Raw genomic sequence first — 225127 nt, 5'->3', positions numbered from 1 at the left:
ACGGCAGCAGCCGCAGCGCTCACCATCCTCTCCCTCGCCGCCTGCGGCTCGGGCTCGCCCAGCGGCGGGTCGCAGACCGCCGCCGGAGGCGGAGGCGGCCAGGCGCAGAAGATCACGGTCGGAGTGATCCCGATCGTGGACACCGCGCCGATCTGGCTCGGCAAGTCCAAGGGCTTCTTCACCGAGGAGGGCCTCGACCTCGACATCCAGACCGCCACCGGCGGTTCGGCGATCGTGCCCGGGGTGCAGTCCGGCAGCTACGACTTCGCGTTCTCCAACCTCATCTCCGTCATGGTCGCTCGCGACAAGGGCCTCGACATGCGGTTCGTGGCCGACGGCGCGTCCTCCACGGGCGACCCCGCCAAGGAGTTCGGCGCGGTGCTCGTCAAGGCTGACTCGCCGATCAAGACCGCGAAGGACCTCGCCGGCAAGAAGGTCTCCGTCAACAACCTGGCCAACATCGGCGACACGACCATCAAGTCGGTCGTGGAGAAGGCGGGCGGGGACCCGTCCACTGTCCAGTTTGTCGAGGTCGCCTTCCCCGACGCCCAGGCAGCGCTCGAGAAGGGCGTGGTCGACGCCGCGTGGATCCTGGACCCGTTCCGCACCGCAGGCGTCGAGGCAGGCGACCGGGTGATCAGCAACAACTTCGTCGAGTTCGACCCGAAGCTCGACATCGCCGGGTACTTCACGAGCGGGGACACTGTGAAGAACAAGCCCGAGCTCGTCGGCAAGTTCACGCGTGCGATGAACAAGTCCCTCGAGTACGCGCAGGAGCACCCCCAGGAGGTCCGGGACATCGTGGGCACGTACACCAAGATCGACGCCGCGACGCGCGCGAAGATGAACCTGCCCCTGTACCGCAGCGCGTTCGACCGGGCGGCCGTGCAGAAGCTGGGCGACGCCGCGCAGAAGTACGGCACCCTCAGCAAGCCCGTGAACCTCGACGACCTCCTGCCGCGATGAGCACCGAGGCAACTCAGGCCAGCGGGCGCCCCGCGGCGTCCGTGCCGGCCACGCGGCGCTCGAAGCCGCGGGCCGGCGGAGGGCGGCGCGGGTGGAAGACGCCGGTGCTCGGCGTCGTGGGCATCCTCGCCTTCCTCGCCCTATGGGAGCTGGCGCCGGCGAGCGGGATCATCCAGGCGAAGTACCTCCCCCCGGCCTCGGAGGTGCTGGCCGCGCTCGCGAACGACTTCGGCCTCGCGCTGTTCTGGAAGGCCGTGGCGGACACGATGTCGGCCTGGGCCGTCGGCCTCGCGATCGCCGTGGTGCTCGCCACCGTGCTGGGCCTCGTGATCGGGATGTTCCCGTTCCTGCGGCGGGCCACGAACTCGACCATCGAGTTCCTGCGCCCGATCCCGTCGGTCGCGCTCATCCCGCTCGCGGTGCTGCTGTTCGGCATCAAGATCGAGTCCACGCTCATGCTCGTCGTGTACGCGAGCTTCTGGCAGGTGCTCATCCAGGTCCTGTACGGGGTCGCGGACGTCGACACAGTGGCGATGAACACCGCGAGGAGCTACGGCTTCTCGTGGTGGCAGCGCGTGCGCGACGTCGTGTTCCCCACCGTCCTCCCGTACCTCATGACGGGCGTGCGGCTGGCCGCCTCGGTCGCGCTGATCCTGGCGATCACGGCCGAGCTCGTCATCGGTTCCCCCGGCCTCGGCCGCGAGATCGCCCTCGCACAGTCCGGCGGCGCCATCTCCGGTATGTATGCCCTCATCCTCGCCACCGGCCTGCTCGGCGTCCTCGTCAACCTCGCCGCACGGTGGGTCGAGAGGCGCGTCCTGGCCTGGCATCCGTCGATCCGCGGGGAGGTCGCGGCATGAAGATCCTCAAGGCTTTCCTCTACGGGATCGGGCTCCCGGTCCTGCTCATCGCGCTGTGGTGGGCGGCAACCTCGGGCGCTCCGAACTTCTTCGTGCCCACCCCGGGCGCGCTCGCCGAGAAGTTCCCGGCCACCTGGTTCGGGGACCGGCTCCTCACGGACATGCTCCCCAGCATCCTGAGGCTCCTGGCGGGACTCGCCGTGGCGATCGTCCTGGGCATCGTGCTCGGCCTGCTCGTGGGCCTGAGCCCCGTGCTGCGGGCGCTCACCGAACCGGTCTTCGAGTTCTTCCGCGCCATCCCGCCGCCCGTGCTCGTTCCGGTGCTCATGCTCATCGTCGGCATCAACGACTCGATGAAGGTCGCCGTGATCGTGTCGGGCTGCGTGTGGCCCGTGCTGCTGAACACCATCGAGGGCGTCCGCGCCATTGACCCGGTGCAGAACGAGACCACCCGCTCCTATGGGATCACGGGCTTCAGCAGGGTCCGGTACCAGATCCTGCCCTCGGCCGCGCCGCAGATCTTCGCCGGTGTGCGCCAGAGCCTCTCGATCGGCCTGATCCTCATGGTGATCTCGGAGATGTTCGCATCCTCGTCCGGCCTCGGGTTCACCATCGTGCAGTTCCAGCGCTCGTTCGCGATCCCCGAGATGTGGTCCGGGATCGTCGTCCTGGGCCTCATCGGCGTGGCCATGTCGCTCATCTTCCAGTGGATCCAGCGGATCGTCCTCCGCTGGTACAACGGCCTTAAAGAGGTAGAGAATGCAGCCTGACCAGACCCAGACCGTCCCCCGCGGGCGCACCCTCCCCGAGGGCGAGGCCCTCCTCTCCGTGCGCGGCGTGAAGAAGGTCTACCGCACGGACGCCGGCCCCGTCGAGGCAGTCCGGGACCTCACGTTCGACCTCGGCCACAACGAGCTCGCGTGCATCGTCGGGCCGTCGGGCTCGGGCAAGACCACCCTGCTCAAATGCATCGCCGGCCTGCTCTCCACGACCGAGGGAGAGGTGGTCCTGGACGGGAAGAAGGTCACGGGGCCGCCCAAGAAGATGGCTGTCGTGTTCCAGGAGTACGGCCGGTCCCTGTTCCCGTGGCTGCGCGTCAAGGACAACGTGGAGCTCCCGCTCAAGAACGCGGGCGTCCCGAAGGCCGAGCGGGAGAAGCTCGTCAGCCAGGCCCTCGAGGCCGTGGGCCTCGCGCACGTCCCGCGGTCGTACCCCTGGCAGCTCTCGGGCGGCATGCAGCAGCGCGTGGCCATCGCGCGTGCGGTCGCGTACCAGCCCGAGGTGCTCCTCATGGACGAGCCCTTCGCAGCAGTCGACGCCCAGACCCGTGCCGACCTCGAGGACCTCATCCGGCGGATCTGGAAGGACCTCGGCGTCACCGTCCTGTTCGTCACGCACGACATCGACGAGTCGGTGTACCTGGGCCAGCGCGTGATCATCCTCTCGTCCTCGCCGACGGTGGTGCAGGAGGACCTCGTGATCGACCTGCCCGCCGAGCGAGACCAGCTCGAGACCCGTGCCCTGCCGCGCTTCACCGAGCTCCGGCACCACGTCTACGAGCAGATCCAGCTGGCGAAGCAGGGGCACCGTCCCGACGCGAGGTGACGCCCGTGGGGCGAGGGCCGGTGCGCTGGACCCGGGACAGCAGGCTCAGGCGAGCCAGTCCACCACACGGGCCAGCATGCGCCGGCCCTCCTCCTCGAACGCGGGGTCGCCGACGTCGTGGGCCCACACGATCGTCCCCAGAGACTGCAGGATGTTGTCGAGGCGCCATGAGCCCGCCTCCCGGGCCGGGTCGCGGCCGTAGCCGGCGTAGAACGCCGCCCGCAGCCGTGCGGCGTCGGGCGTCCCCCGCCGGTCCGGCTCGAACCACTGGTGTTCGAGCCGGACGAGGTCGGTGACCCACGGCCGGTACCCGGCGCGGCCCCAGTCGATGACGGACACGCTCCCGCCGGCGGACGGATCGCCGTCGACGAGCCAGTTGCGCGGTGTGTAGTCGCCGTGGGTCGCATACAGGAGCCGCGGCTCCGGCCTGTGCGCCTGTGCCGCGCGCTCGACGGCGCGCAGGTGGGCTGCGGGGGCCAGGCCCCTGGCGCGGCCGAGGAAGTCGCCGACCTTGTTCAGCGCCGCGGGGTCATAGCTGGCCGTCTTCTCACCGGGCACGTGGACGAGCGAGAGGAGCTGGCCGGCCTGGCGGAACGCCTCCTCGGACCGCTCGTGGGCGCTCCCTTCGAGGAGGCGGCCGGGCAGCCACGTCGTGACGAGGACGCCCGCGCGGGTGTCGGCGTGGAGGAGCCGGGACGCCCGCGGCGGGTCGAGCGAGGCGAGCGGCACCGTCATCCGGCGATGGGCCCGCACCTCACGCTGGATGTGGTGGCCCGTCTCGGACGCCTTCACGACGGCGGTCCCGCGCGCCGTCCGCACCCGCAGGACGTGGATGCCCTGGACCCCCCACGAGAGGTCCTCGAGCACCTCCCAGGCCCCGAACCACGCCTCGAGTAGGGCGATCTGCCCGGCGTTCAGCGGCGTGGAATCGGTCACCCTCCCACGGTACTTTCCCCCGCCGACCTGGTCCGGATATGGGACTTCGGCACTCGGTTAAGGGGCGCTGGGCTGCCTTCAGAAGGGAAAAAGCCCGGAAAACCGCGGAAACACGCGGGTTTCTGCTGGCGTCGCGCCTCCCAACTGGTAAGTTGCGGTAACAGCAGGCCCCGGGCGAAAGCCGCGCGGGGACTGGCATGAACAATCCACACGTCCAGGAGGACACATGGCTAAGAACCGCAGCGAGCTGGTTGCAGAGGTTGCCGGCAAGACCAGCCTGAGCCAGACCGCCGTCAATGGTGTGCTCGACGCACTGTTCGAGGTCTTCGAGACCTCCGTCGCGAACGGTGAGAAGGTCAGCATCCCGGGCTGGCTCGCCGTCGAGCGCACCGAGCGTGCCGCCCGCACCGGCCGCAACCCCCAGACCGGCGCCGCCATCGAGATCCCGGCCGGCTACAGCGTCAAGCTCACCGCGGGCTCGAAGCTCAAGGCCGCAGCGTCCGGCAAGTAAGGCTTTTCCCTTCTCAGGGGGCGGCGGGAGGCACCGCTGCCCCCTGAGGGCGTTAAGGCCCCCACCCGGTGGTGGAGATCCGTCCCGGGCCGGTGGGGGAGAATGGACAGGTGCCTCGTTCTGCTCTTCCCGTCCGTCCGCCCGCCCACGACACCGCCACGGGCGGACCCGTGCGCGGCTGGGCGATCGGAGCAGGCGTCGCGGTGCTGGCGGCGCTCGCTGCAGGGCTCCTGTTCTCCGGGGCGGCCGGCCCGCGGCAGGTGCTCGACCCGGGTGCCCTCGTCCGGTGGGGCCTCCCTGTCGCGAAGGCGGTGCTCAACGTCTCCCTCGCGCTGGTGATCGGAGGGATCACCTTCGCCGTGGGCGTCCTGCCCCGGTACCCCTCGCGACGGCGTACCGACCACGGGCACGACGACGCCGATGAGCACCCCGCCTTCACGCGGTCCCTGCGCATTGCCACCGCGGGCGCCATCGCGTGGACGATCAGCGCGATCGCCGTCCTCGTCCTGACCCACTCGGACCTCGTGGGGCAGCCCCTCTCCGGCAGCGCGGACTACACCAAGCAGCTGGTCTTCTTCATGACCGACCTGGACGTCGGGCGCGCCTGGCTCAGCATGGTGATCATCGCGGCAGTCGTGGCGACCCTCCTGTTCGCGGTCCGATCGCTCACGGGCCTTGCCCTCACCGGGCTCCTCGCTCTCGGGGGCCTCGTCCCGCTCGCGCTGATCGGGCACTCCGCCAGCGCCGGCGACCACGAGGGTGCCATCAACTCCCTCGGCCTGCACCTCGTCGGAGCCTCGCTCTGGCTCGGCGGCGTCGGCGTCCTGGCCCTGCTCGGACGGACCCTCGCCGGCGGTGCGGACCGCCCGGGTTCCGCGGCCGACGGGAGTGGGGGACGCGCCGTCGTGCGTGCTGCCGACGCGACCGAGGCCGCGCTGCGGCGGTTCTCCGCGCTCGCGCTGTTCGCATTCCTGCTCGTCGTGGCGTCCGGCGTCATCAACGCCCTGATCCGGCTCCCGAACCTCGGCGACCTCGTCGGGTCCGCGTACGGGCAGCTGATCCTCGTCAAGACGGCCCTCGCCCTCGTGCTCGGCGGGATCGGCTTCATGCACCGCCAGTGGGTCATCCCGCAGCTGGGCCGCGGGGCGTCGGCGCGCCGGGTGCTGTGGCAGCTCATCGGCGTCGAGCTCGTCGTGATGGGCGCGGTGTCCGGGGTCGCGGTCGCACTGTCGCGCTCCGCGCCGCCCGAACCGACGACCTACGCCCCGGACGCCTCGCCGGCCTTCATCCTCACCGGCTACGAGCTCCCGCCCGAGCTCACCCCTGCACGCTGGCTGACCGAGTGGCGCGCCGACTGGCTCTGGGTCGCCGTGGCACTGTTCGGCGCCGTCACGTACGCGCTCGGGATCGTCAAGGTGGTGCGGCGCGGCGACTCGTGGCCTTGGGCGAGGGCGCTGACGTGGTTCGTGGGACTTGCCGCGCTCACCTACATCACGAGCGGGCCGCCGGCCGTGTACGGGCGCGTCCTGTTCTCCGCGCACATGGTGGACCACATGATGCTCACGATGGTCGCACCGATCTTCCTCGTGCTCGGGTCCCCGATCACGCTCGCCCTCAAGGCGCTCACGCCCCGCGGCGACGGCAGCCGGGGGCTGCGCGAGTGGATCCTCGTGTTCGTGCACTCCAAGTGGTCGCAGCTCGTGACGCACCCGCTCTTCGCCGCCGCGAACTTCGCCGGGTCGATCATCCTGTTCTACTACTCGGACATCTTCGGGTACGCCATGCGCGACCACGTGGGCCACGAGCTCATGAACCTGCACTTCACGCTCACGGGGTACATCTTCGTGCTGACGATGATCGGCTCTGATCCGCTCCCGCGCCGTGCCCCGTACCCGCTGCGGCTTCTGCTCCTGTTTGCGACCATGGCGTTCCACGCCTTCTTCGGCGTGGCCATCATGGGCTCCGACATCCTGCTCGAGCCCGGGTACTTCGGCAATCTGGGGCGGACGTGGGGGCCCTCCGCGATCGCCGACCAGCAGGCCGGCGGCGCCGTGGCCTGGGGCATCGGCGAGATCCCGACTCTCTTCGTGGCCATCGGGGTGGCGGTCATGTGGTCCACCTCGGACGCCCGGGAGACGCGACGCCGGGACCGCGCCGCGGACCGCGACCACGAGGCCGAGCTCGAGGCGTACAACGCGATGTTCTCTCGCCTCAACGAGCGCGACCGCTCCCGGGGGCAGTAGGCGCCCTCCCCGCCGAGGTCACCCCGTGTGGTGCCGAGGTCACCCCGTGTGGTGCCGAGGTCACCGGTGCGGTGCCGGATCGGCGTCGGTGGGGGTGACTTCGCGCGCACACGGGGTGACCTCGGCGTCGGTGGGGTGACATCGCGCGCACACGGGGTGACCTCGGCGTGTGGGTGCGGCGACGCGCGGCGTAACGTGGGGAAGAAAGCCCGGGATAATGGGGTTGCCCCTTAAAGCCCCGCTCGACCATGCATGAGGAGTGCCCGTGACCGCAGAATCCACTGAGGACCAGCGCAGCGCCGGAGCCCTGCGCGCTGACTCCGTGCGCACCGCCCGTCGCGTCCGCGCGAGCGAGCTCGGCGGCCGGGCCTGGCTCAACACGGGCGGCAAGGAGCTGGACCTCGCGGCGCTGCGGGGCAAGATCGTCCTCCTCGACTTCTGGACCTTCTGCTGCATCAACTGCCTCCACGTCCTCGACGAGCTGCGCCCGCTCGAGGAGAAGTACAGCGACGTCCTGGTCACCGTCGGCGTGCACTCGCCCAAGTTCGAGCACGAAGCGGACCCGGCGGCGCTCGCGGCCGCGGTGGAGCGCTACGAGATCCACCACCCGGTCCTCGACGACCCTGAGCTGCTCACCTGGCAGGCATACACGGCGCGCGCGTGGCCGACCCTCGTCGTCGTCGACCCCGAAGGCTACATCGTCGCGCACCTGTCCGGGGAGGGCCACGGCGGCGGCCTCGGCGTGCTGGTAGAGGAGCTCGTGGCCGAGCACGCGGCCAAGGGCACGCTCCACCGCGGCGACGGCCCGTACGTCGCGCCCGAGCCCACCGCGGGCACCCTCCGCTTCCCCGGGCAGGCAGTGCCGCTGCCCAACGGCAACTACCTCGTCGCCGACACCGGCCACCACCGCCTCGTCGAGCTGCGCCCGGACCTCACCACGGTCGAGCGGGTCATCGGCTCCGGCACGAAGGGGCACCTCGACGGCCAGGCCGAGGTCGCCCAGTTCAACGAGCCGCAGGGCATCGCCGTCCTGCCGGCATCGGTCGCGTGGCAGACCGGCTACGAGGCCATCGTCGCGGACACGGTCAACCACCGTCTCCGCGGCGTCACCCTCAGCTCCGGCTACGTGCAGACCCTCGCTGGGAACGGCGTCCAGCGGCTCCTCGACGCGGGCCCTGCCCGGGTGGACGGCGACGGCGCGGGCACGTGGGCCAAGGCCGGGAAGGACGACGCCGGCGCTGCCGCCACCGCCGCGGCCGGCTCGCCGTCGGACGGTTCCGGGGCACCCCACGACGTGTACGCCGGCGACGCCGAGGACATCGGCTACCTCGGGCACGGCACCGGTGTCTCGCTCTCCTCGCCCTGGGACGTCGTGTGGAGCGAGAAGCTCGGCAAGGCGGTCGTGGCGATGGCCGGCACGCACCAGATCTTCACGTTCGACCCCCTCACCAACGAGGTCACGATTCTCGCCGGCTCGGGCCTCGAAGGACTCCTCGACGGGTCCGGGCCGCAGTCCTGGTTCGCGCAGCCGTCCGGGCTCGCCGTCGACCCTTCCGGGGACCTCTGGGTCGCCGACTCCGAGACGTCCGCCCTGCGTCGCCTGCGCCTCGGCGATTCCGGGCGGAACGGGGACGTCGTCGTCGAGACGGCCGTGGGCAAGGGGCTCTTCGACTTCGGCTTCCGCGACGGCGACTCGGACACCGCCCGCCTCCAGCACCCGCTCGGCGTGACGGTCCTTCCCGACGGCTCGGTCGCCATCGCGGACACGTACAACGGCGCCGTGCGCCGGTACGAGCCCGCGACCGGCGCCGTCTCCACGCTCGCGAGGGGACTCGCGGAGCCCGCGGACGTGGTCGTCGTCGTGCCCGAGGAGGGCGAGCCGCTGCTGCTGGTGACCGAGACGAACCGGCACGAGCTGGTCCTCGTGCCGCTTCCGAAGGAAGCGCAGCAGGTCGACGAGGGCGAACGCCAGACGCAGCGTCCCCGCACCGCCGTCGCCGCCGGCCCACTCGACCTGAAGGTGCGTTTCGCCGCTCCGACCGGGCAGAAGCTCGACGACCGGTGGGGCGACCCGACCCAGCTGAAGGTGTCCTCGACCCCGCCCGAGCTGCTGCTCGGCGGCACGGGGACGTCGCAGGGCCTCGCGCGCACGCTTGAGCTCAACCCCGGGATCGCCGAGGGCGTCCTGCACATCACCGCCCGTGCCGCTGCCTGCGACGGCGCGCCCGGCGAGGAGATCCCTGACCACGCCGCCTGCCACCTGTACCAGCAGGACTGGGGCATCCCGGTGGTGCTCCGGGACGGGGCGGACTCGGCGCTCACGCTGGACCTCCGCGGCATGGACTGACGCGGGAGGTGACCTCCGGGAGGTGACTCTCAGGAGGTGACCTCTAGGAGGTGACTCTCAGGAGGTGACCCCCGGAGGGGCGGCTGCGTGATTGGCCTACTTGAACTGGGGCGTGACCGTGATGGCCGTGTCGGTGACGTCGAGGCGGGCCGAGAACTCGTAGCCGAGCTCCTCGTCGAGGGGCTGGCGCGCGCCCGTGAAGAGGTTGATCTGGGTGGCCTTGAGCCGCGCCGTGCCGGTCAGAGGGGCCACGACCCAGTGGCCCTCGAACGGCTCGACGGACACCTTCGGGTACGTCTCGACGCTCCACTGGATGGTTCCGTCCTGGATGCGGCTGTTCGTGGCCAGGGCGAAGGGGCAGTCCGGCTGGAGCCGCTGCTGCTGCGTGGCCGTCCGGGCGCACTCGTCCAGGTAGCCGCGCACCTTGGTCTCGATTGACTCGACGAGCTGCGGCGTCGCCTTGGTCGCGAGGCTCATGGCCGGCGTCCCGCTCGTGCCGCTCACGACGACGGCGCTCGGCTCGGCGGCGAACTGCTCGCCCTGGAGCGAGCCCACGTACGAGCCGGGGTAGAAGACGGGAAACGCGTTGGCTCCGCCGGGCATGTTCACGGCCACGCCGTTCACGGTGGCCCGCGCGGAGTTCACCACGGTCGCCTGGAGCGTGGGGAGCGTGCCGCGGACCATCTGCCAGCGGGGGAAGAACAGCCAGTCGGTGCCCGTCCGCTCGAGGCGGAAAGTGCTGTCGTGCCGGCCGCCGTCCACGGTGTAGTGGACGGTCACGGAGGCGTGGTCGTCGTCGGACTCGGTGGTCTCGAACGCGAGGTCCTGCACCCGGCTCATCGAGTCGCGCAGCGGCGTCCCGTCGAGGAGGGCCGGGCTGCCGGGCGGGACCTGGGCGCGGAGGACGCCCAGGGCGCGGGCGCCGTCGCCGGCCTGGAGGGCGGCGATGTAGCTGCGCACGGGCTGCTCGGGCCCGGAGACCGTGGACTTCACCGTCCGCACGGCGACGACCGAGCCCACAATCGCCACCACGAGGGCCAGCAGCCATGCGGCGGCGACCCTGAGGAGGGCGGGACTCTTCTGCACTCGCCCCAGCCTACCAACGCGGGCGGGGCCGACGAACGCGGGGGCGGGGCCGCGCCCAGGGCGGCCCCACACCCAGGGCGGGGACGGCTAGCTGCGCCGCCGGCGGGAGGACGTGCCGAACATCCCGCGCATGAGCTCGCGGCCCAGCTGGGTCCCGAAGGAGCGGGCCATCGACTTCAGCCCGCCGCCCAGCGCACCGCCCAGGCTGCCCACGACGTCGCCGAGGACGCCGCCGTCGTCGTGCCTCTCGCCGTCGTGCCCCTCGCCGTACCGTCGGTCCGTGTCCCGCGGGGCGGGGGGCTCGAGGTTCGGCGAGGGGAGCGGTGGCGGGGGCGGCAGGGGCGCGCCGGTCTGCGCGGCCGGCTCAGCCGCCTGCTTCTGCTCCGCGGCCTGCTGGAGCTTCTCGTAGGCGGTCACGTTGTCGACGGCGGTCCCGTACCGCGCGAGGAGCGGCGAGGCCTGGACGGTGCTCGCCACGAGCGCGGGGTCCGAGGGGCCCATCTTCGACTCGGGGGCGCGCAGGCGCGTGAGGGCCACCGGGGTCGGGGCGCCCTTCTCGTTCATCACGGTGATGACGGCCTCGCCGATCCCCGCGGAGGTGAGGACCTCCCCGAGGTCGTAGTCGCTCACCGGGAACGTGGAGACGGTGGCCTTGAGCGCCTTCGCGTCCTCGGGCGTGAAGGCGCGCAGGGCGTGCTGGACCCGGTTCGCGAGCTGCCCGAGCACGTCGGCCGGGACGTCCTTGGGGGTCTGGGTCACGAAGAAGATGCCCACGCCCTTGGAGCGGATGAGCCGGACCGTCTGGGTGATCGCCTCGAGGAACGCCTTGGACGCGTTGTTGAACAGCAGGTGCGCCTCGTCGAGGAAGAAGACGAGCTTGGGCTTGTCTGCGTCGCCCACCTCGGGCAGGTCCTCGAAGAGGTCCGCGAGCAGCCACATCAGGAAGGTCGAGAACAGGAGCGGCTTGCTGGCCACCCCCGGGAGCTCGAGGCAGGTGATGACCCCGCGCCCGTCGGGGGCGGTCCGGAGGAGCTCCGAGGTGTCGAACTCGGGCTCGCCGAAGAACTTCTCCATCCCGGCGGCCTCGAGCCCGACGAGCTCTCGGAGGATCACCCCGGCCGTGGCCTTGGAGAGCCCGCCGAGGTTCTCGAGCTCGTCCTTGCCCTCGGCCGAGGTGAGGAACTGGATGACGGCCCTCAGGTCCTTGAGGTCCGTCAGCTCGAGCTGGTTCTTGTCGGCGAAGTGGAAGATGAGCTGCAGACTGGATTCCTGCGTCTCGTTCAGTTCCATGACGCGCGAGAGCAGGATCGGCCCGAACGAGGTGATGCTCGCCCGCACGGGCACCCCGGTGCCTTCGCCGCCGAGCGCGAGGAACTCGACGGGGAACGTCGAGGACTTCCAGTCCTGCCCGAGTCCCTTGGCACGGGCCAGGAGCTTCTCGCTGCCCTCCCCGCCGGTCGCGAGGCCGGTGAGGTCGCCCTTCATGTCCGCCAGGAACACCGGGACGCCGGCCGTGGAGAGCTGCTCGGCGATCATGTGCAGGGTGACGGTCTTGCCGGTGCCGGTCGCGCCGGCCACGAGCCCGTGCCGGTTCATCATGGCCAGAGGAAGGCCCACCTGCGCTTCCGGGCGGACCTCGCCGTCCACGATCGCAGCGCCGAGGGCCACCGTCGCGCCCTCGAAGACGTAGCCCTTCTGGATGGTGGACAGCTTCTCGTCGGTCGTCTTCGCCGTGCTGGTCTTCGCCGCGCTCGATTCAGCCATGCGGCTCAGCTTAGCGGCGAGTGACCCGCGTCATGCTGCTCGGCGGGCATCATGTCCGCGAGAGCCTCCTCCAGACTGGTGAGCGGAAGGTCCGGGAACTCGGCGCGGCCGGGGGCGGGATCGAAGGACTCGTCGCCCGAGTCCTCCCACACGCCCGCCCCAGCCACCCGGGCCAGGAACGGCGAGAACGGCTTCGCGGCCACGGCCATGACGCGGAGCACCGGCGTCGGCACGCGCTGCACCGACCCCCGGGCCGCCTTCGCGATCATCGCCCCTGCAACTTCGTTGGCGGTGTGCGTCGCGGAGCCCCACTCGATCACGCGGTTCCTCAGGGCGGGGTCGGTCAGGGCGCGCATGACGACGGCCGCGGCGTCGTGCGCGGACGTGAAGGTCACCGGGGCCTCACCCGAGCCGAAGACGGGCACCTTGCCCTTGGACGCCAGACCCTCGCGCATGATGTCGAGGCGCTGTTCGAGGATGGCTCCGAGGCGCACGATGGTCCACGCCATGCCCGAGGTGCGGGTGGCCTCCTCGGCTGCCGCCTTGCAGCGCAGGTACTCGATGGGGGCATCCGCGGCAGCGCCGTGCATCGACATCATCACGAGGTGGCCGACGCCGGCCTGTGCCGCCGCGCGCACAAGCCGGATCGCGCCGTCGCGGTCGACGCTGCGCTCGTCGGCGCCCTTGGGGATGCCGAAGCCCGAGGCGGCAAAGACGACTTGGCTGCATCCGTCGACCGCACGGCGGCAGTCGGATTCGGAGGCGAGGTCCCCGCGGACGTACTCGGCGCCGTCGTCCGCCCGGCGTCCTGCCGGAGTGCCGGGGGAGGGGGCTGGGAACGGCTGGGAGGCGCCGCGCGCCATGACGCGCACGCGCTCGCCCCTGCGGAGCAGCTGGGCGACGAGTTCGCGGCCGAGGCGGCCGGTGCCGCCGACGACGAGGATCATGGCCGGCCTCCCGTCCCCACGCCGGTGGCGTCGCGGACGGCGGCGTCGACGTCGCCCGATGCGTGCTCGACAGGTTCGAGGTAGAAGCGGACGGCCGAGATGAGGTCGTTCTCGAGGGTGAAGACCGAGACGCCGACGAGATCGACGGGCACACCGTCCCGTCGGGTGCCGCGCTGCCCCCACTCGACCCACACCATGCCGTCGGACGCCGTTGTCGCGCGGACGACGAAGGGCTGGACGTCTGGGATGGCCGCGAGGATGGAGGACCAATTCTTCCGGACCTGGTCGCGACCGGTGAAGCCGCGGTCTGGGTGGATCGGGGTCTCGTTGAGGTAGTCCTCGGCGAAGCAGGAGACCATGCCGTCGAGGTCGTGGCGGCTGATGGCCTCGAAGACCCGGCGGACGGGCCCGGCGGGGAGGAGGTCGATTCCTGAGGCGTCCATGAGGTGCTCCTGTGGTGCTGGGGAAGTGGAGGCTGGTACGCTCAATTTCAATACAGTCAACTGTATTGATTGGAGTATAGGTCCGATGCCACAGGCGGTCAACGGCTCTGGCCGCCCCCGCGGCTACGATGCGTCCCGGCGACGGCAGCGCGCGGAGGCGTCGCGGCGCGAGGTGCTCGCGCAGGCGCGTGAGCTGCTGCTGTCCCAGGGGTTCGGCGCGACGACGGTGGCGCAGATCGCGCGGGCAGCGGGCGTCTCGGCGGAGTTCGTGTACAAGAACTTCGGCGGGAAGCCGGGCCTGGTCCGGGCAATCTGGGATCAGAGCCTCCTCGGTTCCGGCGATGTGCCCGCCGAACAGCGCTCCGACACGGCCCAGGCGGAGGCGACGGATCCGCACGCACTGATGGAGCAGTTCGGGCGGTTCGTCGCCGAGATCAGTCCCATCGGGTCCCCGGTCCAGCTTCTCATCCGCGACGCAGCCGCGAGCGGGGACGACGAGATGGCGGCGCTGCTGGGTGACGTCGACGACGCCCGGTACCGGCGCATGCTGCACAACGCCCGGCAGGTCCTCGCGCGTGGGTTCCTCAGGCCCGGACTCTCGGAGACGGATGTCGCAGATGTGTTCTTCGCGTCCACGACTGCGGAACTCTACGAATCCCTTGTCCTCAAGCGGGGGTGGCCGCCGGAGCGCTTCGGGCAGTTCATCGCACGAACCCTCGAGGCCAACCTGCTTGGGACATGACTCCTCAACGCAGGGACATGACCCTCGTCAGGAGAGGAGCGCCGCCATGCCGGCCATCGCCGGGACGGCGACGACGGTCGTGATCAGCACCGTGTCCTTCGCGACCACGATCCCGTGGCGGTAGCGCTGGGCGGCGATATAGACGTTCTGCGCGGTGGGCAGGGCGGCCGTGACGACCGCGGCGAAGAGCTCGTGCCCGCCGAGCCCCAGCGCGAACCGGGCGAACACGAAGGCGATGAGCGGGTGCACCACGACCTTCAGCGTCGAGGCGAGGGCCGTGTCGAGGCGCCGCCCGTCGTCCGCGCGCAGCGGCCGCGAGCCGTGCAGGGAGATGCCGAACGCCATGAGCATCGCCGGGATCGCCGCGCCGCCGATGAGGTGGATCGGCTGCATGATGAGCTCCGGCGGCGTCCACCGCGTTCCGGCGAGCACGAGGCCGATCAGCGAGCCGATGATGTTCGGGTTCGTCACGATGGGGAGCACGAACTGCGCCGCGCGGGCCAGCCCCGGCTTCGCGGTCGCCGTCGTGCCGTCGAGGAGGAGCAGGTACGACGGCGTGAAGAGGGCCAGCTGGAAGATCAGCAGCGGCGCGACGAAGCTCGCGTCCCCGAGCACGAACACCGAGATGGGGATGCCCAGGTTCCCCGAGTTCGCGACGGAGGCGCTCATGGAGGCAATGAGGGCCTCGGGGGTGCCGCGCCCGCGAAGCCAGCGGAACACCACGAACGAGACGAGGCCGATTGCGGTGGAGCTGACAGCGATCACGAGCAGGTGGGTGGAGAAGACGGCCCGCAGGTCGGAGCGCGCGAGGGTCTCCAGCAGGAGCGCCGGGCTGGCCACGAAGAAGGAGAGCCGGCTGAGCACTGCCTGCGCGCCGTCGCCCAGGATTCCTTGGCGGGCGCAGAACCATCCCACGCCGATGATGGCCCAGACGACGGCGAAGCCCTCGAGGACGCCTAGCATCGGCGGCCCCGTGCGCGCGTGGACGGGAAGCGGTTTCTCGGGGGCATGACCCCAGCCTAGCGCCTGCCCGCGGTGCCCGGCCGGGGACTAGTTCAGGTGCGCCTGGATGGCGAAGGGCGGACGGAGCATGCCGGCCCCGTTCCCCTCGGCCGGGTCGGTGCCGAGCTGGACGATCTTGTTCTCGGCGTCGACGTGGACCACTGTCGGGACGAACTCGCGCGCCTCGGCGTCGGACATCGAGGCGTACGTGATGAGGATGACCAGGTCCCCCTCGTGGATGAGGTGGGCCGCGGCGCCGTTGATGCCGATGACGCCGGAGCCGCGCTCGCCCGCGATCGTGTAGGTCTCGAGGCGGGCGCCGTTGGTGATGTCGACGATCGAGACGAGTTCGCCGGGCAGGATGTCGGCGGCCTCGAGCAGGTCAAGGTCGATCGTCACCGAGCCGACGTAGTGGAGGTCAGCGTGCGTGACCGTGGCGCGGTGGATCTTGGACTTGAACATTGTGCGGTTCATCGCGCCCAATTCTACTCCGGCCGCCGCGCCGGCTCTGTGGCGTGCGCCTCACGTGCGCCCCAGCGTGCGTCCGAGGATCGCCTCCGTGAGGGCATCCACCGCCGCCGAGTTCGCCAGGGGGTTGCGGATGAGCGTGAAGTCGACGTCCCCCACCGGGGGCAGGTCGAAGCGGTGGGTGATGATCTTCAGGTCCGTCGGCACGAGCGTCGTGGGCATGACGGCCACGCCCAGGCCTGCGCGGATCGCCGCGAGGACGCCCGCGATCTGCTTGGTGCTGCAGGTGACCTTCCACCGCCGCCCGCTCGCCTCGAGCGCCTGGATCGCCAGCGTGCGGGACAGGCTCGGCGCGGGATAGGCGACGAGCGGCACCGGGTCGCCCGGGTCCAACGCGGTCTCCTCCACCCCGACCCAGGAGAAGGTGTCCTGCCGCACCACCGTGCCCTCCTGGGCCCCGGCCACCCACTTGATGAACACGAGGTCCAGCTGGCCAGCCTTGAGCCGGCGGTGGAGGTCGTCGCTCTGGCTCACCGTCAGCTCGAGGTTCAGCTGGGGGTAAGCGCGCCGGAACTCGCGCAGGATCCGGGGCAGGCCGGTGATCGCCAGGTCGTCCGCCGTGCCGAAGCGCAGGCGCCCGCGCATGGCCTCGCCGCGGAAGTAGCGCACGGCGTCGTCGTGCGCGGCCAGGATCGTCCGGGCGAAGCCGGCCATCGCGTCGCCGTTGTCCGTCAGCCGCACCCCGTGGGTGTCCCGGACGAGGAGGAGGCGCCCGGCGGCCTTCTCGAGCTTGGCGACATGCTGGCTCACGGTGGGCTGGGCCAGGCGCAGCCGCTCGGCCGCGAGCGTGAAGCTCAGATTCTCCGCGACGGCAAGGAAGCTGCGCAGTTGGGTCGGGTCGAACATGGTGGGAATGCTCCCCGAAAGCATTGCGGACCGCAATAGCAGTTAGAGGAGGAATAATCTTCCGCAATTGAATGGGCCCTGCCTAGCGTGGAGGCAGTCGACTTTCCAGGCCTTACGCTCCCGAACGACACCAGGACTCCTCCGTGACCTCGCCCAGCTCAGCCCTGCCCTCAACTACGTCGGACAACCACTGCACCGCCTCCACGCCCCACCGCCGCCCCGCCGCGGTCCCGCCGACCGGACCGATCGCCGTCGTGCCCGAGCGGCTCCCATGGCGGCACACCTTCATCTCGCTCTCCGTGCGGAACTTCCGCCTCTTCGCCGCCGCGCACTTCGTCGCGGTGGTCGCGCTGTGGATGCAGCGCATCGCCCAGGACTGGATCGTGCTCGAGCTCTCCGGGTCGGTGACGGCCGTCGGCGTCACCGTTGCGCTCCAGTTCCTGCCCGTGCTCCTGCTCGGGCCCTGGGGCGGCCTCATGGCGGACCGCTTCTCCAAGCGCCGCCTCCTCCAGGGCTGCGCCGTGGCCTCCGCGCTGTGCGCCGCTGCCCTCGCGGCCCTGGCGCTCACCGGCGCGCTCGCCGTCTGGCACGTGTACGGCATCGCGCTCCTGCTCGGGATGGTCACCGTGCTGGACCAGCCGGCGCGGCAGGTCTTCGTCAACGAGCTCGTCGGGCCCGCCTACCTGCGCAACGCGATCAGCGTGAACTCCACGACCTTCCAGCTCGGCGCCCTCATCGGACCCGCGGTGGCCGGCTGGCTCCTCACCGCCGTCGGCGGCGGGTGGGCGTTTGCGATGAACGCCGTCGCGTGCCTCGTCACGGCGTGCGCGCTCGGTGCCCTCCGGCGCGACGAGCTCACCGTCGCCCCGCCCACGCCCAAGTCGCCCGGCATGCTGCGGGAGGCGTTCGCCTACGCGTGGCGCAAGCCGACGATCCGCTGGCCCTGGGCCCTGGCGGGCGTCGTGGCCGTGTTCGCGATGAGCCTGCCGGTGCTCCTCGCCGCCTACGCCGAGCACGTCTTCGGCGTGGGCGCGGCAGGGTACGGGCTCCTCAACACCATGGTCGCCGTCGGGGCGCTCAGCGGGGCGATCGCCTCGGCGCGGAGGGTTCGGCTGAGCCTGCGCACGGTGGTCCTCGGCGCGGGCCTGCACGGGTCGATGCTGGCGCTCGCCGCGCTGGCGCCCTCGCTCCCGGTCTTCTGCGCGCTCGTCGCCGTCACCGGCTTCTGCGCCCTCCTGTTCCTCACGAGCGCGAACCAGCTCGTCCAGACCAGCTCCAACGTGGGGATCCGTGGCCGGGTCATGAGCCTGTACACGATGGTGCTCATCGGTGGACAGGCGCTCGGGGGCCCGCTCCTGGGCTGGCTCGCCGAGCACGTCGGCCCCCATGCCGCGATGCTCGTCTCCGGAGGTGTGCCAGCCGTCGCCGCGGGGGTGCTCGGGCTGGTCCTGTGGAGCGCAGCCAGGCGCCGGGTCTAGCGCGGCGGCCTGCTGGCCCGGCGAGCCGGGCGGGCGCGCGGGGCGAGAAAACCCCCGGTCCGGGGACCGGGGGTTCGTGGAGCGGCCGACGGGAATCGAACCCGCGTATCTGGCTTGGGAAGCGAGCGCTCTGCCATTGAGCTACGGCCGCGTTGCCCTGAGGCTTCCCCCAGCTTACAACACCGCCGGGGGTGGTCTGCGCAACCGGCGCGACGACCGCGGTCCGCGTGAACCGCGCGGGGAAGCGGCGCGCTCAGATGGCCGTGCGCCGTCGTGCGCTGCGGTAGGCCGACGGCGACATGCCCACCGCCTGCGCGAAGTGGGACCGCAGGTTCGCCGCCGAGCCGATGCCGGTGCGCTCGGCGATCCGCTCCACGGGGAGCTCCGTGGACTCGAGGAGGCGGCGGGCGGCGTCGAGCCGGCGCTCGAGCAGCCACTGCGTCGGCGAGGTCCCGGCCACGGCCTCGAAGCGCCGGTACAGGGTGCGGCGGCTCATGCGGGCCCGGCGGGCCATCGCGTCGGGGCCGATGGGGGCGCGGAGGTTCTTCAGCGCCCAGTCCATCGCGTGCCGCAGCGGATCGGGCGGGAGCGGCTGCCCGACCGATTCCAGGTACTCCGACTGGGCCGCCCCGCGCCGCTCCGCCACCACCATCCGCCGCGCGACGCTCGCTGCGACCGCCTCGCCGAAGTCCTCGCGCACGAGCTCGAGGCACAGCTCCACCCCGGCAGCGGTGCCGGCGCTCGTGTAGACCCCGGGGCCGGAAGTGAACAGGACGTCCCTGCGCAACCGGACCGCCGGGAAAGAGGCCTCGAAGTCCTCCCAGTTCATCCAGTGTGTCGTGGCGTCGCGGCCGTCCAGCAGCCCTGCCTGTGCGAGCAGGTATGCACCGGAGCACAGCGACGCGATCCGCGTGCCCCTCGCCGCGGCGGCCCGCAGCTCCGCCAGGAGCGGCTCGTGCGCGGCATGGTCCAGCTGCAGGCTCCGCTCGCACGCGGGGACGATGATCGTGTCCATCTCGCGCAGCGCTGCGAGCGGCGCGGCGGACGACGGCGTGAGGCCGCCCGCCGCCGTGATCTCGCCTGCCTCGCCCCGCACCATCGTGAGCTCGTACCACGGATCGTGCAGGTCGGGACGGGAGATCCCGAAGACCTCGCACGGAATCGCGAGCTCGAAGACGGGGAGGTTGTCCGTGAGGACCAGTCCCACGCGGTGGGGGACCGGGAGGGCGGCCGGAGCGTCATTCGTCGCATCCATGGCACAAATCTAGCGCTCATCGGCACGGAACGCACTCGTCGGTTCGGGGGCAGGTTCCTAGTGTTGGGGGCATGAGTTCAGACGTGGAAGTCCGGGCAGGCGCAGGCGCCGCGGGAACCCTCGGGCGAGTCCGAGGGCTCGCCTACTACCTCGGGGCCGTCCTCGGCACGGGCGTCATCGCGCTCCCGGCCCTGGCATACCGCGCTGCGGGGCCGGCGAGCCTGGCTGCGTGGGCAGCCCTCGTCGCGGCGTCGGTCCCCATTGCCTGGACCTTCGCCTCACTGGGACGTCTGCTGCCCGACGCCGGCGGCGTCTCGACCTACGTCCGCCGGGCGTTCGGCGAGTACTGGGCGACCGCATCCGGATGGTGGTTCTACCTCACGATCCCGCTGGGCATCCCGGCTTCGGCGCTCTTCGCGGGACAGTACGCCGCGCATGCGCTCGGCGCTGCCCACTGGGTGGCTGTGGCAGTCGCGGCCGGGATTGCCGGCGTCGTCTTCGGAGGGGTGTGGGCGGGCGTCAGGAGCTCATCGACGCTGCAGCTCATCGTTGCTGGCACGATCCTCGCGGTCCTCCTCGTCGCTGTCGGGTCGGGCGTGCCGCACGCGGACGTGTCCCGGCTGGCGTCGGCGGCGTCGGTCGGCTGGGGCGGCGTGGGCCAGTCGCTCGCACTGATCGTGTGGGCGTTCGCGGGCTGGGAGGCGATGAGCTACCTCGGGGCGCAGTTCCGCGACCCGCGGCGGGACCTCGGGGTGGTGACCGCGTCGGCGCTCGTGCTCGTGGGCGGCCTCTACCTTGCCCTCGCGGTGGTCTCCGTCCTCGCGCTCGGCGACGGGGCCGGCGGCGACGCGCCCCTTGCGTCGCTCCTCGCGTTCGCGCTCGGCCCTGTCGCCCCCGCACTCACGGCCGCGCTCGCCGTCGTGCTCACGCTCGGCGTGCTCACGAGCTACGCGACTGGCGCGGCCGAGCTGGGGCGGTCCCTGGGGGAGGCGGGGTCGCTGCCGGGGTGGTTCGGCCGGGGGCGCCACTCGCTCGCGGCCGTGACCGCACTGAGCGCGCTCGGGCTGGGGGTGCTGGCTCTGGGGCCGGACACGACCGAGGTACTCGTCCGGCTCGTCACGGCGGCAATCGTCGCGGTCTACGCGGCCGGTCTCGCGGCCGCGGCGCGCATCCTCCCGGCGCGAGGGGAGCGCGTCATGGCGGGGCTCGGGTTCGTCGCCGTCGCCGGGCTCGCCGCCTCGTGCGGGTGGTACCTCGCCTGGCCGGCGGCCCTCGCGGCGGCCGCCGCGTTCCGGCACGCCCGACGGCGGCGGACCGCTGGCCGCCCGGGGTGATGTCGGGGTCGGTAGGGGTGACCTCGGGGTCGGTGGGGGTGACGTCGGCGTCAGTAGGGGTGACGTCGAGGACAGTGGGGGTGACCTCGGCGGTCGGCCTTGCCGGGGGTCTCTGGGGCGCCTAGGGTTCACGCATGGTCGCCGCCGAGCACACAGTCACGATCCGCCGGTCCCCAGCAGACGTCTACGCCTTCCTTGCGGACGGGCTCAACAACGCCCGCTGGCGCCGCAGCGTCCGCTCGGTCTCCCACACCTCCGGGGACCCGGGGACGGTGGGTGCGGTGTACGCGCAGCGCCTCGCGGGGCCCGGCGGCCGCGAGATCGACGGCGACTACGAGATCACCGAGGCCCGCCCGGGGGAGGTGCTGCGGTTCCGGGTCGTTGCCGGCCCAGCCCGCCCGCAGGGGGTCTTCCTCCTGGTCCCCGCGGACGACGGCGCCACGACCGTGAGCTTCGGCCTCACCTTCGAGCCCACCGGAGTCATGAAGCTCATGGGCGGCCTCATCCACAAGACCATGCAGTCCGAGGTCAACGAGCTCGACAGCCTCAAGGCCGTCCTCGAGGGAGCGCCGGCCGGCTGAAGCAGGCCGGCACGCGCCGGCTGTGAGCAGCGGGCGTGCCCCGACGCCCGCTACTGGGCGAGCCGGATCCCGGCCCAGCCGCCGCCGATCACGCGCGAGGCCCCGAAGGCGCCGCCGGCCACCGGCCAGTAGACGAGCGCGCCATCCGGGCGGACCGAGGCGACGCCGACCGTGTTGAGCCCGTCGAGCCCGCGCAGCACCCGGATCGGGCCCATCGAGGACCACCCAGTCCCGATCGTGGCCCGTGCCTCGTCGACGAGGCCCTGCTGCCCGAGCGAGCGGTGCAGGAGAAGCGCGCCGTCCGAACGCCGCACCACGAGGTCCTCGAACCCGTCGCCGCTGAAGTCCACGACATTCCCCTGCCCGGCGGGCATCGAGGTGGCGAGGCGGCCGCGGTCCACGAGGTCGCCGAGCCCGCGGTTCGGGTACAGCCACAGGTTCCCGGCGCCGTCGGCCGCGAGGATTTGCGGGAGCCGGTTGTCCGCGCACCACTCGCCGAGGCTGATCGTCATGGTCTCCCAGCCGGACGAACCGAGCGTCACCGGCGCCGCGAAGCCGCCGCCGGCCAGGCCGCGCAGGAGCGTGAGCCTGCCGTCCTTCCACTGCACGAGCAGGTCCAGGAGCCCGTCGCGGTCCCAGTCCGTGACGTTGACCGTGATCGCGTTCGCATAGCCGGTGCCGAGGTCCGTGGGCGCCCCGTAGCCGCCGCTGCGCGCGGGGTAGGCGCGCAGGGTGCCGTCCGAGGTGACTGCGACGAGGTCCTCGGTGCTCGTCAGCGCGGCCTTCGACATGTCCTGGGCGGTCGGCATGAAGCGCGCCGGCGGCGTGCAGAGGGCCTTGTCCGCCTGGGCCACCGCGACGCCCCCTGCCGAGAGCGTCGGACTGGGGCTCGGCGAGGGCGCGGGCGCCGGGGTACTCGAGCCGTTCGGCGCGTTCAGCGTTCCCGAGGGGAACGAGGTGTACCCGAAGAAGTCCACCACGCCCCACATCGCGTACCGGTTGGGGGTGGCGGGATAGGTCCCGTTCGTGAACGTGATGCCGATGCCGATCACGTTCAGGCGCGGGTCGGTCAGGATCGCGTTGTGCGAGGGGGACGTCTTCCACCACTCGACGAGCTGCGCCGCATCCCGGTCCCACCGCACGGCGATGACCTCGCCCGCGCCGTTGTTCGGGTTCATCGCCCGCGGGTCCGTCCAGAACGACGCCCGGTGCTCGATGACCTCCCGGCTCGCGATGCTGTCCGACCACTCCTGCGCGAGGTCCTGCACCGAGAGGTGGTACTTGACCGGATTCAGGCCCTTCTGCGCGCGGTAGGCGTTGATCGCGTCGAAGACCGCCCGGACCTGGGCGGAGTTGTCGTCCCGGACCAGGTTGCTCGTGTCACCCATGGGCGCAGACAACGGGGAGACGGCAGTGACCCCTGCGTCCATGGCAGCCGGGCCTCGCGCGGCGTCGACCGACTTCACGGGCGGGGGCGTCGGCGCCGTCTGGGGAGCGGCCTGCGGGGCCTGCTCGGCGGCGGCCAGCTGCACCGCTCTCGACCCGCCGCCCGCGTCCGCTGCCCCGGGCGGCGAGGCGGCGGCGTCGTGCGCGGCGGCAGGCTGGGCGGCGACCGCCGGCGCTGTGGCGACGGACGACGGCGGGGACGCGGCCGGCGCTGCGGCGGCGAGGGCCGCGGCGGCCAGCACGGTGACGGCTGTCAGGAATCGTGGCATTCGCAAGCGTCCTTTCCCCGGACCGACCGGGAGGCCGATCACCTGCGTCACGATTGAAACACTAGTCCCGCGTGTCGCAGGCGGCAATCCTCGCGCTCCTGTCACAGCTGTGCTAGGCGAGTGGGGAGACCCCCGGCCTGCGGTACTTTGGGAGGCGTGCTCCTTTCAGATCGCGACATCCGCGCGGAAATCGACGCCCAGCGAATCCAGCTCGCGCCGTACGAACCCGCCATGGTGCAGCCGTCCAGCGTGGACGTGCGGATCGACCGGTTCTTCCGGCTCTTCGACAACCACAAGTACGCCCACATCGACCCTTCCCAGGAGCAGCCGGAGCTCACCCGGCTCGTCGAGGTCGAGGGCGACGAGCCGTTCATCCTGCACCCCGGCGAGTTCGTGCTCGGCTCGACGTACGAGACGGTGACCCTCCCCGACGACGTCGCGGCGCGGCTCGAGGGGAAGTCCTCCCTCGGCCGGCTCGGGCTGCTGACCCACTCCACCGCCGGCTTCATCGACCCGGGCTTCTCGGGCCACGTGACCCTCGAGCTCTCCAACGTCGCGACGCTGCCCATCAAGCTGTGGCCGGGCATGAAGATCGGCCAGCTGTGCTTCTTCCGGCTCTCCTCCGCCGCCGAGCACCCCTACGGCTCCGGCGAGTACGGCAACCGGTACCAGGGCCAGCGCGGCCCGACGGCGTCCCGGAGCCACCTCAACTTCCACCGCACGAGCATCTAGGCCGCCGGGGCGGCCCCGTCCCCCGGCGGATCACCCCCGCAATTGTCGGGTTGCAGCGGGTGCGAGGGCGGCCCAACCACGTCAAGCCGACAATTGCGGGGCAGTTCCGGCCCTCGGCCGAGCCGCCCCGCTCCGCCGGGCCCTCGTCGAGGCCAGGCGGAGGCGCTCCCCGATGAACCGGGCCACTCCGTCCCACCCGCGCTGCGTCACGTCTCGGGCAGAGACGACGACGTTGTCCCAGTCCTCATCCGTGACGGCGCGGTTGCGCCAGTTGTCGCTCGCCTGCTGGTCGGCACTCCGGTGATGGCCGCCGTCGTACTGGAGGGCGACCCGTTCCTCGACGAACGCCTGGTCCGGCCACGCGACGGCGCGGCCGTCGGGTCTGCGGATCACGTGGTTCAGAGAGGGCTCGGGCAGGCCGGCGTCGATGACGGCGAGGCGAAGCTTCGTCTCGGGGACAGAGTCAGCGCCGACCCTCACCAGCGCCAGCGCTTCCCTCGCTGCCGGGAGCCCGCGGACCCGGTGCTTGCGGTCAAGGAACTCCGTGATGTCCTCGATGGAGAAGAGGGGCTCGCGGGGCCGCGGGAAGTCCAGTGGATGGGCGCAGACGAGGTGGTCGCCGATCGCCACGAGGTCATCGCGGAAGAGGACTCCGGACAGGTCGAGCCATGTTCGCAGGGGAGACGTCACGGCCAGGCCATGGAAGTCCACTACGTCCTCCGGGCCGAGCTTCATCCGATGGCACACGACCCCGGGTCGTTCGGTGCGGGACCGCCCCGGGAGCCGCGTCACGTGGACGGCGAAGTCGTCCTGGAAGGCCAGCGGCAGGGGGAAGCGCCAGATGCGCGCTGCGGTCGTGAAGCTGGCGACGCCTCCTGCAATGACATCCAGGAGCGGCCGCACGGTGGCCTCGGGCGAGGGGGCGGCGTCCCAAGGAACGCGGACTCCCCGTGTGGGGATGACGAGGTCGGAGGCGCGGAGGCGGCTGCCGGACGCGCCGAGCGCACGGGCTTCCTCGAGCGAGAAGGACCGGCCCCTCAGCGGCTCGGGCAGTGTGAGTCGCGTTGTCATGCGAGCATCCTCGCCCGGCCGGGACTTCCGCGGGTCCATGGGGCCGACTTATCCACAGTGTGGAGGACCAATGACAATGCCCATCCCGCGAATTGTCGGCTTGACGCGGGTGCGACGGCTGGTGACCCGCGCGGAGTCGACAATTTGCGGGAGGTGGGGGCGGAGGCCGGGGGCGGCGCGCCGGCGCTCGGGCGGCCCCGAGCCTGCGTCAGAGGGCCTGGCGGTAGAACCACTCGATGTGCTCGCGGACCAGGCGTGCGGAGCGCTCGCCGTCGCGGGCCTCGACGGCCTCGAAGATGCCCCGGTGGTGCTCGCGGAGCACGTGCACGGCGGCGTCCCAGCCGCCACGACGCGTGACGGCGTCGTCGATGTAGCCCCGGATGGCCTCGCGCAGCGACTCCATCATGGTGCTCACCACGACGTTGCCGGCGAGAGCGCTCAGGGCCACGTGGAACTGGGCGTCGAGGAGGGTGAAGATCTGCGACGGCAGGGCGTCGTCGTCCATCGCGTCGAGGAGGCGGCGCGCGTCGTCGAGCTGGTCAGGGGTCCAGGGCGCCGCGGCGGCGTGCTCGAGGGACCACGTCTCCATCATGATGCGGGCCTCGACCACGTCGTTGACCGGCAGATGGTGGCTCGCGACGTGCATCCGCAGCGCGACGCCGAGCGCCGAGGAGGGGTCCGAGACGACGATCGTGCCCGAGTTCGGCCCCGACCCCGTGGCCGAGCGAAGGACGCCCAGGACCTCCAGCGAGCGGATCGCGTCCCGCACCGAGGCCCGCGAGATCCCGAACTGCTCCGCGAGGGCGCGCTCGCCCGGCAGCCGGTCGCCGAGCTTGAGCTCGCCCGAGCGGAGGCTGTTCTCGATGTGGCGCAGCACCACGTCGTGGGCGCGGCCGGTGGCGGTTTCAGACATGGAGTCCATTGTTCCGTACCCGGGCCCGGGAACGGACGACGCCGGCCCCCGCCTCCGGCGCGTTGGGCACCGGGGGCGGGGGCTCGCCGTCGTGCGGGGAGGACGCCGGACGGGCTACGGCAGCATCCATCCGAGGACCGGGGTGGACTGGAGGAACACGAGCGTGCACAGGACCAGGAGCATGCCCAGGCTCCACCACACGACCTTCCGCAGGATGGTGGACTCCTGCCCGTCCATGCCCACGGACGTCGCGGCGATCGCGAGGTTCTGCGGGCTGATGAGCTTGCCGACGACGCCGCCGGAGGTGTTCGCCGCGACGAGCAGCGCGGGGTCGATGCCCGCGTGCTGGCCCGCGGTCTGCTGGAGCTTGGCGAACAGCGCGTTCGCGGACGTGTCGGAGCCGGTCACGGCGGTGCCGATCCAGCCGAGGATCGGCGAGAGGAACGCGAACGCCCCGCCCGCGCCGGCGAGCCACGTGCCGATCGCGACGGTCTGGCCCGAGAGGTTCATGACGTACGCGAGGGCGAGGACCAGGACGATCGTGAGGGCCGCGAAGCGCATCTTGACGGCCGTGCGCCACAGCTCGGCAAGGGCGTCGGAGACCTTGAGGCGGAACCGGCCGCGGCCGTCGTTGAGCGAGTACACGAGCGCGATGATGAGCCCCGAGATGAAGAGCATCGTGCCGGGGCCCGAGAGCCACTGGAACGCGTACACGGTCGAGGTGAGGGGCTTCCCGTCGGTGCCGAGGACGGCGTCGTGGAGGATGGGCCAGTTGACCTTGACGTCGGTCGTGGCGAGGGCCGCCGGGATGTCGACGCCGGATCGCCACAGCTTCGAGACGGAGAACACGACGATGACGAGGAGGTAGGGGAACAGCGCCATCCACGTGCGGGCGCGCGTGAGCGTGGCGTCTGCCGCGCCGGGTCCGGCGGGGACGGCGGCGGGGACGCCCAGGCGCGCGCGGGCCTCCGCGGCCCCGCGGGGCCGCCAGACGCGCAGGAACGCGATCGCCGCGCCGAGGCCGACGAGGGAGGCGACGACGTCCGTGAGCTCGTAGGAGAAGTAGTTCGAGCAGAGGAACTGGGCGATGCCGAAGGCGATGCCGGTCACGAGCGCGGGGGCCCAGGCGTCGCGGAGGCCCCGCACGCCGTCGACCGACGAAGGCGAGGAGCGGGGTCTGGCGTCCCACGACGGCGCCGATGTGGTCCGCGGGGATGCCCGTGAGGGCGCCGGCGGTGGTGATCGGGATCGCGATGGCGCCGAACGCGACCGGCGCGGTGTTGGCGACGAGCACGGTGGCGGCGGCGCGCAGCGGCTTGAGGCCGATGGCCATGAGCATGGTCGCGGTGATCGCCACGGGCGCGCCGAACCCGGCGAGGGCTTCGAGGAGGCCGCCGAAGCAGAAGGCGATGAGGATCGCCTGGATGCGCAGGTCCCCGTTGCCGATCCGGTCGAAGATGCGGCGCAGGTCCTCGAACCGCCCGCTGCGGACCGTCACCTGGTAGAGCCAGACGGCCATGAGGACGATCCAGAAGACCGGGAACGCGCCGAAGACCGCGCCCTGGGTGGCGGCGAGTCCGGCGAGCGGGGCAGGCATCCGGTAGGCCACTACGGCGACGACGAGCGCCGCGAGCAGGGCGAACGCCCCGGCCACATGGGCGGAGGTGCGCACGATGGCGAGCAGCACGAAGAACGTGAGGAGGGGGATGAGGCCGATCAGCGCGGAGACGGCAACACTGCCGGCTACCGGATCGGTCACGGGGGTGAAGGTCATGCGGGCTCCTGCGGAGTGGTAACCGGGGCGACGGCGACGCTGGCGCCGATGTGGTCGGACCTTCGTGGTCCGACCACGTAACCTAGCACACATTCCCGCCCTTGTGACAAGGGGCACGGGTGTGGTTGCATGGTCTGACCACATGCCCCGCCGCCCGTCCGGGAGGACCTCCATGACCATGCGCACGACGACGAGCGCCCGCCTCGCAGACTCGCGCCCCGCGGCCGCCTCCCCCGCGGCCGCACCCCGGAACCTGCTCGCCGACGACCTCGCCGCCGCGCTCGGAGCCGATGCCGTGACGACCCGGCCCCTGGACCTCCACGCCAAGGCGCACGACGCCTCGCACTACCTGCTAGTGCCCAGCGTCGTCGCGGCCCCCCGCACGGACCAGGACGTGGCGCGCCTGCTCGCGGCCGCCGCACGCCACGATACCCCCGTGACGTTCCGCTCCGGCGGCACGAGCCTCTCGGGCCAGGCGATCACCGACGGCATCCTCGCGGACACCCGCCGCAACTTCGGCCGCATCGAGGTGCTCGACGGCGGGAAGCGCGTGCGGGTGGAGCCCGGCGCGACGGTGCGCGCCGTCAATGCCCGTCTGGCCCGCCATGGCCGCGCACTCGGGCCGGACCCCGCCAGCGAGATCGCCTGCACGGTGGGCGGTGTCGTGGCGAACAACTCCTCGGGCATGCACTGCGGCACAGAGGCCAACACATACCGGACGCTGGCGTCGCTGAGGTTCGTCCTGCCCTCGGGGACGGTCATCGACTCGGGCGACCCGGCGGCGTCGTCCGTGTTCGCCGCGCGCGAGCCCGAGCTCCACGAGGGGCTCGCGCGGCTGCGGCGGCGCATCCTCGCCTCCCCGGACTCGGTGGCGCGGATCCGGCACCAGTTCTCGATGAAGAACACCATGGGGTACGGCCTCAACGCGTTTCTGGACTTCGAGGACCCGCTGGACATCTTCGTCCACCTCATCGTCGGGTCCGAGGGGACGCTCGCGTTCGTCGCGGAGGCGGTATTCGACACGGTGGAGGTCAAGCCGCACGTCGCGGCGGGCCTGCTCGTCTTCCCGGGCGTGCGGGCGGCCGCCGCCGCGGTCCCCGCGCTCGTGGCCGCGGGTGCGGACACAGCCGAGCTCATGGATGCGGTGTCCCTGCGCGTCTCCGCGCGCCTGCCCGACTGCCCCGAGCAGATCCGCGCCCTGGACCTCGCCGACCCGGCCGCGCTGCTCGTCGAGTTCACGGCCGGCAGCGCCGAGGAGCTCGCCGACCGCGCCGCCTCCGCGGACGCGCTCTTCGCGGGGCTCGGCCTCGCCCTGCCCGTGGCGATGACCAGGGACGCCGCGGAGCGGGCGGCGCTGTGGAAGGTCCGCAAGGGCCTGTACTCGACCGTGGCGAGCGCCCGCCCCTCGGGCACGAGCCAGCTGCTCGAGGACATCGCGGTCCCCGTCCCGGCCCTCGCCCAGACGTCCCATGACCTCGCCGCGCTCCTGGCCGAGCACGGCTACGCGGACCCCGTCATCTTCGGCCACGCCAAGGACGGCAACCTCCACTTCATGATCAACGAGGACTTCTCCACGGCGGACACGCGCCGGTACGAGGACTTCACCGAGGAGATGGTCAGCCTCGTGCTCGGCGTGGGCGGCACGCTCAAGGCAGAGCACGGCACCGGGCGCATCATGGCCCCCTACGTACGCCGCCAGTTCGGCGACGAGCTCTACGAGGTCATGAAGGAGGTCAAGCGCCTCGCCGACCCGCGCGGCATCCTCAACCCCGGCGCCGTCCTCTCCGACGACCCCCGCTCGTACCTGGCCGACCTCAAGGTCACCCCGACCGTCGAGGAGGAGGTGGACCGCTGCGTGGAGTGCGGGTACTGCGAGCCGGTCTGCCCGTCCCGTTCCCTGACCCTGACCCCGCGCCAGCGGATCACCCTCCGCCGCGACGCCGAGCAGGCCCGCGCCAAGGGCAACGAGGAGCTTGCGCGCGCCATCATGGACGGCTACGACTACGACGGCGTCTCGACCTGCGCCGTCGACGGCATGTGCGGCACGGCCTGCCCCGTGGGCATCAACACCGGCGACCTCGTGCGCCGGCTCCGCGCCGACGCCGCCGGCCGGGTCGAATCCGCCGCCTGGAACGGCGCGGCGCATGCCTGGGGCGCGGCCTCCCGCGTGGGCGGGGCGGCGCTGAGCGCGGCCGCCGCCCTGCCGGCCGCGCCGATCGAGGGTGCGACCCGCCTGGCGCGGAAGCTCCTGGGCGATGGGATCCCGATGTACGACGGCGCCCTGCCGGGCGGCGGCTCCCCGCGTCCCCGGCGGCGGGACGACGCCGTGGAGGCGGTCCTTTTCGCGGCGTGCATCGGCACGATGTTCGGGCCCGAGGACGGCGGCCACCCCGGCGGGGCGTCGGGGGCGTTCCTGGACGTCTGCGACGGCGCCGGCGTCCGCCTGCGCACCCCTGAGGGCCTCGGCTCGATGTGCTGCGGCACCCCGTGGAAGTCCAAGGGCATGACCTCGGGCTGGGAGCACATGCGCTCGGTCGTCGTGCCCGCCCTCGTCGAGGCGAGCGACGGCGGGCGGCTCCCCGTCGTCGTCGACGCCTCCTCCTGTGCGGAGGGGCTCGCGGTCATGCTGCGCTCTGCCGCGGAGGCCCTGCCGGCGGCCGCGGCCCTGCGCGTGGTCGACGCGATCGAGTTCGCCGCCGGCCTCCTGCCCCGGCTCGAGGTGCGCTCCCGCATCCCCTCGATGGCCCTGCACCCGACCTGCTCGGGCACGATCGCCGGGACGACGCCGTCGCTCGCCGCGATCGCCGCGCACATCGCGGACGAGGTCTTCACGCCCCTCGCGGCCGGATGCTGCGGCTTCGCGGGCGACCGCGGGCTCCTGCACCCCGAGCTGACCGCCTCGGCCACCGCGCCGGAGGCGGCCGGGATCGAGGAGGCCGAGCGGGCGCGCGGGGGCCGCTTCGCCGAGTACGCCTCGAGCAACCGCACGTGCGAGATCGGGCTCACCCGCGCCACCGAGCGCCCCTACCGCCACATCCTCGAGCTGCTGGCGGCGGCGACGCGCTTCTGACGCACCCCTCACACCACACCGTCCGGCCGGACGGTGTGGTGTGATTGCCCACACATCGCTATGTTATGGTCAGACCACATGGTCCGGGGTCATCCTGGGCTGAGAGAGGACACCATGAGAATCGCGCTCTTCGCGACCTGCATCGTGGACGCGATGTACCCCCGCGTCGCGCAGGCCACGGTGGAGATCCTGGAGCGGCTGGGGCACGAGGTCGTGTTCCCGTCTGGTCAGGCCTGCTGCGGCCAGATGCACGTCAACTCGGGCTACTTCCCCGAGGCGCTCCCCGTCGTCGCGAACCACGTCCGCACCTTCGAGTCCGGCTTCGAGGCGGGGGAGTACGACGTCGCCGTCGCCCCCTCCGGCTCGTGCGTCGCCTCGGTGAAGCACCAGCACGCCATGGTGGCCCGTTGGGCGGTGGAGCACGGGGTCAAGGGCGCCGACAGCACGCTCGCCGGGCGCGCCGACGCCGTCGGCGCACGCACCTACGAGCTCGCGCAGCTCCTCACCGACGTCCTCGGCGTCACCGACGCCGCCGCGCAGCTCGGCTCCTACCTCCCTGGCACCATCACGTACCACCCGTCGTGCCACGGCATGCGACTGCTCCGCCTCGGCGACCGGCAGCGCGCCCTGCTCTCCACGGTCGAGGCGCTGAACGTCGTCGACCTCCCCGACGCCGAGCAGTGCTGCGGCTTCGGCGGCACGTTCTCGGTGAAGAACGCGGACGTCTCCTCCGCGATGCTCGCCGACAAGGTCGCCAACATCTGCGGCACCGGCGCCGAGGCGTGCGCCGGCGGGGACGCGTCCTGCCTCATGCACATCGGCGGCGGCCTCTCCCGGGAGAAGCGCACGACGGCGCAGGGCCGGCCTGTGCGGACCGTGCACCTTGCGGAGGTGCTTGCCTCGACGAGGGAGAACCCGCTCAGGGTCGACGGCGAGCTCGCGCTCGCCGGCCAGCCGGCTGGCGCGAAGGGGGGTGCGCGATGACGACCGTTTCCCTCGGCATGCCTGCCGTCCCGCCGCGCGGCTTCGGCAACATCTCCGCCCTCGAATCCTTCCCGAAGGCCGCCCACCGCGAGCTGGGCAACGCCCAGCTGCGCGCCAACCTCGGCCACGCGACCCACACGATCCGCGACAAGCGACTCCGCGTCGTCTCCGAGCTGCCGGACTGGGAGGATCTGCGCGAGGCCGGTTCGGCGATCAAGGCCGAGGCCATGGAACGTCTGCCGGAGCTGCTGGCGCAGTTCGAGGAGCAGTTCACGGCCCGCGGCGGCACGGTGCACTGGGCCCGCGACGCAGCGGAGGCGAACCGGATCGTGGAGGGCCTCGTCCGGGAGCGAAACGCGACCGAAGTGGTCAAGGTCAAGTCCATGGCCACCCAGGAGATCGGGCTCAACGAGTACCTCGAGGAGCGCGGCATCGCCGCCTATGAGACGGACCTCGCCGAGCTGATCGTCCAGCTGGGGCACGACAAGCCGTCCCACATCCTCGTCCCCGCGATCCACAAGAACCGCACCGAGATCCGCGACATCTTCCTCGCCGAGATGCCGGACGTGGACCCCGACCTCAGCGACGAGCCGCGCCGCCTGGCGATGGCCGCCCGCGCGCACCTGCGGGCCAAGTTCCTCTCCGCCCGCGTGGCGATCTCGGGAGCGAACTTCGGCATCGCCGAGACCGGCACGCTCGGCGTCGTCGAGTCCGAGGGCAACGGGCGCATGTGCGTGACGCTGCCGGAAACGCTCATCACGGTCATGGGCATCGAGAAGGTCCTGCCGCGCGCGGAGGACCTCGGAGTGTTCATGCAGCTGCTCCCGCGTTCCTCGACCGGGGAGCGGATGAACCCCTACACGTCGCTGTGGACCGGCGCGACGCCGGGGGACGGGCCCTCCGACGTCCACGTCGTGCTGCTCGACAACGGGCGCACCCGGGCGCTCGCGGACAGGCACGGCCGCTCGGCCCTGCACTGCATCCGCTGCTCGGCGTGCATGAATGTGTGCCCCGTGTACGAGCGGACGGGCGGCCACGCCTACGGTTCCACGTATCCGGGGCCGATCGGCGCGATCCTCTCGCCGCTGCTCACCGGGGTCGAGGCGGAGGAGAACAAGTCGCTGCCGTACGCGTCCTCGCTGTGCGGGGCCTGCTTCGACGCGTGCCCGGTGAAGATCAACATCCCCGAGATCCTCGTGCACCTGCGCGGCGAGGACGTCGAGGCCCGGCGCTCGAAGCCGGGGGCGCGGCACCTGCCCTCGCAGTTCGACCTCGCCATGGCGGGGGCGTCCTGGGCCATGTCCGACGGCGCGCGCATGGGTGTGCTCGAACGCGGGCTCCCGCTGGGGCGGCTTGCGGCGGGGCGGGACCGGGTGATCGGGAAGCTCCCGGGCCTCGGCGCCGGCTGGACCCAGAGCCGGGACATCCCGGCGCCGCCCGCGGAGTCGTTCCGGCACCAGTGGGCCAAGCGGGAGAAGCTGAACACGTCCGAGGAAGGTGAGGCGAAGTGAGCGCCCGCGACGACATCCTGGCCAGGGTCCACGCGGCCCTCGGCACCACCCCCGCCCCCGCCGAGGTCACCCCGGGTGGGGCCGACGTCACCCCTGGTGGGGCCGAGGTCACCCCGGGTGGCGCCGAGGTCACCTCTGGTGGGGCCGAGGTCACCTCTGGTGGGGCCGAGGTCACCCCGGGTGGGGCCGAGGTCACCCCGGGTGGTGCCGAGGTCACCCCTCGTGGTGCCGGGGTCACCCCGTTGTACCGCACGACGTCGGGCCTCACCGAAGACGAGCTCGTCGCCCTGCTGGTGGACCGACTCGAGGACTACAAGGCCCGCGTGGAGGTTGTCGCCGCGGAAGGCCTCGCCGAGGCCATCCGCGCACGGCTCGAGGGCAAGGCCTTCGTCGCACCCGACGGCCTTCCCGCCCACTGGCTCCACCCGGGGCTCACCGAGCGGAGGGTGACCGACTCGCACGAGGCGCCGCTCGCCGTCGTGCGTCTCGACGAGCTCGACGCCGTGGTGACCAGTTCGGCGGTCAGCGTCGCCGAGACGGGGACCATTGTGCTGGACGGATCCCCTGACCAGGGGCGGCGGGCGATCTCGCTCGTGCCGGACCACCACGTGTGCGTGGTGCCGGTGGAGACCATCGTGGGCATTGTGCCCGAGGGCTTTGCGCGCCTCGACATCACGCGTCCGCTCACGTTCATCTCTGGCCCGTCGGCGACCAGCGACATCGAGCTCGAGCGCGTCGAAGGCGTCCACGGGCCGAGGACGCTGGACGTCATCATCGTCCGCTGAGGTGCTGAGGAAGGTCCCTATCCTGAGGCCGGTTGCCCGACAGACGCAGCGCGACTGAGCATGGCCAGGGGACGACTTCGGCGGCAGACGGGGTGATCTCGGCGCCATTGGGGGTGACCTCGGCGGCAGAGGGGGTGACCTCGGGGCTCACGTGGCCCGCTGGCGTTCCACGACCTCGGCGAGCTCCGCGAGGCGGCTCGCCCGCGCGGCCTCTGCAGGGGTGAACGGCATGCCGGGCCGGATCAGCACGAGCGGCGCGTCCCACGGCGTCGGGATCTTCAGGACGGTGCCCGTGGCGTGCCACTCGTCCGGTACCGCCCGGTCGGCCGGCACACGCCGCGCGGACAGCAGCTCGGCCGCCGCGTACGGCAGCTCGGCCGGGGCCGCAGCGACTCTCGCCGCGAGGGCGAGCGCGCGGGTCGGCCCGTCGGCGAGGGCCAGCGGCGTCGTCGGCCAGACTCGGGCGGCCGCCCCGCCGCCATCGCCGATCGCGTGCAGGAGGTCCTGATCGCTGAGGCCGCCGGGCGCGGAGAGCACCAGCTCGTCCACCACGCCGCTGCGCACCGGCTGCGCCTGGATCCCGAGGATGTTCACCCCGAGCCGGGCGAGCTCGTGCGTGAGGTGCTCGAGCGCGCCCGGGGTATCAGGCAGGGTGGTGCGGGCCCGCCACAGGGCGGGCGCGAGGTCCAGCTGCCGGCGTCTCCGCAAGGCCGGTGCGTGCAGCCACGAGCGGAACAGCCGGCGCGCGCCGGGCTCGGCGACCCAGATGACGAGCGCCGTCGCAGTCACAGCGAGCAGTGCGACCTTGAGCAGGAGCGGCCACCCCGTCCCCACGACCGCGGCGTGCACCGCGAGCTCGATCGGCAGCATCGCGGCGACATTGGCGAGGGTGAGCCGCAGCTTGGTCGGCTCGGGGAAGCGGCCGCAGACCTCGCAGGCCAGCTCCGATGGCGGGGGAGTGTGCGTGAAGGTGCTCATGGCACCCATCCAAGCTGAGGCCTGTTTCGCCCGGGTTGCCGGGCCGTTTAAGCTCGACGCCGCGTGCTCGCCTCAGAAGGGGACCTTCGCCTGGGCAGGCCTGCGGCCGCGCGGGCTGCGGAAAGCCCGCACCATCGGCTCGACGAACCGCGCTGCGAGCGGGCCCATGACGGCCATCAGCAGGACATAGGCAGTGGCCAGGGCGGCGAGCTCGTCGTTGACTGCTCCCGAGGCGACGGCGAGACCGGCGATGACGATTGAGAACTCCCCGCGTGCGATGAGGGCAGCGCCGGCGCGCGCGCGGCCGGGCACGGCCACTCCGGCGCGGGCGGCGGCCCACCAGCCGGTGGCCACCTTGGTCACCGCGGTCACCACCGCGAGGATGAGCGCCCAGCCGAGGACTGGCGAGATGGTCGCGGGGTCTGTGTTCAGGCCGAACGCGACGAAGAAGATCGCCGCGAAGAGGTCCCGCAGCGGTTCGAGGACGCGGGAGGCGTTGTGCGCCGTCGTGCCCGAGATGGCGATGCCGAGCATGAACGCCCCCACCGCTGCCGAGACCTGCAGCGCCGAGGCGACCCCGGCCACGAGGAGCGCAAGGCCGAGCACGTTCAGGAGGAACACCTCCGAGTTCTCGCTGTGCACGGCCTTGGAAACGTGGTGCCCGTGCCGGAGCGCGATCAGCAGCACGAGGGTCACGACCACGAGCGAGATGCCCACGGTCTGCAGCCCCCCGAGGAAGCTGACCCCCGCGAGCACGGCGGTGAGGATCGGCAGGTAGAGGGCCATCGCGAGGTCCTCGAACACGAGGATCGCGAGGATGGTCGGGGTCTCGCGGTTGCCGAGCCGCCCCAGATCCGTGATGACCTTGGCGACGATTCCCGAGGACGATATATACGTCACACCTCCCATGACGAGCGCCCCGACCCCACCCCAGCCGAGCAGGAGCGCCACCCCCACTCCCGGGAGGAAGTTCAGGACGAGGTCCATGACGCCGGCCTGCCACGACCGCCGCAGCCCGGTCACGAGCTCCTGCGCCGTGTATTCCAGTCCGAGCATAAGCAGGAGGAGGATGACACCGATCTCGCCGGAAAGGTGCGCGAAGTCCCGCACGCCTCCCAGGTCCACGACACCGCCCGCGCCGAACAGCAGCCCGCCCACGAGGTAGAGCGGGATCGGGGACATGCCGATCCTCCCGGCCAGACGGGCCAGGAGCCCGAGGGCGAACACCACCGCCCCCAGCTCGATGAGGGTCAGCGCGAGGCGGTCCATCGCGGGTCAGCCGTTGCGGAGGATCTTGGCCGTCTGGTCGAGTCCCTCCTGCGTGCCCACGGCCACGATGAGATCGCCGGTGCGGAGGACGACGTCGGGCGCCGGCGAGGCGAGCACCTCTCCTTCGCGCATGATCGCCACGATCGAGACGCTCGTCCGGGTGCGGATCGCGGCCTTGCCCATGGGCTGGTCCCGGAAGGGCGAGTCGGCGGAGATGTGGAACTGGCGGGTCGTGATGCCGGGCACCTCGCGGTGCTCCTCGGTCAGCTGCATGACGATGCGCTGGCCGCCGAGCAGGTTGCCGAGCGTCGTCGCCTCGTCGCCGGTGAGGGGGATCGAGGCCTGGCAGGTGTCAGGGTCGTCCCAGTCGGAGATGATGAGCTCGGTCTCGCCGTCGCGGTGCGTCACGACCCCGATCCGCCGACCAGACTGGGTCATGAAGTCCTTGCGGACCCCGAACCCCGGGAGGTCGGTCTCGTCAACGTTCATGGGACAACTCTAGTCTGTTGGGCTGCGGCCACGGGCTGCGCGAGCCGGGTCCGCCGCCTCCCGCCCCCACACCATTTCGGGTACGCCAGATTCAAGCCCAGGCGGTTTCGGGTACGCCAAATTCAAGCCCTGCCGGTTTCGGGTACGCACGACGCCGGGTGAGCGGCGCGCGCCGCCGACCCGCGCGGCGTCGTGCGTACCCGAGATGGAGGTGGAGGGCCTTTGGTGTACCTGAGATGGGGGTGGGGGTGTTTTGGTGTACCCGAGACGGATCAGGCGGCGGGGACGACGGCCGTCGCGACCTTTGCCGGGGGCTTGACTGGCAGCAGGACCAGGAGGCCCGCGAGCAGCACGGCCATGATCCCCACGATCCCCCAGCGCTGCGCCTGGCCGGGGGCGACGAGCGGCGCCGCGATCGCGATGCTGAGGCTGAAGAGGGAGGGGGCGAGGAAGCTGACGGCCCGGCCGGTCGTGGCATAGAGGCCGAACAGTTCCCCGGCCTCGCCGTCCGGCGCCAGCCGGGCCAGGTAGGCGCGGGCCGAGGACTGGGCCGGTCCCACGAAGAGGCACAGGAGCAGTCCGAAGACCCAGAAGGTGAGGGCCCCGTTCCACTCCATGCCTCCCAGGGAATGGGTCTCGTTCCCCAGGGACAGGATGGCCCCGGCGGCGACGAGCAGCCCCACGAGTGAGCCCACGATGACGCGCTTGGGGCCGACCACGTCGTCGAGCACCCCGCCCAGGACGGCGCCCGCCGCCGCGACCACGTTGCCGAAGATCGCGAAGAAGATCACCTGGCTCAGCGAGAACCCGAAGGTACCGGCCGCGATGACCCCGCCGAAGGTGAACACCGCCGCGAGCCCGTCCCGGAACACGGCGGAGGCGAGGAGGAAGTAGATGGTGTGCGGGCTCGTGGCCCAGATGGCCCGGATGCGCCTCCACAGGAGCGCATAGGAGGCGAAGAACCCGAGCCGCGCCTGGCGCCGGCGCGCCACCTCGGGCACGGCGAACAGCACCGGCAGCGAGAACACGATGATCCACAGCATCGAGAACACCGCGACGAGGCGGATGTTCAGGGACTCCTCGGTCGACGCGCCGAACCAGGCGAACGCGGGCTGGACGAAGAGGACGAGCACGAGCAGCAGGGCCACGATGCCGCCGAGGTACCCGGCGGCCCATCCGAAGCCGGAAACCTTGCCGATGGTCCTGGGTGTCGCGATCTGGTCGAGCATCGCGTTGTAGTTCACCCCCGCGAACTCGCTGAATACGTGCCCCGCGGCGATGAAGGACGCGCCGAGGACGAGCAGCTCCGGGCGCGGGTAGACGAAGAAGCAGGCCCCGGTGAGGACGGCCACGACTCCGGTGTTGACCCCGAGCCAGAGCCTGCGCCGGCCCCCCGAGTCCGACCTCTGCCCTGTGACGGGCGCGAGCAGCGCGATCGCGAGCCCTGCGATCCCGAGCGCCGCGCCCAGGACCGAGGAGGCGTGGTCCTCGGAGCCGAACGCCTTCGAGGTCAGGTAGACGGTGAACACGAACGTGGTCATCACCGCGTTGAAGGCTGCCGAGCCCCAGTCCCAGGCCGCCCATGCCACGACCTGGCGGCGCCGCAGGGGAGCGGTATGGCGGGAGAGTTCGGAGACCCCGGACGTCATACACCGCACTCTAGCGGTTGATAGACTGCTGGGACTGAACCCAACTGATGTGCCCCCAACTGATGTGCCGCCGCACCCAAAGCTGAGACAACTGAACTTCTAGTGAGCGGAGTCGACCCGTGCTGCCAGTCCTCGCCCTGCATTTCGCGGTGGCGATCGGCGCGCCGTGGATCTTCCGGCGGTGGGGCCGCGGCTCGTTCTTCGCACTGGCCGCGGTGCCGGCCGGGTCGCTCGTGTGGCTCGCCTTCCAGTACCCGGCGGCGTACTCCTCGGGCATCAGCGAGACGTGGCCGTTCATCCCCGAGCTCGGCGTCGAGATAGCCCTCCGGCTGGACCCGCTCGCGTGGACGATGTCCCTGCTCATCCTCGGCGTCGGCGCGCTGGTACTCCTCTACTGCTCCCGCTACTTCAAGCCGGGCGACGCCGGCCTGGGCGGCTTCGGCGGCCAGATGCTCGCGTTCGCGGGCGCGATGTTCGGGCTGGTCACCGCGGACGACCTCATCGCCCTCTTCGTCTTCTGGGAGCTGACGACCGTCCTGTCGTACCTGCTCATCGGGTACGCGAGCACCCGCCTCGCAGCGCGCCGATCGGCCCTGCAGGCACTCATAGTCACGACGGCCGGCGGCCTCGCGATGCTCGTCGGCTTCATCCTGCTGGGCGAGAGCGCCGGGACGTACCGCATCTCCACGATCCTCGAGCGCGCTCCGGAGCTCGCCGCCCAGCCTGTGACGGCGGCCCCGGTAGCGGTCGGCGCGCTGCTGGCCCTTGTCGGGGCCTTGAGCAAGTCGGCCCTCATCCCGTTCCACTTCTGGCTGCCCGCCGCGATGGCGGCCCCGACCCCCGTCTCGGCGTACCTGCATGCCGCCGCGATGGTCAAGGCCGGCGTCTACCTCGTGGCGCGCTTCGCGCCGGGGCTCGCCGGCACAGACTTCTGGCTCCCGGTGGTCCTCGGATTCGGCATCGCGACGATGGTCCTGGGCGGCTACCGCGCCCTGCGCCAGACCGACATCAAGCTCATCCTCGCGTTCGGCACCGTGAGCCAGTTGGGGTTCCTCGTGGCCGTCGTGGGCCTCGGCACCCCCGAGTCGGCGCTCGCGGGCCTCGCGATGGTCGTCGCGCACGCCCTCTTCAAGGCCGCCCTGTTCCTCGTGGTCGGCATCATCGACCACCAGACCGGGACCCGCGACCTCCGGCGCCTCTCCGGCGTCTTCCGGCGCTCGCGCGCGCTGGGCTGGACGGCCGCCCTCGCCGCCGCCTCCATGGCGGGGCTGCCCCTGTTCGGCGGCTTCGTCGCCAAGGAGGCGGTGCTCGAGGCGTTCGCGCACGCCCCCGTGGGAGGCGCCTGGGCCGGCGTCGTGCTCGCGGGCGCCGTGGCCGGCTCGGCGCTCACGGTCGCCTACAGCGCGCGGTTCGTGTGGGGGGCCTTCGCGCGCAAGCCCGGGGTCGAGGACATCCCCTTCACGCCGATCACCCCGCTCTTCGTCGCCTCGCCGGCGGTGCTCGCGGTGGCCGGGCTCGCCTACGGCGTGTGGCCCGCGCCCGTGGACGCGTGGGCGGGCCCCTACGCGGAGCAGGTCGCCCTCGGCGCGGGCGCGCACGACGGCGGCGCTTCGGCGGGTGCCGTCCCGCACCTCGCGGTTTTCCACGGACTCGGGCTTCCCCTCGCGCTCTCCGCGGTGTCCTGGCTCGTGGGCGCGGTCCTGTTCGCCGCCCGGTCGGCCGTGGCCCGGGCGCAGGAGTTGCTCGGCCCGCCCGTCGACGCGGAGCGGTCCTACCGCTCCATCATCGGGGCCCTGGACGACGCCGCGATCTGGGTGACCGGCCGCACGCAGCGCGGTTCGCTGTACTTCTACCTCGCCGTCATCCTCGCCGTCGCCGCAGCCGTGCCGTTCGCGGTGCTGCTCACCGGCACCGTGAGGATGCCCGGTCAGGGGCAGATGGTCCTGCTGGACCCGAAGTCCCCGCTCCAGCCCGTGATCGCCCTCGCCGTCGCGGTGGGCGCGCTCGCGGCCGTCCGGGCAAACAAGCGCTTCCTCGCCGTCCTCATGGTCTCCATCACCGGATACGGGATCGCACTGCTGTTCGCGCTCCAGGGCGCCCCGGACCTCGCCCTGACCCAGATGCTCGTCGAGACGATCGTGCTCGTCGCGTTCATCCTCGGCATGCGCCGGCTCCCGCCGCAGCTGCGTGACCGCACGGGCGGGCGCTACCGGGCGGTGCGGATCGTCGTTGCCCTCGCGTTCGGCAGCGCGGCGGTCCTCGCGGGGCTCGCGGCGATGGCCGCGCGGACGGCCACGCCTGTCTCGCTCGGATTCCCCGAGCTGGCGTACTCGGGCGGCGGCGGCCTGAATGTCGTCAACGTGACGCTCGTGGACATCCGCGCGTGGGACACGTTCGGCGAGATCTCCGTCCTCGCGCTCGCGGCGACCGGCATCGCGAGCCTCATCTTCGTCCGGCTGCGGCACCGCGACCTCGGGTCGGTCGATTCCGTCGAGACCGGCAGCGTGGGCCGGGTTCGGGGCGTCGAGGCCCTCTCGCGCGACGCCGCCGAGCTCTCCGTCGCGCGCACGTTCGCGACCCTGGCCCGGGATGCCTGGCTCGTGGCGGGGCGCACGCTCGCGCCCGAGCGCCGCTCCATCATCTTCGAGGTCGTCACCCGGCTCGTGTTCCACAGCATGGTCATCGTGTCCGTGTACCTGCTGCTCGCGGGCCACAACTTCCCGGGCGGCGGCTTCGCGGGCGGCCTGCTCGCGGGCCTCGCTCTCACCGTCCGCTACCTCGCGGGCGGCCGGTTCGAGCTGCGCGAGGCCGCCTCGGCGAGCCCCGGTGCGATCCTGGGCACGGGCCTCGCAACCGCCGCGCTCTCCGGCGCTGTGCCGCTGGCCTTCGGCGGCCAGGTCTTCCAGAGCGCCATCATCGAGCTGTGGCTCCCCGTGTTCGGGGACGTGAAGTTCGTGACGTCCACGATCTTCGACATCGGCGTCTACCTCGTCGTCGTGGGCCTCGTCGTGGACGTCCTGCGGTCGCTCGGCGGCAGGGTGGACGAGCAGATCGACGAGGACCAGCGCCGCGAGTCCAAGGCCGCCGCGAAGCGTGCCGAGCGCGAGGCACCGCTCATGGCGGCCCCGTTCGGGCCCCGCCGCCCCGGCGCACCTGAAGGCCCCGAGCAGAACGGAACGGACCAGTGATGACGGCCAACCTGACCCTCCTGATCCTGGCCGGGCTGCTCTTCGCCACCGGGATCTACCTCCTCCTCGAGCGCTCCCTCACGAGGGTGCTCCTCGGCCTCATGCTCCTGACCAACGGAGCGAACGTGCTCCTGCTCGCCTCAGGCGGCAGTGCCGGCCTCGCGCCGTTCTTCTCCAAGGGGACCGACCCCGCCGAATACAACGACCCGCTCCCGCAGGCACTCATCCTGACCTCGATCGTCATCTCCTTCGCGGTCACGGCCTTCATGCTCGCCCTCATCTACCGCACGTGGCAGCTGGGCCGGCTCGACGTGGTCCCCGACGACATCGAGGACCGCCGCGTGGCCGCCCAGTCCAGCTGGGACGCCGAGGACGACGCGGACGTCCCCGAGGACCTGTCCGAGTTCGTGAGCCCCGAGGAGGCCGCGGCCGCGGACCAGGTGGCGCTCGCGACGCCGGACCCCCGCCGCCACGGCGACCACTCCGAGCCCGCCCAGGTCCACTCGGCCATGCGCAAGGAGGGGGAGCGCGAGTGACCATCGCAAGCTTCGCGCCGCTCGCCGTCGCCCTCCCGATCTTCGGGGCCGCTCTGGCCTTCCTCCTGCTGCGGCAGGAGCGCGCCCAGCGGATCGTCACGATCTCGGTGCTGAGCCTGACGCTCGCGCTCGAGGCGCTGCTCCTGGTGTCGGTGTGGGAGGGCGGCACGGCGGCGGTGATGATCGGCGGATGGGCGCCGCCGTTCGGCATCACGATGGTCGTGGACCAGTTCTCCTCGCTCATGCTCGTGGTCTCGACCACGGTGAGCCTGGCCGTCCTCGTCTACGCCACGGGCCAGGGCATGGCCGACGGGGACAAGGACGGGCCGATCTCGGTGTTCCACCCGAGCTACATGATCCTCGTCGCGGGCGTCTCGAACGCCTTCCTCGCCGGGGACCTGTTCAACCTGTACGTCGGGTTCGAGATCCTCCTGACCGCGAGCTACGTGCTCATGACGATGGGCGGCACCGGGCCGCGCATCCGCGCGGGGGTGACCTACGTCGTCGTGAGCGTGGTCTCCTCGCTGCTGTTCCTCGTCGCGATCGCGATGGTCTACTCCGCCACGGGCACGGTCAACATGGCCGACCTCGCGGTGAAGCTGGGCGACCTCGACCCGGGCATGCAGACGCTCCTGCACTCCATGCTCCTGGTCGGGTTCGGGATCAAGGCCGCCGTGTTCCCGCTCTCCTTCTGGCTCCCCGACTCCTACCCGACCGCGCCCGCGCCGGTCACCGCCGTGTTCGCCGGCCTGCTGACCAAGGTGGGCGTGTACGCGATCGTGCGCACCGAGACTCTCCTGTTCCCCGGCGAGACGCTGAACGTCCCGCTCATGGTCGTCGCGCTCGCGACCATGGTCGTGGGGATCCTGGGCGCCCTCGCGCAGACGGACATCAAGCGGCTCCTGTCCTTCACCCTCGTGAGCCACATGGGGTACATGGTCTTCGGCGTGGCCCTGAGCTCGGTGCTCGGGCTCGCCGCGGCGGTGTACTACGTGGCGCACCACATCACCGTCCAGACGTCGCTGTTCCTCGTCGCGGGCCTGATCGAACGCCGCGGCGGGTCCTCCAACACTGACCGCCTTGCCGGGCTCGCGAAGCTCTCGCCGCTGCTGGCGCTGCTGTACTTCCTCCCCGCGATGAACCTCTCCGGCATCCCGCCGCTCTCGGGGTTCCTCGGCAAGCTCGGGCTCCTCCAGGCCGGAGTGCAGCTCGGGACGCCGCTCGCGCTCGTCCTTGTCGCCGCGGGCGTCGTCGTGAGCCTGCTGACGCTGCTCGCGATGGCCCGGGTGTGGAGCCGCGTGTTCTGGCGGCGGCCCGAGGACGCCGAGAACCCGGACCCGGCGCTGCTCGCCCCCGCGGCGGCCCGCACCCTGCCCCGGTCGATGGTCGGCGCGACGGCGGGGCTCGTCGTCGTGGGCCTGGCCCTGACCGTGTTCGCGGGGCCGCTGTTCCGGCTCAGCGAGCAGTCGGCCCAGGAGATGCTCGACCGCACGGGCTACATCACCGCCGTGCTGGGCCCCGATGCCGCCGCGCGCGCGGCCGCGAACCTGCAGTCCGGTGCCGAAGCAGCCGCCCCGGGCGGGACAGGGGGCGCACCGTGAGCCGGAGCCGCATCTCGCTGAAGAAGGAGCTCCCGCTCCTCGCCTGGCTCGTCGTCGTGTGGGGCGGGCTGTGGCAGGACTTCTCGGCGGGCAATCTCGTGTTCGGTGCGCTCATCGCGCTCGTCGTGACCCGGCTGTTCTACCTGCCCCCGGTCGAGCTCAGCGGCCGGTTCAACGTGCTGCACGCGCTCCGCTATGCCTTCGTGTTCGTGTGGCAGGTGATGGTGGCGAGCGCGCAGCTGATCTGGCTCGCGGTCACCAAGGGGCCGAACGTGCGCAGCGCCGTCGTCGCCGTGCCGCTGCGCAGCCACGCCGACCTGATGGTCACCGCGACCGGGCACGTCATCTCGCTCGTCCCGGGCTCCCTGGTGGTCGACGTCGACCGCGCCAACGCGACCCTCTACGTCCACTACATCAACGTGGAGGACGCCGCGGGCGCCGAGCGCGTCCGCCGCGACGTCCTGGCCGCGGAGGCCGAGCTCATCCGGATCATGGGGACCAGGGAGGAACTGGAGCTGCTGCGGGAAGAACAGCATCTGGAGCGGATGGCCTCCGCAGAGCCCGGCCAGGGAGGAGTCCGATGAGCGGGGCCGCCTCAGCGGTCATGCCCGTGGTCCTCGTGGTCTGCAGCGTCCTGCTGTCCCTCGCCGCCTTCGGGGCCATCGTCCGCATGATCAAGGGACCGGCGCTCCTGGACCGGGTGCTCGCCGCGGACGTCCTGCTGGTCGTCCTGGCCTCGGCCCTGGCCATCGACATGGCGGCGAACCGGCACACCGACCACCTCGCGCTCATCGTGGCCATCACGCTGATCGGCTTCATCGGGTCCGTGACCGTCGCGCGCTTCGTCCAGGACCGGAGGCGGCCATGACCCCCGAACTCGACGCCGCCCTCACCTGGGCCGCCGGTGTGCTCATGGTCGTGGGCTCCGCGCTCTCGCTCGGGGCCGCCTTCGGCATCCTGCGCTTCCCCGACCTCCTCACCCGCATGCACGCGGCCACGAAGCCGCAGGTGCTCGGGTCGCTCATGCTGCTCACCGCCGTCGGGCTCCAGCTGCGCACGTGGGCGCTCGTGCCGGTGCTCGTCGTCGCGTGGATCTTCCAGCTGCTCACCGTGCCCGTCTCGGCCCACATGCTCGGGCGCTCCGGCTACCGCACCAAGCACCTGGACAAGGCCCGGCTCTCCGTCGACGAGCTCGAGGACGTCGTGGCCCGCGTGGAACGCGGCGGGCCCGACGGCACCCATGGCGGCGGCGCGGCAGACGGGGCCGCGGGCACAGGGCACGACGGCGGCGCCTCACCGCGCGCCTGAAGGGCGCCTGAAGGCTAGACCACCTCGGGCGTGGACTTGTACCGGGCGATCGCGCGCTGCGTGTACCGCTGGGCGAGCGTCTGGATCACCGCGCCGACGCCCGCGGAGACGAGGGCGAACACGAGCGTGTCCCTCAGGCTCTCCTCGAGGTTCGTCGCGTCTTTCGGAGGGGCATGGCCGGTGCTCTTCTGCCAGGCGAAGTCGACGAGCTTCGTCGCCAGGATTCCGGCGCCGATGCTGATGGCCGTGCCGAGGAGCTTGATGAGGATGCTCATGACCGCCAGCCTAGCGCCCCGCGGGTAGACTGGACCGTACACACGACAGGGGAGCGTCGCCCCGACGCACGGCACAGGGCCGGGCGGCAAGGCGAAGGACGCTGAGAGTGCGGGATACCGCAGACCCTCGAACCTGCTCCGGCTAGTACCGGCGAAGGGAGTCGAGCATCTCAAGGCAGCAGCCGCTGCCTTCCCCTCCTGAGTCACAGGAGGACAAGCAATGTCTGCAATCAATGCGGCGCCGGCCAAGCACTCGTACAGCTGGCGCGTCGTCGACATCGTCGTCGCCGCAGTCGTCTCGGTGGCGTGCGGCGTCATCTTCTGGCTGTGGGACCAGGGGTACGTGGGCGTGCAGGCGGCGACGGCCGCCTTCGCCCCGCTGGGCGGCCTCTACGCCGGCGGCTGGGTCATCGCCGGCGTGCTCGGCGGGCTCATCATCCGCAAGCCCGGCGCCGCACTCTTCTGCGAGATCCTCGCGGCCGTGGTCGAGGCGCTCCTCGGGTCCCAGTTCGGCCTCGCCGTGCTGCTCTCGGGCCTCGTCCAGGGCGCGGGCGCGGAGCTGGCCTTCGCGGCCTTCCGCTACCGCCGCTGGAACCTCGGCGTCGCGCTGCTCGCCGGCGCCCTCTCGGGCCTCGCGCTCGGCGTCTCCGAGGTCATCATCTACTTCCCGGAGTGGGAGTTCGGCTGGCAGGCGCTCTACACGGTGCTCGCCGTCGTCTCCGGCGCCGTCATCGCCGGGCTGCTGAGCTGGCTCGCCGTCCGGGGCCTTGCCAGGACGGGTGCGCTGTCCGCGTTCGCGGCCGGCCGCACCGCGGACGTCTGACGTGCCGGGGGCCTCGGGCGCTGCCCGCCGCGGTCCGGCCGGCGTGACGGCCCGCGGCTGGGGCTGGCGGCATGCCGGCCGCAAGGCCTTCGCGGTGCGCGGCCTGGACCTGGACATCGCGCCGGGGGAGCGCGTCCTGCTGCTGGGCGCGTCCGGGGCCGGGAAGTCCACCCTCCTGCACGCGCTCGCCGGGGTTCTCGGCGCCGCGGAGGAGGGCGAGGAGCACGGCTCGCTCGCGGTCGACGGCGTGCCCGCGCCCCTCGCGCGCGGCCGCGCCGGCCTGGTCCTGCAGGACCCGGAGGGGCAGATCGCCATGGCCCGCGTGGGGGACGAGGTCGCGTTCGGCTGCGAGAACCTCGCCGTGCCGCGCGAGCAGATCTGGCCCCGCGTGCACCGCGCCCTCGACGACGTGGGCCTCTCCGTCCCACTCGACCACCCGACGTCGTCCCTCTCCGGCGGCCAGAAGCAGCGGCTCGCCCTCGCGGGGATCCTCGCGATGGAGCCGGGCCTCGTGCTCCTCGACGAGCCGACCGCCAACCTCGACCCCGCCGGCGTCGAGGAGGTCCGCGACGCCGTGCGCCGCAGCCTCGAGCGCACGGGGGCGACGCTTGTCGTCGTCGAGCACCGCGTCTCGGTGTGGGCGGACCTCGTGGACCGGGTCGTGGTGCTCGACGCACCCCACGGGCCCTCCACGTCCTCCGTGGGGAGCCTCCTCGCCGACGGGCCGCCGGACGCCGTGCTCGCCGACCGCGGCGCACGACGCCGGCTGGCCGCCTCGGGCGTGTGGGTGCCGGGCTGGCACCCGCTCACCGGGGAGGAGCCTGCACGGCCGCTCCGCGAGCGGAGCCGGACGGCGGTTGAGCGCAGTCGAAACCCAGGCGTCCTCCTCGCGGGCCAGGCGCTCGCCGTCGGCCGCTCCCCGAAGGCCCCGCCGGCGGTGACCGGGGTCGACCTGAGGCTCCGCGCGGGGCACGCCGTGAGCGTGACCGGACCGAACGGCGCGGGGAAGTCCACGCTCGCGCTCACCCTCGCCGGCCTGCTCCCGGCGGTCGGGGGGCGCGTCGACGCCCTCGCCGCGCTCGCCGCCGGCGCCTCGGCCAACCCCTACAAGTGGCGCTCGGCCCAGCTCGTGTCCCGGATCGGCAGCGTGTTCCAGGAGCCCGAGCACCAGTTCCTCACGCCGCGCGTGATCGACGAGCTCGAATTCGGCCCGCGCCGCGTGGCCCGCATGGGCGAGGCCGAGGTGCGCGCCGCCGTCGACCCCCTCCTCGAGCGACTCCGCCTGAGCAAGCTCGCCGGCGCGAACCCGTTCACGCTCTCGGGCGGGGAGAAGAGGCGCCTCTCCGTGGCGACCATGCTCGCCACCAGCCCGCGCATCCTCATGCTGGACGAGCCGACCTTCGGCCAGGACGCCCTCACGTGGGCCGAGCTCGTGAAGCTGCTCGCGGAGCTGCTCGATGAGGGCACCTCGCTGCTGGCCGTGACGCACGACGACGACTTCACCACGGCCCTGTCGGACTCCGTGTACCGCGTGGACAGTGGCCGGGCCGCCCTCGTGGAGGCCGCCGCATGAGCGCGGGCACGCCGGGCGCCGGCGGCAGCGCCGACATCCTCACCCCGGAGACCCCCAATTCGGTCCTGGCCCGGGCGAATCCCGTCGCGAAGCTCGCGGCCGGTCTCTGCATCACGGTGGCGCTCCTGTTCAGCGTCGACTGGGTCTCCGCCTCCGTGGCGCTCGCGTGCGAGCTCGCCCTCGTGCCGCTGCTCGGGGTGCGGCCGTGGACGCTGGCCCGGCGGACGTGGCCGCTGGCCGCCGCCGCGGCGCTCGCGGCCTATTCGACGGCGCTGCTGGCCGCGAAGACCGGCCCGGTCTGGCTCCAGCTCGGCCCGGTGGTGATGACCGAGCACTCGGTGCTCGCCGGCGTCGCGATCGGCCTGCGCGGTCTCGCGATCGCCCTCCCGGGGGTCTTCCTGCTGTTCTCCACCGATCCGACCGACCTCGCCGACGGTCTCGCCCAGAAGCTGCGCCTGCCGAGCCGGTTCGTGCTCGGCGCCCTGGCGGGCATGCGGCTCGTGGGGCTCCTCGTGGACGAATGGCGCACGCTCGGCCTCGCCAGGCGGGCCCGCGGCGTGGGCACCGGGCACAGCTATGTGGCCCGGTCCCGGGCCTTCCTCGGGCAGGCGTTCGCGCTGCTCGTGCAGGCCATCCGCCGGGCCACGCGGCTCGCCGTCGCCATGGAGGCGCGCGGCTTCGGTGGCATGGTGGACGGGCGCCCGGCCCCGCGCACCTGGGCCCGCGAGTCCAGCTTCTCCCGCCTCGACGCGTGGGTGGTTGCCGCGGGGGTGCTGATCGCGGCGTTCGCCGTGGGGGCCGCCGTCGTGCTCGGCACCTGGAACGTGGTCTGGGGCTAGCGGGCGCGGCCACTGGCGCCGCCGCCGCTGCGGTGGGATCGTGGCGGAGGGAGGAACCCCGCAGCAAGGAGCCTGAGATGTTCGAGATCGCGTCCTCCATGTCCAGCTTCAGCGTCGATGACCTCGAGAAGGCCCGCGAGTTCTACGGCGGGACCCTCGGATTCGACGTCCGGGACCAGATGGGCGGCCTGCATGTCACCGCGCCGGGGGGCCAGAGGATCTTCCTCTATCCCAAACCCGACCACCAGCCCGCCACGTTCACCGTCCTGAACCTCATCGTCCCGGACCTCGACGCGGCGCTGGCCGAGGTCGAATCGATGGGCCTCTCCCTGCAGAAGTACCCGAGCACTCCCGAGATGCCCGTCGACGACCGGGGCGTCCTGCGGGACCCGGCGACCGGCCACGGCATCGCGTGGATCGCGGACCCCGCCGGGAACGTCATCGGGATCACCAGCAGCTGACGCGGCCCGCGGGGGCACCATATCTCATGGATTTCTGTTACCCGTCGGTGCGGATGTGATTTTCGCGTGTCAGACGGCCTGAATTGGGGCTCCGTATAGCAAGCATGATATTTTCGTGGGCATGGCCCAACAGACCGCAGAGACCGTAGGCGTGCTGCTCCGCACCGTCCGCTCCGACCGGGGCTGGACCCAGGGGCAGCTCGCCGCCGAGCTGGGAACGAGCCAGAGTGCCGTCGCCCGCATGGAGCAGGGCAAGCAGAACCTGAGCCTGAAGATGATCCAGCGGATCGAGGACATCCTCGGCCGCCAGATCGTGAACGTCGGCGCGCCCAAGATGACCCACCTGAGGGTCGAGGGCGGGCGCCGCCTCTCCGGCTCCGTCGACGTCAACACCTCCAAGAACGCCGGAGTCGCCCTGCTGTGCGCCTCCCTCATCAACCGGGGCACGACGACGCTCCGCAGCCTCGCGCGCATCGAGGAGGTCAACCGGATCGTCGAGGTCCTGACCTCGATCGGCGTCGAGTGCGTCTGGCTGCCCGCGGCCGACGGCGAGCCGCGCGACCTGCAGATCCGCCGCCCCGCCGTCCTGAACCTGGACGGCATGGACGTGGAGGCGGCGCGCCGCACCCGCAGCGTCATCATGCTCCTGGGCCCGCTGCTCGACGAGCGCAGCGAGTACAGGCTCCCCTACGCCGGCGGCTGCGACCTCGGCACCCGCACGGTCGAGCCGCACATGCAGGCGCTGCGCGAGTTCGGCCTGGCCGTCGAGGCCACCGCCGGCTTCTACACCGTCCGCGCGCCCGAGGCGGACCGCGCCGACCGCTCCTTCGTGCTCACCGAGCGCGGCGACACGGTCACCGAGAACGCCATCATGGCCGCGGTGCACCGCGAGGGCGTGACGGTGATCCGCAACGCGAGCCCGAACTACATGGTCCAGGACCTGTGCTTCTACCTGCAGGCCCTCGGCGTGCAGATCGAAGGGGTCGGGACCACCACGCTGAAGATCCGCGGCAGGGCCCGGATCGAGGCGGACATCGACTACTGGCCCTCCGAGGATCCGATCGAGGCGATGAGCCTCATCACCGCCGCCATCGTCACAGGCTCCGAGGTGACCGTGCGGCGCGTGCCCATCGAGTTCATGGAGATCGAGCTCGCCACGCTTGCGACCATGGGGCAGAAGCTCGTCATCTCGGGCGAGTACACGGCCCGCAACGGCCATACGCGGCTCGTGGACGTCACGACCATTCCGTCCGAGCTCCACTCGCCCGCGGACAAGATCCACCCCATGCCCTTCCCGGGCCTGAACATCGACAACCTGCCCTTCTTCGCCGTCATCGCCGCGAACGCGACCGGGCAGACCATGATCCACGACTGGGTCTACGAGAACCGCGCGATCTACCTCACCGAGCTCAACCGGCTCGGCGCCAACGTGCAGCTCCTCGACCCGCACCGCATCTACGTCAACGGTCCCACCAAGTGGCGCGCTGCCGAGGTGGGGTGCCCGCCCGCCCTGCGTCCGGCGGCATGCATCCTGCTGGCCATGCTGGCAGCGCGCGGCACGAGCGAGCTGCGGAACATCTACGTCATCGAGCGCGGGTACCAGGACCTGGCCGAACGGCTCAACTCGATCGGCGCGCGGATCGAGTACTTCCAGGGCTGAGCCCAGCGAGCCCCCCCAGGCGGTTGAGGGGATGGGGCAGGATGGGTCCATGGCTGACACCGACAGCACGACCACCAGCAACCCCGCCCCCGGCACCGCCTACCGCGCCGTCATGTACAGCGCGACGGGCCCGTCCTCGGTCCTGACCCTGCGCGAGCGAGCCCTTCCCGAGCCCGGCGAGGGGCAGGTCCGGGTCCGCATCGCGGTCGCGGGCGTCAACCCGACGGACTGGAAGGCCCGCGCCGGCGGCACCTACCCGGGCGCCCTCGACGGCTGGCACGTGCCCGGGCAGGACGCCGCGGGGACGGTCGACGCCGTCGGGCCGGGTGTCGAGGGCCTCGAACCCGGGCGGCGGGTCTGGCTCTGGGACGTCGCGTACGGGGGGACCGAGGGCACGGCGCAGGAGTACGTCGTCGTGCCGGCGGACAAGGCGCAGCCCCTCCCGGACGGCGAGTCGTTCGAGACGGGCGCGTCCCTGGGCATCCCGGCCCTGACGGCCCACCGTGCGCTCACCGCGCGCGAGGGCGGTCCGGCCCGGCTCGCCCCGGGCGCGCTGAACGGCACTACCGTCCTCGTGACGGGCGGCGCGGGCGCGGTCGGGCATGCCGCGATCCAGCTCGCGCACTGGGCCGGCGCCACCGTCGTCGCGACGGTGAGCGGCGGCGAGAAGGCGGCGCTCGCCCGCGCGGCGGGGGCCGACGTCGTCGTCAACTACCGCGAGCAGGACGTCGCCGCGGAGGTGCGCCGCGTGGTGCGTGGGGGAGCGGAGCTGATCGTGGACGTCAACGTCGCCGCGAACATCGGCGCCGACCTTGCCGCGGTCGCCACCGGCGGCACCGTCTCCGCCTACGCCGCGACCGGCGACGAGACGCTCACCCTGCCGGTCCGCGCCGCGATGGGGAAGAACGTGCGGTTCCAGTTCATCCTCACCTACACGGTCACCGGGGCCCAGAAGCACGACGCCGTTGCCGCCGTCGGCGCGGCCCTCGCCGACGGCGCGCTCAGGGTAGGCCAGGACCACGGCCTGCCGCTGACCCGGTTCCGGCTCGAGGAGACGGCCGCCGCGCACGACGCGGTTGAGGGAGGGCTGGTGGGCAAGGCCCTCATCGACGTGTGAGCCGCGCGTAGAGCGCCATGAGCCGTGGCATCACGACATACGAGGCGACCGGGACGACCACGAGGGTCATCGCGAACACCTGCAGGACGGCGGGCCACGCGTGGACGAGCGGGCTGAGCACCGCCTGCGCCGCCAGCACGAGCGGGAAGATGGCCGCCCACGTGACGAGCGCCCGTTCGTGGACGTTGAGGGGGATGGGGGTCTTGGCGGGGGCTGCGGTGTGCATGGCGGGCTCCTCTCGGGTCTGGTGCCTGTCGCTGATGCCTTCACGGTAGGCGTGGGGAGGGGGCCCGGGCATCGGTGCATCCACCCACGTGGGTACTCATCCGCACGCCGCTGGACCCCCCTTGCCGGCGCGCGGATACTGGCAGCATGGCCACGGGATCAGCTCCCGCACCGCCGCACGGGCCCGGCCGCGTCCCCGCCTCCGCCAGCAGCTTCAGGGGGCGCGCGCACGAGGTGGCCGCGGTCGTCGAGGCTCTCGCTGCCGGCCGGCTCGTGACGCTCACGGGCCCCGGCGGCGTGGGCAAGACCCGCGTCGCGCTGGCCGCCGTCGGCGCCGCCGCCGAGCGGTTCGGGCGGCCCGTCTTCGTGGACCTGACCAGGATCGGGGAGGGTTCCCCGGTCTCGCTCGCCGTCGCGGAGTCGCTGGGGCTGCGGGACCTCACCGACGAGTCCGCGCGCTCGGCGATCCTCTGGTGGCTCGAGGCCGGCGGGGCTCCCGGGGAGGTGATGTTCGTCGTGGACAACGCGGAGCACGTCCTCCAGAATGCGGCCTCCCTCGTGGCGCTGCTGCTGGCCGGGTCGGAGGGCTGCCGGATCCTCGTCACGAGCCGCCAGCCGCTGCGCGTCGCGGGCGAGCGGGTCCTCGCGGTCGGCCCCCTGCCCGTGGACGACGCAGAAGCCCTCTTCTGGGACCGCGCCCTCGCCCTGCGCCCGTCGCTCGGGGACACACGCGAGGCGCGCGAGGCCTCCCGCGCCCTGTGCAAGCGCCTCGACGGGCTGCCGCTCGCCGTCGAGCTCGCCGCCGCCCGGGCCTCCGTGCTGACGCCGCAGGAGCTGCTCCCGCGGCTGGACCGGCGGCTGGCCGCGCTGGGGACCGGACCCACCACCGCGCCCGCGCGCCACCGGACGCTGCGCGCGTGCATCGCGGGGAGCGTCGACGCGCTCGGGGCGCAGGAGCGCGCCGTCTTCGAGGCGTGTGCCGTCTTCGCGAGCCCGTTCGACGCCGAGGCCGCCGCCGCCGTCGCCGGCGCGACCCTGGACCACCTCGAGGAGCTCGTCCTGCGGTCCCTCCTGCAGACGGGCGAGGACGCCCGGGGCAGGACCACGTTCAGGCTCCTCGAGAGCCTGCGCGAGTTCGCGCGGGAAGGGCTCGAGGCATCGGGGACGCTCGAGGGCGCGCAGCGGCGGCACCTCGCCTGGCTCGGCTCGGTCTTCGGCGCCGGGACGTTCCCGTCGGTGCTCGAGGCGTCCCGGGTGGGGGAGCGCTCAGACCTGCTGCCCGACCTGCGGGCGGCTCTGGACTTCGCGGTGCGCGCGGCGCCCGCCGAGGGCCTGCGGCTCATGGCGGCGACACGCGAGCTCTGGTTCCGCAACGGCCAGGACGAGGGGCTGGGCTGGGCCCTCCGGCTCCTCGAGCGGCACGCCGGGCGGGACGAGGCGCGTGCCGCAGGGCTCGTCGTCGCTGCGAACCTGCGCACAGTCCGGCAGGAGACCGAGCTCGCGGGGGCGCACGTCGACGAGGCACTGGCGCTGCTCGACCCGCGGTCCGCGGCGGCCGCCGAGGCGCTGTTCTACCGTGCGGTGTCCCGGGCCCTCGGGCACGACCCCGAGGGCGCAGACCGCGCCGCCGTTGCGGCGATGGAGGCGTACACCTCCCTTGGCGACGCCGCGGGAAGGAGCCGGGCGCTGTGTGCACGCGGCATGGCTGCCGTGTGGGGCCACCGCGAACAGGACGCCCTCGAGATCCTCGAGGCGGCGTACCCGCTCGCCGCCGAGGCCGGGGATGCGTTCGCCCAGGGGATCGCGCTCACCTACGGTGGCCTCGCCGAGTCGACCCTGGGGCGCAGCGCCGAGGCCCGCGACAGGCTCTTCCGAGCAGTCGAGGTGCTGGCGGGGATCCGCGACGTCACCATGCGCGCGATCGCCCTCGCGCGGCTCGCGGCGCTGACCGTGCGGCGGGACCCGACGACGGCGGCGCGTGCCGCTGCTGCCGTCTCGCGGCGGGAGGGCGCGGGCGGGCGGTTCCACGAGATCTCCTCGGCGGACCTCGACCACGTGCGCGCCACCGCCGAGCTCCTCCTCGGCCCCGGGGGCCTCGCCGCGGTCTGGGGCGCGGGGGAGAAGCTCCGGTTCGCCGACGCGGCGGAGGAGCTGCGCGCCGCCTGGGACGCGCACGACGCCGAGAGCCCCGCAGCCCTCACCGCGCGCGAGCTCGAGGTGGCAGAGCTCGTGCGCAGCGGCCTGGGCAACGCCGCGATCGCCGAGCGGCTGACGCTCTCGGCCCGGACCGTGGAGAACCATGTCGCCCACGCGCTGGCCAAGCTCGGGCTGCGCAGCCGGTCCGCGCTCGCGGTGTGGGCGGCGGAGCGTTCGGCGGAGCGGGCCTCCTCAGCGCGCCAGCGCTGACTCGATGAGCGCGACGATCGCCGGATCGTCCGGAGGGACCTGCGGGCGGAAGCGGTGCACGGCGCCGTCGGGCATCACGAGGAACTTCTCGAAGTTCCACTGGATGCGGCCCGAGCGCCCGGACGCGTCGGAAGCCCTCGTGAGCTCGCGGTACAGCGGGTGCGCCCCGCGTCCGTTCACCCAGACCTTCTCCATCACGGGGAACGTCACGCCCCAGGTCTGCGAGCAGTACTCCGCGATCCTCTCGGCGTCCCGGTACTCCTGGAGGAACTGGTTGCTGGGGAAGGCCAGGACCGTGAAGCCCCTGTCCCCGTAGAGGCTCTGGAGCTTCTCGAGCTGTTCGTACTGGGGTGCGAGGCCGCACCTGCTGGCCACGTTGACCACAAGCCGGACCCTTCCCGCCCACTCGCCGAACGTCGTCGTGCGCCCGTCGAGGGTCGTGACCGCGATGCCGTCGAGTTCCATGCCGGCCTCCTGCTCTCACTGGGTCAAACGAATCGCGCGGCTGCCCGGTTCAGTCAACGGGGACCTTCGGCACTTCTACGCAATGTAGAAGAGGCGCATCCTGAAGGTGGAGGCCCGCCCGGGCGGGCGGCTCTCCACCTGAGGAGGTGGCGACGATGCGGTCGTTGATGTGGAAGCTCCGGATCGCCACGCTGTGGGTGTTCTACGCGGTGGGCATGATCCTACTGTTCCTGCTGGTGCTCATGGAGCCCGGATTCATCGATGGGCTCCGGAACGGCCGGATCCTGGAGATGGCGGTCGACAGCCCTGTGACGCTGGAGATGGCGGCGTTCGTGCTGGTCCCGCTGGTCCTGGCGTTCCTGACGTTCGTCCTGACGGACACGGTCGTGCGCTGGGTCAACGTGGTCGCGGGCGCGTTCTTCGGGGCCATGATGGTCTGGGACGTCTTCGAGCACTGGGGTGCCGCGGTGATGGCCGCGCCGGTGGTGTCCGAACTGGTCGCGCTCTCCGGGCTCCTCGTCGTCGTGATGGCGCTGATGAAGCCGAAGGACGAGTTCGCCGAAGTCGAGCGCAAGGACGCCGACGCGCACCATAGGGGCCACACCCTCGCGGCCTGAGAAGCCGCGCACAGGACGTGACTCTCAGGAAGTGACCCCCAGAAGGTGACCCCCAGACCGGAATGGTCTGGGGGTCACCTTCTGGGGGTCACGTGCTGGAAGGGTGCTGGGGGGCGAATCCTCCGGCGGTCAGCCGACGTGGTCGGCCTTGACGAGGGCGATCTCCTCCTCGGTCTTCGGGTCGCGTCCTATCGCGAGGCCGACGATCGTGACCACGGACGCCACGGCGAGGTAGACCGCGATGAGGACCCAGCTCGCCGTGGCCTGGTACAGCGCGGTGAACACGAGCGGGGCGATGGCGCCGCCCACGACGCCGGCCAGCGTGTACGCGAGCGAGCTGCCGGCGTAGCGCAGCCGCGCCGGGAACTGCTCGGTGATGAACGCCGCCTGCGGGCCGTACATGAACGCGTGGAGCGCGAGGCCGACCACGACGCCGATGGTCAGGACGACCACGGACCGGCTCTGGACCGTGAGGAAGAAGACCGGGATCCACACGGCGGTCGCCGCGGCCGCGATGCCGTAGACGAGGCGGCGGTTGAAGCGGTCCGTGAGGGCGCCGGCGGCCGGGATGAGCACGAGCTGGAAGGCGGAGCCGATGAGGATTGCGGTCAGGACCGTGCCCGTGGTCATGCCGAGCTCCTTGGTCGCGTACACGGCAACGAAGACGGTGAACAGCGAGTAGAGGATGTCCGGGCTCAGGCGGGACAGGATCGCCGCGGCCAGGCCGCGCGGCTGCGTCCTGATCACTTCCGCGATCGGCGCCTTGGGCCGTTCCCCGTGGGCCTCGATGTTCTTGAAGACCGGGGTCTCCTCGAGCTTGAGTCGGATCACGAGGCCGAAGACGACGAGCAGGGCGGAGGCGAGGAAGGCGACGCGCCAGCCCCAGGAGAGGAAGGCGTCGTTGCTGAGGGTCGCGGCGAGCACGGCGAGGGCGCCGTTGGCGAGGAGGTTTCCGGCCGGCGGCCCGATCTGCGCCGCAGAGGACCACAGCCCGCGCCTGCTCGGGTCCCCGAACTCGCTCGAGAGCAGGACGGCCCCGCCCCACTCGCCGCCCACACCGATGCCCTGCGCGAGGCGCAGCAGCACCAGGATCAGGGGCGCGACGGCGCCCACGGTGCCGTACGTGGGCAGGACGCCGATCAGCACGGTGGCGATGCCGATGAGCAGGAGGGTCACGACCAGGACGTGCTTGCGCCCGATCCGGTCGCCGAGGCGGCCGAAGATGATGCCGCCGATGGGGCGGGCGAGGTAGCCGATCGCGAAGGTCGAGAAGGAGAGCAGGAGCCCCACGAACTCGTCCCCGGAGGGGAAGAAGATCTTCGGGAAGACCAGGGCGGAGGCCACGGAGTAGATGGCGAAGTCGTAGTACTCGAGGGAGGTTCCGGTGAGGCTCGCGATGTAGGCCCTGATGGCGCCCGGGGGGATTTTGCGGGCCGCAGGCGGAGTACCGTGCGACGGTGCGTGGGTGCTCATGCTGGTGTCCTTCGTGGGGGGCGGTTTCTGGATGGCTGTGACGCTCATCTCATCGAGCGCATAGATCAAGCATGCACTATGACTGGGGTTTGTTCAACAATCCTGTGTGAAAAATTCGACGGCTTGAGCTGGGATGCCCGTCCGAGGGGTTTCCAACACCGTCCGTCGGCCATCGCACCCCAGCGCAAGGGGGTCTTTGTTGAACAATCAACGCGCGAGGAGCAGAAGCGGAAGGGTCAGGAGGCGTGCGCCTGTCCTTCGACGGCCTCGAGCAGCTGCAGCTCGGCGCGGTCCAGATAGCTGACCATGGCCTCGGCCGCGGCGGTGTTGCGCCCGGCCTCGAGCAGCCGGGTGATCGTGGCGTTCTCCTCGACGTACGGCGCGTGGAAGCGGGGGTCGGAGCCCATCGTGGCGAACACGAGCCGCATCTCGGCGAGGATCTGCTCCATGAGCGCGTCGAGCCGCCCGCTGCCGGCCCGGGCCACGATCGCGCGGTGGAACTCCTGGTTCGCCGTCGCCATGGCTGGGACGTCGCCAGCCTCGGCGGCCGCCCGGGCCCGGCGCACGACGGCGTCGAGCGGCTCCGCTGTCTGGGCCGGCGCCCAGAGCAGGCAGCTGGGCTCGATGAACCGCCGAACCCTGTAGATCTCGCGGATGTCCTCGGCCGTGGGATGCGAGACGAAGACACCGCGGTTGGGGATGCGGGTGACGACGCGCTCGGTCGCGAGGGTCGCGAAGGCCTCGCGCAGGGTGTTGCGCGAGACGCCGAGGGCCTCGCGCAGCTCCTCCTCGGCCAGCTTCGCCCCGGGGGCGAGCTTCCCCTCGGTGATGGTCTGCCGCAGCTGGGCGGCGACCCATTGGCTCGTCTCGGCGTGCTTCGTGTTCCTCGCGGCGGCGCGCAGGGAGGAGAGGACTGCCTCGGACGTCATGGCCCCAGCCTAGTGGGGAGCGGTCAGCCGATCGTCGTGAGGACGCTGCCCGCTGCGACGGCCTCGCCGGGGGCGGCTGCGTGCTCGCCGAGGGTCCCGGAACGGTGGGCGGAGACGGTCGTCTCCATCTTCATCGCCTCGATCACCACCACGGCGGTCCCCTCCTCGACGCCCGTTCCGGGCTCCACGAGCCACTTCACCACGGTGCCGCCCATCGCGGCGGTGAGGTGGTCGGGGGAGGGGGCCGCGCCGTCGTGCGCGGGGACGGACGACGGCGTGCCGGCCGCTCCCGCCGCCGACCCCACCCCTGCCGCGGCGAGCCCCGCGAGGAGCGCGGCGGGCAGGCCCAGGGTGACCCGGCGCCCGTCGAGGTCGATGGCGAACGTCTGCCGCGGCGCGTCCATAGGTGCGGGCGCGAACTCGGGGCTCGCGGCGAGCGGGTCCGCGAACTCGGACTCGATCCACGTGGTGTACACGCGGAAGCCGTCCGCGCCGTCCTCCGCGGCGAACGCCGGGTCCGCCACGACGGCCCGGTGGAAGGGCAGGACGGTCGGGAGGCCGGAGACCTCGAATTCGGCCAGGGCACGGCGGGCGCGCCGGAGCGCCTGCCGGCGGTCCGCGCCGGTGACCACGAGCTTGGCCAGGAGCGAGTCGAACTGGCCGGGCACGGTGGAGCCGTCGCGCACGCCGGAGTCCACCCGGATCCCCGGGCCGGTCGGCACCGCGAAGCGCGCCACGGTACCCGGCGCGGGCAGGAAGCCGCGCCCCGGGTCCTCGGCGTTGATGCGGAACTCGATGGAGTGGCCGCGGGGCTCGGGGTCCGTCAGGACGGGCAGCGTCCCGCCGGCTGCGATCGCGAGCTGCGCCGCCACGAGGTCGATTCCGGAGGTCTCCTCGGTGATGGGGTGCTCGACCTGCAGGCGCGTGTTCACCTCGAGGAAGCTGATGGTCCCCTGGCTGTCGAGAAGGTACTCGACCGTGCCGGCGCCGACGTATCCGGCCTCGCGGCAGATCGCCTTCGCGGACTCGTGGATGCGGGACCGCTGCTCGGGGGTGAGGAACGGCGCGGGCGCCTCCTCGACGAGCTTCTGGTGGCGTCGCTGGAGCGAGCAGTCTCGGGTCCCGACGACGATGACGTTGCCGTGGGTGTCGGCGAGGACCTGGGCCTCGACGTGACGCGGACGGTCCAGGAACTTCTCGACGAAGCACTCCTCGCGCCCGAACGCGGCGCGGGACTCCCGGACCGCGGAGTGGAAGGACTCCTCGATCTCCTCCGCCGTCCGGGCCACCTTGAGGCCGCGGCCGCCGCCTCCGAACGCTGCCTTGATGGCCACGGGCAGCCCGTGCTCGGCGGCAAAGGCGCGCACTTCCTCCGCGCTCGCGACGGGACCGTCGCTGCCGGGGGCCAGTGGCGCGCCGGCGCGCACAGCGACCTCGCGCGCGCTCACCTTGTCCCCCAGGAGCCGGATCGTCTCCGGGGAGGGGCCGATCCAGATCAGGCCCGCGTCGAGGACAGCCTGGGCGAAGTCCGCGTTCTCGGAGAGGAACCCGTAGCCGGGGTGGACGGCATCGGCCCCGGCCCGCTCCGCGACGTCGAGGATCTTGCCCGCGTCGAGGTAGGTCTGGGCGGGGGAGGTCCCGCCGAGGGCGTAGGCCTCGGTGCAGGCGGCGACGTGGACGGCGTCGGCGTCCTGGTCGGCGTAGACGGCCACGCTGGCCAGCCCGGCGTCGTCGCACGCGCGGGCAATGCGGACGGCGATCTCGCCGCGGTTGGCGATGAGGACCTTATGCATCGGCATTTCCTTCGGGGGTCGTGGGGGCGGCGCCGGGCTGGGGCACGAAGCGCACCGCGGCGCCCGGTGGCAGCTGGGCCGCGAGGTCGAGGTCGGCATCGACGACGACGCCGATCACCGGGTAGCCGCCGGTCACCGGGGCGTCGGCGAGGAACAGGACGGGCAGGCCGCTCGCGGGGACCTGGAGGGAGCCGCGGGCCGTCCCCTCGCTAGTGAGCTCGCCCTCGCGGGACCGCTCCAGGGGTGCACCGTCCAGCCGCAGGCCGACCCGGCTGGACTGCGGGGTCACGGTCCACTCCTGGGCGAACAGCGCCGCCTTGGACGCGTCGGTGAACCAGTCGTCGCGCGGGCCGGGCAGGACGTGCAGCTCGGTGACGGCTCCCGGGAGCTGCGGCGGGACCTCGGGATGCCCCACGACATGGGCGCCGCGCACCGGCAGCACCGCGAGCGTCTGGCCGTCGGCCAGAGGGGCCGGTCCGATCCCGGAGAGCGAGTCGGCCGAGCGGCTGCCGAGCGCGGGCGGGACGTCGAGGCCGCCGCGCACCGCGACGTACGCCCGCAGCCCTGCGCCGGCGGTGCCGAGGGCCAGGGTCTCGCCGGCCAGCAGCGCGAACGGCGCGTCCCGCGGCGCCTCCCGCGGCGCCTCCTGCGCTGTTGAGGGGTCATGTCCGTGCGTTGAGGGGTCATGTCCCTGCGCGCTGTCCGCCCGTGGCGTGATGCGCAGCGGGACGTCGGCGCCGGTGACGGCGAGGACCTGGTCCGCTTCGGCGCGGAGCTCGAGGCCGCCGAGCAGGACCTCGAGGCCCGCGGCCCCGGGCTCGTTGCCCACCATCCGGTTCGCGCGCCGCAGTGCCCCGCGGTCGAGCGCTCCCGAGACGCTCACCCCCAGCGCCGCGCGCCCTGGCCGCCCGAGGTCCTGCACCGTCGTCTGGAGCCCGGCGCGCACGACGACGAGCCCTCCTGACGCGGCCCGCCTCCCCGAGGCGTCGGCAGGCTGCGCGGCCGAGCGCCCGTCCTCCCCGGAATTGTCGGCTGCGCGCGGGTGCGCGGCGCCTGCACCCGCGGCAGGCCGACAATCCGCGGGGCTGGAGGCGGCGTGGGTGAGCGTTGCGCTCGCCCGGACGGGGACGAATCGGACCCGGTCGCCGGGCTGGACGAGGGCGGGATCCTCCCGGGAGAGGTCCCACATGACCGCGTCCGTGTGCCCGATCAGCTGCCAGCCTCCGGGCGACTCCCGCGGGTAGACCGCGGTGTATGTTCCGGCCAGTGCCACCGACCCGGCCGGAACCACCGTCCTGGGCGACGTCCGCCGCGGGACGGAGGGGGCGCCGTCGTGCGTCAGATAGGTGAACCCGGGCGCGAAGCCGCCGAACGCGGCGTCCCACTCCTGGCCCGAGTGCCCGGCGACGAGGGCCTCGGGGCTTGCGCCGGTGAGCCGGGCGGCCTCGGCGAGGTCGGCGCCGTCGTACACGGTCTCGATCCGCACGAGCCGGCCGCGCTCCCGTTCGGCGTCCTCGAGGTGGAGCCCGCGGACGTAGTCGGCGGCGCGGGCGACGCCGGCGGCGGACTCCGCGACCACGAGGACTGTCGTCGCGGCGGCCACGACGTCGACGACGTCGAGCCGGCCGTCCCTCCGGGCGGCGGTGAGCTGGGACGCCAGGGCCAGGACGCTGCCGAGCGAGCGCAGCTCGACGAGCAGGGCCCGGTCCCCCGCGGGGCGCACTCCGACGACCGGGTTCACGAGGGTCTGGGCCATCACGCGAAGCTCTTGATCTCGACGCCCGCGTCCGTGAGGGCTGCGCGGATCCTGGCGGCCATGGCGACGGCGCCGGGGGTGTCGCCGTGCACGCAGATGCTGTCGGCGGCGACGGCGACGTGGCTTCCGTCGACCGCGCGGACCTTGCCGTCGAGGAGGCGGAGGACGTGTTCAACGATCTCGTCGATGTCGTGGAGCACGGAGCCCGGCTCGCGCCGCGAGACGAGCCTGCCCTCGGGGGTGTAGGCCCGGTCGGCGAAGGCCTCGGTGACCGTGCGCAGCCCGGCGGACTCGGCGGCGCGGCGGATCTCCGAGTCGGGCAGGACGAGGAGCGGGAGGGAGGGGGCGACTTCGGCGACGGCCTTCGCCACGGCCCTGGCCTGCGCCTCGTGGTGGACGATGGCGTTGTAGAGCGCGCCGTGCGGCTTGACGTACTTGACCTCGGTGCCCGCCGCGCGGGCGAGGCCCTGGAGGGCGCCGATCTGGTAGATGACCTCGTCGGTGAGCTCGCTCGCCGGGACGTCCATGAAGCGGCGGCCGAATCCGGCGAGGTCCCGGTAGCCGGGGTGGGCGCCGACCGTTACGCCGGCGGCTGCCGCGGCCTCGCAGGTGGCGCGGATCTGGAGCGGGTCGCCCGCATGGAAGCCGCAGGCGACGTTCGCGCTCGAGACGCTCGCGAAGATCGCCGCGTCGTCTCCGAACGTCCAGTTCCCGAACGATTCCCCGACGTCGCTGTTGAGGTCGATGGTGGCCATGGTGATCTCCGTCTCATCGGTGTGCTGCATCCAGCATGCACCATGAGCCGGGATTGTTCAACAATCTTTCGGTCAGGCGAGCGCGTCAGCGCTCGAGCACCACATCCTCGGGGGCCTTGTCCGGCCGCCAGCCGCGCCAGACCGGGTGGCGGAGCCGTCCGCCGGAGGTCATCTCCGAGTAGGACACCTCGCCGACGTACTTCGGGGTGACCCAGTGCGCCTCCCTCGCGTCCGCCGCCGGCATCTCCTCGAGGGGAGAGGTCTTCCGCTCCAGCGGGCGCAGCTTCGAGGAGATCTCGTCGAGCATCGCGTCCGTGAAGCCCGAGCCGACCCTTCCGGCGTAGACCAGCCGCCCGGCGTCGTCCGGGATGCCCACGAACAGGGACCCGAGCGTCGCGGCGCGGCTCCCGTTGCCCTCCCGCCAGCCGCCCACCACGACCTCCTGGGTGCGCTCGTTCTTGACCTTCAGCCAGGCCCCGGACCGCCGGCCGGGCTCGTAGCGCGAGCCGAGCCGCTTCGCGAGGATCCCCTCGAGGCTGTGCTCCGCGGAGGCGGCGAGGACGTGCTCGGCGTCGCCGTCGAACAGGGGGGAGAGCTGGACGTTCTCCGGCAGGCCGCCGTCGGCCAGGAGCTCGAGCGCGGCGCGGCGCTCGCGGAACGGAAGCCGGGTGAGGTCGCGGCCCTCGTACTCGAGGAGGTCGAACAGCACGATCCGCACCGGGACGTCGCGGCGTGCGCGTTCGACGTCGGCGGGCCGGGTCAGGTTCATGCGCTGCTGGAGGCGCCCGAAGTCCGGGCGGCCGCGTGAGTCCTGGGCGATGATCTCGCCGTCGAGCACGGCCGGCCCGAGCTCGGCGAGGCCGGACAGCTCCGGGTAGGTGGTCATCTGGTCGATCCCCTTCCGGCTCATGAGCCGCAGCGGCTCGGCGCGGGCGTCGACGATCGCGCGGATGCCGTCCCACTTCATCTCGAGCGCCCAGTCGTCGCCGCGCACCATCCCGAGGGTGCCCTGCTGGGCGAGCATGGGCGACGGCGCCGGGCCGGTCCGCGCGGCAGGGGTGACCTCGGCGTTACTAGGGGTGACTTCGGCGGCAGAGGGGGTGACTTCGGCGTCACCGGGGGTGACGTCGGCGGCCTTCGCTTCCTTCGCGCCCTTGGCGTCGTGGCGCCAGTGGCCCTTTTCCTGGTCCTTCATGAGGTGGGCGAGCCAGTTCTCCTTCCCGCCCGAGTCGCCGCCGCCGTAGCCGCCATCAGGGTGGATGAGCGCGAGCCGGACCCCCTCGCCGGGCCGCCCCAGCCCGGCGGCCACCCCGCGGAGGCCGCCGCCCTCGCGCCCGTGCAGCAGGACGATGATCTCCTTGCCGTCGATCCACTTCTCGACCTCGTACGTCCCGGTGTCCCACACGGACATCTCGCCGGCGCCGTACTCGCCCTTCGGGATGGTGCCGGTGAACGTGAGGTACTCGATCGGGTGGTCCTCGGTGTGCACGGCGAGGTGGTTCGCGCGGGTATCCGTGGGGATGCCCTTAGGGATCGCGAACGAGGCCAGCACGCCCTCGTGCTCGAGCCGTAGGTCCCAGTGGAGGCGCCGCGCATGGTGCTCGTGGATCACGAACGTGTCCCCCCGCCCCGGCGTGGGCGCCTCGAGGGGGACGGGCTCCGGGGTCTTGGCGGCATCGCGCTTGGCGCGGTACTCGGTCAGCGGGTCGGCGGACGACGCCGCGCGGCCGCCGCCGTCGTCGTCCCCGCCTGACGCGCGCGCACCCGAGCGCGAGGCGGCCCCCGCGGAGGCGCGGGCCCGTGGCAGGGACGAGCGTGCGCCGTCGTGCTCCGACAGCGTCGGGGGGTGCAGCGGGGCGAACAGGTCTCCGAACGTCTCCAGCCGGGCGGCCATCTCGTCGTAGCGCACGTGTGCCAGATCCGGGGAGCCGATCTCCTCCCACGTCCTGGGCGCGGCGACCATGGGCTGGGCGCGCCCGCGCAGGGAGTAGGGGGCGATCGTGGTCTTCTGGCCGCTGTTCTGGCTCCAGTCCACGAGGACGCGGCCGGTGCGCAGGGTCTTCTTCTGGTCGGCGACGATCAGGTCCGGGTGGTCCGCTTCGAGGGACTTCGCGAGCTCGCGCGCGACCGCTGCGACCTGCTCCCATGCTTGGCTGCCGTCCAGCTTCGCGTACAGGTGGATGCCCTTGGAGCCGCTCGTGACGGGCACGGACGTGAGCCCCATGTCGTCGAAGATGGGCTTGACGAGGTGGGCCACCTCGACGCACTCGGGAAGGCCCGCGCCGGGGCCGGGGTCGAGGTCGATCACGAGCCGGTCCGGATTGATCATCGTGTCCTCTTCGACCGCGCGCCACTGCGGCACGTGGATCTCGAGGGCGGCGATCTGGGCGAGCCAGACTAGGGTGGGCAGGTCGTTGACCAGCGGGTACGTGTTGGTCGAGCGGCGGTGGTGGAGCGTGACGCGCTGGACCCACTCCGGGGTCGAGCGGTCGTCCAGGTTCTTCTGGAAGAACACCTCTCCGGGCTCCTCCGCAGTGCCGACCCCGTGCACCCAGCGCTTGCGGGTCGCGGGCCGGTCCCGTACCGCTGGGATCATCACGGCGGCGACGCTCCGGTAGTACTCGATGACGTCGCCCTTGGTCGTCCCGGCGTCCGGGTAGAGCACCTTGTCCAGGTTGGACAGGCTGAGCCGGCGGCCTTCGATCTCGACGGTCTCGCGCTGCGGGGCCATGCGGTTACCCTCCCATGGGGTGCGTCGGGCGGGGAAGATGTCCCCCTGCACCTACCCGCCATGCGGAGGGTCGAACCGATGCCCGCGCACCAGGAGCCCTACTCGGAGGGCGGACCGCCCGGCTCGCGCCGGTAGGGCGGCTGCGGAGGCTGCGGCGGTGTGTAGGTGGGAGGCGATGGCATCTGGCCGTACGCCGCCGGGTACCTGTCGAAGCGTTGGCCTCTCGGGTTCTCCGGCTGGGCGAGCATCACGATGAGCGCGATCCAACCGAGCACAGGAATCACCGCGAGCAGCAGGAGCCACCCGCTGAGGTTGACGTCATGGAGCCGCCGCGCCGCCACCGCCAGCCCGGGGACCACCGTGGCGAGGAACCAGAGGCCGCCGAGCCCGCTCGTACCGGTCGGCTGCCCGTTGACCACGGTCGGACCGATGGAGTTCAGGACCGCGGATGCCAGCGCTGAGGCGAGGAACCACCACCAGTACTCGCTGCGGCTCGCGCGTCCGGAGAAGACGGCGTACTTCTGGAAGACGCGTTTGACCGCCTCGACGGGCGGGGCTCCGTAGTAGGGAAGCTCGAGCGGAGGCACTGCGCCACCGCTGGCTGGGTACGAAGGCTGGTGGACGGTCATCGAACCGTTCCTTTCAACTGGACGCTGCCGATGCCCCACGCTAGGCGTGGCGGCGGTCTGGCGGTAAGAGTCGCAAGACCCCACCTGCGAGGTGGCGCACGACGGCGGGTGCGCACCCGCCGTCGTCCGCCCCCCTCGGGGATCAGGGCCGGTGAGCGCGGAGCTCCTCGGCAATCCCGCGGGCCCACGCTTCGATGTCATCCCAGTCGCGGAAGTCCCCGCTGGGCATCGCGCTGAGCGGATTCCCCGGCAGGTGGCTCATGGCCTTCTCCATGAGCCCGACCGGGGGTGTCGAGGGGTCCCACGCGCCGAAGAACACGTGTTCGCCCTTGACTCGGAGGAGGTCCGCGAACTTCCCGAACTCCTTGGGCTCGCTCGTTTCGAGGACGTCGCGGCCCTCCTTGTCGACCTTGTCGTCTCCGAGGGGACCGCTGCTGAAGAGCCAGACGGGCCGCTGCGCGAGCTCGGCCTCGTGGTGCTTCGCGAACGCCGTCGCCTCGCGCATCCAGTGGAACGCGTAGGCCGCGCTGCCCAGAACGACGGCGTCGTAGGGCGTGAGGTCGTCGACCTCGCCGACGGGTCTGGCGGTCGCCGGAAGCCCTTCGGCGGTGAGAGTGGAGGCGATCCGCTCGGCGATCGCGGCGGTCGCCCCGTGCTTGCTGGCATAGGCAACGAGGACGTTCATAGGGGTTCCTTTCATGGATGACTCCACGGTGGCCCCTCCGCGTCCACTCGACTAGGGCCGAAAGCCGCGCCACTCGGGGCGTCCGCCTATCCAAGCCCTCCAATGTGCGGTTCACTTAGGCACATGCGGTCAATCTGGAAGGGCGCCATCAGCTTCGGCCTGGTCAGCGTGCCCGTGAAGGTGTACAGCGCCACCGAGGACCACGACATCAAGCTCCACCAGGTCCACGACAAGGACCGGGGCCGGATCCGCTACCAGCGCCGCTGCGAGGTGTGCGGCGAGGTGGTCGAGTACGCGGACATCGACAAGGCGTACGAGGAGGGCGGCCGCACGGTGGTCCTCACGGACGAGGACCTCGAGTCGCTCCCGGTGGAGCGCAGCCGCGAGATCGAGGTGGTCGAGTTCGTCCCCGACGAGCAGATCGACCCCATGTTCTTCGAGAAGAGCTACTACCTCGAGCCCGAGAAGGTCGGCGTCAAGCCCTACCAGCTGCTGCGGCGCACCCTCGAGCAGACCGAGCTGACCGCCGTCGTGAAGTTCGCGCTCCGGCAGAAGACGCGGCTCGGGGCCCTGAGGGTGCGCGGGGACGTGATGGTCCTCCAGTCCCTGCTGTGGCCGGACGAGGTGCGCGAGGCCGCCTTCCCCATCCTCGAGGACACGGACGTGAAGATCTCCGACAAGGAGCTCAAGATGTCCTCCTCGCTCGTGGAGAGCCTCTCCTCCGAGTTCGAGCCCGAGCAGTTCACCGACGAGTACCAGGAGCAGCTGCGCCAGCTCCTCGAGGCGAAGCTCGCCAAGGGCGACGCGGTGGACACCGAGGAGACCTTCGGCGCGCCCGCCGAGGAGGGCGAGGGCGCCGAGGTCCTCGACCTCATGGAGGCGCTGCGGCGCAGCGTCGAGAGCCGGCGCAAGGCGTCGGGTGCCCCGTCCGCCGCACCTGCGTCGGGCACTAGGGCGTCCGGCACCAAGGCGTCCGGCTCGCGGTCGGCGAAGGCGAAGGCCGCGGACGACGCCGAGGGGTCGCCCAAGGAGGAGAAGGTGCCTCCGAAGCGGCGCACCAGGAAGACCGGCTGAGGCCCTACCGCCGCGCGCGGATCTGGACGCGCCCGTCGCGGATGCGGGTGTCGTAGCTGGGCTGCGGCGTGCTCGCGGGGCCGTGCACGACTCCGCCGTCCGCCAGCCGGAAGGTGCTCCCGTGGAGCGGGCACGTCACGCACCCGTTCTCGATGGTTCCCTCGTTGAGGGAGCCGCCGGCGTGGGTGCACACGTTGTCGAGCGCGAGGAAGCGGCCGGCGTCGTGCACGACGAGCACCGGGATGTCGTCGGCCTGGACCAGAGTGGGCTTGTCCACGGACAGCTCGCTGGCCGCGCCGACGTCCTGCCAGTCGGTGGGACCCTCGTGCCACGCCGTCCGGGAGACCCTCACGCCCTTCGTGAAGGCGAGGTGCCCGCCGAGGTACCCGCTCGTGAGCAGCACCCCGAGGCCCGCGAACGCGAGCCCGCGTCCGGCGGTGCGGGCGCCCGCCTTCCGCGCCACGAGGGAGGCGCCGTAGAGGCCGAGCGCGGCGACGTTGAGCGCGGCGTGCACGATCCCGAGCCGGGTCTCCCCGCCCTGGGTGTCCGACCAGTCGCTGAAGCCGGCCGCCGCCGTCGGGACCGCCGCGACGAGCCCGGTGGCGACCAGGATGTCGGCCGCCTTCTCCGTCGGCTCGCCGAACAGGTCCAGGACCCCTGCCATGCTCCAGGCGCCGATCGGGAAGTCGGTGAGGACGGGGTGCAGGGGGTGCCCGGTCGGGATGCCGCTGAGGGCGTTCCGGACCAAGCGGGGCTTCAGGAGGGCATGGGCTGCCGTCCGCACGGGCTCCGCGACGGCGTCGAGGGCCTTCCAGCGCTCGAGCCGGCTGACGGCGTCGTCCAACAGGTTCATCGTGCTCTCCTTGGCCGCGGGGCGGGGACAGGAGTCACTTACCCGCGTTCGCGTTCCTCACGCCCGCATGACGACCGCACCCATCTGGGGGTCACGTTCTGGGGGTCGCGTGACGTGACTCCCAGAACGTGACTCCCAGAAGGTGACCTTCAGGAGGTGACCTTCAGACGCGGGGGAGAGGCGCTCAGCAGCCCTCCGCTCAGCAGCCTTCGTAGTCGCTGAGCACCTGGACCTTTGCCGCCGAGGCCGAGGCCGGGTCGAACGTGTACCCGATCCACTCCCTGGCCAGCCGCCGTGCGAGCTCAAGCCCCACCACGCGCTGGCCCATCGTGAGGACCTGGCAGTTGTTCGACAGGATCGACCGTTCCACCGAGAAGGAGTCGTGCGCCGCCGTGGCGCGGATCCCGGGGACCTTGTTGGCCGCGATGGCCACCCCGATCCCGGTGCCGCAGAACAGCAGCGCCCTGTCTGCCTTGCCCTCGCTGATCATCTCCCCGGCCGCCACGCCCACGTAGGGGTAGGGCCGAGCGAAGTCCTCGGCCTCACGGTGCACGCCGATGTCGATGACCTCGGCCACCCGCGGATCCGCCTCGAGGTCCTTCCGCAGGGTCTCCTTGTAGTCCACCCCGGCCTCGTCGCAACCGATGACAATCCTCAGCCCGCTCATGCGGACACCTCCTGATGTGTTCCAGAAACAATGGCTGGCCCGAGGGCCATGAACACCGCCGCGAGCGAGGTCGCGCCGGGGTCCGGGGTGCCGACGCTCTTCTCCGCGAGCGGCCGCGCCCGGCCCTTGCGCGGGGTGAGCCCGGCGGTCGCCGCGGCGGCCTCCTCGGCTGCCCGGCACGCCTGCTCCCACGCCTCGCCCAGGCTCAGGCCGCGCACGACGCCGCCGCGCAGCTCGGCCTCGAACGGCACCAGCGCGTCGACGAGCGTCTTGTCGCCCGGCTGCGCCCCGCCCAGGGCCGCGATCCGGGCGGCGAACGCCGTGATGCCGGCGGCGACCCCGGCGGCGTCCGGCACCTCGAGGTCCCCGATCGCCTCGCCCCAGGCCCGCAGTCCCGCGCCCCACAGGACCCCCGAGGTCCCGCCGGCGCGGTCGGCCCAGGCGTCGCCGGCGGCGGCCAGCACGGAGCCGGCCGCGCGGCCGGCGTCGAGCGCCTCGCGCGCCGCGGCGACCGCTGCCCCTGCGCCGCGGACCATGCCGCGGCCGTGGTCGCCGTCGCCCGCCACGGCGTCCATCGCGCCGAGGTGCGCCTCGAGCTCCCCGAGCCGGGCGGAGGCCGCGCCGAGCGCCTCGACGCACGCCGCGGCGTACCCGCGCGAGGCCTCGGACGACGGCGGCGCCTCGGCAGCGGCGGCCGGCCCGCCGTCGTCGTCCGGGCCCTCGGCGGACTCGGCGGGGGTCAGCGACCCGCGGCGGAACGCGGGCGTCTCGGCGGGGGCGAGCCAGAGCTGCTCGAGCTCCTCGTCGAGCCACGTGACCGTGAGCGAGACGCCGGCCATGTCCAGGCTCGTGACGAGCTCGCCGACCTCGGGCGCGACGATCTCGTAGCCCGCCGCGCGCAGCAGCGGCGCGACGGTGGCCCAGAGGACGAACAGCTCCTCGTGCTTGGTGGAGCCGAGCCCGTTGAGGATCACGGCGATCCGCGCCAGGCCGTCGGCGCTCTCGTCCCTGGCATCTGCGGGCGCCTCCGCGAGGACGCCCTCGACGAGGGCAGCTCCGAGCTCCGCGGCAGACGGCAGCGGGACGTCCCGCAGGCCCGGCTCGCCGTGGATGCCGAGGCCGAGTCCCATGTGGCCCTCGGGGAGGGCGAACAGGGGAGCGTCGGCCCCGGGGAAGGTGCAGCCGGAGAAGGCGGTGCCGAGGGTGCGCGTGCGGTCGTTGGCCTTGCGGCCGAGCCGCACGACCTCGTCGAGGTCCAGCCCGGCCTCCGCGGCGGCGCCCATGGCCTTGAAGACCACGAAGTCGCCGGCGATGCCGCGGCGCCGCTCGGCCTCGGAGGCGGGGGCGGAAGCGATGTCGTCCGTCACGAGGACGTTCTCGGCCCGGATGCCCTCGGCCGCGAGGCGCTCGGAGGCGAGGCCGAAGTTCATCACGTCGCCCGCGTAGTTGCCGTAGGTGAAGACGACGCCGGCACCGGACTCGGCCGCGCGGGCCAAGGTCACGGCCTGCTGCGTGGAGGGCGAGGTGAAGATGTTCCCCACCACGGCGCCGTCGGCGAACCCCGCGCCGATGAGACCGGCGAAGGCGGGGTAGTGCCCCGAGCCGCCGCCCACAAGGACGGCCACCTTGGGCTGGGCGGGGCGGCGCCGGCGGACGGCGCCGCCGGGCACCCGGCGGACCAGGCCCGCGTGGAGGTCGCAGAAGCCCGCGAGGGCCTCGTCGGCGAAGTCTGCGGGGTCGTTGGAGATGCGCGTCATGGGATGACTCCTTGGAACGGTGGTGAGGGGACATGGCGCTGGTTGAGCGGAGTCGAAGCCGGGGTGCCGACAGCAGGTTTCGACTCCGCTTCGCTACGCTCAACCGCCGTTGTGGCGACGGGGAGGAGCAGGTTTCGATTCCGCTTCGCTCCGCTCAACCGCCGCTGTGCCGACCGGGAGGAGCAGGTTTCGACTCCGCTTCGCTCCGCTCAACCGCCGCTGCGTCGACCGGGAGGAGCAGGTTTCGACTCCGCTTCGCTCCGCTCAACCGCCGTTGCGCCGCCCGGCTGGAGCAGGTTTCGACTCCGCTTCGCTCCGCTCAACCGCCGTTGCGCCGCCCGGCTGCCGTGGTCAGTGGATGTGGCTGCCGCCGTTGATGTCCATCGTCGTGCCGGTGAGGTACGCGGCGTCCTCGGAGGACAGGAAGGTGAACAGGGCCGCGACCTCTTCGGTGGTGGCGTTGCGGCCGATCGGGATGCCCGCGTTGATGGCGGCCTCCTGCTCGTCCGTGCTGCCGACGCGGATGTTGGTGTCCACGGCGCCGGGCGTGATGGCGTTGACGGTGACGCCGGTCGGGGCGATCTCGCGGGCGAGCGCCTTGGTGAAGCCGAGGATGGCGGCCTTCGCGGCGGAGTAGGGGACCTTGCCGAACACGCCGCCGCCGCGCTGGGCGGACACGGAGGACATGTTGACGATGCGGCCCCAGCCGGCCTCGATCATGGCCGGGAGGAAGGCCTTGGTCACGAGGTAGGTGCCGGTGGCATTCACGGCCATGACCTTGTTCCACAGGGCGAGGTCCGTCTCGAGGAACGGCACGGGGGAGGTGATGCCGGCGATGTTGGCGAGCGCGCCGACCACGGGCAGGCGGCCGGCGGCGACCTCGGCGGCGACGGTGTCGGCGGCCGCGGCGACCGAGGCCTCGTCGGCGACATCGACCTGGTGCCCGAACGCCGGGACGTTGAACTCGTTGGCGATGTCCTGAGCGGTCTTCGCGGACTTCTCGCCGTCGAGGTCCAGGATGACGACGGCCCAGCCCTCGCGGGCGTAGCGGCGCGCAGTGGTGAGGCCGATCCCCCTCTCGGACGTGGCGCCGGTGAGGACTGCAGTGCGCTGGATGGTGCTCATGGTGGTTCCTTTGCGAGTTTCTGAGGGTCAGGTTCTGGGGGTCAGATGAGGTCGGTGATGAAGCTCGCGGCCTTGGCAGCGGCCGCCGGGCGCTCCGCGTGGGTGAGGTCGTGGGCCTCGAGCTCGAGCGAGAAATGCCCGTCGAAGCCCGTCTCCCGCAGCGCCGCGAGGGCGTCCGCGAAGTCCACGGAGCCGTTGCCGATGCTGAGGTTGATGTTCCCGGGGACGGCGTCGCGCAGGTGGACGTGGGCGATGCTGCCCGCGCCCCGGGCGGCGAACGCGGAGACCGCCTCCCGCGGCTGGCTCCCGGAGGCGACCACGTGGGAGAGGTCGACGACGTGGCGCACCCGGGTGCCCTCGAGCCGGTCGGCGAGGGCCAGCGCGCGGTCGAGGGTCCCGCACAGGCGGTAGAAGTGCAGGGACTCGGTCCAGAGCTCGACGCCGTACTCCGCCGCGCGCTCGCCGGCTGCGGCGAGCTGGGCCGCGACGAGGTCGAGGTCCTCGTCCAGGGAACGTGCCGGCTCGGGGGAGAGCGCGCCGCACGGGAGCACCAGCGCCTTGGCGCCGACGGCCACGGTGAGGCCCAGGAGCCGGTCGAGGTGCTCGGTCCGCGCTGCCTCGGCGGCGGCGTCCAGCGGGACGTTGAGGTCGCCGATGTCCCCGTTGACCGACCGGACCCGCAGCCCGGCTGCCGAGACCGCCTCGGCGACCCGGCCGGCGTCGTGCGCGGTGAGCTCGAAGGGGACGTGGTCGCACACGCCCGGGAGGGCGCCCAGGTCGATCTCCTCGAAGCCAAGCTCCGCCATCGTGGCCAGGGCCTCGGCCAGCGGCAGGTGCCGGAAGCTGATCGAGGAGCAGCCGAGTCGGTCGTGGAACATCGTTGGTCCCTCCGGGGAGGTAGGCGGAAGAGGTGTGACGCCAACCACGGTACGGCGGACGACTGTCAACAGTCAACTAGTCAAGTCGACTGTTGACAGTATGGGGTGATGCAGCGCACACTGGCATATCATGTTGACTGTCAACAGAGGCAGCGGCAGATCTCTTCGACTCGGAAGGAACGCAATGAGCAACGAGGCTCTGGCCATGCGCGGCCCGGTCCACGGCACCAAGGACGCCAAGCGCGTGGCCGTGGGTTCTGGCGTGGGGGCCGTCATCGAGACCTACGACTTCATCGGGTTCGGCACCGCGGCCGCACTCTACTTCAACACCGCCTTCTTCCCCGGCGCGGACCCGGTGACGGGCACCCTCGCCTCGTTCGCGACGCTCGGGGTCGGGTTCGCGGCCCGCCCGCTCGGCGGCATCGTCGGCGGCCACCTCGGCGACAAGCTCGGCCGCAAGCCGGTCCTCGTCGCCTCGCTCATCATCATGGGCCTCGCGACCTTCGCGATCGGCCTCCTCCCGACCTACGCCATGGTGGGCGTCCTCGCCCCGACGCTCCTCGTGATCGTGCGCATCATCCAAGGCCTCGCGTTCGGTGCGGAGTGGGGCGGCGCGATCCTCATGAGCTACGAGCACGCCCCATGGCGGCGCAAGGGCGCCCTCACCGGCATCGTCCAGGCCGGCTTCCCCGTGGGCCTGCTCCTGGCCAACCTCGTCTTCCTCTTCAGCGTCCACCTCGGGGACGAGTGGGCCTGGCGCATCCCGTTCCTCGCGAGCCTCGCGCTCGTGATCGTGGGCCTCATCATCCGGTCCAAGGTGCCCGAGTCGCCCGTGTTCGAGGACGTCAAGGAGCGTGGCGAGATCGCCAAGGCGCCCATCGTGCAGGTGGTCAGGGAGGACTGGCGCAACATCCTGCGGGGCATCGGCCTGCGCATCGCCGAGACCGCTGGCTACGCCGTGTCGGTCACGTACATGATCTCGTACCTCAACTCCTCCAAGCTCGCGGACAAGAACCAGACCCTCATCGCGCTCTGCATCGCCGCCGCGATCGGCATCTTCGCCACGTGGGCGTGGGGCTCCCTCACGGACAAGGTCGGGCGCAAGCCCGTCTACGTCTGGTCCACCGCGTTCGCCGTCGTGTTCGGCGTGCCGATGTTCCTGCTGGTCAACACGGGGATGTTCCTGTTCATCGTCGCCACGATCGTGATCGCGTACGCCGTCTGCCAGAACTCCCTCGCCGGCGCCCAGGGCGCCTGGTTCCCGGAGCTCTTCCAGGCGAAGACCCGCTCCTCCGGCGCCTCGCTGGCCTACCAGATCTCCGCTATGGTCTCCGGCTTCACCCCGTTCATCACCACGCTCCTGTTCGTGGCGTTCGGCTGGGTCGGCCCGGCCCTGCTCTTCAGCCTCTACGGCGCGATCGGCCTCTGGGCCGCGGTCTCGACCCGCGAGACCTGGAGCCGCCGCGAGCGCGAGTTCGCCGAGCGGGTCGAGGCCGAGACCCCCGAGCCCGCCCACACCCACTGAAGGACCCGAAGGACCTGACACCGATGACTTCACCGACACTCGAACAGCGCGCCGCGGTCACCCCGGCCGAGCGCCGGGCCGCCGTCGAGGCCGCCGCCCACCGGATCCGCAGGCATGCCCTCTTCATGGGCGAGGTCCAGGGCCAGGGCTACGTGGGCCAGGCCCTCGGCGCCGCGGACATCCTCGCCACCGTCTACGCGGACCAGCTGCGCTTCCGCCCCGAGGACCCCGAGTGGGACGGCCGCGACCGGTTCCTCCTCTCGACGGGGCACTACGCGATCGGCCTGTACGCGGCGCTCGCCGAAGCCGGGATCATCCCGGTCGAGGAGCTCGAGACCTACGGGTCGGACGGCTCCCGGCTGCCGATGTCCGGCATGTCCACGTACACCCCGGGCATGGAGATCTCGGGCGGGTCCCTCGGGCACGGGCTCACCATCGCGGTCGGCCTGGCCCTGGGCCTGCGCCACCGCGACAACCCGGCCCGCGTCATCAACTTCCTCTCCGACGGCGAGCTCGACGAGGGCTCCACTTGGGAGGCCGCAATGGGCGCCGCGCACCACCGCCTCGGCCGGCTGACCGCCGTCGTGGACATCAATGCGCTCCAGGCGGACGGCGCCACCGAGGGCGTGCTGCGCACCGAGCCTGTCGCCGACAAGTGGGCCGCGTGCGGCTGGCGCGTGTTCCGGGTCGACGGGAACGACGTTGGCGCCCTCCTGGAGGCGTTCGACGCCGCCGGGTCGGCTTCCGCGGTGACGGCCGACGGCGCGGGGGCACCCGCCGTCGTGCTCTGCGACACCAAGGTGGGCCGGGGCGTGCCACTGCTGGAGACCCGCGAGAAGGCGCACTTCATGCGGATCGAGGAGCACGAGTGGGCGGTCTGCAACGAGCAGCTCGAGGCGGGCTGGGCGGCCCGGCAGGAGGAGAAGGCATGAACACGGCAGCAGTCGCGACGGGCGCGGCACCCAAGCTGAAGACCTCGGCGATGATCGCCTCGTTTGCGGACCCGGGGCAGAAGACCGACTCGGCCCCGTTCGGCCACGCTCTCGCGGCCGCGGCCGAGGCGGACGAGCGGATCGTGGGCCTGACCGCAGACCTGGGCAAGTACACCGACATGCACATCTTCGCCCAGGCCCATCCGGAGCGGTTCTTCCAGATGGGCATGGCCGAGCAGCTGCTCTTCGGCGCGGCCGCGGGCATGGCCGAGGCCGGGCTGGTCCCGTTCGCCTCGACCTACTCGGTGTTCGCCGCCCGCCGCGCATACGACTTCATCTGCCTCGACATCGCCGAGCCCAACCTGAACGTCAACGTCGTGGGCGGCCTCCCGGGCCTGACCACGGGGTATGGGCCCTCGCACCAGGCGACCGAGGACATGGCGATCTTCCGCGGCATGCCGAACCTGACTATCGTCGACCCGTGCGACTCGGTCGACATCGCGCAGGCCGTCCCGCAGCTTGCCGCCTCCGAGGGCCCGACCTACCTGCGCCTCCTGCGCGGGAAGGTCCCGACCGTGCTGGACGAGTACGACTACGAGTTCGAGCTCGGCAAGGCCAAGGTCCTGCGCGGCGGGCGAGACGTCGTGTTCGTCTCCTCGGGGCTCATGACCATGCGCGCGCTGCAGGCCGCCCAGGCGCTGGAGAAGCACAAGGTGGACGTCGCCGTCGTGCACACCCCCACCATCAAGCCGTTCGACGAGGCGACCGTCCTCGCCGAGCTGGCCGGGGACCGGCTCGCGGTCACGCTCGAGAACCACACGGTGGTCGGCGGGCTGTTCGAGACGGTCGCGTCCGCACTGGTCAGGAACGGGCAGACGCGGCGCGTGGTGCCCGTGGGCCTGCCGGACGAGTTCCTCGACGCCGGCGCCCTGCCCACCCTGCACACCAAGTACGGGCTGAGCGTGGACCGGATCGTCGCGAAGGTCCTGTCCGAGCTGGGCTGACGCCGAGTCGGCCCAGAGCCGAGCAGGCTGGGAGCTGCCGGGCAGGCGCGGGTGCGATCCCCGCGCCTGCCCGTATCATCAATGTCAACGACCGTCGGATGACAGTCGACACGAGAGGGGGCGTGGCCATGACCGCGTCACTGCTGGGGCTCGAGAAGAAGAGCCTGCGCGAACAGGCTGTGACCGCCCTGCGCCGCGCCATCACTTCCGGCGAGCTGGAGCCGGGCCGGCACCTGGTCGAGACCGAGCTCTCGGAGATGCTCGGCATCAGCCGCGGCACGCTCCGCGAGGCGCTGCGGCAGCTCGAGCAGGAGGGCCTGGCGTCCGCCGGCCCCCGCGGCCGGCTGAGCGTGCGCCACCTCGACGAGAAGGAGATCCGGGACATCTTCTCGGTGCGTGCCGCGCTGGAATCCCTCGCCGCCCGCACGCTCATCGACCAGCCCCGCCGCGCCAAGGCCGTCGGGGAACTGCGCGAGGCGCTCGAGCTCATGGCCGACGCCGCCGACCGCTCCCTCGAGGACCGCATCGAGGCGGACCTGGACTTCCACCGGCTCCTCTGCAGGCTCTCCGGCAACGAGACCCTCCTCCACCAGTGGCAGTCCCTCGAGGGGTCGATCCGGATGTCCATTATGTTCGCCGGCCTCGAGCGGGCGACGAGCAACATGAGCGTCGCGCGGCACCGCGAGATCGTGGACGCCATCGAGTCCGGCGACGCCGTCACCGCCCGGGAGACCATCCTGTCCCACATGGACGCCGCCTCGGAGAACCTCGTCAGCTGACGGGGCTGGGCGCCTCCGCCCGGCGCGCGCGCTGTACCGACTTCCCCAGCATTGGGTGCAGAGTTCCCCAGCTTTAGTCGTCGCGTACCGGCGTGTCGCTGATTCTGCCCGGCGTGTCGCGGGCATGACCGCCCGAAGCTGGGGAGTTCGGCCCTGGAAGCTGGGGAGTTCGGAACACACCTCGGTGCCCACCCGGCGCGGGTCGCAGTGATTGACCGCGGAAGGCCCGGGGTAGCGGTGGGCCATGACTGAGAACACCGGCGGGAACGCAAGCGACAACGACTACCAGTCGGAGACGGTCGAGCCCCAGGATTCGGGCGAAGAGGCCAACGACATCCGCTTCTCCGAGGAGCAGCGGCTCATCCGCGAGCAGGCGCACGGCGTCCAGGCCGAGAAGCAGGACATCCCCGAGGGCGTGCCCGGTCTCGACGAGGCCGCGGCGGGCATCGATGTTCCGGATGCCGACCTCCGCGGCGGGGACGCGAGCGACGATCCCGCCTTCAACGGCAAGGAGCAGTAGCCGGCCGGGGGCGGGCCTACCGTCAGCGCCCCACTCCGGCGATGAGCGCCACGCACAGGCCCGCCCCGATGACCAACCATGCGCCGATCGCGATGAGCAGGCCCGAGCCGAACCGGGTGGTCGTCCGGATCAGGGCCAGCGTCACGGCGGCCACGAGGTAGGCCGGGATGAGCCAGGGAGCCACCACGCTCACGACCGGGATCGAGGTCGCGGCCGTGTAGAAGGTCAGCCAGCCGAGGCCGCCGAGCACCAGGATCCCCACCACGAGCCCGAGGACCATGGAGCCACCTCCCGGCGGCCTCGGCGGAGGCCCCGGGGGCCGCTGGGGCCACTGCTCCGGCGGCGGCCAGGAGCCCGGCGGCGGGTACTGCGGCGGTCCTTGGCTCACGGCGTTCCCCCTTGTCAGCTCTGCCGAACGATTCGGCCAGAGTCAGCGTCCCACACCAGCCACGAGCGAGTAGATGCCCCACAGCCCCGCCGCCGTCAGCGCCGCGAGGTAGGCGAGGACGAGCCGCGTGTCCCGCAGGTAGCACTTGGAGCGGGTGAGTCCCGCGCGGCGCGCCTTCCAGTACCCGGCGAACCCGACGCCCGCGAACACCACGAGCGCCACGGGCCCCGCGAGCCAGCCCAGCAGCGCGATGGTCGCGAAGATGCACAGCCGCAGCGGGTCGTACGGCGCCGTCGCCTGCGATCCGGAGACGGACGACGGCGGCTGCTCGCCCAGGTGCGGCCCGTCGTCGTGCGCCGTGCCCACCAGCTCGGAGGGAGGCGGGCCGGCAGCGATGCGCCGGGCGTCCTCTTCGCTGCTCACAGCGACCCCCGCGACCCCAGCGTCACCGCGACCGGCTCGCGGCGGTGGCCTTCCGGCAGGGCGGCGCCGGTCGCGGTGCTCATTCGCTGGCGGGCGAGCTGCGGCCAGGCCTGAACGGCGCAGAAGGGGGCGCACTGGTGGGCGTCGTCCTCGGACTTGGTGCCCACATGGACGCAGCACTGCATGAGCCGCTCCTCGATCATGGTCGAGATGTCCATGAACGGCTTGACGGTGATGCGTGTGACGCGCTCGGCGAGCAGCTTCCGCAGCCGCTGGTACTGGCCCGGCAGGGATCCCATGGCGAGGGTCGAGAGGGTGCCGATGCCGAGGTCGCACTGGGTGCAGATGTTCTTCCAGAGCTCGGCGGTGCTGGGGTGGGAGAGGGAGGACTGTTCGCTCAGGAGGTCCAGCAGGGAGGACTTCATGATGGAGCGCATGCCCAGCGGCAGGGCGCTGTCAGCGATCCGGTTCGCGAGGGAGTCCGGGTCGAGCTGGAGCCAGGTGAGCAGCCGGTCGTGGCCGATGAGCTGGGCGAGGGAGCGCCAGACGCCGGAGTCGTCCTTGAGCATGTAGCCCACCGACGCGCAGTGCGGGTGGGAGCAGGGGAGTGCGGTGAGGTCGTGCCACGAGACGACGCCGCCGGTCTGTTCCTCGAGCCGGGCCAGGACGCCGCCGTGGGTGAGCCGGTCCATGGCGTCGATGCCATGGCCGCGGCCGGAGCCGAAGACCGGCTGGAGCGCGACGCCGCCCATGTACGGGGTGTCGAGGGCCCGCATCACGACGTCGCCGATCTCGCCGTCGTTCACTCCGAGGGTCGCGGTCATGGTGAGGGTCGTGAAGACGCCGGCCTCGGAGAGGCGCGAGATGGCGAGGTCCTTGAACCGTGTGAGGTCCCCGCCGCGGTGGTACACGGAGGACTCCTTGGACGGCCCGTCGTACTGGAGGTAGACCTCGACCCGCTCGCGGTGCTTCGTGAGAGTCTCGAGGAGGCCGTCGTCGGTGGCGATGAGCAGGCCGTTGCTGTTGACCATGATCCGCACAATCGGCCGGGCCGCCAGCTCCTCGAGCAGCTCTCCCAGATACGGGTAGAGCGTGGGCTCGCCCCCAGAGAGCATGAGGACGTCGATCCGGCCGTTCTCGCGCGACAGCCGCGTGTCGACGTTGGCGAGCACCTCCGCCAGCGGCGCAACGCCCTGCAGCTTCGGCCCTGACGCGGTGAAGCACGTGGGGCAGCGCAGGTTGCAGTGCTCGATCACGTCCTGGAGCAGGATGCACGTGTGCTGCGTCTGCATGGCCGGGAGCCCGTAGGCGTAGGCCTCGGGGATGGGCCGGTAGTTGCCGACGGCGTCGGGCACGTGCTGCTTGGTGGGCGCCTGCCACTTCTCGAGGTAGGCAAGGATCTCGGGGGACTCGTCGTACATGGTCCGGACGAGCCCATGGTCGGGGCACCCTCGCTCGAGCCACACCCGTCCGTCCCGCACGAGCAGCGCCCCCGAGAGCCGCCTCACCTGCGCGAGCGGCGGGTTCTCCTTGTGGCACTCGGGACAGAATGCGGTGACGTACCGGTGGATCCGGTCGCCGCGCAGCGGCTGGCCCGGCCCGAGGGGCGCCCGGCGGGTGGTTGAGGTCTTCATGCGATTCCTCCTGTGGGTGAGGCGAAGGCTGCGGCATTCGAGGGGGCCCGGGACAGTCCGGCGATGCAGATCCCGCCGCCGAACAGCAGCCAGAGACCGACGCTGATCAGCAGCCCGACTCCGAAGCTGCGGCTTCCCTCGTTCCATGTGAGGGCCGACGCGGCGAGAAGGTAGAGGACGAGGGGCAGGAGCGAGGGGCCCAGCCCAGCGCCTCCCTGGCTTACGGGGTCATGGCCGACGAGGAGGACGATGTAGACGGCCGTTAGGACGAGGGCACCGCCGAAGAGGCCGGCCGTGAGGGCGGCGCCGCTGAAGCCCCGGGGCTCCTGATCGCGGTTCATGCGAGGACTCCTCCGCCGGCCAGACCGCCAATGCAGGGGCCGCCGCCGAGGAACGCTCCCAGAGCGAAGAGTGCGCCGACGAACTCCCTGGGGGGCCTGTCCTCCTCGTGGGACGTTCCCCGGTCCTCCCCGGGGTCTCGAGTCTCGTCCGGTTCCATGGCTATCCCAGGCCTCCGAAGCAGGTATTGGCCACGAAGACGAGCAGCCAGACACCGACGCCGATGAGGAGCACGGTGGCGAAGACGGCGAGGAAGACGTCCCGCCACCTTTCGCGTCGGTCACGCGCGGGCTCTTCATCGCTCATACCGGCTGCCCTCCACTTTCACGCAACCATCGCCGAGATGCACAGCTCGCCTCCGAGCAGGAGCCAGACGCCGAGGGCGATGAGCAGTCCCGCCCCTGTCATCGACGTCCGCCGCACCAGCGTCAGCACGACCGCGACGACCGCGTACAGCACGAGGGGCGCCCAGAGGAGCACGTTCTCCGTTAGCGGCGCAATGGAGTTCTGCCGGGGAATCGCCCGGGGTGCGATATAGACGATGCCCACGAGGTAGAGGAATGCGAGGCCGACCGCCAGGCCGATGGGGAGGAAGCCGCCCCGGTCCCGCTTCTCGGGCCCGGGCCCTGCGGGCTCCGCGGGCTCCGCAGGCCCCGCAGGCCCGGACGTCCCGCTCACGCCGCCTGCCCTGCGGGCGCGCGGCGCAGGGCCGCGAAGACCTTCCACACCCGCCACATGAGCAGTGGGAGCATCACCAGGAGGAACCACTGGGGGCCGCTCAGGCCCAGCCAGAGGATCGAGTTGCCGCGGACGAACTCCACGGCGAACCGGAAGAGGGCGTAAGCGCTCACGTAGAGGATGAAGAGGTCCCCGGCACGGGCTAGGCGGTCGCGGAATCGCCACATCAAGAGGAACGCCGCCGCGTGGAACGCGATCTCGTACACGAACGAGGGGTGCAGGCCGACCCCGGCCTGCGCCCCGAACATCGCGGCCTGCTCCGGCGTGAGCACGATCCCCCAGTCGCCGCCGGTCGGGGTCCCGGGGAGTTCCGTGAGCAGGCAGCCGACGCGGCCGATCGCCATCGAGAGCGCGACGGCGGGCGCGAACAGGTCGCCCGTGGAACCCCGGTACCCGAGCAGCCGCTTCCCCAGATGCACGCCGAGCCATGCCCCGACGAGGCCGGCGAGGATGCTCCGGTCGCCGTCGATCCACCACTCCTCGAGGGAGGGCTGGCGGACGAAGTTCCACGTGAGGAGGCGCGCCCCGATGGCTCCGAACGAGATGGCGAACCCGGCCAGGGCCCACACCCGGGGGTCGGTCATGCCGCGGCGCCGCTTCTCGAGGGCGTAGAACAGGAGCGCCGCCGCCACGCCGAGGCCCACGAGCAGCCCATGGACCTGCCCGTTTCCGGCAAACGGCACCCCCGTCGTCATGCGGACAGGCTAGGGGCCCGGAGCGCCGTCCGGTAGGGCCGAAGGCCTGATCGGCTCAGCGCACGCTCTGCTGCGCCCGGCCCACGAAGTGGTCCATCGTGTGGTTGATGCCGAAGAAGTCCGCCACGCGGTCGAAGGCGCGCGTCGGAAGGAACCGCATGAGCGGCACGAGCCGGGCGAACGGCGGCAGGATGATCTGCTCGCGCCCGGACTCGATGCCGTCGATGACCGCGAGCGCCACATCGTGCTCCTCGAGGATCGGCAGGAGCCGCGGGAACTTCGTCTCGACCCCCTCGAACATCCCCGTGTTGATGTAGTACGGGCAGACGAGGAGCGTTCCGACGTCGTGCCCGTCGGCGCGCAGCTCGGCGCGCAGGGACTCCGTGAAGCCGACGGCGGCGAACTTGCTCGCCGAATAGTCGGTCTGGCGTGCGACGCCGATCAGCCCGGCCGCGCTCGCCACCGTCACCACGGTGCCTCCTCCCCGGGCGATCATCCCGGGCAGGAAAGCCCGCGTCACCCAGTACGGGGCGAGCGTGTTGACCTCGAACGTGCGCCGGATGGACTCCTCGGTCGCCTCGAGCAGCGGCTTCCCGGCCACCACGCCTGCGCAGTTCACGAGCACGTCGACGTCCCCGGTATCCCTGGCAGCCTCGGCCACGCGGGAACTGTCGGTGATGTCCACCCGGTGGGCGGAGGCGAGTCCCCCGGCGGCGACGATCTCAGCGGCCACCGAGGCGCCGCCGTCGTCCGCGAGGTCCCAGACGGCCACCTCCGCACCACGCCGCGCGGCCTCGAGGGCCATGAGGCGTCCGATGCCGGACGCGCCGCCGGTGATCAGGACGCGGGCGCCGCGCAGGCGGGTTCCTCGGTACATGTGCTCCTCCTCGAGCGTGGGTCCTGTGGGATTGCCGCCGTTGGGATTGCCGCTCAGAGGAAGCGGTTCATGACCCGCACCCCGGCGGTCACAAGATCGGCGAACCGCTCGGCGGACATGCGCCCGGAGGGGGCGATCGGCAGCCGCTGCACGGCGACGGTCTGGGACTCGGTGTACTTCAGGAGCCCCTCGGGCCCGTGCCGCCGGCCCATCCCGGATTCCTTCCAGCCGCCCATCCCCGCCGAGTGGGAGCCCCAGGCCGCGGCGTACCCCTCGTTGACGTTCACTGACCCGGCCTCGATCCGGGCGCCGAGCTCCCGCCCCCGCGCGGGCGCGGTCCACAGGCTCGCGTTGAGGCCGTACCCGCTGTCGTTCGCGCGGGCGAACGCCTCCTCCTCGCTCGCCGCCGGGTAGAGCGCCACGACCGGGCCGAAGGTCTCCTCGCGGCAGAGCACCGCGGTCTCGGGGACGTCGGCGAGCACGGTGGGCGCGAAGAAGTTCGGCCCGAGCTCGGGCCGGGCGGCGCCGCCGGCGAGGATCCGCGCGCCCTTCGCGACGGCGTCGTCCACGTGGGAGCGCACCTTGGCGAGCTGGGCGGGCGAGGCGAGGGAGCCGACCTGCATCTCCCACGACGATCCGGGGCCCACCTGCAGCCGGGACACCTCGTCCAGGAACAGGCCGGTGAAGCGCTCCCGCACGGCCTCGTGGATGTAGATGCGCTCGGGCCCGATGCACAGCTGCCCGGCGTTCGCGAAGCACGTGCGCGCGGCGCCTGCCGCGGCGGCAGGGACGTCCGCGTCCTCGAGCACGATGAGCGGGTTCTTGCCGCCCAGCTCGGCGGAAAAGCCGACGAGCCGCTCCCCGCAGCGCGCCGCGACCTTCCGGCCGGTGGCGGTGGAGCCGGTGAACATGACGAAGTCGACCGCGTCGACGACGGCGGGCCCGGTCACCTCGCGCGGCCCGACCACCACCTGAGCGACCCCCTCCGGCAGCCCGGCCTCCCGCAGGAGCGCGAGGGTGAGGAGCGCGCTGAACGGGGTCTTCTCATCGGGCTTGATGAAGACGGCGTTGCCCGCCAGCAGCGCGGGGACCGTGTCCGAGGCCGGCAGGGTGAAGGGGTAGTTCCAGGGAGTGATGACACCGACGACGCCCTTGGGGTGCCGCAGCTCGGTCGTCTTGGTGACGAACGGCAGTGCGCCCAGACGCGCGCGTGGCCGCAGCAGTCCGGGCGCGGAATGGCCGTAGTAGGCCGCAGTGCGGGAGGCGTCGAGGACCTCCTCGAGGGCGGCGATGCGGGCCTTGCCGGTCTCGGCCTGCAGGAGGTCCAGGATCTGGTCCCGCCGATCCAGCACGAGCCGCGCGAACCGGTGCGCGACGGCCGCGCGCTCGCGAGGAGGCCGGGCGGCCCAGGCCTTCTGGGCCTCTCGCGCCGCGCGGACGGCCGCCGCCACTTCGCGCTCGTCGGCCTGGCGCACGACGCCGAGGGGTCGCCCATCGCTCGGGGACGTCACCTCGAGCGCGGGTCCGGTGCCGGTGGCGAGCGCCGCCAGGGCCGCGAGGTCGGGCAGGGGGCGGGAGGGCGCCGTCGTGCGCGTGGTCATGCAACAGAAGCGTAGAGCGTGGGGCGGTCGGAAGCTACTACTGAGTAACAACAGGCTGCTGAGGTGTCCTGAGGGGGAATCCCGGTAGCCTGACACCGAACCCGCCGGACCACTGGAAGGACCCGCATGCCAGCCACCGATCCCACAGCCGCCGAGCCCGCAGCCTTCCGCCCCCAGCCGTCCGAGATCCTGACGCGGACCCGCGTCGTCGCCGTACTGCGCGCGAAGCACGCCACGGAGTACGCGCCCGTGGTCGAGGCCCTCGCCGAGGGCGGGGTGCTCAGCATGGAGCTCACCCTCAGCACGCCCGGAGTGTGGGATGAGCTGCCGCGGCTCAAGGAGCGCTTCGGGACGGACCTCGAGATCGGGGTCGGCACGGTCACCCGCCCCGAGGAGGCCGTCACGGCGCTGGACCTCGGCGCCGACTACCTCGTCACCCCGGTCATGGACCTGGGCATCGTCGAGGCCGCGGTGGGGCGCGCGGTGCCGGTCTTCCCCGGCGGCCTGACCCCCACGGAGCTGCTCGCAGGCTGGCGCGCGGGTGCCACCGCGGTCAAGGTCTTCCCGGCGGCGACGGTGGGCCCGGGCTACGTCGGCCAGCTCCGCGGGCCGTTCCCGGACATCCAGGTGATCCCTTCGGGCGGGGTCGGGATCGAGGACGCACCCCTGTGGATCCGCGCCGGAGCGCTCGCGGTCAGCCTCGGCGGACCGCTCCTCGGGGACGCGTTCAAGGGCGGGGACCTGTCGGAGCTCACCGCCCGGGCGCGCCGGCTCCGCGGCCTCGTGGCAGAGGCAGGCGGTGCGGCGTGAGCCAGCCGCACGCCGTCGTGCGTCCCGTGCCGGACGTCCGGTACGTGGTGACGCTGGGGGAGACCATGGCGCTCATGTCACCGGACGAGGTGGGGCCGCTCGCGCACGCGTCGGCGCTGCGGCTGGGGGTGGGCGGGTCGGAGTCGAACGTGGCGATCGGGCTGCAGCGCCTCGGCGTGCAGGCGGTGTGGTGCAGCAGGCTCGGCGATGACGCGTTCGGCGAGCTGGTCGCGCGGGAGGTGCGCGCCGAGCAGGTGGATGTGCGCGCCGTCGTTGACCCCGCCGCCCCGACCGGCCTCATGGTCAAGGAGCGCCGCACCGCGGTCTCGCAGCGGGTCACCTACTACCGGGCGGGCAGCGCAGCGTCGCGCATGACCCCCGACGACGTCGACCCCCGCCTCATCGCCGGCGCCGCGGTCCTGCACGTCTCCGGGATCACGGCCGCGATCTCTCCCACCGCGGCGGCCGCCCTCCGGCACGCCGTGGCGGTGGCGCACGACGCCGGCGTGACCGTCTCGTTCGACCTGAACCACCGCTCGTCCCTCTGGAGCGACGCCGACGCCCGCGCCCTCTACCGCGAGGTCATCCCGCTCGCCGACGTGGTGTTCGCCGGGCTCGAGGAGGCCGCGCTCGCTGTCGGCGAGCCGGGGGAGACGGGCGAGGCGTTCGACGCCGAGACCGCCGCCCGCCGCCTCGTCGCCCTGGGCGCGGGCCAGGCCGTGGTGAAGCTGGGTGCCGAGGGCGCGCTCGCACTGGTCGACGGCGTGGTGCACCGGCGCGCGGCCATCCCGGTCCCGGTGGTGGACACCGTCGGGGCTGGCGACGCGTTCGTCGCCGGGTACTTGGCCGAGCTCGTCGAGGGACGCGGCGTGGACGAGCGGCTCGCGACCGCCGTTGCTACCGGGGCCTTCGTCTGCATGGTGCCCAGCGACTGGGAGGGCCTGCCCCGGCGGCGGGACCTCGCCCTGCTCGGCTCGACGGAGCCGGTGCAGCGGTAGGCGGGGGCCGCTACCGCCTCAGGAGGCCCTCCACCTGGTCCCCGATCCGCAGTCCGTCGCGGTCCATCCAGTAGCGCCGCAGAATGCTGAGGCCCACGCAGGTGTCCATGGATTGGATGCCGGGCAAAGCGCCCACGTCCTTCATGAGGAACTGGCTGAACTCCTGCGGGCCTCTGAAGACGCCGTGGAACACTATGGGTGCCTTGCCGGTGACCATCGACACCATGCGGGCTGAGGGATGTTCTCCGAGGGTCTCGAGGACGGTCTCGATGTGCTTCGGCTTGAGCTGGAGAGAGACGACGGCGGCGAGCGGGAATCCGACCGCGCCGGGCTCGACCTCCACGCGAGGAGAGACCGCGCCGGAGGTCAGCAGCATCTGGATGGCCCGGTAGGCCGTGGAGTTCCCCACGTTGAGGGTACGGGCGATTTCTGCGGCGGAGGCCCGCGCGTTCCGGCCCAGTTCACACATGGTACGGAACTCGACGTCGGACAGGTCCCGTGTCGACCGGAGGCCCGGCTGGTTCACGGGCACGACATGCGCGGAGAGTGCGTCCTTCTGCTCAGGGCTCAGGCGCTGAAGCCGCCAAGAGACACCGACGCGCCGTGAATCAAGGACCAGCCGCGTCTCGACGGCCGCAATCCCCTCCAGTGAGGGAATTCTGTGCCCGATGAGCTCGTCGAGGTCTGATCCGATGAGCGGGAACAGGTCGGCGTAGATGTCGCTGCTGCCGGAGGTCACCATGATGTACTGGATCTCCGGAAAGGCCTTGAGCTGCTCGGCCACCCGAAACGTCTGGCCCGGGTGGCAGTGGATCCACAGCTGCTGAGGGTTGCCAGAGAGGATCAGGGGCCAGGCGAACCTTCCGACCACCTTCAGCAGCCGCTCGTCCTGAAGTCGCTTGAGCCTTCGGGTGACCGTGCTGGTGGGCACGCCGAGGATCTCACCCAGGGTGTTGGCCGGGACCCTCGGCGCTATCTGGAGCGCGGCCACCAGGTCGTGGTCGGTCTCATCGAGGCGCGAGCTCCCGTTCCTGATGGGCGTCGGCGTTGCCTCGCCCTCTGTCTGAACTGCAGTCATGTCCTCCACCCGTCTCAGTGTCGTGCTTCAGCGTACCTTGATTCGCAGGCTTGGTCAGGTCGAAAACACCGATCGGGTAGCCGAGCGTGCATGAATTTCCCAACTGCTCTTGTCTGTGGGAACGATAGGACCTACCGTGGATGAGGTGAGAGCTGCGTCACTGGCTCCTGGAGCGACATCCCGCTCTCAGGCGACGCACCCAAGGTCTGGAAGGAGAACCACCCAATGACACGGTCAGAGCCGTGGGGATGGCCCGAATCGCAGTGGCGCGGCGATGTCAACAAGATCCGCGCCGGTCAGCCTCTCCTGCACCCCGATCCGGACCTGCGCTGGAAAGACGGCGCGAAGGTCGCAGTCCTGCTGTCCTTCGACTCCGATCACGAGACCCCCTCACTTCGCGACGGCGAGACCTCGCCGGGGCGGATGGCGCAGGGCGAGTACGGCGCGCGGGTGGCCGTTCCGAGGATCCTTGACCTGCTACGCCGCTACGAGGCCCCGGCATCGTTCTACGTCCCTGCGGTGTGCGCACTGCTGCGGCCGGAGGAGGTTCCGATGTACGTGGACAACGGCCACGAGGTCGGGGTCCATGGGTGGATCCACGAGAGGAACACCCTGCTCAGCAAGGACCAGGAGCTGGATCTCCTCGGCCGCGCGACAGACGTACTGCACGAGCAGTCGGGCAAGAGGCCCACAGGAATCAGGACGCCCTCCTGGGACTTCTCGGACTCCACTCTGGACGTCATCCGCGAGCTCGGATTCCTCTACGACTCCTCGCTCATGGCGGACGACGAACCGTACGAGCTCCTGGCGGACGGCGCGCAGACCGGGGTCATCGAGATACCCGTCGAGTGGATCCGAGACGACGCGCCGTACTTGATGATGGACCGCTACACCGGTCTCCGCCCGTATATGCCGCCGCGGCAGCTGGTTCAGATCTGGAAAGACGAGTTCGACGCCGCCTATGCCGAGAACGGCGTCTTCCAGCTCACCCTCCACCCCCACATCATCGGCCACCGCTCCCGCCTGCTCGTGCTGGAAGAGCTGATGGCATACATCCGCACGCACGACGGCGTGTGGCTGGCAACCCATGAAGACCTGGCAACGCACGTTGCCGCCCAACTGACCTCGAGGATCGGTATCTCATGAGCACACAGCGGCTGACGATGGTGTCAGCAGACGAAACCAAGCTCACTGCCCACGGACGCAAGGCGATCATCGCCGGAGGCATCGGAAATGCGGTCGAGTGGGTGGACTGGGCGGTCTACACCACCTTCTCTTCGGTGTTCGCCCACCACTTCTTCCCCAGCGGCGACCCGGTCGCAGCCCTGCTGGCCACGCTGGCGATCTTCGCCGTCGGCTTCGTCATGAGGCCGGTCGGGGCCGCGATCATGGGCGCCTACGCCGACCGAAAGGGACGCAAGAAGGGCCTGGTGCTCACCATCGGCATGATGGCCGGCGCCACCGCAGTCATCGGCATCGCCCCGACGTACGAGGCTGTCGGCATCCTGTCCCCGCTCATCCTGGTCGCGGCCCGGATCGTCCAGGGCTTCGCCGCTGGCGGCGAGTTCGGCTCCTCCTCGGCGTTTCTCGTTGAGTATGCCGCGCCCCGTCGTCGGGCGTTCGCAGGCTCGTGGCAGCAGGTCTCGGTGGGCGCCGGAGTTCTGCTGGCCTCTGGCATGGGCGCCATCGTCACGAGCAGCCTTCCGAAGGAAGCGCTGGATGGCTGGGGCTGGCGCGCGGCGTTCATCGCCGCAGCGCTGCTGGGCCTCGTGGGCCTGTGGCTCCGCTCCTCCGTGGCGGAAACCAACTCCTTCATCAAGGCCGAGGCCCGCGTCGAGGAGTCCGGCCAGCGTCGTCGCAACCCTGTCTTCGCGATGTTCGTCCAGCACCCCAAGGCGACGCTGCGCGTGTTCGGGATCACCATTGCCGGCACGCTGCTCTACTACATGTGGGTCTCCTACATGCCCACTTACGCCGCGGTGGCAACCGGCATCCCCCTGAGCCAGGCGCTGCTCGCGAATTTCATCGCGGTCGCACTGTTCCTCGTCCTGCTCCCGTTTGCCGGTCTCCTGTCGGACAAGATCGGCCGAAAGCCCACGCTCACAGCCTTCGCAGGTGGCTTCCTGATCTTCTCCTGGCCCGCCTTCACGTTGCTCAACGGCAACTTCTGGATGCTGCTGTTCATCGAGGTGGTCGGCATCATCCTTCTGCTGGGCTACTCGGGCAACTGCGCGGTGATCATGGCGGAGCAGTTCCCGGCAGAAGTGCGGGCGACTGGCATCGGCCTCCCGTACGCCCTGGCGGTGGCCATCTTCGGTGGCACTGCCCCCTACATCACCACGTGGATGACCACGAGCGGCCTGGGTGGATTCGTCTGGCTGTACTGCACTATCGCGGCCGCGATCGGCGTCGCGGTCTACCTGACCATGCCGGAGACCAAGGGCAAGGAACTCGATTGAGCCGGCATGTTGTGGTCACAGGAGCCGGCAGCGGCATCGGCCGTCAGACGGCGGTCCGCTTCGCAGGTCTCGGCTGCCGTCTGACGTTGGTCGACATCGATGCCGCCCAGCTTCAGGCTGCGTCCGATGAGTGCGTCCGATCTGGAGCGAAGGAGGTCCGAGCGGTGGTCTCGGACCTCCGGACTCCAGACGGCCCGGAAGACATGGTGGCTGAAGCGTGGTCGGTTGCGCCCGTGGATGTTCTGGTGAACTCCGCGGGGGTCTATCCGGCAACGCCGTTCCTCTCGCTGGATGCCGGCAGCTGGGACAGCGTGCTCCACCTGAACACGAGGGCGCCGCTGCTGGCGACCGTGGCTCTGGCCCGCAGGGCCGTGGAATCCGGGCGGAGGGCGAGCGTCGTGAACATCTCCTCGGGGGCGGCGCTGCGTGCCCGGCCCGGAGCTGCGCCGTACTCGACGTCCAAGGCAGCTCTGGAGATGGTGACCAAGGCGTCGGCCCTCGAACTGGGTCCCTACGGGATCCGGGTGAATGCGGTGGCCCCCGGCTTCGTCACCGTGAACAGCACAGCGAACCCCGTCACTGAGGAATACGCGGCAGCAGTCTCGGGAAACCCTCTGGGCCGGAGAGGCGAGCCCGACGACATTGCCCGAGCTGTCGTGTGGATCGCAGGGGAGGAGGCTGCGTGGATCACTGGCGAGACACTGCGGGTCGACGGCGGCTCCTCTGCTGGCGCCATGAATCTGCCCCTCCACTGGACGCCGCGTTCCATGAGCGAATCCGGCAATCGAGACAACTGAGGAAATGATGACCAAGAATCCCTACACGGTAGTTGGCGCCGGCGCCATCGGCGGCACTCTGGCAGCCCATCTGGATGCCCAGGGAGTCCCGGTCCAGGTGGTGGACGCGGATCCCCAGCACGTCGAGGCGATCCGCCGAAACGGCCTGCAGATCAAGAGCCCGTCGGGCACTCTCGTGGCCCGTGTGCCCGCCTACACCCTTGAGGATGCTCCGGCTCGCCTCGACCGAGTGCTCCTCGCAGTCAAGGCGCAGGCCACTGACAGAGCGGCAGCGTGGATCGCACCGAGGCTGAGCCGCGACGGATATGTCGCCTCCCTGCAGAACGGGCTCAACGAGGCGACCATCGCCGAGCACGTCGGCGCGGACAGGACCGTGGCAGCTTTCGTCGATCTCTTCGCCGACGTGCTCGAACCCGGCGTCATCAATGACGGCGGCATCGGAGCCATGGCACTGGGCGAATACGCGGGCGGCACCAGCCAGCGCGTTCGCGAGCTGGCAGAGGATCTCCGGCATTGGGGTGAGCCGAGGGTCACGGACAACGTGGCGGGATTCCTCTGGTCGAAGCTGGGTTTCGGGGCGATGCTGGCGGCGACAGCCCTTGCGGACGCTGACATGCATGAGCTCATCGACCGGCACCGGCCCGCGATGAACGAGCTGGCGGCAGAGGTGTTCGACCTCGCGGCGGCGGAGGGCATTGTCCTCGAGGCATTCGATGCCTTCGACCCGGTCGCCTATGTTCGGGGAGCAGACCCGAAGAAGAACTCCGCCGCCACTGATGATCTGGTCACGTGGCTGTCCACCCAGAGCAAGACGCGGTCGGGCATCTGGCGGGACATTGCCGTCCGGCATCGCGGGACGGAAATCCCCTCACACTACGGTCCCGTGATCGAGATGGGCGCCAAGCGTGGCGTGCCGCTTCCGCTGGTCGAGCAACTGGTGACGGCGATCCGGGAACTCGAGAACGGGCGAAGCCGCATGGATGAGGCGCACCTGACTGACCTCGATCGCATGGCCCTTGCCGTCAGCGAGAGCGTCTCCCTCGCCGGGAAGAACGCTGCGCGATGAGTGCCATTCGAGATCTGAAAGCTTGGCTCGAGCCCAGGCGTACGGAGATGGTGGCCGATTTGGCCGCCTACGTCTCCCAGGAGACCCCATCGGATGACAAGGCACTGCTCGCCTCAGGGCTGGCCTGGATCGAGGCGTGGCTGGAGCACCGTCTCGGCATCCCTGCCGCGCGCGCGGTGTTCGAAGGCGGCGAATGGGGCGACACCGTGGTGCTCGACTACCCGTCTGAAGCAGAATCGGATCTCTGGATCACGGCTCTCTGCCACTACGACACCGTGTGGCCCGCGGGAACGCTGAGGGAGTGGCCCGCCACAGTCGAGGGCGACCGCTTCACCGGACCTGGGGCGTTCGATATGAAGGCTGGCCTCGTACAGCTCGTCTGGGCCATGACGGCGTCGAGCGCGCTGGGGCTTCCGCGCCCGAATGTGCGCCTTGTCCTCAATGGTGACGAGGAGCTGGGGAGCCCGGCGTCCAGACCGGTCATAGAACAGGAGGCCGCCCGCGGAAACGTCGTGCTGGTCTTCGAAGCAAGCGCCCAAGGTGCCCTGAAGACTGCTCGCAAGGGAGTCGGCATCTTCGAAGTAGCTGTTGAGGGGCTGGAGGCCCACGCGGGGCTCGACCCCCATGCTGGCGTCAGCGCCATCGATGAAATCGCACGGCTTATCCTCCACCTTCATGCCCAGACGGACCTCGCCAAGGGGACCACGGTCAACGTCGGGATCGTCGAGGGAGGTACCAGGACCAACGTGACCGCTGGCAGGGCGAGGGCGAGATTGGATGTCCGGGTTTCCTCCGACGACGAGATGCACCGCATCACCGAGATACTGGACACGCTCTCGACTCGCCATCCAGCCGCGACCTTGTCAGTGGCAGGGGAGTGGAATCGGCCAGTGATGATGCGCTCCCCGCAGACTGGGAGGCTCTTTGCCGCAGCCGAAGCTGCGGCGAAGGAACTGGGCACTGAATTGTCCGAGGCCTTCGTGGGCGGAGCCAGCGACGGGAACTTTGCCGCAGCCCTCGGGCTGCCGGTTCTCGACGGCCTCGGTGCGGTGGGCGACGGCGCGCACGCCAGGAACGAGTGGGTGAGCGTGGACGGCATGCTCGAGCGGACGGGTCTGGCCAGCGGGCTGCTGGCCGTTCTGGAAAGCTCGCCTGAGCTGTTCCTGCGCGAGCCGGAGGTCGCGGCAGACGCCGGTGCCCGGTGAATGCGGTGCGCGGAGGGCAGCCCACTGCCCAAGGTCAGCGGCTGAATCCGACCTTAGTGGACCGCGTTGTTCGCGTTGACTCTCCCGTAGATCCAGTCGCTTCCGGTGCCAGCGATCTTCGTGGCCGTGGACTCCACGTACTGCCGGACCTGCGCGTTGGAGGCACCCCTGTGGGAACTCAGCGCGAGGGCGGCCGTGGCGGCGACGATGGGCGACGCCATGGACGTGCCGCTGCCGATGTCATAGCCCCATGAGCGGTTGTAGGTGTCCTGCAGGGCGAAGTGGTGGTTCGGGAAGGTCGAGTAGACGCTGACGCCCGGTGCCGCGACGTCCACCCACCTGCCGCTGTAGGTCGAGAAGGACGCCATGGTGTCGGTGTTGTCCGTGGCGGCGACTGAGATGACGTTGGTGTAGGCGGCCGGGTACATCTTCGACTGCGCGCCCGTGTTCCCGGCCGCGGCGACGATGACCACGCCCTTGTTCCACGCGTTGTTCACGGCGGTCTGGAGCGTGCTGGAGGAGAACCGCATGGCCAGGCTCATGTTGATGACCTGTGCGCCGTTGCTGACGGCCCAGTCGATGCCCCGCGCGATGACGGAGGACGTGCCGTAGCCGCTGTCGTCGAGGACCTTGCCGTCCAGGATCAGGCAGCCGGGGCAGACGCCGGTGACGCCGTAGCCGTTATCGGACGCGGCGACGATCCCGGCCACGTGGGTGCCGTGGCCGTACATGTCGTCCGGGTTCGAGGAGGTGCTGAGATTGGCGGTGGCCACCACCTTGGGCCAGATGTCGTCGTTGTCGGCGGCGACACCGGAATCGAGGACGGCGACCCTGACGCCGTCGCCCCTCGTGACGGTCCAGGCGTCCACCGCGTCGACGTCGGCGCCGGGCTTCCCGCTGGCCACGGTGATGGTCCCGGCGGTGTTGGTGAAGGACTGGCCCGTGTTGTGCAGCGCGTACTGCCGGGGGACGTAGTCGGGGTCTCCCGTGGCGGTCGCACTCGCGATCGCGTCCGGCTCGGCGTACTCGACCGCGGGGTTGCTGGCGAGGGCTTGGACGAGCCGGAGCTCCGCGCCGGCCGGGACCGTGATCAGGTGGGCGCCGGTGCTGCCGACGGCGGGCCCGTCGCTGAGCCCGTGCCGGCGCAGCACGCCGTCGGCCGCGCCCGCGTCTCGGAACTTGACCAGGATCTGCCCCGACGCGATCGGCCCGTCGACGCTCGGCGCACTGGCTCCCGGCGGGGGAGAGGCCGCCCCGGCTGCCGGCGCGAGCGCGAGCGGTCCGAACGCGAAGACCGCTGCCGCAACACTGGCGATGAACGCCTTCTTCATAGCCGTACTCCCCTCAATGGACGTCTATGCCGCGAGCAGCGCTCCCGGGCTCTGCACCTTCACACGTCGACTTCGACGCACTCGTCGATCTGGATCGTGGCCCCCCGGGCAAGGTACGGGTGGTCGGAGAGCAGGTCCCGTGCCTCGGCGAGGGAGCGGGCCTGGATGATGGTGAAGCCGGAGATCTCCACCGAGTCCGCTGGCTGGCCGGAGCACAGCTGGCCGCCGAGCAGCAGGGGGGATCCGAAGTCGACCAGGGCGTCCCCGAGCTTCTCGTCGGCCCAGGCCCTCAGGGCCTTCCTGCTCGCCGTGACGTAGTCGGGGTTGGGGTAGAGCATGTTGTGGTAGGTGATCAGGAACCGCGGCATCGTGGGCCTCCTCCCGCAGTCAGTGGCGCCACCATACCCCCGCTGGGCGCCGCTGCGAAGGCTTCGATTCCGCCACTTCTGCGGCGCCTCCGCGCGCCTATCATGGGGTATCGGCGCGGCGCATGCCGGCGCCGGATCCCAGAGGCGGTGGGCGTCATGAAGAATCCATTCGCGCACAAGTCCGAGGCCACCGCGGAGGCGCCGCCACGGGAGCGGCGCACCCACAAGGGCTGGCTGGGACGGGAGAACGACGGCATCGCCAACGGCCCGAGCAGCCTCTTCTTCACCCCGGGCCACGAGCACACCGCGCCGTCGAGGACCTGCATCCAAGGGCACGACATCCTCCCCGGACAGGAGACCTGCAGCCACGGCCATCCTGCCGGCTGAAACGCAGTCGGCTGAGGCTACTCGCCCCGCAGCACGTCCCGGAGGCTGCGCGCACGGTGGCCGGTGAGGTCTTCGACGTCCTCCGTCACGGTGGCCATCTCCCCGGCGGCAATGGCGGTGTAGGTGGAGACCCAGGCGTCGTACTGCCAGTCCGGCGCGGGCCACTTCTTCCGCGACTCGTACGCCTCGGGCACCGTCTCGTCGTGGAACGTGACGTGCGTGCCGCGGACCTCGGAGATGATGTGCGCGACCTGCGCCATCGTCAGTGCCTCGGGGCCGGTGAGGGTGTAGGTGACGCCCGCGTGGGCCGCGGGGTCCCGGAGCACCGCGGCGGCGCACTCCGCGACGTCCTGCTGGGCGACCACGGCGGCGGCGCCGGTCCCCGCGGGACCGCGGATGACGCCGTCGTCCCCCACCATCGCTTCGAGGAAGTCGGCGTAGAGGCAGTCCCGCAGGAAGGTGTAGGCGAGGCCGGTGTCCTTGATGTACTCCTCGGTGGCGAAGTGGTCGCGGGCCAGGGTGAAGGTGGCGTCCGGCGCGGCCCCCATGAACGAGGTGTACACGATGTGCCGCACCTCCGCGGCCACCGCGGCGTCGACGAAGCTGCGGTGCTCGTCCATGCGGTTCTCGCTCTCGCGGCCGGAGACCATGAACACCGCCTCGACGCCCTCGAGCGAGCGCTCGCAGAGCATCCGGTCACCGTAGTCGGCGGGACGCACGACGGCGCGCGGCAGCTCGGGTGCCTTCGCGGGGGTCCGCGCGAGGAGGACGAGCGGTATGCCGTCGTTGGACAAGAGGCGGGCGACCTCGCCGCCTATCGCGCCCGTGACGCCGGTGATGCCGAGGCTGGGGAAGTCGCTCATGGGGCGAGACTACCGCTCAAAACCACACCAAATCGCAACCACGGCCCCTATACCCGCCTTGGAAGAGCGGGTTTACAGTGTGCCCATGACTGAGCAGCGCAGCGCCGCCCCCGAGCCGACCGACGACGACGTCGAGTACCCCGCCAAGCAGGAGGTGGACGGTGCACGGGATTCAGTCGACGACGCCAACGCGCTCCGCTTCACCGAGGAAGAACGGCTCATCCACGAGCAGATCCGCCGCCACCGCGAGGAGGTCGAGCGGCGGAAGAAGGCGGAGGGGAAGTAGGGGCCGAGAACCCCGAAACGCCGCTATTTCGTCGCAATCCTGCGCAGGTCCGGTCCTTTTGCGCGGACGCCGCGCTCTCCAAGGCAATCACGTTTCCATGCGCTAGGCCACGGCGGTCGCACGGCACTATTCGGCAGTGGTCTCACCCACTGAGCACCTGTGCTCCGATGTCGGAGCGTCGGTGTATGTTGAACCACTGTGGGGGTAGAAGCGCTGAACGGGCCTTGGACTGAAGAGGAAACGCAATCCTTGTTGAGCGCGTACTGGTCCATGTTGGACAGCGAGCTCCGCGGAGAGCGCTATTCGAAGATCGAGCACAACCGCAGGGTTCAAGCCGAAACAGGCCGAAGCAAGGGTTCGATAGAGTTCAAGTTCTGCAACATCAGCCACGTGCTGTGGGAAATGGGCCGGCCATATGTCGTCGGCTACAAGCCTCGAAGTCACGTTCAAGAGTCCCTGCGGGTTGCGATTCAGAATTCGCTCGGCGTCCGTCAGGCATCTCAGGTCCCCGCTGACTTTCCACCGGTCGCACTCGAGGCTGCCAATGCACTATCAAATTCAGGAGGCACGATCTTGTCTGACCCGATTGCGGAAGAGGAGAGCCCGTACACCCTGTTCTCAGGGTTCTGGGATCGTGCAACTGGCGGAACGGACGTTGCAGCTCGACCCGACGATGCCGTTGATGCTGTTTGGCCAGTAGCTGCCAGTGCGGCCGGCGTCGACGCAGCACTGGACTGGTTTCGCGGCGAAAGTCGACCAGCGGACCTTCCCAGACTCCTGTTTCTCGTAGGTGGCCCAGGTGCGGGCAAGTCGCATGCGAGTGCGAGAGCTGTGGCCGGTCTGCATCTGGTCAGCCGGCATGACGACGGACTGGCCCACCGTACATACAGATACTCGGGCGATTCAGCTGATGTTCTAGTTGTGAATGATGCGACGATCGGAAGCTACGCAGAGTCATCTGCCCCGCTCGCCACAGACATAGACCAGATGGTCGCTGTTCCCGGGGTGCGGCCCATGCATCTGATGGCTTGCGTCAATCGAGGAATTCTCATAGAGGAGTTGTCAGCGCTCACTGGTCATCCGGTGACCGAGAATTTCGTCGACTCGGCTGGAGCGTGCGTCATTCGGTGGCTGGCCGACACCCCATGGGACGAGTCTGCTTGGACTATAACGTCTGAGACGACTCCAAGGTTTATCCGGTCCGGACTTCTCGAGCATGTAGGCCGTGAGAAGGCGGAGGTGCTGGCAGTCTATGTGGATGAGTGTTCGCTGTTCGAGCCCGCCCCGGAAGTTGAGGTCGGCCGTCGGGCAAGAGTTGTAGCTGTCCCCCACAGCATCACGCCACTCGGCGCGCGTAGTTCGTTGCCTCGGGCAGCATCGCCGTCTCACGATCTTATTGAGCAGGTCGCCGAGATGCTGGAGTCCACATCACGGGGGAGTCGCATGGTGGCCGATCCGGTGCAAGCCAATGTCGCGATGCTTCAGCAGCCGGCCGTTCGCTCCTCGATACTAACCTTGGGCCGGTCCGCCGAAATGGCCTCCGGTTTGCGCTTCACATACCGCGAGCTATGGGGATTGATCAGCAGGGTCGTGGTCGGTGAAGCTCCAAGCCGAATGGGTCGGACTGAGTTGGAGGAGTTCATCGCTCTGCATCAGCCAACAGAAGGTCCCGTCGAGAACTTCACTCGGCTGCGTAAGCTGGCATGCCTTCGGGGAACGCAGGCAATGTTCGGAGCGGGCAGTGGAACGGCTGAGGTCGAAGCAGCGCGGCGGGATCCTGTCCTACGGCTGACGCGTCTGATCGATCCGGTCAAGGACGCAATCCCCGGAAACGCGCCTACAGATCCGACGAGCGGGTGGGCGACGCCGATAAACGAGGCGTTTGCAAGCCATTACAGCGAGAGCTCGCCTTTGGCGATCCTCCGCGCAGCGGACAGAGCGGAGACGTTCGAAGCCATCGTGCAGCCTTTCGACGAGTCCCTCGACGACGCCTACGTCGAGCTGATGGGGCTGAACTCGCTGAAGCAGAACGACCGGCTGGACGCCATTAGCTGGTATGGCTCATATCTCATGCGCTTGTACGCCGTGGCTCACGGCATATCTGCATTTCGACGCGAGGTGAGTGTCCTCTTGGATGCCGCCTACTTCGCCCCCAACATCCCGAAGGCCCTGTCCAAGTCCCTGCGGACTCTAATCCGTCCCCAGCGGCAGCCGGGCGGAGGTACCGACGAATCTCTGCTGCCCCTGTTCGACAGCCGAGCCGAGCCTATTCTGGGGTGGGCAAAATCGCGGAAGCTGGCCATCCTCATGCCGAGTCTTGAGATGAAGACCATGCCGGTCGCTGCGGATCAGACGGTGGTCCTGCTCGAAAGGCAGGGCAAGGAATTGGGGCGGATCGCACTCGATTTCGCCCTTGTTCGCGAGGCGCTTGCCTGTGTAGATGACCACGCGGGTGTCACGAATCTCGTAGATGCGACTTCACCGCGGCTCGAGCGAATTCGCGCTGTCCATCTTCGCAGCGATGTCCTTTCCGACACCCAACTGCGTATTGCTGAGGGCCGAGAGAGCAAGATTGTGACCCTGATAACACAGAAGGGCAAATAGTTGTCTATTCCGTCCGCCGTGCACCTCAAGCTTCCTTTCAACCGGCCTGAGTATTTTTCCATACCAGAACTTTTGATTTCTTCGTTGGCCCATCGCGCTTTTCAACGAAGGTCGGACGCGGACCCCATTGGTGAAGGTGGGACTATTGCGGCCGCTGGAAAGGCGACGGGATACATGTACAAGGCCGATTCCAAGCAGAGCAAATTTGTGGATGTCAGGTCTACATTCCCGAAGGGCGAGGGGCTCGATCGGCTTGGCGACCTCTTCAGCCAGGGTTCACCAGACTTGAAGGTTGCGATCGAGGGTCCTGCGCGTGATCTGGGTGATGCGGTCGCCCGCAGTGTTCTGGGCATTCGCGTAGAGAAGACCGGTAACCAGCCCGCAAGTCCTCTTTCGCCGGCGCTCGCACTCCTTCAGGACGCGAGAGGTGTTCTCGTCAAGAAGAACCCGCCAGACTTCGCTGAGATCCTCGAAGCGATGTTCGCCGTGGGACATCATGAGGTAGACGACCCGATGTGTTCGGCGAGCGGCCTGTGGCGAAAAGCAGTAGGGGTGCGTCTTGCGAGCGATCCTGTGTTGCGAGAAATTGACAGGGTTGTCATGACAGGTATTCTTCGAGACGGCTATATCCCACGGGAAGGCGACCTCGGCAATAGCGATGCTCGTGAATGGGCGGGCTTGTTCCCCGATACGCCCTTCGAATGGTTCGCTCGTGTCTGGAAGACCCTGACCTCGGATGGATGGGTCGATGCCCTGCCTGCGAGGGTTTGGGTCGATTGGGCCACCACTATCCTTCGACTGACGATGGGGCTCGGATTCCTGTGGGAGGCAGCGTGGTACGAACGTCTCGCAACTGCCATCATCGACACTTCCGTTCCGCCCACGTTCGCTGAGCTGGTGGCCACCGTCAGTCCGCCTCTGCCATGGCAGTCGAGCCGCGCCACGGTGACGACACGGGATGTTGCATCCCTTATAAAACATCGACTCCGGCGTGGTGAAAAAGTACGCACGTATTTGCTCGATCGGATGAAGGAGCATTCCCAGAAGCGGTCGCTCAGCGAGATCCCTGCGACGGAATTCCTGAGGGAACTGGCCAGCGAAAAAGGGCATGTCGAACGTCTCGTGAAATCGTTGGCCGACAGTACGGACAGGAGCAAGACTGTTCACGAAACAGTTAAGTATGGCTTGCAGGTCCGTGAGGCGAGCGGTCCATATACCGACTATTACGGGATACTGAAGTCACATGGTCGGCGGTTTGTTCTCGTCGACCCGGGCACCGAATGGGTGACGGTCGTCGCGAGCCTTGCTTGCGACGGTCCATCGCGTCAGTGCACGGTCGGCGATGTCTTGGCCGATTTGGGTCGTTTGGGCATGCGCCCAGAACTGGGGGACCTAGTGTCTCTCCTTGAGCGGGCGGGCATGGCGCGTGGAAGCGCTGATGCAGACAATGCGGTGATTGTGGAAAGGGCATTCTGACGTGACCGACAGGACGGCGAGCCTCGCTGGAGCCCTGGGGCAGGCACTTGCAGGTATTGACGGGCTGAGCTTCTTCCATCTTCCCGATGGTATTGACTTTGCCAGTGCTGTGGATATCGTCCGGGCTGCCAACATTGCGCGCCCCACCGCCCCTAGCCCCTTTGCGATCCTCATCAATGCAGCTGCGAGCCAGCAGTCTGCCGGCAGTGAAGTCGTGGTCGTGTCGGCCAAAGAGTCGGTGCGCTATCGCCAAGGAGATCGCCTCGCCGTGGTGTACGGGCGGCAGCCGGATCTGGCATCCTTCCTTCAGACGTTCACTGAGGTAGCGGGCCCGAGCTACCCTGACGCCGCTAACGACCGATTGGGCTTGCGCGAGGTCGCGCGGATCCTCCTTGAACGCCTCGGCGCTCAAGCTGGCCTGGATACAAAGCCGGACAATGATGCGATCGAAGTTCTTGAGCGGTGTCTGGGGATGTTGCGGGTGCTCCACGTGGCAGATCAGCAAGGCGTCGGCAGCTGGAATGTGCGGTGGTTCCGTCATGTGGAATCGGCGCTGCGGAATTTGGCCGAAGTTTTCAAAACACAGGTGAGCGAAGGTTCCGAGCTAGGATTTTCAGAGTTCATGGAGAGGTGGTGCTTTGCGTCCTTCGGCCTCCCTCGGCCCGCGACCGTGACGAAGAGCGCGCCGAGTGTTGTTCGCGAAGTCGCGGATGCCTTCCATGAGTATTGGGCGGACGAAGACTCGCTCAAGCAGTCGTTGGCCCAGATCGCCATGCGTACGGACGACCCGTCCTTCAGCGCGGTCACCGCGGACGGGTATAACCAGGCTGTCCTCCAGACCGGCGACCCCAAGTCAGGGCTCGTTGCATGGGTCGCAGGTAGCCCGGAACGACTCGATGTCCTGTCCCGGATCAGCGTTGCCGATTTCGTGGATCCCTCGGGGACGGCCTCCGACGCGTACTTGACCATGGATCTGGTCGGGAGGGGGAACCTCCGTCTCACCCCCGATTCTCTAACCACGCCGTTCATCGTTCCGCTGGCGACGGATCCACTCGTGGGCCGACGGCCCACGTCGGCGGAAATCGACATCCTCGTTTCCTGGACTGGTCCGGCGGACACCGTGGTGCCGCTCGACTTGTGCGGCATCGACGTTGTTCCCAAGGGCGCCGGGGCATGGGAAACGGAAGGGATCTCAGTAGAGCCCGGCCAGCTGCGAATCCGAGGGCGATTCCACCGTCCCGCTGGAACGGGCCGAAACGCGGCACCCTTCCGTGCTGCTTCGGTTGTCCTGCACGTGGACAGATCGCACGTACTCGCCCGCGGGATTCCTGGCAAGCCGGGCGTCAAGGTGTACTTCCTGTCTGCGGAGGAGGTACTCCTGATAGTCGCTCCCGTCCGGAAAGATGGCGCCCTCGGCAGACCCACCGTTCTCGAGCCGTCGGAAGAGGATCTGGAACCAACTGTCGAGGTCGTCCCGAACGAGTATGGCTATCAGGCGTTGCTGTGGCATGCAGATGCGGAGGCCGCTGTCACTCTCAATGGCAACCCCGTACCTGCTCATCCTGTCCTGTCCGAGGTCCGGACGGCCCAGTTCAGTGCCGGGGCCGACAACGATTTTTCAGCTGGTGACTACACCTTCCGTGTTCGCCCCGTTGCTGCAGGAAAGGGCCAACAGTCGGCGATTATCGCCGCAGCGCTGAAGGAACCCATCAGCGCTGAGCGCCCGAGCGCCGACGTTGAATCGTCTATCCGCGGACAATACGAAGCGCGTCTGGCCGAGGCCGTTTGTCTTGGAGACCGTGACTTCCTGCAGTCGCTGGGCCATGTAGTAATGCCCTCGGACCTGAGTTGTTCTCTGGACGGCGCAACCCCTCAGTGGGCGGGGGCCGTCCTGATGTCGAATCAAACTCGGGCGCTTCTACAGCCTCATCTGATGAACCTGACGTTCGACGACCCGTTCATCAATGGTCCGGAGGCCAGTCGGTTCCGGGAGGCGTTCGAAGCGCTGGAACTGCCCAGACTACTCGGCAGGCAAGCAGGAGCCTCAAGTTTGGGGTACGAGTGGCCTTCGAGGACTTCCGTTAGGGAACTGTGGCAGGATTCGCGGCTCGACGATTACCTGATGGCATACGCAGACCTCGTGCGCGCGGCCTCGGCCCTGCCTAACCACGCCATGCGGTTCTGGGCGGCATATCCGTTCTCTCTCAGCGTTTGGGACGTTAAGCAGGGCTATCACTGTAGTGCCGTTCTGCTAAGCCCTGTGCATCCCGTGAGATTGGCCTGGCTCGCTGGCAGCGAGTCGGTCCTTGACGCTTCGGCTCGATCCAGAGAACTCCTGGGCACCATCGAGGGCTGGAACTTCCCGGTGACCGGTCCAGGTCCGAAGAAGAACCGTCACATGATCGCCATACCGTCGGACGCCGGAGAAGACCAGATCTTCTTGGGCTGGTCCGTCCTGGTCCCTGCTGGGTCAGACGAGGGCATCGCCCTCAAGTCACCGGCCCGAATCGGCGACTATATGGCGCCTGGAACTGCGGCGACAGGGCTGAATGGGGCGAGCGTCGATGCCGCGCTGCGATCCTTCAGGAGGATGCACCCGCATGCGACGACTTTGACGGTCGATCTTGCGGCCTCAGAGCCAGCAAACCGCATCACAGAGATTGACAGTGCTGTTCTGAGAATGGCGCGGGACTGGTCGGCGAAGGAGTCCTTCCAAGGTGGTATCCGCGTTTACGACTCCGTCTTACGAGATGGAGCACCACCACGTGATGATGTAACTCGGATGGTTCGTGAGAATCGAGAACTGCTTGTGACGTGGTCAAGGTACCGGCATGACCCGTCGCGCCCTATCGCCTGCAACCTGCGCTTCCTTGAGGGAGCCGGAATCACCGCAAGGATCTCGGTCGAGGGCTTGGCGAAGGGGACAGTGGCGGAGGTTCCCCTCAGGCGATTTGAGGCCCACGGTCAGTCCTTCGGCGCGTACGAGAGCCCGTCTTTTCCGGCGATTTCCGGCGGAATCGAGACGCCGTTCGTTGCGGCGCTCAAGCAGTTGGAAGGCGGTTCGCCAGCGATACATTCAGGGATGGTCTCCGCGTTTCTTGCCGATGAGTCGGCCGACTGGACGGTGCTCGGAGAAACCCACATCACCCCCGCAGTCATGGCTGGCATGATGGATCAGTTCGGTGCCGGGCAGAAGATGCTCTGGGAGTGGCGTCCACCGATCTTCGAGCGAGTGAAGGATAGGGCCGCCCTGATAGAGAGGCGCCCGCATATTTCAATCGCTCGCGTACCCGAAGCGTTCGGACACGAGCTCGAACATCTTTTGGTCAAAGCTGCCGGGGTGATTAGTGATTCACCTGCGCAGAAGAACTCTCTGAAAGAGCGAGTCCAGCGAACCTTGGGAAGGCGCGGAGTCGGACTGGCTTCATTGCTTTCGCTCGGAGGCACCCACGTGGCTGGCGCCTTGGGGTTCTACCTTGCCTTTGAACTGTTCGACCGTGCCCCTGGGCGCGGAGCCAGCAGGCTGGTCATCCCCGTCGACGCGGCCGACTACTTCCTCAGGGTTCTGGCAGGCGGTGCCGAGCACGGTCAGGACTACCGGCGTGCAGACCTGCTGTTGTTGGAACTCGGAGATGAAGAAGTCGTCATTTCGCCCGTGGAGATCAAGAGCTACGGATTGAAGTCCGCCGCGGGCCCCGCCCACAAGCTGCCATCGGCTGAGAGTTCGGCGTTCGATGATTCGCTCGAGCAACTCGCATCCAGTCTGAAGGTTGTTAAGGAGATTGAGAACACCGCCGGATCCCTCGAAGACGGTGCCGATCGGGCGCTCTGGTTCAATGCCCTTGCGACTCTCGTAGAAACGGCAATCAAGCTTAAGCCCGCCGCCGACGAGCAGTCCGCAACTCTGTCTGACAGGCTGGACAAGGTCGCGCGAGGCCAGATGGCCGTCCGAGCCGGCCGCCCGATCCTGACCTACTTCGACTATCTGGGTGACGGCTCAGGAGCCAGCAGCTACTATTCCGGACGGCTGGGCAGTCGCGAACTTGGGGCCGTCGGTATGGTGGCCGATACGAGGGCCGTCTTTGCTGCCCTCGAAGACCCTGAGTCTGCTCTGATCGAGTCCTGGAATGACCTTCTCGATCGATCCGAAAGCCCGATCCACGGCGACGAGCCGACTCTTTGGCAGGGTCAGGATGATCCGTCGGATGAGGACCACCGAGAGAACTTGACTGCCAATATGGATCCCGGGGAAGCGCTCACGGGGCAGGCAACGGGTTCCCCTGTGACAGAGCGGGAGCCGGGCCAATCTGCTGGGGGGATCGTCGGGGATGGTGTGAGGGTGAATATCGGCCACGCTCTGGATTCCATTGGACATGCGGCCGTAGATTTCTGGCCGAGCAATACGGGCCTGACTCAGATGAACGTCGGCATTGTCGGCGACCTCGGCACAGGCAAGACCGAGTTCGTCAAGGCGCTTCTGAGTCAGATTCGCTCGCAGGCAGCCGAACGGCAACCAGATGAATCGACGTCGGTGCTGATCTTTGATTACAAGGGCGACTTCCAGCATCAGGAGTTTCTGGACCGCGTTGGTGGAGTTGTTCTCCGGCCCTACAGGATGCCTCTCAATGTCTTCATGCCAGTGACGGACGAATACTCGAGGAAACCTCATCAGCAGGCCGGAGCGTTCGTCGATACGCTCTCCAAGATCTATAGCGGCATCGGGCCGGTTCAGGCCAGTGTCCTCAAGAAGGTGATCCGGGACATCTTCCAGGGGGGCAGGGAGCCGCTCCTCTCCGATGTCCTCGATCTGTATCTCGAAGAGCAGGGAAAGCCCGACGCTGTTTCCTCCATCCTTGAGACGTTCGTCTACGGGGAGATCTTCGATTACCATCGAGAGAATCTACGTAGTTTCCAGGAATTGCTGACAGGCCGTGTTCTCGTCGTTGCGCTGGACAAGCTGGGGCAGGACCAAGACGCAAAGAATGCGATTGTGGCACTCTTTCTAAACCTTTACTACGACCACATGATCCGTTCCACCAAGCCGCCGTTTCAGGGCTCTCGACCACAGCTTCGTTACTTGAAGTCATTCCTTGTTGTGGACGAGGCAGTCAACATCATGCGCTACAACTTCTCGGTGCTGATGGACCTCATGCTGCAGGGGCGCCAATTCGGCTTCGGAGTCATGCTGTCCAGCCAATACCTCTCACATTTCGATACAGGCAAGCTCAACTACGGAGAGCCCCTTAGGACGTGGGTCATCCACAGGGTGCCGAGCGTGTCGACGAAGCAGCTAGGAAATCTCGGGCTCAAGGGCGTGAGTGACAAGACCACCGACCGCATCCCCGCCTTCGACAAGCATGAGGTGCTGTACATGTCGTTCGGCTGCGCGGAGCCGAAGATCGTTCGGGTCACGCCATACTACGAGTTGGACCGCCTGTAGGCTTGCTAGTTGCGTGTCGCCTGGACATGCGGTGGGCTCGGGTGTGAGAATCAGAAGATGGCGTTCGTAGATATGTTCGAATCATGAAGTTCGTTGACCTGTTCTCTGGATGCGGAGGGCTGTCGCTGGGGATGGAGCGTGCGGGGGGAGCTCTGGTCGCCGCGGTCGAGAAGTCTGACATGGCTGCTCGGACGTTCTTCCACAACTATGTGGGAGACGCATCTGATCCTCGTAAGTGGGATCGCTACGTGGCTGCGAGCCTTGCGGAGCAGGTGCAGAGCAAGGTCATCGTGCGGCCTCTGGCCGATGTGCTTGGCGCCCCCGAGATCATGGCCTCTCTCCGCTCGACGGCTCTGGACGTGGTCGTCGGTGGGCCGCCATGTCAGGGCTTTTCCATGGCTGGCCGACGGAACAAGGCCGATATTCGCAATCGTCTTGCGTGGGAATACCTTGACTTCGTTGATGCGACCGAGCCCAAGGCCGTCGTGATCGAGAACGTGGTCGGTATGGGCAACAGCTTCGAGCCTGGTGAGGAGTCTTCGTTCTCGCAGTTGCGAACAGCTCTTGCCGAGCAAGGCTCGGCTGGTTACGCGGTCCAGCCCGTTCAGGTCAACGCGATGCACTATGGGGCTCCTCAGCATCGTCCCCGGCTTATGCTGATTGCCCTGCGCCGGGATGTCGCTGATCAACTCCAGATTGGCGTCACTGATGAGGTGTGGCGCTCGTCGTTCGTGGATGAGCTCACGGAATGTCCCGCTCTCGCGCCGCGGCCAACAGTTCGCCGTGATGAGGTCTGGACCGTTCGCGATGCCATTTCGGACCTCAGCGACTGGAGGCTGATCCCGGGACAAGACCGGAACGCGGAGTACCTCAGGCGTCTCGGGGGACTGAGCGAAGCCGTTCGGCGAGCAGCGGGCGGCGAGGTCCCCAACCAGAATCGACGTCGCCACGGAGAACGAGTCGTCAACCGGTTCTCTCTCTATCGCTGGATGCAGCGGGCTGGGGTAGACCGGCTCCTGTTGTCGCGTATCGCCGCGACTCAGGAAGACTTTGTGGAGGTCGCAAGTCCATTCCTCGCAGAGGTGGAGTATCCGGTCGTTCTTCAGGCTGATGCCAACGACGCTGGACATAAGATCCATGACGAGGCTGCGCTCATCCAGTTCATGTTGCTTCTTGGCACTCGGAAGCACAGCCAGAAAGCGCTTGACCCTGAAAAGCCTGCGCGCACAGTGGTATCGCTGCCCGACGACTATGTGCATCCCGCCGAATCTCGCACCTTTACGGTTCGTGAACTCGCGCGCTTTCAGGGATTTCCTGACAACTTCGAGTTTATGGGGAAGGAAACAACGGGTGCACACCGTCGACGGGTCGAAGTCCCGCAGTACACGCAAGTTGGAAACGCGGTTTCGCCCTGGCAGTCGTATGCGGTTGGCAGGATGCTGAAGGCTCATTTAGAGGCCTTTGCCCGGGCCAATGAGGAGTCTCCGGCGGTCAGTTCTGGACAATTTGAGCAGCACTCCCTCGTGGCTGTCTAGGCGCTCAATCGCCTCAGGTGTGGCGGCCCGAAACGCGCGGGCGGCCGCTCCCCGTCGAACGCATCTCTGAGCTCGCCCCGATCCTCCGGGCGATTCTGGTTAAGAACACGGCCGAAAGCCTCGAGCCTCATGGCGGCGCATGTGCGCGACTGCAGCCGGCACATCGCTAGCAGCCTCGGGCGTGTCCACCGCAGCGGCCGACTGACCCTCTCGCAGCGAAACGCCGGGCCCGCACCGAGAAGGTGCGGGCCCGGCGTCGTGCGTGGTGTGCGCCGTGCTCAGCCCGTCGAGCTCTCCCGGTGCTCCGTGAAGATCTCGGCGAGGGTCGCGAGGTCCGCCCGCACCTGACGCGCATACGTCTTGTTCACCAGCGCGTCGGCGAGGCTCCCGAACACGCCGCCGAGGCCCTGGGAGGTCTCGAGCCGGTAGGTGACGCGGGTCCCCGAGCCCTCGGGTTCCAGCGTGTAGGTCCCGGTGAAATCGACCTTGCTCTCGACGGAGCGGATGGACTGTCTCCGGGGACGCTCGTGCTCGGTGACTTCGGCCACCCAGTCGATGGCGCGTCCGAGGACCTTCGTGGTCCCCCTGAACCGTGAGCCCACCTGTGCGGGGCCGGGACCTTCAAGCTCGGCATTGATGATGCTGCCGCTGAACTCGGGGAGGTGCGTCGGGTCGAGGAGGTAGTCGTAGATCTCCTCCTGCGGGGCGTCGATGACGACGGATTCTTCGATGGTGGGCATGATGAGGACTCCTGCTCTGGAGGCCCGGCGCGGGGTTGCCCCAGCGTGATCCCGCGTCGATTGTTGTTGTGCGGTCCCCGATGCCACTCACGGTACGCCGGGCGCCTGAGGGGGACAACGGCGTCGTGAGTGGTCTTCCCGAGGCCGGGCGGTCAGGCGCCCCAGGGCAGCGGCTCGGGGGCCGGTGTCCGGGCCGCGATGGCAGGGCCGAGCACCTTCGGATCAAGCGTGCGGTGCTCGCGGACGGCGTCCGCATACCGCTGCGGCTGATGCAGGTGCGCGAGGGCGAACGCGGTGAACTGATCCGGCTCCGTGGTGCGGGCGGCGAGGGGTGTGGCCGGATCGTCGCACTCGGGCGCGAGGGCGAAGGCCATGAGGTAGGCGCCGGCGCGCTCGCGCAGTGCGCTGTCCACGCTGAAGTAGTCGGTCCGGGGCAGCGCGGCGGGGGAGGAGGCGGCGGCGTCGTCGCCGACCTCGTCGAGCCGCGGCCGCTTCCCTGTCTCGAACGCCGTCAGTGCTGCGGGAAGGACCGCCTCACGCAGTCCCTCGTCGTCGTCGCCCTCCCCGCACACGGCGTCCAGGATCTCGCGGTAGGCGACGGCGTTGGAGACCTCGGCTGCCAAGGGCTGGCACACCGACCGGAGGTTCGCATCCTCCGCGTCCGGCTCCGTGCACCGGCGCTCGAGCCACTCTCCGGCGGTGTCCGCCAGGATCTCAGCGGCATCCGCGATGTGATGCCGGGCGGGTCGGGACGCTCGGGGGAAATCGGCGGTGATGGAGCCGAGCGCCCGCGGCGGCAGCAGGCTCAGCGCAGTGAGCGCCACGGGCACCTCGACCGGCCAGAAGCGGCCATCGAACCCCACGAGGGTCCCGGTCTCGGGGTCGGACAGGGGGCACAGGCGCGACAGGGCCGCTCGGTAGTCTGGTGCGTTCGTCACGCAAGAGCCCTTCCCGCCCGCGTCCCAAGTCAATCCGGCCTTGACCTTGGTGCTTCCTGAGTGGACGCTTGGTGCTACACGGCGTGCTGGGGAGCCTTTCGTCAGGGGTGGTTTGCATGCGTGCTCATCTGGCAGTCGGGCCGCGGACGCGCCGCGCCCCGATAACTGTCTTCGTCCCGCGCGGGCATCCGATGCATCGGGCATCCAGTGCGCACCGGCAGGCCTCGGACGCCTCGGCCACTGCCCGGGGGAGCCGTCAGGCTGCGGCGGCTGCTCTGGTCTGCGCCCTCGGTCTCCTCTCGGCGGTCCTCCTCGGGGGGATCGAGCGGGAGACGTCCTCGCCCGGCGCTCTTGGATGGCAGCCGGCGGTCCCGACTAGCCTGGCGGCGGCAGCCGGGAGGCCTCCGATGCTGCCGGTGGCGCCCACCCCGCCCACTCTGATGGCTCCTGCAGTGGCCCTGCCTGTCCCGCACTTCATCCACCTGCCCTATCGGATTCGCTAGGCCACCGCGGCCCAAGCCGCCCCGCGCACGACGGCGGGTGCTCGCCCCAGAGGTGCGCGCTCGCCGTCGTGCGCGGCGGCGGCCGTGGTCTTGGCCGAGGCGAGGTCCTTCAGCACGAAGGGCGGAGTGGTGAGGGAGGCGGGGCCGCCGAAGCCCTGGCCGAACACGGTGGAGAAGCTGAGCGTCGCCGCAATGCGGCTGCCGGGCAGGTGGCCCGGGAAGGTGATCCGGCCCTGCCGCTCGGCTCCGGGCGGGATGCTGTCCGTCCACGAACTCCTGAACGGATCTGCCTCGAGGCTTTCCCCGCCGTCGGGGGTGAGCACGGCGTTCTTGTACACGGGCATCGTGACGGTGAATTCCAGGGAGTTCCGGACGGACGCGCGCACCTGGGTGAAGTGGTCCGTCTCCAGGACGCTCAGCACTGTCAGGGTCACCCCGCTCCGCTCGATCCCCTGCTGCGCCTCGAGGCGCTCGATCCCGGGCTCGTTCCCGGTCACGAGGCCGGACACGTACCGGACGCCGAACGCCAGCGCGAGGCCCACCACGGCGAGGACCGCGAGGACCAGGACGAGGCTGCCCGCCCCGCTCGGCCTCCCGGATGCGCTCTCCCCGGCGCGCGCCCGGGACGGCTGCCCGCGTCCCGGGTGCCGCTCCGGCTTCTCCTCCGGCTCGGACTTCTTGAGGACGTCGTTGACCATCGCCACGAGGACGCCGACGACCGGAGCCGCCAGCCAGCCCGCGGTCCCGGTCCAGCCAGCGAGGGCGTTCGCGGCCACATTCCCCAGCAGGACCACGACCTCGGCGGCCCCCGCGAGCAGCGCGCCCCTCCACAGCTTGCGGCTGCGCGGCGGTGGCGGCCGGACGGCGGAGGGTGGAGTGTGGAACGACAGGCGCACCTCGCCCAGGCCCACCTCGTCCCCATCCAGGAGCTCCTGGGAGGCCGCCACGCGTTCGTCGTTCAGCCATGTGCCGTTGCGGGAGCCGAGGTCGTCGAGGCGGACCCTGCCGTTGGGGGAGACCGTCACCGCGGCGTGGCGGCGGCTGATGCTCTCGTCGTCCAGCACGATGTCCGCGTCGGCGCTCCGGCCGAGGATGGTCTCGCCGTCGGGCAGGTAGAACTTCTGTCCGGCGTGCGGACCGTCGAGCACGGTCAGCAGGCGGCGCCCTGAACCTGCCTCGGACATGTCGCCCCCTCGGGAATCCCGGCCCTGTGGCCCCCTGGGCAGCTTCTTGCAGCTATTTACGTCCCGCCGGTGTGGGCGAGTCAACAGCCCGATCAGGCGGGGTGAGCCCGGCCGGGAAGCCGGCCGCGGGGTACCGGCCGGTAGGCTCGTCCCTATGGCAGAAGTGATCGGCGCGGCCGAGGTGACACCGCGCCCATGAGCGGAAACACGCGTCTCGAAGGGCCTTCCCCCCAAGGGACGGGCAGGGTCCCCGGGCTCCGTCCGCCGGCCGGGCAGAGCCGGGGCAAGCTCGTGTTCCTCGGCCTGTGCCTCGTGCTGATCGGGCTGAACCTGCGCACCGCCTTCTCGAGCTTCTCCGCCGTCCTCACCGAGATCCGCGCGAGCGGCACGGTGCCCGAATGGGCTGTCGCGCTGCTGACGACGGCGCCCGTGACGCTCCTGGGGCTCTTCGCACCGCTTGCGCCGGTGCTCTCGCGGCGGTTCGGCTCCAAGCGCGTGCTGCTCGGGGCCATGGTGGTGCTCACCGGAGGCCTCCTCGTCCGGCCCACGGAGTGGGGGAGCGCGGGGCACCTGCCGGGCCTGATCGTCGGCACCGCGCTGTGCGGGGCGGCGATCGCGCTGTGCAACGTCATCCTCCCCAGCGAGGTCAAGCAGGACTTCGCCCACCGGCTCGGCCTCATGGGCGGCCTGTACACGACGGCGATCTGCGCCTCCGCCGCCCTCGGCGCCGGGTTCACCTATCCCGTCTTCCAGGCCACCGGCGAGTGGAGCGCCGCGCTCCTGTTCTGGGCTGCGCCGGCCGCCGCCGTCGTGCTCCTGTTCGCCCCCGTCGCGGTGCGTGCCCCGCGCGCCCGGGCCGGCGCGGACCACGGGGGCACGAACGTCTGGCGCTCGCGGGTGGCCTGGCACGTGACCCTCTTCATGCTCTTCCAGGCGATGACCTCGTTCAGCGTGTTCGCGTGGCTCGCCCCGATCCTGCGCGAGCGGGGGATCGACGGCGCCAGCGCCGGGGCGATGGTCTCCGTCTCGATCCTGCTCCAGATGCTCGGCTCCCTGTTCGCGCCCACACTCGCCGCGCGGATGTGGGACCAGCGCGGCATCAACGTCACGGTCGCGCTCATGACGTCCCTCGGATTCGCGCTCAGCGTCCTCGGCCCGCTCGAGTTCGTGTGGGTGTGGATCGGGCTACTCGGGCTCGGCCAGGGCGCCCTCACCGCCGTCGCGCTGACCATGATCATGCTCCGCACCCGCAACCCGCACACCGCCGTCCACCTCTCCGGGATGATGCAGGGGGTCGGCTACGGCGTGGGCTCTTTGGGGACGCTCATCGTGGCCCAGATCCACAACGCGACCGGCCAGTTCGCGCTCGCCGGCTGGGCGTTCCTCGCGATCGGGGTCGGCGCCGTGACCTTCGGGTACCTGGCGGGGCGGCGGCGGAACGTCGACGCCGCGGTGTAGCGCCGCGCCTCCGCGCACCTTCCGCGCACAGCACCGCGCACAGCACAGAGGGGGCCGCGCTCCTGCGCGGCCCCCTCTGTCACCTCACCAGCCGGACGGCTGGCCTCAGCCGACCTGCGCCAGCTGCGCCGTCGGGGCCATGAAGCGGGCGAAGAAGTCCGTGAGCTCGGCGTGCGCGTCGAGCGGGAGGACGTGGGCCACGTACTGGTCCGGCCGCACCACCACGACGGCGCCCCGGTTCCGGTCGATGCCCCGCGCGTCGAAGATGTCCGTGCCGCCCTTGTGGTCCGCGGCGAACATCTTCTCGTAGTCCACGAGCCCGAACGGGCCCTTGCGCGGCAGGAGGAACGCCGGCAGCTTCTCGAGCGCGAGCTCCCGGTGCGCCTGCTGGAACACGGCCCGGACGTCGAACACGGCGTCGGGGTCGGCGCCCTCGGGGGTGAACCGCCGCACGGGGGAGTCCTCGGACTCGCCGAGGAACTGGCAGAACTGCGCGATGCCGGACTCGGGCGAGTGGGGGTCCTCGGCGCCGGCGAAGGCGTAGATCCTCCACCGCCCGTCCGCCTCTGCCACGTGGCCGAGGCCCTCGGGCTTCGCGTCGGCGAGGCGGACCACCGGTGCCGAGTAGAAGCGCTGGCCGATCGGGAAGCCGGTGGCGAGGGCCTGGTGCTCGGCGCCGCCGGTGAGCAGGGCGGGCGTGTACTCGGTGGCGAACCCGGCGGTGAACCGCCCGGCCTCGGTGAAGATCTTCTGCTTCTCCTCGAGGTCCACGCCGCCGGCCTCGGGGTGGGCGGGGTCCTTCGGCTTGGCGGCCATCATGGTGGAGAAGCGCAGGTCGAAGTCGATGAGGTCCTGGGCGATCTGGCGGCGCTCGCCGGAGTAGGTGTCCAGGAGGGACTCGGGGCTGCGGCCCTCGAGCACGGCGGCGAGCTTCCAGCCGAGGTTGAAGCCGTCCTGCATGGAGACGTTCATGCCCTGGCCGGCCTTGGCGCTGTGGGTGTGGCAGGCGTCGCCGGCGATGAAGACCCGGGGGGTGCGGGTGCCGCGCTCCTCGGGGAGCACGTCGTCGAACCGGTCCGCGATGCGCTGGCCCACCTCGTAGACGCTCCACCACGCCGTGTCCTTGACCTCGAGGGTGTAGGGGTGCAGGACCTTCTGCGCCGCCTCGACGATCGACTCCCGGGTGAACCGCTTGCGGGCGTCCCGGTCGCCCGGCTCGAGGTCGCCGAGGTCCACGTAGAAGCGCACGAGGTAGCCGCCCTCGCGGGGGATGATGAGGATGTTGCCGCCCGAGGGCGACTGGATGACGGACTTCTTCCGGATGTCGGGGAAATCGGTCACGGCGAGCACGTCCATGACGCCCCACGCGTGGTTCCGCGCGTCGCCGCGCAGATCGATCCCGAGCGACTTCCGCACCGCCGACCGTGCGCCGTCGCACCCCACCACGTACTTGGCGCGCACGACGGCGGTGTCCCCGCCTTCGCGCTGGAGCGTGACCTTGACGGGGTGGTCGCCGCCGTCGGGGAGGACCTGGACATCGGTGACCTCGAGGCCGTACTCCGGCTCGAGGCGGCTGGAGGAGGTGCGCATGCGCTCGAGCAGGTACTCCTGCATGCGCGCCTGGTTGACGATCACGTGCGGGTACTCGGACAGGCCCTCTGCGACGTCCTGGACCTGGCCGGTGCGGGCGATCCCCTCGCCCTCGCCGGGGCCCCAGAACGTGGTCTCGTTGACCCAGTACCCCTCGCGCATGAGCTTCTCCGCGAGGCCGAACGCGTTGAACATCTCCACGGTGCGGCAGGCGACGCCGTCGGCCTGGCCGATCTCGAGGGGGCCGGTGCGGCGCTCGACGACGCGGGTCGTGATGCCCGGGAACTGCGCGAGCTGGGCCGCGAGGACGACACCCGCGGGGCCCGTGCCGACGACGAGCACGTCCACCTCGGCGGGAAGCTCGCCGCTGCCCGAACGGGGCTCGATGCCCGGCGCTGCCGGGAAGTCCTCCGGGTCGCCGGGGCGGTATCCGTCTAGGTAGAACTGCATGGGTGCTCCTCGTCGTTGAAGGGCCGTCGGGATGGCCTCTCTACGAGGGTAGTGACTGCTGTCACGCGTGAGCCAACGTGTTCTGTTCTGCAGAATATAAAGTGGATGTGGAGCGCGGTATTCGCAGATGCAGCAGCACCACGAAGAGTACGTTTTCTGCCTAGCAGAACTTTGTCCTCATTCCCGGAGCTCGAACCTCCTCCTCTCCCCGGGCGCAAGCGGGACCTCGCCGCCGCCGTCGGCACCGACCACGCGCACGCGCACGGGCGCGGCGTCGCCGGGGGCGGAGGCGACCTCGAGCGCGCGGTGGTCGAGGCTCACGTCGAGCAGCTGGTCCCGGTACCGCACCCGGAACGCCACCGACCTCACCTCCCGCGGCAGGCGGGGGGCGAACACGAGGGCGTCGCCGGTGAGGCGCAGCCCCGCGAAGCTGCGCTGCACGACATCGATCGAGCCCGCCATCGCCCCCAGATGGACGCCGGTGCGGGTGGTGCCGCCCTGGGTGTCGTCGAGGTCGGCGTCGAGGACCTCGCGGAAGGTCTCCCAGGCGCGCTCCGGGTCCACCCCAGCGAGCACCGAGGCGTGCGCCACCCGGCTCAGTGTCGAGCCGTGCGCCGTCCGGGCGAGGTAGTAGTCCACCGTCTCGTCCAGCTGCCGGGGCGTGAACCCGTACCCGAGCCGGTCGAGGAGGGCCAGCAGCTCCTCCTGGCCCAGGAGGTACACGAGCATGAGCGTGTCCGCCTGCTTCGCGAGCCGGTACCGGTTGGTGGTGTCTCCCTCGGCCTCGAGGATCAGGTCGAGGCGGCCGATGTTGTGGTACTTCTCCCGGTAGGCGTCCCAGTCCAGCTCCTCGAGGTCCGCGTAGCCGGCGAACTGGCTGATCAGGCCGTCGTGGAACGGCACGGCCATGCGCCGGCTGAGGTGCTCCCAGCGATGGACCTCCTCCTCGCGGATGCCGAGGCGCGCCATGAGGTCCTCCCTGTCGTGGCCCCGCACGAGGCCCAGGACCCGGCACGCGCGCAGGCATGTCCACGCCGCCATCACGTTGGTGTAGGCGTTGTCGTCCAGCCCGGGCTCCTGCCGGTGGGGGTATCCCGTGTGGTACTCGTCAGGCCCCATGACGCCGCGGAGGTAGAAGCGGTCCTCGGCGGAGTCGTACTCGGCCATGGACGCGAACAGCCGTGCCACCTCGACCATGAGCTCAGCGCCGTGGCGCAGGAGCCAGAACCTGTCCTGCGTCGCCTCGAAGTACTGCCACGCGCTGAAGGCGACCGCGAGTCCCACGTGCCGCTGCAGCCGCGACACGTCAGGGATCCAGTGCCCGGACCTGCGGTTGAAGATCCAGCGCGGAGTCTCCTCCCGCCCGTCGCTGCCGCTCTGCCAGGGGAACAGCGCGCCCGCGAGCCCCCGCGCCGCCGCGGCCTCGCGCGCCGCGGGCAGCCGCCGCCACCGGTAGGCGAGGAGGGACCGTGCGACGGCGGGGATCCGCGAGGTGATGAGCGGCAGCACGAACAGCTCGTCCCAGAAGACGTGCCCCCGGTACCCCTCGCCGTGCAGGCCACGGGCGGGGACGCCGACGTCGAGCTCGGTCACGGACGGCGCGAGGGCCTGCAGGACGTGGAAGACGTGGAGGTTGACCACGAGCTGGACGTGGGGCGAGGCGTCGATCCGGACGGTGAAGAGCGCCCGGATCCGCTCCCACACGGCCGCGTGCTCGGCCAGGAGCGCATCGAAGCCGCCGCTGGCCCGACGCAGGACGGCGGCCGCCTCCGTCCGCGCGGACGACGCCGCCCGGTCGCGTGACGTCGTCACGGCCGCGGTCTTCGTCACGGCCACCGGGACGCCGTCCGCCAGGGCGAGGGCGAACTGGGCATAGTGCAGCCCGCCCACCTGCCCGCGCACCGGGGCGTCGGGCTCCCGCCCGTCGACCTCGTGCCGCAGCGCGATGGCGATCCGGATCCCGCTCTGGAGCGTCTCCGCCTCGGCGAGGATCCCCGCACCGGGCGGCCCCTCGCCGTCGTCCGCGGGGGTGACGTCGCGCAGGTGCCGCCGCGCGAGGAGGGCGTCCTCGAGCACGTTCTCGTTGGCGACATCGGTCTCGACGCCGCTGCGCACCACCGCGCGGCCGCTCCACCCCAGCGCGGTCACGGTGGTCTCGAGGGCCATGAGCTGCGGCTGCGCCACCGAGACGAAGCGGCGCTGCCGGACGCGGAGGAGGCGCCCGGCGTCGTCCGCCAGGTCCGCTTCGCGGACCAGCACCGCGGCAGCGAGGTCGAGCGTGCGGCGCTCGCGGCGCAGGGCCAGCCCGCCCTCGGACCACCACGGCCCGTTCCCGATCCGCAGGTCCAGGTGCAGCCAGTTGGGCGCGTTGACCATGTGCTCGTCCTCGGTGTCCTGGCCCTGGACCTGGTTGACCACGCGGTTGTAGACACCGCTCAGGTAGGTGCCCGGGTACCCAGCGCCGCCGCGGCTGCTCTCGGGTGCGGCCCCGCGCACGCCGACATACCCGTTGCCGAGCACGGTGAGGGCCTCGCGGTGGCCCTCGTGGCCGGCGTCGTACCCCTCATAGACGAGGGTCAGCGGGTCGGCGAGCACCAGGCCCAGGTCCAGCTCGCCGACGTCGCGGAGCACGACGTCGGCCCCCGCCTCCTCGAGCGCGGCGCGCCGCTCCGCGCGGTCGACGCCGACCACGAGGCCGAACCCGCCCCGGTGCCCTGCCGCCACACCGGCCTCGGAGTCCTCGATGACCACCGCCTCGGACGGGTCCACCCCGACCCGTCGCGCGGCCTCGAGGAACAGGTCCGGCTCCGGCTTCCCGGGCAGCCCCAGCTCCGCGGCCTCGACGCCGTCGAGCACTGCGGCGAACGCGTCCTCGAGGTGCGCCGCGGCGAGGACCCGGCGCGCGTTGCGGCTCGCGCTGGCCAGGACCGCGGGGACATGGCCGGCGCGGAGCCGGGTGAGGAGGTCCATGGTCTCGGGGAAGACCGCGACGCCAGACTCGGCCAGATGCCGTGCGAAGAGCTCGTTCTTGCGCGCCCCCAGACCGGCGACTGTCCAGGCATCAGGCCCGTCCGCAGCGGTCCCGCGCGGCAGCTCGATCCCGCGCGAGGCGAGGAACGCCGCCACGCCCTCCTCGCGGGGCCGTCCGTCCACGTGCTCGAGGTAGTCGCTGCGCCGGAACGGGGACGTGTCCGCGCCCGGGGGAACGCGCGCGTCCTGCAGCGCCGCGTCGAACAGGTCCCGCCACGCCTTCTCGTGCACCGCCGCCGTGTCCGTGACGACGCCGTCCAGGTCGAAGATGACCGCCTTGAACGGCGGCTGCATCGCATCCAGCGTGGGGGAGCGCGTCATGGCCCATGCCTACCAGCGGCGGCGCCGGCGGGCCAGAGGCGGAGGTGTGCTCTTGGCTGCGTGCGAGTGGTTACCCCCGGCTGGCGAGCCAGCCGGCGACGTCGGGCCCGAGGATCTCGGTGTCTGGCGCGGCGAGGAGGGCGCCGTCCGCGAACTCCCTGAGCGGGGGCGCGACGGCGTCGACGCGCCGCGGGTCGTGGCGCCGGCCCAGGATGCGCCGCACGAGCTCCGGCAGGCGGATGGCCTCGGGCCCGGCGATGGTGGCATCGCGTGCGGTGCGGCGCAGCGCCTCGCGGACGAGCACCTCGGCGACGTTGCCGACGGCGACCGGCTGGATGAGCCAGTCCTGCGCCGTCACGCGGTCCTCGGCGTACACCACGGCGCTCGAGTTCTCGGCGAACTCGAACCACTGCGCTGAGCGGACGATGCTCACCTCGAGCCCGCTGTCCCGCGCGGCGTCCTCCTGGTCGCGCTTGGCCACGTAGTACTCGAACGCGTCGAACTCCGGCTTCTCGATGTTCGCGATGGACAGCACCACGAGCCGGCGCGCGCCCGCCTCGACGGCGGCGTGCGCGAGGTGGCGGGCCGCGCGCACGACGGCGTCGAACCGGCTCACCCTGGGATCCTGGGACGTGGGGCTCGAGGCGTCGATGACGATGTCGACGCCGTCGAGGGCGTCGGGGAGTCCCCCGCCCGTGACGAGGTCGACGCCGCTCGAGCGCGAGATTCCGACAGGCTCGAGGCCCTTCTGGCGCAGGCGTGCTACGACGTGGGCGCCGGCAACGCCCGTGGCCCCGACGACGGCGATCCTCATGGCCACAGCCTACGGGCGGGCGGCGGCCAGTGGGGCCGTTGCTGCTGTGCACCCACCGGGCGAAGGAGATCCTATTGATGTCATCCTGGACGCATGAAGGAGGCCTTCGCCGCTGTGGCGGCGAAGGCCTCCTGTATGTTGGGCTCGGTTACCCGGCCGCCCGACGGCCTTAGCTCTGAGTCGAAGTGACCGTGCAGTCCCGACGTCAGTGGGAGACGTCTGCTGAGATCTCGGCGAGGGTGCGACCCTTCGTTTCAGGCGCGAGCCACTGTGAGAGGACTGCGCCGAGCAATGCGACGGCGGCAGCTATGACCATGCTTGGGCCCATGCCGATGTTGCTGATCGCCCATGGCAGGGCGAAGGTGCCCAGTGCGGCTCCGATGCGGCTGAAGGCTGCGGCGAAGCCCATGCCGATGCCGCGCAGGTGGCCGGGGAATACCTCGGCCGGATAGACCTGGGTCAGCGTGGTGTAGCCGGCGTTGAAGTAGGAGAAGGCGAGAAACAGGACGAGCACGAGGATCGCCGGTGCGTCCGTCCAGACTCCGATGATCAGCAGGATTCCTGCGCAGAGCCACTGCCCGGGCACCGTGAGGATTCGGCGGCCGAGCTTGTCAATCAGAAGCACGGTGGTGACAACGCCCGCGGTCGCAAGTGCAGACAGGCCCACTCCGCCGGCCCAGCCGCCGCCGAAGCCGAAATGGTTGAGCACGTCGTCGGCGAAGGTCGCGATCGCGAAGTACGGAGTGACTGCGCAGAACCAGAAACCTGAGGTGAAGAGGGTCGTGCGCCAGTACTGCCTCGAGAACAGCATTCCGACGGAGGCGCTCTTGATCTTGGTCCTGCTCTGCGCGGCTTGGGCCTCCTGGATCTTTCGCAGATCGATCTCTTCGGTGATGCTGTGGTGCATCTGGGGCGATTCGACGTATCGGCGTGCGATCGCGAGTGCTTCCTCACGCCGTCCCTTCGTGATGAGCCAGCTCGGCGATTCGGGGAGGCCGAGGCGGGCGAGGAACAGGGCGAATGCGAGTATCGTGCTCGTGCCGATCACGAGGCGCCATGGGGTGCCGGCGTCGTGCAGGAGCGTGCCGATGATGAATGCCATCATGAAACCGACGTACCAGGCGATCAGAGTCAGCCCGAGCAGTCGCCCGCGGAGCTTTGGAGGCGAGAACTCTGACAGCAGTGGGCCGCCGATTGAGTACTCGCCGCCGATCGCGACGCCCATGAAGAACCGGATCGCGGCGAGCTGGATCACGGCCCCGTCTCCGGAGGTTACGAAGAACTGAGCCGCCGAGGCGACCAGGAACAGGCCCATGTCCACGAGGAACATGGGCTTGCGCCCGAACTTGTCAGTAGCCCAGCCGGCCAGCGGGGAGCCGACGAAGATACCAGCCAGCGGGCCTGCAGCGATCATGCCCAGAGACAGTGCGTCGAGCTGGAGATCTGACCGCATGGGTCCGGTGACGGGGCCGATGATTCCGAGGATGTAACCGTCGAGGAACATCCCGCCGATGAAGACAGCGACAAGCCGTACCATGAAGCGGCGTTTGAACTTGGAGCTGGTCTCTTTTGATATGGAGGTGTCGGCGGAGGCCGTCGCCTTGATCGAATTAATCACTGAGATTCGTTCCCTTCTGGCTTCAGCGCGAACCGCTGCCGGCACCTGAGCGCCGTTTCCTGGGCGCATGGACAGCCGCAGCAGCCCTGAGCGACCGGTGGACGGGCCGGGCTGACTCAATGCCAGCCGATGTGGCCGGGCAGAACTCGGGAGATGACTTCGGCGTCGTCCCCAGGTTCCGGCGCACCGCACTGCTTTGATCGACGGTGCTGCCACCTTTGATAGTCATAAACAGTTTCCTTTAGTGATCAGCGCTGCCGTATGGAGGGTGACAACGTTGCGCGGCCGATGCGCGAGACAGGACTCTCTCTGATCGGCCATCATGAATTCGTTTGTCTGTTTCCAAGCGCATCACGGGTGGGTCCCCGGGGGTAACACCCGGGCCAGCTTCGTTCCGTGATGATCAACAACGTTCGCCCTGTGCAACAAATCGTGCGCTAGCTCACACTCAATGTCAAGGGCGGGCCCTGTGAAAGGCAGAGTATGTAGGCGTTCTTGCTTCTGGCTCCGGGGCATGCCGAAGTGGGCCGGCTGCGGGGCCCCGTTTTCCGAAAGCGGTGCTTCGATGGGAAATGCCTCCCCAGGTCTTAGGCCCATCGAAGCACCTTTCACGGAAAACGGGACGCCCGCTGCGAACGCTGACCCCTAGCTTGCTGTTCCCAGCACTCAGCCGCGCAGCCGGGACATGGTGGGGTCGTACAGCGGATCCTGGGTCACGGTGGCTACGATGCGGCGGCCGAAGTACTCGATCTCCACCGAATCGCCAACTGAGACTTCGGCGGGCAGGTAGGAGTAGGCAATGGGCTTGCGGACGGAGTAGCCGTAGGCGGCGCTGGTGACATAACCCACCGCCTGGTCCTTGTAGAACACCGGTTCCTTGCCCAGCACGAGGCTGCGGCCGTCGTCGACCGTGAGGCAGCGCAGGCAGCGTGACGAGTTCTCCTCGGTGCGGCCCTCCAGAGCTGCCTTGCCCACGAAGTTGTCCTTGGCCATCTTCACCGCGAAGCCGAGGCCGGCCTCGAAGGGGTCGTGCTCAGTGGTCATGTCGGAGCCCCAGGAACGGTAGCCCTTCTCCAGGCGGAGCGAGCTGAAGGCTGCGCGGCCCGCAGCGATGATGCCGAAGGGCTGGCCGGCCTTCCACAGCGCATCCCAGAGACGCTGGCCGTTGTCGGCGCTGGTGTACAGCTCCCAGCCCAGTTCACCGACGTAGGACAGGCGCATGGCTGTGACCGGGACGCCGCCGATGACAACCTTCTTGGACCGGAAGTACTTCAGGCCGTCGTTGGAGAAGTCGTCGCTGCTGACCGCGCCGACCACCTCGCGTGCAAGTGGACCCCAGAGGCCGATGCAGCAGGTGCCGCCGGTGGTATCGCGCACCTGGACCCAGTCGCCGGCGCTGCCGCTTTCGGTCTGGTGGCGGGCTGCCCGCTCGAAGTAGGCGGTGTCGATGTTGCCGTTGGCGCCGAGCTGGAAGGTGTCCTCGCTGAGCCGAGCCACGGTGATGTCGCTGCGGATGCCGCCGGCGTGGTCCAGCAGGAGCGTGTAGGTGACGGCTCCGGGCTTCTTGTTCAAGTCCGCGGTGGTCAGCTCCTGCAGCAGCTTCAGTGCGCCCGGTCCGGAGATCTCCAGGCGCTTGAGCGGGGTCATGTCGTACATGGCGACGGCGGTACGCGTCTTCCATGCCTCGGCCGCGGCAATCGGGGAGCTGAACATGCCGGACCACGAATCGCGTGCCGGCGGCTGCCATTCGGCGGGCATCTCCTTGAGCAGGCCAGCGTTCGCCTCGAACCAGTAGGGGCGTTCCCAGCCTGCGCCTTCGAGGAAGTACCCGCCCAGTTCCCTGTGCCGGGCGTGGAAGGGGGACACACGAAGGTTGCGCGGGGAGAGCTTGGGCTGCAGCGGGTGCAGGACGTCGTAGATTTCCACGAAGTTCTGCTGGGAGGTTTCGCTGACGTAGTCCGGGGTCAGCTGGACATCCTCGAAGCGGTGGATGTCGCAGTCGCCCAGATCGATGGAGGACTTGCCGTCCACGAGGAGTTCGGCCACGGCGCGGGCGATGCCGGCCGAGTGGGTGACCCAGACGGCTTCGGCGACGAAGAAGCCATCCAGTTCCTTGGATTCGCCAACGAGGGAGCCGCCGTCGGGGGTGAAGGAGAAGATGCCGTTGAAGCCGTCCTCGATCTCGCTCTCGCGCAGGGCGGGCAAGATCTGCTTGGTGGCTTCCCAGGCCGGGAGGAAGTCCTCGAGGGTGAAATCCAAGCGCGAGGGCATGTTGTGTTCGCTGATCTCGGTCGGCTTGAAGCTGCCGAGCTCGTCCAGGTCCACGGGCATGGGCTTGTGGGCGTAGGAGCCGATGCCGTAGCGGTCGCCGTGTTCGCGGTAGTAGAGGTCCTGGTCCTGGTGGCGGAGGATGGGCAGTCGCGCACCATTGGGCAGCTCGTTCTTGCCCTCCTGTGCAGGGACCGGGGTGGTCTTGACGTACTGGTGGGCCAGGGGCAGCAGCGGCACGGACATGCCGATCAGCTCGCCGACCTTTGCGCCCCAGAAGCCGGCGCAGGAGACGACGATGTCAGCCGGGATCACGCCGTCGGGCGTCTGGACACCGGTGACGCGGCGGCCGGACTGCTCGATGCCGGTCACTTCGGTGTTGCCGATGTACTTTACGCCGGCCGCCTCGGTGCGCTTGATCAGCAGTTGGACAGCGCGGGCGGCGCTGGCCAGGCCGTCGCTGGGAACGTGGAGGCCGCCCAGGATCTCGTCCTCATTGATAAGGGGGTAGAGCTCCTTGCATTCAGCGGGGGAGAGGATGGAGCCCTCAATGCCCCACGAGGAGGCGTAGCCAAGCTTGCGCTTCAGGTCCGCGAGGCGGGCTTCGGTGGTGGCGACTTCCAGCCCTCCCACCTGGTTGAAGCAGCTGACGCCGTCCTCGGTGAGGGACAGGAGCTTCTCCACGGTGTACTTGGCGAACAGTGCCATGGACTTGGAGGGGTTCGTCTGGAAGACCAGGCCGGGGGCGTGGGACGTGGAACCCCCCGGCATGTTGAGGGGGCCTTGGTCCAGGACCGTGATGTTGTCCCACCCCTTCGTGACGAGTTCGTCAGCGAGGTTGGTGCCGACGATGCCGGCTCCGATGATGACAATGCGGGGCGTCGAGCCCATAAGGTTCTCCTGCTGCTCTTACGAATTAAGGTCTGTGCCGGCGGTGCCGGCTATCGGAACACCACGGTGCTGGTCTCGTCCAGCAGGACGCGGTGCTGGCAGTGCCAGCGGACGGCGCGGGACAGGGCGAGTGCCTCGGCGTCCTGCCCGACGGTGGCCAGGGCGGAGGGGCCGTAGCTGTGGTCTACCCGGATGACTTCCTGCTCGATGATCGGGCCCTCGTCCAGATCGGCGGTGACGTAGTGAGCGGTGGCACCGATGAGCTTCACGCCGCGTGCGTGGGCCTGGTGGTAGGGCTTGGCACCCTTGAAGCCGGGGAGGAAGGAGTGGTGGATGTTGATCGCACGGCCTTCCAGGGAACGGCAGAGATCGTTTGAGAGCACCTGCATGTATCGCGCAAGGACAACCAGATCGACGTCGTATTCATCCACGAGCTCCAAGAGGCGGCGTTCGGCGTCAGCCTTGGTGTCCGGGGTGACCGGGACGTGGATGAATGGCAGGCCCGCAGCCTCGGCCATGGCGCGGTGGGTCTCGTGGTTGGAAACGACCAGGACCAGCTCACCGCCCAGGCTGCCACCGCGCCAGCGGAAGATGAGATCGTTGAGGCAGTGGCCGAACTTGGAGACCATGACGAGGACACGCTGCTGGGTCTGGTCGTGGAAGCTGAACTTCATGTCGAACCGCTGCGCGATGCCGCCGAACTCTTCTTCGAGCATGGCGGGGGTGTAGCTGGGCGGTCCGGAGAACGCGGTGCGCAGGTGCAGCGTCTCGCGCAGGCTGTCGTCGAACTGCTGGTGCTCGTCGATGTTGAAGCCGCGCTCGAAAAGGAACGTGGTCACTGCCTGCACGATTCCGGCCTGCTCCCGGCAGGACAGGGTGAGCACGAACTTCTGGGCGTGCTCGTCCTTGACCTCCGGCCGGACAGCCGTGGCACGCGCTGATTCGATGAGGGTCATGCCCCTCCTCCTTGTAGATATATTCAAAATTGACGACTGATATATGAGATCGATGGCCAGCTGTACTGGCCAGCGGGCAAGGTCTGTGTCAGGCCGTCTGTGTGTGGGGGACGCAGGCGCCGCTTCTGCGGGCGTTCAGGCGTCGAGGACCATGTCGGTGCGCGCTGTGGAACAGCAGGGAAGGAATTTGCCTGCGTCGATCTCCCGTTTGCGGATCCCGCCTTGGTGGTTCATCTCGACCTCCCCGGAAAGCTTGACGATCTTGCAGGAGCCGCACATGCCCTCCTTGCAGTTGGCGCCGATCCTGACACCCGCCCGCTGCGCCACCTCGAGGATGTGTTGGTCGGGATCGATCCGCACATTGATGCCGGTGCGCATGAAGGACAGGGTGAGACTTCCCGTTCCGACCGTGTCGAAGCTCGAGGCATCGGGGGTCTCTGTCCCGGGCCCTGCGTCCGAACTTCCTCCGGGGATTGGCGCGTCCGGGTTGGCAGTTTCGAGCGGCAGCCCCGTGGCCTGCAGTGTTCCATCCTCGTTGTAACCGGGCTCATAGAGTCCGAACGGGGTGGGCTGGCCTTCGTAGTAGTCCTCAGCGGAGTTGGCGATTTCCTCTGCGATCTCCTCCGCGATGTCCGCCGCGAGGGCGAGCTCAGCCTGGTACTCGAGGATGGTCTGGCGGTCACCCGAGAAGAACTCCATGTAGATGGAGGTGTCGTCGACGCCTACCTTCTTGAGGAGTTCGGTGGCGCTGTTCAGGTAACCCTCCGGGCCGCAGGCATACACTTGGCGGCCGTTTGCATCCGGAGCAACCTGGTCGATCATGGCGGCCGTCAGCCTTCCGCTGAGCCCTTCCCACCCGTCGGGCTTGCTGCGGTCGCCCAGGGAGTAGAAGACCTTGACGCGCGAGTCCACGGATGCGATGTAGGCCAGCTCCCGGTGGAAGGCGAAGCCGCCTGCTTCCGCGCCGTGGTAGAGCACCACCACGTCGGCGCTTCCGGGCAGGGAGTGGATGGTGCGCAGCATCGACATGATGGGGGTGATGCCGGCGCCGGCGGCCAGGAAGAGGTACCGCGCGCGCCGGTCGGCGTCAGGCAGGTGGAATGCACCTACAGGTCCAAGCATGTCCAGGACGGTGCCGGGCCTGACGTTCTGGTGCACCCAAGGGGAAACCAGTCCGCCCGGGTCGCGCTTGACGGTAACGCTGAAGGTCCACGGTTCCGTGGGCGAACTGGACAGCGAGTAGCTGCGGTCCACCGGTTCCTGGTCCTCGCCGTTCACCGGAAAGGCGATGTTCACGTACTGGCCCGCGCGGAACGCCAGGGGCGCGCCGTCTGTGCGGCGGAACACGAAGGTCATCATGCCGCCCGCTTCGGGAACAGTCTCGACGCATTCGGCCATGAACTCCTGCGGATGCCACGGACCCAGGGCCTTGGCTGCGCTGGCCGGTCCTTCGATGCTGCCCATCACCCGGTTCCACGGCATTTCAAGGCCGCGGATGCGCTGTGGCTCCTGGGTGGGAATCTCAGTGAGGACGTCGGTCATGCCAAGTGCTCCTGGACGCGCTGGACGTACCAGTTGATGAACGCCTCTACCTGGTATTCGCTCTTCATGTAGGGGCCGGGCTCGTACGCGGGGCTGGCAGCTCCCTGCTGGCACAGCTCCACGAACGCCTTGTCCTGCAGGTTGGTCTGCTTCCAGGTGTAGGTGAGCTTGTCGAGGTCGTAGTCCACGCCCTCCTCGGCGTCGTCGGCCACCAACCAGGTGGTGCGGACCAACGACTGGTGCTCGTTGATGGGGAAGACGCCGAACGTGATCACGTGGTCGCCAAGGAAATGGAACCAGCTGTTGGGCTGCAGGTGCATCGAGCAGCGGCCCAGGCGGAAGTCGGGCAGGTCGCCAAGCAGCTTCTTGGAGAGCCTACGGCCGTCGGCCGAGAACGATTCGCCCTCGCCGTCCAGGGATTCGCGTGAGATGCGGATGCCGGCGATGCGGGTGTCGAGTTCCTCAACCACCTCGTAGGGCAGGCCGTACCGGCGGCACCGCTCCTCGAGCGAGGACTGGGCTTCCTTGTTGCGGTCCCAGACCTCTTCAAGGTGAGCCGGGATCAGTCCCTCGGTCAGGCCCCAGGTGGGGAAGAGCGAGCAGGCGAGTTCCGGGTGCCCATCGCAGTGGTAGCACTCACGGTTGTTCTCCATGACGAGCTTCCAGTTGCCCTCTTCGATGATGTTCTGCTGGTAGGCAATCTTCGTCTTGGACAGGTCGTGGGGTGCGAGGTAGGGCTCGAAGATCTTCGAGGTCTCGTCGAAGTCCGCGGGCGGTTCGTCAGCAATGCAGACGAAGATGAGTCCGGCGACCTCGCGGCTGTGGGCACGTTTGAGGGCGAAGCAGTTCTTGTCGAACTTCGCTTCACCGGGCGCGGAGGCGTGGATCAGGTTGCCCTCGGGCGAGTAAGTCCAGGAGTGGTAGCCGCAGACCAGGTTTCCGGTGGAACCGGCAGCCTCGGTCAGGACACGTGCACCACGGTGGCGGCAGACATTGTGCAGGACGTTGACGTCACCCTCGTCGGTGCGCAGCACAATCAGGGAGTAGGGGCCGTAGTCGACCGTGATGTAGTCGCCCGGCTCCGGCAGTTCGGCAACGCTGCCGGCAAAGATCCAGTGCTGGCCGAAGATGGCCTCCATGTCGATCTTGAAGAGCGTCGGGTCGGTGTAGAAGGGGGCGTCGAGTGAGTATCCCTGACGCCGGAACTCGAACAGCGCGGCGATCTCCGCCAGCTTCTCTGCAGGCAGGGTCGAAGCGAGTCTTCCGCGCGAATTGAGGGGCGCGTTCACTGGAGCAGTCATTGATTCCTCCCGGGAGGGCTGGGTAAGTGTGGCTTCTGGGCGACTATGGCGTGGAGGCAAGCGGCATCGTCTGGGGTTGGAGTTGCGCGTTCAGGAGGAGCTGCGCGAGAAGGGCTCTCGCGGGCGATGCTTGGAGCGAATCCATATCAGGCCCTTCCTGGAACGTGCGTCCTACGCAACAACAATCAGCATGTGCAACAGCGTGACGCAGGCCACCCGCGCTGTCAAGGTATGACGGGTGCGTTATGAAACTCCGCAGGCAGGAGGCGAATGCACCTGGCCACGGAGTCCTCCGTTTGATGCCTGGGCCAGGTTCGGAAGGATGTTCACGGCGCCCCCGTCCAGCAGGCAGGACGGATGGACCAGCACGATGCCGATGCCGTGCAGGATCAGTGAAGATGGCCGCCACCGCACGTTGATCAGCCCCGGGAAAATTGCCGGGATGCCGCCCGCGATGGCAGAGACGTTCGGGCTCCGCCGGGCCGGGTCGACCTTGGCTGCCGGCTGAACGCCAGGCTGTTGCCCCGGGTCATGGCGAACATCAACGGATCGCCGCGGCGCGGGCCGTGAGGGTGGAGACCATCACCGCCACCGCGAAGTAGTTCCGATCTGTCTTGTCCGTGCGCATCGCGATCCGCCGCGGGATCCCTTCCTTCGCACCATGCTGGTGCACCCGCACGAAGGTGGAATCGATCGAGACGATCCAGTCCGGGTCCCCGGAGGCATCGGCCTGGCTTGGACTTGGACCTGCTCGACGACCTTCGCCCAGGTACCGTCCTTGGCCCAGTGGTCGAAGTCCGGCCCAGCACGGCTTGGCAGCACGCCCTAGCGCCGCGTGTAGCCCATGTTGGCGCTGACCTTGAGTCCGGCTTCCGTGAGCGTTTCCAGCAGGCCCGGGATCTTCTCGGGGTCGAACCGGAACGCGGGCCCCGAAATGCTGATGGCACCCGTCACTTCGCCCCGATGGTTGTAGACGGGCACCGCCACTGCATTCAGGCCGATCTCGAACTCCTCCCGCACTACCGCGTACCCCTTGGCGCCCACCTCGAGCAGCTGGGCATCCAGTTCTTTCCGGCTGGTGATGGTCCTGGCCGTGCGGGCTTTCAGTCCGGTCTCCTTCAGGATTCGGTCCCGTTCATCCGCACCCAAGCCAGCCAGGAGCACCTTCCCGCTGGAGGTGGCGTGCAGCGGCGTCAGGCTTCCCACCCAGTCATACGTTGCCAGTGTGGAGGGGCCCATGGCTTGGTCGACGTTGACGGCATAGTTGGAACGCAGGACGGCGAGGTTGACCGTTTCCTTGAACTCTTCGGCGAGGCTCTCCAGCACAGGCCGTGCCTCGTGGACCAGACTCAGCCGCCCAGGAATGGAGCTGGCCAGGCGGAGGATCCCAAACCCGAGCTGGTACTTGCCGCGATCGCTGTTCTGGTGGACCATCCCACGACTCACCAGAGACCCCATCAGCCGAGAGACGGTGGACTTGTGGATTCCCATCTCCTCGGCAATCTCACTGACGCCCGCGTGCCCTTCCCGGGCCAGGATCTCCAGGACAGTCAGCGCACGCTCCACGGACTGCACTCCACCGGACTGGCCGCCCTCGACGTCAGTCTCCGGTTCCGGTTCATTTTTAGGAGCCATGCCTACTGATCCTATGCTGGAATCGTGGTGGCCGTGACAGCGCGCATATCTGCCGCTCGGACACGCTGGATCACGCCGCTCACCCCTCCGCCGGCGCGGGCACGTAGGTGAAGGTCGACGTCGTCAGCAGCCGCCCGTCGCCGTCGGTCACGTCCACCCGGGCGACGACGACGCTCCCGCCCGCGCGCTGCAGCCGAGCCGTCCGACGGCCGGGCCGAGGCCCGAGCTGTCGAGGAAGCTCATGCTCGACTGCGTCACGAGCGGCGAGCGCCCCGGGCCCATGGCCTGGCCTGCGAGGTAGGACCCGGTCAGGTCCGCGGCTCCGAACAGGGCAGTCGAGGAGAAGTGCCCGCCCGGCCCGCACAGCCGGCCGGCGAGCGGCATGCGCGTGGCGACCATCGCGCCGTCGCACGCGTGGGGCTCGAGGCCGAGGGTGGCGGTGATCTCCCCGGCCTCCGCCGCGAGCGCGGCGCGGAACGTGTCCCACCCGAGGACGAACTCTTCAAGGCTGACGGGCAGGGGCATGGGGATCCTTTCTGCGGCTGGGGCGTCGCATGCCGCCCACGGTGACAACCGCGTCCCGGCCGCGAAAAGTCACGCGGGGGTCTGGCCCGGGAGGCGGGGGATTCGTAGGCTGTCGGCAGGCGCTCGGCGCGGTGCCGGTCGCCGGGACCCGAGGCGAAGGGGCAGGTAACCGACGATGACGAAGACGCACGTCCACGAGGGCCACACGATCGCGGACCACGAGCATGGGCCCGGCTGCGGCCACGAGACGGTCCAGCACGGCGACCACGTCGACTACGTGCACAACGACCACCACCACGCCGTGCACGGCGACCACTACGACGACCACGAGCACGTCGCCGAGCACTCGGTCACGGAGCACGAGCACGGGCCCGGCTGCGGCCACGAGGCGGTCCAGCACGGCGACCACGTCGACTACGAGCACGACGGCCACAAGCACGCCATCCACGAGCACCACTACGACGAGCACTGACGCCGGGCGCAGGCGATCAGCCAGCGGGCCTGGCGTCAGCCGGCGTCGAGGATCTGGGCGAAGGCGTCGGTCATCGTCGACTCGACGCCGGCGCCGCCTCCCACGAAGTGCCCCAGGCAGCTGTACACCGTCATGCTGCCCCCCGCGATCCCGGGGAAGTCCGTGTCCCACCCGCCCTCGTAGCTGCCCTGCGCCATGGAGGGCGCGAAGAACTCGGCGGTGGGGATGTAGCAGACCGACGCCCCGGCGTACCCGCAGACCCATACCGACTGGGAGCCGCCGAAGTGCGCGCGCAGGTAGACCGCGTACCCGCTCACCAGCTCCCCGCTCGCCCATACGATCTTCAGGGGCTCCTCTCCGTCGATCGTCCACCGCTGGACCGCCGAGGGGACGCCTGTGGCGACCTGCCCCTGGTCGATCCTCTCGATCATGGTCTCCGCGTGGCGCCGGTACCAGGGCGGGAAGCCCGCGGGGTTCGGCAGCCTGTTCGTGTAGTCGGCGCGGACCGCCGCGAGGTTCCCGGGGGAGGCGTCGATGTCCAGCGGGATCGTGAGCCCCTGCACCGCCGTGGAGATGCCGCCCGCCAGCGTGCGCCCCGGAGTGTCGAGCCCCCGCACCACGGCAGAGCCGAGCGAGTCGCCCCACTGGTCCCGCAGCGACCAGCTGGCGGCACCGCGCGGATTCTGGTCGCCGCCAGCCCCCTGGACGAACATCGCGAACGCCCCCGTGCTGTCCTCGACGAAGGCGCACGCGCCAGCGGGGTAGTCGCCGTCGTACAGAGTCTGCAGGCCGGCCGCGACGGGGTGGCAGCCGTACCCGAAGATGGCGGCCACGGGCTCGCCGCCGGGACCCCTCGCGGTGAGCAGCGAGACGTCGGTCTCGTTGTACGGCAGGCCCACCCGGTTGACGGCGAAGGTCTGGGTGAGGACCTGGTAGTCGAGCGTGACGGGGGTCTGCGGCGCCGCGAGCGCCTGCTGCGCGGCCTCGACCACCCGGTCCACGAGCCACGCGCCGTAGGCCGTGACCTCCGCCAGGTCGGTCAGCCCGTAGGAGATGTAGGGATCGAGGGTCTCGACGAGCACGGGGCCGTTGTGCGTGTGGGTCGCCTGCAGCACCACGTCAGAGGCGCCCCAGCCGGCGAGCCCGAGGATGCGCGGGAGGGCGGCGTCGTGCAGCGCCACCGGGAAGGCGAGGATGTCCGCGGTCAGGAGCAGGTTCGGAGCCCCGCCATCCCAGAGCACGACGGCGCGCACGTAGATCGGCGCGAACGGCGTGGCGGCGGAGGCCTCGCGCCCGCCGTCGTCGGTGCCGTAGCCCCCCAGGTACGGGTTCGGTGCGGCGGACGAGGGGGTGATGTCGACCTTCGCGGTCGAGACGGAAAGGCCCATGCTCGCTCCTGAACCCTGACGGAAACAAGCTCATGGGACCACGTCCCGACCCCGGCGTCCAGAGGCGGAACGGCGGGCTTCGCGCTCAGTCGCCGGGCGGCGTCGTGCGCCCCTCGCGGTGGGCCACGACGGCGGCGAACGGCACGCGCCAGCGGAAGCGCAGCGACAGCACGCGCAGGGCGAACACGACCACGGCGACCGCCCCGCCGCTCGCGGGCGTGTAGGCGCCGAGCTGCCAGAGGAACGCGACCAGACCGGCTCCGAGGAGGGCAGGGACGGCGTAGATGTCGTGCCGGTCGAACAGCTGGGGCCGCACGTTGGCGACCGTGTCGCGCAGGAGCCCCCCGCCGATCGCCGTCGTGGTGCCGAGCAGGGCACTCGAGATGGGGTTGGCGCCGAGGGTGAGCGCCGTGATCGTGCCGGTGGTGCAGAACAGCGCGAGCCCCGCGGCGTCGAACAGCAGCAGCGTGCGGCGCAGCTTCACAACCGCGGGCAGGAGGAAGAAGACCACCACCGCAGCGGCCACGGGCGGCGCGAGGTACACCGGCTCGGCGAACGCGTTCGGGAAGCGGCCCAGCACGAGGTCGCGGATCACGCCGCCGCCGAGTCCCGTGAGCGAGCCGAGGAAGAGCGATCCCACGATGTCGAAGTTCTTCTGCGCCGCCATGAGGGAGCCGGAGACGGCGAAGAAGAACACCCCTGCGAGGTCGAGGACGAGGGGCCACACGTCGTGTTCCATGGCACAAGACTAGGGACCGGAGGGGCTCATGCGCCGCCTACTGCGGCGTGGAGGATGTCGAAGGCGGTGGACTTCATGGCCGCAAAGGCCTCCTCCGCGCCCAGACCGCCCACGCCCGTGAGCCACACGTACGGCTCGATCCCGGCCGCGGCGCGGAGCCGGACGGCGAGGCGGTGCACGTCGATCCCGGGATGGGTCCCGGCGAGGGGCGCGAGCGCCTCCTCGTACCACCGCACGGCCCGGCCGCCGCGGAGCGCCGGCTGGCCCGCGCCGGGGGCGAGGGAGGCCCGAAGCGCGGCGCGCATCTGGGGCTCCCAGTCCCGGATGAAGGCGAAGTGCTCGTCCAGGGTGCGGTCCAACCGCTCGGCGACGTCCGACGGCGGGTCCTCGCCGAGGAGCGAACGCTCGCCCGTCTGGGGCATCGCCGCGTTCAGGAGCGACTCCTTGTCGGGGAAGTACCGGTAGGCCGTGGTGCGCGAGATTCCGGCGCTGGCCGCGACGTCGGACACCGAGGGGTCCTGCCCGTCCGCCATGAGCCTGCGGAGGGCGTCCACCAGCGCCCGCTGGGTGCGGCTCTTCTGCCCCGTCCGGCCGGTGGCCGTGTAGGACCCGGCCTGGGGACTCGCCGGAAGGCCATTGTGCGCGTGGACCATGCGGCTTACGATACTAGTGTCCCTTCATGGGACGGAAGTACCATGAATCTGCGGAACCCAGGAGGCCCGCCATGTCCGATCCGCTCGAGGTCAGCCCGGACCTCTACCGCCTCGTGTTCGAGAACGACCGCGTCCGCGTCCTGGAGTACCTGGACCGGCCCGGCGATTCCACGGGGACGCACTCCCACCCGGACAGCGTCATGGTCACCCTGACGGGCTTCAGCCGCCGCCTCACCTCCGGCGGCCGCGAGGTCGAGGTCGAGATGCCCCCATTCCAGGCACGCTGGCTCGACGCCCAGGAGCACTCGGGCACCAACATCGGCACGAGCGAGACCCACACCCTCTTCATCGAGCTCAAGGAGCCCCGGGCCGACGGCCCCGCGCGCGGGCGGCTCGGCCCTTCGGAGTCGTAGACCGGCCGCCGCGCGCTGCCCAGCCGCGCGCCCGGGGCCTGACAGAATGGCGGCATGCGGACGTTCGGGGTTGAAGAGGAACTGCTCATCGTCGACCCCGAGACGGGCCAGCCAGTGGCGGACGTCGAGCGGATCCTCGCGGTCATGGGCAGGCCTCGGGACACCGAGCGCGAGTTCAAGCTCGAGCAGATCGAGATCCAGACCGCGCCGGCCCGTACCCATGACGAGATCCTCGGCCAGCTCTACCGGGCGCGGCGCAGCGTCGACCAGGCGGCGCGGCAGGTCGGGGCGCGCATCGCCGCGCTCGGAACGTCGCCCCTGAGCGCAGCCACCCACCTGAGCCCGGGCGCGCGCTTCGAGCAGATGGCCGACGAGTACCGGCTCACCTCCCAGGAGCAGCTCACGTGCGGGCTCCACGTCCACACCTCTGTCGAGTCCCCCGAGGAGGGCATCGCGGTCCTGGACAGGATCCGGGAATGGCTCCCGCTGCTGGTGGCGATCAGCGCCAACTCGCCGTTCTGGCGCGGGACCAACACCGGCTACGCGAGCTATCGGACCCAGGCGTGGAACCGCTGGCCGACCTCGGGCCCCCAGGAGCTCTTCGGCACGGTGGAGCGGTACCGCGGGCTCGTGGAGTCGATGGTCCGCACCGGCGCCATCCTCGACGAGGGCATGGTCTACTTCGACGCCCGGCTCTCCCGCGAGCACCCCACGGTCGAGGTCCGGGTCGCGGACGTGTGCCTCGACGCCGCGGACTCCGCGCTCGTCGCCGTCCTCGTGCGCGGCCTCGTGGAGACCGCGGCGCGCGAGGCCGCCGAGGGGAAGGAGCCGCTGGGCACCCCGGCCGCGCTCCTGCGCCTGGCCGCCTGGCGGGCGAGCCGTTCCGGGCTCAACGGCGACCTCGTGCACCCGCTCGAGCAGCGCCCCGTGCGCGCGGCCGACGCGGTGGACGCCCTGGTCGCGCACATCGCGCCGGTGCTGCGGGAGTCCGGCGAGCTGCACTGGGCCGAGCGCGACCTCAAGGCCCTCTTCCAGCGGGGGTCGGGGGAGCGGGCCCAGCGGGACGCCGTCATCGACGGGCTCGAGCTGCGCGCCGTGGTCGCCGCCGCCGTCGAGGCCACCCAGAAGCACGACGGCGGGTGGGACGCCGGCGCGTAGGCCGCGCCCGCCGTCGGGCTTCCTGCCACACCTCCCTGCTGGGGAGTCACTTCCTGCTCCGCTCTGCGCTGCCCAGAAATTTTGCGCCGGCGGTTGACGTCAGACATATTTCCTATAGGATCTTTTCGTGAGCCGCACCACAGGACGGCTCGGGAAAGAAACCGATGCAACGGAGCACCATGCCGACGGAACCCGCCTTCACGGCCGACTCATGGCCGATCGCCACCTGCCTCCACGGATTCAGGACCGTGGACCGCAACGGCATCGCACTGCACGACGCCCCCGCCGAGACCTGGGACGACATGTTCTCCCAGATCGCCGAGGTGGGCTTCAACCTCGCCGAGCTGGCCGACAGCCACGTCCGACCTGCGGACCTCGAGCCTTCCCGCCGCGACGAGTTCCTCTCGATCGCCGCGTCCCACGGCGTGGGCATCCCGTCCGTGCATCTCCAGCGCCAGAGCGTCATCATGCCCGGGCACGAGGAGCGCAACCTCGAGTACGCGCACCGCACCATCGAGGCCGCCGCCGAGTGGGGCATGCAGGTCTTCTCCACCGGACTCCACCAGCCGTTCAGCGAGGCCCAGCGCAAGGCCCTGTGGTTCTGGACCGCCGAGGGCCCGAAGGACCCGGACGACCGCGAGGTGTGGGACACCGCCGTCGGGCGCATCCGCGAGCTCGGCAAGCACGCCGCCGACCTTGGCCTGCGGATGTCCCTCGAGATGTACGAGGACACGTACATCGGCACGGCCGACAGCGCGGTGCGGTTCATCGAGGAGGTCGGGCTCGACAACGTGGGGCTCAACCCCGACGTCGCGAACCTCATCCGCCTCCACCGCCCGGTCGAGAGCTGGCAGGAGCTCTTCGACAAGACCCTCCCGTACGCGAACTACTGGCACGTGAAGAATTACACGCGCGACGAGGCCGCCGACGGCAGCTGGGCCACCTCCGTCCCCTCGACCATGGAGGCCGGCCTCATCAACTACCGGCAGGTCTTCCGCGACGCGATCGCGCTCGGCTTCGACGGGATCATCCTCACCGAGCAGTACGGCGGCGACAGCCTCGGCGTGTGCGCCACGAACCAGAAGTACATCCGCACTCTCCTCCCGAAGGGCCGCTGACCATGACTTCCCAGCACGTCACCGTCGCCGTCGTCGGCTCGGGCTACATGGGCGGCGGAATCGCCCAGGTCCTCGCCCTCTCCGGCGCGACAGTCCGCATCGCCGACGTCTCCGAGGAGATCGCCCGCAAGAACTACGGCCGTCTCCTGGACGAGGCGCGCGAGTTCGTCGCGGACGGGCTCTTCCCGCAGGACGCCGTTGAGCGCCTCGAGGCGAACCTCTCGCCTGCCGCGTCGATCGAGGAGGCGGTGGCAGAGGCCGACTTCATCGAGGAGGCCGTGCCCGAGAAGCTCGAGATCAAGCACGAGACGCTGCGCCGGATCAGCGCCGCGGCGCGGCTCGACGCGATCATCGGCTCCAACACGTCGACGATCCTCATCGCCTCCCTCGCCGAGGCCGTGGAGCGTCCCGAGCGCTTCCTCGGGGTCCACTTCTCGAACCCAGCGCCGTTCATCCCCGGCGTCGAACTCATCCCGCACCCCGGCACGGACGAGTCCCTCATCCCCTTCGTCGAGCGGCTCGTCGCGGCCACCGGCAAGGAGAGCGCGCGGGTCAAGGACGCCACGGGCTTCGTGCTCAACCGGCTCCAGTACGCCCTGTTCCACGAGGCCAGCCAGATCGTCGAGGAGGGCATCGCCACCCCCGAGGACATCGACACGATCGTCCGGACCACCTTCGGCTTCCGGCTGCCCGTGTTCGGCCCGTTCGCGATCGCGGACATGGCCGGGCTGGATGTCTACTCCTTCTGCTACGCCTCGCTCCAGACCCGCTGGCCCGAGCGCTTCGCCACGCCGGAGTCCCTCAAGGAGCTCGTCGAGGCCGGCAAGTTCGGCACGAAGTCCGGCGAGGGCTACCTGGACGTCCCGGCAGAGCGCATCCCGGAGCTCGTCGCCTACCGCAACCGGGCCTACGTCGCCATGAAGAAGCTCATGGACGAGCTCGGCCCCGCACCGATCCACACCGACAACTGAGCCAGACCTGGAGAGCAGCATGACCGCCTTCCCCGCATCCCGCACCGTCATCCTGACCGGCGCCGCCTCGCCCCGCGGCATCGGCCGCGCGTCCGCGCACTACCTCGCCGAGCGCGGCTGGAGCATCGGCATCATCGACCTCGACGCCGAGGCAGCCAAGCGCGTCGCCGAGGAGATCGCCCTCGAACACGGCGTGGCCGCAGCCGGAGCCGGCGCGAACGTCGCCGACGAGGACCAGGTCCGCGCTGCCTTCGACGAGCTCGAGGGTTCCCTCCCGCAGATCGTCGCGCTCGTGAACCTGGCCGGCGTCTCCTCGCCCGTGCCCTACCTCGAGGTCACAGCCGAGGAGTGGAAGCGCGTCCTCGACATCAACCTCAACGGCGTCCACTACGCGACCCGCCGCGCCGTCGAGTCCATGGTCAAGCACGGAGTCGGCCGCGTTGTGAGCCTCTCGTCCGTCTCCGCCCAGCGCGGCGGCGGCACCTACAGCAAGACCCCGTACTCGGCCGCCAAGGCCGGCATCATCGGGTTCTCCCGCAGCGTCGCCCGCGAGCTGGGCCAGCAGGGGATCACCGTCAACGTCATCTCCCCCGGCCCTATCGACACCGACATCATGGGCGGCACCCTCACTGAGGAGCGCAAGGAGAGGATGGCGGCCGACGGCGTGCTGCCGCGCATCGGCAGCCCGCGGGACATCGCCGCAGCCATCAACTACCTCATCAGCGAGGACGCAGGCTTCGTGACGGGCCAGACCCTGAACGTCGACGGCGGCCTCTACATGCACTGAGAAGGGAGCATCGACATGCGCCTGAAGACCGGCCCCTGGACGAAGTCGAGGATTCTGTTCCTCGCCATCGGCCTGATCCTCGTCGGATTCGGGCTTGCCAGCATCCTGCCCGCGCTCGGCGGCTGACCGAGCACTCCACCACCACGCACCCAACCCCGGCATCCCCTCGAAGGAGAGTGGACATGTCTTCGTCAAGCGCCCGTTTGACTGACACCGTAGGCACCAACCCGGCCCTGAGATCGGCCATCGCCAAGGCCTCGAAGCATCTCATGCCGATGCTCGTCATCCTGTACTTCGTCGCCTTCCTCGACCGCACCAACGTGGGCTTCGCGGAGGCGGCGCTGCGCGCCGACCGCGGCGTGTCCGACGGCGCGTTCGCCCTCGGCGCGGGCATCTTCTTCATCGGCTACGCGCTGTTCGAGATCCCGAGCAACCTCGCCCTGAAGAAGTTCGGCGCTAGGTTCTGGCTGGCCCGCATCGCGATCACGTGGGGCGTCGTCGCCGCGGCGTTCGCCTTCACGACCAACGACACGATGTTCACCGTGCTGAGGTTCCTCCTCGGCGTGACCGAGGCCGGGCTCTTCCCCGGCGTGATCATGTTCCTCGCGGAGTGGTTCCCGAACAAGGTCCGCGTCCAGATGTTCGCGATCTTCTACCTCGCGCAGCCGTTCTCCCAGATGATCGGAGCCCCGCTCTCGGGCGGCCTCATCAGCTTCGGCGACACCCTCACGCCGTGGCACGGCTGGCAGGTCATGTTCTTCGTCGAGGGCATGCTGGCGGTCGTCGCCGGCATCGCAGCGCTGTTCCTCCTCACGAACAGCCCCGCCCAGGCCAAGTTCCTGAACGACGAGGAGAAGGCCGCGCTCTCGAACGTCATGGCGCTCGAGGACAAGGTCCGCACCGAGGACGGCCCGAACGGCATCTGGCGTGCGATGGCCAACTGGAAGGTGTGGTACTTCACAATCATCTACTTCGCCCTCCAGATCGCCGTCTACGGCACCACCTTCTACCTCCCGCAGCAGGTCGCTGGCCTGCTCGGCAAGAAGGTCGGCTGGGAGGTCGGCCTCGTCTCGGCCATCCCGTGGCTCGTGGGGCTCTTTGCCTGCTACTTCCTCGGCAGGGCGGCCCACACGATCGTCCGCCGCCGCAACTGGGGCACCATGCTGTACATCGGCACGGGCGTGTTCATCCTCGCCTCGGGCTGGGCGGGAGCGAACAACCAGCCGCTCCTCGGCATCCTGTTCATCACCCTCGCCGTCGCGAGCTTCCTCTCGGTCGGCCCCATCACCTGGGCCTTCCCGACGGCGTTCCTCACCGGCACCGCCGCCGCAGCGGGCATCGGCCTGATCAACTCGCTCGGCAACCTCGGCGGCTTCGTCGCTCCGCTCATGCGCACCGGCATCAACGCCGCCGTGCCTACCGACTCGGGCGTCTGGGGCGTGGTCTCCCTCGGAGTCTTCGCCTTCCTCGCCGCGATCATGGTGTTCGCCACCAAGTTCTTCAAGGTCGCGAAGTCGGACGAGCTCCTCGCCAAGGAGGCGCCGGCCGTCGGCCACTGACGCCAGGCCCAGCACACACGAGGCCCCGGTCCGATCGGACCGGGGCCTCGTGCTGTGCTGTCAGGCGGCCGATGCGGCGACGCGCCGCTCAGGGGGCGGCGACGTCGCGCCGCGAGCGGATGCGGACCCTCTCGATGTGCTCCCGCATCGCGGCTGACGCCGCCTCCGGCCCGCCGCTGCGGAGGGCCTCGAGGATGGCGCCGTGCTCGGTCACGGCCTCGTCCGCGTCGCTCAGGCCGCTGTGCATGGTCTGGCGCAGGCGGTGGACGCGCGTCGAGATGGCGGAGGACATGTCGATGAGGAAGGGGTTGTGGGTCCCCTCGAAGATCAGGTGGTGGAAGTTCCAGTCGATGAGGAAGTACTCGCGCAGGAGGCTCACCGGCCAGGTGCCCGCAGGCTCGTCGGCCGCCTCGCGGACCTTGGCGCCGATTGCGCGGTGCTCGGCGAGGGCCTGCTCGAGGAGCGGCACGAGGTTCACCGCGTCGCGGGCGGCGAGCTCGGCGGCGCCGCACTCCAGGACGAGCCGGGCATCGAACAGCGACTCGAGCTGCTCGTCCGCCAGCGGGGGAGCGACCCTGTACCCCTTGAGGGCCTCGCGGACCACGAGCCCGGTGCGCTCGAGCTGGACGAGCGCCTCGCGGACCGGGGTGGGGGAGACCCTGAGGTCGCGCGCCAGGGCATCGATGGAGAGGCGGGCCCCCGGCGCGATGTCCGCGGTCATGAGCATGTCGAGGATCAGGTCGTAGACACGGTCGCGCAGGCCCTTGCGCTCGAGGGCACCCGCGCCCGCGAGAGGGTAGACGGTCTCAGACATGGGTTCCTCCTGCGCCCCCGATGGTACCAGCCGGAGCCTTGCCGTCCCCGGTGGATGACGTGAGGGCAGCGACCTCGTCGAGGATGGCCTCGACGGCGGCCGGGTCGTGGGCGAATCGCCCCAGGAACAGCCCATCGACGGCGGCGCCGATCGCCGTCAGGAGTCCAGGCCCGGCACTGCCTCCGTAGATGACCCTGGACCCCGGGAAGGCCTCGAGCCCCCGGACGTGGTCGCGCAGCGCGGAGCACACGGCGACGATGTGCTCCGAGGACGCGGGCTCCGGCGCGCCGATGGCCCAGTGCGGCTCGTACGCCGCGATGACGGGGCCAGACAGGCCACGGTCCCGCGCCTCGGAGAGGGCGTCCTCGAGCTGCCGGACACACTCGCGAACGGCGTCCTCGGGCTTCCCGCGCTCGGGCTCGCCGATGCACAGGAGCGGGACCAGGCCGTTGCGGAGGGCGGCGAGCGTCTTGGCGCGCACCGTCGCGTCGTCCTCCCCGAACAGGCGGCGGCGCTCGGCGTGCCCGATCTCGACGAGCCGGCAGCCCAGCTCGGCGATCTGGGCTCCGCTCACCTCGCCGGTGAAGGCTCCGCGGTCCTCGACGGCGAGGTCCTGCGCTCCGACGTCCGCCACGCCGTCGAGGATCTCCAGCGCGGCCGGGATCGAGAGGTAGCCCGGGACGACGAACAGCCGTGCGCTCTCGGAGCGCACGGCTGCGTGGGCGCGGGCCCGGGCGGCGACGTCGCGGCACCACGCCATGGTCTGCGCGTGGCTGAAGTACATCTTCGTGCTGACGCCGATGAGGTACTGCCCTGCCAAGGAAGCCATCGCCTCCACCACTGCCTCGTCGGGAGGAGTCACTGCGCCTCGTACGCGCAGATCTCCTGCACCTTGTCGTTGGAGGCGCTGGCCTCGTCGAACACGTACGTGAGCCACTCCCGGACGTTGCGGCGGGCCTGCTCGATCCCGACGACGCGCTGGCCCATGCACAGGACCTGGGCGTTGTTCGAGAGGACGCTGCGCTCCACCGAGAAGCTGTCGTGCGCGGTGACGGCGCGGATGCCCTTGACCTTGTTGGCAGCGACCGCGACGCCGAGCCCGGTGCCGCAGATGAGGATGGCGCGGTCCGCCTCGCCGCGGGCGACCATCTCGGCCGCCGTCGTTGCGATCGTCGGGTAGTTCGTGTGGCCGTCGGCGTCCACGCCGACGTCGGCGACCGAGACGACCGCCTCGCTGCCCTCGAGGTCGCGCTTGATGATCTCCTTGTAGTCGAAGCCGGCGTCGTCCGAGCCGACCACGATCCGCCATGCGGGCATGTGTGTCTCCTTCTGTGGGTGTTTCGTTCTGGGGCCGGGGCCCGGGTCAGTCTTCGGCGAGCACCGCTCAGTCCTCGGTGAGCACCGCGTGGACGCGGCCGGCGATGAGGGCGAGCGAGAGCGCGCCGGGATCGGGGACGCCGAGCGCCTTGGTCCCGTGCGAGCGCGCGCGGCCCATGACGGGCATGAGGTCCGCGGTGGCCGCAGCTGCCGCGGACGCGGCGGACGCCGCCTCCTTCCACGCCTGCGCGAGGCCGTCGCCGGCCTCGACGCGGGACGTGAGCGTGTCGGCGAAGGGCACCAGCGCGTCGACGAGAGTCTTGTCGCCCACGCTCGCCTTGCCGTACGCCATGACGGCGTCCTTCGCCGCGGCGATGCCCGAGGCGACCTTCGGGGCGGAGACGGCCTCGGTGTTGCCGAGGTGCGCAGAGAGAGTCGTCAGGATGAGGCCCCAGATGGCGCCCGACGTCCCGCCCGCGCGGTCCGACCAGGCGTCGCCGGCACCCTCGAGGAGGCTTCCGGCGCCCGCGCCGCGCTCCACGAGGCCCGAGGCCGCCGCGGCGGCGGCGACGGTGCCGCGCTTCATGCCGATCCCATGGTCGCCGTCGCCGGCGATGGCGTCGATCCGCCCCAGCTCGTCGGCCTCGGCGCCGATCGCGTCCCGGGCCGCCTCGAGCGCCGCCGCGATGCGGGCAGCAGCCCGGCGCGATTCCTCGCTCGCCTCGGGGAGCGGCCGCTCGGCGTCGTCCGCGCCCGCCTCCTGGGGCACGACGGCGACGAGCGCCTCCCGCTCGACGCTCCCCGTCCGGAAGGCGGGGGTGTCGGCGGGAGCAAGCCACAGGCGCTCGAGCTCCTCGTCGACCCAGAGGAGCGTCAGCGACGCGCCGGCCATGTCGAAGCTCGTGCAGAACTCGCCCACCTGGGGATCCACGAGCGTCAGGCCGGCTTCCTCCAGCAGGTCCGCGATCCGCGAGAAGACGACGTAGAGCTCCTCGTTCTTGACCGAGCCGAGCCCGTTGAGGATGGGGACCACGCGGCCGCCGTCCACGGTGGCGCCGTCCGGGACCTCGGCGCAGTCGAGGAGGTGCTGCACGAAGAGCTCCGCGAGCCCGTCGGCGCTGGGGATGTCCGTGATCTCGATGCCGGGCTCGCCGTGGATGCCGAGGCCCACCGCCATCTTGCCCTCCGGGACGGTGAAGAGCGGGGCGTCGGCGCCGGGCAGGGTGCAGCCTGTGAAGGCGACGCCCATGGACCGGGTGCGAGCGTTGGCGAGCCGCGCGACACGCTCCACCCCGTCGAGGTCGTAGCCGGCGGCCGCGGCGGCGCCGGCGGTCTTGAAGACGGTGAGGTCGCCGGCGATCCCGCGCCGCTTCTCCGTCTCCGAGGGCTGGGCGCTGAAGATGTCGTCGGTGACGAGGACCGTGCGGCAGTCGATCCCGTCCCTGCGGACGGCCTCCTGCGCGGCGCCGAAGTGCAGGACGTCCCCGGCGTAGTTGCCGAAGCTCAGGAGGACGCCGCGGCCCTGATGGCTCGCGCGGATGACCGACTCGACCTGGTGGGCCGACGGCGAGGCGAACAGGTTGCCCATCGCCGCGCCGTGCGCGAGCCCCGGGCCCACGAGCCCGCCGAACGCGGGGTAGTGGCCGGACCCTCCGCCGATCACGAGGGCGACCTCGTCGGCGGAGGAGCGCGTGGACCGGGACACGCCGCCGGAGACCTTGCGGACCCAGCGGCCGCTCGCCCGGACGAAGCCGTCCACCATGTCGTCCGCGAAGGACGCCGGGTCGTTCCAGAGTCGTGTCATGGGGATGCTCCTCGTCGTTGAGCCAGCGGTGCCTCAGGGACAGCCCGGGGCACTCGGTAAACCTCTTTCCTATAGGATATTTGACGAGACGTGACCCACGTCAAGTCACCTATGGATCCGGCTGGCTTCTGAGGGGCACAAGGGGGCGACGTCCGATCACGTCTCAAGGACGGAGGGCGCACGCGCGGACGCTCCCAGCGGTCAGTCTGCTCGCGGAGCGCGTCGGCCCGACTTGATCTCGCTGCGGCGCCGCTTGGCGTCGAGCTGGCGGCTCTGGGAGCCGCGGGTCGGGCGAGTCGGCCGGCGCGGGGGCCCCGGAGGGGCGAGGGCCTCATCCAGCAGATCGACCAGCCGGTCCCGGGCTGCCTCCCTGTTGCGCAGCTGCGAGCGTTCCCCGGAGGCGACGATGCGGAGGCGTCCTCCGACGAGCCTGCTCGCGAGCGCCTTGAGGACCCGCTCGCGTTGGACGGGGGAGAAGGCGGTGCTCGCTCCGGGGTCGAAGAGCAGCTCGACACGGCTGTCTGTGGTGTTGACACCCTGGCCGCCGGGGCCGCTCGAGCGGCTGAATCGCTCGACGATCTCGGCCCCGCGGATCACGACGCCGCGTGGCGCGCCGGGGGAGGGCGGCAGCCGCAGGTCCCGGGGAGACGTATTCACCTCCCCATTCTCCCGCCGCCCGGTGAGCTGGCCATCTTCACGGCCTGGGGCCTCTGCAAGCGTCCCGTCCTGCTCGCATTGAGGGCTGCAGGCCGCCCGCACACCGCGTGTCGGATCCGGAAACGCCGCTGCGGACGTCCATTGCGAGCAGGAGGGGACGGAAGCGCGGTGGACTGCGGCCCGCGCGGTGGACTGCGGCCCGCGGCTCAGCCGCGCAGGAGGCGCCGCAGCACCGTGCGGTACCCCAGCCTCGCGCCGAAGGCCACGGCGGCGAGCAGTGGGCCGCCCAGCCGGCCCAGACCGAAGTCCTGCTGCCAGCGCACGGCCGCGCCGCCGTCGTGCGCGGAGACGGTGAGCTCGATCGCGCCGCGCACCAGCTTCCCGCCCTTGACGATGCGGGCGTGCCCCGGCCGGGCGCCCGAGGGCGGCTCGACCGACTCGACGACCATGACGTCGTCGAACCCGTAGCGCCCGACCATTGTGCAGGCCACGAAGCGGTGGCCCGGCCGCAGCTCGGCCGCGGACACCATGCCCTCGGTGACGCGCGTGAACGGGACGAGCCGGTCGTGGGCGCGCAGGTCGAGCACCCGCGCCCACGCCTCCGAGGGCGGACAAGGCGCCTCGAGAGTGATCTCGAAGCGCCTCAGCCGTGATGCCATGAGGGGACTACTCCTCGGTGTCGGCCTGCCACAGGTCCGGGCCGAAGACCTCGTACTGGATCTTCCGCGCCGGGACGCCGAGGCCGAGCAGGCGCTCGCGGACCGCCTGCATGAACGGGAGCGGCCCGCAGAGGTAGTACGTGGCGTCCTGGGGGAGGTCCACGGCCGTGACGTCCATGAACCCCTGGTGCTCGTTCGGGCCCAGCTCCCCGCCGGGCTGCTCGAACCACGAGTGCAGCGTGGCGTTGGGCAGGCTCGCGAGGTCCTGGGTGATCTGGTCGCGGAGCACGAAGCTCTCGGGGGAGGTGCCGGCGTGGAGGAAGAGGACCTCGCGCTGGGAGCCCTGCGCGGCGAGGTGGTTGAGCATGCCCGCGTAGGGGGTGACGCCGATCCCGGCGCTGGCGAAGACGAGCGGGCCGTCGCCGCCGGCGAGGACGACATCGCCGAACGGCGCCGAGAGCGTGACCTCGTCGCCGACCTTGAGCGAGTCGTGCACGAGGGTCGAGACCTCGCCCTCGGGCTTGCCGGCGTCATGGACGCGCTTGACGGCGAAGGTGCGGTGGTGGCCGTCGTCGGTCCGCGTGAGGCTGTACTGGCGCGGCTGGTGCAGGCCGTCCTTGGTGGGCATCTGCAGGGTCACGTACTGGCCCGGCTGGGACGGGTACACGTCGCGTTCGTCGGTGCGCTCGACCACGATCGAGACCACGTCGTCGGTCTCGTGCCGCTTCTCGACCACGCGCCACGTGCGCCAGATGTTCTCCGGCTTGCCGCCGAAGTCGGCGTACAGGCCGCGCTCGAGGTTGATGAGGGTGTTGGCTATGATCCAGTAGACCTCGTCCCACGCGGCGGCGACCTCGGGGGTCACCGCCTCGCCGAGCACGTCGCCGATGGCCCAGAAGAGGTTCTCGTGGACGATCTGGTACTGCTCGGGGGCGATGGCCAGCGCGGCGTGCTTGTGGCTGATCCGGGACAGGAGGTGCTCGGGGACCGAGTCGGGGTTCTTGAGGAGCATCGTCGCGAACGCCGCGATCGAGCCTGCGAGGGCCTGCTGCTGGTGTCCGTCCGCCTGGTTGCCGCGGTTGAAGACGCCGTCGAACAGCTCGGGGTGCGCCGCGAACATGTGCTCGTAGAAGCGCTGGGCGATGGTCGTGATGTTCTCGCCGACAACCGGGAGGGTCGCCTCGATGACCGGCACTGAGGTGGATGACAGCATTGGCACTACTCCTTCACGAACGGACGACGGCGGGTGGCTGGCTTGGCCCGTCGGGCTGGGGTGGGAGGGGGCCGGCTACTGGCCCGACTTGGGGATGTCGCCGAGCTTGTCGACCTGCTCCGCGAGCGCGTCGATGACGGCCCGCAGCTGGACTTGGGCGACCTTGGTGTAGGTGCGCACGTACTCGATCTCGTCGATGGGCGTGGTGTAGGCAGGGGCGGCCTGGGTGGTCGCGACGGCCTGGCCCTCGCTGCGGCTCACCGCGGCGTTCTCGGCGCGGCGCAGGATCTCGCTGTACTGCGTCCGGGCGCTCGCGACGAGGTCCTTCGAGTACTGCTCGGCCTCAGCGACGAACTTCTCCGCGAGCACCTGCGCCTGGCTGATGATCTTCACCATCTCGTCCTGCGCGTTGGCGCCGCGTGCCTCGAGCTGGACGCGGTCGGCGTCCATCTGGTCGGCGACGGCCGCCAGGAAGTGGTGCACGGCTCCGGGTTCGTAGCCATGGCCGACCTGTTCGAACGTGGCGTTGCGGACGTCGGAGGGGCTGATCCGGCCGCCGTGGATGGAGGTGCTCATCGGGTCCCTTCTAGCTGGTCTTCTCCGGTGGGGGACGAGTTGTCCTCGACCCCGGTGTAGTCCTCATAGCGGATGTCGTCGCGCGGCACGCCCGCGGCGACCAGTTCGCTGACGGTGTGGCGCACCATCGGCGTCGAACCGCACACGAGGGCCAGTCGCCCCACCGACGAGCCGTGTGCGGCTGCGGCACTGCCGACGTACCCGGTCAGACCGGGGAATGTCGGGTCGTCCGAGACCACTGGGTGGAATGAGAACCACGGTTCTCGGGCCGCGAGGTCCGCGAGCCTGGACTGGTCGTACAGGTTCCAGGGGACGCGGGCGCCGTGAAAGAGGTCCACGCGCGGGCCGAAGCCTGTGTCGCGCCACTGCGCGGCGACGCGGTCGAGGACGGCGGAAAGGGGCGCGAGCCCCGTTCCCCCGCCGATCAGGAGCAGGTCACGGTGGCCGTCGACGGCGAGCTGGTCGCCGATCGGGATGCCGACGCGGATCGTGTCTCCGGGGCTGGTCCTGCGCACCGCGGCCGTGCTGAACAGGCCGCCGGGGATGAGCTGGACGTGGAACTGCACGATCCCGTCCGCTCGGGGCGCGTTGGCGGGGCTCAGGTACCGCCAGGTCCGCGGCAGCGCGGGGACCTCGACGGCGACGGCCTGGCCTGGCATGAACGTGAAGTCCTGCGGCATGCGGACGTCGAGCACGGCGACATCGAGGCTGCGCCGGTCCACGGAGAGGACTTCGCCCTCCCACCATGGCGGCGTCTCGTCCGAGGAGTCCTCGGCGGCCATGACCATGACCTTGGCGATGAGCCCGTAGGCCTCGGACCAGCTCCGGGCCACCTCGTCCGTCCACTCGGGGCCGAGGAACTTCTGGAGCGTGGCGAGGAACGATGCGCCGACCATCGAGTAGTGCTCGGGGGCCACCGAGAAGCGGCGGTGGTCGCGTCCGAGCTGGCCGATGAACCCTTCCACCTCGTTGAGGCGGTCGGCGTGGCTGATGATGTGGCCGAGGGCTGCGAAGAGCTTGTCCCGCTGCGCGCCCATCGCGACGGGGAACATCTCCCTGACCTCAGGGTGGGTCGCGAACAGGTGCGAGTAGAAGTACAGCGGAACGTCGTCCCCGAGCGAGGCCGCCATCGACCATGTCCGCTTCAGCGCGCTCGAGTCCACGCGGCCGTCCCTTCTGCGCCTAGCGCGCACGTCTGCCCCCGGGGGGGCTGTCCTCTTGCGTCTGCCACCCCCCTGGCAGGTACCGCCTGTAGCAACCTACTATGCGTGGCGCGTGCGGTTCCACTCGAAACATAGCGGCCGTTCTGTCAAGCCCGGCCCGCAGCTGGCGCGCCCGACGGCGCCGCTGCCCCGCTCGGCGCCGCTCAGCAGGCGGCCGCGCGCAGGGCCTGCCCGAGGTCCCCGATGAGGTCCCCGACGTCCTCGAGCCCCACTGAGAGCCGCACCACGCCGTCGCTCAGCCCAATCGCGGCGCGGCCCTCGGGGCCCATGGCCCGGTGCGTCGTCGTGGCAGGGTGCGTGATGAGGGACTTGGCGTCCCCGAGGTTGTTGGAGATGTCGATGACGCTGAGCGCGTTGAGGAAGCGGAACGCGGCCTCCTTGCCCTGGCCCTCGGGAGCGCCGAGCTCGAAGGTGAGCACGGTGCCGCCGGCGCTCATCTGCTTGCGGGCGAGGTCGTACTGCGGGTGCGAGCGCAGGTGCGGGTACTTGACCCAGCTGATGTCCGGCTGCGCCTCGAGCCATTCCGCGATCGCGAGGGCGTTGGCGGAGGAGTGCCGCACCCGCAGCCCCATCGTCTCGAGGCCCTTGGTGAGCACCCAGGCGTTGAAGGCCGACAGCGCCGGCCCGGTGTGCCGCATGAGGTGCCTGACGGGGCCGTCGATGAACTCCTTCGTGCCGAGGACGGCGCCGCCGAGCACGCGCCCCTGTCCGTCGATGTGCTTCGTCCCGGAGTACACGATGACGTCGGCGCCGAAGTCCAGGCTGCGCTGGAGCAGGGGAGTTGCGAAGACGTTGTCGACGACGACCTTGGCTCCCGCTGCATGCGCGAGGTCGGCCACGGCCTGGATGTCCACGATCTCCTGCATCGGGTTCGAGGGCGACTCGAAGAACACGGCCGTGGTGGGCACCGAGAGGGCCTCGCGCCACTGGTCCAGGTCAGGGCCGTCCACGAACACGGCCTCGACGCCCCAGCGGGGCAGGATCTCGTTGAGGATCACGAAGCACGAGCCGAACAGGCTTCTGGCCGCCACCACGCGGTCTCCCGCGCCGAGCAGGGCGCCCAAGGCCGTGAACACCGCCGACATGCCGGAGGCGGTCGCGAAGCATGCCTCGGTGCCTTCGAGGAGGCGCAGGCGCTCCTGGAAGGTGGCGACGGACGGGTTCCCGTAGCGCGAGTAGACGAAGCGCTCGTCCTCGCCGGTGAAGGCCCGCTCGGCGGCCTCCGCCGAATCGTAGACGAAGCCCGAGTTCAGGAAGACGGCCTCGGACGTTTCCTGGAAGTTGGTGCGGAGGAGCCCGCCGCGCACGGCCTGGGTGTCTTCGCTCCAACCGGCCGATAGATTGCGGTTGGTGTCAAACGTCACGAAAGTACTTAGTCCTGTCCCAGATTGGTCGGCAGCCCGCGGTTCTTCCACCCGTTCACGGTGCGGTGGCCGTCGGGGCCGGGGTGTCCCTCGAAGCCTTCGAGGATGTTGTAGGCCGTGAAGCCGAGGTTGGCGGCCACCTCCGCGGCGGCGACGGAGCGGTTGCCCGAACGGCACAGGAACACGAGCTCGGTGCTGCCCGGCTCAGGGGCCTGGAGCGTCAGCTCCATCACGAAGTCCGGGTTGGGGATGCCTCCGGCGAAGACCCACGGGATGAAGAGCGGGTCGTTCTCGGTGGCCTTGGTGTCGGGGATCCCGATGTGGGCCCACTCCTCCTCGGTGCGGACGTCCACGAGGACGGCGCCGTCCTTGAGCTTCTCCCACGCCTCGAGCGGGTCGATGTCGCCCGCGTAGCTCACGCGTGGCCCTCGCCCTCGTACTCGAGCCCCTCGACCGCGGAGGCCACTGCGGCGTCGGCGCGCGCCACCGCGTGCGGGAGGATCACGGCCTGGGCGACGATCACCTCGGAGCCGTTGAAGGTCGCGGCGGGGCTGCCGTGCAGCACGTACCCGTCCGCGAGCGCCTGGGAGATGCGGGCGCAGAACTCGCGCGTGTCCGGGCCCGTGAGGAGGCGGTAGGCGAGCTTCTCCTCGGCGGCCCCGGAAGGAGCTGCGGGATCGTTCAGCGGTGTGGTCTCAGCCGGCTCTGTCACGGTCTCGGACATGGGGCTCCTTCGGGCTTTGCTCTCGATCAACGAACGCCGAGTACTCACCTGAGGCACCCCGCCGAACGGAGGGTTGCCGGCCAGCTAGTCAGGGCTTCCCACTGGCGCTCATTACTCTGCGTTGAACGTAGCACGCGGGCATGGGGCCAGCCATGGCCCGGCGGTAACGATTGGCAACATGCCCCGGGCGGCGCCACGGGAGTCAGCTTGCTGCCCGCAGCGGTTCAGATCCTCTCCGAGCGGGTAATGTGCGCCCCGTGGACGAGAACTACGAAGTCATCGTGGTCGGCGGAGGGTTCGCGGGCGTTGCGGCCGCGCGTGAGCTTGGGCGCAAGGGCGTGCGGGTCCTCCTGATCGACAAGAACCCCTACCACCAATTCCAGCCGCTGCTGTACCAGGTGGCGACCGTCCAGCTCGGCGTCTCGGAGGTGGCCCGGTCCCTGCGCGATATCTTCCGGAGCCAGCCGAACGTGCGCGTGCTGGTCGCGGAGGTGACCGGCGTCGACCCGGCCGCGAAGCGCGTGACCACTCCGGACGGCAGGACCTACGAGGGCCGCTTCCTGGTGCTCGCCTCGGGCGCCGAGGCCAACTTCTTCAACACGCCGGGCGCCGAGGAGGGGACGTATCCGCTCTACTCGGTCGAGGACGCCGTGGGCCTCGGCAGCTCGTTCTCGAACATCCTCGAGGAGGCAGACCGGGTCGACGACAGCTCGGAGCTGCACTTCGTGGTGATCGGCGGCGGCCCCACCGGCGTCGAGACGGCCGGCGCCATGGCCGAGACCGTGAAGTATGTCCTTCCGGGCTACTTCTCCCAGCGCCTCGCCTCCCGCTGCCGCGTGCACCTCGTGGACATGCTCCCGAACGTGCTCCCCCCGTTCTCCGACAAGTCCAAGGAGTACGCACGACGCCGCCTGTCCGGCATGGGCGTCCAGCTGCACCTCGGCGTGCCGGTCAAGGAGATCACCCCGGACGCGGTCGTGCTCAACGACGGGACCGAGATCCCCGCGAACCTGGTCGTCTGGGCCGGTGGTCTCAAGGCCGGGCCAGTCGTGGCGGGCTCGGGCCTACTCCAAGGCCGCGGCGGCAGGATCGACGTCAATGAGGACCTCACCGCGCCAGGGGTCGAGGGGGTGTACGTCCTCGGCGATGCCGCCAACATGACCGACGACAAGGGCAACAAGCTCCCGCAGCTCGGCTCCTGTGCGCTGCAGGCCGGCGGCTGGGCCGCGAAGAACATCCTCGCCGACATCGAGGGCCGCCCGCGCGAGCCGTTCCACTACTCGGACAAGGGCTACATGGCCATGGTGGGCCGCGGCGCCGCGGTCGCCGAAGTCGGTCCCGGTCCAGATCGGAAGGTCCTCGCCGGCCCCCTCGCGTTCCTCGCCTGGCTCGGCGTGCACGTCTTCCTGCTCTCGGGCAGCCTGCAGAAGGTCCGCGCCATGGCGACCTGGCCCAGCGACTACATCAGCCACCGCCGCTCGTTCGTGGTCCTGAGCCGCCCGGACAAGCCCCGGGCGTAGAAGGGACCCCGGTGTAACGGGGAACGGGCGCACGACGGCGCCGGGTCGCCTCGGTGACCCGGCGCCGTCGTGCGTGCCGCCGTCTCAGCGCACGGCCTGCGCCTCGGCGAGGATCGCGTCGATCTGGCCCGAGGCCTCCTTCAGGCCCTCCTCCATGCCCATCTCGGCCATGCGCTCGAGCTGCTCGAGGGAGCGGAAGGCCGAGACCGTCGTCATGCGTGTCCCGGTGCCTGCCTCCTCGAAGGTGACCGTGAACGTCGCGCTGTCCTCGGGGTCGAGCGGGGAGCCGTCCTCGTTGGCGAAGCCGTCCTCGATCTCGAGCCGGTCGTGCGGGCTGATGGCGAGGAACCGCCACCACCCGTAGGCCTTCTCCCCGTCCGGGCCGGTCATCCAGTAGTGGCAGAGGCCTCCGGGGTGGAACTCGTGGCGGCCGAAGGTCGCCGGCCAGCCGGGAGGGCCCCACCAGCGCTCGAGCTTGCGCGGGTCCTCCCACACGTCCCACACGCGCTCCTTGGCGGCGTCGAACTCGGTGACGAGGGTGAAGGTCAGGTTCTGGGTGTCCTTGCTGCTGCTGACGAAGGTCATGGTCATGTCCCCTGGTCGTGGCCTGTGCGCGGTGGCGTCTCGTCGAGGATCGCCTCGATGCGCCGGATGCGGTCCCGCCACAGCTCCTCGTAGGCGTCGAGGAGGCGGGCCGCCCTGCGGAGCGCCGCGGGGTTGGAGTGCACGATCTGCTCCCTCCCGCGCCGTTCCTTCGTGACGAGCAGTGCCCGTTCGAGCACCGCGACGTGCTTCTGGACCGCCGCGAAGCTCATCGCGTAGTTCTTCGCGAGCTCCGAGACGGACTGCTCCCGCAGCATCGACTGCCGGAGGATGTCCCGGCGGGTCGAGTCTGCGAGGGCGCCGAAGATCCTGTCGATCTCCTCGTCCGTGAGGTCCCGGGGCTTCTGATCTACAACCATTTGGTTGCATGTTAGCCCCCGCAGGGCAGCCGCCGCAAGGCCCCATTGCGGGGTCCCGCCCCCGTGTTGGGGGAGTGTGTTGAGGGGTCATGTCCCTGCACGCTCACGCAGGGACATGACCCCTCAAGCTAGGGACATGACCCCTCAAGCTAGGGACATGACCCCTCAACCGGTGGGGGCTAGGCCTCGAGCATGTGGTTCGGGAGGCGACCGCCGGGGGCCTTGCCGCGGATCGTGAGCAGCTCGCGGGCGTGTGCCCACAGCCGCCGGTCCTCGTCCGAGACGGGCTCCCACGGCGGCACGGGCACGGCGGCGCCGCTCTCGTCCCGGGCCACCATGACGGTGAGGCAGTAGGTCGTGAGGTTCAGCTCGTGGCCCCGCGGTGAGCCCGAGCGGACGTGGACCGCGATGTGCATGCCCTTCGTCCCCGTGTACACGAGCCTCGCCTCGACCTCCACGACGTCCCCGATGAGCAGCGGACGGTAGAACCGCACCCCGCCGGAGAACACCGCGACCGTGTCCCGCCCGCAGTACCGCGAGGCGCACACGTACGCGGCCTCGTCGATCCACTTCATGACGGTGCCGCCGTGCACCTTGCCGCCCCAGTTCACGTCGGTCGGCGCGGCGAGGAAGCGCAGCACCACCCGCTCCGCCGTGCCGGCGTCCGTGTACTCCTGCTGCTTCATCGACGCGACGATCTCGTCCCGCACCGCAATACGTGCGACGGCGTGCTCCTCCGCCTCGCGCTCGGCCTCCGTGCGCGGCACCCACCGCGGGACCTCGACGGGGCGCCCGTCCGGTCCGACCGCCACAAATATGACCAGGCACTGGCTGCGCATCGTCGGGGTGCCGCCCTTCGGATCGCCCGAGGAGACGACCGTGCGGATGTGCATCGACGTCCGGCCCGTGTAGACGATCGTGGCCGTGACCTCGACCATGTCGCCCACGTTCACCGGGTCCGCGAAGTGGATGTTGCCCACGTACGCCGTCACACAGTACGTCTTCGCCCAGCCGACCGCTGCGGCGTAGGCCGCCTTGTCGACCCACTCGAGCACCGTGCCGGCGTCCACCGAGCCCGAGTGGCCCTTGTCCGTCGGCGCGGCGAGGAAGCGCAGGGTGACCTCGTGCGCGTCAGGCGAGCCGCCGGCGTCGTGCGCCACCGCTCAGCCCCAGAGCCGCTGCGTGGCGAGCTTGGCGCCCTCAGAGAGGGCCTCGAGCTTGGCCCACGCGATCTGCGGGTGGACGCGGCCGCCGAGGCCGCAGTCCGTCGAGGCGATGACACGCTCGGGGCCCACGATCGAGGCGAAGTTCTCGATGCGGTCCGCGACGAGCTCGGGGTGCTCGACCACGTTGGTGGCGTGCGAGACGACGCCCGGCACGATCACCTTGTCCTCGGGGAGGTCGAGGTCGCGCCAGACCTTCCACTCGTGCTCGTGGCGGACGTTGCCCGCCTCGAAGGAGTAGGAGCCGGCGTTGATCGAGAGCATCGTCTGGGCGATGTCCTTGAACGGGATGTCCGTGGTGTGCGGGCCGTGCCACGAGCCCCAGCACAGGTGGAAGCGGATCTGCTCCTGCGGGAGGCCGCGGATCGCGTGGTTGAGCGCGTCCACGCGCACCTGGGTGAACTTCAGGTAGTCCTCGACGCTCGGCTCGGGGTTGATCATGTCCCAGTTCTCTGCGATCGAGGGGTCGTCGATCTGGACGATGAGGCCGGCGTCGGTGATCGCCTTGTACTCCTCGCGCATCGCGTCCGCGCACGCGTAGACGAGTTCCTCCTCGTCCTTGTAGTACTCGTTGAGCAGGCGGCTCGCGGAGCCGGGGGAGAGGGCGGGGAGGAAGCCCGTCTCGTAGCCGTTGGCCGCGAGGGCGGCCTTCAGGTTGGCGACGTCACGCTGGACAGCCTCCTGGCCGGTGTACGTGATCGGCCCGGTCACGGTGGGCTGCAGGACGGTCTTGCGGCCGGTGAGGATGAACGAGTTCGGGTCGTTGTAGGCCTCGTCGAAACGGACGCGGTCCCGGCGGTCCTTCATGGTGGTGAGGCGGATATGGCCGGGCTCGGAGCGGATCTGCTCCGTCATCTGCCAGCGGTCCACGCCGCCCTGGGTGAGGCCGCCGAGCCGGCTGAACGAGTAGTTCCACCACGCGCCGTAGTCCACGGAGTTGGACATGGTGTGGCCGTACTCGCCGTCGTTGGGGAGGGTGACCCCGGCCTCGCGCTGCTTCGCGACGATGTCCTTCACGGACCCGGCGAGGAGTTCTTCGAAGGCCGAGGCATCACCCGGGTTCTCGGCCTGGGCGGCGTTGGCGGCGAGGAGCTCGGGGCTGCGCGGGAGCGAGCCCGCGTGCGAGACCTGGATGAAGTCGGTGTTGTGGATGGCGTTCATGGTGCCAGTGTTGTCCACGCACGCGGCCCGGTGCGAGCACCTCCGCCGAGATCACCCCGTGTGACGCCGAAGTCGCCCCCTCTGCCGCCGAGATCACCCCGTGTGACGCCGAAGTCGCCCCCTCTGCCGCCGAGATCACCCCGCGTGACGCCGAGGTCACCCCTGTGGCGTCAGTCGCGGTCGACGTCCCCGAAGCCCGTGTGCGAGTGGCCCTTGTCGTCGGGGATCCCGCCGGCGCCCCCCGTGGCGAGGCCGCCCGGGTGGGGCCGGACGCGCTTCCGAGGCGCCTCGGGCGCCGCATCGATGGGCCGCAGGGGCTCGCCCGGAGGTGTGTCCGCGAAGCGCCGCGGGTCGCGCAGCTCCGTGAAGTCCTGGTTGTGGCCGTAGTGGTCGCCCTGGTCGTAGCCCTCGTCCAGGGGGGCGTCGTCGTCGAGTGCGGGGAGTCCGGGTGGCGGTGCGTCGCGGTCGGTGCGTTCCATAGGTGCACGCTAGACGCACGACGACGCCGCGCGCCAGAGCAGTTCGCCCTGCGGGAACGCCGGGGTCCTCTCGCGCGGGGCCACTCCGGGGCGGGAAGTCGCGTTGTCGCCCACGAGTCGCGCCCTGTGGCACTTCTCGTCGACAACGTGACTGGTGGCGGCCAAAACCCCGGGACCGAACGTGTCGGTCAGACGAACGCCGACTTGCCGGTGACCGCGCGCGCGACGATGAGGGAGTTGATCTCGTACGTCCCCTCGTAGGTGTACAGCACCTCGGCATCGCCGAAGAGCTTGGCCATCTCGTAGTCGGTCGTGATCCCGTTGCCGCCCAGCACCGAGCGGCCCAGCGCCACCGAGGAGCGGGCGAGCCGGGTCGTCGTCGCCTTCGCCATCGCCGACTGGACCATCTCGAGCCGCCCGGCCTCCTGGATCCGCGCGATCCCCACCATGAGCGAGAGCGAGGCCTGGGCGTTGCCGAGGATCTCGGACAGCTGCTGCTGGACGAGCTGGAACCCGGCGAGCGGCTTGCCGAACTGGAACCGCTCGAGGGCGTACGCCCGGGCGATGTCGAACGCCGCGAGCTGGATGCCGGCCGCCTGCCAGCCGACCCACGCACGGGAGTCCCGGAGCAGGTCGTTGGCCTGGCAGAACGCCGTGGCCCCGGGGAGCAGGTTCGCGTCCGGCACCCTCACCTCGTCCAGCACGATGTCCGCGTTCTGCATGATGCGCAGCCCGATCTTGTTCTCGATCTTCGTGGCGGTGAAGCCCGGGCGGTCGGTCTCCACGATGAAGGCCTTGATCGCGCCGTCGGCCGTGTCCCGGGCCCAGACGAGGGCGAAGTCGGCGATGGTGCCGGCCCCGATCCACCGTTTGGCTCCGCGCAGGACCCAGCCGTCGCCGTCGCGCGTCGCAGACGTGGCCAGCCCGCCGGCGATGTCCGAGCCGTGCTCCGGCTCGGTCAGGGCGAACGCGCCGAGCGAGGTGAAGGACTCGAGGCCGGGCAGCCAGCGCAGCTTCTGCTCCTGGGAGCCGAGCTCGCTGATCATCCCGAGGACCAGCTCATTGTGGATCCCCACGAGCGCCGACAGCGAGACGTCCGCGCGGGCGACCTCGAGGTAGGCCAGGCCCGTGAACAGCCGGGAGGATCCGTCGGTCTGGAGACGCCCGAGACCCAGATCGGCCAGCCGGGGCAGGAGGTCGAACGGGAACTCCTCGCGGTTCCAGAACGCCGGCGTGAGGGGCCGGACGTCGCGCTGGAGGACCGCTCGGATTTCCTCGAGCCGGGCGCGCTCGTCCGCCGGGAGCAGGTCGAGCACGTGCATGAGGTCGGCGTCCGGGAACGGCGGTCCCGGCTGCGCGGTCTCGGGTCGGAGCAAGCCTGATGCCTGGAGCATGTGACCTCTTCGTCGTCGGCGGTTCGTTGGCGGGAGCGGATCCCTGTTCAAACCCTAGGAAGTCCAACTATATTTCGTCGTGACGCAGATCACGAGGATGAAAAGGCGGATGATGACTGTCACCGACGAGTTCCGGCAGGCCCGCGACCAGCTGCTCGCGCTCCGGGAGGACTACGCCCGAGCGCACGCTGAGTTCGCCTGGCCCCGCTTCGACGAGTTCAACTTCGCGCTCGACTGGTTCGACGCCCTCGCCGCGGACCCCGCGCGCGGCAGCCAGCCGGCCCTCGTGATCGTCGAGCAGGACGGCAGCTCCACGCGTCGGACATTCGCCGAGCTCTCGGCCCGCTCCTCCCAGGTGGCGAACTGGCTCCGGGCGCAGGGGGTCGCGCGCGGCGACCGCATGATCATCATGCTCGGGAACCAGGTGGAGCTCTGGGAGCTCATGCTCGCGGGCATCAAGCTCGGCGTCGTCATGATCCCGACCACCACCCTGATGGGCCGGCGCGACCTCGAGGACCGGGTGGAGCGCGGAGGAGCCCACTGGGTCGCCGTCGGCGCGGCGAACGCCCACAAGTTCGATGACGTGCCCGGCGCCTACCGGCTCATCGTCATCGGCGGGGAGGCGGGCACGACGGCGGCCGCGAACCTTCAGCAGGACGCCCTCGACTACGCGGACTCCGCCTCCGCTCCTGCCGCCTTCAGCCCGGACGCGCCGACCAAGGCGGACGAGACTCTCCTGCTGTACTTCACGTCCGGCACCACGAGCCGCGCCAAGCTCGTGGAGCACACCCACGTCTCCTATCCCGTGGGCCACCTCTCGACGACGTACTGGATCGGGCTCGAGCCCGGGGACGTGCACCTGAACGTGGCCTCGCCCGGGTGGGCCAAGCACGCCTGGTCCAACGTGTTCGCCCCGTGGATCGCCGAGGCCACGGTGTTCATCTACAACTACGAGCGCTTCGACGCCTCGGCCCTCATGGAGCAGATGGGGAGGGAGGGGGTCACGAGCTTCTGCGCCCCGCCGACGGTGTGGCGCATGCTCATCCAGTCCGACCTCACCCGGCTCACGGCCCCGCCCCGGAAGGTCGTCTCGGCTGGCGAGCCGCTCAACGCCGAGGTCATCGGGCAGGTCGAGAAGGCGTGGGGAGTGACCATCCGGGACGGCTTCGGGCAGACCGAGACCACCGTCCAGGTCGCCAACACCCCCGGCCAGCCCGTCACCGCCGGTGCGATGGGCCGGCCGCTGCCGGGCTACGACGTCGTGCTCGTGGACCCCGCGACGGGCCAGGAGACGGACGACGGCGAGCTGTGCCTGCGCCTCGACCCTCGCCCGGTCGGGCTCATGTCGGGCTACTTCGGCGACCCCGAGAGGACCGCCGACGCGTTCCGGGACGGCTACTACCACACGGGGGACATGGCCTCCCGGGACGCCCACGGCGTCATCACCTATGTGGGCCGCGGCGACGACGTGTTCAAGTCCTCGGACTACCGGCTGTCCCCGTTCGAGCTCGAGAGCGTCCTCATCGAGCACCCCGCAGTGGCGGAGGCCGCCGTCGTGCCTTCTCCCGACCCCGTGCGGCTCTCCGTCCCCAAGGCGTTCGTAGTGCTCGCCGGGGGCTACGAGCCCGGCCCCGAGGTGGCCGAGGAGATCCTCCGGTTCTGCCGCGGCCAGCTCGCGCCCTTCAAGCGCATCCGCCGGATCGAGTTCGCGGACCTTCCCAAGACGATCTCCGGCAAGATCCGCCGGGTGGAGCTGCGGCACAGCGAGGAGGAGCGGCACGCTGCCGCCGTGCCCGCCGGCGGGTACGGCGTGGAGTACTCCGAGGCGGACTTCCCGAATCTGCGAGACTAGCCTCCGCATCGCCAGAACGTCAGGAGGACCATGGGTGCCCCGCTTCCCCGCGACCCCATCGCCGACGCCCAGCGCAATTGGGAACGGCACGGCTGGGGGGACGTCGCGGCGCCCATGGCAGCCATCACGGCGATCATGCGGACCCAGCAGATCCTCATCGCGCGCATCGAGGACGTGCTCAAGCCGCTCGGCCTGACCTTCGCGCGCTACGAGATGCTCGCGCTCCTGAGCTTCGCACGGACCGGGGCGCTCCCCATGAGCAAGGCCAGCGCCCTCCTCCAGGTGCATCCGACGTCGGTGACGAACGCCGTGGACCGTCTCGAGAAGGCCGGCTACGTGAGCAGGGCCCCGCACCCCACGGACGGCCGGACCACGCTGATCGAACTCACGCCCGAGGGCCGTGCCCTCGCGGAAAAGGCCACCGCGGCGCTCAACGCGGAGGTGTTCGGCCGCTCGGGCTTCACGGGCGACGACGTCGAGTCGCTGATCCGCATCCTCGCCGACTTCCGACGGCAGGCCGGCGACTTCGCGGACTGAGTGCGGGGGCTCGATCGCAGCATTGTGGGGCCCGATGCCGGATCCTATGATCGTCGTGGGGAGTTCCCTGGGGGGCCAGATTGGGGCTCAACGATGTCTGACTTCTTCACCATGCACCCTGGGGAAACCGCGGCTCCTCTGCCGCCCGGGCCCGCGCTCTGCGCCGGGACGGCTGGCATGCGCCGGATCCACCGGGTCTTCCTGTGGGCCTACGATGAGGCTCCTGGGCTCGTGCGCTCCGCCGAGGCCGGGGACACCGCCCGCGCAGCGTACGTCGGCGAGGTTCTCGCCACCTTCGACAAGCTGCTGCACGTCCACCACGAGGGCGAAGACGAGAGCATGTACCCGGCGCTCGCCCAGCGGGCTCCCGGCTGCGCGATGCATGTCGAGCTCATGCTTGCCCAGCACCGGAAGGTCGCCGAACGGCTCGAGGAGATCGGGCCGCTGCGCGAGCAGTGGGTGCGGACGGCTGATCCGGACGTGCGCGACCGCCTGGCCGAGCGCTATGCGAGCATGGGCGACCTGCTCAAGGTGCACCTGCGCCGGGAGGTCACCGAGGTCATGCCTGCCGTGGACCGGGTCGTCACCGAGGACGAGATGGCGGCCATGGTCAAGCACAGCACCGGCAGCTTCAGCGCGAAGGTGATGCTCGCCTACCTCGGCATGGTGCTGGCGTCGAATCCGCCCGAGGAGCGGCAGGGGCTCTTCATGGACGTCCCGGCCCCTATCCGCGTCGCGTACCGCCTCGTGGGCCGCCGCCTCTACCGGAAGCAGTACTCGACCCTCTTCCCCGGCCGGGAGGTCCCCGCAACCCTCTGAGGGTCACCTCCTGGGGGTCACCTTCTGGGGGTCAGGTCCTGTGGGTCACCTTCTGGGGGTCGCCTCCTGTGGGTCTTCGTCCCCAGCTTTCGTCTTCACGTCACGGCGTGTCGGGCGGTTCTCCCGGAGTGTCGCGACCGGAGCTACCCGAAAGCTGGGGAATTCGGCACGCGACCCGCAGGACGCGACCCGCAGGACGCGACCCGCAGGACGCGACCCTCAGGAGGTGACCCCCAGACCCGGAGGAGGTGACCCCCGGGATCTGACTCCTAGACGGCGGGGGGCTCGGACTGGTCCCGGATCGTGTTGATGATGCCCGAGAAGTCCGTGCCGGCACCGCCGTGCTCGACGAAGGAGTCGTAGATCCTCGACGCGAGCTGGCCCATCTCGGCCGCGACGCCGGTGTGCTCGAGCGCGTTGACCGCCAGGCGCAGGTCCTTGGCCATGAGGGCGCCCGCGAACCCGGGCTGGTAGTCCCGGTTGGCGGGGCTCGTGGGCACCGGCCCCGGGACCGGGCAGTTCGTGGTCAGGGCCCAGCACTGGCCGGAGGCGTGGGCCGCAACGTCGAACAGGGCCTCGTGCGTGAGGCCGAGCTTCTCCCCGAGCACGAACGCCTCGCTCACCGCGATCATGGACACGCCGAGGATCATGTTGTTGCAGACCTTCGCGGCCTGGCCGAGGCCGTGGGCGCCGCAGTGGACCACGCGCTTGCCCATCGTCTCGAGGATCGGGCGGACCACGGCGACGTCGTCGTCCTCCCCGCCGACCATGAAGGTGAGCGTCCCGGCCTCCGCTCCGACCACGCCGCCGGAGACGGGAGCGTCCACGGAACGGTGTCCCGCGGCGATGGCCGCGGCGGCAGCCTCCTGGGCCTCCGTGACGTTGATGGTCGAGCAGTCGAGGAAGAGCGTGCCCGGCGCAGCGGCCTCGAGGAGCCCCGGCCCTCCGCCGGCGCCGCGGTAGGCGTCGAGGACGTGGCGCCCGCTCGGGAGCATCGTCAGCACCACGGACGCCCCTGCGACGGCCTCGGCGGCCGAGGCCGCCATGGGCACGCCGTGCGCCTTGGCGGCTTCGACCGCCGCGGGCACGGGGTCGTAGCCGATGACCGTGTAGCCCGCTCCGATCAGGTTCGCGGCCATCGGGCCGCCCATGTGGCCGAGGCCGAGGAAGGCGATCGTGCCGGTCTCCTGGGTCATACCCTCTCCTTCTCCAGACTCTGACGGACGGCGTCTGCAAGCCCCAGCTCGTGCTCCCCGAGCGGCGCGAAGAGGGCCTCCACGGCCTCGGGGCGCACCTCGTGCAGGGTGGCGGGCGCCCAGTGCGGGTCACGGTCCTTGTCGATGACCTGGGCGCGGATGCCCTCGCGGAAGTCGTGGCCGGCCAGCAGGCGCACCCCGACCCGGTACTCCTCGTCGAGGGTCTCCTCAAGGGCCGTGCTGCGGGGCCCGCGGGCACGCGCCCGGCGCAGCGCCTCGAGCGTGGCCTTGACGGACGTGGGGGACTTGGCCTCGATCGCGCGGGCGGCTTCGGCAGCAGGGCCTCCCAACGCCCGCAGGCGCCGCACGATCTGCTCGGCGTCGTCGCACGCGTACGCCTCGTCGATCCACCCCCGCTCCGCCTCGAGCTCGGAGAGGGGAGGCACGACGGCGAGGCGCGCCACGGCGTCGTCCGCCGGCTCGGCCTCGAGCGCCCGGGCGAGGGCCTCCAGACGGTCGGCGGGGACGAAGAAGTCCGCGAGGCCGAGGTGGATCGCGTCGGCGCCCTCGAGGTGCGCGCCGGTCAGGGCCGCGTGGGTTCCCCCCTCGCCGGGCGCGGTCCCGAGCAGAAGGGTCCCGCCGACATCGGGCACGAACCCGATCGTGGTCTCCGGCATGCCGGTGCGCGTTCGCTCGGTGACCACGCGATGCGAGCCGTGCGCGGAGATGCCCACGCCGCCGCCGAGCACGAGCCCGTCCATGAACGCCACGTACGGCTTCGGGTAGCGGCTGATGAGGGAGTTGAGCCGGTACTCCGTGCGCCAGAAGCGCGCGGTGGCATCGCCGCCGTCGAGCATGTCGCGGTAGATCGCCACGATGTCCCCGCCGGCGCACAGGCCGCGCCCGCCGGACCCGCGCACGAGGACAGTCTCCACGGCCTCGTCCTCGGCCCACTCGGTGAGCTGGTCGAGCATCGCCGCGGCCATGCCCGCCGTGAGCGCGTTGACCGCGCGCGGCCGGTTGAGGACGACGACGCCGAGGCGCCCCCGCCGCTCGAAGACGACCTCGGGCTGGGGTGCCTCGGGCGCTGCGCCTGCCGCCGCCATTCAGCTGCCCGCCGGCATCACGAAGCTCGCGCCCTGGCGCACGCCCGAGGGCCAGCGGGTCGTGACCGTCTTGGTCTTGGTGAAGAACCGGAACGCGTCGGGGCCGTGCTGGTTGAGGTCGCCGAAGCCCGAGGCCTTCCAGCCGCCGAACGTGTAGTACGCGATGGGCACGGGGATGGGGACGTTGACGCCGACCATGCCCACTTCGACCCGGCTCGCGAAGTCGCGGGCGGCGTCGCCGTCGCGGGTGAAGATCGCGACCCCGTTGCCGAACTCGTGCTCGCTGCACAGGCGCAGCGCCTCGTCGTAGTCCGCGGCGCGCACCACGCTCAGGACCGGGCCGAAGATCTCGTCCCGGTAGACCGACATGTCCTTCGTGACGCGGTCGAACAGCGTGGGGCCCACCCAGAAGCCGCCCTCGTAGCCCTCGACCGCGTGGCCGCGGCCGTCCACGACCAGCTCCGCGCCCTCCTCGGCGCCAGCGGCGATATAGCCCTCGATCCGCTCCTTGGCCGAGGCCGCGACGACCGGCCCGAAGTCGACATCCTTGTCCAGGCTCGCCCCGACCCGCAGCCCGGCGATGCGCTCGCGGAGCTTGCCCACGAGGGCGTCGGCCGTCTCCTCGCCCACGGGGACCGCCACCGAGATCGCCATGCAGCGCTCGCCCGCGGAGCCGTAGCCCGCACCGATGAGGGCGTCCGCGGCCATGTCGAGGTCCGCGTCGGGCAGGACGACCATGTGGTTCTTCGCGCCGCCGAAGCACTGGGCGCGCTTGCCGTTCTTGGCCGCCGTCTCGTAGATGTACTGCGCGATCGGGGTGGACCCGACGAAGCCGATGGCCTTGACGCGGGGGTCCTCGAGGAGGGTGTCGACGGCCTCCTTGTCGCCGTTGACCACGTTGAACACGCCGTCCGGAAGGCCCGCCTCGGTGAGCAGCTCGGCGAGGCGGAGCGGGACCGAGGGGTCCCGCTCGGACGGCTTGCAGACGAACGCGTTGCCCGCGGCCAGGGCCGGCCCCGCCTGCCAGAGCGGGATCATGGCGGGGAAGTTGAACGGGCTGATGCCGGCGACGACGCCGAGTGGCTTGCGGAGCGAGTGGACGTCTACGCCGGTCGCGACGCTGTCCGAGAACTCGCCCTTGAGCAGGTGCGGGGCCGCGCCGGCCGAGAACTCGACAACCTCGAGCCCGCGCTGGAGGTCGCCCTTCGCGTCCGCGAACGTCTTGCCGTGCTCCGAGGCGAGCAGACGTGCGAGCTCGTCCATGTTCTCGTTGACGAGGTCCACGAACTTGAGCAGGATCCGGCCCCGGCGCTGGGGGTTCATGGCGGCCCATTCGGGCTGGCCCTTCTCGGCACTGGCGATGGCCCCGCGGACCTCGTCGGCGCTCGCGAGCGGGACGCGCGCCTGCACTTCGCCGCGGCAGGGATCGTAGACGTCGCCGAACCGGCCCGACGTCCCGTCGACACGGGCGCCGCCGATGTAGTGGTGGAGGTCGCGGACCATGGAGAGCTCCTTTGCTCAGGGGTGGGCTTGCTCAGGGATGTGTGATCCAAGTCATCTCGAGACCGAAGATACTCGGACTTCCAACTAATTTCCAGAGCCAGCCCGCCGAGGTCACCCCGTGTGGCGCCGAGGTCACCCCCTGCCCACCCCCGAAGGAGCCCGGCGCTACGCGATCGCGTCGAAGAGCCCCGCGAGTTCGGCGGTCAGCGCCTTGGCGAGCTCGGGGTCCGATCCGATCGGCTTCCCGTCGACGTGGTTCACAGGTGTCAGGAGCCGAACCGAGGAGATGAGCCAGACGGCGTCGGCGTCGAACAGGTCGTCCGGCTCGAGCGGCCCGTAGCCGAGCTCCCACCCGGCCTCCTTGGCCGCCGCGAAGAGCGCCCCCTGCGACGTTCCCGGGAGGATCCCCGAATCGAGCTGTGGGGTGACCAGTCGGCGGAGGGTGGCGCGGCCGGCGTCGTCCTTCTCGGCGTGCGCGATGAGGACCGTGGACGTCGGACCCTCAAGCACCTTGCCGTCCTCGGAGGTGAAGATGACGTCGTCGGCACCGTGCGCGTGTGCGTAGCGCAGCGCCGCCATGTTCACCGCGTAGGAGAGCGTCTTCGCCCCGAGGAGGAGCCAGGGCGCGCGTTCGGCCACGTCGGAGTCGTAGCCGCGGTCCAGGAGCAGGACGTCGATGCCCTCCTCGCGCTGCCGCTTCGCCGCCGGCGCCGGGGCCGAGGCCGCGACCCAGCAGGTGGGCGCATGGGCGCCCTCGACGCCGCGCGTCGCCACGAGCTTCACGACCACCTCCTGCAGGGGGGCCACGGTCCGCTGGTACTCGTCCAGGGCCGTCATGATGGCCCGCTCCCAGGCCTCGTGGTCCGGCACGTCGAGCTCGAGCAGCCGGGCGCTGGACGCGAGCCGGCGCAGGTGCGCGGGGAGCTTGCGGACGTGGCCGTCCATCACGAGCAGCGTCTCGAACACGCCGTCGCCGCGGGTGGCCCCGAGGTCGGTCGCGAACAGCTGCGGCTTCGTGGCGTCCTCCACGCGCCCGTCGGGAAACGCTGGATCGAGGAACGTCAGCACGGTGGAGGTCATGGGGACAGCTTAGGCGCACCGTAGGCTGGGCCCATGCTCCTGCAGCTGCCTCTGATTGGGCTCCTGCCCGACTGGCTCACCTTCGCGCTCGGCGTCCTCGACCTGGTCATCCGGGTCGTGGTGCTCGGCATCATCCCCGGCAACCGCCGGCCCACGACCGCCATGGCGTGGCTCCTGGCGATCTTCTTCATCCCCACCCTGGGCCTCGTGCTGTTCCTGCTCTTCGGGAACTTCCGCCTCTCGCGGCGCCGCCGGGAGCAGCAGCAGGAGGTGAGCGCCCGGGTGCGGGCCGCGCTCGCGGCGTCGCACGACGTCGACACCACCTTCCCGGGCCCCGAATGGCTGCACTCGGCGGCCGCGCTCAACCGCCACCTCGGCTCGCTGCCCATGGTCAACGGCAACACCGTCCGGCTCATCCCCGGCTACGAGGACGCCCTCGCCGAGATGGCCGAGGCGGTGCGGAACGCCAAGCGCTTCGTCAACGCCGAGTTCTACATCATGAGCTGGGACGACGTCACCGACGAGCTCTTCACCGCCCTGAAGGAGGCCGCCGACCGCGGGGTCGAGGTCCGGGTCCTCTTCGACCACCTCGGCACGCTCCGCATCCACGGCTACCGGGACCTCAAGCGGCGGCTCAAGGCGTCCAGGATCCAGTGGCGGCGCATGCTCCCGCTCCTGCCGCTGCTGGGCCAGTGGCGCCGGATCGACCTCCGCAACCACCGCAAGATCCTGGTCGTGGACGGGGATGTCGCCTTCACCGGCTCGCTCAACGTCGTCGAGCGCTCGTACCGGAACCCGCGGCACAGGAGGGTGGGCCGCAAGTGGGTCGAGCTCATGTCCCGGTTGGAGGGCCCGGCGGTCACCACGCTGAACGTCGTCTTCGCCACGGACTGGCTCTCGGAGACCGACGACCTGCTCGAGGACCAGCTCGAGGCCGCCCACCCGCGCGGCGACTCACCGGCGCAGGTGGTCCCCAGCGGCCCCGCGTTCGCCAACGAGAACAACCTGCGCCTGTTCAACACGCTCATCTACTCCGCGCAGCACCGGCTCTCGATCTGCAGCCCGTACTTCGTCCCCGACGACTCGCTCCTGTACGCGGTGACGACGGCGGCGCAGCGCGGGGTCGACGTCGAGCTGTTCGTCTCCGAGCAGGGGGACCAGTTCCTCGTCCACCACGCCCAGCAGTCCTACTACGAGCAGCTCCTGACGGCGGGCGTGAAGATCTACCGGTACCCCAAGCCGTACGTGCTGCACGCGAAGCACTTCACGGTGGACAGCGCCGTGGCGGTCCTCGGGTCCTCCAACATGGACATGCGCTCGTTCTCGCTCAACCTCGAGGTCTCGCTCATGCTCCCCGGGGAGGAGATCGTGGCGCAGATGCGCGAGGTCGAGGACATGTACCGCGAGATCAGCAAGCCGCTGGACCTCGATGCATGGCGCAGCCGGCCGCTTCTGAGGCGCTACATCGACAACGTCGCCCGGCTCACCGCGACGCTGCAGTAGGCATCCGCGCCGCAGCGCTCAGGAGGCCGGGAACACCGAGCCGAGGGTGTCCAGGACCGCGAAGGCCTTTGTGCGGATCTCCTCGTACTCGTCGGCCGGGTCGGAGTCTGCCACGACGGCGCCGCCCACCCCGAGCGTGAGGCGCGTGGCGCCGTCGTGCGCGGCTCGCGCATCGGTGTGCTCCATGACGAGGGTGCGGATCACCACGGACAGGTCCGCGGCGCCCGTGCGGGAGAAGTAGCCGATCGCGCCCGAGTACACGCCGCGTGGCCCGGCTTCGAGGCGGTCGAGGATCTCCATCGTGCTGATCTTCGGCGCGCCCGTCATCGAACCGGGCGGGAAGGCGGCTGCGACCGCCTCCGCCCGCGAGGCGCCGGGCCGCAGGCGTGCGTCGATCGTGCTGACGAGCTGGTGCACCGTCGCGTACGACTCCACCGCGAACAGCCGCGACACCCCCACCGACCCCGGCACGGCGTGGTGGCTCAGGTCGTTGCGCAGCAGGTCGACGATCATGAGGTTCTCCGCGCGGTCCTTCGGGTTTGCGGCGAGCTCGCGCACGACGCCGGCGTCTTCCTCCGCGCTCGCACCCGGCCGGCGGCGTCGGGTGCCCTTGATCGGCTCGGCGCGGAGGGCGCCGTCGGCCGCGAGGGCCAGGAAGCGTTCCGGAGACGTGCTCGCGATGCTGAGGCCGCCGAACCGCGCGAAGGCCGCGAACGGGGCCGGGCTGCGGCGCCGGAGCGCGCGGTACGTGTCGAGGGGCACGACGGCGGTCTGGCCGCCGGGGGTGCCGCCGCCTCCTGGGAGCGTGGCTTCCAGAGTGGTGGTGAGGCAGACCTCGTAGGTGTTGCCCTCGGCGATCTCGGCCTGGGCGGCGCTGACCTTCGCCATGTAGGCCGCGGCGGAGTCCCGCGCCGCGAACACCGGCGCCGAGGTCACCTGGTGTGGTGTCGAGGTCACCCCGTGTGGCGCCGAGGTCACCCCGTGTGGTGCCGAGGTCACCCCGTCGGTGCCGGCGTCAATGGCGGCCGATGCTCTGTCGATCCACGAGCCCGCATCGGAGGACTCGAGGGCCAGGACCCAGACTTCCCCGTTCGCGTGGTCAAGGACTACGGCCCGCGCCGCGAAGAGGAGCTGGGCATCGGGGAGGCCTGCGTCGACGTCGGTGCCCCCGCACTCGCGTTTGAGTTCGTAGCCGAGGTAGCCGAGCCAGCCCAGCGCGAAGCCGCAATCGAGATCCGGCACGGCCGGCGCGGTCGCGTGGCCCCACGCGGTGTCGAGCCAGCGGAAGAACGGGCTGGGGAAGGTGGCCGTGACGGGCGTGGGCGTCGCGGGGCCGAACACCACTTCGTTGGTTCCACGCCGGTGGGCCATGCGGCGGCCGAGCTGACCGCCGTCGTCGGCCATGATGCTGAAGCGGCTGCGCGGGCGGGCGTGACGCCCGGACGGGGTGACTTCGGCGTCAGACGGGGTGACGTCGGCGTCAGACGGGGTGATCTCGGCGCCAGTGGGGGTGACTTCGGCGTCAGACGGGGTGACTTCGGCGTCAGAGGCGTCGAGCCAGACCGCGTGCTCCGAGTCCCCGAAGAGCTCCGCGAAGAGCCGCTCGGCATCGGGCCTGGCCGGCACCCGGCGCACGACGACGCCCGCGGACTCCCGCTCGGAGCGCTCCGGTGCCAGCAGGTCGCGGAGGGCCGGCAGCTCGGTCAGGGCGGCCAGGACCTGCTCGGTGGACCCTTCGGGCCGGTCGGGGGTGCCCCCAGCGCTCCCGACGACGACCGCGGCAGCCGCGCGCACGTCGTCGTCCGCGAGCCACACGTCCTCCTGCGCCGCCCAGCGGTCCCAGTGCGGGGCGTACGTCTCGCCGTCGCGCTCGAGCGCGCGGCGCTTGCGCTCCGCGGCCTCGGCCTCGACCCACACAACCGCGTCGCAGAACGCGCGGAGCCGTGCCGCGCCCGCGCCCACCCCCTCGAGCACGACGACGTCGGCCGGCTCGGTGACCCGCTCCTCGCCGTCGATGCCGGCAGCCCAGTCCCACGCGCGCCATCTGGCGGCCTCGCCGCGCCTCAGCGGCGCCAGGATCCCGGCTGCGCAGCGCTCGATCCCGGCCGCAAGGCCGTCCCAGCCGGGGTAGACGTCCTCGAGGTGCACGAGCGCCACCGTGCGGTGGGTGCGGAGCGCCGCGGCCAGTTCTACGGCGAGGGAGGTCTTCCCGGCGCCGGAGCGGCCGTCGACGGCGATGACGGCCGGGGTGCGCGCCGGGCCGTGGTGCGCGGAGGGCACGTGCTCAGGCGCCGGCGAGCTGCTGGTCCCGGAACGCGAGCTCGCCCCGCACATGGGCGACGATGCCCGGGACGGCCGCCGCAATGAGTTTCCAGGTGAGCTCGAAGTCGCTCTGGTCCCCGAACCAGGGGTCTTCGATGCCCTGGTCGAGGTGGTCGAGTTGGGCCACCTCGGGGTCGAACGCGCGGAGCATCCGGATCTTGTCCTCGGTGCCAGCCGGGGCGCTCTGGCGGAGGTGGCCGTAGTGGTCGACGTCGAGGGCGAGGATGAGCTCGCGCTCGATGAACCATGCGCGCTCGAACTGCCGGGCGACATGCACGGCGGCGCGGAGGCCGTGGCCGTCGAGGACGCGCGCCGCGCGGGGGTCGATGGGACGCCCCACCTCGTAGTTCGTGGTGCCCGCGGAGTCGACGACGGCGACCTCGCCGAGGCCTGCTGCGCGCAGGGCGTCGGTGAGCATGAACTCGGCCATGGGAGAACGGCAGATGTTCCCGGTGCAGACCGTGATGATCCGGTAGGGGCTCGCCGTCGGGTTCATGTCACCAAGCATAGGGTCGACGAGGGGGTCGGACGGAATCCTGCCGCAGCGCTGGGCATCACACGAGCGCGAGGAGCGCGCCGACGCCGACGAAGAGGACCCCGAACACGCGGTTGAGGACGGTCTGGCCGTGCTCGCTCCGCGTGAACCGCTGGAAGCTCTTGGCCGCGAGCGCGAAGAAGAACCACATGACCAGGATGTCCACGATCACGATCGTGATCCCGATGACGAGGTACTGGCTCCACATCGGGAGGTCGGGCCGCACGAACCCGGGGATGAACGCGAGGAAGAAGACGATCGCCTTCGGATTGAGCAGGTTGACCCAGAGCCCGCGCTGGAACATCGACCATGCCGGCTCGTTGGCGAGCGCGGCGGCCGCCTCCTGGGAGGTGTCGGGCCTGCTGAAGAACTGCCGCACGCCGAGGTACACGAGGTACGCGGCCCCGAGGTACCGGATCACGTTGAACGCCAGCGGCGAGCTGGCCACGATGACGCCGAGCCCGGCCGCCACGATCGCCAGGTGCACGATGAGGGCCGCCTGCTGCCCGAGGACGCCCCAGATGGAGCGGCGGAACCCGGAATTGAGCGAGTTGCTCATGGTGTTGATGGCACCCGCACCGGGCGTGAAGCTGATCAGCAGGCAGGCGCCTACGAGGGCGCCCCAGAGGGAAATCGGCACCCTACAAGCGTAGGGCCGCCGCGCGGTGGTCCGGACCGCGCGAGGGCTACGCTCGGGCGACGACCTCCCCATTGGGGATGAGGAACCAGCCGTCGGAGGACGAGCCCCAGCGGTGCCAGCCGGATGCGATGCGCTCGAGGTCTGCCTGGTCGGCGAACCCGTACTCGAGGGCCTGCTCCGCGAACGCCGAGTGGAGCACCCTCTCGCTCCACACGCGTGCCTGCCACGCCCGCTGCTGGGGCGTCGCGTAGAGCCAGTTGCTGCTCGACGGTGCCACGTCGGTGAACCCCGCCTCCTGCATCCAGCTCACGAGCCGCCGCCCGGCGTCGGGCTCGGCGCCGTTGCGCCGCGCGATCCGCTGGTACAGCTCCATCCACTCGTCGAGTTCTTCGATCTCCGGGTACCAGCTCATCCCGTGGAAGTCGGCGTCGCGCACCGCGACCATCCCGCCGGGCTTGGCCACGCGCCGCATCTCACGCAGCGCGGCGACGGGGTCCGTGAGGTGCTGGAGCACCTGGTGCGCGTGGACGACGTCGAACGACTCGTCCTCCAGGTCGAGGTCGTACACGTTCCCCGCGGTGAAGGAGGTGTTCCCAACGCCGCGCTCCTCGGCGAGCGCCCTCGCCTGGGCGACGATGTCCTCGGAGCGGTCCAGCCCGACCACCTCGCCGGGGGCGACGAGGAGCGCGAAGTCGCACGTGATGCTCCCGGGCCCGCACCCGACGTCGAGCACCCTGAGCCCAGGCGTGAGGTGCGGGATGAGGAACGCTGCCGAGTTCTCCGCGGTGCGGGAGGCATGCGCCTTCACGACGCTCTCATGGTGGCCGTGGGTGTAGACGTCGTCAGGGGTGCGCGAGGTGCTGTCCGGGCCGCTCATGGCACCACGTTACAAGAGGGTGTGAAGTTCGCTACGAAAGGCCGGTTTTCGCGGGGGATGGACTCGCCCTCCCGGTACCGTTGAAGGCGAATCATATACGACTGCTCGGGCAACGGTGCCCCCGCGTCTGAGAGGAGCGCCGAATGTCCCTGGTCGAGAGTTCGAACAACCACACCCGCCGCCTCCGCCGCCGGGGCGGACGCATGCACCTCGGCGAGGACATCCTCCTCGCCCGCCACGGCAGCAACATCTCGAGCCTGCGCCTGGACCGCCGCGCGAACCGCATGGTCGCCACCCTCCACGACGGCTCCATCGACTGCGCCTCGAACTCCCTCCTCCCGGTCCACCCGAGCCCGCTGGCCCGGATCGGGCAGCAGATCCAGGCGGTGCGCGAGGACAAGGCCTCCGTGAGCCGCGCCGAGATCCGCACCCTGGTCAAGTTCAGCGCCATCTGGCTCGCGATCAGCGTGCTCTTCACCGCCGGCGTGATCGCGCTCGCCCTCACCACCGGCAGCAGCGAAGCCCTCAACAGCGCCGCGTTCTACCCCGCCTACTGACCCGCGCGGAGCCCGTCGACCCGCGCCCCGGGCGGCCGGACCGAAACGTGGACGGCACCGGCCGGCGGTGAGGCGCCTCGCTAGGCTGTGACGGTGACCCCCGCCGCCCCGCCTGCGACCGCATGGAACCCCCGACTGGCCCTCCTCGTCGCGGCCACGTTCTTCATGGAGTTCCTCGACGGAACGGCGCTGGCGACCGCGATGCCCGCCATCGGCAACGAATTCGGGGTCGCGCCGGCGGACGTGAACGTCGCGATGACCTCCTACCTTGTCACCGTGGCGATGGGGATCCCATTCAGCGCCTGGCTCGCGGAGCGCTTCGGCCCCCGCCGCGTCTTCTCCGCGGCGATCGCGGTCTTCACGCTCGCCTCCCTCGCCTGCGCCCTGAGCCCCACGCTGGGGGCGCTCACGGCCTTCCGCGCGGTCCAGGGGTTCGGCGGGGCCATGATGGTCCCCGTCGGGACGCTCGTGGTGCTGCGCGGCACGCCCAAGGACGAGCTGCTCAAGGCCACCGCGTTCCTCGTGTGGCCTGGCCTCCTCGCACCGGTCCTCGCGCCGCTGGTCGGGGGCGCCCTGACGCAGTACCTCTCGTGGCACTGGATCTTCCTCGTCAACCTCCCCCTCGGCGCTGCCGCACTGGTGGCCGCCCTGCGCCTCGTCCCCCGGGGCGGCGGCGATCCCTCCCGCCGGCTCGACTGGCCCGGCCTCGCGTTCACGACGGCGGGCGTCGCGGCCGTCGTCGTCGGCCTCGAGCTGCTCGGGCACGCGGGGGAGCTTCTCTGGGGCGGCGCCGCGCTCGCGGCGGGCATCGCGGCGCTGGCCGCGGCCGTCGCGTGGATGCGGCGCGCCGACTCGCCCCTGTTCGACTTCTCGGTCCTCGGAGTGCGCACCTTCAGGGCCACGCAGACCGGCGGCTTCGCCTACCGGCTCACGATCTCCTCCGTCCCGTTCATGCTCCCGCTCATGCTGCAGGACGGGTTCGGATGGGACCCGGTCCGGGCCGGCTTCATGGTCGCGGCCGTGTTCGTGGGGAACATCGGGATCAAGCCGGCCACGACGCCGCTCATCCGCCGCCTAGGCTTCAAGCCCGTGCTGGTCGGGGCGGCCGCTGCGTCCGCAGTGACCTTCGCCCTGTGCGCCCTCGCGACCCCCGCATGGCCCGACGCCCTCCTGTTCGCGGTCCTCGTGGCCTCGGGCGTGTTCCGCTCCATCGGCTTCTCGGCCTACATGACGGTCCAGTACGCCGACGTGGCGCCGGACCGGATGCCCAGCGCCAACGCCATCTCGAACACCCTGGTCCAGCTCGCCCACGCGCTCGGGGTCGCGGTCGGCGCGCTGCTGATCCGCTTCGCCGCGCAGGCGATGGGCGACGTCGCGGGGGCGGCTGCCGCCGACCCCGCGGCACCGTACCGGGTCGCCTTCGCCGCCATCGCCGTGATCATGCTGCTCTCGGTGGCGGACAGCGCGTTCCTCCCGCGCCACGCCGGGACCGAGGTGAGCGGGCGGCGGTAGCCGCGCGGCGGCGTCGTGCGCGGGCGCCCCGCCCCGTACGCCTACCGCGGACTTGAGTCTGGTCGACTCAACTTCATTTGACACGTGAGGCTGCCCGCGTAGACTTGAGTGTAGATCGCTCAACTTGATCCAGGCTGGGCGAGTGCAGTCCGATCAGCATCAGCAGGAGGAACCTATGTCCCGTGCAGTAGGCATCGACCTCGGCACCACCAACTCCGTCGTGTCCGTCCTCGAGGGCGGTGAGCCGACGGTCATCGCCAACGCCGAGGGCGGCCGCACCACGCCGTCCGTCGTCGCGTTCTCCAAGACGGGCGAGGTCCTCGTCGGCGAGATCGCCAAGCGCCAGGCCGTCAACAACATCGACCGCACCATCGCCTCGGTCAAGCGCCATATGGGCACCGACTGGTCGATCAACATCGACGACAAGAAGTACACGCCGCAGGAGATCTCCGCGCGCATCCTCATGAAGCTCAAGAACGACGCCGAGTCGTACCTGGGCGAGAAGGTCACCGACGCGGTCATCACCGTCCCGGCCTACTTCAACGACGCCGAGCGCCAGGCCACCAAGGAGGCCGGCGAGATCGCGGGCATGAACGTCCTGCGCATCATCAACGAGCCCACCGCGGCCGCGCTCGCGTACGGCCTCGACAAGGGCAAGGAGGACGAGCTCATCCTCGTCTTCGACCTCGGCGGCGGCACGTTCGACGTCTCCCTCCTCGAGGTCGGCAAGGACGAGGACGGCTTCTCGACCATCCAGGTCCGCGCCACTGCCGGAGACAACCGCCTCGGCGGCGACGACTGGGACCAGCGGGTCGTCGAGTACCTCCTCGGCCAGCTCAAGGTCAAGGGCATCGACCTCTCCAAGGACAAGATCGCCCTCCAGCGCCTCCGCGAGGCCGCCGAGCAGGCCAAGAAGGAGCTCTCGTCCTCGACGAGCACCAACATCTCGCTCCAGTACCTCTCCGTCACCCCCGACGGCCCGGTCCACCTCGACGAGTCCCTCTCCCGCGCGAAGTTCCAGGACCTCACCAAGGACCTGCTCGAGCGCACCAAGAAGCCGTTCCACGACGTGATCTCCGAGGCCGGCATCAAGGTCTCCGACATCGACCACGTGGTCCTCGTCGGCGGCTCGACCCGCATGCCCGCCGTCTCCGATCTCGTCAAGGAGCTCACGGGCGGCAAGGAGCCGAACAAGGGCGTGAACCCGGACGAGGTCGTGGCCGTGGGTGCCGCCCTGCAGGCCGGTGTCCTCAAGGGCGAGCGCAAGGACGTCCTCCTCATCGACGTCACCCCGCTCTCCCTCGGCATCGAGACCAAGGGCGGCGTGATGACCAAGCTCATCGAGCGCAACACAGCCATCCCGACCAAGCGTTCCGAGACCTTCACGACCGCGGACGACAACCAGCCCTCCGTGTCCATCCAGGTCTTCCAGGGCGAGCGCGAGTTCACCCGCGACAACAAGCCGCTGGGCACCTTCGAGCTCACGGGCATCGCCCCCGCCCCCCGCGGCGTCCCCCAGATCGAGGTCACCTTCGACATCGACGCCAACGGCATCGTGCACGTGTCCGCCAAGGACAAGGGCACGGGCAAGGAGCAGTCGATGACCATCTCGGGCGGCACCGCGCTGTCCAAGGACGACATCGAGCGCATGGTCGCCGACGCCGAGGCCCACGCCGCCGAGGACAAGAAGCGCCGCGAGGCCGCCGACACGCGCAACTCCGCCGAGCAGCTCGCGTACTCCGTGGACAAGCTCATCGCGGACAACTCGGACAAGCTGCCCGAGGAGGTCAAGACGGAGGTCAAGGCCGACGTCGACTCCCTCAAGAAGGCGCTTGAGGGCACGGACGACGACGCTGTGAAGACCGCGTTCGAGAAGCTCCAGCAGTCCCAGACCAAGCTCGGCGAGGCCATCTACTCGCAGGCCCAGTCCGGCGCGGCGGCGGGCGACGGCGCGCAGGCCGGAACGCACGACGCCGGCAGCAAGGCGGGTGCCGACGAGGACATCGTCGACGCCGAGATCGTGGACGAGGACGAGAAGAAGTAGCCATGGCCCCCCACGGAAACCAGAACGAGCACGAGCACGCGCGCGACTCCGAGGGGACCGGCGAGCGTCCTGAGCCGGTCATCCGGGACAACCGGAAGGTGGACCCGGTGACCGGCCAGGCGCGGCACCCCGAGCAGGACGGCGCCGCGGAGCACCCCGACCACGAGGACCTCCGTCCGGTGGACGAGGCCCACGACTCCGGCGACGCGCTGGCCCAGGCGGAGCAGATCCTCAGCGAGGCAGCGGCCGGCGAGGAGGTCGCCGCGCACGACGCCGTCATCGCCGAGCTGCGCAACGACCTGCTCCGGCTCCAGGCGGAGTACGTCAACTACCGGCGCCGCGTGGACCGCGACCGGGCAGTGGCGGGCGAGGTCGCCGTCATGGGCGTCCTCAACTCCCTCCTGCCGGTCCTGGACGACATCGACGCCGCACGCGCCCACGGCGACCTGACCGACGGGCCGTTCGCCTCCATCGCGGCGAAGCTCGAGTCGGTGCTCGCAAGCCAGGGCCTCGAGCGCATCGACGCCGCCGGCGTGGAGTTCGACCCGAACGTCCACGAGGCGCTCATCCAGCAGCCGGGCGAGGGCATCGACGTCGACACGGTCCAGCAGGTGCTCCGCACCGGCTACCGCACCAAGGCGCGGGTCCTCCGGGCGGCCCAGGTGATCGTGGCGACGCCGCAGGGCTGAGCCGCGGGTCTGACCCGCCCCCGTTTCGGGTACAGATGATGCGCGTCCACGCCCTTTCGGGTACGCGGGCCATCCGGTCCGCGTACCCGAAAGGGCGGTTCGCGGAGTCATCTGTACCCGAAACCGTAGGAAACTTGAAGCACTACTCGAACTAAGGAGCGAACTTGGCCAGTCAGGACTGGGTGGACAAGGACTTCTACGCCATTCTGGGCGTGCCCAAGGACGCCTCCGCGGCGGACATCAAGAAGGCCTACCGCAAGCTCGCTCGGAAGTACCACCCGGACACCAACGCCGGGGACCTCGAGGCCGAGAAGAAGTTCAAGGACATCACCGAGGCGCATCACGTCCTCTCCGATCCGGAAGAACGCCAGCAGTACGACGCCATCCGGGCGATGGGCGGTGCGCGCTTCGCGCCAGGCGGTGCCGGCGGCGCCGGGTCGGCCGGGTTCGAGGACCTCTTCGGCGGCCTCTTCGGCGGCGGCACCGGACGGCACTCGCGCGGCTTCTCGACCGGCAACATCCCGCCCGAGTTCGCAGACCTGTTCGGCGGCGGCTTCGGCGGGGGAGGGGGCTTCCAGGCCCCGCCCCAGCGCGGCGCGGACCGTGAGGCGACGACGACGATCTCCTTCGCCGGATCCATCCGCGGCACCACCATCGGCCTGCGCGAGCCCAGCGGCGAGGTCATCGACGTCCGGATCCCCGCGGGCATCCGAGACGGGCAGAAGGTCCGCGTCCGCGGCAAGGGCGCCCCGGGTTCCGGCGGCGCCGGGGACCTCATGGTGACCGTCCACGTCACGCCTCACCCCTTCTTCGCCCGCGAGGGCGACAACCTGCGCATCCACGTCCCCGTCACGTTCGACGAGGCCGTCCTGGGTGCCCAGATCGACGTGCCCACCGTCGACGGCCCGACCGTGAAGATGAAGGTCCCCGCCGGGACCAGCTCCGGGCGCACGCTGCGCCTCAAGGGCAAGGGCGTCAAGACCTCCAAGGGCGCAGGCGACCTGCTGGTGACCATCGACGTCGTCGTGCCCCAGAACCTCTCGAAGGAAGCCGAGGAGGCCGTGCGGGCCTTCGCTGAGGCGACCGCCAAGAACGGCCAGTCCGACCCGCGCGCCCACCTTGCGGAGAAAGCGAGGCTCTAGGCCATGGCCATCGACCCGTACGCGCCGATCTTCGTGATCTCCGTGGCGGCGGAGCTGGCCGAGATGCACCCCCAGACCCTCCGGCAGTACGACCGTCTGGGGCTCGTCTCGCCGTCGCGGCAGCCGGGCCGCCAGCGCCGGTACTCCCAGCGCGACGTCGAGATGCTCCGCGAGGTGCAGCGCCTGTCCAAGGACGGCGTGTCCCTCGAGGGGATCAAGCGCATCCTCGAGCTCGAGAACCAGGTCGCCGCGCTCCAGTCGCGCGTCGCCGAACTCCAGGCCGATCTCGCAGACGCCCAGCGCCGCGGCCCCGACCCGCGGCGGGTCTTCGCCGCGGGCATCGCGGGCGACGTGGTCACCCTGGCCCGCGGGCAGCGCCCGCAGCCGCCGTCCCAGGCGATCGTCCTGTGGCGGCCCCACCACAAGTAGTCCTCGCCCAAGGTTCGCCCAACGTTCACCCGCAGATCCCGCTCCAGTGCGGTCCCTGCGCCGCGCGCCGTCGTACGTTCGAGGCGTGAGTGACCGTCAGAGCGAGGAGCCCCGCATGAGCGCCAGCCAGCACCCCGTCGTCCTCCCGGCCGAGGCCATCCAGGCCGGAGACGAAGCCGTCGTGGACGCCAACGTCGACGTCGTCAATGCCATGTACGAGGAGCTGCTCGACGAGCGGGAGATCGCCACCACCGCTCTGCGCAGCTACTATGTCGACTTCTACCTGACCCAGCTGCTCGACGGTGGCTTCGCCCAGTACATCTTCAGCTCGGGCGACCGCCGCGGAGTCGACGGCCTGGTCCGCGACGGCCTGCGCGAGATGGGCGCCGCCCGGCACGCCGAGCTCTTCGAGGCGTTCACGGCCGCCTTCGAGGCCCTCTCGGAGGAGGACGCCGAGGCGTACCTGGACGGCGACGACGACGCCTCCGACGCCGTGCGGTCCCTTGAGGAGCTCGACGACCGGTTCGAGAAGGTCCTCGAGGATGAGGACATCGTGGCGCTCAATGCCGCGTGGCTGCGGGGCCAGGAGGGCCTCCTCGTCCTGGACGACGACGCGATCGAGGACGAGATCGCGCGCCGGGTGGGCCTCATCGAGGACCTCGAGGAGCGCCGCGCGGCGGCCCAGGACGACCTGGAGGACCTTCCCGACTTCGAGATCGTGATCCGCGAGCTGTGCGACGTGGCGGGCCACGAGCTGGTGGCCATCACGATGGGCGACCCGAACTACCTCCACCACGGCATCAAGACCCTCGCCTGGCGCTTCACCACCGACCATGGCGAGTACGCGATGGTCGAGGAAGGCGACGAGGCGTTCATGATCGACGTGGCCGACGGGAAGATCCTCGCCGCGGTCGAGTTCGAGGAGCTCGACGACGGTGACGACTGGGACCTCGGCGAGGACAGCGGCCAGCCCCTCGACGGGGGTGCTGGCGCAGGCCGCGAGGAGCAGCCGACGCGCTGAGGCTGGACAGCGTGCACCCGCACGATCAGGACCTGTGAGGCCCTGGCGTGCGGGTGCGTGGTTCCGGCGTGTGGCTGCGTCCTTCCGCTGCGGCTAACCCGCGTACTGCGGGCAGGCCTCGTTCGAGCAGCCCTTGTCGCGGGGAACCCAGTTGTCGCCGTCCTGCTGCCACACGATATGGCGGTGCTGCCCGCACAGCTCGCAGGCTGGTGCAACGAAGCTGTGCTTCTCTTCTTCCGTGTACGTGCGGAAGCCACTCATGGTTGGTTCCTCCTAGTACCGTCCGGGGGACCCCAGCCTACTCCCGGGCCCGGCACGCGGCCAGCACCCACGGCCCTGCTGCCATCGGTCTTCCCGCTGCGCTACTTCAGCGCCGAGGTGATCATCGTCCCGTCGGCCCCGACCACGTACCAGACGCCTGCCACGGCCTGGCCGTTGACCTGCCCGGGCCCGGTGTCCTTCTGGTAGTAGTAGATGGGCATGCCGTTCAGGGTCACCTGGTTCTTGCCGTCAGGCGTCTTGATGCTGCCGACTGTAGCCGTGACGCCGTCAAGCTTCGGCGACTCGGACGAGATGACCGGCGGCCAGAGCGTGATGCAGCCGCCCGTGCACGCGCTCACCGTCGCGCCCTTATTGTCCCGCGTGTAGTAGTAGACCGTCATCCCCTTCTCGTCGACGATGATCTTCTGCCCGCCCACGGTGGCGGTCTTGAGCTCGACCTCGCCGCCGGCCTGGGCCGACGATGACCCCGACGATGACCCGGACGACGACGACCCGCCCGAACCGTAGGCGTCGCCTCCGCCCGCCGCCGAGCTCGAGGCCGCCGAGCTCGACGCGCCCGAGGAGGACGCCGGGGACGACGAGCCGGAGGTGCCTCCGCCGCTTCCGCCGCCGCAGCCGGCAAGGGCCAGCGAGGACGCCGCGGTGAACGCTGCCAGGACCAGTGCTGCTCGCTTGTTCATGGTTCCGCCTCTCCTTCGACGCGGCGCTCCGCCGCTGCCAGTCATACGTCGCCGGGCGGACAATGGTTCACATCCCGGAGGATTTCCGTCCTTTCCCAGGAGCGGTTGAACCGATCCGGGTCCTGCGTCGTGTGAACCGGCGAGGAGGTCGCGATGCCCATGGACGAGGACGCCGTCGCGGCGCTGTACCGCGACCACGCGGCGGCGCTGCGCCGGTTCGCTCGCGGCGCCGTGGGCAGCGAGGAGGCGGAGGAGATCGTCCAGGAGGCCATCATCCGAGTGTGGCGGCACGCCCCGGACGGGACCCAGGGGCTGCGGCCGTACCTGTACAGGACGGTCCGCAACCTCATCGTCGACCAGCATCGGCTCGCCGGCCGCCGACCCCGCACGGTGGCGCCGCTCGACGACGAGGGAGGCTTCGCCGCGGCCGGCGGGGAGCGCTTCGACGAGCTCCTCGACCGGGTGGTGATGGAGGAGGCGCTCGCGCGGCTCACCCCGGACCACCGGCAGGCCCTCGTCGCCGTGCACTACCGCCGCCTGAGCGTCGCGGAGGCGGCCCGCGAGCTCGGTGTCCCCACCGGGACGGTCAAGTCCCGGTGCTTCTACGCGCTCAAGGCGCTCCGCGCCGCGCTCGACGAGATGGGGGTGGAGAGGTGAACCCCAGCCACGACGACCTGCGCATGTCCCTCGGGGCCTACGTCCTGGGCGCCCTCGAAGCCGGCGAGGCCCGGGACGTTGAGGCGCACCTCGCCGGGTGCCCGGCCTGCCGCGCCGAGCTCGCCTCCCTCGAGACCCTCCCCGCACTGCTCGATGCGGTCCCCGTGGAGCGCGCCGAGGCGCTAGCGCACGACGGCGGCCGCGCGCCCGAGCCGGCCGCCGCGCCGGGTGCGCTGCTCGCCCGAGTGGCCCGGCGGCGTCGTGCGCGGACCCTTGCGTGGGGCGGTGCCCTCGCGGCCGCCGCGGCAGGCTTCTTCGCGGCGGGGGTCGCCCTCGGGCCCGCGGTCGGCAACGGGCCTGGGCCTGCGGCGCAGCCCGTGCCGAGCCCGTCCGCGACCACGGCGCCGGCGGCGACCCTCACCCTCACGAGTGACGACGGCGCTCGTGTGGACCTCGCGCTGGTGCGGAAGGCCTGGGGTACGCAGCTGGACCTGACGTGCCGGGGCATGCCCGAGGCCGGTGCGTTCAGCGTGTGGGTCGTGGCGGCGGACGGCGCGTCCCAGCAGGCGGGCAGCTGGAGTTCCGCCGGATACCAGGGCCGAGCCGTGCTCACCGGCGCCACGTCGTTCCAGCTCGCGTCCATCCGCACCATCGAGATCCGCGACGAGACGCAGCGCACGGTAGCCAGCGCTGCCGTCAGCTGAGGCTCGCCGAAGTCCTTCCCGACACCCCCTTGACCGGCTGTGATCCCTCCCACTACCGTCTGTTATATATCAGTTGTATGAACAGTTCGGATGACCCGAAGGATCGACCATGACTGCAACGCCGACCCTCACCCGCCCGGTCCCCGCCGCGGCCGCGCCCTCACCCGTCTCCGCCCATTCCGCGGTGCTCACGCTCGCCTGCCCGCAGCGCACCGGGATCGTCCACGCCGTGTCCCGCTTCCTCGTCGAGCGGGGCTTCGACATCACCGAGCACCAGCAGTTCGACGACCGCGTGGAGGGCACGCTCTACCTGCGCACCGCCTTCGGGTCGGAGGGGACGGTCGACGCCGAGGCCCTCGCCGCCGAGTTCGCGGAGACGGCCGCGCACTTCGGCATGGACTACACGTTCCACCCGGCAGCGCCGCCGCGTGTCCTCGTGATGGTGTCCAAGCTCGACCACTGCCTCCACGACCTCATCTACCGGTGGAAGGCGGGGAACCTCGCGGCGGAGCTCGTCGCCGTCGTCTCCAACCACCCCGACCTCCGCCCCATGGCCGAGGCGGCGGGCCTGCCGTTCGTCCACATTCCCGTCACGGCCGGGACCAAGCCGCAGGCAGAGGCCGAACTGCTGGAGGTCGTTGACGCCTACCGCGCGGACCTGGTGGTCCTGGCCCGCTACATGCAGGTCCTCTCCGACGGCCTCTGCCGGAAGCTCGCCGGACGGGCCATCAACATCCACCACTCGTTCCTGCCCGGCTTCAAGGGCGCCAAGCCCTACCACCAGGCGCACGCCCGCGGCGTCAAGCACATCGGCGCCACCGCCCACTACGTGACCGCAGACCTCGACGAGGGGCCGATTATCGAGCAGGAGGTCATCCGGGTGGACCACCGGCTCGCCCCGCAGGACCTCGCCACCGTGGGCCGCGACGCCGAGACGCTCGCCCTCGCCCGCGCCGTGCGCTGGCACGCCGAGAAGCGGGTGCTCCTCAGCGGCCACCGCACCATCGTCTTCCCCTGACCCCCTGATCTTCCACGAACTCCAAGGAGCCCACTATGCCTTCACCACGCGTTGTCATCATCGGAGCCGGCATCGTCGGCGCCAACCTCGCCGACGAGCTCACGTCGCGGGGCTGGACGGACATCACGGTCCTCGACAAGGGGCCGATCCCGATGACCGGCGGCTCGACCTCCCACGCCCCGGGCCTGGTCTTCCAGACCAACTCGTCCAAGACCATGACCGAGTTCGCCGCCTACACCGGGCGCAAGCTCGCGTCCCTCACGCGGCCGGGCTTCTCGGCCTTCAACCGGGTCGGCGGCCTCGAGATCGCCACGAGCGAGCGCCGACTCGCCGAGCTCAAGCGGCGCCACGGCTGGGCGACCGCGTGGGGCGTCGAGGCCCGGCTCGTGGACCCGGCCGAGGCCAAGGCCCTCCACCCGCTCATCGACGAGAGCATCGTCCTGGGCGGCCTGCACCTGCCCGGCGACGGGCTCGCCTCGTCGCTGCTCGCCGTCGAACTCCTGCGCGAACGGGCCCAGGAGCGCGGCGCGAAGTTCGTCGGCGGCGTGGAGGTCACCGGCGTCGAGCGGTCGGGTGGCCGAGTCACCGGCGTGCGGACGGGCGACGACGTGGTCCCCGCCGACATCGTGATCTCCGCCGCGGGGTTCTGGGGACCCGCACTCGGGGAGCTCGTCGGCATGCGCGTCCCGCTCGTGCCCATGGCGCACCAGTACATCAGGACGACCCCGGTGCGCGAGCTCGCCGAGCAGGCCGACGGCGTTGCGCTCGGCGGCAGCCACGTCCTCGGCACCGGCAACAGCGCGATGCTGCCGATCCTGCGCCACCAGGACGCCGGCCTGTACTTCCGCCAGCACGGCGAGTCCGTCGGCATCGGCTCCTACGACCACCGCCCGATCGCCGTCGGCTACGACGAGCTCCCGGCCGTGGACGGGAAGGAGATGGGCGAGCACTCGATGCCGTCCCGGCTCGAGTTCACCCCCGAGGACTTCGAGCGGGCGTTCAAGGCCACCAAGCAGCTCCTGCCCGGCGTCGAGGGCACTGGGATCGCGGATGCCTTCAACGGGATCTTCTCCTTCACCCCGGACGGCGGCTCGCTCGTGGGCGAGTCCCCCGAGGTGCGCGGCTTCTTCATCGCCGAGGCCGTGTGGGTGACCCATTCGGCCGGCGTCGCGAAGGCCGTGGCCGAGCTCCTCGTCGACGGCCAGTCCAGCACCGACATCCATGAGCTCGACGTCGCGCGGTTCGAGGAGATCCAGCTGACGGACGAGTACGTCCTGGAGACCTCCAAGCAGAGCTTCGTCGAGGTCTACGACATCAAGCACCCGCTCGAGCCGCGCCAGTCGCCCCGGGGGCTGCGCGTCTCGCCGTTCCATGCGCGCCAGCGCGAGCTCGGCGGGTTCTTCCTCGAGGCCGCCGGGTGGGAGCGCCCGCAGTGGTACGAGGCAAACCGCGCGCTGCTCGACACCCTCCCGGCCGAGTGGCAGGCCCCGGCACGCGACGAGTGGTCCGCCCAGTTCGACTCGCCCATCGCCGCCGCCGAGGCCCACGCGACGCGCACGAACGTGGCCATGTACGACATGACGGCGCTCAAGCGGCTCGAGGTCTTCGGCCCTGGCGCCCTCCGGCTCCTCCAGCGGCTCACCACCGGCCAGATCGACAAGAGCATCGGGTCGGTGACCTACACGCTCATGCTCACCGAAGCCGGCGGGATCCGCTCCGACCTGACCGTGGCCCGCATCTCCGAGGACCTGTTCCAGGTCGGCGCCAACGGCGGCCAGGACCTCGACTACCTCACCCGCGAGGCCGCGGACCAGACGGCCGCGTCCCCGGCCGAGTGGGTCCAGGTCCGCGACACGACCGGCGGAACGTGCTGCGTCGGCGTGTGGGGCCCGCGGGCCCGCGACCTCGTCCAGCCGCTCACCCCGGCGGACCTGACCAACAACGGCCTCAAGTACTTCCGCGCGGTCTCGACGACGATCGCGGGCATCCCCGTCCGCGTCATGCGCCTCTCCTACGTGGGCGAGCTCGGCTGGGAGATCTACACCTCTGCCGAGTACGGCCAGAAGCTCTGGGACGCCCTGTGGGGCGCCGGCGAGAAGCTCGGGGTCATCGCCGCAGGCCGCAGCGCCTTCAACAGCCTGCGCCTCGAGAAGGGGTACCGCTCGTGGGGCGGGGACATGACCACCGAGCACAGCCCGATCGAGGCAGGCCTCGAGTTCGCCGTCCGCCCTGCCAAGGGCGACTTCGTCGGCAAGGCGGCCTTCGAGGCCGCCGCGTCCGCCGCCGCTGACGCGGCGCCGGCGCGTCGCCTCCGCTGCCTCACGGTCGACGACGGCGCGTCCATGGTCCTCGGCAAGGAGCCCGTCTACGTCGACGGGGCCCTCGCCGGCTACGTGACGAGCGCGGCGTTCGGCCACACGGTCCGCAAGCCGGTGGCCTACGCCTGGCTGCCCGGTGGGGTCGAGGTCGGGGACGCGGTGGAGATCGAGTACTTCGGCACGCGGATCGCCGCGACGGTCCAGGCCGAACCGCTCGTGGACCCGGAGATGGCGAAGATCCGCGCCTGACCTCCACAGCGGCCACACGCCCCGTCGGATGCTTGTCCGGCGGGGCGCGTGCCATGCGGGGGCCAAAAGCCTCTGGGAAACCAGCAGGGACGCGCCCACCGTGGGGACTATGGGCACGAGGATGGCGAAGCCCGTCGCAGCAGCCGCGGCGGTGGCCTGCGTCCTGCTGGCAGGCTGCGTTGGCCAGCCCTCGGGCGGACAGTCCGGGACTGCCTCGACCAGCGGGGCGGCGACCCAGACGGCGACGGCGAGCCAGAGCGCGACGGCGACCAGTTCGCCGTCGTCCGCAACACCCTCCCCAGACACCGACGAGACGGCGCCGCCGCAGAACGGCGACCGCGTGATCTCCTCCGTCGTGCGGCAGGACTGGGGCGTCCCCGAGACGGGGTCGCCGTGGAGCATCGCGCACGAGGTGCACCCGCCGATCGCCCAGCCGCCCGAGCCCGGCCTGCCGTACCTCTACAGCATCGGCGTCGGGGCCCATCCGACCGGGGAGAGCCGGCCCTACGACCAGATCAGCTTCCGCTTCAAGGGCGCGTTCCCCGGCTACACCGTCGAGTACGTGCCCGCACTCGTGCAGGACGGCAGCGGCGCCACCATCCCGATGCCCGGGACGGCCGCAGTCCTGCGCGTCCGCTTCAACCCCGCACAGGCGCACACCGAGGACGGCACGGCGAGCACGATCGTCTCCGCCCCGCCCGGCGCCGTCGGCTACCCGGCCATCGCCAGCTACGCCGGTGCCGGCGACTTCGAGGGCTACGTGACCTACGGCGTGGGCGTGGGCCGTGCCGGGGCGGCCGGACAGAGCCAGGTGCGTGTCATCGAGGTGGAGAAGATCGAGCAGGGCCAGCACCTCTACGTCGTCGCGGTGCAGGTGGACCGCACGCCGTGGACGGGCTAGCAGCCCCGGGCGCGGCGGCCTGAAACCGGCCTGACGCCGGCCGGTCTACAGGGCCGCGCGGACGAGGTCCTCGAAGTGCGTCACGTGCTCCTCCGCGAGTGCGGCTGCGCGGGCGGGGTCGCCGTCGATGATCGCCTTGAGCAGCCCGGCGTGCTCGTGCACGTTGCCCGTGATGGGGGCGAGGCCCGCCAGGACGAAGTTCCACATGCGCTGCGAGAGGCTGAAGTACTGGATGAGCGTGGCCTCGACGTACGAGTTGCGCATCGTGGCGTAGATGGCGTGATGGATCCGCTCGTCGAGGTCCATCGAGTCCTGGTTGGATGCGGCGCCGTCGCGGGAGAGCTCGTCGAGGCACGCACGCAGGACTGCGCGGTCGTCGTCGGTCACGTGCTCGGCCGCCTTGCGCGCGGCGAAGGCCTCGAGCACCCGGCGCGCATCGGAGATGGCCCGCAGGTCCTTGATGTTCACCTCGGAGATGATGGTCCCGCGGCGCGGGTAGACCGTGAGCATGCGGTCCGACTCCAGCCGCTTGACCGCCTCGCGCATGGGGGTGCGGCCCACGCCGAGCTCGCGCATGAGCGCGTCCTCGTCGAGAGCGGATCCGGGGGGAAGGCGCATGTCGATGATGCGTTCGCGCAGCTCCACGTACGCATGCTCGGCCAGCGTGCGGCCTGCTGTATTGGCAGTTCCCACACCCTAGATATATCAGATGTATGGCTAAATGCGCTCGGCCGTGAGGTCGAAGATCACGCGCCCCGCGGTCAGGGCCTTGTTCTCGAAGCTCGTCAGCACCCGGCCCTCGAAGCGCGGCGCCCAGCCACCCACCTCGTCGGACTCGCCCGTGGCCTCGCAGTCGACCCCGGAGGCCCACGCGGCGGTGAGCGGGCTCGCGGGACCCGAGCGCTCGCCGTCGTGCGCGTTGCGGAAGTCCGGCGAGGCGGCGACGACGTCGCGCATCTGCTGCGCATAGGAGGACCAGTCGGTCGCGAGCCGCCACAGGCCGCCCGGAGCGAGGGCCCTCGCGGCGAGCTCGGCGAAGGAGTCCTTCACCATGCGCCGCTTGTGGTGCTTGGCCTTGTGCCACGGGTCGGGGAAGAAGACCCAGAGCTCGGCAACGGAGCCCGCGGGGAGCATCGAGCCGAGGACCTCGGGAGCGTTCGCCTGGGCCACGCGCACGTTCGTGAGTCCGCGCTGGGCGATGCGCAGGAGGGTGTTCGCGAGGCCGGGCCGGTAGACCTCGACGGCGAGGAAGTCCCTCTCCGGGTTGGCCTCGGCGGCGGCGACCACAGCCTCGCCCAGCCCCGAGCCGATCTCGACGACGAGCGGCGCCTCACGCCCGAACTCCGCCGCCGCGTCGAACACGTAGTCCGGGTGCACCGAGGTGTCCGCGACGTGCCGGGGGACGTCGACGACGAAGGCGTCGGCATGCTGGTCCCATGCCGCCTGCCGCCGGCCCTGCAGCCTGGTGCCGCGGCGCACGAAGCTCACGGGCTGCCGCCGGTAGGTGCCGAAGGAGGCCTGGCTGCCGGGCGTGACGGGGTTGCCGGCGGTCGGCGCGGCGGGGGAGTCGGGGTTCTCGCTCATGGTCGTTAAAGGCTACCGGCAGGCGCGGGGGCAGACGCCGAGCGCTGCGCTGGTAGACTGGATGAGGCGCGTTGACTGCGCCTGCGTCGAAGAACGCGTTTCCAGCCCCCTTCCTGCATGGAGCCAGCGGCCGAGTCCCCTCGAGGCCGCCGCGACCCGGGAAGGCGTGGTGCCGGTCTCATTTCCTCGGCGACCCCGCGAACTCGCTTTGGGCCCGCGGGACGTTCCGACCATGGAGACTCTGTACAGCCATGTCTGACATCACCTTTGCATCCCTCGGCGTGCCCGCCGCCCTGACCCGCGTGCTCGCGGAGCAGGGCATCGAGACGCCGTTCCCCATCCAGACCAAGACTCTGCCGGACACCCTCGCGGGCCGGGACGTCCTCGGCCGCGGCCAGACCGGCTCGGGGAAGACGATCGCGTTCGCGATCCCGCTCGTCGCCCGCCTCGCCGCGCAGGGGGCGGCCATCTCCCGCACGCCGCGGCGCCCGCAGGGCCTCGTCCTCGCCCCGACCCGCGAGCTCGCGACCCAGATCAACTCGACGGTCGAGCCGCTCGCCAGGGCTGCCGGCCTCGTGACGACGGTCATCTACGGCGGCGTCTCCCAGGCACGCCAGGAGCGCGCCCTCAACGCCGGCGTCGACATCGTCATCGCGTGCCCCGGCCGCCTCGAGGACCTCGGCCGGCAGAAGCTCGTCTCGCTCGCCGGGGTCGACGTGACCGTCCTCGACGAGGCCGACCACATGGCGGACCTCGGGTTCCTGCCCGTGGTCAAGCGGCTCCTCGACCAGACCCCGAAGGGCGGCCAGCGGCTGCTCTTCTCCGCGACGCTGGACAACGGCGTGGACAAGCTCGTCACCCGCTACCTCCTGGACCCGCTCACCCACTCGGTCGACGCGCCGCAGGCCGCCGTGAGCACCATGGAGCACCACGTCCTGCTCACGCAGGACGCGACGAGCAAGAAGAACCTCATCGAGGAGCTCGCCTCGGGACAGGGCCGCCGGGTCCTCTTCATGCGCACCAAGCACCACGCGAAGCGCCTCGCCCAGCAGCTGACCAAGTCGGGCATCCCCGCCGTCGACCTCCACGGCAACCTCTCCCAGAACGCCCGCGACCGGAACCTCGCGGAGTTCTCCTCGGGCGAGGTGCGCGTCCTCGTCGCGACTGACGTGGCAGCGCGCGGCGTCCACGTGGACGACGTCGAGCTCGTGGTCCACGTGGACCCGCCCGCCGAGCACAAGGCGTACCTGCACCGCTCGGGCCGCACGGCCCGCGCCGGCTCGGAGGGCACGGTCGTGACCATCGCCCTGCCCGAGCAGAAGCAGGACGTGCGCAAGCTCATGCGCGACGCCGGCGTGGCGGTGGAGTTCACTCCCGTCACGACCTCCTCCCCGGAGGTCGCGGCCCTGGTGGGCGAGCGCGCCGCGCTCGTCGACCCGGCCGAGCGTGCCGCCGCGGTGGCCGCCAGGATGCCGCAGCAGGGCGGCGGAGCCTCGGACGGGGCCAACGCACGGCGCAAGCGCTCGCGGCGCGGAGCGGGCGGGGACGGCCGGACCGCCAACGCCGGGTCGAAGGCCGCGCACGACGACGTCGCCCGCCGGGGCGGTCGCGGCGCCGCCGGCTCGGCGCACCGCAACGACGTTCCGGCCGCGCGCGGCGAGCAGGGCCGCGGCCGCGGGTCCCGCGGTCAGCAGCCCCAGGGCCAGCAGACCCGGAGCACCCAGGCGCGGGGCCAGCAGCCCCGAGGCCAGCAGGGGAAGAACGAGGCTCGTGGCGGCAGCGCTCCCGTGTGGAGCTCGACCACGGGTGGGACCTCCGGCGGGAGCTTCGGTTCGGCCAAGTCCGGCCAGAGGGGCTCGGGCCAGAAGGGCGGCGGCGCGCAGGACGGCGCCGCGTCCCGCGGCCGGCGCGGTCCCCGCCGGGCGAGCGCACCGGCGTCGAACGCCCGCTGATCCCGACCGCCGGGAGGGCCCGCCGGGAGGCGGCTCCCGGCGGGCCCTAGGGCCCTAAGTCCCGCCCGATCCGAGGCATAGACTGGCTGCATGAGCACCTACGAGCGCCACATTCCGTCGACGTCCGAGGGCGTACGGGAGCTTGCCCACGAGGACTGCTGGGAGCGGCTCCGCACGCTCGTGGTGGGTCGGCTCGCGTTCAGCACAGGCGAGCGGCTCGAGCTCTTCCCCATCAACTACCTCGTGGACCGGGGCACCCTCCTCTTCCGGACCGCGCCGGGCTCCAAGCTCGGCGCGTCGATGGGGCGCCTCCCGGTGGTCTTCGAAGTGGACGGGTACGAGGCCGAGAGCCGCGAGGCCTGGTCGGTCGTGGTCCATGGCCACCTCGAGCCGGTGCTCGACACCGCGGAGATCGTCGACGCCGTGGCCCTGCCGCTCTTCCCCTGGCAGTCCGGGGAGAAGGCGTTCTTCGTCCGCATCGTCCCCGACGAGATCTCCGGCCGGCAGTTCCAGGTGGCCGACCCGTCCCGCTGGGTCTCCCCGTTCACGGGCGTGCGGCGCTCGTCCGCCGACTAGTCCTGCCGCGGGCCGGCCTCCGCGCGCCCTCCGAGCGCCTTGAGCCCGGCGGAGCAGGCCACGATCCCGGCGACGAAGAGCGCCTTGGGCCAGCTGAACTCCTCCGCGCCGGTGGCGACGGACCACGCCACCGTCAGCGACGCCCCCACCCCGACCCACACCGCGTAGGCAGTGCCGAGCGGGATGCGCCGGACGCTCCAGGCGAGCCCGGCCATGCTCGCGATGGTGGCGACGAGGAACAGGGCCGTCTCGGCCGGCCGGGTGAATCCCTGCGAGGCTCCGAGGGCTGTTGCCCAGACGGCCTCGAGCACCGCCGAGGCCAGAAGCACCGCCCACGCCATCGCTAGGACACCGCCTTGAGGCCGGCCACGCACCCGGCGATGCCGAGGAGCAGGAGGACGCGCGCCGCCGTCGTGCGTCGCGTGCCCCCGCGCTCGGCGCCGGACGCCATCGCGTAGCCGGCGGTGAGCACGACGCCCACCCCCACCCAGACCGCATAGGCCGTCCCGACGGGGATCTCGGCCATCGCGAGCGCGAGGCCGCCCATGCTGCCCGCGAGGGCGGCCAGGAAGAGGAGCGTCGGCAGGGGGCGCCGGAAGCCTTGGGACCGTTCGAGCGCTGCGGCCCAGACGGCCTCGAGCGCGCCCGAGCAGATGAGGATGATCCAGGACATGGCTGATCCACCGTAGCAACTCCGCCGGCAGCCTTCTCGGAGGCCGCTATGACCTTTCCGTGGGGAGGGGCAGACTGGTCCCATGAAGACCCTCCTGAATCTGATCTGGTTCATCTTCGGCGGCTTCGTCCTGGCCCTCGGCTACTTCCTCGCCGGCATCGTCTGCTGCGCGCTCATCATCACGATCCCGTGGGGGATCGCGTCGTTCAGGATCGGCTCCTATGCGCTCTGGCCATTTGGCCGCACCATCGTGGACCGCGGCGGCCGCGTCGGAGCCTTCTCGACTCTGGGCAACGTGATCTGGCTCCTCGTTGCGGGGATCTGGATCGCCATCGGCCACGTCGCCACGGCCATCACCATGGCGATGACCATCGTCGGCATCCCGCTCGCGATCGCCAACCTCAAGCTCATCCCCGTCTCGCTCATGCCGCTCGGGAAGGAGATCGTGCCCACGGACCGCCTGATGGCGGGCTACGGCCGCTGAATCGATCGCCAGGCCTCTTTGACTGGACAGACGGGCTCATCCGTGCAGGGCGTCTTGGAATCGGGCGGAGCAGCGCTATAGGTTTGATCCGACAAGGAGGCACAATGCCCGAACTCGATAGTTCCCTGGCAGGCGAATGGAAGTTCGACCCGGCGCACACGCGGATCGGCTTCTCCACCCGGCACGCGATGGTCACGAAGGTCCGCGGCGCGTTCAACGACGTCGAGGGCACCATCTTCGTCGACGTGGACGAACCCACCAACTCGTCCGTCAAGGTCGTCATCCAGGTGGCCAGCATCGACACGCGCAACGAGCAGCGTGACCAGCACCTGCGCACCAACGACTTCTTCGACGCGCCGCACTATCCCGAGATCACCTTCATCTCCAAGCGCATCGACCAGATCGAGGACAACAGCTTCATCGTCAACGGTGAGCTGACCATCCGCGGCGTCACGAAGGAGATCGCGGTGCCCATCGAGTTCGTCGGCGTCGAGAAGGACCCGTTCGGCAACCTTCGCGCCGGCTTCGAGGGCTCCCGCCGGATCGACCGCAAGGACTTCGGCGTGAACTGGAACGCGGCGCTGGACTCCGGCGGCGTGCTCGTCTCCGACCGCATCCTGCTCGAGTTCGAGGTCTCGGCCATCAAGACCCCAGCCGACGGCGGCAGCGGCCAGGGTGCCCAGCAGTCCTGACCATGGCTGGCGCGGCTGCCGACGGGCTCCACCCGTTCGTCGCGGTCGCCTTCGTCGAGCCCGCCCCCGTGGGGGAGCGGTTCGGGAAGCGGCACTGGCCCCTGCACGTGACGCTCCTGCGATTCGACATGGCCCCGGAGGCCGCCCGTGAGGCGGTGTCCGGGGCCCTCGGCGTCTTCGGGCCCCCGCACGTCACGGTGGGACACGACGCCGACTTCGGCTACAGGGGCAGAGTCCGGGTGAGCCTCGTGGAGCCGGACACCGCGCTCCAGTCCCTCCATGACCGCATCCGGGTGGCCGTCGCAGCGGCTGGCGGGAGGATCCACAGCCCGCAGCACACCGGCCGCGGCTTCCGACCGCACATCACGGTTCAGGGCGACCGCCGCGTCGCCCGGGGAGACCGGCTCATCCTGGGCGCGGTGTCCCTCGTCGACATGGCCCCTGACGGCGACACCGACTGGCGGCTCCCGGTCGCCGAGTGGGCCGCCCGGTCCGGCCAGGAGACGGCGGGCTAGGGCCGGAGGCGGGCGAGCTCCGCAGCCATGTTCTCCCGCGCCCGGGCGAGCCACAGCTGCCGTGCTGCGGGCGTGTGGAAGAGGGGATCCAGCCCGAGGAGCTGCTCGAGCACCGCGGCACGGCCCGCGCGGAAGGCGTCCTCAGGGACGTGCGCGTACTCCTCGCGCACCCGCGCGGCGTAGCGCCTGTACCCGTGCGGATCCCGGCCCAGCACCTCGAGGTCCGCGTCGCACACGAGCTGCCCCGCGACGTCGTGCGCGTCCGGTGCGTGCGCGGCGGTGAGCCGAACGAGGCGGGCCACCTCGCCGACCTCGGCATCGCCCAGCCCCGCCGCGCTGAGCCGGTGCTCGGCCAGACGCGCCGAGTCCTCCTCGTCCTGCCCCGGGGCGCCGCCCGCGCTGTACACGGCGTCGTGGTACCACGCCGCGAGCACGACGGCGCGCGGCACCGGCGCGGATGAGGCGTCGCCGTCGGCGATCGTCTCGAGGGCGGTCAGAACGGCGAAGAGGTGCGCGCGCGTGTGGTACCGGCGATGGGGCTCGGACCAGCGGTCGAGGAGCTCGCGGCCGAGGTCCTCACGGGCTGGCATGAGCCTCGACCAGCGCTGGCGCAGCGGGAGGTCGAGCGCCTTGGCCCGCTCGCGGGCTGGGACGCGCAGGCCTGAGGCGATGAGCTTCCGGGCGAGGTCGCGCCCGGTGACCTCGAGGGCACCGAGGCCCACGAGCTCGGCATGGCGGCGCTCGGGGACATCGTAGTGGTCTTCGTCGAAGGCCCGCTCGGGGATGCCGGCCGCTGCGGCGAACCCGTGGAGCTCGGCGAGGGACGTGGTCGAGACGAGGTGCGCGAACACCGTCCCGTGCGCCGGCCAGATGGGGGAGTCGATGAGGATCGCCATGCCATCCAGCATCCCACCGCCGCCGAAGTCACCCCGTGTGACGCCGAGGTCACCCCGTGTGGCGCCGAGGTCACCCCGTGTGGCGGCGAGGTCACCCCGTGTGGCAGCCGAGGTCACCCCCCGGACGCATGGAAGACCGTTGCTCCCCATATGCATATGTCATATACTTTTGCCGTATGCATAGCATGTTTCGCGGAGGAGGTGCCCGGTGTCCCTGAGATTCGGCGTCCTGGGCCTCATCGCGGACGAAGCGCTCCACGGCTACGAGGTCAAGCAGCGCTTCGAGGACATGCTCGGCGGTACGTGGGATGTCAACATTGGCTCCGTCTACCAGATGCTGCAGCGGCTGGAGCGGGACGGGCTTGTGGAGGCGGTCGGTGAACGCGGAGACCGCGGGCGCCAGGCGTACCGGGCCACGCGCGCGGGTCGGACCGTCGTCGCCGAGTGGCTGAGCGGCCCGGACAAGCAGCCCGAGCTGCTTCGGGACGAGGTCTACGTCAAGGTGCTGCTGCTGGCCCGGGCCAAGGACCCGGATAGGGAGAGGATCCGGCAGGTCCTCGACACCCAGCGGCGCGCCTACCTCCAGCGGCTGCGCGACCTGGCAGACCAGGAGCGCGCCGCGCGGAATGGCGGCGGGGCGGCAGGCGCCTCGCTGGCCCTGCTGTTCCAGGCAGGACGGCTCCATACTGAAGCCAGCCTGAAATGGCTCGACGCCTGCGCCGAGGAGCTTGCCGGTCTTTAGGGGTGGTTCTCATGACCGCACTTGTCCAGCTTCAGAAGGTGAGCCGCGTCTATGACGGCGGCTCTGAGACGGTGGCACTCGACGCCGTCAACCTCATCGTCCAGCGCGGCGAGTTCACCGCGATCATGGGACCGTCGGGGAGCGGGAAGTCGACGCTGCTCAACCTCATCGCAGGCCTCGACCGGCCGACGTCGGGGACCGTCACGGTGGCCGGTGTGGACGTCGGTGCGTCCGGCCAGTCGGCGCTCGCGAAGTTCCGGCGCGTCTCCGTCGGCTTCGTGTTCCAGTTCTTCAACCTGCTCGGGACCATGACCGTCGCGGAGAACGTCGCCGTGCCGGCGGAGCTCGCGGGGAGGCCGCGCGCCGTTGTGCGGGAACGGGTTGCGAGCGTGCTCGAGGACCTCGGGATCGCGGACCTCGCGCACAAGTATCCCGACAGCCTCAGCGGCGGCCAGAAGCAGCGCGTCTCGCTGGGCCGGGCTCTCGTCAACGAGCCGGCACTCCTACTGGCCGACGAGCCGACGGGCGCCCTGGACAGCCGCTCGGGGCAGCAGGTCATGGACCTTGTCGCGGCGCTGAACGAGCATGGCCAGACAGTCCTCTTCGTGACCCACGACCATCAGCTCGCCACGGCCTACGGGCGGCGCATCGTCACCCTGCGTGACGGACGGATCGCGGATGACACGATGCTCGACTCCCGCCGCGCCGTCCCCCTCGGGGAACTCATCGGCTGGAACCACGAGGGGCGGTGAGCGGCCATGCGCGCAGTGTGGGGCTACGTCTGGGCCGCCGTGCGTCGGCACCGGCTCCAGAGCGTGAGCGTCGCGGTGATCTGCTTCATGGGGATGGCGCTGACCTCGCTGGCCGTCACCGTCTTCCTCCGCAGCACCTCGGCCTGGGAGGACGGGTTCCGTGCTACGAACGGCGCCCATCTCGTGATGACGTTCGACGCCGGTGTGGTCACCCGGGCGCAGGTCGAGGCTACCGCTTCGGTCGCCGGGGTTGAGGCTCTGGGGGAGGTCCAGGAGTCGGTCACGCTTCCTGCGGCACAAGGCGAGCTGCACAGGACCATCCAGATCCTGGGGAGATCCGACGCGGGCGGTGCCGTGGGTAGGCTCAACCTCGTCGACGGACGCTGGCCAAGCTCGCCGGACGAGATCGCGGTCAACAAGGTGGTGCTCGACGAGGGCCGCGCGCACTTCGGCACCGGCCAGGATGTCGCGGTCGCGACCGCGGGCGGTCTGCGGCTCTTCCGGGCTGTCGGGCAGGTGGATGACCTCATGGCGTTCGATTCCTTCGGCTCCATCCAGCGCGGTTGGGTCCAGCCCGCAGTCGCGGCCGAACTGGCGGCTCCCGTGGCACGCGGAGATGCCGCACGCCAGTGGCTGGCACCCTACCGCGTGAGCGGGGACGTCAGCGACGCCCGGCTCGCAGCCACCGCAGCTGCCATCGGCGGGATTCTTCCCTCCGGTGCCGTTGCCAAGGCCCCGCTGTACTGGAGCGTCTCGAAGTCTTCATCCAACTGGGCAACCCAGGCCTTCGGCGCCGTGGTCTACGTCTTCATGGTTGCCGCGCTCCTGACAGTCGTGTTCCTTGTGGCGAGCATCGTCGCGGGATCCGTCCTCGCCACCCGCCGCGACCTGGGCGTGGGCAAGGCCCTTGGCCTGACGCCTGCCCAGGCCGTGGCGGCGGTGATCGGCCAGATGCTCGTCCCTGCCGCGCTCGGGGCTCTTGCCGGCCTGCCGCTCGGGCTCGCCTCGAGCGCTCCCTTCCTCAGCTCGAGCTCCGACACGCTCCGCGTGCCCGTCCCCAGCCCGGTGGACCTTCCCATGGACGTCGGGCTCTATGCTGGCATGCTCGGTCTGGTTGGCCTCGTCGCACTGGGTCCGGCCGTCCGCGCCGCCAGGGTTCCCGCCGTGGTCGCCTTGCGGGATGGCCCGGAGTGGGGCGGCCATCCTTCGAGGCTCGCGGCCGCCGTCGACCGCCTCGGGCTGCCGCGGGCGGTCCGGCTGGGGATGGTCGATGTAGCCAGACGGCCCGTTCGCTCGCTGCTGACCCTCGGTGCGGTGGCTGTCGGCCTGGCCGTTCTGACGCTCGCGCTCACGTTTGCCCCTGCGGCTGCCTCGCTCGCCGCCGACCGCGCGAGCTGGGGCGGGGCGCAGGACTTCGACGTGGTCCGCGCCCCGCAGGCGACCGACGCGGAAGTGAGCGCTGCGCTTGCTGCGCGGCCCGAGATTGCCTCCACCCTCCAGTCTGCGACGGCTCAGCTTGCCGTCCGTGGCCGAGCCCAGTCCATTCCTCTCACGGGAATGAGGGGGGACGCTCCCGCCTTTGGATATCGGGCGCTACGCGGCCACTGGTTCGCGGGACCCGACGAGGCAGTGATTGCCGGCGGCACCGCCAAGGACTTGGACCTGCGGGTGGGCGACACGGTCACCGGGACTGTGGCAGGGCGGCCCTTCTCGGCGCGCGTGTCCGGGATTATGAACGACATTGCGGGCGGCGGCCTCGGGGTTCGGGTGCCTTGGCCAGCGTTCGAGTCGATCGTGCCGGGCGCCCAGCCGAATCAGTACCAGGTCAGGCTCGGCGACGCGGCGGACACCAAGCGCGTCATTGCCGCACTCAATGAGGACGACGGCGCGCTCCTGCAGGCCAGGCCCGTCATCTGGGGCGGCTACGCCGACGGGTTCCTCGGCATCCTCAACTCTCTGGTGGGCGGCCTCGCGACGGCGATCATCGTGCTGGCCGCGGCGGGCGTCTTCAACGTCGCGTTCCTTGCCGTGATGGAGCGGCGACGCGATCACGCGATCCTCAAAGCGCTCGGCATGTCCGCCCGGCAGTTCGTTGCGATGGTCTTCTCGTTCGGCGCCGTCCTGACGGTGTGCGCAGCGCTCATCGGGATCCCCCTGGGCCTGTGGTTCGAGGACTACCTCCTGAACGCCGTCATGGGGTCGCAGTGGGGCTTCGAGCTTCCTCAGGGGAGCCTCAGCCCGCTCACGGGGCTGGCGATCGCCGCCGGCGGCCTCGCCGTCGCCCTCCTCGGCACGGCCATTCCGGCGCGGCGCGCACTTCGGGTGCCCGCCGCCGTCGTCCTCCACTCCGAATAGCCCGGCCAGCCGGGCGCTCTTCAAGGAATCATCATGCGCAAGGCCTTCCTTGTTGTCGCCGCACTCATGGCGGCGGACGTCATCGCACAGCTGTACCTCGCCGGGGTCGGCGCCTTCAATGTCGGCGGCCGTGGCGACGGCCTTGAGGACGGTTTCGCCGTCCACGCCATGAACGGCCGGGTCGTCATGCCCGCACTCGCTCTGGCACTGATCCTCTTCGCTGCCCTGGCGCGGGCTGGCAGGGGGACGATCTGGCTGGCAATCGTGATCCTGCTCTTCGTGGCCTTCGTGCAGGCCTTCGCGATTCTGATCCCGCTCATGCTCACCGGGTCTACCATCGACCGGATGTCCGTGGGTGCGGTCTGGGCCGCAGCCGGCCACCCGATCACGGGGCTGGCGCTCATCGCCATCAGCATCGTGGTCCTCGTGCGGGCCTATCGCCTCGTGCGGCGTGGAGGGCTCCGCGAGGTAGCGCGTCCCACGCAGGCGGCGCGTGCGTCCTGACCTGTCGCCCGCGTCCGTTCCCAGCAGGACGCGGGCGGCTCCCTTCCCAGCTTGGTCCTGAAACTTGAGCACGATACACTCAAGTTAGATGCGTTGACCTAAGTGAGGTCGGCGCGGTTGGATGGGTCCGGAAGCTGCGTGGAAGGGAGCTCGTTTTGGACGTCAAATTCACCACCAAGAGCCAGGAGGCGCTCTCTGCTGCGGCCATGAACGCCTCGACGGCGGGCAACCCGCAGGTCGAGCCCCCGCACCTGCTCAAGGCGCTCATGGACCAGCGGGAGGGCGTCGCTGTCGCACTCCTGCGCGCCACCGGCGCCGACCCCGACGCGGTGAGCGTCGCCGCGAGCACGGCCATCAAGGCGATGCCCTCCAGCTCGGGCAGCACCGTGGCCCAGGCGCAGCTCAGCCGCCAGGGGCTCCAGGTCATCCAGGCGGCACAGCAGCAGGCCGAGCAGCTGGGGGACACCTACGTCTCGACCGAGCACCTCCTGCTCGGCCTCGCTGCCGACGGCGGGGCAGCCGGCAAGGCGCTCCGCGACGCGGGGGCCTCCCGTGAGGCGCTCAGCGCCGCACTGCCCGGCGTCCGCGGGGACCGCAAGGTCGACTCCCCGGATCCCGAGAACACGTTCCAGTCGCTCGAGAAGTACGGCACCGATCTAACCGCAGTCGCCCGCTCCGGCAAGCTCGACCCGGTGATCGGGCGCGACTCCGAGATCCGGCGCGTCATCCAGGTCCTCTCGCGCCGCACCAAGAACAACCCGGTGCTCATCGGCGAGCCCGGCGTCGGCAAGACCGCCGTCGTCGAGGGCCTCGCCCAGCGCATCGTCGCCGGCGACGTCCCCGAGAGCCTGCGCGGCAAGACGCTGATCTCCCTGGACCTCGGCTCGATGGTGGCCGGCGCGAAGTACCGCGGCGAGTTCGAGGAGCGGCTCAAGGCCGTTCTCGAGGAGATCAAGGCCTCCGAGGGCGAGATCGTGACGTTCATCGACGAGATCCACACCGTGGTCGGCGCAGGTGCCACCGGCGACTCCTCGATGGACGCCGGCAACATGCTCAAGCCCATGCTGGCCCGCGGGGAGCTGCGCCTCATCGGCGCGACCACCCTCGACGAGTACCGCGAGAACATCGAGAAGGACGCCGCGCTCGAGCGCCGCTTCCAGCAGGTGTTCGTGGGCGAGCCGAGCGTAGACGACACGATCGCGATCCTCCGCGGCCTCAAGGAGCGCTACGAGGCCCACCACAAGGTCGCAATCGCGGACTCGGCACTCGTCGCCGCCGCGACGCTGTCCAACCGCTACATCTCCGGGCGCCAGCTCCCCGACAAGGCCATCGACCTCGTGGACGAGGCCGCGTCCCGCCTGCGCATGGAGATCGACTCGGCGCCGGAGGAGATCGACCAGCTTCGCCGCGCCGTCGACCGCCTCACCATGGAGGAGCTGGCGCTCGAGGGCGAGACCGACGCCGCGAGCGTCGAGCGGCTCGCTGCCCTGCGCGAGGACATGGCGGACAAGAAGGAGCAGCTCGCCGCGCTCAACGCGCGCTGGGAGTCCGAGAAGGCCGGGCTCAACCGCGTCGGCGAGCTCAAGGCCAAGCTCGACGAGCTCCGCTCGCTCGCGGACAAGGCCCAGCGCGAGGGCGATCTCGGGGAAGCCTCACGGATCCTGTACGGCGAGATCCCCACCCTAGAACGCGAGCTCACGGCCGCCGCAGAGGCAGAGGCGGCCAAGGAGCAGACAGGCGGCGGCTCGAAGATGGTTGCCGAGGAGGTCACGGCGGACGACATCGCCGAGGTCATCTCGGCCTGGACCGGCATCCCGGCCGGCCGCATGCTGCAGGGCGAGAGCCAGAAGCTCCTGCACATGGAGGAGGAGCTCGGCAAGCGCCTCATCGGCCAGTCCAAGGCTGTCGCCGCCGTCTCCGACGCGGTCCGCCGCGCCCGGGCCGGCATCAGCGACCCCAACCGGCCCACCGGCTCGTTCCTGTTCCTCGGCCCCACCGGCGTGGGCAAGACCGAGCTCGCCAAGGCGCTCGCGGACTTCCTGTTCGACGACGAGCGCGCCATGGTGCGCATCGACATGAGCGAGTACTCGGAGAAGCACGCCGTGGCACGCCTGGTCGGTGCCCCTCCGGGGTACGTCGGGTACGAGGAGGGCGGCCAGCTCACCGAGGCCGTGCGGCGCCGGCCCTACTCCGTCATCCTGCTCGACGAGGTCGAGAAGGCCCACCCCGAGGTGTTCGACATCCTCCTGCAGGTGCTCGACGACGGCCGCCTCACCGACGGCCAGGGCCGCACGGTGGACTTCCGCAACGTGATCCTCGTGCTGACCTCGAACCTCGGCAGCCAGTACCTCGTCGACCAGACGCTCGGCGAGCAGGCCAAGCGCGATCTCGTCATGAGCGTGGTGAACTCCTCCTTCAAGCCGGAGTTCCTCAACCGGCTCGATGAGGTCATCATGTTCGACGCGCTCTCCGTGGACGAGCTCGCCCGGATCGTCGAGCTGCAGGTTGACTCGCTCCAGGCGCGGCTCCAGGAACGCAGGCTCACCCTCGAGGTCACCGACGGCGCGCGGGCCTGGCTCGCGATGTCCGGCTACGACCCCGCGTACGGCGCGCGGCCGCTGCGCCGTCTGGTCCAGCGCGAGATCGGCGACCGGCTGGCCCGCGAGCTCCTCGCCGGTGACGTCGCGGACGGCGACACCGTGGTGGTGGACGTCGCGGACGTCGACGTGGACCTCAAGGACCTCAGCGGCGCCACGAGCGGCCTGAGCGTCCGGCGCAAGGAGCCTGCCGAGCGGTAGCTGCCGCGCGGCGTCGTGCGCACGACGGCGGCGGGCGGCATCCGCTCGGATGCCGCCCACCGCCGCGCTCACCCCGCTGTCGGTGCGTCAGGGCAGCAGCGAGGCCGTGAGCGTGTTGCCGTCGGTGCTCTCGACGTAGCAGTCGATGCGGCGGTCGCCGCTGCCCCAGCCCTCCTGGGTGGGGTAGGTGTACCGCTTCTTGAGCTTGCTCGAGTCCGACGGGAGCTTGAGGGAAACCTTGTCGCAGAGGTCCTTCGCGCGGCCCTCGAGGGCGTCCCGGCCGGGATACGCATCCTCCGCAGCGGCGGTGGTCTGGTCGACGAGCTGCGCCGAGTGCGGCTCAGAGCAGTCCACGCGCCGGTTCGAGTCCGCCGTCGGGTTGAAGTCGGCGAAGCAGTTGCCCTTGGTGTAGGACGCCGCCTTGACATCGTTCTGCGAGCTGCCGCCGCCGACCAGTGCGGAGATTCCCCAGATCCCAAGGCCCACGATCACGAGGCCCACCACCGCAGCGACCACGATGATCAGCCTGCGCCGGGAATCGGGCCGGCGTCTGCGCTGCTGATCCCCGCGTCCCGGATTGGGATCCCCTGTGACGGGTAGTGCGCCCGTACGCGGGGGACGGTCTGGACGGGGCGGAGGCGGCGGAAACGACCCGTTGGGTGGGCCGCCAGAGCCGTTGTGGCTGCTCATGTGCAGGGCTCACTTCCTTCTCGTTCGCACGGCACGTGGCACACGCCGCACGAATACGCAGTCGGCGGGAATTACATGTAGTCTAGACCTACGACAAATTGATCAATGACTCCGGGGCCTCGCGAGCGTGCCTTCGCGACAACCTCCGGGACGAGGCAAAAGAGGGGGTCACGCCATGGGGCGCGGCCGTCAAAAGGCTAAGGCAACTAAGCAGGCTCGGGATATCAAGTACTACAGCCCGACCACTGACTACGCGGCACTCGAGCGCGAACTCGGCTCGCAGGCCAGCCACTCTTCCCATCGGTACGCCGACGACTCCGAGCCCGACTACTCGGAGTACGAGGACAAGTACGGCGATCAGTTTGCCGACGAGGACGAGGACGAGGATTCCCGCCGGATCGGCTGAGCCACTGGACCCCTTCGAACACCCCGCCATTGCCGGGGCCCACGCTGCGGCCCTGCGCTCGATCGCACGCGAGGTGACGGAAACCGTCGGACCCCAGACGCCTGCCGTCGCACGCGACGGCATCCTTGGCATGCTGCGGGCCGGTGGCGTCCTGGTGCTCACGGGTGCGGGAGTCTCCACGGCGTCGGGCATCCCCGACTACCGGGGCCCGCAGGGCTCGTGGCGCAAGCACCGGCCCATGACGTACCAGGAGTTCCGCCACGACCCCGCGGCGCGCCACCGTTACTGGGCGCGAAGCTACATCGGCTGGCGGCACCTGAACCGTGCCGAGCCGAACCGCGCGCACCGGGCCCTCGCCGCGTTCGAGGCGGCGGGGCGGGTGGCCGGCGTCGTCACCCAGAATGTCGACGGCCTGCATGCCGCCGCCGGCACACGGAACCTGGTCACGCTCCACGGCGACCTGGACAAGGTCATGTGCCTCAACTGCGGCGCGATCGAGGGCCGCTCGAACCTGGACGAGCGTCTCGCCCAGGCGAACCCCGGCTACGCGGAAGCCGTTGCGCACGACCCCTCCACCGTCAACCCGGACGGCGACGTCGAGCTGGACGGGCGCTGGGTCGAGCGTTTCCGCATGGTGGGCTGCCTCGTGTGCGGGTCGGTGGAGCTCAAGCCGGATGTCGTGTACTTCGGCGAGAGCGTCCCCGCCGAGCGCAAGGAGCGGGCGACGGCGATGCTCGCCGAGGCGCGGAGCCTCCTCGTGCTCGGCTCGTCGCTCGCGGTGATGAGCGGCTTCCGGTTCGTCCTGGATGCGGGGCGGGCGGGGAAGCCTGTCGGAATCGTCAACCAGGGCCCCACGCGCGGAGACACCCGGGCCCACTGGCGCTGGCGGACCGATGTCGGCGAGGCGCTCGAGGAGCTCAGCTCCGAACTCGGATCCCCGGAGCCTGGGGAGGTGACCTCCGGGAGGTGACTCTCAGGAGGTGACCCCCGAGGGGCGGGAGCTAGCCCAGCCGCAGGGGCAGCGACCTCCACCCGCTGCCCGGGTAGGTGGCGCGCTGGGGGGCCTCGTCCGCCCGCTCGATGGACGCCGTGGCGGCGAGGAGCTCGTCCATCACGATCCTGAGCTCGAGCCGGGCCAGCGGCGCGCCCGGGCAGGCGTGGACGCCGTCCCCATAGAGCAGGTTGTCGGCCGGATTGCGGTCGAGCCTGAATTCGTCGGGGTCGCCGAACACGCGCTCGTCCCGATTGGCGGAGGCCCAGAGCACGATCACCCGCTCGCCCGCCGGGATCGCGCGGTCGCCGATCGTCACCGGCGCCGTGGTGCGGCGGCGGTTCGCGATGAGTGGTGCGTGGATGCGGAGGATTTCGTCGCTGGCCCGGGCGAGCAGCTCGCCGTCGTGCCTCTGTGCGCGGAGGGTGGCCTGCACGTCCGGGTTGCCGGCGAGGAAGTCCACGATGATCCCGACGCTCGCCGCGATGGTGCCGAGCTCGCCGACGGTCCAGTTCCGGACGATCGAGACGATCTCCTCGTCGCTGAGCCGCCGGCCGTCCACCCGCTCGCCGAGCAGCTCGGTCGTGGTGTCGGCGGGGGCGAGGTCGCCGGCGGAACGGCGCATGTCGAGCTGCTCGCGGACGTAGGAGTCGAACTCGACGGCCACGGCAGACATCGCGGCGCGGTCCATGGCCAGCGTCGCCGCGTGGTTCTTGCGCGTCCACGCGCGCAGCGGCTCGTGCAGCGTCTCGGGCCAGCCCATGAACGCGCACTGGACCTCGTTCGCGAAGGGCTCGGCGAACGCGGACATGAGGTCGACCTCGCCCGGCACGCGCAGCGCCGCCGCGAGCCGCTGGGCGATCGCTCGGCATTCGGGCTCGAATGCCGCCATGCGGTCCGGGGTGTAGTACCTGTCCACGATCGCGCGGAAGGGCCCGTGCCGCGGCGGGTCCATGCCGTTGGGGACGGAGAGGTGCGCCGAGACCGCGTTGGAGAAGGTGCCGGGGTCGGCGAGGATGCGCTTCGTGTCGGCGTGCCCGAACACCGCCCAGTTGCCCTGGGCGCCGAGCGCGACCGGGCACTTCGCCCGCATCGCGTCGTAGGCCGCGATCTGGTCCGACTGGACCTCGGAGCTGCGGGGGTCCCAGTCGAACGCCGGGGCCGGGCCGTGCGCGGTCTCGGTCACGCTCGCGGTCGCCGTCTCCGTCGCGGTCTCGGGCCGGGCGTTCTCCTCCATGTCCATGCCACCACCGTGCCAGACTCCCCGTTCCGGGTACAGGTACAGCGCACGAGAGGCGTTCCGGGTACGAGGACTCGTACCCGGAACGCCTCTGGGGTGGATGAGCTGTACCCGAAACGGGGTGGCGGGTCAGGCGTAGGCGTTGACGAGGCGCACGGCCCCGCCGTCGACTCCCTTGGCGCCCTGCACGTAGTCCGGGTCGCCCGCGGCAGCCGAGCCCGCGGCGTCGTCCGCGCCCACCTGGCCCATGACCCAGGCGGACAGGCCGCGGTCCGCGAGCCGGGCGAGGGCGGCGTCGGCGGCCTCGGGTGCCACGATCGCGACCATGCCGACGCCGAGGTTGAGCGTGCGCTCGAGGTCCGCCTGCGGGACCCCGCCGAGCTCGGCGACGAGCTTGAACACGGCAGGGAGCTCCCAGGTCGAGCGGTCCACCGTGGCCAGGAGGCCCTGCGGGAGGACGCGCGCGAGGTTCGCGGCGAGGCCGCCGCCGGTGACGTGCGAGAACCCGCGGAGGGCCAGTTCGGCGCCTGCGCTGGCAGCCGGGCCGTTGAGCTCGCGGACCAGGTCGAGGCAGTCCGCGGCGTAGACGCGGGTCGGCTCGAGGAGTTCCTCGCCGAGGGTCCGGCCGAGCTCGGACACCTGCCGGTCGAGCGCCCAGCCGGCGTGGTTGATGACGCGGCGCACGAGCGAGTAGCCGTTGGAGTGGATGCCGGAGGAGGCCATGCCGATCACGACGTCGCCGGCCCGGACCCGGTCCGGGCCCAGCAGCGCGTCCGCCTCGACGACGCCGGTGGCTGCGCCCGCGACGTCGTACTCGTGCTCCCCGAGGAGGCCGGGGTGCTCGGCGGTCTCGCCGCCCACGAGCGCGGTCCCGGCCACGGAGCACGCGGCCGCGATTCCGCGGACGATGTCGGCGATCCGCTCCGGGACCACCTTGCCGCACGCGATGTAGTCCGTCATGTACAGCGGCTCGGCGCCGACCACGACGATGTCGTCCACGACCATGCCCACGAGGTCGAAGCCGATCGTGTCGTGCACGTCCATGGCCTGCGCGATGGCGACCTTCGTGCCGACCCCGTCGGTCGAGGTGGCCAGCAGCGGCCGCTTGTACGTCAGCAGGCGCGAGACGTCGAAGAGCCCTGCGAAGCCGCCGACGCCGCCCAGCACCGAGTCGTTGTGGGTCGCCTTGACCGCGTCCTTCATGAGCTCGACGGCGCGGTCGCCGGCCTCGACGTCGACTCCAGCGTCAGCGTAGGTGATCGCGGGGCGCGCGATGCCCGACGGCGACGCGCCGGCAGCGCCGGGGGACGTGGACTGCTCGGGGGTGCTGGCGCTCATACGGTCTCTTTCCTGTCGGCCTCGGTCAGCAGGGGTTCGAATTCCGAGTCGGGGCCCGGGTCGCAGCCGGTCGAGCCCGGGTGGCCGCCGTCCTCGGTGTCGGCCACCGGCACGGGAACGGTGTCGCCGTCGGGCTCCACGGTCCGGGCGATGCCCTGGGCGGGGTCCCGCCGCTCGAGGAGGTTCTTGCCGAGCTTGTCCGCGCTCGGCAGCTCGATCGGGTACGTGCCGGTGAAGCACGCGGTGCAGAGGCGCTCGCGCGGCTGCATGGTCGCGGTGATCATGCCGTCCTCGGAGATGTAGCCGAGGGAGTCGGCGCCGATGGCCTGGGAGATCTCCTCGATGCTCGCGCCGTTGGCGATGAGCTCTGCACGCGAGGCGAAGTCGATGCCGTAGAAGCAGGGCCACTTCACCGGCGGCGAGGAGATCTTGACGTGGACCTCCTTGGCCCCGGCCTCGCGCAGCATCCGCACGATCGCGCGCTGGGTGTTGCCGCGCACGATGGAGTCGTCCACGACCACCACGCGCTTCCCACGGATCACGGACTCGAGCGCGTTGAGCTTGAGGCGGATCCCGAGCTGGCGCAGCGTCTGCGAGGGCTGGATGAAGGTGCGGCCCACGTAGGCGTTCTTGACGAAGCCGTGGGCGAACGGAATCCCCGACTCCTCGGCGTAGCCTACGGCGGCGGGCGTTCCCGACTCCGGGACGGGGATGACGATGTCGGCCTCGTGGGTGTTCTCGCGGGCCAGCTGGCGGCCCATCTCCACGCGGGACTCGTAGACGGAGCGGCCGTTGATCGCCGCATCCGGGCGGGCGAGGTACACGTACTCGAAGACGCAGCCTGCTGGCGTCGGCTGGGCGAAGCGCTGGGTGCGGACCCCATCCTCGTCGATGGCGATGAACTCGCCGGGCTCGACCTCGCGGATGAAGCTCGCGCCCACGGTGGCCAGCGCCGACTGCTCGGAGGCCACGACCCACCCGCGCTCGAGGCGGCCGAGGCACAGGGGCCGGATGCCGTAGGCGTCGCGGGCCGCGTAGAGGGTGCCCTCGTCCATGAACACGAAGCAGAACCCGCCGCGGATCTTGGGCAGGAGCGCCATCGCTGTCTCCTCGAGCGTCTCGCCCTTCCGGCCGCCGAGGAGCGCCGTGACGAGCGCGGTGTCCGAGGTGTTGCCCTGCTTCATCTCGCCCGTGAGCTCGCCGCCCGTGAGCTCCTCGATCATGTCCCGCAGCTGCGCGGTGTTGGTGAGGTTGCCGTTGTGGGCCAGGGCGACCGTGCCGTTCGCGGTGGCGCCGAGCGTGGGCTGGGCGTTGGCCCAGTGGCTCGCGCCGGTGGTCGAGTAGCGGCAGTGGCCGACGGCGATGTGCCCGGTCAGCGTGTTGAGCGTCGACTCGTCGAAGACCTGGGACACGAGGCCCATGTCCTTGTACACGTTGATGCGCGTGCCGTCGCTCGTCGCGATGCCCGCGGACTCCTGTCCGCGGTGCTGGAGCGCATAGAGGCCGTAGTAGGTGAGCTTGGCGACTTCTTCGCCGGGTGCCCACACACCGAAGACGCCGCAGGCGTCCTTCGGGCCTTTGTCGAGGGGATCTAAGTCGAGGGAGAGGAGTCCGTCACCGCGTACCACTGGTCGATTGTCTCATGGCCCCGACGCCTTGCCCGGCGTGTGTCATCCACGCCACACGGCAGCGGTGGGAGGGCTGGCTCAGCGGCCGTCGCGTTCTGTGCCGTCGTGGTTGCCGTCGCCTTCGACGCCCGTTCCGTCGGCGGACGACGGCGCGGCGCCGCCGTCGTGCGTCGGCTCGCCCTCGGCGGCGGCGTGGGTGATGTCGTCGGTGGCGGCGGGCGCGGTGGCGGCCGGCTGGTCGTCGTCGACCTCCTCGACGACGGCGCGCTGGGTGCGCCGCACGCTCAGCCGGTCGAGGACGAGCGCGACGATTGCGCCCACCAGGACGCCTCCCGCCGCGAAGAGGACCATGAAGTACCCGAACACGGACTCCTGGGTGTAGTCCGCCGGCGCCGGGACCGTGAAGGAGACGAACGCGGCCGCGACCACCCCGACGATCCCGCCCGCCACGAGGAAGGGGACGTACTTGGGGGCACGGCGGACGCTGATCTGGCGCTGGGTGGGCATGGGACAAGCGTACCGGGCGCCCGGCGGGGCGCTGAGCTGGCGCCGGTGGCCCGCAACAGCGCCAGGGACCCCGCAACGGTGCGGAAAGGACCCCGCAACCCGTGGAGGCGTTGCGGGGTCCTCGGCCGTCCTTTGCGGGGTCCCAAGCGGAGCGGATCAGTGGCCGTGGGCGCCGTTGGGCTCCTGGACCGTGATCTCCTTGCCGTGCTTGTCGAGGATCTTCCCGTTCTCGCAGCGGTCGCCTTCCTCGAGGCACTCGAGGACCTGGATCGGGATGATCCGGGTCGGTGCCGCGGCGAACACCGACGGGTCATGGGGATTGCCTTGCTTGACCACGTTGAAGACGAGGTTCAGCAGGATCGCCATGATCGCGGCAGAGCTGATGCCCGAGTCGAAGATGACCTGGAACCAGGTCGGGAAGTGGCCGTAGAAGTCCTTGTTGATCACCGGGATGAGCCCGAAGGCGATGGAGGTCGCCACGATGATCAGGTTCATGTTGTCCTTGTAGTCCACCCTCGCCAAGGTGCGGATCCCGGAGGCCGCGACGGTGCCGAAGAGCACGACGCCGGCGCCGCCGAGGACTGGGGTCGGCACTGCGGCGACGACCCGGCCGAGGATGGGCAGGAGCCCCAGAAGCGTCAGGACGCCGCCTCCCGCGGCCACCGCGAAGCGCGACTTGATGCCCGTCACGGCCACGAGGCCGACATTCTGGGCGAAGGCGCTCTGGGTGAATGTGTTGAACACGGGCGCGACAGCCGAGGACAGCATGTCGGCGCGGAGGCCGTTCGCGATCCGCTTCGAATCGACCTTGGTGCCCGCGATCTCCCCGACGGCCAGGATGTCCGCGGTGGTCTCGGTCAGGATCACGAGGATGACGATGACCATCGAGATGATCGCCGCCGGCTCGAAGGTCGGCATCCCGAACGCGAACGGACGCGGGAGCTCGAAGATCGGGCCGGTGCCGACCTTTGAGAAGTCGGCCATGCCGAGGAACGCCGCGACGACGGTGCCGATGACGATCGCGAGGAGGATCGACAGCCGCGAGATGACGGCGTTGCCGAGCTTGCTCAGGAGCATGATGACCACAAGGGTCAGGGCTGCGAGTCCGATGTTCGCCGGGGAGCCGTAGTCCGGCGCCTTCGCGTTGCCGCCCAGGGCCCAGTTCGCGGCGACCGGCGTCAGGGACAGGCCGATCGTGGTGATGACGACGCCGGTGACCACGGGCGGGAAGAAGTGGATGATCTTCGCGAAGAACGGCGCGATGAGCAGGCCGATGAGCGAGGCCGCGATGACGGCGCCGAACACTGCCGGGAGCCCCCCGCCGCCGCTCACGATGGCGAGCATCGTCGCGACCGACGCGAACGAGGTGCCCTGCACGAGCGGCAGCTGCGAGCCGAACCACTTGACGCCGAGCGTCTGCAGCAGGGTCGCGAGACCGCCGACGAACAGGCAGGACGTGATCAGCAGCGCGATGTCCGGGCCGCTCAGGCCGGCGGCGGAGCCGATGATGAGCGGCGGGGCGATGATGCCGCCGTACATCGTCAGCACGTGCTGGAACCCGTAGGCGAAGGCGGTGCCAATCGGCAGCCTCTGGTCCTCGGGGCGGACCGCCTCGGCGCTGTTGTGGCCGGGTGCGGGCGCATGGTTTCGGGACATAGCGGACCTCCTTGTCAGCTGTGATATCCGAGCGCGCAACGATGGATTTCGTGGGGTGGTGGGGTGCCTCGGGCGAGGCGGGGGGAGCGGAAGGAGGACGACGGCGGCCGGAGTTCACCGCCGTCGTGCCTCCCTCCGGTTCAGCGCTGGGTCAGCGCGGGACGGAGCCGGCTCAGCAGAAGCCGGTGATGCCGTCCCAGGCGTTGGAGTCGTCCGAGATGGACTCGCGCTGGAAGTTCGCCTCGATGAGGCCATACGGGCGGTCGGCCGCGTAGAAGACCTCGTTCGGGTTGTCGAGGCCGAACGGCGTCAGGTCGACGAGGAAGTGGTGCTTGTTCGGCGTCGAGAAGCGGACCTCCTCGATCTCGGGGTGGGCGTTCAGGACCTTCTGCGCCATCTGGAACAGGGTCTGCTGGAGCGCGTAGGAGTAGCCCTCCGTGAAGCCCTCGAGCAGGAGCGCCTTGACGTCGTCGTACGACTTGTTGAAGTCGACCGAGCCGCTCGCGACAGCCTCGGGGCTGTAGCGCCAGCGGGCCGAGACGTCGGTGGCCAGGATGCGGTCCGTGGTCTCCTCGAGCGTGGTGAAGCGGTCCTTCGGGTAGCCCACGAAGCCGGACTGGGTGGACTTGAGGACCGTGAGATCGTTCAGGCCGGAGATCACCTGGATGGTGTCGCCGTCCTTCACGACCACCGCGTTGCGGACTTCCTGGCCCTTGCGGACGAACGAGTGGTCGTGGCCCTCGGCCTGACCCTGCGCCGGAGCGGGAATGCGCTCCCAGGCGTACTGCTCCGCCTCCCAGCGGCCGCCCGTGACCCAGGCGAACTCGGACGTGAAGTGGTCCGCAAGGCGGATGAGGAACTGCTCGGGCGAGCCCACGCCGTCGCGGGCGAACCCGAAGACCGTGTTCTTCTGGGTGTCGGTGGGGACCACGTGGCCGTTGTCGCCGTCGAAGTGCGCCGCGTCGAAGTCGCCCCGCAGCTGCGACGTGACGCTCAGGTCCTCGATCTCGTGGCGCGCGGTGTCGCGGGTGATCTTGACGACGCGGACCTCGGCCTTGCCGTACTGGTTCTTGCCCAGGACGATCTTGGTGTTCTCGGTGTTGTTCTGCGCCATGGCGCTAGCTCCCTCGGTAAGTGGAAAAGGCGAAAGGACTCAGCAGGAGCGGCACGTGGTAGTGCGCCTCCGCCGCGTCGACCGTGAAGGTCAGCGAAACCTCCGGGAAGAAGGTGTCCTGTCCGATGCCGGCGAAGTACGGTCCGGTCGCGAACTGGAGGCGGTACTCACCGCTGTCCAGCCGCTCGGGGCCGAGCTCTTTCACCCGCCCGTCTGCATCGGTGATGCCCGTGCCAATCCGGGACCATGCGCCGCCGTCGCGGGCGTAGAGTTCGACGGCGACACCTGCGGCCGGCTTCCCGGCAGCGGTATCCAGAATGTGGGTGGTCACATGTGAGACGCTCATGCGCTCATGCCCCCTTCGACGCTCGGTTCGCGGCGAGGCTCTGCTCCTGCAGGCTCTGCTCCAGCCGGAGCACGGCGATCTCGCGGAGCTGTGCCGCGACGATGGGCTCCTCCTGCTCCGGCGTGTGGCCGAGGCGGTCCTGGAGCGCGGAGAGGATCTCCTCGGCGCTGCGGCCGGCGGCGCGGATCAGGAAGACCCGGCCGAACTTCTCCTCGTATGCCCGGTTCCCCTCGGCCAGGGCGGTTGTCACCCTGTGGTCGCGGGGATCGACGCCGGCCTGCTCGCTGCGGGACATCGACGCTTCGGCGCTCTTGCCGGCGGCCCTTTCCCCGATGCGGGGGTGGTGGGACAGCGCGCCCTCCAGCTCCTGCGGGGTGAAAGAGTCCGCTGCAGTGCGCGCTGCGGCGAGGAGGTCCTCGACGCTGGCAAAGGGTCGGGCCCGGGTGATCTCATCGATCCAGCGGTCGACGTCGAGGCACGGCTTCAGGAGCTCTCTTGCCTCATCGGCGGGGGCGGCATTGAACTGTTCAAGCAACATGGCTTGTCGGGTCCTCAACTGCTCAATGCTGGCATCCACGGTGACGGCTATACGGAACGTCTTTTTCTAGCGCCCCGGAGGGCCAACTAGGTTCCGTATCGTGGAACTGTTATTTCAGCATGTGCAATAAGTCTGCCTCATGGGTGGTGTGACTGTCAACACTATCCGGTGACGTGGGATACAGAAATTCTGAGCCCCGCGTCCCGCCGAGGTCACCCCGCGTCCCGCCGAGGTCACCGGGTGTGGTGTCGAGGTCACCTCGTGCTTTGGAGTGGCTGCTGGCACCCTGGCGTGACGTGGGCGCGGCAGGGGGTGACTTCGGCCGCACACGGGGTGACTTCGGCGCCAGAGGGGGTGACTTCGGCGCCAGAGGGGGTGACTTCGGCAGCACACGGGGTGACTTCGGCGGAGGGGCAGGGCGCCGGGACGCAGAAGGCCCCGGCGCCAGTCCACAGGGGACTGGCACCGGGGCCGCAGGGCCAGTGATGGCCGGCAGGGGGCTGGGTCAGAGGCCGAGCCTGTCGCGCAGGGCTGCCACGTGGCCGTCCGCCTGGACGCCGTACTCGATGGACTCGATCGTGCCCTCGGGGGACACGACGGCGGTCGAGCGCAGGATGCCCTCCTTGACCTCGCCGTTGACGATCTTCTCGCCCCACGCACCCCACTCCTTGGCGACCGACGCGCCGTCGTCCGCCAGGAGCGGGAACGTGAGCGAGAAGTCCTCGGCGAACGAGGCGATGTCCTCGACCGGATCCGGGGAGATGCCGATGACGCTCACGCCGGCGGCGTTGAGGGCGTCGAGGCTGTCCCGGAAGTCGCATGCCTCGGTCGTGCAGCCGGGGGTCGCGGCCTTCGGGTAGAAGTAGACGACCGCGCGGCGGCCGCGGAAGTCGGCCAGGGAGACGTCGTGCCCCGAGGCGTCCGGGAGGGTGAAGTCCGGGGCCTGCTGGCCGGTGGAGAGCTTGGTTGAGACTGTCATGGTTCCATCCTGGGGTCGGGCGGGCAGTGGATCAGGCAGTGCCGCGGCGGATCAGCCGGCCCTTGGGCTCGCTGAAGTCCACCTCGGTGCCGCGCACGAAGGTGCGGCGCACCACGCCGGAGAGCGCCTTGCCCTGGTACGGCGTGATGTGGTTCTTGTGGTGCAGCCTGTCGGCGTCGACGATGAAGGTCTCGTCCGCGGCGAAGACGGCAAGGTCGGCATCGTACCCCGGGGCCAGCACGCCCTTGCGCTGCAGGCGCGCGAGCTCCGCCGGCTTCTCGCCCATCCAGCTCACGACCTGCTCGAGCGCGATTCCACGCCGCCGGGCCTCGGTCCAGATGATCGACAGCCCCAGCTGGAGCGAGGCGACCCCGCCCCAGGCCACGCCGAAGTCGCCGTTCTCGAGGTCCTTGAGGTCGACAGTGCTGGGGGAGTGGTCAGAGACGATGCAGTCGATCGTGCCGTCCTCGAGTCCCTGCCACAGCAGCTCCCGGTTGGAAGCCTCGCGGATCGGCGGGCAGCACTTGAAGGCCGTCGCCCCGTTGGGGATCTCCTCGGCCAGCAGCGTGAGGTAGTGCGGGCAGGTCTCGACGGTCAGCTTCACGCCGTCGCGCTTCGCCGAGGCGATCATCGCCAGCGCGTCCGACGACGACAGGTGCAGGATGTGCGCCCGCGCGCCGGTCCAGCGCGCGCGCTCGATGACCTCGGCGATGGCCACATTCTCGGCGCCGCGGGGACGCGAGTGCAGGAAGCTCTCGTAGACGTCGCCCTCGGGGTTCGGGGCGCGGTCGATCGCGCGGGAGTCCTCGGCGTGGACGATCATGAGGCCGTCGAAGGACGCAATCTCGGTCAGGTCCTTCTCGAGCTCGTCCACCTCCAGATGCGGGAACTCGTCCACGCCGGAGTGGAGGAGGAAGCACTTGAACCCGAAGACGCCCTCGTCGTGGAGTGCGCGCAGGTCCCCGGTGTTGCCTGGGATCGCCCCGCCCCAGAAGCCCACGTCGACGAAGGACTGAGTCTCCGCCGCTGCGCGCTTGACCTGGAGTGCGTCGACGTTGACGGTCGGCGGGATCGAGTTCAGCGGCATGTCGATGATGGTCGTGACGCCGCCGGCGGCCGCGGCCTTCGTGGCGGAGGCGAAGCCCTCCCACTCGGTCCGGCCCGGTTCGTTCACGTGCACGTGCGTGTCCACGAGGCCGGGGATGAGGGTCTCGTCCTCGGCCAGCTCGATGGTCTCGCGGCCGGTGAGGCCGTTGCCGAGGGGCTCGAGCGCGACGATGCGCCCGTCGGTGATGCCGACCTCCCGCGGGGCGACGCCCGCCGTGGTGAGGACCCGCTGCCCGCGGATCACCAGGTCGAATGCCGGAGCGCTCTCTGCATTGCTCACGTCACAGGCTCCTTACTGTTCTCAAGGTCAACGATAGAGGCGGCCAGATCGATCCCGATCCGCCTCAGAAGGGTGCTCGCCTCGCGGATGCAGGTCTCCACATCCGGCTCGAGGCCTGTCAGCGCGTGGACCGAGCGGAAGCCGGCCGCTGTGGCGTCCGCGAGCTGGCTCCGCCCGCACACCGCGACAACCGGGATGCCCTGCGCGGCGGCCTCCTTCGCGACGCCGATCGGGGCCTTGCCCGAGAGCGACTGCGCGTCGAGGCTCCCCTCGCCGGTGACGACGAGGTCCGCGCCGGCGAGCTTCTCGCGCAGCCCGGTGAACTCGACGACGACGTCGATGCCCCGCCTCCGCATCGCGCCGAGGGCGAGTGCGGCGTACCCGACGCCGCCGGCCGCGCCCGCGCCGGGGAGGTCCTTCGCGGCTGCGGCCACGGGACCCATGGCCTGGCCGAGGACGGCGGCGAATCGCGCCAGGGCGGCGTCGAGCTCCTCGACGTCCGACGGCGAGGCCCCCTTCTGCGGGCCGAACACGGCCGCCGCTCCTTCCGCGCCGAGGAGGGGGTTGTCGACGTCGGCGGCGAGGATGAGCCGGGCGTGGTCGAGGCGGGCGTCGAGGCCCGACAGGTCCGCCTCGGCGATCCGCGCCAGGGCCGCGCCGCCGAGCGGGAGGTCGCGGCCGGCGTCGTCCGTGAACCGCGCGCCGAGGCCGGCGAGCATGCCCGCCCCGCCGTCGGTGCACGCGCTGCCGCCCACGCCGAGGACGATCTCGCGGCAGCCCGCGTCGAGGGCCGCCCGGATGAGCTGGCCCGTGCCGAGGCTCGTGGCGCCGCGGGCGTCGCGGAAGCCGTCCGGGAGCACGTCCAGCCCGGAGGCGGCGGCCATCTCGATCACTGCCGTGCGCCGGCCCTCGGGGCCTGCGGAGACGGCGAACTCGGCGGTGAGCGTCTGGCCCGTCGGGCCGGCCACGGCCGCCCGGCGTGGGGAGAAGCCCGCGCCGAGCGCCGCGCTCACGGTGCCCTCGCCGCCGTCGGCCACGGGGACCAGGACGAGCTCGGCGTCGGGGAGCACCTCGCGGATGCCCTCGGCGAGCGCCTCGGCGACCTGGGCGCCGGTGAGGGAGCCCTTGAACTTGTCCGGGGCGAGGACGATCTTCATTCCTTGTCCTGCCTTCGGCCCGGCTAGCTGCCCGCGCCCGCGAGGGCCACGATCGCGGTGGGAGCGTCCTCGGGGGTCTCGGCGAGCCCCTCGAACTCCGTCACGTTGTCCAGCTCGGTTCCCATCGCGATGTTGGTGACCCGCTCGAGGATCGCCTCCACCACGACCGGCACCCTGTGCTCCGCCATGAGGGCGCGGGCCTTCTCGAAGGCCGGCCCCAGGTCCTCCGGGTGCTCGACCCGGATGGCCTTGCAGCCCAGGCCCTCGGCCACCTTGACGTGGTCCACGCCGTAGCCTGCGGCGGTGCCGGTCTCCGGCTCCGCGTTGATGTTCTCGAAGGCGAGCGAGACGTGGTAGTCCATCTCGAAGCCGCGCTGCGACTGGCGGATGAGGCCCAGGTAGGAGTTGTTGACCACCACGTGGATGTACGGCAGCTGGAACTGCGCGCCCACGGCGAGCTCCTCGATCATGAACTGGAAGTCGTAGTCGCCCGAGAGCGCCACGACCGTCTCGTCCGGCTTGCCGCGCACGACGCCGAGCGCGGCCGGCCCGGTCCAGCCCAGGGGCCCTGCCTGGCCGGCGTTGATCCACTTGCGGGGGCCGAACACGTGCAGCATCTGCGCCCCGGCGATCTGGGACAGGCCGATCGTCGTCACGTAGGTGGTGTCGGGGCCGAACGCCTTGTTCATCTCCTCGTAGACGCGGAACGGCTTCATGGGCACGTTGTCGAAGTGCGTCTTGCGCTGCATGCGGCCGCGCTTGGCCTGGGCGGCCTCGGCCCACGCGGTGTAGTCGGGCAGCTGGCCGGAGGCCTTGCGCTCCCGCGCCACCTCGAGGACCGTGTCGAGGAACGCGCCGGCGTCGGAGACGATGCCGAAGTCGGGGGAGAACACGCGGCCGATCTGGGTCGGCTCGATGTCGACGTGCACGAACGTGCGCCCGGCGGTGTACTTCTCGATGGAGCCAGTGTGGCGGTTGGCCCAGCGGTTGCCGATCCCGATCACGAAGTCGGACTCGAGGAACGTCGCGTTGCCGTACTTGTGCGAGGTCTGCAGGCCCACCATCCCGGCCATGAGGCGGTGGTCGTCCGGGATCGCGCCCCAGCCCATGAGGGTCGGGACCACGGGCACGTTGAGGGTCTCGGCCAGCTCGACGAGCTGCGCGGCGGCGTCGGCGTTGATGATGCCGCCGCCGGCGACGATCAGCGGCTTCTGGGCTGCGGTGAGCATGTCCATGGCCTTCTCGGCCTGCTTCCGGGTGGCGCGCGGCTTCTCGACCGGGAGCGGCTCGTAGGCGTCGATGTCGAAGTCGATCTGCGCCATCTGCACGTCGAACGGCAGGTCAAGGAGCACGGGGCCGGGGCGGCCGGAGCGCATGAGCTGGAAGGCCTTCTGCACCGCGCCGGGGATCTGGCCGGGCTCGAGGACGGTCATGGCCATCTTTGTCAGGGGCTTGGCGATGGACTCGATGTCCACGGCCTGGAAGTCCTCCTTGTGCAGCTTCGCGACGGGCGCCTGCCCGGTGAAGCACAGCATCGGGATCGAGTCCGCCTGGGCCGCGTACAGGCCGGTGATCATGTCCGTGCCGGCGGGGCCGGAGGTGCCAAGGCACACCCCGATGTTGCCGGCCTTGGCGCGGGAGTACCCGTCCGCCATGTGCGAGGCGCCCTCGACGTGGCGGGCGAGCGTGTGGCGGATGCCGCCGTGGGCGCGCATCGCGGAGTAGAGGGGGTTGATCGCGGCGCCGGGCAGGCCGAAGGCCTCGGTGGCGCCCTCCTTCTCGAGGATGGCCACGATCGCGTCGACAGTGCGCATCTTTGCCATGTCGGAAGCTCCTTTGGAACGTTTTCGGGTGTGAGAAAGGGGCCGGCCCCGAGGTTGCGCGCCCGGGGCCGGCTGTCTGTGGGGGCACCTGACGTGGGTGCCCGGCGCACGACGGCGAGTGGTCGCCGTCGTGCGCGGCTACTCCTTGCCGGAGAGCTCGGCGGTGAGCTTGAAGAGGCCCGAGTGGTCGAGGCCGCCGTCGCCCCGGGCGACGAGGGCCGTGACGAGCTGCGCGACGGCCGCGCCGAGCGGTACGACGACGCCGGCCTCGCGGGCCGCGGAGGTGACGATGCCGAGGTCCTTGTTGTGCAGGGCCAGGCGGAAACCGGGGTCGAAGTTGCGGTCCAGCATCTTCTGGCCCTTCTGGTCCAGGACCTTCGAGCCAGCGAGGCCGCCGCCGAGGACCTTGAGCGCGGCGTCGGTGTCCACGCCGTACGCCTCGAGGAAGATGATCGCCTCGGAGAGCGCCTGGATGTTGACGGCGACGATCAGCTGGTTCGCGGCCTTGACGGTCTGGCCGGAGCCGGAGGGGCCCACGTGGACGATGGTCTTGCCGACCGCCTCGAGGACCGGGAGGGCGGCGTCGAAGTCCGCCTTCTCGCCGCCGACCATGATGGACAGGACGGCGTCGATGGCGCCCTGCTCGCCGCCGGAGACCGGCGCGTCGAGGGGGCGGAGGCCGGCATCGCGGGCGTCGGCGGAGAGCCGGGCGGCGACGTCCGGGCGGATCGAGGAGGCGTCGATCCACAGCGCGCCCTTCGGGGCGTTCGCGAAGACGCCATCGGCGCCGGAGACGACGCCCTCGACGTCGGGGGAGTCCGGGACCATCGTGATGATGACCTCGGCGTCCTTGACCGCCTCGGCGATGCTCTTGGCGCCTCGGCCGCCCTCCGCGACAAGCTTGTTGACCTTGTCTTCGCTGCGGTTGTAGCCGGTGACGGTGTGGCCGGCCTTGACGAGGTTGACGGCCATGGGGAGGCCCATGATGCCGAGGCCGATCACTGCGATGCTGGACTTGGTCCCTGCGTTGCTCATGCTGTTCTCCTTGACGTCTGGTAGGTGGTGGCCGGTCAGGCGACGGGGCGGATGGCCCAGGCGAACGCCTCGGCCTGGGGGGCCTTGTACTCGAGGCCGATGTAGCCGGAGTAGCCCAGCTCGCGCGAGCGGGAGATCCACTCGCCGAGCGGGAGGCTTCCGGTGCCGGGGGCGCCGCGGCCGGGGTTGTCGGCGATCTGGATGTGGCCAAAGTCCTTGGCGTGCTCCTCGATCACCGCGGCGACGTCGTCGCCGTTCACCGCGAGGTGGTAGAAGTCCGCCAGGAGCCTGACGTTGTCGACGCCGGCCTCCTTCGTCGCGGCGATGACGCCGAGGGCGTCCGCCGCGGTCTTGAGCGGGTAGGCGGGAGTGCCGGAGACCGGCTCGAGGAGGACGGTGCCGCCGACCTTCGCGACGCCCTCGGCCGCCGCGACGAGGTTCTTCAGCGCGAGTTCGTCCTGCTCCTGCGGGGTGAACGCGTCCTGGCGGTTGCCGTAGAGGGCGTTGAAAGCCTTGGTGCCGGTGCGCTCGGCAATGCCGACCACCACGTCGATGTTGTCCTTGAACTCGCCGCAGCGGCCCTTCCAGGACACGAGGCCGCGGTCCCCGGCCGGCATGTCCCCGGCGAAGAAGTTGAGGCCGCTCAGCTGGACGCCGGCGTTCTCGAGCGCCGCGATGAACGCGTCGACGTCCTTGTCGGCGGGGACGGCCTCGGCAAACGGCCACCAGAACTCGACGGCGTCGAAGCCGGCGGCCTTGACGGCGGCCGGGCGCTCGAGCAGGGGCAGTTCGGTCAGGAGGATGGAGCAGTTCACCGTGTATGTCATCGTCGACACCTCTCTTCGCGGTTCTCACGATCATCTCTTTTTCAGATCGTGGAATAAAACTTTCTCTGAATGAAAGTGTAGGGCGTGGTTGTAATGGCGGTCAAGCCGCTTTGGATACCAAAACGTGGAGCGGGGCTCACTGGTACGCGGGGTCCGGGGGCGCAATGATGGAGTCATGGCGACCTATTTCGGCATGGAGCATGCATCAAGCAAGGATCCGCACGACTGGGGGCGGGCCATGTGCGCTGCGCTCAACCGTCTCCTCGAGGAGGCACAGGGGGACAGGAACTATCTCGAGCACAAGCACCTGCTCGGCCAGGACATCGTGATGCGCATCGAGGCGGAGGGCGACGGCGTTGCCGTGCACCTGAGCTGGAAGCCGCAGAACCAGGATGACGCTCCGCGGGACGAGGAGGACGACCGCGAGGCGGATCTCGTGGAGGGTTCCGGCCGCGGCGGCTGACGTTTCGGGTACATCTAATCTGCCCTCATGGCGTTTCGGGTACAGCTAATCCCGGTCTGGGGCGTCTCGGGTACAGCTAATCTGCGCCCGGGCCGACCCGGTTGCGCCGGCACGCACCTCTCGAAGGTCTGGCGTGCGACGCCGCCGGGACGCCTGGGCGGGTGAGCTCACCACACGGAGCGAGGCCGCGGCGTCGTGCGTCGTGTACCCGTTGAGCAGAGGCGAACGAAGACCTGTACCCGAAACGGCTGGGGGAGTGAAGACCCGTACCCGAAACGGTTCGGGAGGGAATCTGCTGTACCCGAAACGCTAAGGGGCGGGGTAGGGGATCAGGGGGCCGGGCGGGCCGCTCGCCACCCGGCCGCCGAAGCCCCCAGCAGCACCCCGGCCGCGGTGAAGACGCCGGCCGACCCCATCCCGGTGGCGAGCAGCCCGACCGCGGGCGGGAAGACGGCCTGCCCGAGGCGGTTGGCCGTGATCCGTGCGGCGAGCCAGGTCCCCCGGGTGCCGGGTGGCGCGGCGAGGGAGACGACGGTCATTGTCAGGGGCTGCACGATCCCCAGCGCGTACCCTGCCGCGACGAGCACGGCGCCGAGGGCCCACTCCGGCATCGGCACCGCGACGGCCAGGACGGCGGCGGCGCCGGCGACGGTCGCCCACAGGATGAGCCCGGAGCGGCCGAACCGGTCCACGAGTCGTCCGAGCGCGAGCCGCGAGGCCATAGTCGCGAGCGCGCGGGCGGTCAGGAGCGCCCCGACCACGGAGGCGGGGATCCCGCGCTCCACCCCGAGAGCCGGCAGGTAGACCTGGATGAGGTCGATCGAGCACAGCACCATCATCGACACCCCGATCGAGGTCACGAGGGGCCGCCGAACGGCCGGATCGGCGGCGAGTGCCTGGCGCAGTGGAATCGAGGTCGTGCGCCTGGTGCCCCGGTTCCCGGACCGCCTGGCGACCATCCACAAGGTCGTCGCGGACATGCAGACAGCCGCGGCGAGATACAGGGCGAACAGCGGCCCGGTCTCGGGCAGCACGGAGCCGCCGCCCACCACGGCGAGCAGGGTCGGGGCGAGCGCCTGCCCGGTCGAACCCGCGAACGTGTAGAGGCCGAAAAGCGCGTCCAGGTTCCGCCGCCGCCCCGAAGCGGCCGCGGCCTCGGCGATGCGGCTCTGCTCGCCCAGAAGGCTGATGAGGTGCCCGAGGCCGAGGAGCGCGTTCCAGCCGAGGAGCCACCACACGTCCGGGGTCGCGAGCAGCAGCCCCACACCGGAGCCGACCATGAGCAGCGCGCCGGCGAGGAGCAGCGGGCGTCCGTGGCCGGCGTCGTCCATTCGGCCCACCCACACCGCGGCCGCGAGCGGCAGGAGGGAGAAGCTCGCCACGACCAGTCCCAGCAGCGCCGGCTCGACGCCCAGCTCGAGCGCGCGGTAGGACGCGGTGGGCCGCACGGTGTACGCGGCGAGCTGGAGGAAGACGGCGTGGGCAAGCACGGCCCACGGGTAGCGAGCGGGAGATGTCATGGCGAAGCCAACGTTAGCCCTTGTTCAGAGGCGGGCTCCGGTGCCACGGTGGAGCCATGGGACGGCTCATTGTTCAGGAGACGATCAGCGCCGACGGCTTCGCGGCGGACCCCGAGGGCACGACATCCTTCATGGAGCCCTTCATCGGCGGTGCCGCGGAAGGGTTCGCCCGGCGGCAGCTCGAGCTCATCGAGGGGCTGTCGGGCATGCTCATGGGCGCCCGCACCTACGAGGGCTTCAGCTCGTTCTGGCCCACCGAGGCGTCCGAGGGCGAGATGGTCGCCCCGGCGCTCAACGCGCTTACCCGCTACGTCTTCTCCCACTCCCACCAGGAGGCGCCCTGGGGCGAGAAGGGGGACTGCGAGGTGTACTCGGGGGACACGGGCGAGGGCATCCGTCGCATCAAGGCGGAGTCGGAGGGCGACATCGGCTGCTGGGGCAGCCTGAGCCTGGTCCGGGAGCTCCTGGACCTCGGCGAGGTCGACGAGCTGCGGCTGGTCGTGGCGCCGTCGATGATCGGCCAGGGGCGGCGCTTCGGCCCGGCGGGACAGGTCCAGCTCGCCCTGCGCGAGGCAGCGACGTACGACGACGCGCTGGTCGAGCTGGTCTACGACCTGCGCAGCGCCGACTGAGCCCCGGGAGACCGACCCGTGGCCACCGAGGAGGACGTCCGTGCGCTGTGCCTGGCCCTGCCGGGCGTGACCGAGCGGCCGAGCTGGAACCAGCCCGCGTGGTTTGCCAGGACGCTGTTCGCACGCATCTGGGAGCCGGGTGTCGTGACTCTCAAGACGGAGGAACGCGAGGCCCTCTCCGCGATGGACCCCGAGACGTTCTACTGGGAGATCCCGCACCACGTGGGGTCTCCGCAGCTCGTGCTCGTCCGGCTGGGACGGATCTCGCGGAACGAGCTGGCCGAGATGGTCGAGGAGTCCTATCGGATCGCTGGAGGTCCGGGGAAGGACTGATCGCCTACCCGGAAGGCCCTCTCGCGGGATCTGGCGTACCCGAAACGGTGAAATGCGCGAAGGATGTGTACCCGAAACGCGGGGTGGATACGACGGCGCGGGTGGATACGACGGCGCGGGGCGGCTCAGTGCCAGGCCAGCCCCGCGCCGTCGTGCTTGAGGGCTCCTCTCAGGTGAGCTTCACCTGGCGGTTGACGTCCTTGTAGAGGAGGTAGCGGAACTCGCCGGGGCCGCCGGCGTAGCAGGCCTGGGGGCAGAAGGCGCGCAGCCACATGAAGTCGCCGGCCTCGACCTCCACCCAGTCGTTGTTGAGCAGGTACATCGCCTTGCCCTCCAGGACATAGAGGCCGTGCTCCATGACGTGGGTCTCGGGGAACGGGATCACGCCGCCGGGCTGGAACGTCACGATGTTCACGTGCATGTCGTGCGCGAGGTCGTCGGGGTCGACGAAGCGGGTGGTCTTCCAGACGCCGTTGACGTCCGGCATCTCCCGGGGCGCCACCTCGGCGTCGGAGGTGACGAAGCTCTTGGCCTCGTAGCCCTCGAGCCGCTCGTAGGCCTTGCGGACCCAGTGGAACGAGGCGATGTCGTCCGAGACGTTCTCCAGGCCCCACTCGTCGCCGGCGGCGAGGTAGGCGTAGCCGCCCTCGCCGAGCTCGTGGGCCTCGCCGTTGAGCGTGAGGTTCACCGTGCCCTTGACCACGAACACGACGCCCTCGACGCCGGGCTCGAACTCCGCCTTGGGGGCCCCGCCGCCGGGGGCGATCTCCACGATGAGCTGGGAGAACGTCGTCGCGAAGCCGGAGATGGGCCGGGCGATGATCCACGAGCGGGTCTTCGTGAAGCCGGGCAGGTTGGACGTGACGATGTCGGTCAGGACGCCCTTGGGGATGACCGTGTAGGCCTCGGTGACGATGGCGCGCTCGGTGGTCAGGTGGGTCTGCGGCGGCAGGCCGCCTTCGGGGTAGTAGTACTTGCCCATGTCTCTTCCTTGGCGGGGTCAGTTCGGAACGGCGGCGGTGTGCGCGAGCCGGGGGTGCGCGAGGCGCGGATGTGCGAGGCCGGTGAGCTCGGCCTCGGTCAGCCCGGTCGAGGCGAGGACCTCGTCCGCGCCGACCGCGCCGCACTGGAGGCCGCGCAGCACGAAGGCCGCGAGGGCGCGCGCGGTGGCCGGCTCGTCGAGGACGGCCCCCGGAGTCTGCGCCACGTAGTTGCGCAGCCGCTCGGTGGCGGCACCCAGCCCCTGGCGGTAGAACGCGTAGGTCGCGATGTACCGGGTGGGCAGCTGGTGCGCGTGGAGGTCCCAGCCCTGGTAGAAGCCCCGCTCGAGGGAACGGCGCACGAGGCGTGCGTGCAGCCGCCAGGCCTCCTCGCGCTGCGCGGCGTCCCCGAGCGGAAGGATGTTGGTCGAGCCGTCGGAGAGGCGGATGCCCGTCCCGGCGACCGCGAGCTGCATGACCTCCTTGGCGAAGTCGGCCACGGGGTGCTCCATCGACTGGTACGCGGCGGCGATCGAGAGCGACGCCGAGTAGTCGTAGGTGCCGTAGTGCAGGGCGGTGATGCGGCCGTCCGCCTTGTGCGGCAGCTGCGCGACCGGGTGGGATCCGTCCGCGCCGATGATGAGCTGCGGGGTCTCGACCTGGACCTCGAAGCCGAGCCGGCCGGGGTTCAGGCCGAGCGCGGACTCGAGGCGCTCGACGGCGTAGACCATCGCCTTGACCTGGTCCACCGTGGTCACCTTGGGCAGGGTCAGCACCAGGCCGTCGGGCAGCCTGTCGGGGCCGCCGACGGCGTCGACGAGCCGGACGACGAAGAGCTCCAGCGTGCGCAGGCCCCGCCGGCGGGTGGCCTCCTCGAAGCACTTGAAGCGGATTCCGGCGAACGGCGTCGCGCTCCCTGCGGCGAGCGCGGCGGCGAGCTGGTCCGCCGCCCGCTCCGCCTCGGCGTCCTCCGTCTCCTCCGGGTCGCCGCCGGCCTGCGCCGCGCGGCCGGGGGCGAGGTACCCGTCCTCGAAGTCGATGCGGAGGTCCTCGATGGGCTCGGTGCGCAGCTTGGCCTCGACTCGGGGCGCTACCTCGGCGGCCAGGTCGGGGGAGAGGCCCACGAGCTCGGCGAGTGCCCTCACGCCGCCGGCCTCCTCCGCGGCCGCGAGCGCGGCGGCGCCCCACTCCGCCGGGAGCGACGGCGTGAAGCGGTCCGCGGGCACGTAGACGGTGTGGACGGGCTGGCGCGACCCCGAGTCGCCGGGGTAGCCGACGGCGAGCAGGCGGTCGGTGTCGGCGAGGCCGGCGTCGATCCGCTCGTAGTCGGCTGCCCCGAAGACCGGGCGCGGCCTGGGGGAGTGGGAGCCCATCAGCCCACCAGCTCGTAGGCGGGGGTGGTGAGGAAGTCCGTGTACTCCTCGGACAGGCAGATGTCCGCGATGAGCCGGCTGGCCGGCTCGTAGAACTTCGCGAAGGCCTGCGGATCCACCTCGGTGCGCAGCCGCTCGGTCTCCTCGGCGAGGGCCTGCTCGACGAGCTCGCGGGTCACGGTGTTGCCGGTGTCCGCGAGGACCACCTTGTTCCGGATCTGCTGCCAGACCTGGGAGCGGGAGATCTCTGCCGTCGCGGCGTCCTCCATGAGGTTGTGGATGGCCACCGCGCCGTTGCCCGAGAGCCACACGGCCGTGTAGGCGACGGCGACGTAGAGGTTCAGGTGCAGGCCGGCCTCGGTGGCCACGCCCTCCGTCGAGGAGACGTCGAGGAGCTGGTCCGCGGTCACGTGGACCTCGGGGCGGAGCCGGTCGACCTGGTTCGGCTTGTCGCCGAGGACCGCGTCGAAGACCTCCTGGCACGTCGGCACGAGGTCGGGGTGGGCCACCCACGAGCCGTCGAAGCCGTCGGTCGCCTCGCGCGTCTTGTCTGCGCGCACCTTCTCGATCGCGGCGGCCGTGATCTCCGGCTCCTTGCGGTTCGGGATGAACGCGGCCATGCCGCCCATCGCGAAGGCGCCGCGCTTGTGGCACGTCTGCACGAGGAGCTCGGTGTAGGCGCGCATGAACGGCGCCGTCATGACCACCGAGGCGCGGTCGGGGAGGGTGAACCTCTCGCCCGCGTCGCGGAAGTACTTGATGATGCTGAAGAGGTAGTCCCAGCGGCCCGCGTTGAGGCCCGAGGCATGGTCGCGCAGCTCGTAGAGGATCTCGTCCATCTCGAAGGCGGCCGGGATGGTCTCGATCAGGACGGTGGCCCGGATCGTGCCCTGCGGGATGCCGAGGTAGTCCTGGGCGAAGACGAAGATGTCGTTCCAGAGGCGCGCCTCGAGGTGGCTCTCCATCTTCGGCAGGTAGTAGTACGGGCCTCGGCCGGAGGCGATGAGGTGCTTGGCCACGTGGAAGAAGTGCAGGCCGAAGTCCACGAGCGCGCCGATGGCGGGCTCGCCGTCGACCATCACGTGGCGCTCCTCCATGTGCCAGCCGCGCGGGCGGGTGACCACGACGGCGAGCGGGGCGTCGCTGCGGAGGCGGTACTCCTTGCCCTCGGGAGAGGTGTAGGAGAGGGTGCCCTGGGCGGCGTCGCGGAGGTTGAGGACGGAGTCGACGACGTTGGCCCAGTGGGGGCTCGAGGCGTCCTCCATGTCCGCGAGCCACACGCGGGCCCCGGAGTTGAGGGCATTGATGGCCATCTTCGCCGGGCTGGCCGGGCCGGTCATCTCCACACGGCGGTCCTGCAGCGCCGCGGGGGCCTCCGCGACCTTCCAGTCCCCCTCGCGGACCACGGCGGTCTCGGGCAGGAAGTCGAGCCTGCCGGTGCTGGCCGCCTCGGCCCGCCGGGCCTTGCGGGCGGCCAGGCGGGCGTTGCGCTCGGCGCCGAAGCGGGCGTGGAGCTCCTCGATGAACGCGAGGGCCTCGTCGGTGAGGATCTCCCCGGCGCGCGCGACGGGCGCCGTGTCGGTCACGGTGATGGCCATGCCATCCTCCTTCTCTCTCCCGGTGCCGGGAGGTCAGTGGGCCTGGGTGCTCTGCTGTGCGCCTGCGGACTACGCGTGGGCGGCGGCGACGATCGCGGCGGCGACATCCTGGGCGACGTGCGGGTCGAACACGCTCGGGACGATGAAGCTCGGGTTGAGCTCCTCGTCCGAGACGCGGGCGGCGATCGCCTGGGCCGCAGCCACCAGCATGGCAGGGGTGATGTCGGCCACGCCAGCGTCGAGCAGGCCGCGGAAGACGCCCGGGAACGCAAGCACGTTGTTGATCTGGTTCGGGAAGTCGCTCCGGCCGGTGGCGACGACGGCGGCGTGGTCAGCGGCCGCCACCGGGTCCGTCTCCGGGTCCGGGTTGGCCATGGCGAACACGATCGCGTTCTCCGCCATGGTGGCAACGGCGTCGGGGCCGAAGAGGTTCGGCGCGGAGACGCCGATGAACACGTCGGCGCCCTTGAGCGCCTCGACGAGGGTGCCGGAGAAGGACTCCGGGTTGGTGTTCTCGGCGATCCAGATGCGGTGGGCGTCCGTGTGCTGCTGGCCGCGGTGGATGGCCCCCTTGCGGTCGCACGCGATGACGTTCTTCGCGCCCTGGGCCTGGAGGAGCTGGATGATCGCGTTGCCCGCTGCGCCCACGCCGGAGACGACGATGCGGACGTCCTCGATCTTCTTCTCCACGATCTTGAGGGCATTGACGAGGGCCGCCAGGGTCACGATCGCGGTGCCGTGCTGGTCGTCGTGGAAGACCGGGATGTCGAGCTCCTCGCGGAGGCGGGCCTCGATCTCGAAGCAGCGCGGCGCCGCGATGTCCTCGAGGTTCACGCCGCCGTAGACCGGGGCGATCGCCTTGACGATCCTGATGATCTCCTCGGTGTCCTTCGTGTCGAGGCAGACCGGCCACGCGTCCACGTTGGCGAACTGCTTGAAGAGCGCGGCCTTGCCCTCCATGACGGGCAGGGCGGCGGCCGGCCCGATGTCGCCGAGGCCCAGCACGGCGGTGCCGTCGGTGACCACCGCGACGGTGTTCCGCTTGACCGTGAGCCGGCGCGCGTCCTCGGGGTTCTCGGCGATCGCACGGCACACGCGGGCGACGCCGGGCGTGTAGGCCCGCGAGAGGTCGTCGCGGTTGCGGAGGGGAACCTTCGGGACGACCTCGAGCTTGCCGCCCAGGTGCATGAGGAAGGTGCGGTCGGAGACCTTCCGGACCGTCACGCCCTCGAGCGCCTCGAGGGCGGCGGCGACCTCCTCGGCGTGCTGCTCGGAGGTCGTGTTGCACGTGATGTCGACGACCAGCTGGTCGTGGTGGGACTCGCTGATGTCGAGCGCGGTCACGGGGGCGCCGGCGGCTGCGACGGCCGCGGCGAGCTCGCTCGTGATGCTGATACGGCTCGGGGCGTCCACGCGGAGGGTGATGGAGTTGCCGGGGCTGGGACTCGCCATTGAATCGTCCTTCTGTCGGGAGGCATCGGCCTCGGTCACGTTTTCCGTACTACGGATATTATTCTCTGCATCTTGGAAAATTCAAGTCCCGTCGCTTGCGCGCGTCCCTGTCTGCCGATCGGAGCGTGGGGTATCGTGGAAGAGCCGCAGATTTCCGGGATGCGGATAATTTTTGTCGGAAGCTGTGGCATCAGGAGGAGACATGGCCGAGAAGGCATCGGGCGGCGTCCAGTCGGTGGAGCGCGTCTTCGAGCTGCTCGAACTCATCACCGACGCCGGGGGAGACGTCACGCTCAGCGAGCTGTCGTCGTCGACCGAGCTCCCCCTGCCCACCATCCACCGGCTGCTGCGCACTCTGGTCGCCCTCGGCTACGTGCGGCAGCTGCCGAACCGCCGCTACGCCCTCGGCCCGCGCCTGATCCGCCTCGGCGAGGGCGCCAACAAGCAGCTCGGCGCACTCGCGCAGCCCCAGCTGAAGATGCTCGTGGACAAGCTGGGCGAGACGGCCAACATGGCGGTCCTCGACTCGGACATGGTCATCTACGTTGCCCAGGTCCCCTCGCCCCACGCCATGCGGATGTTCACAGAGGTGGGCCGGCGCGCCCACACGCACGACACGGGCGTGGGCAAGGCGATCCTCGGCGAGCTCGGCGACGAGCAGGTCCGCTCCATCGTCTCCCGCCAAGGCATGCCCACCCCCACGCCCTACAGCATCGGCGACGTCGATTCCCTCCTCTCCGACCTCGACAAGATCCGCGCCCGCGGCTACGCGATCGACGAGCAGGAGCAGGAGATCGGCGTCCGCTGCTTCTCGATGGCCGTCCCCCATGCGCCGACGCCCACCGCGATCTCCGTCTCAGGGCCCATCTCCCGCGTGGACGAGGCCTTCGGCGAGCGCGCCGTCCCGCTCCTGCGCCAGGCCGCTGAGGCCATCTCGGCCGAGCTCAACCGCACCTGACCCACGCCCGTTCCGGGCGCGGCACCTCCCCGCCCACCCCCTTTCGGGTACGCAAAGAGTGCGCCGCTGGCGTTTCGGGTACGAGCACCGCGGTCTGACGCGACCGCCGCGGGCGGGCCTTCCTCCGTCATCGACGGCGGACGACGCCGCGCGCCCGCCCGGCCGGGGCACGCACCCGCCGTCGCGCGTACCCGAGACGGGGTGTGGTGTGATCTGGCGTACCCGAGACGGGGTGGGGTGTGATCTGGCGTACCCGAGACGGAGTGGGGCGCGATGTGAAGTCTCGGGACTGAATGGACACTTCTGTCTCAGGAGATCGTGGACGGTGTGTCTCACGAGTGTGTGGACACTTCACCGCTCAGATCACGGCATGAGCATCCATGAGCCTGATCTGAAGGTCCGTATGCGTGTGGCCCAGTGGCCCGATGACGCCCCGCGCGGAGCGGTGGCGCAGTTCTGCCGCAGGCACGGTGTCTCACGGGCCTGGTTCTACAAGGTCCTCGCCAAGGCCCGGGCCGAGGGGACGTGGGCCGCCACCGAAGTCGGGTCGAACCGTCCGCTGACCAGCCCGTGCCGG

At 70.5% G+C, this 225127-nt stretch carries 205 protein-coding genes, 1 tRNA gene, 2 pseudogenes and 2 riboswitches (1 of these 210 only partly in view); of the genes and pseudogenes, 91 read left to right on the top strand and 117 right to left on the bottom strand.

The window, feature by feature from the left end; genetic code table 11:
- The 4 genes in view from CGQ25_RS14340 to CGQ25_RS14325 are tightly spaced (each overlapping or abutting the next) and all read left to right on the top strand, a layout consistent with a single transcriptional unit that may run on beyond the window.
- Positions 1 to 966, top strand: the 3' portion of a protein-coding gene (locus tag CGQ25_RS14340; RefSeq protein WP_369802231.1) for an ABC transporter substrate-binding protein. It extends 18 nt beyond the left edge of the window; 966 of the gene's 984 nt are visible here — the last part of the coding sequence; its start codon lies beyond the left edge, outside the window; it ends in the stop codon at positions 964 to 966.
- Positions 963 to 1826, top strand: a complete 864-nt coding sequence (locus tag CGQ25_RS14335) for an ABC transporter permease (RefSeq protein WP_208710535.1) — start codon at positions 963 to 965, stop codon at positions 1824 to 1826. The genes CGQ25_RS14340 and CGQ25_RS14335 overlap by 4 nt, the downstream gene beginning before the upstream one ends.
- Positions 1823 to 2596 (top strand): ABC transporter permease, encoded by a 774-nt coding sequence (locus tag CGQ25_RS14330; RefSeq protein WP_208710534.1) that lies wholly within the window; start codon positions 1823 to 1825, stop codon positions 2594 to 2596. The genes CGQ25_RS14335 and CGQ25_RS14330 overlap by 4 nt, the downstream gene beginning before the upstream one ends.
- On the top strand, positions 2586 to 3431 hold the full coding sequence (locus CGQ25_RS14325; RefSeq protein WP_208710533.1) for an ABC transporter ATP-binding protein: 846 nt from the start codon (positions 2586 to 2588) through the stop codon (positions 3429 to 3431). The genes CGQ25_RS14330 and CGQ25_RS14325 overlap by 11 nt, the downstream gene beginning before the upstream one ends.
- Before the next feature lie 45 nt (positions 3432 to 3476).
- Here CGQ25_RS14325 and CGQ25_RS14320 read toward each other — a convergent pair whose 3' ends face one another.
- The gene (locus CGQ25_RS14320) at positions 3477 to 4367 is read right to left on the bottom strand and encodes an aminoglycoside phosphotransferase family protein (protein WP_208710532.1); all 891 of its coding nucleotides are present in this window, start codon (positions 4365 to 4367) and stop codon (positions 3477 to 3479) included.
- Positions 4368 to 4593: 226 nt separating this feature from the next.
- Between CGQ25_RS14320 and CGQ25_RS14315 the strand changes: the two genes are divergently transcribed.
- The 3 genes from CGQ25_RS14315 to CGQ25_RS14305 all read left to right on the top strand — a co-directional run bounded on the left by CGQ25_RS14315 (position 4594) and on the right by CGQ25_RS14305 (position 9468).
- Positions 4594 to 4878, top strand: coding sequence for an HU family DNA-binding protein (locus CGQ25_RS14315; protein WP_208710531.1), 285 nt, complete (start codon positions 4594 to 4596; stop codon positions 4876 to 4878).
- A 110-nt stretch (positions 4879 to 4988) separates the two neighbouring features.
- The gene (locus CGQ25_RS14310; protein ID WP_208710530.1) at positions 4989 to 7121 is read left to right on the top strand and encodes a cytochrome c oxidase assembly protein; all 2133 of its coding nucleotides are present in this window, start codon (positions 4989 to 4991) and stop codon (positions 7119 to 7121) included.
- Between the two features lie 265 nt (positions 7122 to 7386).
- Complete coding sequence (locus CGQ25_RS14305; protein WP_255405343.1) at positions 7387 to 9468, top strand: NHL domain-containing thioredoxin family protein; 2082 nt, start codon at positions 7387 to 7389, stop codon at positions 9466 to 9468.
- A 96-nt stretch (positions 9469 to 9564) separates the two neighbouring features.
- On the opposite strand, the gene CGQ25_RS14300 is transcribed toward CGQ25_RS14305, so the two are convergent.
- The 4 genes from CGQ25_RS14300 to CGQ25_RS14285 all read right to left on the bottom strand — a co-directional run bounded on the left by CGQ25_RS14300 (position 9565) and on the right by CGQ25_RS14285 (position 13708).
- Positions 9565 to 10554, bottom strand: a complete 990-nt coding sequence (locus tag CGQ25_RS14300; protein ID WP_208710529.1) for a hypothetical protein — start codon at positions 10552 to 10554, stop codon at positions 9565 to 9567.
- An 87-nt stretch (positions 10555 to 10641) separates the two neighbouring features.
- Positions 10642 to 12318: a helicase HerA-like domain-containing protein gene (locus CGQ25_RS14295; protein ID WP_208710528.1), complete on the bottom strand. Its 1677-nt coding sequence runs from the start codon at positions 12316 to 12318 to the stop codon at positions 10642 to 10644.
- A gap of 5 nt (positions 12319 to 12323) precedes the next feature.
- Positions 12324 to 13265, bottom strand: a complete 942-nt coding sequence (locus tag CGQ25_RS14290; protein WP_208710527.1) for an SDR family oxidoreductase — start codon at positions 13263 to 13265, stop codon at positions 12324 to 12326.
- Positions 13262 to 13708, bottom strand: coding sequence for a nuclear transport factor 2 family protein (locus tag CGQ25_RS14285; protein WP_208710526.1), 447 nt, complete (start codon positions 13706 to 13708; stop codon positions 13262 to 13264). The genes CGQ25_RS14290 and CGQ25_RS14285 overlap by 4 nt, the downstream gene beginning before the upstream one ends.
- A gap of 85 nt (positions 13709 to 13793) precedes the next feature.
- On the opposite strand from CGQ25_RS14285, the gene CGQ25_RS14280 reads away from it, so the two are divergent.
- On the top strand, positions 13794 to 14450 hold the full coding sequence (locus CGQ25_RS14280) for a TetR/AcrR family transcriptional regulator (protein WP_208710525.1): 657 nt from the start codon (positions 13794 to 13796) through the stop codon (positions 14448 to 14450).
- A gap of 27 nt (positions 14451 to 14477) precedes the next feature.
- On the opposite strand, the gene CGQ25_RS14275 is transcribed toward CGQ25_RS14280, so the two are convergent.
- The 3 genes from CGQ25_RS14275 to CGQ25_RS14265 form a co-directional block, all read right to left on the bottom strand.
- The gene (locus tag CGQ25_RS14275; protein ID WP_208710524.1) at positions 14478 to 15413 is read right to left on the bottom strand and encodes an AEC family transporter; all 936 of its coding nucleotides are present in this window, start codon (positions 15411 to 15413) and stop codon (positions 14478 to 14480) included.
- 87 nt (positions 15414 to 15500) lie between these two features.
- A complete protein-coding gene (panD, locus tag CGQ25_RS14270) occupies positions 15501 to 15926 on the bottom strand; it encodes an aspartate 1-decarboxylase (RefSeq protein ID WP_208710523.1) in 426 nt (141 codons plus the stop codon).
- Positions 15927 to 15974: 48 nt separating this feature from the next.
- Complete coding sequence (locus CGQ25_RS14265) at positions 15975 to 16826, bottom strand: LysR substrate-binding domain-containing protein (protein WP_208710522.1); 852 nt, start codon at positions 16824 to 16826, stop codon at positions 15975 to 15977.
- A gap of 254 nt (positions 16827 to 17080) precedes the next feature.
- On the opposite strand from CGQ25_RS14265, the gene CGQ25_RS14260 reads away from it, so the two are divergent.
- Positions 17081 to 18304 (top strand): MFS transporter, encoded by a 1224-nt coding sequence (locus CGQ25_RS14260; RefSeq protein WP_255405797.1) that lies wholly within the window; start codon positions 17081 to 17083, stop codon positions 18302 to 18304.
- 77 nt (positions 18305 to 18381) lie between these two features.
- Here CGQ25_RS14260 and CGQ25_RS14255 read toward each other — a convergent pair.
- Together CGQ25_RS14255 and CGQ25_RS14250 are read right to left on the bottom strand one after the other, a co-directional pair.
- A tRNA-Gly gene (locus CGQ25_RS14255) sits at positions 18382 to 18455 on the bottom strand.
- Between the two features lie 102 nt (positions 18456 to 18557).
- Positions 18558 to 19559: a GlxA family transcriptional regulator gene (locus tag CGQ25_RS14250; RefSeq protein ID WP_208710521.1), complete on the bottom strand. Its 1002-nt coding sequence runs from the start codon at positions 19557 to 19559 to the stop codon at positions 18558 to 18560.
- A 71-nt stretch (positions 19560 to 19630) separates the two neighbouring features.
- On the opposite strand from CGQ25_RS14250, the gene CGQ25_RS14245 reads away from it, so the two are divergent.
- Both CGQ25_RS14245 and CGQ25_RS14240 read left to right on the top strand, forming a co-directional pair.
- Positions 19631 to 20893, top strand: coding sequence for an APC family permease (locus CGQ25_RS14245; protein WP_208710520.1), 1263 nt, complete (start codon positions 19631 to 19633; stop codon positions 20891 to 20893).
- Positions 20894 to 21027: 134 nt separating this feature from the next.
- Positions 21028 to 21474, top strand: a complete 447-nt coding sequence (locus CGQ25_RS14240; protein WP_208710519.1) for an SRPBCC family protein — start codon at positions 21028 to 21030, stop codon at positions 21472 to 21474.
- Positions 21475 to 21524: 50 nt separating this feature from the next.
- Here CGQ25_RS14240 and CGQ25_RS14235 read toward each other — a convergent pair whose 3' ends face one another.
- Positions 21525 to 23189: a CAP domain-containing protein gene (locus CGQ25_RS14235; RefSeq protein ID WP_255405342.1), complete on the bottom strand. Its 1665-nt coding sequence runs from the start codon at positions 23187 to 23189 to the stop codon at positions 21525 to 21527.
- A 156-nt stretch (positions 23190 to 23345) separates the two neighbouring features.
- On the opposite strand from CGQ25_RS14235, the gene dcd reads away from it, so the two are divergent.
- Positions 23346 to 23921, top strand: a complete 576-nt coding sequence (dcd, locus tag CGQ25_RS14230; protein WP_208710518.1) for a dCTP deaminase — start codon at positions 23346 to 23348, stop codon at positions 23919 to 23921.
- A gap of 81 nt (positions 23922 to 24002) precedes the next feature.
- Here dcd and CGQ25_RS14225 read toward each other — a convergent pair whose 3' ends face one another.
- The 3 genes and pseudogenes from CGQ25_RS14225 to CGQ25_RS14215 form a co-directional block, all read right to left on the bottom strand.
- A complete protein-coding gene (locus CGQ25_RS14225; protein ID WP_208710517.1) occupies positions 24003 to 24992 on the bottom strand; it encodes a hypothetical protein in 990 nt (329 codons plus the stop codon).
- Between the two features lie 208 nt (positions 24993 to 25200).
- The gene (locus tag CGQ25_RS14220; RefSeq protein ID WP_208710516.1) at positions 25201 to 25905 is read right to left on the bottom strand and encodes a FadR/GntR family transcriptional regulator; all 705 of its coding nucleotides are present in this window, start codon (positions 25903 to 25905) and stop codon (positions 25201 to 25203) included.
- Positions 25906 to 26019: 114 nt separating this feature from the next.
- Positions 26020 to 27679: pseudogene (locus tag CGQ25_RS14215) on the bottom strand (L-lactate permease).
- A gap of 172 nt (positions 27680 to 27851) precedes the next feature.
- Here CGQ25_RS14215 and CGQ25_RS14210 point away from each other — a divergent pair.
- The 4 genes from CGQ25_RS14210 (at position 27852) to CGQ25_RS14195 (ending at position 34029) form a co-directional block, all read left to right on the top strand.
- Complete coding sequence (locus CGQ25_RS14210; RefSeq protein WP_255405341.1) at positions 27852 to 30749, top strand: FAD-binding and (Fe-S)-binding domain-containing protein; 2898 nt, start codon at positions 27852 to 27854, stop codon at positions 30747 to 30749.
- A gap of 114 nt (positions 30750 to 30863) precedes the next feature.
- Positions 30864 to 31733: a (Fe-S)-binding protein gene (locus CGQ25_RS14205; RefSeq protein ID WP_208710515.1), complete on the top strand. Its 870-nt coding sequence runs from the start codon at positions 30864 to 30866 to the stop codon at positions 31731 to 31733.
- The gene (locus CGQ25_RS14200; RefSeq protein ID WP_208710514.1) at positions 31730 to 33244 is read left to right on the top strand and encodes a lactate utilization protein B; all 1515 of its coding nucleotides are present in this window, start codon (positions 31730 to 31732) and stop codon (positions 33242 to 33244) included. The genes CGQ25_RS14205 and CGQ25_RS14200 overlap by 4 nt, the downstream gene beginning before the upstream one ends.
- A complete protein-coding gene (locus tag CGQ25_RS14195; protein WP_255405340.1) occupies positions 33241 to 34029 on the top strand; it encodes an LUD domain-containing protein in 789 nt (262 codons plus the stop codon). The genes CGQ25_RS14200 and CGQ25_RS14195 overlap by 4 nt, the downstream gene beginning before the upstream one ends.
- Before the next feature lie 147 nt (positions 34030 to 34176).
- Here CGQ25_RS14195 and CGQ25_RS14190 read toward each other — a convergent pair whose 3' ends face one another.
- From CGQ25_RS14190 to CGQ25_RS14175, 4 genes are all read right to left on the bottom strand, one after another.
- Entirely contained in the window at positions 34177 to 35007 is an 831-nt protein-coding gene (locus tag CGQ25_RS14190) for an amino acid-binding protein (protein ID WP_208710513.1), read from the bottom strand.
- A gap of 72 nt (positions 35008 to 35079) precedes the next feature.
- Complete coding sequence (locus tag CGQ25_RS14185; protein WP_208710512.1) at positions 35080 to 36276, bottom strand: cation:proton antiporter; 1197 nt, start codon at positions 36274 to 36276, stop codon at positions 35080 to 35082.
- Positions 36277 to 36282: 6 nt separating this feature from the next.
- Complete coding sequence (locus CGQ25_RS14180) at positions 36283 to 36765, bottom strand: cation:proton antiporter regulatory subunit (RefSeq protein ID WP_208710511.1); 483 nt, start codon at positions 36763 to 36765, stop codon at positions 36283 to 36285.
- Between the two features lie 272 nt (positions 36766 to 37037).
- Positions 37038 to 38414 (bottom strand): MFS transporter, encoded by a 1377-nt coding sequence (locus CGQ25_RS14175; RefSeq protein WP_208710510.1) that lies wholly within the window; start codon positions 38412 to 38414, stop codon positions 37038 to 37040.
- Between the two features lie 119 nt (positions 38415 to 38533).
- Between CGQ25_RS14175 and CGQ25_RS14170 the strand changes: the two genes are divergently transcribed.
- From CGQ25_RS14170 to mnhG, 6 genes are read left to right on the top strand one after another with little or no spacing between them, the layout of a single operon-like run.
- Positions 38534 to 41602, top strand: a complete 3069-nt coding sequence (locus CGQ25_RS14170; protein WP_208710509.1) for a Na+/H+ antiporter subunit A — start codon at positions 38534 to 38536, stop codon at positions 41600 to 41602.
- Positions 41602 to 42138: a Na(+)/H(+) antiporter subunit C gene (locus CGQ25_RS14165; RefSeq protein ID WP_208710508.1), complete on the top strand. Its 537-nt coding sequence runs from the start codon at positions 41602 to 41604 to the stop codon at positions 42136 to 42138. The genes CGQ25_RS14170 and CGQ25_RS14165 overlap by 1 nt, the downstream gene beginning before the upstream one ends.
- Positions 42135 to 43739 (top strand): Na+/H+ antiporter subunit D, encoded by a 1605-nt coding sequence (locus CGQ25_RS14160; protein ID WP_208710507.1) that lies wholly within the window; start codon positions 42135 to 42137, stop codon positions 43737 to 43739. The genes CGQ25_RS14165 and CGQ25_RS14160 overlap by 4 nt, the downstream gene beginning before the upstream one ends.
- Positions 43736 to 44323 carry a Na+/H+ antiporter subunit E gene (locus CGQ25_RS14155; protein ID WP_208710506.1) on the top strand — a complete coding sequence of 196 codons (588 nt, stop codon included), beginning with the start codon at positions 43736 to 43738 and terminating at the stop codon, positions 44321 to 44323. Before CGQ25_RS14160 ends, CGQ25_RS14155 begins: the two co-directional genes overlap by 4 nt.
- The gene (locus CGQ25_RS14150) at positions 44320 to 44607 is read left to right on the top strand and encodes a monovalent cation/H+ antiporter complex subunit F (RefSeq protein ID WP_255405338.1); all 288 of its coding nucleotides are present in this window, start codon (positions 44320 to 44322) and stop codon (positions 44605 to 44607) included. Before CGQ25_RS14155 ends, CGQ25_RS14150 begins: the two co-directional genes overlap by 4 nt.
- Positions 44604 to 45047 (top strand): monovalent cation/H(+) antiporter subunit G, encoded by a 444-nt coding sequence (gene mnhG, locus CGQ25_RS14145; RefSeq protein WP_208710505.1) that lies wholly within the window; start codon positions 44604 to 44606, stop codon positions 45045 to 45047. The genes CGQ25_RS14150 and mnhG overlap by 4 nt, the downstream gene beginning before the upstream one ends.
- 14 nt (positions 45048 to 45061) lie before the next feature.
- Here mnhG and CGQ25_RS14140 read toward each other — a convergent pair whose 3' ends face one another.
- Positions 45062 to 45322, bottom strand: coding sequence for a DUF4235 domain-containing protein (locus tag CGQ25_RS14140; protein WP_208710504.1), 261 nt, complete (start codon positions 45320 to 45322; stop codon positions 45062 to 45064).
- A gap of 37 nt (positions 45323 to 45359) precedes the next feature.
- Positions 45360 to 45499: riboswitch (TPP riboswitch) on the top strand.
- Positions 45500 to 45542: 43 nt separating this feature from the next.
- On the opposite strand from CGQ25_RS14140, the gene CGQ25_RS14135 reads away from it, so the two are divergent.
- The 6 genes from CGQ25_RS14135 to CGQ25_RS14110 all read left to right on the top strand — a co-directional run bounded on the left by CGQ25_RS14135 (position 45543) and on the right by CGQ25_RS14110 (position 51795).
- Positions 45543 to 46145 (top strand): ECF transporter S component, encoded by a 603-nt coding sequence (locus CGQ25_RS14135; protein ID WP_208710503.1) that lies wholly within the window; start codon positions 45543 to 45545, stop codon positions 46143 to 46145.
- 1 nt (position 46146) lies between these two features.
- Positions 46147 to 47718, top strand: a complete 1572-nt coding sequence (locus CGQ25_RS14130; RefSeq protein WP_255405337.1) for an ABC transporter ATP-binding protein — start codon at positions 46147 to 46149, stop codon at positions 47716 to 47718.
- Complete coding sequence (locus CGQ25_RS14125; protein ID WP_208710501.1) at positions 47715 to 48557, top strand: energy-coupling factor transporter transmembrane protein EcfT; 843 nt, start codon at positions 47715 to 47717, stop codon at positions 48555 to 48557. Before CGQ25_RS14130 ends, CGQ25_RS14125 begins: the two co-directional genes overlap by 4 nt.
- A gap of 77 nt (positions 48558 to 48634) precedes the next feature.
- Positions 48635 to 49018, top strand: coding sequence for a VOC family protein (locus CGQ25_RS14120; protein WP_208710500.1), 384 nt, complete (start codon positions 48635 to 48637; stop codon positions 49016 to 49018).
- Between the two features lie 121 nt (positions 49019 to 49139).
- The gene (locus tag CGQ25_RS14115) at positions 49140 to 50678 is read left to right on the top strand and encodes a UDP-N-acetylglucosamine 1-carboxyvinyltransferase (RefSeq protein ID WP_208710499.1); all 1539 of its coding nucleotides are present in this window, start codon (positions 49140 to 49142) and stop codon (positions 50676 to 50678) included.
- Positions 50679 to 50727: 49 nt separating this feature from the next.
- Positions 50728 to 51795 (top strand): NADPH:quinone reductase, encoded by a 1068-nt coding sequence (locus CGQ25_RS14110; RefSeq protein ID WP_208710498.1) that lies wholly within the window; start codon positions 50728 to 50730, stop codon positions 51793 to 51795.
- On the opposite strand, the gene CGQ25_RS14105 is transcribed toward CGQ25_RS14110, so the two are convergent.
- Complete coding sequence (locus CGQ25_RS14105) at positions 51782 to 52021, bottom strand: hypothetical protein (protein WP_208710497.1); 240 nt, start codon at positions 52019 to 52021, stop codon at positions 51782 to 51784. The genes CGQ25_RS14110 and CGQ25_RS14105 overlap by 14 nt on opposite strands.
- A 146-nt stretch (positions 52022 to 52167) precedes the next feature.
- Between CGQ25_RS14105 and CGQ25_RS14100 the strand changes: the two genes are divergently transcribed.
- The gene (locus CGQ25_RS14100) at positions 52168 to 54426 is read left to right on the top strand and encodes a LuxR C-terminal-related transcriptional regulator (RefSeq protein ID WP_208710496.1); all 2259 of its coding nucleotides are present in this window, start codon (positions 52168 to 52170) and stop codon (positions 54424 to 54426) included.
- Here the strand turns inward: CGQ25_RS14100 and CGQ25_RS14095 are convergent.
- Positions 54409 to 54891 carry a glutathione peroxidase gene (locus CGQ25_RS14095; protein ID WP_208710495.1) on the bottom strand — a complete coding sequence of 161 codons (483 nt, stop codon included), beginning with the start codon at positions 54889 to 54891 and terminating at the stop codon, positions 54409 to 54411. The two genes, CGQ25_RS14100 and CGQ25_RS14095, sit on opposite strands and share 18 nt — an antisense overlap.
- Before the next feature lie 155 nt (positions 54892 to 55046).
- On the opposite strand from CGQ25_RS14095, the gene CGQ25_RS14090 reads away from it, so the two are divergent.
- Complete coding sequence (locus CGQ25_RS14090) at positions 55047 to 55508, top strand: DUF6326 family protein (protein WP_208710494.1); 462 nt, start codon at positions 55047 to 55049, stop codon at positions 55506 to 55508.
- A 129-nt stretch (positions 55509 to 55637) separates the two neighbouring features.
- Here the strand turns inward: CGQ25_RS14090 and CGQ25_RS14085 are convergent, their stop codons facing one another.
- From CGQ25_RS14085 to CGQ25_RS14050, 8 genes are all read right to left on the bottom strand, one after another.
- Positions 55638 to 56981 carry an MFS transporter gene (locus tag CGQ25_RS14085; RefSeq protein ID WP_208710493.1) on the bottom strand — a complete coding sequence of 448 codons (1344 nt, stop codon included), beginning with the start codon at positions 56979 to 56981 and terminating at the stop codon, positions 55638 to 55640.
- Positions 56982 to 57217: 236 nt separating this feature from the next.
- Positions 57218 to 57910 (bottom strand): GntR family transcriptional regulator, encoded by a 693-nt coding sequence (locus tag CGQ25_RS14080; protein WP_208710492.1) that lies wholly within the window; start codon positions 57908 to 57910, stop codon positions 57218 to 57220.
- A gap of 23 nt (positions 57911 to 57933) precedes the next feature.
- On the bottom strand, positions 57934 to 59703 hold the full coding sequence (locus CGQ25_RS14075; RefSeq protein ID WP_208710491.1) for a biotin carboxylase N-terminal domain-containing protein: 1770 nt from the start codon (positions 59701 to 59703) through the stop codon (positions 57934 to 57936).
- Positions 59696 to 61459 carry a carboxyltransferase domain-containing protein gene (locus CGQ25_RS14070; protein ID WP_208710490.1) on the bottom strand — a complete coding sequence of 588 codons (1764 nt, stop codon included), beginning with the start codon at positions 61457 to 61459 and terminating at the stop codon, positions 59696 to 59698. The genes CGQ25_RS14075 and CGQ25_RS14070 overlap by 8 nt, the downstream gene beginning before the upstream one ends.
- Positions 61459 to 62214: a LamB/YcsF family protein gene (locus CGQ25_RS14065; RefSeq protein ID WP_208713094.1), complete on the bottom strand. Its 756-nt coding sequence runs from the start codon at positions 62212 to 62214 to the stop codon at positions 61459 to 61461. Before CGQ25_RS14065 ends, CGQ25_RS14070 begins: the two co-directional genes overlap by 1 nt.
- Positions 62215 to 62299: 85 nt before the next feature.
- Positions 62300 to 64945, bottom strand: coding sequence for an ATP-dependent DNA ligase (locus CGQ25_RS14060; RefSeq protein ID WP_208710489.1), 2646 nt, complete (start codon positions 64943 to 64945; stop codon positions 62300 to 62302).
- A 98-nt stretch (positions 64946 to 65043) separates the two neighbouring features.
- Positions 65044 to 65574, bottom strand: coding sequence for a DUF805 domain-containing protein (locus tag CGQ25_RS14055; protein ID WP_208710488.1), 531 nt, complete (start codon positions 65572 to 65574; stop codon positions 65044 to 65046).
- A 142-nt stretch (positions 65575 to 65716) separates the two neighbouring features.
- Positions 65717 to 66274: a flavodoxin domain-containing protein gene (locus CGQ25_RS14050; protein WP_255405336.1), complete on the bottom strand. Its 558-nt coding sequence runs from the start codon at positions 66272 to 66274 to the stop codon at positions 65717 to 65719.
- A gap of 108 nt (positions 66275 to 66382) precedes the next feature.
- Here CGQ25_RS14050 and CGQ25_RS14045 point away from each other — a divergent pair, with 108 nt between their 5' ends.
- Entirely contained in the window at positions 66383 to 67333 is a 951-nt protein-coding gene (locus tag CGQ25_RS14045; RefSeq protein ID WP_208710487.1) for a Ku protein, read from the top strand.
- 4 nt (positions 67334 to 67337) lie between these two features.
- Here CGQ25_RS14045 and CGQ25_RS14040 read toward each other — a convergent pair whose 3' ends face one another.
- The 5 genes from CGQ25_RS14040 to CGQ25_RS14020 all read right to left on the bottom strand — a co-directional run bounded on the left by CGQ25_RS14040 (position 67338) and on the right by CGQ25_RS14020 (position 72613).
- On the bottom strand, positions 67338 to 68186 hold the full coding sequence (locus CGQ25_RS14040) for a Rieske 2Fe-2S domain-containing protein (protein WP_208710486.1): 849 nt from the start codon (positions 68184 to 68186) through the stop codon (positions 67338 to 67340).
- A gap of 199 nt (positions 68187 to 68385) precedes the next feature.
- Entirely contained in the window at positions 68386 to 68853 is a 468-nt protein-coding gene (locus CGQ25_RS14035; RefSeq protein ID WP_208710485.1) for a ribose-5-phosphate isomerase, read from the bottom strand.
- Positions 68850 to 70610, bottom strand: a complete 1761-nt coding sequence (locus CGQ25_RS14030) for a dihydroxyacetone kinase family protein (RefSeq protein ID WP_208710484.1) — start codon at positions 70608 to 70610, stop codon at positions 68850 to 68852. The genes CGQ25_RS14035 and CGQ25_RS14030 overlap by 4 nt, the downstream gene beginning before the upstream one ends.
- Before the next feature lie 351 nt (positions 70611 to 70961).
- Positions 70962 to 71735 (bottom strand): SDR family NAD(P)-dependent oxidoreductase, encoded by a 774-nt coding sequence (locus CGQ25_RS14025; RefSeq protein ID WP_208710483.1) that lies wholly within the window; start codon positions 71733 to 71735, stop codon positions 70962 to 70964.
- Positions 71736 to 71776: 41 nt separating this feature from the next.
- Entirely contained in the window at positions 71777 to 72613 is an 837-nt protein-coding gene (locus CGQ25_RS14020) for a sugar phosphate isomerase/epimerase (RefSeq protein ID WP_208710482.1), read from the bottom strand.
- Positions 72614 to 72797: 184 nt separating this feature from the next.
- On the opposite strand from CGQ25_RS14020, the gene CGQ25_RS14015 reads away from it, so the two are divergent.
- From CGQ25_RS14015 to CGQ25_RS13995, 5 genes are all read left to right on the top strand, one after another.
- Positions 72798 to 74138, top strand: coding sequence for an MFS transporter (locus tag CGQ25_RS14015; protein WP_208710481.1), 1341 nt, complete (start codon positions 72798 to 72800; stop codon positions 74136 to 74138).
- 23 nt (positions 74139 to 74161) lie between these two features.
- Positions 74162 to 75070 carry a transketolase gene (locus tag CGQ25_RS14010; protein ID WP_208710480.1) on the top strand — a complete coding sequence of 303 codons (909 nt, stop codon included), beginning with the start codon at positions 74162 to 74164 and terminating at the stop codon, positions 75068 to 75070.
- Positions 75067 to 76074, top strand: coding sequence for a transketolase family protein (locus CGQ25_RS14005; RefSeq protein ID WP_208710479.1), 1008 nt, complete (start codon positions 75067 to 75069; stop codon positions 76072 to 76074). Before CGQ25_RS14010 ends, CGQ25_RS14005 begins: the two co-directional genes overlap by 4 nt.
- 128 nt (positions 76075 to 76202) lie before the next feature.
- Entirely contained in the window at positions 76203 to 76853 is a 651-nt protein-coding gene (locus CGQ25_RS14000) for a GntR family transcriptional regulator (RefSeq protein ID WP_208710478.1), read from the top strand.
- A 244-nt stretch (positions 76854 to 77097) separates the two neighbouring features.
- Positions 77098 to 77373 (top strand): hypothetical protein, encoded by a 276-nt coding sequence (locus tag CGQ25_RS13995; protein ID WP_208710477.1) that lies wholly within the window; start codon positions 77098 to 77100, stop codon positions 77371 to 77373.
- Positions 77374 to 77395: 22 nt separating this feature from the next.
- Here CGQ25_RS13995 and CGQ25_RS13990 read toward each other — a convergent pair whose 3' ends face one another.
- The 9 genes from CGQ25_RS13990 to CGQ25_RS13950 form a co-directional block, all read right to left on the bottom strand.
- Entirely contained in the window at positions 77396 to 77653 is a 258-nt protein-coding gene (locus CGQ25_RS13990) for a hypothetical protein (protein ID WP_208710476.1), read from the bottom strand.
- Positions 77654 to 77803: 150 nt separating this feature from the next.
- Positions 77804 to 78184, bottom strand: a complete 381-nt coding sequence (locus tag CGQ25_RS13985) for a hypothetical protein (protein ID WP_208710475.1) — start codon at positions 78182 to 78184, stop codon at positions 77804 to 77806.
- On the bottom strand, positions 78181 to 79818 hold the full coding sequence (locus tag CGQ25_RS13980) for a radical SAM protein (protein ID WP_208710474.1): 1638 nt from the start codon (positions 79816 to 79818) through the stop codon (positions 78181 to 78183). Before CGQ25_RS13980 ends, CGQ25_RS13985 begins: the two co-directional genes overlap by 4 nt.
- Complete coding sequence (locus CGQ25_RS13975; protein ID WP_208710473.1) at positions 79815 to 80159, bottom strand: hypothetical protein; 345 nt, start codon at positions 80157 to 80159, stop codon at positions 79815 to 79817. The genes CGQ25_RS13980 and CGQ25_RS13975 overlap by 4 nt, the downstream gene beginning before the upstream one ends.
- Positions 80160 to 80319: 160 nt before the next feature.
- A complete protein-coding gene (locus tag CGQ25_RS13970; RefSeq protein WP_208710472.1) occupies positions 80320 to 80463 on the bottom strand; it encodes a hypothetical protein in 144 nt (47 codons plus the stop codon).
- A gap of 18 nt (positions 80464 to 80481) precedes the next feature.
- The gene (locus tag CGQ25_RS13965; protein ID WP_208710471.1) at positions 80482 to 80835 is read right to left on the bottom strand and encodes a hypothetical protein; all 354 of its coding nucleotides are present in this window, start codon (positions 80833 to 80835) and stop codon (positions 80482 to 80484) included.
- On the bottom strand, positions 80832 to 81590 hold the full coding sequence (locus CGQ25_RS13960) for a prolipoprotein diacylglyceryl transferase (RefSeq protein WP_208710470.1): 759 nt from the start codon (positions 81588 to 81590) through the stop codon (positions 80832 to 80834). Before CGQ25_RS13960 ends, CGQ25_RS13965 begins: the two co-directional genes overlap by 4 nt.
- Positions 81591 to 81645: 55 nt before the next feature.
- Positions 81646 to 82467, bottom strand: a complete 822-nt coding sequence (locus tag CGQ25_RS13955) for an SDR family oxidoreductase (RefSeq protein ID WP_208710469.1) — start codon at positions 82465 to 82467, stop codon at positions 81646 to 81648.
- Between the two features lie 53 nt (positions 82468 to 82520).
- A complete protein-coding gene (locus CGQ25_RS13950; RefSeq protein WP_208710468.1) occupies positions 82521 to 84068 on the bottom strand; it encodes a succinic semialdehyde dehydrogenase in 1548 nt (515 codons plus the stop codon).
- A gap of 126 nt (positions 84069 to 84194) precedes the next feature.
- Between CGQ25_RS13950 and CGQ25_RS13945 the strand changes: the two genes are divergently transcribed.
- Together CGQ25_RS13945 and CGQ25_RS13940 are read left to right on the top strand one after the other, a co-directional pair.
- A complete protein-coding gene (locus tag CGQ25_RS13945; RefSeq protein WP_208710467.1) occupies positions 84195 to 84878 on the top strand; it encodes a bifunctional 4-hydroxy-2-oxoglutarate aldolase/2-dehydro-3-deoxy-phosphogluconate aldolase in 684 nt (227 codons plus the stop codon).
- Positions 84875 to 85876, top strand: a complete 1002-nt coding sequence (locus tag CGQ25_RS13940; RefSeq protein ID WP_255405333.1) for a sugar kinase — start codon at positions 84875 to 84877, stop codon at positions 85874 to 85876. Before CGQ25_RS13945 ends, CGQ25_RS13940 begins: the two co-directional genes overlap by 4 nt.
- A 10-nt stretch (positions 85877 to 85886) precedes the next feature.
- Here the strand turns inward: CGQ25_RS13940 and CGQ25_RS13935 are convergent, their stop codons facing one another.
- Positions 85887 to 86954, bottom strand: a complete 1068-nt coding sequence (locus CGQ25_RS13935; RefSeq protein ID WP_208710466.1) for an Lrp/AsnC family transcriptional regulator — start codon at positions 86952 to 86954, stop codon at positions 85887 to 85889.
- Between the two features lie 225 nt (positions 86955 to 87179).
- Between CGQ25_RS13935 and CGQ25_RS13930 the strand changes: the two genes are divergently transcribed.
- From CGQ25_RS13930 to CGQ25_RS18320, 5 genes are read left to right on the top strand one after another with little or no spacing between them, the layout of a single operon-like run.
- Positions 87180 to 88100 (top strand): polysaccharide deacetylase, encoded by a 921-nt coding sequence (locus CGQ25_RS13930; RefSeq protein ID WP_208710465.1) that lies wholly within the window; start codon positions 87180 to 87182, stop codon positions 88098 to 88100.
- Positions 88097 to 89413 carry an MFS transporter gene (locus CGQ25_RS13925; RefSeq protein ID WP_208710464.1) on the top strand — a complete coding sequence of 439 codons (1317 nt, stop codon included), beginning with the start codon at positions 88097 to 88099 and terminating at the stop codon, positions 89411 to 89413. Before CGQ25_RS13930 ends, CGQ25_RS13925 begins: the two co-directional genes overlap by 4 nt.
- Positions 89296 to 90210, top strand: a complete 915-nt coding sequence (locus tag CGQ25_RS13920; RefSeq protein WP_369802229.1) for an SDR family NAD(P)-dependent oxidoreductase — start codon at positions 89296 to 89298, stop codon at positions 90208 to 90210. Before CGQ25_RS13925 ends, CGQ25_RS13920 begins: the two co-directional genes overlap by 118 nt.
- Positions 90211 to 90217: 7 nt before the next feature.
- A complete protein-coding gene (locus tag CGQ25_RS18325) occupies positions 90218 to 91276 on the top strand; it encodes a ketopantoate reductase family protein (protein WP_222703655.1) in 1059 nt (352 codons plus the stop codon).
- A 59-nt stretch (positions 91277 to 91335) separates the two neighbouring features.
- Positions 91336 to 92481: a M20 family metallopeptidase gene (locus tag CGQ25_RS18320; RefSeq protein WP_222703654.1), complete on the top strand. Its 1146-nt coding sequence runs from the start codon at positions 91336 to 91338 to the stop codon at positions 92479 to 92481.
- A gap of 53 nt (positions 92482 to 92534) precedes the next feature.
- Here the strand turns inward: CGQ25_RS18320 and CGQ25_RS13910 are convergent, their stop codons facing one another.
- Positions 92535 to 93812 (bottom strand): S8 family serine peptidase, encoded by a 1278-nt coding sequence (locus tag CGQ25_RS13910; protein WP_208710462.1) that lies wholly within the window; start codon positions 93810 to 93812, stop codon positions 92535 to 92537.
- 59 nt (positions 93813 to 93871) lie between these two features.
- Positions 93872 to 94180, bottom strand: a complete 309-nt coding sequence (locus tag CGQ25_RS13905; RefSeq protein ID WP_208710461.1) for a YciI family protein — start codon at positions 94178 to 94180, stop codon at positions 93872 to 93874.
- 156 nt (positions 94181 to 94336) lie between these two features.
- On the opposite strand from CGQ25_RS13905, the gene CGQ25_RS13900 reads away from it, so the two are divergent.
- Complete coding sequence (locus CGQ25_RS13900; RefSeq protein WP_208710460.1) at positions 94337 to 94567, top strand: hypothetical protein; 231 nt, start codon at positions 94337 to 94339, stop codon at positions 94565 to 94567.
- 17 nt (positions 94568 to 94584) lie between these two features.
- Here the strand turns inward: CGQ25_RS13900 and CGQ25_RS13895 are convergent, their stop codons facing one another.
- Entirely contained in the window at positions 94585 to 95430 is an 846-nt protein-coding gene (locus CGQ25_RS13895; protein WP_208710459.1) for an SDR family oxidoreductase, read from the bottom strand.
- Between the two features lie 85 nt (positions 95431 to 95515).
- Between CGQ25_RS13895 and CGQ25_RS13890 the strand changes: the two genes are divergently transcribed.
- The 5 genes from CGQ25_RS13890 (at position 95516) to CGQ25_RS13870 (ending at position 106771) form a co-directional block, all read left to right on the top strand.
- The gene (locus CGQ25_RS13890; RefSeq protein WP_208710458.1) at positions 95516 to 95716 is read left to right on the top strand and encodes a hypothetical protein; all 201 of its coding nucleotides are present in this window, start codon (positions 95516 to 95518) and stop codon (positions 95714 to 95716) included.
- A 198-nt stretch (positions 95717 to 95914) separates the two neighbouring features.
- On the top strand, positions 95915 to 98320 hold the full coding sequence (locus CGQ25_RS13885) for a hypothetical protein (protein WP_208710457.1): 2406 nt from the start codon (positions 95915 to 95917) through the stop codon (positions 98318 to 98320).
- A gap of 18 nt (positions 98321 to 98338) precedes the next feature.
- A complete protein-coding gene (locus tag CGQ25_RS13880) occupies positions 98339 to 99796 on the top strand; it encodes a hypothetical protein (protein ID WP_208710456.1) in 1458 nt (485 codons plus the stop codon).
- A gap of 1 nt (position 99797) precedes the next feature.
- On the top strand, positions 99798 to 105236 hold the full coding sequence (locus CGQ25_RS13875) for an ATP-binding protein (protein WP_208710455.1): 5439 nt from the start codon (positions 99798 to 99800) through the stop codon (positions 105234 to 105236).
- Positions 105237 to 105319: 83 nt separating this feature from the next.
- Positions 105320 to 106771: a DNA cytosine methyltransferase gene (locus tag CGQ25_RS13870; RefSeq protein ID WP_208710454.1), complete on the top strand. Its 1452-nt coding sequence runs from the start codon at positions 105320 to 105322 to the stop codon at positions 106769 to 106771.
- A 278-nt stretch (positions 106772 to 107049) separates the two neighbouring features.
- On the opposite strand, the gene CGQ25_RS13865 is transcribed toward CGQ25_RS13870, so the two are convergent.
- The 3 genes from CGQ25_RS13865 to CGQ25_RS13855 form a co-directional block, all read right to left on the bottom strand.
- Positions 107050 to 107511 carry an SRPBCC family protein gene (locus tag CGQ25_RS13865; RefSeq protein WP_208710453.1) on the bottom strand — a complete coding sequence of 154 codons (462 nt, stop codon included), beginning with the start codon at positions 107509 to 107511 and terminating at the stop codon, positions 107050 to 107052.
- Between the two features lie 152 nt (positions 107512 to 107663).
- A complete protein-coding gene (locus CGQ25_RS13860; RefSeq protein WP_208710452.1) occupies positions 107664 to 108449 on the bottom strand; it encodes a hypothetical protein in 786 nt (261 codons plus the stop codon).
- A 499-nt stretch (positions 108450 to 108948) separates the two neighbouring features.
- A complete protein-coding gene (locus CGQ25_RS13855; protein WP_208710451.1) occupies positions 108949 to 110136 on the bottom strand; it encodes an FHA domain-containing protein in 1188 nt (395 codons plus the stop codon).
- Between the two features lie 195 nt (positions 110137 to 110331).
- On the opposite strand from CGQ25_RS13855, the gene CGQ25_RS13850 reads away from it, so the two are divergent.
- Positions 110332 to 111594 carry a CynX/NimT family MFS transporter gene (locus CGQ25_RS13850; protein ID WP_208710450.1) on the top strand — a complete coding sequence of 421 codons (1263 nt, stop codon included), beginning with the start codon at positions 110332 to 110334 and terminating at the stop codon, positions 111592 to 111594.
- 105 nt (positions 111595 to 111699) lie between these two features.
- Here the strand turns inward: CGQ25_RS13850 and CGQ25_RS13845 are convergent, their stop codons facing one another.
- The 11 genes from CGQ25_RS13845 to CGQ25_RS13800 all read right to left on the bottom strand — a co-directional run bounded on the left by CGQ25_RS13845 (position 111700) and on the right by CGQ25_RS13800 (position 128535).
- Entirely contained in the window at positions 111700 to 113634 is a 1935-nt protein-coding gene (locus CGQ25_RS13845) for an FAD-binding monooxygenase (RefSeq protein WP_208710449.1), read from the bottom strand.
- Between the two features lie 177 nt (positions 113635 to 113811).
- On the bottom strand, positions 113812 to 116985 hold the full coding sequence (locus tag CGQ25_RS13840) for a beta-phosphoglucomutase family hydrolase (RefSeq protein ID WP_208710448.1): 3174 nt from the start codon (positions 116983 to 116985) through the stop codon (positions 113812 to 113814).
- Positions 116986 to 117055: 70 nt separating this feature from the next.
- Complete coding sequence (locus CGQ25_RS13835; RefSeq protein WP_208710447.1) at positions 117056 to 117799, bottom strand: SDR family oxidoreductase; 744 nt, start codon at positions 117797 to 117799, stop codon at positions 117056 to 117058.
- Between the two features lie 205 nt (positions 117800 to 118004).
- On the bottom strand, positions 118005 to 119462 hold the full coding sequence (locus tag CGQ25_RS13830) for an MFS transporter (RefSeq protein ID WP_255405329.1): 1458 nt from the start codon (positions 119460 to 119462) through the stop codon (positions 118005 to 118007).
- A 621-nt stretch (positions 119463 to 120083) separates the two neighbouring features.
- On the bottom strand, positions 120084 to 122576 hold the full coding sequence (locus CGQ25_RS13825; protein ID WP_208710446.1) for an FAD-dependent oxidoreductase: 2493 nt from the start codon (positions 122574 to 122576) through the stop codon (positions 120084 to 120086).
- A gap of 50 nt (positions 122577 to 122626) precedes the next feature.
- Positions 122627 to 123532 carry a formyltetrahydrofolate deformylase gene (purU, locus tag CGQ25_RS13820; protein ID WP_208710445.1) on the bottom strand — a complete coding sequence of 302 codons (906 nt, stop codon included), beginning with the start codon at positions 123530 to 123532 and terminating at the stop codon, positions 122627 to 122629.
- Positions 123533 to 123667: 135 nt separating this feature from the next.
- Positions 123668 to 125074 (bottom strand): ferredoxin reductase, encoded by a 1407-nt coding sequence (locus CGQ25_RS13815; protein WP_208710444.1) that lies wholly within the window; start codon positions 125072 to 125074, stop codon positions 123668 to 123670.
- Complete coding sequence (locus CGQ25_RS13810) at positions 125071 to 126375, bottom strand: SRPBCC family protein (RefSeq protein ID WP_208710443.1); 1305 nt, start codon at positions 126373 to 126375, stop codon at positions 125071 to 125073. Before CGQ25_RS13810 ends, CGQ25_RS13815 begins: the two co-directional genes overlap by 4 nt.
- A gap of 541 nt (positions 126376 to 126916) precedes the next feature.
- Complete coding sequence (locus tag CGQ25_RS18530; RefSeq protein ID WP_255405328.1) at positions 126917 to 127048, bottom strand: hypothetical protein; 132 nt, start codon at positions 127046 to 127048, stop codon at positions 126917 to 126919.
- Positions 127049 to 127200: 152 nt separating this feature from the next.
- Positions 127201 to 128010, bottom strand: coding sequence for an IclR family transcriptional regulator (locus CGQ25_RS13805; RefSeq protein ID WP_208710442.1), 810 nt, complete (start codon positions 128008 to 128010; stop codon positions 127201 to 127203).
- A 147-nt stretch (positions 128011 to 128157) separates the two neighbouring features.
- A complete protein-coding gene (locus tag CGQ25_RS13800) occupies positions 128158 to 128535 on the bottom strand; it encodes a hypothetical protein (protein WP_208710441.1) in 378 nt (125 codons plus the stop codon).
- Between the two features lie 175 nt (positions 128536 to 128710).
- On the opposite strand from CGQ25_RS13800, the gene CGQ25_RS18525 reads away from it, so the two are divergent.
- A complete protein-coding gene (locus CGQ25_RS18525; RefSeq protein WP_208710440.1) occupies positions 128711 to 129007 on the top strand; it encodes a hypothetical protein in 297 nt (98 codons plus the stop codon).
- Between the two features lie 35 nt (positions 129008 to 129042).
- On the opposite strand, the gene CGQ25_RS13790 is transcribed toward CGQ25_RS18525, so the two are convergent.
- The 3 genes from CGQ25_RS13790 to CGQ25_RS13780 all read right to left on the bottom strand — a co-directional run bounded on the left by CGQ25_RS13790 (position 129043) and on the right by CGQ25_RS13780 (position 131787).
- Positions 129043 to 130395, bottom strand: a complete 1353-nt coding sequence (locus CGQ25_RS13790; RefSeq protein ID WP_208710439.1) for a hypothetical protein — start codon at positions 130393 to 130395, stop codon at positions 129043 to 129045.
- An 85-nt stretch (positions 130396 to 130480) separates the two neighbouring features.
- Positions 130481 to 131134 carry a trimeric intracellular cation channel family protein gene (locus tag CGQ25_RS13785; protein WP_208710438.1) on the bottom strand — a complete coding sequence of 218 codons (654 nt, stop codon included), beginning with the start codon at positions 131132 to 131134 and terminating at the stop codon, positions 130481 to 130483.
- Between the two features lie 26 nt (positions 131135 to 131160).
- A complete protein-coding gene (locus CGQ25_RS13780) occupies positions 131161 to 131787 on the bottom strand; it encodes a TetR/AcrR family transcriptional regulator (RefSeq protein ID WP_208710437.1) in 627 nt (208 codons plus the stop codon).
- Between the two features lie 71 nt (positions 131788 to 131858).
- Between CGQ25_RS13780 and CGQ25_RS13775 the strand changes: the two genes are divergently transcribed.
- The 6 genes from CGQ25_RS13775 to CGQ25_RS13750 all read left to right on the top strand — a co-directional run bounded on the left by CGQ25_RS13775 (position 131859) and on the right by CGQ25_RS13750 (position 137793).
- Positions 131859 to 132200: a cytoplasmic protein gene (locus CGQ25_RS13775; protein ID WP_208710436.1), complete on the top strand. Its 342-nt coding sequence runs from the start codon at positions 131859 to 131861 to the stop codon at positions 132198 to 132200.
- A gap of 54 nt (positions 132201 to 132254) precedes the next feature.
- Entirely contained in the window at positions 132255 to 133358 is a 1104-nt protein-coding gene (locus CGQ25_RS13770) for a glutamate--cysteine ligase (protein ID WP_208710435.1), read from the top strand.
- A 179-nt stretch (positions 133359 to 133537) separates the two neighbouring features.
- Positions 133538 to 134476 (top strand): sugar phosphate isomerase/epimerase, encoded by a 939-nt coding sequence (locus tag CGQ25_RS13765; RefSeq protein ID WP_255405327.1) that lies wholly within the window; start codon positions 133538 to 133540, stop codon positions 134474 to 134476.
- Between the two features lie 2 nt (positions 134477 to 134478).
- Positions 134479 to 135447, top strand: coding sequence for a 3-hydroxyacyl-CoA dehydrogenase family protein (locus CGQ25_RS13760; RefSeq protein WP_208710433.1), 969 nt, complete (start codon positions 134479 to 134481; stop codon positions 135445 to 135447).
- A 19-nt stretch (positions 135448 to 135466) separates the two neighbouring features.
- Entirely contained in the window at positions 135467 to 136234 is a 768-nt protein-coding gene (locus CGQ25_RS13755; protein ID WP_208710432.1) for an SDR family NAD(P)-dependent oxidoreductase, read from the top strand.
- A gap of 182 nt (positions 136235 to 136416) precedes the next feature.
- Positions 136417 to 137793, top strand: coding sequence for an MFS transporter (locus CGQ25_RS13750; RefSeq protein WP_208710431.1), 1377 nt, complete (start codon positions 136417 to 136419; stop codon positions 137791 to 137793).
- Between the two features lie 88 nt (positions 137794 to 137881).
- Here the strand turns inward: CGQ25_RS13750 and CGQ25_RS13745 are convergent, their stop codons facing one another.
- The 12 genes from CGQ25_RS13745 to CGQ25_RS13690 all read right to left on the bottom strand — a co-directional run bounded on the left by CGQ25_RS13745 (position 137882) and on the right by CGQ25_RS13690 (position 148144).
- Positions 137882 to 138607, bottom strand: a complete 726-nt coding sequence (locus tag CGQ25_RS13745) for a GntR family transcriptional regulator (protein WP_208710430.1) — start codon at positions 138605 to 138607, stop codon at positions 137882 to 137884.
- The gene (locus CGQ25_RS13740) at positions 138600 to 139436 is read right to left on the bottom strand and encodes a triose-phosphate isomerase family protein (RefSeq protein ID WP_208713090.1); all 837 of its coding nucleotides are present in this window, start codon (positions 139434 to 139436) and stop codon (positions 138600 to 138602) included. The genes CGQ25_RS13745 and CGQ25_RS13740 overlap by 8 nt, the downstream gene beginning before the upstream one ends.
- A 29-nt stretch (positions 139437 to 139465) precedes the next feature.
- A complete protein-coding gene (locus CGQ25_RS13735; protein WP_208710429.1) occupies positions 139466 to 139924 on the bottom strand; it encodes a ribose-5-phosphate isomerase in 459 nt (152 codons plus the stop codon).
- A 67-nt stretch (positions 139925 to 139991) separates the two neighbouring features.
- Positions 139992 to 141728, bottom strand: coding sequence for a dihydroxyacetone kinase family protein (locus CGQ25_RS13730; RefSeq protein ID WP_208710428.1), 1737 nt, complete (start codon positions 141726 to 141728; stop codon positions 139992 to 139994).
- 201 nt (positions 141729 to 141929) lie between these two features.
- Positions 141930 to 142385, bottom strand: a complete 456-nt coding sequence (arfB, locus tag CGQ25_RS13725) for an alternative ribosome rescue aminoacyl-tRNA hydrolase ArfB (protein ID WP_208710427.1) — start codon at positions 142383 to 142385, stop codon at positions 141930 to 141932.
- A 206-nt stretch (positions 142386 to 142591) separates the two neighbouring features.
- Entirely contained in the window at positions 142592 to 143044 is a 453-nt protein-coding gene (locus tag CGQ25_RS13720; RefSeq protein WP_208710426.1) for an SRPBCC family protein, read from the bottom strand.
- A gap of 7 nt (positions 143045 to 143051) precedes the next feature.
- Positions 143052 to 144257, bottom strand: coding sequence for a globin domain-containing protein (locus tag CGQ25_RS13715; RefSeq protein ID WP_208710425.1), 1206 nt, complete (start codon positions 144255 to 144257; stop codon positions 143052 to 143054).
- A 75-nt stretch (positions 144258 to 144332) separates the two neighbouring features.
- Positions 144333 to 144833 carry a DivIVA domain-containing protein gene (locus tag CGQ25_RS13710; RefSeq protein ID WP_208710424.1) on the bottom strand — a complete coding sequence of 167 codons (501 nt, stop codon included), beginning with the start codon at positions 144831 to 144833 and terminating at the stop codon, positions 144333 to 144335.
- On the bottom strand, positions 144830 to 145996 hold the full coding sequence (locus CGQ25_RS13705; RefSeq protein ID WP_208710423.1) for a globin domain-containing protein: 1167 nt from the start codon (positions 145994 to 145996) through the stop codon (positions 144830 to 144832). The genes CGQ25_RS13710 and CGQ25_RS13705 overlap by 4 nt, the downstream gene beginning before the upstream one ends.
- A gap of 203 nt (positions 145997 to 146199) precedes the next feature.
- Positions 146200 to 147420: an O-succinylhomoserine sulfhydrylase gene (locus CGQ25_RS13700; RefSeq protein WP_208710422.1), complete on the bottom strand. Its 1221-nt coding sequence runs from the start codon at positions 147418 to 147420 to the stop codon at positions 146200 to 146202.
- An 8-nt stretch (positions 147421 to 147428) separates the two neighbouring features.
- Entirely contained in the window at positions 147429 to 147839 is a 411-nt protein-coding gene (locus CGQ25_RS13695) for a rhodanese-like domain-containing protein (RefSeq protein ID WP_208710421.1), read from the bottom strand.
- The gene (locus CGQ25_RS13690) at positions 147836 to 148144 is read right to left on the bottom strand and encodes a DUF1737 domain-containing protein (protein WP_208710420.1); all 309 of its coding nucleotides are present in this window, start codon (positions 148142 to 148144) and stop codon (positions 147836 to 147838) included. The genes CGQ25_RS13695 and CGQ25_RS13690 overlap by 4 nt, the downstream gene beginning before the upstream one ends.
- Positions 148145 to 148151: 7 nt before the next feature.
- Positions 148152 to 148260: riboswitch (SAM riboswitch) on the bottom strand.
- 141 nt (positions 148261 to 148401) lie between these two features.
- On the opposite strand from CGQ25_RS13690, the gene CGQ25_RS13685 reads away from it, so the two are divergent.
- Positions 148402 to 149664 (top strand): NAD(P)/FAD-dependent oxidoreductase, encoded by a 1263-nt coding sequence (locus CGQ25_RS13685; RefSeq protein ID WP_208710419.1) that lies wholly within the window; start codon positions 148402 to 148404, stop codon positions 149662 to 149664.
- Positions 149665 to 149748: 84 nt separating this feature from the next.
- On the opposite strand, the gene CGQ25_RS13680 is transcribed toward CGQ25_RS13685, so the two are convergent.
- The 6 genes from CGQ25_RS13680 to CGQ25_RS13655 form a co-directional block, all read right to left on the bottom strand.
- Positions 149749 to 150249: an SRPBCC domain-containing protein gene (locus tag CGQ25_RS13680; RefSeq protein WP_208710418.1), complete on the bottom strand. Its 501-nt coding sequence runs from the start codon at positions 150247 to 150249 to the stop codon at positions 149749 to 149751.
- Positions 150250 to 150251: 2 nt separating this feature from the next.
- The gene (locus CGQ25_RS13675) at positions 150252 to 150626 is read right to left on the bottom strand and encodes a helix-turn-helix domain-containing protein (RefSeq protein ID WP_208710417.1); all 375 of its coding nucleotides are present in this window, start codon (positions 150624 to 150626) and stop codon (positions 150252 to 150254) included.
- A 179-nt stretch (positions 150627 to 150805) separates the two neighbouring features.
- Positions 150806 to 151786 carry an acyl-CoA thioesterase gene (locus tag CGQ25_RS13670; protein WP_208710416.1) on the bottom strand — a complete coding sequence of 327 codons (981 nt, stop codon included), beginning with the start codon at positions 151784 to 151786 and terminating at the stop codon, positions 150806 to 150808.
- 3 nt (positions 151787 to 151789) lie between these two features.
- Positions 151790 to 153010: a cobalamin-independent methionine synthase II family protein gene (locus CGQ25_RS13665; RefSeq protein ID WP_208710415.1), complete on the bottom strand. Its 1221-nt coding sequence runs from the start codon at positions 153008 to 153010 to the stop codon at positions 151790 to 151792.
- Between the two features lie 170 nt (positions 153011 to 153180).
- Complete coding sequence (locus CGQ25_RS13660; protein ID WP_208710414.1) at positions 153181 to 153489, bottom strand: hypothetical protein; 309 nt, start codon at positions 153487 to 153489, stop codon at positions 153181 to 153183.
- Positions 153490 to 153677: 188 nt separating this feature from the next.
- On the bottom strand, positions 153678 to 154883 hold the full coding sequence (locus tag CGQ25_RS13655) for an acyl-CoA dehydrogenase family protein (RefSeq protein ID WP_208710413.1): 1206 nt from the start codon (positions 154881 to 154883) through the stop codon (positions 153678 to 153680).
- A gap of 112 nt (positions 154884 to 154995) precedes the next feature.
- Between CGQ25_RS13655 and CGQ25_RS13650 the strand changes: the two genes are divergently transcribed.
- The 3 genes from CGQ25_RS13650 to CGQ25_RS13640 all read left to right on the top strand — a co-directional run bounded on the left by CGQ25_RS13650 (position 154996) and on the right by CGQ25_RS13640 (position 158091).
- A complete protein-coding gene (locus CGQ25_RS13650; RefSeq protein ID WP_304442237.1) occupies positions 154996 to 156735 on the top strand; it encodes an AMP-binding protein in 1740 nt (579 codons plus the stop codon).
- Between the two features lie 30 nt (positions 156736 to 156765).
- Positions 156766 to 157272, top strand: coding sequence for a MarR family winged helix-turn-helix transcriptional regulator (locus tag CGQ25_RS13645; protein ID WP_208710411.1), 507 nt, complete (start codon positions 156766 to 156768; stop codon positions 157270 to 157272).
- A gap of 93 nt (positions 157273 to 157365) precedes the next feature.
- On the top strand, positions 157366 to 158091 hold the full coding sequence (locus tag CGQ25_RS13640; protein ID WP_208710410.1) for a hemerythrin domain-containing protein: 726 nt from the start codon (positions 157366 to 157368) through the stop codon (positions 158089 to 158091).
- A gap of 269 nt (positions 158092 to 158360) precedes the next feature.
- Here the strand turns inward: CGQ25_RS13640 and mmsB are convergent, their stop codons facing one another.
- The 4 genes from mmsB to CGQ25_RS13620 form a co-directional block, all read right to left on the bottom strand.
- A complete protein-coding gene (gene mmsB / locus CGQ25_RS13635) occupies positions 158361 to 159287 on the bottom strand; it encodes a 3-hydroxyisobutyrate dehydrogenase (RefSeq protein ID WP_208710409.1) in 927 nt (308 codons plus the stop codon).
- Entirely contained in the window at positions 159284 to 160393 is a 1110-nt protein-coding gene (locus CGQ25_RS13630) for an enoyl-CoA hydratase/isomerase family protein (protein ID WP_208710408.1), read from the bottom strand. The genes mmsB and CGQ25_RS13630 overlap by 4 nt, the downstream gene beginning before the upstream one ends.
- Positions 160394 to 161896 (bottom strand): CoA-acylating methylmalonate-semialdehyde dehydrogenase, encoded by a 1503-nt coding sequence (locus CGQ25_RS13625; RefSeq protein WP_208710407.1) that lies wholly within the window; start codon positions 161894 to 161896, stop codon positions 160394 to 160396.
- 165 nt (positions 161897 to 162061) lie between these two features.
- Positions 162062 to 162976 (bottom strand): aminodeoxychorismate lyase, encoded by a 915-nt coding sequence (locus CGQ25_RS13620; RefSeq protein ID WP_208710406.1) that lies wholly within the window; start codon positions 162974 to 162976, stop codon positions 162062 to 162064.
- Positions 162977 to 163009: 33 nt separating this feature from the next.
- On the opposite strand from CGQ25_RS13620, the gene cls reads away from it, so the two are divergent.
- Positions 163010 to 164479 (top strand): cardiolipin synthase, encoded by a 1470-nt coding sequence (gene cls / locus CGQ25_RS13615; RefSeq protein WP_208710405.1) that lies wholly within the window; start codon positions 163010 to 163012, stop codon positions 164477 to 164479.
- A gap of 18 nt (positions 164480 to 164497) precedes the next feature.
- Here cls and CGQ25_RS13610 read toward each other — a convergent pair whose 3' ends face one another.
- The 4 genes from CGQ25_RS13610 to CGQ25_RS13595 are packed head-to-tail and all read right to left on the bottom strand — an operon-like array spanning position 164498 to position 168853.
- Positions 164498 to 166813 (bottom strand): chorismate-binding protein, encoded by a 2316-nt coding sequence (locus CGQ25_RS13610; RefSeq protein ID WP_208710404.1) that lies wholly within the window; start codon positions 166811 to 166813, stop codon positions 164498 to 164500.
- Positions 166764 to 167297, bottom strand: coding sequence for a low molecular weight protein-tyrosine-phosphatase (locus CGQ25_RS13605; protein ID WP_208710403.1), 534 nt, complete (start codon positions 167295 to 167297; stop codon positions 166764 to 166766). Before CGQ25_RS13605 ends, CGQ25_RS13610 begins: the two co-directional genes overlap by 50 nt.
- 58 nt (positions 167298 to 167355) lie before the next feature.
- Positions 167356 to 167976, bottom strand: a complete 621-nt coding sequence (locus CGQ25_RS13600; protein WP_208710402.1) for a LysE family transporter — start codon at positions 167974 to 167976, stop codon at positions 167356 to 167358.
- Between the two features lie 46 nt (positions 167977 to 168022).
- Positions 168023 to 168853: a methyltransferase domain-containing protein gene (locus tag CGQ25_RS13595; RefSeq protein ID WP_208710401.1), complete on the bottom strand. Its 831-nt coding sequence runs from the start codon at positions 168851 to 168853 to the stop codon at positions 168023 to 168025.
- Positions 168854 to 168996: 143 nt separating this feature from the next.
- Between CGQ25_RS13595 and CGQ25_RS13590 the strand changes: the two genes are divergently transcribed.
- From CGQ25_RS13590 to CGQ25_RS13560, 7 genes are all read left to right on the top strand, one after another.
- The gene (locus CGQ25_RS13590) at positions 168997 to 169410 is read left to right on the top strand and encodes a hypothetical protein (protein ID WP_208710400.1); all 414 of its coding nucleotides are present in this window, start codon (positions 168997 to 168999) and stop codon (positions 169408 to 169410) included.
- A 93-nt stretch (positions 169411 to 169503) separates the two neighbouring features.
- On the top strand, positions 169504 to 170922 hold the full coding sequence (locus CGQ25_RS13585) for an MFS transporter (protein WP_255405321.1): 1419 nt from the start codon (positions 169504 to 169506) through the stop codon (positions 170920 to 170922).
- 175 nt (positions 170923 to 171097) lie between these two features.
- Positions 171098 to 172966, top strand: coding sequence for a molecular chaperone DnaK (gene dnaK / locus CGQ25_RS13580; RefSeq protein WP_208710399.1), 1869 nt, complete (start codon positions 171098 to 171100; stop codon positions 172964 to 172966).
- Between the two features lie 2 nt (positions 172967 to 172968).
- Positions 172969 to 173655 (top strand): nucleotide exchange factor GrpE, encoded by a 687-nt coding sequence (locus CGQ25_RS13575; protein ID WP_208710398.1) that lies wholly within the window; start codon positions 172969 to 172971, stop codon positions 173653 to 173655.
- A 164-nt stretch (positions 173656 to 173819) separates the two neighbouring features.
- On the top strand, positions 173820 to 174797 hold the full coding sequence (locus tag CGQ25_RS13570) for a DnaJ C-terminal domain-containing protein (RefSeq protein WP_208710397.1): 978 nt from the start codon (positions 173820 to 173822) through the stop codon (positions 174795 to 174797).
- Positions 174798 to 174800: 3 nt separating this feature from the next.
- Positions 174801 to 175226, top strand: coding sequence for a heat shock protein transcriptional repressor HspR (locus CGQ25_RS13565; protein ID WP_208710396.1), 426 nt, complete (start codon positions 174801 to 174803; stop codon positions 175224 to 175226).
- Positions 175227 to 175341: 115 nt separating this feature from the next.
- On the top strand, positions 175342 to 176247 hold the full coding sequence (locus tag CGQ25_RS13560) for a DMP19 family protein (protein WP_255405319.1): 906 nt from the start codon (positions 175342 to 175344) through the stop codon (positions 176245 to 176247).
- 93 nt (positions 176248 to 176340) lie between these two features.
- Here CGQ25_RS13560 and CGQ25_RS13555 read toward each other — a convergent pair whose 3' ends face one another.
- The gene (locus tag CGQ25_RS13555; protein ID WP_208710395.1) at positions 176341 to 176508 is read right to left on the bottom strand and encodes a hypothetical protein; all 168 of its coding nucleotides are present in this window, start codon (positions 176506 to 176508) and stop codon (positions 176341 to 176343) included.
- Positions 176509 to 176609: 101 nt separating this feature from the next.
- On the bottom strand, positions 176610 to 177209 hold the full coding sequence (locus tag CGQ25_RS13550; RefSeq protein ID WP_208710394.1) for a hypothetical protein: 600 nt from the start codon (positions 177207 to 177209) through the stop codon (positions 176610 to 176612).
- 153 nt (positions 177210 to 177362) lie between these two features.
- Here CGQ25_RS13550 and CGQ25_RS13545 point away from each other — a divergent pair, with 153 nt between their 5' ends.
- From CGQ25_RS13545 to CGQ25_RS13525, 5 genes are all read left to right on the top strand, one after another.
- Positions 177363 to 177866 (top strand): sigma-70 family RNA polymerase sigma factor, encoded by a 504-nt coding sequence (locus tag CGQ25_RS13545; RefSeq protein ID WP_208710393.1) that lies wholly within the window; start codon positions 177363 to 177365, stop codon positions 177864 to 177866.
- Positions 177863 to 178570: an anti-sigma factor gene (locus CGQ25_RS13540; RefSeq protein WP_208710392.1), complete on the top strand. Its 708-nt coding sequence runs from the start codon at positions 177863 to 177865 to the stop codon at positions 178568 to 178570. The genes CGQ25_RS13545 and CGQ25_RS13540 overlap by 4 nt, the downstream gene beginning before the upstream one ends.
- Before the next feature lie 109 nt (positions 178571 to 178679).
- Positions 178680 to 179588, top strand: coding sequence for a formyltetrahydrofolate deformylase (purU, locus tag CGQ25_RS13535; protein WP_208710391.1), 909 nt, complete (start codon positions 178680 to 178682; stop codon positions 179586 to 179588).
- A gap of 35 nt (positions 179589 to 179623) precedes the next feature.
- Positions 179624 to 182155: an FAD-dependent oxidoreductase gene (locus tag CGQ25_RS13530; protein WP_208710390.1), complete on the top strand. Its 2532-nt coding sequence runs from the start codon at positions 179624 to 179626 to the stop codon at positions 182153 to 182155.
- Positions 182156 to 182264: 109 nt separating this feature from the next.
- Positions 182265 to 183056 (top strand): hypothetical protein, encoded by a 792-nt coding sequence (locus CGQ25_RS13525; protein WP_222703653.1) that lies wholly within the window; start codon positions 182265 to 182267, stop codon positions 183054 to 183056.
- Between the two features lie 45 nt (positions 183057 to 183101).
- Here CGQ25_RS13525 and CGQ25_RS13520 read toward each other — a convergent pair whose 3' ends face one another.
- Together CGQ25_RS13520 and trmB are read right to left on the bottom strand one after the other, a co-directional pair.
- Positions 183102 to 183749: a GntR family transcriptional regulator gene (locus CGQ25_RS13520; protein WP_255405318.1), complete on the bottom strand. Its 648-nt coding sequence runs from the start codon at positions 183747 to 183749 to the stop codon at positions 183102 to 183104.
- Positions 183750 to 183773: 24 nt separating this feature from the next.
- Entirely contained in the window at positions 183774 to 184640 is an 867-nt protein-coding gene (gene trmB, locus CGQ25_RS13515) for a tRNA (guanosine(46)-N7)-methyltransferase TrmB (protein WP_208710388.1), read from the bottom strand.
- Between the two features lie 251 nt (positions 184641 to 184891).
- Here trmB and CGQ25_RS13510 point away from each other — a divergent pair, with 251 nt between their 5' ends.
- The gene (locus CGQ25_RS13510) at positions 184892 to 186592 is read left to right on the top strand and encodes a DEAD/DEAH box helicase (RefSeq protein WP_208710387.1); all 1701 of its coding nucleotides are present in this window, start codon (positions 184892 to 184894) and stop codon (positions 186590 to 186592) included.
- Between the two features lie 90 nt (positions 186593 to 186682).
- Positions 186683 to 187168 carry a pyridoxamine 5'-phosphate oxidase family protein gene (locus tag CGQ25_RS13505; RefSeq protein WP_208710386.1) on the top strand — a complete coding sequence of 162 codons (486 nt, stop codon included), beginning with the start codon at positions 186683 to 186685 and terminating at the stop codon, positions 187166 to 187168.
- On the opposite strand, the gene CGQ25_RS13500 is transcribed toward CGQ25_RS13505, so the two are convergent.
- Both CGQ25_RS13500 and CGQ25_RS13495 read right to left on the bottom strand, forming a co-directional pair.
- Positions 187165 to 187509 carry a multidrug efflux SMR transporter gene (locus tag CGQ25_RS13500; RefSeq protein WP_208710385.1) on the bottom strand — a complete coding sequence of 115 codons (345 nt, stop codon included), beginning with the start codon at positions 187507 to 187509 and terminating at the stop codon, positions 187165 to 187167. The two genes, CGQ25_RS13505 and CGQ25_RS13500, sit on opposite strands and share 4 nt — an antisense overlap.
- A 2-nt stretch (positions 187510 to 187511) precedes the next feature.
- A complete protein-coding gene (locus CGQ25_RS13495) occupies positions 187512 to 187841 on the bottom strand; it encodes a multidrug efflux SMR transporter (RefSeq protein WP_208710384.1) in 330 nt (109 codons plus the stop codon).
- Positions 187842 to 187923: 82 nt separating this feature from the next.
- On the opposite strand from CGQ25_RS13495, the gene CGQ25_RS13490 reads away from it, so the two are divergent.
- From CGQ25_RS13490 to CGQ25_RS13480, 3 genes are all read left to right on the top strand, one after another.
- Complete coding sequence (locus CGQ25_RS13490; protein ID WP_208710383.1) at positions 187924 to 188325, top strand: YccF domain-containing protein; 402 nt, start codon at positions 187924 to 187926, stop codon at positions 188323 to 188325.
- 104 nt (positions 188326 to 188429) lie between these two features.
- Entirely contained in the window at positions 188430 to 189017 is a 588-nt protein-coding gene (locus CGQ25_RS13485) for a YceI family protein (RefSeq protein WP_208710382.1), read from the top strand.
- Positions 189018 to 189019: 2 nt separating this feature from the next.
- On the top strand, positions 189020 to 189532 hold the full coding sequence (locus tag CGQ25_RS13480) for a 2'-5' RNA ligase family protein (RefSeq protein ID WP_208710381.1): 513 nt from the start codon (positions 189020 to 189022) through the stop codon (positions 189530 to 189532).
- Here the strand turns inward: CGQ25_RS13480 and CGQ25_RS13475 are convergent.
- A complete protein-coding gene (locus CGQ25_RS13475) occupies positions 189529 to 190428 on the bottom strand; it encodes a DUF4031 domain-containing protein (RefSeq protein ID WP_208710380.1) in 900 nt (299 codons plus the stop codon). The genes CGQ25_RS13480 and CGQ25_RS13475 overlap by 4 nt on opposite strands.
- A gap of 208 nt (positions 190429 to 190636) precedes the next feature.
- On the opposite strand from CGQ25_RS13475, the gene CGQ25_RS13470 reads away from it, so the two are divergent.
- The 5 genes from CGQ25_RS13470 to clpB all read left to right on the top strand — a co-directional run bounded on the left by CGQ25_RS13470 (position 190637) and on the right by clpB (position 197579).
- Positions 190637 to 191170 (top strand): PadR family transcriptional regulator, encoded by a 534-nt coding sequence (locus tag CGQ25_RS13470; RefSeq protein WP_208710379.1) that lies wholly within the window; start codon positions 190637 to 190639, stop codon positions 191168 to 191170.
- 11 nt (positions 191171 to 191181) lie between these two features.
- Positions 191182 to 191922, top strand: coding sequence for an ABC transporter ATP-binding protein (locus CGQ25_RS13465; RefSeq protein ID WP_222703652.1), 741 nt, complete (start codon positions 191182 to 191184; stop codon positions 191920 to 191922).
- Positions 191923 to 191928: 6 nt separating this feature from the next.
- The gene (locus CGQ25_RS13460) at positions 191929 to 194277 is read left to right on the top strand and encodes an FtsX-like permease family protein (RefSeq protein ID WP_208710377.1); all 2349 of its coding nucleotides are present in this window, start codon (positions 191929 to 191931) and stop codon (positions 194275 to 194277) included.
- Between the two features lie 33 nt (positions 194278 to 194310).
- A complete protein-coding gene (locus tag CGQ25_RS13455) occupies positions 194311 to 194781 on the top strand; it encodes a DUF6220 domain-containing protein (RefSeq protein ID WP_208710376.1) in 471 nt (156 codons plus the stop codon).
- Positions 194782 to 194936: 155 nt separating this feature from the next.
- Positions 194937 to 197579, top strand: a complete 2643-nt coding sequence (clpB, locus tag CGQ25_RS13450) for an ATP-dependent chaperone ClpB (protein ID WP_208710375.1) — start codon at positions 194937 to 194939, stop codon at positions 197577 to 197579.
- 87 nt (positions 197580 to 197666) lie between these two features.
- Here the strand turns inward: clpB and CGQ25_RS13445 are convergent, their stop codons facing one another.
- Positions 197667 to 198095 (bottom strand): septum formation family protein, encoded by a 429-nt coding sequence (locus tag CGQ25_RS13445; RefSeq protein WP_208710374.1) that lies wholly within the window; start codon positions 198093 to 198095, stop codon positions 197667 to 197669.
- 349 nt (positions 198096 to 198444) lie between these two features.
- On the opposite strand from CGQ25_RS13445, the gene CGQ25_RS13440 reads away from it, so the two are divergent.
- Positions 198445 to 198675 carry a DUF3073 domain-containing protein gene (locus tag CGQ25_RS13440; protein ID WP_208710373.1) on the top strand — a complete coding sequence of 77 codons (231 nt, stop codon included), beginning with the start codon at positions 198445 to 198447 and terminating at the stop codon, positions 198673 to 198675.
- 4 nt (positions 198676 to 198679) lie between these two features.
- Positions 198680 to 199645 carry an NAD-dependent protein deacetylase gene (locus tag CGQ25_RS13435; protein WP_208713087.1) on the top strand — a complete coding sequence of 322 codons (966 nt, stop codon included), beginning with the start codon at positions 198680 to 198682 and terminating at the stop codon, positions 199643 to 199645.
- 31 nt (positions 199646 to 199676) lie between these two features.
- Here CGQ25_RS13435 and CGQ25_RS13430 read toward each other — a convergent pair whose 3' ends face one another.
- The 14 genes from CGQ25_RS13430 to CGQ25_RS13365 all read right to left on the bottom strand — a co-directional run bounded on the left by CGQ25_RS13430 (position 199677) and on the right by CGQ25_RS13365 (position 215241).
- Positions 199677 to 200909 (bottom strand): cytochrome P450, encoded by a 1233-nt coding sequence (locus tag CGQ25_RS13430; protein ID WP_255405317.1) that lies wholly within the window; start codon positions 200907 to 200909, stop codon positions 199677 to 199679.
- Positions 200910 to 201035: 126 nt separating this feature from the next.
- Positions 201036 to 202244: a phosphoribosylformylglycinamidine cyclo-ligase gene (purM, locus tag CGQ25_RS13425; protein ID WP_208710372.1), complete on the bottom strand. Its 1209-nt coding sequence runs from the start codon at positions 202242 to 202244 to the stop codon at positions 201036 to 201038.
- Positions 202241 to 203872: an amidophosphoribosyltransferase gene (gene purF, locus CGQ25_RS13420; protein ID WP_208710371.1), complete on the bottom strand. Its 1632-nt coding sequence runs from the start codon at positions 203870 to 203872 to the stop codon at positions 202241 to 202243. The genes purM and purF overlap by 4 nt, the downstream gene beginning before the upstream one ends.
- A 78-nt stretch (positions 203873 to 203950) precedes the next feature.
- Positions 203951 to 204379, bottom strand: a complete 429-nt coding sequence (locus tag CGQ25_RS18520) for a hypothetical protein (RefSeq protein ID WP_255405316.1) — start codon at positions 204377 to 204379, stop codon at positions 203951 to 203953.
- Between the two features lie 156 nt (positions 204380 to 204535).
- Complete coding sequence (locus CGQ25_RS13410; protein ID WP_208710370.1) at positions 204536 to 206035, bottom strand: nucleobase:cation symporter-2 family protein; 1500 nt, start codon at positions 206033 to 206035, stop codon at positions 204536 to 204538.
- A gap of 172 nt (positions 206036 to 206207) precedes the next feature.
- Positions 206208 to 207149, bottom strand: a complete 942-nt coding sequence (gene pucL / locus CGQ25_RS13405; RefSeq protein ID WP_208710369.1) for a factor-independent urate hydroxylase — start codon at positions 207147 to 207149, stop codon at positions 206208 to 206210.
- A gap of 4 nt (positions 207150 to 207153) precedes the next feature.
- Positions 207154 to 207495: a hydroxyisourate hydrolase gene (uraH, locus tag CGQ25_RS13400; RefSeq protein ID WP_208710368.1), complete on the bottom strand. Its 342-nt coding sequence runs from the start codon at positions 207493 to 207495 to the stop codon at positions 207154 to 207156.
- A gap of 4 nt (positions 207496 to 207499) precedes the next feature.
- Positions 207500 to 208051: a 2-oxo-4-hydroxy-4-carboxy-5-ureidoimidazoline decarboxylase gene (gene uraD / locus CGQ25_RS13395; protein WP_255405315.1), complete on the bottom strand. Its 552-nt coding sequence runs from the start codon at positions 208049 to 208051 to the stop codon at positions 207500 to 207502.
- Positions 208052 to 208538: 487 nt separating this feature from the next.
- Positions 208539 to 209012: a thioredoxin-dependent thiol peroxidase gene (gene bcp, locus CGQ25_RS13390; protein ID WP_208710366.1), complete on the bottom strand. Its 474-nt coding sequence runs from the start codon at positions 209010 to 209012 to the stop codon at positions 208539 to 208541.
- A 31-nt stretch (positions 209013 to 209043) separates the two neighbouring features.
- A complete protein-coding gene (gene allB / locus CGQ25_RS13385) occupies positions 209044 to 210399 on the bottom strand; it encodes an allantoinase AllB (RefSeq protein WP_208710365.1) in 1356 nt (451 codons plus the stop codon).
- Positions 210396 to 211556, bottom strand: coding sequence for a glycerate kinase (locus CGQ25_RS13380; RefSeq protein WP_208710364.1), 1161 nt, complete (start codon positions 211554 to 211556; stop codon positions 210396 to 210398). Before CGQ25_RS13380 ends, allB begins: the two co-directional genes overlap by 4 nt.
- 23 nt (positions 211557 to 211579) lie before the next feature.
- Entirely contained in the window at positions 211580 to 213379 is a 1800-nt protein-coding gene (gcl, locus tag CGQ25_RS13375; protein WP_208710363.1) for a glyoxylate carboligase, read from the bottom strand.
- A gap of 138 nt (positions 213380 to 213517) precedes the next feature.
- Positions 213518 to 214414 carry a 2-hydroxy-3-oxopropionate reductase gene (locus CGQ25_RS13370; protein ID WP_208710362.1) on the bottom strand — a complete coding sequence of 299 codons (897 nt, stop codon included), beginning with the start codon at positions 214412 to 214414 and terminating at the stop codon, positions 213518 to 213520.
- Between the two features lie 35 nt (positions 214415 to 214449).
- Positions 214450 to 215241, bottom strand: a complete 792-nt coding sequence (locus CGQ25_RS13365) for a hydroxypyruvate isomerase family protein (RefSeq protein WP_208710361.1) — start codon at positions 215239 to 215241, stop codon at positions 214450 to 214452.
- A 193-nt stretch (positions 215242 to 215434) separates the two neighbouring features.
- Here CGQ25_RS13365 and CGQ25_RS13360 point away from each other — a divergent pair, with 193 nt between their 5' ends.
- Complete coding sequence (locus CGQ25_RS13360) at positions 215435 to 215704, top strand: hypothetical protein (protein ID WP_208710360.1); 270 nt, start codon at positions 215435 to 215437, stop codon at positions 215702 to 215704.
- A 329-nt stretch (positions 215705 to 216033) separates the two neighbouring features.
- Here the strand turns inward: CGQ25_RS13360 and CGQ25_RS13355 are convergent, their stop codons facing one another.
- A complete protein-coding gene (locus CGQ25_RS13355; protein WP_208710359.1) occupies positions 216034 to 217224 on the bottom strand; it encodes an MFS transporter in 1191 nt (396 codons plus the stop codon).
- Between the two features lie 56 nt (positions 217225 to 217280).
- Here CGQ25_RS13355 and CGQ25_RS13350 point away from each other — a divergent pair, with 56 nt between their 5' ends.
- Both CGQ25_RS13350 and CGQ25_RS13345 read left to right on the top strand, forming a co-directional pair.
- A complete protein-coding gene (locus CGQ25_RS13350) occupies positions 217281 to 217856 on the top strand; it encodes a dihydrofolate reductase family protein (protein WP_208710358.1) in 576 nt (191 codons plus the stop codon).
- 18 nt (positions 217857 to 217874) lie between these two features.
- Positions 217875 to 218189, top strand: a complete 315-nt coding sequence (locus CGQ25_RS13345; protein WP_208710357.1) for an MmcQ/YjbR family DNA-binding protein — start codon at positions 217875 to 217877, stop codon at positions 218187 to 218189.
- Positions 218190 to 218358: 169 nt separating this feature from the next.
- On the opposite strand, the gene CGQ25_RS13340 is transcribed toward CGQ25_RS13345, so the two are convergent.
- The 4 genes from CGQ25_RS13340 to CGQ25_RS13325 all read right to left on the bottom strand — a co-directional run bounded on the left by CGQ25_RS13340 (position 218359) and on the right by CGQ25_RS13325 (position 223592).
- On the bottom strand, positions 218359 to 219171 hold the full coding sequence (locus CGQ25_RS13340; RefSeq protein ID WP_208710356.1) for a bifunctional allantoicase/(S)-ureidoglycine aminohydrolase: 813 nt from the start codon (positions 219169 to 219171) through the stop codon (positions 218359 to 218361).
- 18 nt (positions 219172 to 219189) lie between these two features.
- Positions 219190 to 220542, bottom strand: coding sequence for an aldolase (locus tag CGQ25_RS13335; RefSeq protein WP_208710355.1), 1353 nt, complete (start codon positions 220540 to 220542; stop codon positions 219190 to 219192).
- The gene (gene aceB, locus CGQ25_RS13330; protein ID WP_208710354.1) at positions 220542 to 222140 is read right to left on the bottom strand and encodes a malate synthase A; all 1599 of its coding nucleotides are present in this window, start codon (positions 222138 to 222140) and stop codon (positions 220542 to 220544) included. Before aceB ends, CGQ25_RS13335 begins: the two co-directional genes overlap by 1 nt.
- A gap of 69 nt (positions 222141 to 222209) precedes the next feature.
- Positions 222210 to 223592: an NADP-dependent malic enzyme gene (locus CGQ25_RS13325; RefSeq protein ID WP_208710353.1), complete on the bottom strand. Its 1383-nt coding sequence runs from the start codon at positions 223590 to 223592 to the stop codon at positions 222210 to 222212.
- A 202-nt stretch (positions 223593 to 223794) separates the two neighbouring features.
- On the opposite strand from CGQ25_RS13325, the gene CGQ25_RS13320 reads away from it, so the two are divergent.
- Both CGQ25_RS13320 and CGQ25_RS13315 read left to right on the top strand, forming a co-directional pair.
- Entirely contained in the window at positions 223795 to 224550 is a 756-nt protein-coding gene (locus CGQ25_RS13320) for an IclR family transcriptional regulator (RefSeq protein WP_208710352.1), read from the top strand.
- Between the two features lie 370 nt (positions 224551 to 224920).
- A pseudogene (locus tag CGQ25_RS13315) lies at positions 224921 to 225127 on the top strand (IS481 family transposase); the annotation flags it as partial.

The sequence above is a fragment of the Sinomonas sp. R1AF57 genome, assembly GCF_002224485.1.
GTDB lineage: Bacteria > Actinomycetota > Actinomycetes > Actinomycetales > Micrococcaceae > Sinomonas > Sinomonas flava.
This window is presented reverse-complemented; position numbering and strand designations above follow the sequence as displayed.

Excerpts from the sequence above, each read along its gene's own strand:
- CGQ25_RS13525 (WP_222703653.1), top strand. The coding sequence starts at position 182,265 with ATGGGCACGAGGATGGCGAAGCCCGTCGCAGCAGCCGCGGCGGTGGCC.
- CGQ25_RS13365 (WP_208710361.1), bottom strand. The coding sequence starts at position 215,241 with ATGACATACACGGTGAACTGCTCCATCCTCCTGACCGAACTGCCCCTG.
- CGQ25_RS13650 (WP_304442237.1), top strand. The coding sequence starts at position 154,996 with ATGACTGTCACCGACGAGTTCCGGCAGGCCCGCGACCAGCTGCTCGCG.
- CGQ25_RS13825 (WP_208710446.1), bottom strand. The coding sequence starts at position 122,576 with ATGGGCTCGACGCCCCGCATTGTCATCATCGGAGCCGGCATCGTCGGC.
- CGQ25_RS14325 (WP_208710533.1), top strand. The coding sequence starts at position 2,586 with ATGCAGCCTGACCAGACCCAGACCGTCCCCCGCGGGCGCACCCTCCCC.
- CGQ25_RS13460 (WP_208710377.1), top strand. The coding sequence starts at position 191,929 with ATGCGCGCAGTGTGGGGCTACGTCTGGGCCGCCGTGCGTCGGCACCGG.
- CGQ25_RS14075 (WP_208710491.1), bottom strand. The coding sequence starts at position 59,703 with ATGCATAAGGTCCTCATCGCCAACCGCGGCGAGATCGCCGTCCGCATT.
- CGQ25_RS14275 (WP_208710524.1), bottom strand. The coding sequence starts at position 15,413 with ATGCTAGGCGTCCTCGAGGGCTTCGCCGTCGTCTGGGCCATCATCGGC.
- CGQ25_RS13865 (WP_208710453.1), bottom strand. The coding sequence starts at position 107,511 with ATGCCCACCATCGAAGAATCCGTCGTCATCGACGCCCCGCAGGAGGAG.
- CGQ25_RS13335 (WP_208710355.1), bottom strand. The coding sequence starts at position 220,542 with ATGGGCTCCCACTCCCCCAGGCCGCGCCCGGTCTTCGGGGCAGCCGAC.
- CGQ25_RS13765 (WP_255405327.1), top strand. The coding sequence starts at position 133,538 with ATGCCGACGGAACCCGCCTTCACGGCCGACTCATGGCCGATCGCCACC.
- CGQ25_RS13565 (WP_208710396.1), top strand. The coding sequence starts at position 174,801 with ATGGCCATCGACCCGTACGCGCCGATCTTCGTGATCTCCGTGGCGGCG.
- CGQ25_RS13610 (WP_208710404.1), bottom strand. The coding sequence starts at position 166,813 with ATGTGCGGGGCGAGCTCGCGTTCCGGGACCAGCAGCTCGCCGGCGCCT.
- CGQ25_RS13630 (WP_208710408.1), bottom strand. The coding sequence starts at position 160,393 with ATGGCGGCGGCAGGCGCAGCGCCCGAGGCACCCCAGCCCGAGGTCGTC.
- CGQ25_RS13990 (WP_208710476.1), bottom strand. The coding sequence starts at position 77,653 with ATGGTCCTCGGGCTCGTGGTGGGGATCCTGGTGCTCGGCGGCCTCGGC.
- CGQ25_RS13660 (WP_208710414.1), bottom strand. The coding sequence starts at position 153,489 with ATGGAACGCACCGACCGCGACGCACCGCCACCCGGACTCCCCGCACTC.
- CGQ25_RS13775 (WP_208710436.1), top strand. The coding sequence starts at position 131,859 with ATGTCCGATCCGCTCGAGGTCAGCCCGGACCTCTACCGCCTCGTGTTC.
- CGQ25_RS18325 (WP_222703655.1), top strand. The coding sequence starts at position 90,218 with ATGACCAAGAATCCCTACACGGTAGTTGGCGCCGGCGCCATCGGCGGC.
- CGQ25_RS13950 (WP_208710468.1), bottom strand. The coding sequence starts at position 84,068 with ATGACCACGCGCACGACGGCGCCCTCCCGCCCCCTGCCCGACCTCGCG.
- uraH (WP_208710368.1), bottom strand. The coding sequence starts at position 207,495 with ATGAGCGTCTCACATGTGACCACCCACATTCTGGATACCGCTGCCGGG.
- CGQ25_RS13455 (WP_208710376.1), top strand. The coding sequence starts at position 194,311 with ATGCGCAAGGCCTTCCTTGTTGTCGCCGCACTCATGGCGGCGGACGTC.
- CGQ25_RS14245 (WP_208710520.1), top strand. The coding sequence starts at position 19,631 with ATGAGTTCAGACGTGGAAGTCCGGGCAGGCGCAGGCGCCGCGGGAACC.
- CGQ25_RS13755 (WP_208710432.1), top strand. The coding sequence starts at position 135,467 with ATGACCGCCTTCCCCGCATCCCGCACCGTCATCCTGACCGGCGCCGCC.
- CGQ25_RS13770 (WP_208710435.1), top strand. The coding sequence starts at position 132,255 with ATGCGGACGTTCGGGGTTGAAGAGGAACTGCTCATCGTCGACCCCGAG.
- cls (WP_208710405.1), top strand. The coding sequence starts at position 163,010 with ATGCTCCTGCAGCTGCCTCTGATTGGGCTCCTGCCCGACTGGCTCACC.
- CGQ25_RS13625 (WP_208710407.1), bottom strand. The coding sequence starts at position 161,896 with ATGGTCCGCGACCTCCACCACTACATCGGCGGCGCCCGTGTCGACGGG.
- CGQ25_RS14100 (WP_208710496.1), top strand. The coding sequence starts at position 52,168 with ATGGCCACGGGATCAGCTCCCGCACCGCCGCACGGGCCCGGCCGCGTC.
- CGQ25_RS13545 (WP_208710393.1), top strand. The coding sequence starts at position 177,363 with ATGCCCATGGACGAGGACGCCGTCGCGGCGCTGTACCGCGACCACGCG.
- CGQ25_RS14200 (WP_208710514.1), top strand. The coding sequence starts at position 31,730 with ATGACGACCGTTTCCCTCGGCATGCCTGCCGTCCCGCCGCGCGGCTTC.
- CGQ25_RS13355 (WP_208710359.1), bottom strand. The coding sequence starts at position 217,224 with ATGACATCTCCCGCTCGCTACCCGTGGGCCGTGCTTGCCCACGCCGTC.
- CGQ25_RS14205 (WP_208710515.1), top strand. The coding sequence starts at position 30,864 with ATGAGAATCGCGCTCTTCGCGACCTGCATCGTGGACGCGATGTACCCC.
- CGQ25_RS14210 (WP_255405341.1), top strand. The coding sequence starts at position 27,852 with ATGACCATGCGCACGACGACGAGCGCCCGCCTCGCAGACTCGCGCCCC.
- purU (WP_208710391.1), top strand. The coding sequence starts at position 178,680 with ATGACTGCAACGCCGACCCTCACCCGCCCGGTCCCCGCCGCGGCCGCG.
- CGQ25_RS13975 (WP_208710473.1), bottom strand. The coding sequence starts at position 80,159 with ATGAACCGCGATCAGGAGCCCCGGGGCTTCAGCGGCGCCGCCCTCACG.
- panD (WP_208710523.1), bottom strand. The coding sequence starts at position 15,926 with ATGAACCGCACAATGTTCAAGTCCAAGATCCACCGCGCCACGGTCACG.
- CGQ25_RS13895 (WP_208710459.1), bottom strand. The coding sequence starts at position 95,430 with ATGAGCGACTTCCCCAGCCTCGGCATCACCGGCGTCACGGGCGCGATA.
- CGQ25_RS13340 (WP_208710356.1), bottom strand. The coding sequence starts at position 219,171 with ATGGGCAAGTACTACTACCCCGAAGGCGGCCTGCCGCCGCAGACCCAC.
- CGQ25_RS13995 (WP_208710477.1), top strand. The coding sequence starts at position 77,098 with ATGACTGAGAACACCGGCGGGAACGCAAGCGACAACGACTACCAGTCG.
- CGQ25_RS14010 (WP_208710480.1), top strand. The coding sequence starts at position 74,162 with ATGACTTCACCGACACTCGAACAGCGCGCCGCGGTCACCCCGGCCGAG.
- CGQ25_RS14085 (WP_208710493.1), bottom strand. The coding sequence starts at position 56,981 with ATGAGCACCCACGCACCGTCGCACGGTACTCCGCCTGCGGCCCGCAAA.
- CGQ25_RS13955 (WP_208710469.1), bottom strand. The coding sequence starts at position 82,467 with ATGTACCGAGGAACCCGCCTGCGCGGCGCCCGCGTCCTGATCACCGGC.
- CGQ25_RS13850 (WP_208710450.1), top strand. The coding sequence starts at position 110,332 with ATGAGCGGAAACACGCGTCTCGAAGGGCCTTCCCCCCAAGGGACGGGC.
- CGQ25_RS13465 (WP_222703652.1), top strand. The coding sequence starts at position 191,182 with ATGACCGCACTTGTCCAGCTTCAGAAGGTGAGCCGCGTCTATGACGGC.
- trmB (WP_208710388.1), bottom strand. The coding sequence starts at position 184,640 with ATGAGCGAGAACCCCGACTCCCCCGCCGCGCCGACCGCCGGCAACCCC.
- CGQ25_RS14095 (WP_208710495.1), bottom strand. The coding sequence starts at position 54,891 with ATGGAACTCGACGGCATCGCGGTCACGACCCTCGACGGGCGCACGACG.
- CGQ25_RS13590 (WP_208710400.1), top strand. The coding sequence starts at position 168,997 with ATGTCCCTGGTCGAGAGTTCGAACAACCACACCCGCCGCCTCCGCCGC.
- CGQ25_RS14330 (WP_208710534.1), top strand. The coding sequence starts at position 1,823 with ATGAAGATCCTCAAGGCTTTCCTCTACGGGATCGGGCTCCCGGTCCTG.
- CGQ25_RS13835 (WP_208710447.1), bottom strand. The coding sequence starts at position 117,799 with ATGAGGATCGCCGTCGTCGGGGCCACGGGCGTTGCCGGCGCCCACGTC.
- CGQ25_RS13970 (WP_208710472.1), bottom strand. The coding sequence starts at position 80,463 with ATGAGCGATGAAGAGCCCGCGCGTGACCGACGCGAAAGGTGGCGGGAC.
- CGQ25_RS13760 (WP_208710433.1), top strand. The coding sequence starts at position 134,479 with ATGACTTCCCAGCACGTCACCGTCGCCGTCGTCGGCTCGGGCTACATG.
- CGQ25_RS13845 (WP_208710449.1), bottom strand. The coding sequence starts at position 113,634 with ATGCAGTTCTACCTAGACGGATACCGCCCCGGCGACCCGGAGGACTTC.
- CGQ25_RS13675 (WP_208710417.1), bottom strand. The coding sequence starts at position 150,626 with ATGGTTGTAGATCAGAAGCCCCGGGACCTCACGGACGAGGAGATCGAC.
- CGQ25_RS13800 (WP_208710441.1), bottom strand. The coding sequence starts at position 128,535 with ATGCCCCTGCCCGTCAGCCTTGAAGAGTTCGTCCTCGGGTGGGACACG.
- CGQ25_RS14020 (WP_208710482.1), bottom strand. The coding sequence starts at position 72,613 with ATGTTCCACGACCGACTCGGCTGCTCCTCGATCAGCTTCCGGCACCTG.
- CGQ25_RS14110 (WP_208710498.1), top strand. The coding sequence starts at position 50,728 with ATGGCTGACACCGACAGCACGACCACCAGCAACCCCGCCCCCGGCACC.
- CGQ25_RS13320 (WP_208710352.1), top strand. The coding sequence starts at position 223,795 with ATGGCCGAGAAGGCATCGGGCGGCGTCCAGTCGGTGGAGCGCGTCTTC.
- CGQ25_RS13560 (WP_255405319.1), top strand. The coding sequence starts at position 175,342 with ATGAGCGCCAGCCAGCACCCCGTCGTCCTCCCGGCCGAGGCCATCCAG.
- CGQ25_RS13440 (WP_208710373.1), top strand. The coding sequence starts at position 198,445 with ATGGGGCGCGGCCGTCAAAAGGCTAAGGCAACTAAGCAGGCTCGGGAT.
- CGQ25_RS14115 (WP_208710499.1), top strand. The coding sequence starts at position 49,140 with ATGGCCCAACAGACCGCAGAGACCGTAGGCGTGCTGCTCCGCACCGTC.
- CGQ25_RS13655 (WP_208710413.1), bottom strand. The coding sequence starts at position 154,883 with ATGCTCCAGGCATCAGGCTTGCTCCGACCCGAGACCGCGCAGCCGGGA.
- CGQ25_RS13960 (WP_208710470.1), bottom strand. The coding sequence starts at position 81,590 with ATGACGACGGGGGTGCCGTTTGCCGGAAACGGGCAGGTCCATGGGCTG.
- CGQ25_RS14175 (WP_208710510.1), bottom strand. The coding sequence starts at position 38,414 with ATGACGTCCGGGGTCTCCGAACTCTCCCGCCATACCGCTCCCCTGCGG.
- CGQ25_RS13925 (WP_208710464.1), top strand. The coding sequence starts at position 88,097 with ATGAGCACACAGCGGCTGACGATGGTGTCAGCAGACGAAACCAAGCTC.
- purM (WP_208710372.1), bottom strand. The coding sequence starts at position 202,244 with ATGAGCGCCAGCACCCCCGAGCAGTCCACGTCCCCCGGCGCTGCCGGC.
- CGQ25_RS13380 (WP_208710364.1), bottom strand. The coding sequence starts at position 211,556 with ATGAAGATCGTCCTCGCCCCGGACAAGTTCAAGGGCTCCCTCACCGGC.
- CGQ25_RS14120 (WP_208710500.1), top strand. The coding sequence starts at position 48,635 with ATGTTCGAGATCGCGTCCTCCATGTCCAGCTTCAGCGTCGATGACCTC.
- CGQ25_RS14150 (WP_255405338.1), top strand. The coding sequence starts at position 44,320 with ATGAGCGGGGCCGCCTCAGCGGTCATGCCCGTGGTCCTCGTGGTCTGC.
- CGQ25_RS14080 (WP_208710492.1), bottom strand. The coding sequence starts at position 57,910 with ATGACGTCCGAGGCAGTCCTCTCCTCCCTGCGCGCCGCCGCGAGGAAC.
- CGQ25_RS13740 (WP_208713090.1), bottom strand. The coding sequence starts at position 139,436 with ATGGCTTCCTTGGCAGGGCAGTACCTCATCGGCGTCAGCACGAAGATG.
- CGQ25_RS14225 (WP_208710517.1), bottom strand. The coding sequence starts at position 24,992 with ATGACAACGCGACTCACACTGCCCGAGCCGCTGAGGGGCCGGTCCTTC.
- CGQ25_RS14335 (WP_208710535.1), top strand. The coding sequence starts at position 963 with ATGAGCACCGAGGCAACTCAGGCCAGCGGGCGCCCCGCGGCGTCCGTG.
- CGQ25_RS18520 (WP_255405316.1), bottom strand. The coding sequence starts at position 204,379 with ATGCCCACCCAGCGCCAGATCAGCGTCCGCCGTGCCCCCAAGTACGTC.
- CGQ25_RS13360 (WP_208710360.1), top strand. The coding sequence starts at position 215,435 with ATGGAGCATGCATCAAGCAAGGATCCGCACGACTGGGGGCGGGCCATG.
- CGQ25_RS13490 (WP_208710383.1), top strand. The coding sequence starts at position 187,924 with ATGAAGACCCTCCTGAATCTGATCTGGTTCATCTTCGGCGGCTTCGTC.
- CGQ25_RS13870 (WP_208710454.1), top strand. The coding sequence starts at position 105,320 with ATGAAGTTCGTTGACCTGTTCTCTGGATGCGGAGGGCTGTCGCTGGGG.
- CGQ25_RS13495 (WP_208710384.1), bottom strand. The coding sequence starts at position 187,841 with ATGTCCTGGATCATCCTCATCTGCTCGGGCGCGCTCGAGGCCGTCTGG.
- CGQ25_RS14140 (WP_208710504.1), bottom strand. The coding sequence starts at position 45,322 with ATGAGCATCCTCATCAAGCTCCTCGGCACGGCCATCAGCATCGGCGCC.
- CGQ25_RS13475 (WP_208710380.1), bottom strand. The coding sequence starts at position 190,428 with ATGGCGATCCTCATCGACTCCCCCATCTGGCCGGCGCACGGGACGGTG.
- CGQ25_RS14070 (WP_208710490.1), bottom strand. The coding sequence starts at position 61,459 with ATGGCCCAGACCCTCGTGAACCCGGTCGTCGGAGTGCGCCCCGCGGGG.
- CGQ25_RS13505 (WP_208710386.1), top strand. The coding sequence starts at position 186,683 with ATGAGCACCTACGAGCGCCACATTCCGTCGACGTCCGAGGGCGTACGG.
- CGQ25_RS14240 (WP_208710519.1), top strand. The coding sequence starts at position 21,028 with ATGGTCGCCGCCGAGCACACAGTCACGATCCGCCGGTCCCCAGCAGAC.
- mmsB (WP_208710409.1), bottom strand. The coding sequence starts at position 159,287 with ATGACCCAGGAGACCGGCACGATCGCCTTCCTCGGCCTCGGCCACATG.
- CGQ25_RS14135 (WP_208710503.1), top strand. The coding sequence starts at position 45,543 with ATGTCTGCAATCAATGCGGCGCCGGCCAAGCACTCGTACAGCTGGCGC.
- CGQ25_RS13855 (WP_208710451.1), bottom strand. The coding sequence starts at position 110,136 with ATGTCCGAGGCAGGTTCAGGGCGCCGCCTGCTGACCGTGCTCGACGGT.
- CGQ25_RS13605 (WP_208710403.1), bottom strand. The coding sequence starts at position 167,297 with ATGAACCCGACGGCGAGCCCCTACCGGATCATCACGGTCTGCACCGGG.
- CGQ25_RS14185 (WP_208710512.1), bottom strand. The coding sequence starts at position 36,276 with ATGGACCGCCTCGCGCTGACCCTCATCGAGCTGGGGGCGGTGGTGTTC.
- CGQ25_RS14315 (WP_208710531.1), top strand. The coding sequence starts at position 4,594 with ATGGCTAAGAACCGCAGCGAGCTGGTTGCAGAGGTTGCCGGCAAGACC.
- dnaK (WP_208710399.1), top strand. The coding sequence starts at position 171,098 with ATGTCCCGTGCAGTAGGCATCGACCTCGGCACCACCAACTCCGTCGTG.
- CGQ25_RS13680 (WP_208710418.1), bottom strand. The coding sequence starts at position 150,249 with ATGACCTTCGTCAGCAGCAGCAAGGACACCCAGAACCTGACCTTCACC.
- CGQ25_RS14125 (WP_208710501.1), top strand. The coding sequence starts at position 47,715 with ATGAGCGCGGGCACGCCGGGCGCCGGCGGCAGCGCCGACATCCTCACC.
- CGQ25_RS13480 (WP_208710381.1), top strand. The coding sequence starts at position 189,020 with ATGGCTGGCGCGGCTGCCGACGGGCTCCACCCGTTCGTCGCGGTCGCC.
- CGQ25_RS13815 (WP_208710444.1), bottom strand. The coding sequence starts at position 125,074 with ATGACCGACGTCCTCACTGAGATTCCCACCCAGGAGCCACAGCGCATC.
- CGQ25_RS13710 (WP_208710424.1), bottom strand. The coding sequence starts at position 144,833 with ATGAGCACCTCCATCCACGGCGGCCGGATCAGCCCCTCCGACGTCCGC.
- CGQ25_RS13530 (WP_208710390.1), top strand. The coding sequence starts at position 179,624 with ATGCCTTCACCACGCGTTGTCATCATCGGAGCCGGCATCGTCGGCGCC.
- CGQ25_RS13900 (WP_208710460.1), top strand. The coding sequence starts at position 94,337 with ATGAAGAATCCATTCGCGCACAAGTCCGAGGCCACCGCGGAGGCGCCG.
- CGQ25_RS14280 (WP_208710525.1), top strand. The coding sequence starts at position 13,794 with ATGCCACAGGCGGTCAACGGCTCTGGCCGCCCCCGCGGCTACGATGCG.
- CGQ25_RS13730 (WP_208710428.1), bottom strand. The coding sequence starts at position 141,728 with ATGACACGACTCTGGAACGACCCGGCGTCCTTCGCGGACGACATGGTG.
- CGQ25_RS13620 (WP_208710406.1), bottom strand. The coding sequence starts at position 162,976 with ATGACCTCCACCGTGCTGACGTTCCTCGATCCAGCGTTTCCCGACGGG.
- CGQ25_RS14050 (WP_255405336.1), bottom strand. The coding sequence starts at position 66,274 with ATGAAAGGAACCCCTATGAACGTCCTCGTTGCCTATGCCAGCAAGCAC.
- CGQ25_RS14235 (WP_255405342.1), bottom strand. The coding sequence starts at position 23,189 with ATGCCACGATTCCTGACAGCCGTCACCGTGCTGGCCGCCGCGGCCCTC.
- CGQ25_RS14250 (WP_208710521.1), bottom strand. The coding sequence starts at position 19,559 with ATGGATGCGACGAATGACGCTCCGGCCGCCCTCCCGGTCCCCCACCGC.
- CGQ25_RS13715 (WP_208710425.1), bottom strand. The coding sequence starts at position 144,257 with ATGCTGTCATCCACCTCAGTGCCGGTCATCGAGGCGACCCTCCCGGTT.
- CGQ25_RS14065 (WP_208713094.1), bottom strand. The coding sequence starts at position 62,214 with ATGGCCACCATCGACCTCAACAGCGACGTCGGGGAATCGTTCGGGAAC.
- CGQ25_RS13690 (WP_208710420.1), bottom strand. The coding sequence starts at position 148,144 with ATGTCCGAGACCGTGACAGAGCCGGCTGAGACCACACCGCTGAACGAT.
- CGQ25_RS13805 (WP_208710442.1), bottom strand. The coding sequence starts at position 128,010 with ATGGCTCCTAAAAATGAACCGGAACCGGAGACTGACGTCGAGGGCGGC.
- CGQ25_RS13500 (WP_208710385.1), bottom strand. The coding sequence starts at position 187,509 with ATGGCGTGGGCGGTGCTTCTGGCCTCGGCGGTGCTCGAGGCCGTCTGG.
- CGQ25_RS14045 (WP_208710487.1), top strand. The coding sequence starts at position 66,383 with ATGCGGTCAATCTGGAAGGGCGCCATCAGCTTCGGCCTGGTCAGCGTG.
- CGQ25_RS13790 (WP_208710439.1), bottom strand. The coding sequence starts at position 130,395 with ATGGGCCTTTCCGTCTCGACCGCGAAGGTCGACATCACCCCCTCGTCC.
- CGQ25_RS14285 (WP_208710526.1), bottom strand. The coding sequence starts at position 13,708 with ATGGACGCCTCAGGAATCGACCTCCTCCCCGCCGGGCCCGTCCGCCGG.
- CGQ25_RS14290 (WP_208710527.1), bottom strand. The coding sequence starts at position 13,265 with ATGATCCTCGTCGTCGGCGGCACCGGCCGCCTCGGCCGCGAACTCGTC.
- CGQ25_RS13840 (WP_208710448.1), bottom strand. The coding sequence starts at position 116,985 with ATGACGCGCTCCCCCACGCTGGATGCGATGCAGCCGCCGTTCAAGGCG.
- CGQ25_RS13905 (WP_208710461.1), bottom strand. The coding sequence starts at position 94,180 with ATGCCGCGGTTCCTGATCACCTACCACAACATGCTCTACCCCAACCCC.
- CGQ25_RS13410 (WP_208710370.1), bottom strand. The coding sequence starts at position 206,035 with ATGTCCCGAAACCATGCGCCCGCACCCGGCCACAACAGCGCCGAGGCG.
- purU (WP_208710445.1), bottom strand. The coding sequence starts at position 123,532 with ATGACCCTCATCGAATCAGCGCGTGCCACGGCTGTCCGGCCGGAGGTC.
- CGQ25_RS14165 (WP_208710508.1), top strand. The coding sequence starts at position 41,602 with ATGACGGCCAACCTGACCCTCCTGATCCTGGCCGGGCTGCTCTTCGCC.
- CGQ25_RS14220 (WP_208710516.1), bottom strand. The coding sequence starts at position 25,905 with ATGTCTGAAACCGCCACCGGCCGCGCCCACGACGTGGTGCTGCGCCAC.
- CGQ25_RS14190 (WP_208710513.1), bottom strand. The coding sequence starts at position 35,007 with ATGAGCACCTTCACGCACACTCCCCCGCCATCGGAGCTGGCCTGCGAG.
- CGQ25_RS13575 (WP_208710398.1), top strand. The coding sequence starts at position 172,969 with ATGGCCCCCCACGGAAACCAGAACGAGCACGAGCACGCGCGCGACTCC.
- CGQ25_RS13350 (WP_208710358.1), top strand. The coding sequence starts at position 217,281 with ATGGGACGGCTCATTGTTCAGGAGACGATCAGCGCCGACGGCTTCGCG.
- CGQ25_RS13510 (WP_208710387.1), top strand. The coding sequence starts at position 184,892 with ATGTCTGACATCACCTTTGCATCCCTCGGCGTGCCCGCCGCCCTGACC.
- CGQ25_RS13745 (WP_208710430.1), bottom strand. The coding sequence starts at position 138,607 with ATGTCTGAGACCGTCTACCCTCTCGCGGGCGCGGGTGCCCTCGAGCGC.
- bcp (WP_208710366.1), bottom strand. The coding sequence starts at position 209,012 with ATGACAGTCTCAACCAAGCTCTCCACCGGCCAGCAGGCCCCGGACTTC.
- CGQ25_RS14025 (WP_208710483.1), bottom strand. The coding sequence starts at position 71,735 with ATGAGCACCATCCAGCGCACTGCAGTCCTCACCGGCGCCACGTCCGAG.
- CGQ25_RS13430 (WP_255405317.1), bottom strand. The coding sequence starts at position 200,909 with ATGGACATGGAGGAGAACGCCCGGCCCGAGACCGCGACGGAGACGGCG.
- CGQ25_RS14105 (WP_208710497.1), bottom strand. The coding sequence starts at position 52,021 with ATGCACACCGCAGCCCCCGCCAAGACCCCCATCCCCCTCAACGTCCAC.
- mnhG (WP_208710505.1), top strand. The coding sequence starts at position 44,604 with ATGACCCCCGAACTCGACGCCGCCCTCACCTGGGCCGCCGGTGTGCTC.
- CGQ25_RS14030 (WP_208710484.1), bottom strand. The coding sequence starts at position 70,610 with ATGACGCGCATCTCCAACGACCCCGCAGACTTCGCCGACGAGGCCCTC.
- pucL (WP_208710369.1), bottom strand. The coding sequence starts at position 207,149 with ATGGCGCAGAACAACACCGAGAACACCAAGATCGTCCTGGGCAAGAAC.
- CGQ25_RS14265 (WP_208710522.1), bottom strand. The coding sequence starts at position 16,826 with ATGTTCGACCCGACCCAACTGCGCAGCTTCCTTGCCGTCGCGGAGAAT.
- CGQ25_RS14090 (WP_208710494.1), top strand. The coding sequence starts at position 55,047 with ATGCGGTCGTTGATGTGGAAGCTCCGGATCGCCACGCTGTGGGTGTTC.
- CGQ25_RS13645 (WP_208710411.1), top strand. The coding sequence starts at position 156,766 with ATGGGTGCCCCGCTTCCCCGCGACCCCATCGCCGACGCCCAGCGCAAT.
- CGQ25_RS13980 (WP_208710474.1), bottom strand. The coding sequence starts at position 79,818 with ATGAAGACCTCAACCACCCGCCGGGCGCCCCTCGGGCCGGGCCAGCCG.
- CGQ25_RS14295 (WP_208710528.1), bottom strand. The coding sequence starts at position 12,318 with ATGGCTGAATCGAGCGCGGCGAAGACCAGCACGGCGAAGACGACCGAC.
- CGQ25_RS13370 (WP_208710362.1), bottom strand. The coding sequence starts at position 214,414 with ATGAGCAACGCAGGGACCAAGTCCAGCATCGCAGTGATCGGCCTCGGC.
- CGQ25_RS13750 (WP_208710431.1), top strand. The coding sequence starts at position 136,417 with ATGTCTTCGTCAAGCGCCCGTTTGACTGACACCGTAGGCACCAACCCG.
- CGQ25_RS14005 (WP_208710479.1), top strand. The coding sequence starts at position 75,067 with ATGAACACGGCAGCAGTCGCGACGGGCGCGGCACCCAAGCTGAAGACC.
- CGQ25_RS13665 (WP_208710415.1), bottom strand. The coding sequence starts at position 153,010 with ATGAACGCCATCCACAACACCGACTTCATCCAGGTCTCGCACGCGGGC.
- CGQ25_RS14040 (WP_208710486.1), bottom strand. The coding sequence starts at position 68,186 with ATGAACCTGTTGGACGACGCCGTCAGCCGGCTCGAGCGCTGGAAGGCC.
- CGQ25_RS13935 (WP_208710466.1), bottom strand. The coding sequence starts at position 86,954 with ATGACTGCAGTTCAGACAGAGGGCGAGGCAACGCCGACGCCCATCAGG.
- CGQ25_RS14180 (WP_208710511.1), bottom strand. The coding sequence starts at position 36,765 with ATGAACGTTGACGAGACCGACCTCCCGGGGTTCGGGGTCCGCAAGGAC.
- CGQ25_RS14055 (WP_208710488.1), bottom strand. The coding sequence starts at position 65,574 with ATGACCGTCCACCAGCCTTCGTACCCAGCCAGCGGTGGCGCAGTGCCT.
- gcl (WP_208710363.1), bottom strand. The coding sequence starts at position 213,379 with ATGGCAAAGATGCGCACTGTCGACGCGATCGTGGCCATCCTCGAGAAG.
- CGQ25_RS14015 (WP_208710481.1), top strand. The coding sequence starts at position 72,798 with ATGAGCAACGAGGCTCTGGCCATGCGCGGCCCGGTCCACGGCACCAAG.
- CGQ25_RS13930 (WP_208710465.1), top strand. The coding sequence starts at position 87,180 with ATGACACGGTCAGAGCCGTGGGGATGGCCCGAATCGCAGTGGCGCGGC.
- CGQ25_RS13555 (WP_208710395.1), bottom strand. The coding sequence starts at position 176,508 with ATGAGTGGCTTCCGCACGTACACGGAAGAAGAGAAGCACAGCTTCGTT.
- CGQ25_RS13640 (WP_208710410.1), top strand. The coding sequence starts at position 157,366 with ATGTCTGACTTCTTCACCATGCACCCTGGGGAAACCGCGGCTCCTCTG.
- CGQ25_RS13735 (WP_208710429.1), bottom strand. The coding sequence starts at position 139,924 with ATGCCCGCATGGCGGATCGTGGTCGGCTCGGACGACGCCGGCTTCGAC.
- CGQ25_RS13720 (WP_208710426.1), bottom strand. The coding sequence starts at position 143,044 with ATGGCATCACGGCTGAGGCGCTTCGAGATCACTCTCGAGGCGCCTTGT.
- CGQ25_RS13780 (WP_208710437.1), bottom strand. The coding sequence starts at position 131,787 with ATGGTCCACGCGCACAATGGCCTTCCGGCGAGTCCCCAGGCCGGGTCC.
- CGQ25_RS18525 (WP_208710440.1), top strand. The coding sequence starts at position 128,711 with ATGACGAAGACGCACGTCCACGAGGGCCACACGATCGCGGACCACGAG.
- CGQ25_RS13485 (WP_208710382.1), top strand. The coding sequence starts at position 188,430 with ATGCCCGAACTCGATAGTTCCCTGGCAGGCGAATGGAAGTTCGACCCG.
- CGQ25_RS13550 (WP_208710394.1), bottom strand. The coding sequence starts at position 177,209 with ATGAACAAGCGAGCAGCACTGGTCCTGGCAGCGTTCACCGCGGCGTCC.
- CGQ25_RS13810 (WP_208710443.1), bottom strand. The coding sequence starts at position 126,375 with ATGACTGCTCCAGTGAACGCGCCCCTCAATTCGCGCGGAAGACTCGCT.
- CGQ25_RS13910 (WP_208710462.1), bottom strand. The coding sequence starts at position 93,812 with ATGAAGAAGGCGTTCATCGCCAGTGTTGCGGCAGCGGTCTTCGCGTTC.
- CGQ25_RS14035 (WP_208710485.1), bottom strand. The coding sequence starts at position 68,853 with ATGAGCGGGCTGAGGATTGTCATCGGTTGCGACGAGGCCGGGGTGGAC.
- CGQ25_RS13890 (WP_208710458.1), top strand. The coding sequence starts at position 95,516 with ATGACTGAGCAGCGCAGCGCCGCCCCCGAGCCGACCGACGACGACGTC.
- CGQ25_RS13325 (WP_208710353.1), bottom strand. The coding sequence starts at position 223,592 with ATGGCGAGTCCCAGCCCCGGCAACTCCATCACCCTCCGCGTGGACGCC.
- CGQ25_RS14000 (WP_208710478.1), top strand. The coding sequence starts at position 76,203 with ATGACCGCGTCACTGCTGGGGCTCGAGAAGAAGAGCCTGCGCGAACAG.
- CGQ25_RS14060 (WP_208710489.1), bottom strand. The coding sequence starts at position 64,945 with ATGGCCCCGCAGCGCGAGACCGTCGAGATCGAAGGCCGCCGGCTCAGC.
- CGQ25_RS13945 (WP_208710467.1), top strand. The coding sequence starts at position 84,195 with ATGCCAGCCACCGATCCCACAGCCGCCGAGCCCGCAGCCTTCCGCCCC.
- CGQ25_RS13785 (WP_208710438.1), bottom strand. The coding sequence starts at position 131,134 with ATGGAACACGACGTGTGGCCCCTCGTCCTCGACCTCGCAGGGGTGTTC.
- CGQ25_RS13595 (WP_208710401.1), bottom strand. The coding sequence starts at position 168,853 with ATGAGCGGCCCGGACAGCACCTCGCGCACCCCTGACGACGTCTACACC.
- aceB (WP_208710354.1), bottom strand. The coding sequence starts at position 222,140 with ATGGCCATCACCGTGACCGACACGGCGCCCGTCGCGCGCGCCGGGGAG.